General features: G+C 57.3%; 163 protein-coding genes and 4 pseudogenes (1 of these 167 cut by a window edge). 86 read left to right on the forward strand and 81 right to left on the reverse strand.

Annotated features, from left to right (window positions below; genetic code table 11):
* The first annotated feature begins 102 nt into the window (after positions 1–102).
* A complete protein-coding gene (locus K227x_RS00005) occupies positions 103–1,110 on the forward strand; it encodes a helix-turn-helix domain-containing protein (protein ID WP_246146387.1) in 1,008 nt (335 codons plus the stop codon).
* Positions 1,111–1,741: 631 nt separating this feature from the next.
* Entirely contained in the window at positions 1,742–2,860 is a 1,119-nt protein-coding gene (gene dnaN / locus K227x_RS00010) for a DNA polymerase III subunit beta (protein WP_145167341.1), read from the forward strand.
* A gap of 81 nt (positions 2,861–2,941) precedes the next feature.
* On the opposite strand, the gene K227x_RS00015 is transcribed toward dnaN, so the two are convergent.
* Both K227x_RS00015 and K227x_RS00020 read right to left on the reverse strand, forming a co-directional pair.
* On the reverse strand, positions 2,942–4,147 hold the full coding sequence (locus tag K227x_RS00015; protein WP_145167343.1) for a RimK family alpha-L-glutamate ligase: 1,206 nt from the start codon (positions 4,145–4,147) through the stop codon (positions 2,942–2,944).
* A 152-nt stretch (positions 4,148–4,299) separates the two neighbouring features.
* Positions 4,300–4,791, reverse strand: a complete 492-nt coding sequence (locus tag K227x_RS00020; RefSeq protein ID WP_145167345.1) for an ATP-dependent zinc protease family protein — start codon at positions 4,789–4,791, stop codon at positions 4,300–4,302.
* Between the two features lie 312 nt (positions 4,792–5,103).
* Between K227x_RS00020 and K227x_RS00025 the strand changes: the two genes are divergently transcribed.
* Together K227x_RS00025 and K227x_RS00030 are read left to right on the forward strand one after the other, a co-directional pair.
* Positions 5,104–5,463: a DUF721 domain-containing protein gene (locus tag K227x_RS00025; protein WP_246146388.1), complete on the forward strand. Its 360-nt coding sequence runs from the start codon at positions 5,104–5,106 to the stop codon at positions 5,461–5,463.
* Positions 5,463–6,098, forward strand: a complete 636-nt coding sequence (locus K227x_RS00030) for a DNA-3-methyladenine glycosylase I (protein ID WP_145167347.1) — start codon at positions 5,463–5,465, stop codon at positions 6,096–6,098. Before K227x_RS00025 ends, K227x_RS00030 begins: the two co-directional genes overlap by 1 nt.
* Before the next feature lie 113 nt (positions 6,099–6,211).
* On the opposite strand, the gene K227x_RS00035 is transcribed toward K227x_RS00030, so the two are convergent.
* Complete coding sequence (locus K227x_RS00035; protein WP_145167349.1) at positions 6,212–7,843, reverse strand: sulfatase family protein; 1,632 nt, start codon at positions 7,841–7,843, stop codon at positions 6,212–6,214.
* Positions 7,844–8,051: 208 nt separating this feature from the next.
* Here K227x_RS00035 and K227x_RS00040 point away from each other — a divergent pair, with 208 nt between their 5' ends.
* On the forward strand, positions 8,052–8,753 hold the full coding sequence (locus K227x_RS00040) for a YceH family protein (protein ID WP_145167351.1): 702 nt from the start codon (positions 8,052–8,054) through the stop codon (positions 8,751–8,753).
* A gap of 10 nt (positions 8,754–8,763) precedes the next feature.
* Here K227x_RS00040 and K227x_RS00045 read toward each other — a convergent pair whose 3' ends face one another.
* The 8 genes from K227x_RS00045 to K227x_RS00080 all read right to left on the reverse strand — a co-directional run bounded on the left by K227x_RS00045 (position 8,764) and on the right by K227x_RS00080 (position 21,895).
* Positions 8,764–12,102 carry a UTP--glucose-1-phosphate uridylyltransferase gene (locus K227x_RS00045; RefSeq protein ID WP_145167353.1) on the reverse strand — a complete coding sequence of 1,113 codons (3,339 nt, stop codon included), beginning with the start codon at positions 12,100–12,102 and terminating at the stop codon, positions 8,764–8,766.
* Positions 12,099–12,968 carry a sugar phosphate nucleotidyltransferase gene (locus K227x_RS00050; RefSeq protein WP_145167355.1) on the reverse strand — a complete coding sequence of 290 codons (870 nt, stop codon included), beginning with the start codon at positions 12,966–12,968 and terminating at the stop codon, positions 12,099–12,101. Before K227x_RS00050 ends, K227x_RS00045 begins: the two co-directional genes overlap by 4 nt.
* Before the next feature lie 278 nt (positions 12,969–13,246).
* Positions 13,247–14,743, reverse strand: coding sequence for a DUF1501 domain-containing protein (locus K227x_RS00055; protein WP_145167357.1), 1,497 nt, complete (start codon positions 14,741–14,743; stop codon positions 13,247–13,249).
* Positions 14,733–17,687, reverse strand: a complete 2,955-nt coding sequence (locus tag K227x_RS00060; RefSeq protein WP_246146389.1) for a DUF1553 domain-containing protein — start codon at positions 17,685–17,687, stop codon at positions 14,733–14,735. The genes K227x_RS00055 and K227x_RS00060 overlap by 11 nt, the downstream gene beginning before the upstream one ends.
* A 113-nt stretch (positions 17,688–17,800) precedes the next feature.
* Complete coding sequence (locus K227x_RS00065) at positions 17,801–18,391, reverse strand: redoxin domain-containing protein (protein ID WP_145167359.1); 591 nt, start codon at positions 18,389–18,391, stop codon at positions 17,801–17,803.
* Complete coding sequence (locus K227x_RS00070; RefSeq protein WP_145167361.1) at positions 18,391–19,383, reverse strand: sugar phosphate isomerase/epimerase family protein; 993 nt, start codon at positions 19,381–19,383, stop codon at positions 18,391–18,393. The genes K227x_RS00065 and K227x_RS00070 overlap by 1 nt, the downstream gene beginning before the upstream one ends.
* The gene (locus K227x_RS00075; RefSeq protein ID WP_145167363.1) at positions 19,380–20,321 is read right to left on the reverse strand and encodes a rhomboid family protein; all 942 of its coding nucleotides are present in this window, start codon (positions 20,319–20,321) and stop codon (positions 19,380–19,382) included. The genes K227x_RS00070 and K227x_RS00075 overlap by 4 nt, the downstream gene beginning before the upstream one ends.
* Before the next feature lie 125 nt (positions 20,322–20,446).
* Positions 20,447–21,895, reverse strand: a complete 1,449-nt coding sequence (locus K227x_RS00080) for a S41 family peptidase (RefSeq protein ID WP_246146390.1) — start codon at positions 21,893–21,895, stop codon at positions 20,447–20,449.
* Between the two features lie 206 nt (positions 21,896–22,101).
* On the opposite strand from K227x_RS00080, the gene K227x_RS00085 reads away from it, so the two are divergent.
* The 3 genes from K227x_RS00085 to K227x_RS00095 all read left to right on the forward strand — a co-directional run bounded on the left by K227x_RS00085 (position 22,102) and on the right by K227x_RS00095 (position 24,960).
* The gene (locus K227x_RS00085; RefSeq protein WP_145167365.1) at positions 22,102–23,001 is read left to right on the forward strand and encodes a phosphatidylserine decarboxylase; all 900 of its coding nucleotides are present in this window, start codon (positions 22,102–22,104) and stop codon (positions 22,999–23,001) included.
* Positions 23,002–23,567: 566 nt separating this feature from the next.
* Positions 23,568–23,828, forward strand: a complete 261-nt coding sequence (locus tag K227x_RS00090; RefSeq protein ID WP_145167367.1) for a type II toxin-antitoxin system RelE/ParE family toxin — start codon at positions 23,568–23,570, stop codon at positions 23,826–23,828.
* Between the two features lie 43 nt (positions 23,829–23,871).
* Entirely contained in the window at positions 23,872–24,960 is a 1,089-nt protein-coding gene (locus K227x_RS00095; RefSeq protein ID WP_145167369.1) for a helix-turn-helix domain-containing protein, read from the forward strand.
* Between the two features lie 565 nt (positions 24,961–25,525).
* Here K227x_RS00095 and K227x_RS00100 read toward each other — a convergent pair.
* Positions 25,526–26,749 carry a DUF4013 domain-containing protein gene (locus tag K227x_RS00100; protein ID WP_246146391.1) on the reverse strand — a complete coding sequence of 408 codons (1,224 nt, stop codon included), beginning with the start codon at positions 26,747–26,749 and terminating at the stop codon, positions 25,526–25,528.
* Positions 26,750–27,326: 577 nt separating this feature from the next.
* On the opposite strand from K227x_RS00100, the gene K227x_RS00105 reads away from it, so the two are divergent.
* On the forward strand, positions 27,327–27,746 hold the full coding sequence (locus tag K227x_RS00105; protein ID WP_145167373.1) for a hypothetical protein: 420 nt from the start codon (positions 27,327–27,329) through the stop codon (positions 27,744–27,746).
* Between the two features lie 230 nt (positions 27,747–27,976).
* The gene (locus K227x_RS00110; RefSeq protein WP_246146392.1) at positions 27,977–29,380 is read left to right on the forward strand and encodes a trypsin-like peptidase domain-containing protein; all 1,404 of its coding nucleotides are present in this window, start codon (positions 27,977–27,979) and stop codon (positions 29,378–29,380) included.
* 263 nt (positions 29,381–29,643) lie between these two features.
* On the opposite strand, the gene K227x_RS00115 is transcribed toward K227x_RS00110, so the two are convergent.
* Both K227x_RS00115 and metK read right to left on the reverse strand, forming a co-directional pair.
* Positions 29,644–30,492 (reverse strand): metallophosphoesterase family protein, encoded by an 849-nt coding sequence (locus K227x_RS00115; protein WP_145167377.1) that lies wholly within the window; start codon positions 30,490–30,492, stop codon positions 29,644–29,646.
* 103 nt (positions 30,493–30,595) lie between these two features.
* On the reverse strand, positions 30,596–31,777 hold the full coding sequence (metK, locus tag K227x_RS00120; protein WP_145167379.1) for a methionine adenosyltransferase: 1,182 nt from the start codon (positions 31,775–31,777) through the stop codon (positions 30,596–30,598).
* Positions 31,778–31,965: 188 nt separating this feature from the next.
* On the opposite strand from metK, the gene K227x_RS00125 reads away from it, so the two are divergent.
* Both K227x_RS00125 and K227x_RS00130 read left to right on the forward strand, forming a co-directional pair.
* Positions 31,966–32,976, forward strand: a complete 1,011-nt coding sequence (locus K227x_RS00125; protein WP_246146393.1) for a vWA domain-containing protein — start codon at positions 31,966–31,968, stop codon at positions 32,974–32,976.
* Positions 32,973–33,908 carry a hypothetical protein gene (locus K227x_RS00130; RefSeq protein WP_145167381.1) on the forward strand — a complete coding sequence of 312 codons (936 nt, stop codon included), beginning with the start codon at positions 32,973–32,975 and terminating at the stop codon, positions 33,906–33,908. The genes K227x_RS00125 and K227x_RS00130 overlap by 4 nt, the downstream gene beginning before the upstream one ends.
* On the opposite strand, the gene K227x_RS00135 is transcribed toward K227x_RS00130, so the two are convergent.
* The 3 genes from K227x_RS00135 to K227x_RS00145 are packed head-to-tail and all read right to left on the reverse strand — an operon-like array spanning position 33,878 to position 37,339.
* Positions 33,878–34,726, reverse strand: a complete 849-nt coding sequence (locus tag K227x_RS00135; RefSeq protein ID WP_145167383.1) for a glycosyltransferase family 2 protein — start codon at positions 34,724–34,726, stop codon at positions 33,878–33,880. The genes K227x_RS00130 and K227x_RS00135 overlap by 31 nt on opposite strands.
* On the reverse strand, positions 34,719–36,272 hold the full coding sequence (locus K227x_RS00140; protein ID WP_218933654.1) for an ArnT family glycosyltransferase: 1,554 nt from the start codon (positions 36,270–36,272) through the stop codon (positions 34,719–34,721). The genes K227x_RS00135 and K227x_RS00140 overlap by 8 nt, the downstream gene beginning before the upstream one ends.
* Positions 36,269–37,339 carry an NAD-dependent epimerase/dehydratase family protein gene (locus K227x_RS00145; RefSeq protein ID WP_246146394.1) on the reverse strand — a complete coding sequence of 357 codons (1,071 nt, stop codon included), beginning with the start codon at positions 37,337–37,339 and terminating at the stop codon, positions 36,269–36,271. Before K227x_RS00145 ends, K227x_RS00140 begins: the two co-directional genes overlap by 4 nt.
* 122 nt (positions 37,340–37,461) lie before the next feature.
* Here K227x_RS00145 and K227x_RS00150 point away from each other — a divergent pair, with 122 nt between their 5' ends.
* The gene (locus K227x_RS00150; RefSeq protein WP_145167389.1) at positions 37,462–37,800 is read left to right on the forward strand and encodes a histidine triad nucleotide-binding protein; all 339 of its coding nucleotides are present in this window, start codon (positions 37,462–37,464) and stop codon (positions 37,798–37,800) included.
* A 134-nt stretch (positions 37,801–37,934) separates the two neighbouring features.
* Here the strand turns inward: K227x_RS00150 and K227x_RS00155 are convergent, their stop codons facing one another.
* A complete protein-coding gene (locus K227x_RS00155; protein ID WP_145167391.1) occupies positions 37,935–41,078 on the reverse strand; it encodes a protein kinase domain-containing protein in 3,144 nt (1,047 codons plus the stop codon).
* A gap of 273 nt (positions 41,079–41,351) precedes the next feature.
* Between K227x_RS00155 and K227x_RS00160 the strand changes: the two genes are divergently transcribed.
* The 11 genes from K227x_RS00160 to K227x_RS00210 all read left to right on the forward strand — a co-directional run bounded on the left by K227x_RS00160 (position 41,352) and on the right by K227x_RS00210 (position 60,961).
* Positions 41,352–42,860 (forward strand): tetratricopeptide repeat protein, encoded by a 1,509-nt coding sequence (locus K227x_RS00160; RefSeq protein ID WP_145167393.1) that lies wholly within the window; start codon positions 41,352–41,354, stop codon positions 42,858–42,860.
* Between the two features lie 185 nt (positions 42,861–43,045).
* Positions 43,046–44,185 carry an FAD-dependent oxidoreductase gene (locus tag K227x_RS00165; RefSeq protein WP_218933655.1) on the forward strand — a complete coding sequence of 380 codons (1,140 nt, stop codon included), beginning with the start codon at positions 43,046–43,048 and terminating at the stop codon, positions 44,183–44,185.
* Positions 44,186–44,188: 3 nt separating this feature from the next.
* Entirely contained in the window at positions 44,189–44,926 is a 738-nt protein-coding gene (locus K227x_RS00170) for a class I SAM-dependent methyltransferase (RefSeq protein ID WP_145167395.1), read from the forward strand.
* Between the two features lie 60 nt (positions 44,927–44,986).
* Complete coding sequence (locus K227x_RS00175; RefSeq protein ID WP_145167397.1) at positions 44,987–46,459, forward strand: cytochrome ubiquinol oxidase subunit I; 1,473 nt, start codon at positions 44,987–44,989, stop codon at positions 46,457–46,459.
* On the forward strand, positions 46,456–47,484 hold the full coding sequence (cydB, locus tag K227x_RS00180; protein WP_145167399.1) for a cytochrome d ubiquinol oxidase subunit II: 1,029 nt from the start codon (positions 46,456–46,458) through the stop codon (positions 47,482–47,484). Before K227x_RS00175 ends, cydB begins: the two co-directional genes overlap by 4 nt.
* A 228-nt stretch (positions 47,485–47,712) precedes the next feature.
* On the forward strand, positions 47,713–48,267 hold the full coding sequence (locus K227x_RS00185) for an RNA polymerase sigma factor (protein WP_145167401.1): 555 nt from the start codon (positions 47,713–47,715) through the stop codon (positions 48,265–48,267).
* Positions 48,264–50,927: a vWA domain-containing protein gene (locus K227x_RS00190; RefSeq protein ID WP_145167403.1), complete on the forward strand. Its 2,664-nt coding sequence runs from the start codon at positions 48,264–48,266 to the stop codon at positions 50,925–50,927. Before K227x_RS00185 ends, K227x_RS00190 begins: the two co-directional genes overlap by 4 nt.
* A gap of 57 nt (positions 50,928–50,984) precedes the next feature.
* The gene (locus tag K227x_RS30085) at positions 50,985–58,238 is read left to right on the forward strand and encodes a hypothetical protein (protein WP_218933656.1); all 7,254 of its coding nucleotides are present in this window, start codon (positions 50,985–50,987) and stop codon (positions 58,236–58,238) included.
* Positions 58,239–58,267: 29 nt separating this feature from the next.
* Positions 58,268–58,870: an RNA polymerase sigma factor gene (locus K227x_RS00200; RefSeq protein WP_145167405.1), complete on the forward strand. Its 603-nt coding sequence runs from the start codon at positions 58,268–58,270 to the stop codon at positions 58,868–58,870.
* Between the two features lie 262 nt (positions 58,871–59,132).
* Positions 59,133–60,416, forward strand: a complete 1,284-nt coding sequence (locus K227x_RS00205; RefSeq protein ID WP_145167407.1) for an HD-GYP domain-containing protein — start codon at positions 59,133–59,135, stop codon at positions 60,414–60,416.
* Positions 60,417–60,538: 122 nt separating this feature from the next.
* Complete coding sequence (locus K227x_RS00210) at positions 60,539–60,961, forward strand: carbon storage regulator (RefSeq protein WP_145167409.1); 423 nt, start codon at positions 60,539–60,541, stop codon at positions 60,959–60,961.
* A 37-nt stretch (positions 60,962–60,998) separates the two neighbouring features.
* Here the strand turns inward: K227x_RS00210 and K227x_RS00215 are convergent, their stop codons facing one another.
* Positions 60,999–63,134 (reverse strand): prolyl oligopeptidase family serine peptidase, encoded by a 2,136-nt coding sequence (locus tag K227x_RS00215; RefSeq protein ID WP_145176959.1) that lies wholly within the window; start codon positions 63,132–63,134, stop codon positions 60,999–61,001.
* Positions 63,135–63,222: 88 nt separating this feature from the next.
* On the opposite strand from K227x_RS00215, the gene K227x_RS00220 reads away from it, so the two are divergent.
* Both K227x_RS00220 and asnB read left to right on the forward strand, forming a co-directional pair.
* Positions 63,223–64,176, forward strand: coding sequence for an ATP-binding response regulator (locus tag K227x_RS00220; RefSeq protein WP_145167411.1), 954 nt, complete (start codon positions 63,223–63,225; stop codon positions 64,174–64,176).
* 87 nt (positions 64,177–64,263) lie between these two features.
* Positions 64,264–66,171 carry an asparagine synthase (glutamine-hydrolyzing) gene (gene asnB / locus K227x_RS00225; protein WP_145167413.1) on the forward strand — a complete coding sequence of 636 codons (1,908 nt, stop codon included), beginning with the start codon at positions 64,264–64,266 and terminating at the stop codon, positions 66,169–66,171.
* Between the two features lie 17 nt (positions 66,172–66,188).
* Here asnB and K227x_RS00230 read toward each other — a convergent pair whose 3' ends face one another.
* The 3 genes from K227x_RS00230 to K227x_RS00240 form a co-directional block, all read right to left on the reverse strand.
* Positions 66,189–72,452 (reverse strand): hypothetical protein, encoded by a 6,264-nt coding sequence (locus tag K227x_RS00230; protein WP_145167415.1) that lies wholly within the window; start codon positions 72,450–72,452, stop codon positions 66,189–66,191.
* 181 nt (positions 72,453–72,633) lie between these two features.
* Complete coding sequence (locus K227x_RS00235; protein ID WP_145167417.1) at positions 72,634–73,776, reverse strand: aminotransferase class I/II-fold pyridoxal phosphate-dependent enzyme; 1,143 nt, start codon at positions 73,774–73,776, stop codon at positions 72,634–72,636.
* A 77-nt stretch (positions 73,777–73,853) separates the two neighbouring features.
* Positions 73,854–75,116, reverse strand: coding sequence for an acyltransferase family protein (locus K227x_RS00240; protein WP_218933657.1), 1,263 nt, complete (start codon positions 75,114–75,116; stop codon positions 73,854–73,856).
* A 140-nt stretch (positions 75,117–75,256) separates the two neighbouring features.
* Here K227x_RS00240 and K227x_RS00245 point away from each other — a divergent pair, with 140 nt between their 5' ends.
* The 3 genes from K227x_RS00245 to K227x_RS00255 all read left to right on the forward strand — a co-directional run bounded on the left by K227x_RS00245 (position 75,257) and on the right by K227x_RS00255 (position 77,969).
* A complete protein-coding gene (locus K227x_RS00245) occupies positions 75,257–75,469 on the forward strand; it encodes an RNA-binding S4 domain-containing protein (protein ID WP_145167419.1) in 213 nt (70 codons plus the stop codon).
* Positions 75,470–75,752: 283 nt separating this feature from the next.
* Positions 75,753–76,325, forward strand: coding sequence for a hypothetical protein (locus K227x_RS00250; protein ID WP_145167421.1), 573 nt, complete (start codon positions 75,753–75,755; stop codon positions 76,323–76,325).
* A gap of 282 nt (positions 76,326–76,607) precedes the next feature.
* Positions 76,608–77,969 (forward strand): tetratricopeptide repeat protein, encoded by a 1,362-nt coding sequence (locus K227x_RS00255; protein WP_246146395.1) that lies wholly within the window; start codon positions 76,608–76,610, stop codon positions 77,967–77,969.
* Between the two features lie 106 nt (positions 77,970–78,075).
* On the opposite strand, the gene K227x_RS00260 is transcribed toward K227x_RS00255, so the two are convergent.
* The 4 genes from K227x_RS00260 to K227x_RS00275 all read right to left on the reverse strand — a co-directional run bounded on the left by K227x_RS00260 (position 78,076) and on the right by K227x_RS00275 (position 83,570).
* Positions 78,076–79,689: a hypothetical protein gene (locus K227x_RS00260; protein WP_145167423.1), complete on the reverse strand. Its 1,614-nt coding sequence runs from the start codon at positions 79,687–79,689 to the stop codon at positions 78,076–78,078.
* Between the two features lie 246 nt (positions 79,690–79,935).
* Entirely contained in the window at positions 79,936–80,970 is a 1,035-nt protein-coding gene (locus K227x_RS00265) for a transporter (RefSeq protein WP_145167425.1), read from the reverse strand.
* A gap of 307 nt (positions 80,971–81,277) precedes the next feature.
* Positions 81,278–82,066: a ribonuclease III gene (rnc, locus tag K227x_RS00270; RefSeq protein ID WP_145167427.1), complete on the reverse strand. Its 789-nt coding sequence runs from the start codon at positions 82,064–82,066 to the stop codon at positions 81,278–81,280.
* A gap of 283 nt (positions 82,067–82,349) precedes the next feature.
* Positions 82,350–83,570: an outer membrane protein assembly factor BamB family protein gene (locus tag K227x_RS00275; protein WP_246146396.1), complete on the reverse strand. Its 1,221-nt coding sequence runs from the start codon at positions 83,568–83,570 to the stop codon at positions 82,350–82,352.
* Between the two features lie 188 nt (positions 83,571–83,758).
* Between K227x_RS00275 and K227x_RS00280 the strand changes: the two genes are divergently transcribed.
* Entirely contained in the window at positions 83,759–84,766 is a 1,008-nt protein-coding gene (locus K227x_RS00280; RefSeq protein WP_145167431.1) for a Gfo/Idh/MocA family protein, read from the forward strand.
* A gap of 242 nt (positions 84,767–85,008) precedes the next feature.
* Here K227x_RS00280 and K227x_RS00285 read toward each other — a convergent pair whose 3' ends face one another.
* A complete protein-coding gene (locus K227x_RS00285) occupies positions 85,009–86,010 on the reverse strand; it encodes an adenosine kinase (protein ID WP_145167433.1) in 1,002 nt (333 codons plus the stop codon).
* Between the two features lie 294 nt (positions 86,011–86,304).
* Between K227x_RS00285 and rpsD the strand changes: the two genes are divergently transcribed.
* Together rpsD and lpdA are read left to right on the forward strand one after the other, a co-directional pair.
* Positions 86,305–86,913: a 30S ribosomal protein S4 gene (gene rpsD / locus K227x_RS00290; protein WP_145167435.1), complete on the forward strand. Its 609-nt coding sequence runs from the start codon at positions 86,305–86,307 to the stop codon at positions 86,911–86,913.
* 172 nt (positions 86,914–87,085) lie between these two features.
* Positions 87,086–88,525, forward strand: a complete 1,440-nt coding sequence (gene lpdA / locus K227x_RS00295) for a dihydrolipoyl dehydrogenase (RefSeq protein ID WP_145167437.1) — start codon at positions 87,086–87,088, stop codon at positions 88,523–88,525.
* A gap of 105 nt (positions 88,526–88,630) precedes the next feature.
* Here lpdA and K227x_RS00300 read toward each other — a convergent pair whose 3' ends face one another.
* The 3 genes from K227x_RS00300 to K227x_RS00310 are packed head-to-tail and all read right to left on the reverse strand — an operon-like array spanning position 88,631 to position 91,936.
* The gene (locus tag K227x_RS00300; RefSeq protein ID WP_145167439.1) at positions 88,631–90,247 is read right to left on the reverse strand and encodes a M48 family metalloprotease; all 1,617 of its coding nucleotides are present in this window, start codon (positions 90,245–90,247) and stop codon (positions 88,631–88,633) included.
* A 58-nt stretch (positions 90,248–90,305) separates the two neighbouring features.
* Entirely contained in the window at positions 90,306–90,929 is a 624-nt protein-coding gene (locus tag K227x_RS00305) for a LemA family protein (RefSeq protein ID WP_145167441.1), read from the reverse strand.
* A gap of 50 nt (positions 90,930–90,979) precedes the next feature.
* Positions 90,980–91,936, reverse strand: coding sequence for a WecB/TagA/CpsF family glycosyltransferase (locus tag K227x_RS00310; protein ID WP_145167443.1), 957 nt, complete (start codon positions 91,934–91,936; stop codon positions 90,980–90,982).
* 173 nt (positions 91,937–92,109) lie between these two features.
* Here K227x_RS00310 and K227x_RS00315 point away from each other — a divergent pair, with 173 nt between their 5' ends.
* Complete coding sequence (locus K227x_RS00315) at positions 92,110–93,273, forward strand: hypothetical protein (protein ID WP_145167445.1); 1,164 nt, start codon at positions 92,110–92,112, stop codon at positions 93,271–93,273.
* A gap of 158 nt (positions 93,274–93,431) precedes the next feature.
* Here K227x_RS00315 and K227x_RS30090 read toward each other — a convergent pair whose 3' ends face one another.
* From K227x_RS30090 to K227x_RS00325, 3 genes are all read right to left on the reverse strand, one after another.
* Complete coding sequence (locus K227x_RS30090; RefSeq protein WP_218933658.1) at positions 93,432–93,758, reverse strand: hypothetical protein; 327 nt, start codon at positions 93,756–93,758, stop codon at positions 93,432–93,434.
* A 78-nt stretch (positions 93,759–93,836) separates the two neighbouring features.
* On the reverse strand, positions 93,837–94,019 hold the full coding sequence (locus K227x_RS30095) for a hypothetical protein (protein WP_218933659.1): 183 nt from the start codon (positions 94,017–94,019) through the stop codon (positions 93,837–93,839).
* Between the two features lie 733 nt (positions 94,020–94,752).
* Positions 94,753–95,352, reverse strand: a complete 600-nt coding sequence (locus tag K227x_RS00325) for a hypothetical protein (RefSeq protein WP_145167447.1) — start codon at positions 95,350–95,352, stop codon at positions 94,753–94,755.
* 346 nt (positions 95,353–95,698) lie between these two features.
* On the opposite strand from K227x_RS00325, the gene K227x_RS00330 reads away from it, so the two are divergent.
* The 5 genes from K227x_RS00330 (at position 95,699) to K227x_RS00350 (ending at position 103,069) form a co-directional block, all read left to right on the forward strand.
* Positions 95,699–96,307, forward strand: a complete 609-nt coding sequence (locus K227x_RS00330; protein WP_246146397.1) for a DUF6677 family protein — start codon at positions 95,699–95,701, stop codon at positions 96,305–96,307.
* A 158-nt stretch (positions 96,308–96,465) separates the two neighbouring features.
* Positions 96,466–96,657, forward strand: coding sequence for a hypothetical protein (locus tag K227x_RS00335; protein ID WP_145167449.1), 192 nt, complete (start codon positions 96,466–96,468; stop codon positions 96,655–96,657).
* A 92-nt stretch (positions 96,658–96,749) separates the two neighbouring features.
* Positions 96,750–98,093: a Trk system potassium transporter TrkA gene (gene trkA / locus K227x_RS00340; protein WP_145167451.1), complete on the forward strand. Its 1,344-nt coding sequence runs from the start codon at positions 96,750–96,752 to the stop codon at positions 98,091–98,093.
* 25 nt (positions 98,094–98,118) lie between these two features.
* Positions 98,119–101,967: a hydantoinase B/oxoprolinase family protein gene (locus tag K227x_RS00345; RefSeq protein WP_145167453.1), complete on the forward strand. Its 3,849-nt coding sequence runs from the start codon at positions 98,119–98,121 to the stop codon at positions 101,965–101,967.
* Between the two features lie 28 nt (positions 101,968–101,995).
* Entirely contained in the window at positions 101,996–103,069 is a 1,074-nt protein-coding gene (locus tag K227x_RS00350) for a Gfo/Idh/MocA family protein (protein WP_145167455.1), read from the forward strand.
* 121 nt (positions 103,070–103,190) lie between these two features.
* Here the strand turns inward: K227x_RS00350 and K227x_RS00355 are convergent, their stop codons facing one another.
* Positions 103,191–103,835 carry an MOSC domain-containing protein gene (locus K227x_RS00355; protein WP_218933660.1) on the reverse strand — a complete coding sequence of 215 codons (645 nt, stop codon included), beginning with the start codon at positions 103,833–103,835 and terminating at the stop codon, positions 103,191–103,193.
* Between the two features lie 291 nt (positions 103,836–104,126).
* On the opposite strand from K227x_RS00355, the gene gyrA reads away from it, so the two are divergent.
* Positions 104,127–106,889, forward strand: coding sequence for a DNA gyrase subunit A (gyrA, locus tag K227x_RS00360; protein WP_246146900.1), 2,763 nt, complete (start codon positions 104,127–104,129; stop codon positions 106,887–106,889).
* A 637-nt stretch (positions 106,890–107,526) separates the two neighbouring features.
* Here gyrA and gap read toward each other — a convergent pair.
* Positions 107,527–108,516 (reverse strand): type I glyceraldehyde-3-phosphate dehydrogenase, encoded by a 990-nt coding sequence (gene gap / locus K227x_RS00365; protein WP_145167460.1) that lies wholly within the window; start codon positions 108,514–108,516, stop codon positions 107,527–107,529.
* Positions 108,517–108,792: 276 nt separating this feature from the next.
* Between gap and K227x_RS00370 the strand changes: the two genes are divergently transcribed.
* A complete protein-coding gene (locus tag K227x_RS00370; RefSeq protein WP_246146398.1) occupies positions 108,793–109,575 on the forward strand; it encodes a class I SAM-dependent methyltransferase in 783 nt (260 codons plus the stop codon).
* An 89-nt stretch (positions 109,576–109,664) separates the two neighbouring features.
* On the opposite strand, the gene K227x_RS00375 is transcribed toward K227x_RS00370, so the two are convergent.
* Positions 109,665–110,924 carry a hypothetical protein gene (locus tag K227x_RS00375; RefSeq protein WP_145167464.1) on the reverse strand — a complete coding sequence of 420 codons (1,260 nt, stop codon included), beginning with the start codon at positions 110,922–110,924 and terminating at the stop codon, positions 109,665–109,667.
* An 89-nt stretch (positions 110,925–111,013) separates the two neighbouring features.
* Between K227x_RS00375 and K227x_RS00380 the strand changes: the two genes are divergently transcribed.
* On the forward strand, positions 111,014–112,006 hold the full coding sequence (locus tag K227x_RS00380) for an extracellular solute-binding protein (protein ID WP_145167466.1): 993 nt from the start codon (positions 111,014–111,016) through the stop codon (positions 112,004–112,006).
* Positions 112,007–112,110: 104 nt separating this feature from the next.
* Here K227x_RS00380 and K227x_RS00385 read toward each other — a convergent pair whose 3' ends face one another.
* Positions 112,111–113,508 carry a Gfo/Idh/MocA family protein gene (locus K227x_RS00385; protein WP_145176971.1) on the reverse strand — a complete coding sequence of 466 codons (1,398 nt, stop codon included), beginning with the start codon at positions 113,506–113,508 and terminating at the stop codon, positions 112,111–112,113.
* A gap of 239 nt (positions 113,509–113,747) precedes the next feature.
* Here K227x_RS00385 and K227x_RS00390 point away from each other — a divergent pair, with 239 nt between their 5' ends.
* A complete protein-coding gene (locus tag K227x_RS00390; protein WP_246146399.1) occupies positions 113,748–114,842 on the forward strand; it encodes a TIGR00266 family protein in 1,095 nt (364 codons plus the stop codon).
* 159 nt (positions 114,843–115,001) lie between these two features.
* Positions 115,002–116,474 (forward strand): sulfatase, encoded by a 1,473-nt coding sequence (locus tag K227x_RS00395; RefSeq protein WP_145167468.1) that lies wholly within the window; start codon positions 115,002–115,004, stop codon positions 116,472–116,474.
* Between the two features lie 58 nt (positions 116,475–116,532).
* Here the strand turns inward: K227x_RS00395 and K227x_RS00400 are convergent, their stop codons facing one another.
* Positions 116,533–116,733: a hypothetical protein gene (locus tag K227x_RS00400; protein ID WP_145167470.1), complete on the reverse strand. Its 201-nt coding sequence runs from the start codon at positions 116,731–116,733 to the stop codon at positions 116,533–116,535.
* Between the two features lie 662 nt (positions 116,734–117,395).
* On the opposite strand from K227x_RS00400, the gene K227x_RS00405 reads away from it, so the two are divergent.
* The 6 genes from K227x_RS00405 to K227x_RS00430 all read left to right on the forward strand — a co-directional run bounded on the left by K227x_RS00405 (position 117,396) and on the right by K227x_RS00430 (position 125,897).
* The gene (locus tag K227x_RS00405; protein WP_145167472.1) at positions 117,396–118,211 is read left to right on the forward strand and encodes a hypothetical protein; all 816 of its coding nucleotides are present in this window, start codon (positions 117,396–117,398) and stop codon (positions 118,209–118,211) included.
* Between the two features lie 181 nt (positions 118,212–118,392).
* Entirely contained in the window at positions 118,393–119,052 is a 660-nt protein-coding gene (locus K227x_RS00410; protein WP_145167474.1) for a hypothetical protein, read from the forward strand.
* Between the two features lie 239 nt (positions 119,053–119,291).
* Entirely contained in the window at positions 119,292–121,400 is a 2,109-nt protein-coding gene (locus K227x_RS00415) for a serine/threonine-protein kinase (protein WP_246146400.1), read from the forward strand.
* Positions 121,397–122,029, forward strand: coding sequence for a hypothetical protein (locus tag K227x_RS00420; protein ID WP_145167476.1), 633 nt, complete (start codon positions 121,397–121,399; stop codon positions 122,027–122,029). Before K227x_RS00415 ends, K227x_RS00420 begins: the two co-directional genes overlap by 4 nt.
* A gap of 43 nt (positions 122,030–122,072) precedes the next feature.
* A complete protein-coding gene (locus K227x_RS00425) occupies positions 122,073–123,140 on the forward strand; it encodes a hypothetical protein (RefSeq protein ID WP_218933661.1) in 1,068 nt (355 codons plus the stop codon).
* A gap of 447 nt (positions 123,141–123,587) precedes the next feature.
* A complete protein-coding gene (locus K227x_RS00430; protein WP_145167480.1) occupies positions 123,588–125,897 on the forward strand; it encodes an inverse autotransporter beta domain-containing protein in 2,310 nt (769 codons plus the stop codon).
* A 39-nt stretch (positions 125,898–125,936) separates the two neighbouring features.
* Here the strand turns inward: K227x_RS00430 and K227x_RS00435 are convergent, their stop codons facing one another.
* The 4 genes from K227x_RS00435 to K227x_RS00450 form a co-directional block, all read right to left on the reverse strand.
* Positions 125,937–126,626 (reverse strand): hypothetical protein, encoded by a 690-nt coding sequence (locus tag K227x_RS00435; protein ID WP_145167482.1) that lies wholly within the window; start codon positions 126,624–126,626, stop codon positions 125,937–125,939.
* A gap of 398 nt (positions 126,627–127,024) precedes the next feature.
* Complete coding sequence (locus K227x_RS00440) at positions 127,025–129,019, reverse strand: hypothetical protein (protein WP_145167484.1); 1,995 nt, start codon at positions 129,017–129,019, stop codon at positions 127,025–127,027.
* A gap of 243 nt (positions 129,020–129,262) precedes the next feature.
* Positions 129,263–130,381 (reverse strand): esterase/lipase family protein, encoded by a 1,119-nt coding sequence (locus tag K227x_RS00445; RefSeq protein ID WP_246146401.1) that lies wholly within the window; start codon positions 130,379–130,381, stop codon positions 129,263–129,265.
* Positions 130,382–130,641: 260 nt separating this feature from the next.
* Positions 130,642–131,844, reverse strand: coding sequence for an exonuclease domain-containing protein (locus tag K227x_RS00450; protein ID WP_145167486.1), 1,203 nt, complete (start codon positions 131,842–131,844; stop codon positions 130,642–130,644).
* A 343-nt stretch (positions 131,845–132,187) separates the two neighbouring features.
* Between K227x_RS00450 and K227x_RS00455 the strand changes: the two genes are divergently transcribed.
* Complete coding sequence (locus K227x_RS00455) at positions 132,188–137,785, forward strand: cadherin domain-containing protein (RefSeq protein ID WP_145167488.1); 5,598 nt, start codon at positions 132,188–132,190, stop codon at positions 137,783–137,785.
* Positions 137,786–137,959: 174 nt separating this feature from the next.
* Here the strand turns inward: K227x_RS00455 and K227x_RS00460 are convergent, their stop codons facing one another.
* Entirely contained in the window at positions 137,960–138,292 is a 333-nt protein-coding gene (locus tag K227x_RS00460; protein ID WP_145167490.1) for a HesB/IscA family protein, read from the reverse strand.
* 300 nt (positions 138,293–138,592) lie between these two features.
* Here K227x_RS00460 and K227x_RS00465 point away from each other — a divergent pair, with 300 nt between their 5' ends.
* Positions 138,593–139,756 (forward strand): rhomboid family intramembrane serine protease, encoded by a 1,164-nt coding sequence (locus tag K227x_RS00465; protein ID WP_145167492.1) that lies wholly within the window; start codon positions 138,593–138,595, stop codon positions 139,754–139,756.
* A 6-nt stretch (positions 139,757–139,762) separates the two neighbouring features.
* Positions 139,763–141,223: an MATE family efflux transporter gene (locus K227x_RS00470; protein ID WP_246146402.1), complete on the forward strand. Its 1,461-nt coding sequence runs from the start codon at positions 139,763–139,765 to the stop codon at positions 141,221–141,223.
* 25 nt (positions 141,224–141,248) lie between these two features.
* Here the strand turns inward: K227x_RS00470 and K227x_RS00475 are convergent, their stop codons facing one another.
* The 3 genes from K227x_RS00475 to K227x_RS30100 form a co-directional block, all read right to left on the reverse strand.
* Positions 141,249–142,289 (reverse strand): S1C family serine protease, encoded by a 1,041-nt coding sequence (locus K227x_RS00475; RefSeq protein ID WP_246146901.1) that lies wholly within the window; start codon positions 142,287–142,289, stop codon positions 141,249–141,251.
* Between the two features lie 370 nt (positions 142,290–142,659).
* Positions 142,660–143,073: a TraR/DksA family transcriptional regulator gene (locus K227x_RS00480; protein WP_145167494.1), complete on the reverse strand. Its 414-nt coding sequence runs from the start codon at positions 143,071–143,073 to the stop codon at positions 142,660–142,662.
* Positions 143,074–143,077: 4 nt separating this feature from the next.
* Complete coding sequence (locus K227x_RS30100; RefSeq protein WP_218933662.1) at positions 143,078–143,395, reverse strand: hypothetical protein; 318 nt, start codon at positions 143,393–143,395, stop codon at positions 143,078–143,080.
* A 304-nt stretch (positions 143,396–143,699) separates the two neighbouring features.
* On the opposite strand from K227x_RS30100, the gene K227x_RS00485 reads away from it, so the two are divergent.
* The 4 genes from K227x_RS00485 to K227x_RS00500 all read left to right on the forward strand — a co-directional run bounded on the left by K227x_RS00485 (position 143,700) and on the right by K227x_RS00500 (position 152,618).
* On the forward strand, positions 143,700–147,719 hold the full coding sequence (locus tag K227x_RS00485; protein ID WP_218933663.1) for a hypothetical protein: 4,020 nt from the start codon (positions 143,700–143,702) through the stop codon (positions 147,717–147,719).
* 391 nt (positions 147,720–148,110) lie between these two features.
* On the forward strand, positions 148,111–148,698 hold the full coding sequence (locus K227x_RS00490) for an RNA polymerase sigma factor (protein WP_145167498.1): 588 nt from the start codon (positions 148,111–148,113) through the stop codon (positions 148,696–148,698).
* Entirely contained in the window at positions 148,695–150,077 is a 1,383-nt protein-coding gene (locus tag K227x_RS00495) for a hypothetical protein (RefSeq protein WP_145167500.1), read from the forward strand. Before K227x_RS00490 ends, K227x_RS00495 begins: the two co-directional genes overlap by 4 nt.
* Positions 150,078–150,116: 39 nt before the next feature.
* Positions 150,117–152,618 (forward strand): serine/threonine protein kinase, encoded by a 2,502-nt coding sequence (locus tag K227x_RS00500; RefSeq protein WP_145167502.1) that lies wholly within the window; start codon positions 150,117–150,119, stop codon positions 152,616–152,618.
* A 4-nt stretch (positions 152,619–152,622) separates the two neighbouring features.
* On the opposite strand, the gene K227x_RS00505 is transcribed toward K227x_RS00500, so the two are convergent.
* The 3 genes from K227x_RS00505 to K227x_RS00515 form a co-directional block, all read right to left on the reverse strand.
* A complete protein-coding gene (locus K227x_RS00505) occupies positions 152,623–153,915 on the reverse strand; it encodes a DUF1552 domain-containing protein (RefSeq protein ID WP_145167504.1) in 1,293 nt (430 codons plus the stop codon).
* Between the two features lie 2 nt (positions 153,916–153,917).
* Positions 153,918–156,329, reverse strand: coding sequence for a DUF1592 domain-containing protein (locus K227x_RS00510; protein WP_246146403.1), 2,412 nt, complete (start codon positions 156,327–156,329; stop codon positions 153,918–153,920).
* A 223-nt stretch (positions 156,330–156,552) separates the two neighbouring features.
* Entirely contained in the window at positions 156,553–158,364 is a 1,812-nt protein-coding gene (locus tag K227x_RS00515; RefSeq protein ID WP_145167506.1) for a DUF885 domain-containing protein, read from the reverse strand.
* A 642-nt stretch (positions 158,365–159,006) separates the two neighbouring features.
* Here K227x_RS00515 and K227x_RS00520 point away from each other — a divergent pair.
* The 3 genes from K227x_RS00520 (at position 159,007) to K227x_RS00530 (ending at position 163,728) form a co-directional block, all read left to right on the forward strand.
* Entirely contained in the window at positions 159,007–159,771 is a 765-nt protein-coding gene (locus K227x_RS00520) for a GDSL-type esterase/lipase family protein (RefSeq protein WP_145167508.1), read from the forward strand.
* A 244-nt stretch (positions 159,772–160,015) separates the two neighbouring features.
* Positions 160,016–163,294 carry an LPS-assembly protein LptD gene (locus tag K227x_RS00525; RefSeq protein ID WP_145167511.1) on the forward strand — a complete coding sequence of 1,093 codons (3,279 nt, stop codon included), beginning with the start codon at positions 160,016–160,018 and terminating at the stop codon, positions 163,292–163,294.
* Complete coding sequence (locus K227x_RS00530) at positions 163,291–163,728, forward strand: diacylglycerol kinase (RefSeq protein WP_145167513.1); 438 nt, start codon at positions 163,291–163,293, stop codon at positions 163,726–163,728. The genes K227x_RS00525 and K227x_RS00530 overlap by 4 nt, the downstream gene beginning before the upstream one ends.
* 22 nt (positions 163,729–163,750) lie before the next feature.
* Here the strand turns inward: K227x_RS00530 and cutA are convergent, their stop codons facing one another.
* Complete coding sequence (gene cutA, locus K227x_RS00535) at positions 163,751–164,149, reverse strand: divalent-cation tolerance protein CutA (RefSeq protein WP_145167515.1); 399 nt, start codon at positions 164,147–164,149, stop codon at positions 163,751–163,753.
* A 199-nt stretch (positions 164,150–164,348) separates the two neighbouring features.
* On the opposite strand from cutA, the gene K227x_RS00540 reads away from it, so the two are divergent.
* The 5 genes and pseudogenes from K227x_RS00540 to K227x_RS00560 all read left to right on the forward strand — a co-directional run bounded on the left by K227x_RS00540 (position 164,349) and on the right by K227x_RS00560 (position 168,853).
* Entirely contained in the window at positions 164,349–164,855 is a 507-nt protein-coding gene (locus K227x_RS00540; RefSeq protein ID WP_145167516.1) for an SET domain-containing protein, read from the forward strand.
* A 327-nt stretch (positions 164,856–165,182) separates the two neighbouring features.
* Complete coding sequence (locus tag K227x_RS00545; RefSeq protein WP_246146404.1) at positions 165,183–166,160, forward strand: efflux RND transporter periplasmic adaptor subunit; 978 nt, start codon at positions 165,183–165,185, stop codon at positions 166,158–166,160.
* Positions 166,161–166,260: 100 nt separating this feature from the next.
* Positions 166,261–167,043 (forward strand): RNA polymerase sigma factor, encoded by a 783-nt coding sequence (locus K227x_RS00550; protein ID WP_145167518.1) that lies wholly within the window; start codon positions 166,261–166,263, stop codon positions 167,041–167,043.
* Positions 167,015–168,378, forward strand: a pseudogene (locus K227x_RS00555) (IS3 family transposase); the annotation flags it as partial. The gene K227x_RS00550 and the pseudogene K227x_RS00555, both read left to right, overlap by 29 nt.
* A 289-nt stretch (positions 168,379–168,667) precedes the next feature.
* Complete coding sequence (locus K227x_RS00560) at positions 168,668–168,853, forward strand: hypothetical protein (RefSeq protein ID WP_145167520.1); 186 nt, start codon at positions 168,668–168,670, stop codon at positions 168,851–168,853.
* Positions 168,854–168,935: 82 nt separating this feature from the next.
* Here the strand turns inward: K227x_RS00560 and K227x_RS00565 are convergent, their stop codons facing one another.
* The 3 genes from K227x_RS00565 to K227x_RS30110 all read right to left on the reverse strand — a co-directional run bounded on the left by K227x_RS00565 (position 168,936) and on the right by K227x_RS30110 (position 170,334).
* Positions 168,936–169,415, reverse strand: coding sequence for a hypothetical protein (locus K227x_RS00565; protein WP_145167522.1), 480 nt, complete (start codon positions 169,413–169,415; stop codon positions 168,936–168,938).
* A gap of 127 nt (positions 169,416–169,542) precedes the next feature.
* Positions 169,543–169,854, reverse strand: coding sequence for a hypothetical protein (locus tag K227x_RS00570; protein WP_145167524.1), 312 nt, complete (start codon positions 169,852–169,854; stop codon positions 169,543–169,545).
* 252 nt (positions 169,855–170,106) lie between these two features.
* Positions 170,107–170,334, reverse strand: coding sequence for a hypothetical protein (locus K227x_RS30110; RefSeq protein WP_218933665.1), 228 nt, complete (start codon positions 170,332–170,334; stop codon positions 170,107–170,109).
* A gap of 111 nt (positions 170,335–170,445) precedes the next feature.
* Between K227x_RS30110 and K227x_RS00575 the strand changes: the two genes are divergently transcribed.
* Positions 170,446–170,979 (forward strand): hypothetical protein, encoded by a 534-nt coding sequence (locus K227x_RS00575; protein ID WP_145167526.1) that lies wholly within the window; start codon positions 170,446–170,448, stop codon positions 170,977–170,979.
* 629 nt (positions 170,980–171,608) lie between these two features.
* On the opposite strand, the gene K227x_RS00580 is transcribed toward K227x_RS00575, so the two are convergent.
* Positions 171,609–172,022, reverse strand: a complete 414-nt coding sequence (locus K227x_RS00580; RefSeq protein ID WP_145167529.1) for a hypothetical protein — start codon at positions 172,020–172,022, stop codon at positions 171,609–171,611.
* Positions 172,023–172,278: 256 nt separating this feature from the next.
* On the opposite strand from K227x_RS00580, the pseudogene K227x_RS00585 reads away from it, so the two are divergent.
* Both K227x_RS00585 and K227x_RS00590 read left to right on the forward strand, forming a co-directional pair.
* Positions 172,279–173,256 (forward strand): annotated as a pseudogene (locus K227x_RS00585) (site-specific integrase).
* Between the two features lie 16 nt (positions 173,257–173,272).
* Positions 173,273–174,424: an IS91 family transposase gene (locus tag K227x_RS00590; protein ID WP_145167531.1), complete on the forward strand. Its 1,152-nt coding sequence runs from the start codon at positions 173,273–173,275 to the stop codon at positions 174,422–174,424.
* 324 nt (positions 174,425–174,748) lie between these two features.
* On the opposite strand, the gene K227x_RS00595 is transcribed toward K227x_RS00590, so the two are convergent.
* The 14 genes from K227x_RS00595 to K227x_RS00660 form a co-directional block, all read right to left on the reverse strand.
* The gene (locus K227x_RS00595; RefSeq protein WP_218933666.1) at positions 174,749–175,201 is read right to left on the reverse strand and encodes a hypothetical protein; all 453 of its coding nucleotides are present in this window, start codon (positions 175,199–175,201) and stop codon (positions 174,749–174,751) included.
* A gap of 152 nt (positions 175,202–175,353) precedes the next feature.
* Positions 175,354–176,154, reverse strand: a complete 801-nt coding sequence (locus K227x_RS00600) for a leucine-rich repeat domain-containing protein (protein ID WP_145167535.1) — start codon at positions 176,152–176,154, stop codon at positions 175,354–175,356.
* Between the two features lie 104 nt (positions 176,155–176,258).
* Positions 176,259–176,738, reverse strand: a complete 480-nt coding sequence (locus tag K227x_RS00605; protein ID WP_145167537.1) for a hypothetical protein — start codon at positions 176,736–176,738, stop codon at positions 176,259–176,261.
* 44 nt (positions 176,739–176,782) lie between these two features.
* Complete coding sequence (locus tag K227x_RS00610) at positions 176,783–177,115, reverse strand: hypothetical protein (RefSeq protein ID WP_145167540.1); 333 nt, start codon at positions 177,113–177,115, stop codon at positions 176,783–176,785.
* Between the two features lie 162 nt (positions 177,116–177,277).
* Complete coding sequence (locus tag K227x_RS00615; RefSeq protein ID WP_145167544.1) at positions 177,278–179,044, reverse strand: IS66 family transposase; 1,767 nt, start codon at positions 179,042–179,044, stop codon at positions 177,278–177,280.
* A gap of 152 nt (positions 179,045–179,196) precedes the next feature.
* The gene (tnpB, locus tag K227x_RS00620; RefSeq protein ID WP_145167546.1) at positions 179,197–179,547 is read right to left on the reverse strand and encodes an IS66 family insertion sequence element accessory protein TnpB; all 351 of its coding nucleotides are present in this window, start codon (positions 179,545–179,547) and stop codon (positions 179,197–179,199) included.
* Positions 179,544–179,870, reverse strand: coding sequence for an IS66 family insertion sequence element accessory protein TnpA (gene tnpA / locus K227x_RS00625; protein WP_145167548.1), 327 nt, complete (start codon positions 179,868–179,870; stop codon positions 179,544–179,546). The genes tnpB and tnpA overlap by 4 nt, the downstream gene beginning before the upstream one ends.
* A gap of 106 nt (positions 179,871–179,976) precedes the next feature.
* A complete protein-coding gene (locus K227x_RS00630; RefSeq protein WP_145167550.1) occupies positions 179,977–180,459 on the reverse strand; it encodes a hypothetical protein in 483 nt (160 codons plus the stop codon).
* A gap of 344 nt (positions 180,460–180,803) precedes the next feature.
* Positions 180,804–181,382 carry a hypothetical protein gene (locus K227x_RS00635; protein WP_145167552.1) on the reverse strand — a complete coding sequence of 193 codons (579 nt, stop codon included), beginning with the start codon at positions 181,380–181,382 and terminating at the stop codon, positions 180,804–180,806.
* A gap of 163 nt (positions 181,383–181,545) precedes the next feature.
* Positions 181,546–182,292, reverse strand: a complete 747-nt coding sequence (locus tag K227x_RS00640; RefSeq protein WP_145167554.1) for a cupredoxin domain-containing protein — start codon at positions 182,290–182,292, stop codon at positions 181,546–181,548.
* A gap of 95 nt (positions 182,293–182,387) precedes the next feature.
* Complete coding sequence (locus K227x_RS31550) at positions 182,388–182,843, reverse strand: DUF6896 domain-containing protein (RefSeq protein ID WP_145167556.1); 456 nt, start codon at positions 182,841–182,843, stop codon at positions 182,388–182,390.
* 134 nt (positions 182,844–182,977) lie between these two features.
* Positions 182,978–183,367, reverse strand: a complete 390-nt coding sequence (locus K227x_RS00650; RefSeq protein WP_145167558.1) for a hypothetical protein — start codon at positions 183,365–183,367, stop codon at positions 182,978–182,980.
* 123 nt (positions 183,368–183,490) lie between these two features.
* Positions 183,491–183,919 carry a cyclic-phosphate processing receiver domain-containing protein gene (locus K227x_RS00655; RefSeq protein ID WP_145167559.1) on the reverse strand — a complete coding sequence of 143 codons (429 nt, stop codon included), beginning with the start codon at positions 183,917–183,919 and terminating at the stop codon, positions 183,491–183,493.
* A gap of 654 nt (positions 183,920–184,573) precedes the next feature.
* The gene (locus K227x_RS00660; protein WP_218933667.1) at positions 184,574–185,203 is read right to left on the reverse strand and encodes a hypothetical protein; all 630 of its coding nucleotides are present in this window, start codon (positions 185,201–185,203) and stop codon (positions 184,574–184,576) included.
* 1,408 nt (positions 185,204–186,611) lie between these two features.
* On the opposite strand from K227x_RS00660, the gene K227x_RS00665 reads away from it, so the two are divergent.
* Together K227x_RS00665 and K227x_RS00670 are read left to right on the forward strand one after the other, a co-directional pair.
* Positions 186,612–187,589: a site-specific integrase gene (locus K227x_RS00665; protein WP_145167563.1), complete on the forward strand. Its 978-nt coding sequence runs from the start codon at positions 186,612–186,614 to the stop codon at positions 187,587–187,589.
* Between the two features lie 16 nt (positions 187,590–187,605).
* Positions 187,606–188,757 carry an IS91 family transposase gene (locus K227x_RS00670; protein ID WP_145167565.1) on the forward strand — a complete coding sequence of 384 codons (1,152 nt, stop codon included), beginning with the start codon at positions 187,606–187,608 and terminating at the stop codon, positions 188,755–188,757.
* Between the two features lie 2,260 nt (positions 188,758–191,017).
* Here the strand turns inward: K227x_RS00670 and K227x_RS30115 are convergent.
* Positions 191,018–191,533 carry a hypothetical protein gene (locus K227x_RS30115; protein WP_218933265.1) on the reverse strand — a complete coding sequence of 172 codons (516 nt, stop codon included), beginning with the start codon at positions 191,531–191,533 and terminating at the stop codon, positions 191,018–191,020.
* 274 nt (positions 191,534–191,807) lie between these two features.
* Between K227x_RS30115 and K227x_RS00675 the strand changes: the two genes are divergently transcribed.
* Entirely contained in the window at positions 191,808–193,049 is a 1,242-nt protein-coding gene (locus K227x_RS00675) for an integron integrase (RefSeq protein ID WP_145167567.1), read from the forward strand.
* Between the two features lie 112 nt (positions 193,050–193,161).
* Here the strand turns inward: K227x_RS00675 and K227x_RS00680 are convergent.
* Positions 193,162–194,570 (reverse strand): annotated as a pseudogene (locus tag K227x_RS00680) (IS1380 family transposase).
* Between K227x_RS00680 and K227x_RS30120 the strand changes: the two are divergent.
* The 3 genes and pseudogenes from K227x_RS30120 (at position 194,526) to K227x_RS00695 (ending at position 195,776) form a co-directional block, all read left to right on the forward strand.
* Positions 194,526–194,669, forward strand: a complete 144-nt coding sequence (locus K227x_RS30120) for a hypothetical protein (RefSeq protein WP_218934104.1) — start codon at positions 194,526–194,528, stop codon at positions 194,667–194,669. The pseudogene K227x_RS00680 and the gene K227x_RS30120 sit on opposite strands and share 45 nt — an antisense overlap.
* A 614-nt stretch (positions 194,670–195,283) precedes the next feature.
* Positions 195,284–195,403, forward strand: a pseudogene (locus K227x_RS31045) (hypothetical protein); the annotation flags it as partial.
* 16 nt (positions 195,404–195,419) lie between these two features.
* The gene (locus K227x_RS00695; protein ID WP_391540472.1) at positions 195,420–195,776 is read left to right on the forward strand and encodes a tyrosine-type recombinase/integrase; all 357 of its coding nucleotides are present in this window, start codon (positions 195,420–195,422) and stop codon (positions 195,774–195,776) included.
* Positions 195,777–196,596: 820 nt separating this feature from the next.
* Here the strand turns inward: K227x_RS00695 and K227x_RS00700 are convergent.
* On the reverse strand, positions 196,597–198,738 hold the full coding sequence (locus K227x_RS00700) for a TolC family protein (protein ID WP_246146406.1): 2,142 nt from the start codon (positions 198,736–198,738) through the stop codon (positions 196,597–196,599).
* Between the two features lie 380 nt (positions 198,739–199,118).
* On the opposite strand from K227x_RS00700, the gene K227x_RS00705 reads away from it, so the two are divergent.
* From K227x_RS00705 to K227x_RS00730, 6 genes are all read left to right on the forward strand, one after another.
* Positions 199,119–202,772, forward strand: coding sequence for an ABC transporter permease (locus K227x_RS00705; RefSeq protein WP_246146407.1), 3,654 nt, complete (start codon positions 199,119–199,121; stop codon positions 202,770–202,772).
* Between the two features lie 17 nt (positions 202,773–202,789).
* Positions 202,790–203,674, forward strand: a complete 885-nt coding sequence (locus K227x_RS00710) for a lipoate--protein ligase family protein (RefSeq protein WP_246146408.1) — start codon at positions 202,790–202,792, stop codon at positions 203,672–203,674.
* A gap of 76 nt (positions 203,675–203,750) precedes the next feature.
* Positions 203,751–205,166 (forward strand): UTP--glucose-1-phosphate uridylyltransferase, encoded by a 1,416-nt coding sequence (locus K227x_RS00715; protein ID WP_145167575.1) that lies wholly within the window; start codon positions 203,751–203,753, stop codon positions 205,164–205,166.
* A gap of 250 nt (positions 205,167–205,416) precedes the next feature.
* Positions 205,417–207,291: an HlyD family efflux transporter periplasmic adaptor subunit gene (locus tag K227x_RS00720; RefSeq protein ID WP_246146409.1), complete on the forward strand. Its 1,875-nt coding sequence runs from the start codon at positions 205,417–205,419 to the stop codon at positions 207,289–207,291.
* On the forward strand, positions 207,288–208,103 hold the full coding sequence (locus K227x_RS00725; RefSeq protein WP_145167577.1) for an ABC transporter ATP-binding protein: 816 nt from the start codon (positions 207,288–207,290) through the stop codon (positions 208,101–208,103). Before K227x_RS00720 ends, K227x_RS00725 begins: the two co-directional genes overlap by 4 nt.
* Positions 208,104–208,173: 70 nt before the next feature.
* Positions 208,174–209,505 carry an ABC transporter permease gene (locus tag K227x_RS00730; protein WP_145167579.1) on the forward strand — a complete coding sequence of 444 codons (1,332 nt, stop codon included), beginning with the start codon at positions 208,174–208,176 and terminating at the stop codon, positions 209,503–209,505.
* A gap of 40 nt (positions 209,506–209,545) precedes the next feature.
* On the opposite strand, the gene K227x_RS00735 is transcribed toward K227x_RS00730, so the two are convergent.
* Positions 209,546–212,554 carry a hypothetical protein gene (locus K227x_RS00735; protein ID WP_145167581.1) on the reverse strand — a complete coding sequence of 1,003 codons (3,009 nt, stop codon included), beginning with the start codon at positions 212,552–212,554 and terminating at the stop codon, positions 209,546–209,548.
* Positions 212,555–212,611: 57 nt separating this feature from the next.
* Here K227x_RS00735 and K227x_RS00740 point away from each other — a divergent pair, with 57 nt between their 5' ends.
* From K227x_RS00740 to K227x_RS00750, 3 genes are read left to right on the forward strand one after another with little or no spacing between them, the layout of a single operon-like run.
* Positions 212,612–213,352, forward strand: coding sequence for a sugar phosphate isomerase/epimerase family protein (locus tag K227x_RS00740; protein WP_246146411.1), 741 nt, complete (start codon positions 212,612–212,614; stop codon positions 213,350–213,352).
* Positions 213,353–213,403: 51 nt separating this feature from the next.
* Entirely contained in the window at positions 213,404–213,742 is a 339-nt protein-coding gene (locus tag K227x_RS00745; RefSeq protein ID WP_246146412.1) for a hypothetical protein, read from the forward strand.
* Positions 213,743–213,802: 60 nt separating this feature from the next.
* Positions 213,803–214,513 carry a polysaccharide lyase family 7 protein gene (locus K227x_RS00750; protein ID WP_145167584.1) on the forward strand — a complete coding sequence of 237 codons (711 nt, stop codon included), beginning with the start codon at positions 213,803–213,805 and terminating at the stop codon, positions 214,511–214,513.
* A gap of 11 nt (positions 214,514–214,524) precedes the next feature.
* Here the strand turns inward: K227x_RS00750 and pepT are convergent, their stop codons facing one another.
* Positions 214,525–215,778: a peptidase T gene (pepT, locus tag K227x_RS00755; protein WP_145167586.1), complete on the reverse strand. Its 1,254-nt coding sequence runs from the start codon at positions 215,776–215,778 to the stop codon at positions 214,525–214,527.
* A 182-nt stretch (positions 215,779–215,960) separates the two neighbouring features.
* On the opposite strand from pepT, the gene K227x_RS00760 reads away from it, so the two are divergent.
* From K227x_RS00760 to K227x_RS00770, 3 genes are all read left to right on the forward strand, one after another.
* On the forward strand, positions 215,961–216,926 hold the full coding sequence (locus K227x_RS00760; protein ID WP_145167588.1) for a 3'-5' exonuclease: 966 nt from the start codon (positions 215,961–215,963) through the stop codon (positions 216,924–216,926).
* A 176-nt stretch (positions 216,927–217,102) separates the two neighbouring features.
* The gene (locus K227x_RS00765; RefSeq protein WP_145167590.1) at positions 217,103–220,729 is read left to right on the forward strand and encodes a hypothetical protein; all 3,627 of its coding nucleotides are present in this window, start codon (positions 217,103–217,105) and stop codon (positions 220,727–220,729) included.
* A 29-nt stretch (positions 220,730–220,758) separates the two neighbouring features.
* On the forward strand, positions 220,759–221,565 hold the full coding sequence (locus K227x_RS00770) for a hypothetical protein (RefSeq protein ID WP_145167592.1): 807 nt from the start codon (positions 220,759–220,761) through the stop codon (positions 221,563–221,565).
* Here the strand turns inward: K227x_RS00770 and K227x_RS00775 are convergent.
* The 4 genes from K227x_RS00775 to K227x_RS00790 form a co-directional block, all read right to left on the reverse strand.
* A complete protein-coding gene (locus tag K227x_RS00775) occupies positions 221,484–221,936 on the reverse strand; it encodes a DNA polymerase ligase N-terminal domain-containing protein (protein ID WP_145167594.1) in 453 nt (150 codons plus the stop codon). The genes K227x_RS00770 and K227x_RS00775 overlap by 82 nt on opposite strands.
* Positions 221,937–222,437: 501 nt before the next feature.
* Positions 222,438–225,071: a tetratricopeptide repeat protein gene (locus tag K227x_RS00780; RefSeq protein ID WP_145167596.1), complete on the reverse strand. Its 2,634-nt coding sequence runs from the start codon at positions 225,069–225,071 to the stop codon at positions 222,438–222,440.
* Positions 225,068–225,514, reverse strand: coding sequence for a biopolymer transporter ExbD (locus K227x_RS00785; protein WP_145167598.1), 447 nt, complete (start codon positions 225,512–225,514; stop codon positions 225,068–225,070). Before K227x_RS00785 ends, K227x_RS00780 begins: the two co-directional genes overlap by 4 nt.
* Positions 225,511–225,942, reverse strand: a complete 432-nt coding sequence (locus K227x_RS00790; RefSeq protein WP_145167600.1) for an ExbD/TolR family protein — start codon at positions 225,940–225,942, stop codon at positions 225,511–225,513. Before K227x_RS00790 ends, K227x_RS00785 begins: the two co-directional genes overlap by 4 nt.
* 128 nt (positions 225,943–226,070) lie before the next feature.
* Between K227x_RS00790 and K227x_RS00795 the strand changes: the two genes are divergently transcribed.
* Entirely contained in the window at positions 226,071–226,649 is a 579-nt protein-coding gene (locus tag K227x_RS00795; RefSeq protein ID WP_145167602.1) for a class I SAM-dependent methyltransferase, read from the forward strand.
* Positions 226,650–226,746: 97 nt separating this feature from the next.
* Here K227x_RS00795 and K227x_RS00800 read toward each other — a convergent pair whose 3' ends face one another.
* From K227x_RS00800 to K227x_RS00815, 4 genes are all read right to left on the reverse strand, one after another.
* A complete protein-coding gene (locus K227x_RS00800; protein ID WP_145167604.1) occupies positions 226,747–227,007 on the reverse strand; it encodes a hypothetical protein in 261 nt (86 codons plus the stop codon).
* Entirely contained in the window at positions 227,007–228,638 is a 1,632-nt protein-coding gene (locus K227x_RS00805) for a serine/threonine-protein kinase (RefSeq protein WP_145167606.1), read from the reverse strand. The genes K227x_RS00800 and K227x_RS00805 overlap by 1 nt, the downstream gene beginning before the upstream one ends.
* A gap of 113 nt (positions 228,639–228,751) precedes the next feature.
* On the reverse strand, positions 228,752–229,294 hold the full coding sequence (locus K227x_RS00810) for a GrpB family protein (protein WP_145167608.1): 543 nt from the start codon (positions 229,292–229,294) through the stop codon (positions 228,752–228,754).
* Positions 229,295–229,489: 195 nt separating this feature from the next.
* Positions 229,490–230,686, reverse strand: the 3' portion of a protein-coding gene (locus K227x_RS00815) for an SHD1 domain-containing protein (protein WP_145167610.1). Its footprint extends 462 nt past the window's final position; the window shows 1,197 of its 1,659 coding nt (coding positions 463–1,659); its start codon lies beyond the right edge, outside the window; the stop codon is at positions 229,490–229,492.

The following is a 230,686-nucleotide window of genomic DNA, read 5'->3' on the forward strand; positions in this document are numbered from 1 at the left end:
TTGAACGCGTTGGTTGAAGAACAAATCGAAGTCACCTCGTTTCCGCTCGAACGGCCTGCCGTCCGAGCCCGGCGTCGTGATACGCGCCTGACGACGGGGTCTTTGCCGTACTTCATAGCCGGCGAAGAGAACCGTTTGGTGTCGTTCGTTTCGACCAGCGACACATCGGTGTTCGAATTCGGCAACCCGATCCTGTTGATCGGCCCCAGCGGTGCGGGAAAGACTGCGATCGCGATGCACTTGGCCGCTCGCCAAGCGGTCCACGAGTCCATCGATTCGATGCCTGCCAAAGTGGTTCACTTTCCGGCCATCGATTTCGCCCGCCAGTACGCCGAAGCGGTGGCCGCCGACGATCTGCCCCCGCTTCGATCCGAGATGAACGATGCACCGATCTTGGTCATCGATGACTTGCATCTGATCGCGGATAAGCCGGCTGCGCAAGATGAATTGGCGATGCGGATCGAATCACGAACCGCTGCCGGCATGGCGACGATCCTGACCTGCCGTCGTTTGCCCTCGGAAATACGTGGCCTGCGACCGTTGTTGGTCAGCCGCGTGTTGCCTGGACTGACGATCCCCATCGCGATTCCCACCGGGGCTACGCGGCTGCAATTGCTGCGTGAATTGGCTCTGCATTTTGGTCTGGAGATCGAACAGGGTCTGTTGGAGGTGCTGCACGACGGCTTGGAAGACCAACTTCCCGCTCGATCACTCGAAGCCGCCCTGAAACAGGTTTCGCTGTGGTGCCGAATGCACGAGAGCGGGCCCACGATGGAGGCCATTCAGTCGGCGATCGATCGGATCGGTACGACCGAAGAAGTGACGCTGCCTTCGATCACCAATGCCGTGGCTCGCTATTTCCGAATGAAGTCCTCCGAAATCCGTAGCAGTTCTCGGAAACAAAACCTGGTCCGCGCCCGTTCACTGGCAATGTATTTGGCTCGCCAGATGACCGGGAAGAGCATGCATCAGATCGGCGACCACTTTGGCGGTCGCGATCACACCACCGTCCTGCACGCTATCCGGAAGACGCAATCGTTACTGGAAAACGATTCCGACCTGCGGCGTGCTGCGGACGAAGTCACTGAGAAGCTGGCCGCCGCCGCTTAGAGCCTGCCTCCGATCCGTTTGGGATGTGTGTGTCTTTCTCTTTCGACCGTTTTCTGCCGGCGCTCGCGTAGCGGAAGTCGCCAAGACTTTCGGTGATTCCACAGCTTGGGCCGATACTCTTGGCCAGCTGCGCTACGAAAAACCGCCCAAAACGTGGGGAATGAATGCTTCATCAGGGCATCGGTGAGCTGATAAAATCGACATAACTGAGGCTATTTTGGCGGTGGATAAGTTGTTCGAACCATGTTCGGATTCTGTCGGAGTTTGCATCGCTTGGATGTCGACCTTCCCGTCGGTGTGTCGGGCGGTGTTCGGTTCACCCCTGGTTTGCAACAGCATCCCAACAGGGGATCAACGGGTTTTCCACCATGGTGCAAACTCGCTAAGTCCAAATGCTGTCGATAGTTAGGGACCAAGAATCCAAGTTGTCGACACTTTTGGCCTACGTATTACGATGACGACGTTAATTATAAATAACTATCTCAGAAGAGAGACCATTCAGAAGCAACTCATCGAATCATCACGGCCTAATGCGTTCGATGAACTCACGGGGTACAACATGGCTCCGTCGAAATGAATGAAACCGAGCCGAGTTTGGCTCCGCAATGCTTCTCGAGATTCTTGTGACCGCATGAAGATCACTTGCCAACGTGAGTCCCTGACCAACGCCTTCGCACTTGCTGCCAGTATCGCACCGGCCCGATCGCCGAAAGAGATCCTGCAGAATGTGAAGGTCACCGCAGCCGGCGGCAAACTGACGCTGACGGCGACCGATATGGAAGTTGGCATCCGGTTGGAACTCGAAGACGGCGTCGAGATCGAAGTGGAGGGCACCGCGCTGCTGCCTGTCCAACGCACGATGGCGATCCTTCGGGAAAGCAATGATGAGACGATTTCGATGGAAACCGACGATTCAGGGATCCGTGTTCGGGGCAGTCGCAGTAAATACCGATTGCCGGGCAACGATCCGGATGAATTTCCAGCAGTGGCAGGATTCGACGAGAACAAATACCACGTTCTTCCCACTCGCTTGTTCCGCGAAATGGTCAAGCGGACGGTTTTTGCCACCGACCCGGAAAGCAGCCGTTATGCCCTCGGTGGCGTGTTGTTGGAATTGGAAGAAGCCACCGTCACAGCCGTTGGTACCGACGGCCGACGTTTGGCTCGGATGGAAGGTGTCGGCGAATCGGTTGGCGGCCACCAAACCACCGGATCGACAACCATCGTTCCGACCCGAGCGATCCAGTTGATGGAACGGGCCTTGTCGGACAAAGACGAAACGGTCGACGTCGCCGCACGCAGCAATGACCTGCTGCTGCGAACCAGCCGGGCGGTGATCTATTCGCGATTGGTCGAAGGACGCTATCCGAATTGGCGACAGGTTTTGCCACAACGTGAAGGTGCGATTCAGCTAGACATGACGGTCGGTCCGCTGTTCGCCGCCCTTCGCCAGGCAGCGATTGTGACCGATCATGAGAGTCGTGGGATCGATTTCACGTTCGCCGATGGAACGTTGAAATTGGAAGCCAGCACGGCGGAGATTGGGGAATCGCAGATCGAACTGCCAATCGCTTACGACGGCGAATCGATCACTTTGACGATGGACCACCGATACCTGGCCGATTTCTGTAAGGTGCTCGACAACGAGACCAATTTCATCATGGAAATCGAATCCGGTTCGTCGCCAGCGCTTTTGACGACCGACGACGGATACGGGTATGTGATCATGCCGATGGCTCGCGACCGCTAATGCGGGCGGGCGGTTGATTACGAGAGCCGCAGGCGCGTAAGCGGTTGCGGCATCGCTCGTTGTCTTATGTGCTGGCGTGATTCAGGATTCACGCCGAGTCGCGTCCACGTCGGTCGACAATTTCTTGACCTTCGGACGGCGACGTTTGCGAGTCTTTTCAGGAATCATTCCTCGCATCGCATCGAGTTTGCCAAAGCACAACAGTCGGTCATGGGGTTCCAATGTCCGCTTTAAACGCGGATTCGGAATCACGGTGGCGCCGCGATACAGGGTCAACACGTTGATGTCCTGTTCGGGCAAACCGGATTGATCGATCGTCTTTCCGATGAAGTCGGAACCGTCGGGGATGTGAATTTCGGTGACCCCGTATCCGCGGCTAACGGTCAAACGTTGGCGTAGGTCGATTTCGGGAAAGTCGACTTGGGCGGCAATGTAGTCGACGATCGCACCGGCAATGTCCAACTGTGTACAGGATTCGATTCCCTCCAATCCGGGTGATGAATTGACTTCCATCACTTGGGGTCCGTCGTTGCCTTCCAACATATCGACGCCGGCGACACGCAATCCCATGATCTGGGCAGACCGAACGGCGGTTTCGCAGTAGGCCTGGTCCAGTTCGACGCGTTCGGTCTTTCCGCCACGGTGGACGTTGCTGCGGAATTCGCTGCCCTGGGCGACGCGACGCATCGCAGCGACGACTTGGTCACCGACGACAAAGGCACGGATGTCGCGGCCTTTGCTTTCGGACACAAACTTTTGAACCAAGACGTTTTGGCGTGTGCTTTGAAGTGTTTCGATGATCGCCTCGGCAATCTTGACCGAATCGGCCAAGATCACGCCAACACCCTGCGTGCCTTCCAGCAGTTTGATGATGATCGGAACACCACCGACACGCTCGATCGCGGGCAAGACGTCCTTCTTTTCGCGCACGAAGGTGGTTTGCGGGATTCCGATCTGGTGTCGACTCAGAATCTGCAAACATCGCAGTTTGTCACGCGAATTCGCGATCCCTGCCGATGATGCGGCGGTGAACACGTCCATCTGTTCGAACTGTCGAACAACGGCGGTTCCAAAGTAGGTGATCGATGCACCCACCCGCGGGACGATGGCGTCGTAGTGGCTAAGTTGTTTGGATCGATAAAAGAGATCTGGTTGGCCCTTTTCTAGGTCGATCGAAAACCGCAAGGTGTCCAGAACCTTGACGGTGTGGTCGCGTTTTCTGGCTGCTTCGGCAAGACGCCGAGTGCTGTAACAGGACCTGTTTCGCGACAAGATGGCAAGTTTCATGATGATGCCGAGTGACCGATAAGAAAGAAAAGAACGACGCAGATAAAAATCAGATAGCAACCGTCGTCAGCCCATCGGGGCGACGTGCTGGTCGGGACCAATCGACTTCGGCCAAGTGATCCAAAGTGGCAAGCGATCCAAGGTGGTGAAAACTAGGGGTGCAGGTGTTTCCGTCGACGACGGGGCGGACGGCCACCAAAGTAGGACCGACTGGGGTCGACCAACATCCGGCCACGAACAGCTTCACGTCCGACCAGCATCCGAAATCCCATCTCGGTACGATCGGCCAATGTCAGGTCGACGGTCCAGGATTCGCCCATCCAAGAAACAGTGGTCAGAATGACGAACCGCTCGGACGTCGCGCCGCTGGAACTTCGCACGTTGCGAACATCATGGACGGGTGCCTCGCAGGCGATCGACAAGTCATCGCGACGTTGGATCGGATGGACTTGGAATCGAACCCACCGCTGATCGTCCTTGGTGAACGGTTCGATTTCGAACGCGTGCAGGCTAGACGATCGAGCGCCGGTGTCAATTTTGGCTTTGATGTGGGCGATGTTCAGATCCGGAAGAACGACCCATTCGCGCCACCCAATGATCACCAACGGAGTGTCGTTTGATGAGGAAGTTGGTAGATCGGACACCGGAAAACCCTCAGAAAATAGCTTCAAGTACAACTCGGGATTCGGCAAAGTGGAACCACATTTGTGTCGGATGTAAATGCGGCCGATGCAAACGATGTTGGATGTCAGCGCTGTGGGAACCGTCCCCAACGGCCCTCGCTCGCTACGGGACCAACAGCGTACAATCAACTCGATCCCAGGTGCGTCCGGATTCCGCAGACGGTTTTGACATTTCTGACGGTGTCGACATTCACCAGGACCGTTTGGACCGTTGATTCTAACGGCTCGCTGTTCCTCGGATTGACTGTCCGCCGTAAAACACTGGATTCGATCGTGGCAAAACGCTCAAAATCTCGATCCAAAACCTCGCCAACATCGGATTCGCCCGATGACAAACCACGTGTTCGTCGGATTGGATCGTTGATCGGCCAACTGATGTCGCGGCGGGGTTATGCCAGAACCGGCGTCAACGAACATCTGATGGAATCCATTCGTGCGGCGGTCGGCGAAGCGTTAGCAGAGTCGTGCCAGGTGGGGAATCTTCGGGCCGGAGTACTGCAGGTGTTCGTGTCGGACTCGGTGACGCTGCAGGAAATGAATTTCCAAAAACGTCAGATTCTTCGCCGGTTCGAAAAAGATTTGTCTGGTAACAAGGTGACCGACATTCGATTTCGAATCCAAGCAGGTTCCTGATGGCCAAACCAACGCCCACCAAGCCAGCCGACTTGATCGTGGATCCACAGCGGGTTGGTCGGTGTTGGTGGTGCGGCGATGATCCGCTGTACGTCGAATACCACGACCAACAATGGGGACGGCCACTGGATGATGACCAACGGCTATTCGAAAAGGTTTGCTTAGAAGGTTTCCAAGCCGGGCTAAGCTGGATCACGATCCTGCGAAAACGTGAATCATTCCGACAAGGATTCGCAGACTTTGATTTTCACCAAGTCGCGCTCTTTGACACATCGGACGTCGATCGACTGGTCGCTGATGCATCGATCGTACGCCATCGCGGCAAGATCGAATCGACCATCAACAATGCCAAACGGGCGATTGAGATGCTGGACGAGTTTGGATCGTTGGCCAAGTACTTCTGGTCATTCGAACCACCATCGCAACGGTCACCAAGATCACGCGACGAAGTCGCCGCCAAAACGGAAGAGTCCACGCGGCTAAGCAAATCACTGAAGAAGCGAGGTTGGAGCTTCGTCGGTCCAACGACCTGCTATGCCTTCATGCAAGCCACCGGCATGGTCAACGACCACCTCCAATCCTGCCACCAATGGCAATCCATCCAAGAAGCCCGCAAAACATTCACCCGCCCCTAATCCACAGCGATTCTCCCACCACACCCCCACCCCTCTTTTTAAGCCCCCTCTCCCCCGGTTCGATCCAAGTTCGACTTGGAGAGGACTGGGTGAGAGGGGCGACCCAACCCGATCTACTTTCCAGCCCGTTTCTTCCCAACCGACTTCTTCGGCTGACGATTCGGGTCCGTATAAGGAGCGTGTTCAAAGATCACGTCATCCGCAACGCGAGGGTCGCCGGTCGAGCGCAGGTACCGCATCAATCGATTGTCCAGCTTTTCGCGGACGTCGGTCATCCTCACATCACCCGCCAAATTCGTCATGCAGTGCGGGTCACTGTGGATGTCATAGAGTTCCAACCGGGGCCGGCGACCGACCGCGAAGTCAAAGGACTGCGGATCTTCGTTCTTGTGCAGCACGATCCAGGCTTTGGTGGGACTGGCATCCATGTCGCCAAAGCCAGCGAACGTGTTCTCGCGCAACAGATCCACGCCGGGAAGTTCGCCCACCTGACCATAGCCAGGGCCAGTTCCCATCGGCCATCGATCGGGTTCAAAGTTGATGATGTACAGGTATTGGTCAGTTCGGATCGCACGTTGCGGGTACGGTTTGTTGTCGATTCGGGCAGCGGCGACGTGACGTTCGCGGCCGGTGAAGACGGCATCGCGGCTAGGATCGATTTGGCCACTCTGATCACTCTGCAGCAACGGCAATAGCGACTGGGCGATCATCGTATCAGGCGCGTCCAATCGGGCCGCCTGCAGAAAGGTCGGTGCCAAATCGGGCAACGAGACAAAGTCATCGACGACGCGTCCCGGGTTTTCGATACCGGCCGGCCAGCGGATCGCGAGCGGTACCTGGGTGCCTAGGTCGTACAAGTTGCATTTGCCGCGCGACACACCGGGGATGCCATGATCGCCGCTGACCACCAGAATCGTATTGTCGTACGTATCCAGACGTTTTAGTTCGCTGATGAGTACGCCAACGCCGGCATCAAAGGCTTGGACTTCACCCAGGTAGTCCGCAAAATCCTGACGCACGGTGGCCACGTCGGGCAGGTACGGTGGCAACTTTCCCTTCAACGAATCCGGATCGATATTCCACAACTCTTTTCCGCTACCGGCGATCCATTTGCGATGCGTATTGGTCGGTCCAAACCAGTAGCAGAACGGGGAATCGCCATCCAGTTTGCCATCGTCATCGGCGTCCAAAAACGATCGAACATTCCGGCGGACTTCGTCCAACAGTGCCTGTTTGCCAGCTTCGCGATCTGGATTCTTCATCGCGTTTTGCGAAAATCCGTTGAACCGCGTACCGTTGGAATTGAAGGCGGTTTCTTTGCCCCCGTGCGGAGCGTTGGCCGGTGTCCCGGGGCTCCAAACCTTGTACGTGTGCCCGATTCGATAGCCATCTTCTTGCAACAGCAGGGGATACGCGGGGATCGAAAAATCCCAGATCGCACCCTGCAAAATCGATGCTCGCTCGCATCGCCAAAACGGTTGGCCAGACAACAATGAACTTCGGCAAGGCGTGCACGACGGGGCACTGACAAAGGCGCGAGTGAACAGAACCCCTTCTTTCGCGACACCGTCAAAATGGGGCGTGGAAACGACACTGTGGATACTATCGGATTCCAAGTCGGCGTAGGCGCTGGCGTACTTTCCCCAATCGTCGGCAAACGCCATCACAATGTTGGGGCGATCGGCAGCGGACGCCTGGGCGGTAAAGAACAACAACGCCGTGACGGCGATCACTGTGCGATTCATGGTATGACTTGTGCGTGGATTTCGGACGATCACGACTATTCAAGATAACGGTTTGTCAGCAGCAATGGATCAATGATCGAAGAACATTGGCAATCCACGTAGAGTGAATCGTCCAAGTGAAGGAAAAAGGTTGGGCGCTTGCATGGTCAGGCCTCTAGCCACGAAGATAGTGTTTCCACCATCCAAGGAATCCAAGTAAGGAACCTCCATGAGCAGCGATTCAGACGGTGACGAAAACAAGGTCCGGCCATTATCGGAATGTGCGCGGCGGGTGCTGGGTGTCCTGGTCGAAAAGGCTAAAACGACACCTGACAACTATCCGTTGACGCTGGCTTCCCTGATCAGTGGCAGCAATCAAAAGTCGAACCGTTCGCCCAAGATGGACGTTGACGATGAGGATGTGTTGTTGGCACTGGACGAATTGAAAGCCGCCGGTGCGGCTCGCGAGATTCAAGGCAGTGGACGGGCGGTGAAGTATCGTCACGCCGCGTACGATTGGTTCGGTATCGACGGACCGGGATCCGCGGTGATCACGGAACTGTTGCTCCGTGGGCCACAAACGATCGGCGAACTGCGGACGCGAGCGTCACGGATGCATCCGTTTGATGACTTGGCGGCGACCCAAACCTGTGTCGATGATTTGATCGCCAAGGGGTTGGTCGAAGCGGTCACGCCCGCCGGACGCGGCCAAATGTACGCTCACACACTGTATCCGCCTGTCGAACGACAGTACCTGAACGCGCGGATCGAAAAACAGGCCGCCGCCGAAGCAGCGTCGTCTAGTTCGTCATCGACATCCAAACCCAGCGGACCGTCATCGAATCCCGTGGACGCCCTGATGGCTCGTTTGGATACCGTGAACGAACGAATCGATGCACTGGAGCAACGAATCGCCGAACTGGAAAGCTGATCACCGGCAATCAGGACCACTTGCAAATCGAATCGATGTAATCGGCGCTGCCGTCACGTTTCCAAGGATCCAATTGAGCCTGGGATTTCAGTTGTTGGCCACGGCGCATCGGCGTCACAAAGAACTTGCAATCGATCTCGGGAAGCGAGGTCATGTCGCCCCATAGTTTTTCGAACTGAGCCACCGGATAGATATCTTCTTGGGCGTGGCCCCAACGTTTTTTGACATCTTTTAGCGTCACATAGGTCGGTAACCGAGTGGCCATCTGGCGCACGGCATCATCGACTTTGACGCGATTGGCTAGATCCGAACGGGTCAAACCAAACGTTGACAACAATCCATCGATGTGGATCCATGTGGTCATCGAGTTATAGAACGTCAAATCAAACTCGGTCTTTTCGGTCGGCATCGCCAACCCTTCGACCAATCGTGGGCGGCCATCGACCAGTGCCAACCCGCCGCCACGATCTTCGAGTCTGCGTCCGATGACTTCGAACGAAAGGGTTTGCTGGCCGTCGATGTGTCGGCCCAGTAACCCCGGATCCACGCTCGCACCCAAGGTGTCGATGTTGTGCAGTAGCAGATATTCCAGTTCGGGTTGCTGGCCCAAAACTTGGCTTAGCAAACCATTGCGAAGCATGTTGGGGACTTCGAACCAGTGGCCGACCGGGTGGATGCATTGGCTGGGGACATTGTCGGTGTAATCGTTGCAAGGGCCGCTTTGGGTGGCCCAACCGACCAACGCTTGACGCACGCTTTCACGGACTTTTTGTTGCTGTTCGTCCAGCACTTGTTGAGCGGTTTCTTCCCACAAAAATCGCAAGTCACGGACGGTGGGGATCATCCGTAACCCAACGCTGCGACCGGTCGAAACATGGACACCGGAATCGAAACCAAAGTTCTGATGACGGCGAAGATGTTCGCGGATCGGTTCATCCGTCAAATGGCTGGTCGTGAAAACGTGCGGGATCGATCCACCATGGGTGGCCGTCGTCATGCGGTTCTTGGCCAAGTGGGCTTCCAAGAAACTGCGATGTCGTCCCGCAAACCGGTTGAACGGATGCAACGCTTTACAAACCCCTGCGCCTTCGGTCCACCGACTGCCCACGCCGGCCGCCAGCGTGACGACCCCGATCTTTCCGTCACGGATCGCTCGCGTGCCCAGATCGACATACTTTTGGTCGCTGCCTTGGCGAACGTCGATCACGTGATCGGGTTGGACGTCGCGGATCGTGGTGGCGGCGGGTAGTCGGTTCTGTGCCAGTCCGATCCGTCCGCTGCGCAGATCTTCGCGGATCAATTCATGTTGTTGCCGGTCAAAACCAGCGTCGACCAACACCTGGGGAAGCGACTGGGATGGATCGTTGGATTTCTGGTCTTGTGGCAACACGCTGCCAAGCAACAGTCGGGCCGTTTCATTGCCTGTCGTATCGTGACAACGGCGACCGATCTGTTCCATTTCGATACGCCGGCCCGGTGGCAGGTCTCGCATCGGCGTTCGCAGCAACTGGGGCAACAGCAACGCGTAGTACCGATCGGGCATGACCGCATCGTTGCCGGTCAACATTTCGGCGAAGGTGCCATTGTCGTTGATGGCAAAATCGTAGACCACCGGATCCATCGCGAAGGGCAGGGCGGTTTGCAATTCACGCTTGGTGCTCACCATGGCATCGGCAAGCCAGTCCTGAGCTTCGGACTTGATGGCCGGGTCAAAGATGAATCCCATTCCACCACCGGCCATCCCGCCCAGCATCCAGAAACCCCAGAATTGGTCGGCGTAACGATCACGGCATTGTTGGATCAATGAATCGGTGAATCGGTTGGTCGCCCAGGGGATGATCGTTTGCAGCGGGCCTTCGAAGTTGCGAGTGGTGACTTCCCCGATTCGTTGCACGTCGCCTTCGCGGATCGCATCGGTGACTTCGTCTAGGATCTTCATCGCCTCGGCTCGGCCGCGCCATTCTTGTTCGCTGCGAAGCAGGTAGTGTTCGGTCACCATTTCAAGGATCGGGCCAACGTTTTGCGCCATCCCACCGTGGACCAGTACCAAACTGTCTTGGATTTTTTGGCGTGTTTCCGGTGACGCTTCGTCATCCCCCATCACGTGGTGGACGGGCATCAGCCGCCCTCGGCTAACACCGTATTCGGGGTCACCGGGGCCGGCGGTGCTGCCACAGATCAGTTTGATACCCGGCCAAACGCCACCCGAATCTTGCCATCCACCGCCGCTGCCGCCGATCCATTCACCTAGAATCGCGCGGGCGGCCACCAGTCGTCGATCGGTTTCGGTCAGGGGGCCGGTCAGTGATTCGATTTGGCCGGTCGCCCGCATCAGGATCGAAATCAACGACCCCAACAAGTTGGTCGACACAGCCAGCCGTGACCCCTTGGGGATGTCATTGATCTTGCTGACCAATTCGATGCCCCGTCCAGGGCCGGCAATGCGAGCCAACAGTTCGGGGATCGTTTGCCGGCATCCCTCGAGTCCCGGTGGCACGACTCCGGATGCAATCACCGCCGCCTTCAACAGCCCCAAATAGTCCCGTCCAAAATCGAACATCTCGGAAATCGTCTCGACCTCTGTCGATGCACCCAGATCCACGCTGGTCAATCGAATGACGGGGCGGTCGATGATCCGCAGGTAGGTTTCGATCGGCGGTTTGGGACGATCGTCGCGGCCGCGGACGCCCAGGTCGATCGAAACGTTCAGCACACGAGCGCCTTCGGGGAAATCCATTCCCAGAAAGAAAATGTCGCTCCATGCACTATGCGAAAAATCCATTCGTACCGCTGTCGTTTCCTTCAACAGCGGAGCGGTTCCCGTGACTGGATCGATCTTCATCAAATCGTGATGAACGCGCAGCGGATGATCGGCTGGATGCCCCAAGCGAAACATCCATTGGTTGCCTCGCACACTGCGGACGCTGCGGCGTACCTGGTCGGCCAGCGTTTGAAATCCTAACTGGTGATAGGCCTGTGCCAGCGAACTGGCTAGTGCATCGCTGGGCCCGTCGGATCGCTGCGTTTCCAGAAAGGTATCGATGGCTTCCAAGAACCGCCGCGAAAGCAGATGTTCGTAACCGGCGTGTGGGATCAACCCGCTGCTGGTTGGCGGCAAGCATTTTGGTAGATGATATCGATAGATCGCAGCCAGAAAAAACAACGCTCGAACGCGATGGTACAGATTCGATTCTGTCCGCCGGAACGCATCGAGCGCATCGATATGGTCCAACAACTGTTGCATCGACGCGCCGCTGCAAACCGATTCCAGCGATCGGTTGCGGACCGTGTCGTCCGATGACAGGATGATTTCGATCAGTGGATTGGTTTGCGTGGATCGCTTGGTCATACCGACTTGGCCTCCAAACGATGCGATAGCAGGTCGACCATTTCAGTCAAAATCTGCTCTCGATCGATGCCAGAGAGTCCGATGGCAAGCTGAGCCTTCAACAGCCCGTATTTGACACCAAGGTTGTAGCGTGACCCATGGATTTCGTAGGCCAGATAGCGGCCTCGCGATGGCATCAGCGATGCAGCATCGGACAAGCTAGGTTTTGGCGCAGAGGCACCTGCCGTGCTGGCCTGATCGCGGACCTGTTCCAACAGCGGGATGATCTCGGGGGTCAGGACATGCATCCCAAAGAACCCAAGGTAGTGACCCACACGCAGTCCCGGCGTCACCAATTCTTGTTCCGCATAGGTAGGCGTGGGTTTTTCGACCACACGTTCGATCTCATACAGACGTTCGCGGCGAGGGACGTGGGGGCCGCTGACGATTCCAAAGTAGGGCAAGTTGTTTTCGCGAGTCGATTCGACTGCCGATACCGAACACTCGAATTCGTTGGCCACTTCGACCAACTGCTTGGCACAGGGTGCGTCGACGGCACTGACGTACAAGTGATCGCCGACCAAGTGCAAAAACGGTTCGTCGGCAACGAATGATTTGGCCTGCAGGATCGCATCGGCATAACCGGCTGATTCCGGCTGCTCGACAAAATTCAGGCTGCGTAACAGGCCACCGGCGGCCGACTGATAGGCTTCGCGGTCGCCCGGTTTGATCACCAGACAGATCTCTTCGATGCCGGCCGCCACCGTTTCTTCGATGATCAACTGGAGTGCCGTTTTTTCATCGCCACTGGCGTCGACCAACTGCTGCAGCGGTAGTCGGTTTTGATCGGGGGCGGCTGCCGTGATGACGGCCTTGCGGACCTGCATGTCAGTCGATGCTCGATAGAGGCGTGGGAATCAATCGCTGCGATGTTTCCGAGGGCGCCGAACCCCAGGTTCGTGGAATCGGTTTTTCCTCGGTTTTCAAAGCTTTGGGGCCGCCCAAGGGCGCACTTTTTGAAAATCGAGGCATCGGGCTAGCGATATTGTAGTTGCGATTTTGGGATTGCCGATTCCCCCCCCAACCTACCAGGGTCCGCAAGCCTTCCTTCGACCTCATCATTTGGGGGAAGGACAGGACCGATCCGATTGGCTGCACGCCCTCCTTAAGCAGACAAAATGTCGTGGATCACGTTTCCGTGGACGTCTGTCAAACGGCGATCGAGTCCGTTGTGGTACCAGGTCAGTTGTTCGTGATTGAACCCCAACAGGTGCAGCACGGTCGCATAGAAATCCCAGACCGTCGTCGGGTTGATCTCCGCTCGTCTGCCAAATTCGTCGGTCGCACCGTACGAAACGCCTCCTTGGACGCCGGCGCCCATCATCCAACAGGTGAACCCATCGGGATTGTGGTCACGGCCTGTGGTGCCGGCTTGGTGGGTGGGCATTCGCCCAAACTCGGTCGTCCATAGAACCAACGTGTCGTCCAGCAGCCCCGACTGTTTCAGATCCGACAGCAGCGCCGCGGTCGGACCGTCAAAGATCGGAAGATGCCGCTCGTAGTCCGAACGCAGCGTCTTGTGGGCATCCCAGTTCAACAGCCCGTCGACGCCCGACGCCCGCGATGCACAGAACAGGCTAACGTAGCGAACGTCTCGTTCCAGCAGCCGCCGCGCCAGCAGACAGTTGCGAGCGTAGGCGGCCTTCAACGGATTGGCGTCTTCGGTTCCATAAGCTTCGTGCGTCGACTTCGATTCACGCGACAGGTCGGATACCTCCGGTGCGGACACCTGCATTCGCGCCGCCAATTCGTAGGCAGCCATGCGAGCCTGCAGATCTGATTCGGCCGGGTACTGCTGGGCGTACCGTTGGTTCAGTTGTTCCAGCAGGTCTCGCGACTTGGATTCGATTTGTGGCGACAGTCCCGGAGGTGTCATCAGGTTCCGGATCGGTTGCTGGTCGCTCATCATGATCGCCTGATGTCGAGCCGGCAAAAATCCATTGGTCCAATTGGCTTTGCCGTTGGGCGGTTCGCCACGGACGTCTGAAATCGCGACATAGGTGGGCAGGTTGTCGTTGGCACTGCCCAGTGCATAGCTGGCCCAAGCCCCGGCGGTCGGGAACCCTTCGGTATCGTGACCGGTGTTCATGAACACACAACCGGGACCATGAGTGTTGGTTTTGCTGTGCATTGCGTGACAAAACGCGATGTCGTCGACGTGCTGGGCCATGTGGGGCATCATCGACGTGATCGGTTTGCCGCTTTCGCCACAGGGAACGAATTCCCAAGGGCTTTTCATCAAGTTGCCGTTCTTGCCTTGGAACGACACCATGTTCTCTTCGCCCGGCAGCGGTTGGCCGTTGTACTTTTCCAGCGATGGTTTGTGTTCCCAAAGGTCCATGTGCGAAGCGGCACCGGGGCACATGATCTGCAGGACTCGTTTGGCTTTGGCCGGATGATGAGTGCGCCCGCTTCCCGGCTGCCATTGGTTTCCCGAGCCGACTTCCTGACCCCATGCGGGTGCCTGCACGTCCAAACCGGACAACAAATGCATCAGCCCAACGCCGCCCAAGCCGGTCGCGACATTGCCAAGAAATGACCGCCGCGCGATTTCCGAAAGCGGTTGCGCAGCGGCGTTTCTGCGGTTGGGTTTACCGAACATCGATCAACTCGCTGGTGTTCAAAAGGACGCGGCACAAGGTTGTCAAATCACTGTCACTTAAAAGCGACCGACAAGCCGCCAATTCGTCCGCTTGGGGTGCCCGGGCGTAGCATCGTTGATAGGCCGCATGAATCTGTGGTTCATGATCCGGTCCGGCAGTGTCACGAATTCGCGCGGCCATCGAAGCGGCCATGTCCATCGTGAAGCTATGGTTCAACAACGTCAGGGCTTGCAGCGGTGTGGTGGTCGACGAACGTCTCGGTGCCGAAAAGGTACAGTCCGGCTGATCAAACTCGGTCATCAAATCGACGACCGATGCGCGAGCGTTTTGGTGGTAGACGGCCCGACGGTAGGTTTCCGGCCCGTGCTGGTCCAAGGGCAGATAGGTGCAGACGTTGTCTTGCAAAAATTGATACAGCCGGAATCCAGGGCCGCCCGATGTGGTGTCAAGTTGTCCCGCCACCTGCAACAGCGTGTCGCGGATTTCTTCGGCCGACAAACGACGCGGCGGGAATCGCCACAGCAGCCGTGCGTCGGCATCGCTGCGGGCTGCCTGTTCATCAAAGTCCGACGATTGACGGTAGGTTTTTGATAACATGATCCGCCGGTGCATCGGTTTGATTCGCCAACCATCCTGTTGCAGTTGGGTGGCTAGGAAGTCCAGCAGTTCGGGATGCGTGGGCCGACCGCCCATGTAGCCAAAGTCGTTGGGTGTGTCGACGATGCCCGTGCCGAAATGAAAGTGCCAGATGCGATTGGCCAACACGCGCGGCGTCAGCGGGTTGGAATCATCGACCAACCAATCGGCCAACGATCTGCGCCGCGTTGCTTCGTCGGCGTCGGCGGACAACTGGTAATCGGATGCACGGCCGCGAAGCGACGATAAACTGGACGGCACCACCGCGTCGCCCTTGCGCTGGGGACTGCCGCCGATGAACAGATGAAAGGGGCCCTTGGCATCGTCGGCCACCCGGCGTCCGATGTAGACCATCGATGTGGCCGGTACCGCAGATATACGACGATTCACATCGCGCATTTCTGATTCAAGACGAGATTTTTGTTGGCGTTCATCATCGGTGATCGCCAATCGGGATAGCCGTCGATTCAGAACGCTATCGCGCTGGATCGGTTGGCGGTCGTCACCGGTGGCGACCTTGATCCATTGTTCGGCGTCGCTAGAAACTTCGATGTCGTATTCGGCAACAAACGTGAAGACGCCTGAATTCGGATCCGCCTCGCCACGTCCGCTAGAGAAGAACACGCGGTTGATCTCGGTTGGTTGCGCCAAATGAATGGTCAACGTGGATTCTGCGGCAATGAACCGAGCACCGGTTTTCCCATCGATCGTCAGCTGGGGACCGTACGCGTCGGCAAAGTCTTGAATCTGACGAGCGGCCCCGGATGCCGTGGCACCGTTGGATGCCAACGCAACATTGACACTTTCCGATTCGTCTCCCGATGACCAGACCTCGAATTCATCGATCCGAAATCCAGACTTGGAACTCGGATGGTTGTCCTGTGCTTTGCAAACCAGACGGACATGGCTGGCCACAATCGGGTCAAAGGTTTCCTCGGTGCCCCGGCGATCGACCGCAGGACGAGGCCAGGCTTTCTGGTACTGGGCCAAATTTGCGTTGGCTCGTTTCATCACCGCTGCATCGATCTGGCTGATTTGCTGTTGAATCTTTGCCTTCGAAGTCTGCAGTGGTTCCAGCAGTGTTTCGCGGCGGAGTCGATCTTCGGGGGTCGCCAGCGGAACGGCGCCGTGACGAACACCCGCAAAGGTGGCGTACAACGCGTAGTAGTCGTCTTGCGCAATGGGATCGAATTTGTGATCGTGGCATCGCGCGCACCCGACGGTCAAACCCAAGAACGCTTCGCTGGTGGCGCGAATGATTTCGTCTAGCGTGTTGGCACGTATCTGTGCCGCTTGGGCCGCATCCTGGTTGCCAACGTCGTCGTACGGTCCCGACACCAAGAATGCCGTCCCGATCGCCGATTCGGTCGCGTCGATACTTGGATCGTTCAGCACATCGCCGGCGATGTGTTCGCGAATCAATTGATCAAAGGGTCGATCGGCATTCAGGGATCGGATGATGTAGTCACGGAAAGGCCACAATTCGTTGATGATGACGTTGCGTTCGAATCCAATGCTTTCACCAAATCGAACCACGTCCAACCAATGACGCCCCCAACGTTGACCGTATTCGGGTGACGCCAACAGATGATCGATCCATTTCTCGTAGACCAAGGGATCATCGGAATCAACGAACGCTCGGACCTGATCGGGGGTGGGTGGCAATCCCGTCAGGTCGTAGGTAGCACGGCGGATCAATGTCCGTCGATCGGCGGGCGCATTGCGTTTCAGTTTCGATGCCTGTAGCGGCCCGTCGATGAATTCATCAATCGTGTTGTGTGCAAACTGTTGTTGCAGTGGTTGCAGCGACCACCATGAATCATCGGCCTTGGATTTCTCGCGGACGACGACCGTGTCCGGCCACAGGGCGCCTTGATCAATCCAGCGACGGATCAACGCAATGCTGTCGTCCGCCAGTGGTTCGCCGTCCATTGGCATTTCAGGTTCTGCGCCATCGACCGAAGAAATCACCTCCAGCAAACGACTCGATCCTGCCTTGCCTGGATGGACGTACTGCAGATCGTGGATGTCGTCGGCGGTGGCCAGCGACAGTTCACCCTTTTTGATGTTGGGCGAATGGCAACCAAGACAGTGTTCGGCCAAGATCGGTGCGATCTGGCTTTCGAAATCGACTTGGTCGGAAGACGGTGCGATGTCGGATGATGGTTTGTCTGCCACCGCGAGACTGGGCCATGGCGTCAACATCAAGCCAGCCAGAACAAAGCCGGCGACGGAAAGGGTACGACCCATCTGATCGATGGCGAAGGATCGAAGTCCAGTCGACTGCGACGTCCATGAAGGTTTCATCCGCGATCGGGCGGTCGTCCTGTGCATCGACGTTCTCGTGATCAGGTGGGGGTGGAGGCGGGGATTCAATCAGATTGAACAAGTCCGATTGTAACCTCTGTGCCACCTGCCGATCAGTTTGTCGATTCGATCTTGTCCAGGGCCTTGATGATGTCGGTGGCGGTGCTGCGTCCACCATGGGAATCGCTGATCAATCGCCACGCGACTTCGCCATCGCTGTTGATCACGTAGGTTGCCGGGTAGGCGGTTTCCCGGGGCGCATTCCAGCGAAGCCCCCAACGGTTCACCATTTCCATATCCGGGTCGCGAACCATCACGATCGGTGCGGGCAACTTCCGCGAACCCATGAAATCGGTGGCGTGATCGTCCAGCATCGACGCCGGTCCGGGATAAACCAAGATGACTCGCTTGGCGGTTTTGGCAATCGTTTTGATGCGATTGGTCAGCGCGCCGATTTGGCGACTACACAGGGGGCATTGATAGCCGGGGAAACCACGCAGCACGATGACCACCACGGGCCCCTCGGCGTACTGATCGCTAAGTTTCAGCATCTGGTCGCCACCGACGATCGGCAAGTCAAAGTCAGCGACCTTTTGACCGACGTCGGGAGCCGACTTGGCAACTTCTTTCGCTGAAACCGATACCCTGCCGATGTTCAGTACGCTTAACAAACTCAGGCACACGATCACGCGAAAGGATGACATTAGGATCTCTTTTGATTCAGAAACTGAATGCTTTGATTGATACTATCGATCGGGGCAGGCGATTGATCCTGTTCCACATGGCATTCCCGAACACCGATCTCTTTTGCCAACCGCATGATCGCAGGCATGTCGATGACGCCGTCGCCAAGTTCTTGAAACGCGTCGGCTGGGACCTGGCCTTCGTCGTTGATCGTCCCGACGTCAGCCTTCAGATCCTTCAGGTGAACCTGGGTGATTCGACCTGCCAACTTTTTCATCATCGCGATCGGGTCTTCGCCACCGATCTTGACCCAGAACACATCCAATTCGAAATCCATCAACTGCGGGTCAAACCGTTCGATGAAAATATCGAATGCTGTTTTTGCACCGCCATCCAGCTTGGCGAATTCGAACGAATGGTTGTGGTAACCCATCCGCATTCCGGCGGCACGAGTCTTTTCGGCGGCGCGGTTCGCGTTTTCGGCAATCGTTTGACATTTTTCGACGCTGTCGCGTTCGTCGCGTGCGATGTAGCCAAAGACGACGTGACGCAGTCCGATCCGTTCGGCGATTTCGACGGTCCGATCAACACTGATCACTCCATCACGATCCGGATGGGTGATGCCGCCGAAATCCATGAATGCACTGTGGACCATCAATCCATGATCACGCGCGATCGCCGCAATCTTGATCGCATCGTCGTCGATCGACATCAATTCGACTTGCCGGTACCCGGCCTTGGCGATCGCTTGGATCGTTCCCTCGGCATCGGCTTTCATCTGGTCACGGACGGTGTACAGCTGCAGTCCGATGCGATCGACATAGGGCAGTGGACCATTATCCGATGAACTGTCGGCGACATCGTCGGCCAGCGATTGCAAAGGACGCGCAAGCCAGGCGGTCAAACCGACGGCGGTGGCGGCGAACAGTTGTCGTCGTCCCAGAGACCAATCGGGGGCGGCATGTTGGCGGGATCGATGCGAACCGGTTGGCAGTTTGGCGGGGGTGGTCATTGGTTTCTTTTTTCGCGTTGGCGGCGGCTATACCGTTCCAGAACCTTGCGTTCGGCGGCTGTGAGGCTGGATTCACCTTGTTGATGAATTTTAGCCAGAATCCGATCGGCATCCTCGGCTTCTTTTTCAAGTTTTTTGTCGGGGTCGTGCAGTTTGATCTTCATCCGGCGGGAACGGTCACGCATGCGTGCGGGAATGTCCGTCAGTGCCCCGGGGGACAAGAAACGCAGATTCCAGCGCTGGAAAAAATACACCAACGCAAATGCGGCACCGGCTAGGTGAACCGTAAAGGCGGTGTTGCCTGACGATCCCATGCTGGCCATCAAACCCAAAGCACCGGCCACGTCCATCGCCACGAACAGCACCGCGGCGACCCAGGCTTTGACCGGAAACACCATCATCAGATAGATCTGTTGGTGCGGGTAATGGCAGGCGAACAAAATCACGGTTGCGACCACCGCGCCACTAGCACCAATCGTCGAAGCCTGAACCCCGGCGATCTGAAAGGTGATCAGGTTCGTGATCGACGCCACGATGCCACCGAACACAATCGCGACCAAATAGAATCGCAAGAATTCCATTTGGCCCAGTTTCTGTTCGATGATGCGGCCGAAAAAGAATAGGCCCAGCATGTTGAACAGGATGTGGAAGATCTTCTGGAAGTCGTGAACGAATCCATACGACAAAAACTGCCACCACATCCACGGCTTGTACAGCGTGTCGGCGTAAACGGCCAGCCAGTCGGCGACCGGACTGGTTTTGACCTGCATATCGCCAGCACCGGGAATCCGGACTGTCGAAGTGGTCTGAAACAGGATCTCTAGAAAAAACACCGCCACGGTCACCACGATCAGAATGATCGTGATGCTACGAGGATTTTCGATCCGATCCCAAGCGGTCCGTTCTTGGCGTCCGTAGTCGCGGTCGTAAAGCCCCATCGATGTCCCGTGTGAAAAAGAGATTTTTACTTCGTCCAGTGTTCCTGATCCTAGCAGCCAATCGGGCCGAGCGCGTAGCGGTCAGGTCTGCCCGCCTCGCCGCTAGCCTGCATGGCCCCCCCGGGCTAGGCGGCTTCGGATTCCGGAGTCGTCTCTTCGATCTGGGTTTTCAGCGTTTCCACCGCCCGTCGCAATTGCGGGTCGATCATCGTGCTAGTGGAAACGGTCGAATCATCCGATTCGGACATCATCTCGACGGCAAGCGCTGGATAGGCCGCTTCGGTCCAGCGGCGAGCCACCTTGATCAGGCTTTCTTCGTCCAGTTCCACGATCATCCCATCGTCCGGCGTTACGCCCCATTCATCGTCATCAGTGGCATCCTGGGTGCGATGAATGTTGGCACCGCTGGGGCGGTAATAGCGAGCCACGGTCAATCGTAGCGCGCTGCGTCCAAATTGCAGCGGCAAGATATTCTGTACCGTGCCTTTGCCGTAACTGCGTGTCCCCACCACGATCGCCCGATGATTGTCTTGCATGCAGGCGGAAACGATCTCGCTGGCGCTGGCCGAGTTTCCGTCGATCAAAATCGCGAACGGTTTCTTTGGGTCGACCAGGGTTCCCGGTTCCGCGTCAAATCGCGATTCGATCACGCCCCCTCGGGTCCGTGTGGTGACGATGTTGCCAGCGTTCAAGAACATGTCGCTGATGTCGGCCGCGGTGTGCAGCAGCCCGCCACCGTTGCCACGCAAGTCCAACACCAAGCCGCGAAAGTTGTTGTCCAACTGAGCCAATGCTCGCTTCATCTCGTCGGTCGATTTTTCGCCAAAACTGGTCAATCGGATGTACCCGATCGTGGGGTCTTCGCGCAAGCGGAATACCCAATGGTCGTGCTCGTCGCGGTAGTCACCCGCAACCGATTCCAGTTCGATTCGTGCTCGGGTGACCGTCAGCAACTTTTCTTCGTAGGGCACTTCGGCAACCTGGTTGTCGGCAACCTGGTCGTCGTCCACAGTGTTGTCGTCCACCGTGTTGTCGGCATCGGCATCGGGTTCAGCCACCGCAGCCGTATCCGTATTGGTTTCGGTTGTTCGCTCGGGCCTGCGGACGGTGATCTTGACGGTCGTTCCGACCGGTCCTCGCAGCCGATTGCTGACGTCGGGCAACGGCATTTTGGAAACGTCTTCGCCGTCGACTTTCACGATCAGGTCGCCTGGCAAGAAACCCGCCTTCAGCGCGGGTGATCCGACCAACGGTGTCCTGACTCGTACCGGCCCGCCATCCTCGGTCGCTTCGACATAGATACCGATGCCCGCGAATTCTTGGTTGATATTGTCCTGGAAACTCTCGTAGGCCGCGCCCGGAATGTATTCGCTGTTCTCGTCCAGCGTCGACGTCATCCCGTTCATCGCCGCGATCAACAATGCCTCGCTATCGACCGGGTCCACATAATAGGAATCGATTAAATTCAACGCGTCCCCGACGATCATGGCTGGCCGGGCACGGCGATGCGTGGCATAGCAAAGCAGGCTGATGGCGGCGGCAATGATAATGATGTTCAGATTGCGGGGCGGCATGGCTGGCAGTCGAAAGGCGCGAATCGAAACAATGGTGGACGACTGGTCGCAGTCTATCGTGCCGGACCACCCTGATCCACGTGGAAGTCGGTTTGGAACGTTTCTGTAGTGGCGGATACCGCTAATTCGGTCACAATGCAGCCACTCGACCTCAGAATCGCCTGCATGCTGATCCTCCGTAACCCTCGCATCCCCCGACCGGCCCGATGGACCAGATTGTCTACCACGATCGCTATCGCAACGAAGACTGTGTGGAAAAGGTCTACGGCGACAGTTTTTTGCGTTGGACCTATGGCACGGTGGGCGGAAAAATTGCCCTGGCCGCGATGGTCAAACGCGCCTGGTTTTCGCATTGGTACGGATGGAGGATGGATCGTGCGGTATCGCGGGAGAAGATCCTGCCGTTCATCCAGCAATACGAATTGGACGCCGACGAATTCTTGCGTCCGCCCGACCAGTTCGCCAGTTTCAACGAATTCTTCTTTCGCAAACTGAAACCACAGGCTCGCCCGATCGACCCACGACCCGCCGCGGCGGTCTTTCCAGCCGACGGGCGGCACCTGTGTGTCCCTGACCTGTCCCGCTGTGACGGGTTGTTTGTCAAAGGCGAAATGTTTGACCTGGCGACCTTGGTGGACGACGCCGAATTGGCCCAGCGGTATGCCGGCGGCAGTCTGCTGCTGTCGCGTTTGTGCCCGGTGGATTACCACCGTTTCCATTTCCCCGTCGCCGGGTCCCCAGGCCCGTCGCGGCTGATCAATGGGCCGCTGTATTCGGTCAACCCGATCGCACTGTGCCAAAACATCCATATCCTGGCGACCAACAAACGAACGTTGACACAGTTGGAAACCGAATCGTTTGGACGCGTCTTGTTGATGGAAATCGGGGCCACCTGCGTGGGCGGAATCTGCCAGACCTACAGCACCGATCAACCGATCGACAAAGGCGACGAAAAGGGATACTTCCGATTCGGTGGTTCATCCACCATCACGATCTTCGAACCCGGCCGAATCCAATTCGATGACGACCTCGTCGAACAATCAAGCCAACATCGGGAACTGTATGCCAAGATCGGCGACTCGTTGGGGACGATCCCCAAGTCCTAGCGGCTGAAATCAGAAGCCAGGCGAAGGGGACCAGGCGAAGGGGACCAGGCGACGGGGACGACCAGGCGAAGGGGACAGTCACAAATCTACTTGCCTGCAGTCTTTTGGCTCTTCCGCCGAATCGATGGGTGGAAACAGTATATGGCGGGCGTGAGGTCGTTGCCGGTCGTCGACCTCGGTTCGGGCTTAGCAGAATGGGGCCGCCCCTTCCGCCTTGCCGTCGCATGGCTGCGATGGCTCAACCCGTACGTCATTTGAGGGCCACCAGTCGAAGGGGCATAGCTGTCAATGTGGCGTGATGTACACAGGCGGTTGCCCGCCAGCCGGACGCATTGTTGGCGAGCTGGGAGTTGGCGAGCTGGCAAATCTAGCTGCTGTCACTTGGTTCTCCAGTCTTCCCGTTTTGACGTTCAATGGAAATCCGTTAGGATCTAGACGTTGGTTTTTATTTACCTTTTAGGTAAACTATTTTAAGATCCAGGCGGATGCGGGTCGAATTTTCCAACAAGAAGCTGCTGAAAGTTTGCTCATCGGCGGAAGAAGCCCAGGCAAAGCATGGGAAACGCATGTCTGTGAAGATTCAACTTCGGATGACTCAGCTCGCTGCGGTGGAGACTTTGGCAGACCTGCATTTGCTTCCAGGAGCGAGATGCCACGCTTTGACCGGGAACTTGAAGGGGAAGTTTGCGGTAGATCTTGTCCACCCGGATCGACTGCTGTTTTCACCTGACCACGAACCACTCCCTCTCAAAGATGATGGAGGTTTGATCTTAAAGGAGGTCACAGCGGTATTGATCGAAGGGATTGGGGATTACCACGGAAAGTGACGGAGCGAAAAACAGCCACCAACAAAACACAACTGCATCACTAATGGCGACCAAAACAAATCGATATCGCTACGAGCCTGACTTTGCCGTTCCGCCAGGAGCGACCTTGCAGGAGACGATCGACCAACTGGGAATTGACCAGCGAGAGCTGGCTGAGCGAACGGGACTGACTGCAAAGACATTGAATTTGATCATCAATGGAAAGGCACCGTTGACCCAGCAAACGTCGATGCTGCTGGAACGCGTTACGAACGTTCCTGCGAGAATCTGGAACAATCTCGAAGCCGAGTACCGGGAACAACTAGCCCGACTAGAGGCTCGCGAGGAATTGGCAAAGGACATTCAGTGGTTGAAGCAAGTCCCTACGAAGGATTTGATCGAGCGTGGATTCCTTGAAGAAACTAAAGACAAAGTAGTGCTACTTGAGCAGACACTTAGCTTTTTCCGAGTCGCGAGCGTTGCTGCGTGGAAGGATGGTTGGTGCGAAGGGCAGTTCTCTTTCAAAAAATCTAGCGACGCGTCGTGTCTCGATTGTCGTTTGGCAACCTGGTTGAGAATCGCGGAAAAGAAGGCTGAGTCGATTGAGGTTGCAGCGTTCAGCAAGCAACGATTCGCGAAGGCAGTCCGGGAAGCTAGGTCACTGACAACGTCGTCGCCTGCTGAGTTTGTTCCTCAGCTCGTTAAACTGTTTGCGGATTCTGGCGTTGCTCTTTGCTTGGTTCCCGAGATCAAGGGTGGCAAGATCAATGGGGCGGCTCGATGGATCTCGCCCAGCAAGGCAATGATTGCAGTGAACCTTCGCGGCAAAATGAATGACATCTTCTGGTTCACTCTATTTCATGAAGCGGGACACATCCTCAACGACAGCAAGAAACAAACTTATGTGGACGTCGGATACTCGGATGATCCCCGCGAAGAGTCGGCGAATCGCTTCGCTCGCGAGACACTCATTCCGAAAGCGTATGAGGCGGAACTGAGCAACACGAAGTCGAGGGTCGCTGTGCTTCGATTGGCTGACGAGATTGGCATCGCACCCGGGATCCTAGTTGGACGGCTGCAGTATGAGCGTATCTTGAAATTCAGCCAGCTCAATCCGCTTAAGCAGCGATTTGAGTGGTCCAACGGAGGCTAGCGGGTTCGCAAAGGAAAGTGGCGAACTTTTCCAACGATTCTGCTGACGAGGCAATTTTTTAACCCACAAATCTTTAAACCCAATGACCGATTCGTCGTCTCCAGTCGGACGACTTTAGATGCTCATCGCAGGATGTCTAATTTGAATGGACCGGCATCGTGGGCCAATGAGATTAGAAAATGGATGGGTTAGAAAATTTGGCTCATCCGTCGGAAGGGTGCGCCGTACCCAGGGACGAGGTTTTCGGAGGAATTGCTCCGATGTCCGAAATTTGAGCCGACCATTTCGATGCGTTAGAATTGATTTGCCAAGTGAAGCGGAAGCGAGCTCTGCTGAGGAGCAACTTGCCAAGGAATAGCTTGGTCTCCGATGCGCCGAAGGTGCTTCGTGGCCCACCGGCATGCTCGCCATGCCGGTGGGGTGTTTTCAATAGGGACGCCATCCATCACTAAGCATTCGGACATCGGAGCATGCCTGCAAAAACCTCGGGCGCTCCCTTCCGACGGATGAGCCGAAAATTTGTGGGGTGGCGAGGTTGATTACCCATCATTCCTGCCTTCCTACGTTAGGTCCCGCCTAGGAAGGGGACGGGGATCAGGATGGCGTGTTGTTGGACCCAGGTTAGTAGTCCGTCCCAACTGGTGTACTGCGACACGTAGACGAACAGCAGATAGATGCCGACCACGGGCACCAGCATCAACCGCGCCATCCAGCGGGACATGGTGGCCCAACGTCCGGTCGGCAGCGGGCGACGGCGGGCGCGGCGAAGGGCCAAGCCTTCGGCGATTCTAGCTGGCAAGATGAAGGCGACAAAAACCAAGCACGGCAACCAGACGACTTCGCGCGGCGTTGCTTCGATCTTCAACAGGTAAAGCGGGATCGGAAGGATCACCAATCCGCAGACCATCGCGCCCAACCATGCCCAGGGTGCATGTCGAAAATTTCGTCGGATTGTGCGGACTTCAAACAGGGCTCGCAGCCGATTCTCGGCCGCAAAGTGTGCTTGCAACATCGGCAAATACATCAGTGCAATGCCCAACAACATCAGCGATACGAAGCCGACCAATCCGGCCAACCCGGTTTCGCCATTTCGGAACGCGGCGATGATGATCATTGCCGGGATCAACCAAATCAACGTTCCCACAGCACCACGCAGACCCAACCAAAAGTAACGTGGCAATTCCAGCGACGCCGTAAAATCCCACAGGTGGTCGGGTGCCGATGCCCATGTCGATGGTCGCCAAGCCTGCCGAAAAAATCGTTTCGGTTCCGGCCACAGATAATGCCTCAAACGGCCACCGCGAACCCAAGCCCACAGCAGGTATCCGGTCGCCAAAAGCGACATCGAAATCGCCGCGATTCGCAGCATCGCCGCTTGGTTGGAACCGGGATTGATCAACGCCGCTACCGATTCCCAGTGCGTCATCAATTGGGTTGGCAATGCCGCGATGAACACAGCCAACATCGCCAGTCCGATCTGACCGGCTTGGCCAAGCTTCGGCAGCGAATCGCGAAACTTGGCTCCGCCCGCAAGTCCTCCGCTGACAGACAACAGATAGCCAAACGCGATCAGTTGTAGGATCGGGATGGCGGTCAACAATGCCAACAGCACGATCAACGACGCGATGCTGAACGATCCGGTGACGCACCAACGTATCCATCGAAGCGAGCGGCGAATCGGACCCGCTTTCCGCTCGGTTGCTGGTTCCCCGTCCGACCGCGGGTTCAGAAGTGCAGCGGGATCAGACGTGCCGAGTCCGGTTTCGAACGCGCCCGTTCCGGTGGCCACCACGCCAATTCCCAAAGTCGCAGCTCCTAGGGTCTCCGCTCCCAGGGTCTCCGCTCCCAGGGGCTCCGGCCTCAGGGTCTCCGGCCTCAGGGTCTCCGCTCCCAAGGTCTCCGCTCCCAAGGTCTCCGCTCGATCCACAGCCGGGCCATCCGCGGTCATCTCTGGCCGATCTGGCGTGTCACTGGGATTGGCGAGGTTGGGATGGCGATCCACGATCAGGGACAACTTTCAACGAAAGGTGGATGAGGTCGGCACAGCGAACGACCACGGTATCGGATCAGCAAAGGTTCAGCGACGTTTTTTTCTGGCGGGCACGCTATTTCAGCCATTCGCCCGTCCGGGACGAATCTTGGCGATATCCCCGGAAAGTTTCACGAAAACAGCCCAAAATTCGCCTTGGACGGTTCCGGGGCTTGTTCCGTCTGGGAAAGATTTGCTCAAGACAAAGGCTTTGACGACCGATTGAACAACAATATCCGGTCTGACGTGGGGGGATACTCGTACAGGCAAATTGGAACATCCGGACCGTCGTTCATCATTGCATGACGGCAGCGTCGGTTGTTCCACGAATGTTTTCATGCCCACCCACGCTCTTCACGCTCGCATCTTCGCTACGGTTTGTTTGGCACTTCTTTGCTGCCAGGTGGGTTGTGTGGCGTTGAACGTTCCCAGCCAGCGGTACCATGATCCGTCCGACGAAGGCGGCATGCTGGGGCATTGGAAACATGGATCGGTAGGCCTCGGACCCTATCGCGCTCCGCTGGCACACCAGGCTCATGGCAGCGACGATTTCGACCCGATGATGTTGGACGAATCGTTCACGGGTGAACCGACCGATGCGGTCTGTTTCGATGGTGGTCCATTGCAGCTGGACCCCTCGGACCCCGCTTTCGGTTCGCATGGCAAAAGCGAGGCCCCGGAAGTCCCTTGGCCTCGGTTTCATCCCGTTCCCGTCCGGCCCGTATTCGGTGCACCCGAAGCCATCATCGGCCACTGATTCTTGGAAGAATCCCCGACTTAGCCATCCTCGGTAGGACCATCCGACACCACTTTGGGGACGAAAGTGTTAAGGGTGGTAAACCTTGCGGCGTGATCCCTTGTCAGTCAAGGTTCTCGCAGGATTGTTCCGATGCAAACAGCCATACCGGTAATGCCGGTTGAGAAAAAGGTGGAACGATCGTAAGTCCGCCCGACGTTTGCATCCGAATGATTCGGGTACGGGAACTAATGCGACTGAATATTCAAGTTTCCCGAGCTGCGTTCTGTTTGATGACCGCCGTCGTCTTCGCCGGCTCGTTGATCAATCCAGATACCGCAGCCGGACAATCGCCTTCGCGACGAGTTTCCGACATCCGCGAAACACCGACGGTCCTCGCGATCCGTCGGGTATCGCCTGCCGTCGTGAACATTCACGGACAGAAAACGGTCCGCACGACCGCGGCAGGAATGGCGGGTGCCCAAGGGCCAGACTCGTTCCGCCAGGTCAACGGAATGGGCACCGGTGTGGTCATCGACCCACGCGGTTATGTGATCACCAACTATCACGTGGTCGAGGATGTCGACAACATCCAAGTCACTTTGGCCAACGGCGAGACCACGACCGCCGAGATGGTTTCGGCTCGCATCCGCAACGACTTGGCGCTGATCAAAGTCCACACCGACGAACCGCTGCCAACGATTCCTCGTGGCATCAGCAGCGACCTGATGGTCGGCGAAAGCGTGATCGCGATCGGCAATGCCTACGGTTATGTGCATACCAGCACCCAAGGGATCATCAGCGCTTTGCACCGTGATGTACCGGTCAACGAGACCCAAGAGTATCACGATCTGATCCAGATCAGTGCCGGGATCAACCCAGGCAATTCGGGCGGTCCACTGTTGAACATTGCCGGCGAAATGATCGGCGTCAACGTCGCCGTTCGTGTCGGTGCACAGCAGATCGCATTTGCGATTCCGATCGACCAAGTTATCGAGGTCGTCACGGACATGATTGAACAACACAACGAGAGTCGTCTATTGACGGGTTTGCGAGCCAGCGGCGGACCGCGCGACGGTGACGGTGTTACCATCGCCAATGTTTCCGCTAGCAGTCCAGCCGCACGAGAGGGTCTGAAGCCAGGAGACCGCGTGGTCCGCGTTGGCTCGCAGCCCATCAATAATCGACTCGATTTCGCTTTGGCGATGCTCGACACGACACCCGGAACGCCGCTGCAAATCAGCATCGAGCGATCGGGTCAGCGATTCGACTTGGCTGTCCTTGGTGAACACGCCGGTGGCGAACAGCAATCGGTCGCCGAATCCGCGTGGTCCGTTGTCGGTATCCAGGCCAAGCCAGTCGCCGAAGCCACGATGCGTCGTCTGAACCAGCGAATGAAGACGCCTTATCGCGGCGGGCTGTACATCACCAAGGTGCGTCCCGGATCACCGGCCGACAAACAGGGCATGATCCCCGGCGATGTGCTGTTGGGAATCCATGGCTGGCAAACGGCGACGATGAAGGATCTGGCGGGCATCTTGGAACATCCTGATATGCAGCGTGGACCACGAGCGAAGTTCTATCTGGTGCGTCGCGAACAAACTCTGTTTGGACACCTGCAACTGGCGGCTCAGACCAATAGCACGCTTCGCTAACGAACGAGCGGAAAATAAGTGTCCGGCCCCTTGGATGCAAAGCACTCCAAGGGTCGGTTCCCGGTGATCGGACACCTTTTTCCGCACGATCCGAAGGACGTCCAATCCAGCAACAGCGACGTGTGCTAGCGCTCACGTCCCGGGGTGAATTCGAAACCGCTGCCCGCACAGCATGACGAGTTCGCCGACCCAGCCGGGACGAGAGCGCCGCCCACGACAAAGATTCCACCGCGCGTTCAATCGCGTCGGGATATCCGGGCTGGTCACTCCGGCTGCAAACGAATCCGATCCGGGATCGCGGCGGATCCGTCGAACTGGATCTGTGCTTCGACACCCGGTGATCCATAGACCGATGATCCGGTTCGGACGACCAAGTTGTCGGACATCTTGGCCAGCCCACCGTGATGGGTGTGCCCACAGATGACGGTGACTTGAACCGCAGGTCGTTGGTTGGCAAAACGCTGCAGCGCGTCGCCCACTTGCCCACAAACAAAGAACGGTGCCCAGTCGTCGTTGGTCGTTTGACCTTCGTACCAACAGGCTTCGCGAAAGGGTGGCACATGCGTCGCGACCAGGACGGCGCGACATGTCCTCGGCAGCCCGTCTAGCTTGACCGACAAGCGATCCGCTGATTCGCGGCCAAGTTGCGTCAGTTGCTTGCGCCAATGAATCGCCGGCATGTCGGCGAAGTCCGTGATTCGCGAAAAATCATGCAGTCGAATCGGGGATGCGTCGAAGTCGCCGATGGTGGCATCGCCCCATCCGTCTTCGCCGACCAAGAATACATCGGGATCGATCGGGATCGGATCACAGTCGGTCAGGTAGGTGATTCGGTCGTCTTCGCGGGCCAGATTGACCATCATGCGACGGGTGTGGGCGATCGACCCACCATAGAAATCGTGGTTGCCCAGCACCACGTAGACCTGCCGCCCGGTTCGATCGGCGATCTGTCGAAGCCGTGCAACCAGGTCGTCGGCTTCGGTCACGTCACCGGTGACGATCAAACCATCGACTTCAGCGGTCGCGATCTGATCGATCCAGGTTTGCCATGCCGAAGCGGTGGCGTGGTCAAAGTGAGGATCGGTTGTCCAAAGCAGCTTCACCGATGCCATTCCTTTCACCGTGATCACCGGGGGTGATCACGGGTGTCCACGACGAACCTGGTGGGGCAAGTTCGTTCGCCGTTGGTTCCTTACCCTTGGGATCGAAACAAAACTACGCCGATGCGGTGGCACCAGCGGCTGCGGCCAAGGCCTCGGCCTTGTCGGTCTTTTCCCAGGTGAAACCGTCGCCTTCGCGGCCGAAGTGGCCACCCGCGCTGGTTTCTTTGAACACCGGGCGACGCAGTTGCAGGTGATCGATGATCCCGGCGGGCGTCAGCGGGAAGTGTTTGCGGACCAGTTCGCAAAGTTGAGCGTCGTCGATCTTGCCGGTTCCTTCGGTATCAACGTGAACGCTGACCGGTTCGGTAACGCCGATCGCATAAGCCAGTTGGACTTCACATCGCTCGGCCAATCCCGATGCAACGATGTTCTTGGCGACGTAGCGGGCCATGTAGGCGGCCGAACGGTCCACCTTGGTGCTGTCCTTGCCGCTGAATGCGCCACCACCGTGACGACCCCAACCGCCGTACGTGTCGACGATGATCTTTCGTCCGGTCAGGCCACAGTCGCCGTGTGGGCCACCGACGACGAACTTGCCGGTCGGGTTGATGTGGTACTTGATGTCGCCTTTGACCAAATCGGCTGGCAATTCCGGAAGGACGATTTTCTCTTTGATGAACTTCTGGATTTCTTCGTTCGTCACGTCTGGGCTGTGTTGAGCGCTGACGACGACGGTGTCGATACGGACGGGCGTGTTGCCTTCGTATTCGACGGTGACTTGAGCCTTGTTATCCGGACGCAGCCAATCGACTTCTTTGTTGAATCGAGCTTCGGTGATTCGATTGATGATGCGGTGCGACAGCGCGATCGGCAGAGGCATCAGTTCCGGAGTGTCTTTGCAGGCGTACCCGAACATCAGTCCTTGGTCGCCGGCACCGATGTCTTTGCCGGACGAATCGTCCGAATTGACGCCTTGGGCGATGTCGGGACTTTGCGTGTCCAACGAAATCATCACCGAACAGGTGTCACCACAGATGCCCATCTGGTCGTCGGTATAGCCGACTTCGTTGATGACGCTGCGAACGACATCGCTGTAGTTGATCTTGGCCTTGGTAGAGATTTCGCCCGCAACGATCGCGATCCCGGTGGTGACCATGGTTTCGCATGCCACACGGCTGTTGGGATCCTCGGCCAGCAGTGCGTCCAGAATCCCATCAGAGATTCGGTCGGCTAGCTTATCAGGGTGTCCCATGCTGACCGATTCACTGGTAAACAGATAACGAGCGGTTGTCACGGCGGCTTTCTCCGGGCTTACGTCCCCGCGGGGGGGACGAATTGGGTCTAGAATCAATTTGGCACTAGGCTACTTGGCGGAGGACAGTCTGAGAAGCGGCGCATTTATCCGATTTGGCTGCTTGTCCGGCTTTATCGCTGCGAAACCTCTGCTTTCCTTCGTCATTCCCCCCCCACCTGCGAACCTTGATGAACGACGCTGCACCCGCGCCAATCGATCTGGAACCGGCCGCGAAGGCCTGGCCGGCGCTGCTGATGTCGTTGGTTTTTCACATCGTTCTGCTGACCGGGATTGGTTTGATCTGGACCCGTAAACCGGGCGGTAGCGGGGAAACCGAGGACCGCAGAGTTGGAATCGCGCTGGTTCATCGGATGCCCGATCGAGACTTCTATCGCGAAGCGGAACCACCGGTATCGGAAACCGAAACGCCGTCGGATCAACAATCATCGGTGGCAGCGGCCGCCGCTGCACCGCCGGCGGATCTTTCGCCGCCGATCGACTTGGATGGCATTTTAAAATCGATGCAATCCACTCCGATGCCCCACTCGGCCACCGGATTGGCCGGCGAAACCCAGTTAGATGGCGACGCATTTGGCGATGGACGCGGTCGGTCAACGGCGGGCGATGCAGGCCAGGCGACGACAATGGTGTTCGGCGTCTCGGGAAGCGGTTCGCGGTTTGTGTACGTGTTTGACCGCAGCGACAGCATGAATGGATTTGGCGGAAAACCGCTTCGTGCTGCCAAAAACGAACTGATCCGCAGCCTGCAAACTCTAACCGACAAGCAGCGTTTTCAACTGATCTTCTATAACGAGAAACCCACCCCGTTTCGGATCGCCGGTATGCCCATCCAGATGATGGCCGGCGATGGACCCAACCTGACATTGGCCCAGCAATACATCCGATCGGTGACCGCGTTCGGCGGTACCGAACACGAGACGGCGATCAAGATGGCCCTGCGATTGTCACCCGATGTGATCTTTTTTCTGACCGATGCTCGTATTCCCAGGTTGTCTGAATCCGAACTACGCCAGATCCAATCACGCGCTCAGCAGGCCGGAACGACCATCCACGCGATCGAGTTCGGTGGCGACGCGGTGGCTCCCTCGGACAGCTTCCTGCGCGATCTGGCCGCCATGAACGGTGGACAATATCAATACGTCGATATCCGGCGGCTACAAACGGCTACCCCTCCATGATTCCATCGTCGCAATACTCCCGATGGACTCGGTTCGTCGTCTGCATCGCTTTGACAGTCGCATCGGTGAGCCAAGTCTCGGCTCAGACCCCCGACCGAGTTTGGCTGCAACCCACACCGCGGACTTCGACGTCCAGCGATTGGTATCCACAGCCGATCGCAAAGACGGACGGCGAGGTCGTCGATTTGGATGCCACCCAACTACGTTTGATTGTCGCCGGTGATGAAGTCGAAACGATCGTAGCGGCGTCGCGAGTGATTTGGATTCAACCGGGCGATGTGTCCAGTCATCAGTCGGAAGCGGTCTCGGATTTCTTTGCGGGCCGGTTCGCCGAAAGTCTCAAAGCACTTCCCGAGGTCCTGAAGCAGCGGCCACCGGTGTGGCGGCAACAGTGGTTGACGATGATGGGGGCCGAAGCGGCTAGACGGACGTCGCGTGGGCAGATCGCGTTGGAATTGGTTTCCCAGTTGGACGCGCGGCCCTTGCCACCGCTGGTGATCGCCTGGCTTCCGATCGCTTGGCAGAACGGGTCGGCGTCCGCCGACCTGATCAGCGCCGCCAAAGGCAGGCTGAACGACCCATCACCGGCCGTGCGGTTGGTCGCCGCTAGCTGGTTGTTATCGTCGCCGCATCGTGCCGATGCGATCACGGTCGTCGACGCGATCACATCGGATACGTCCCGGCCGCGACTAGCGCAGTTGGCCGCCTGTTTGCGATGGCGATCGGCGTCCCCGCCCGAAGTCAAACAGTCCTACCAACAATGGCAATCGAACGTGCAATCGATGCCGATGGTGTTGCAAGTCGGGCCGACGATGACGTTGATCGATAAACTCGGCGCGGCGGGGCTCGCGGATGCGGCTAGCCCGATGAAACTGTCCTTGGAACTAACGCCGATCCATCCTCATCCGTCGCTGCTGGACTGGTCGCCCTGAATTTCGGTTGCCAAGGTGGTGCGGCCGAACCGTTCGGATTGGACATCGTCGCTCATCAGAATCCGCTGAAAGAACAGCATCAACAGCGTGCACAGATAGCGTCGTCCCATCTCGCGCATCCGCAGGTTGGTCGATCCCCACGTCCGGCCTTCCCAGCCGATCGGGATCTCGGCGATCGTGTATCCGCCGATCAATGCACTTAGCGACATTTCAAGCGTGATGTTGAAATGGCAAGCCTTGTACGGACCACAGGTTTTCACCACATCGCGGCGATAGGCTTTGAACGCATTGGTTAGGTCGTTCATGTCGGTCCAAAACATCCACTGGATCGACTTGTTGACGATTCGGTTCACCCACAATTTCAGCGGCGGGTATCGATGGACTTTGGCGCCTTGGATAAACCGCGAACCGAACACACAGTCGTATCCTTCTTGGATCTTTTGGTAGTACCGGTAGGCGTCTTCGGGGTGGTCCGATCGATCGGCCATGTAGATCACCACCACGTCGCCGGTGGCATATTCCAGCCCCGTACGGATGGCACGACCGAATCCGCCCGGCGGGTGTCGACGAATCAAACGCACCGAATCGGGCCAGCGATTGATCCGGTCGATGACCTCACCTTCGGTACCATCGCTGCTGTTGTCATTGACGATGATGATCTCTGTCCGCAGTCCGTGCTGGACGACCAGACATTCGATCAAGTCATCGATGCAGGGACCGATGTTGTTCTGTTCGTTGTACGCCGGCAGCACCAATGACAACTGTGGGGCAAATTTCGTCGGCAAATCGGTTGACGACGGGGACGCGGATTCACTCATGATCACTGTCCTCGGCCACGCTTGTTTCCGGCTGGTCACCGCCGGATCGGTCGGTCGGCGAACGGGGGACGAATACATCGACGAAACAGGTTTGGGGCAGTTCGCGTGACCCGTACGTCTTTGACAGCACGGCGTCGTACTGGTCCGCCCAGCCGGCGTCTTCGCCTTCCCAGGCCAACAGGATTGCTTCGTATTTCAAGTCTCGATCGCCCCAATAAAGTTCACGCTCTTGGCACAACATGGTGTCGCGGCCACTGAGGTAGACATCGTAAACATAAGAAAGGTCCGCCAAGAACAGTCCTTCGGTTGGCAGTTCGTCCAACACACCGTGGATGAATTTGGGACCATGGAATTTCGCGTCGCCCCAATGCGTCCAGTACAGACCGGTTGTTCGTAGTCCGCCGCCGGGCAACATCCATGCGATCATCAGTCCGGCGGCGATGACCATCGCCGGTTTGCTGCGAAAACGATCGATCGCGATCGCCAATCCGGCTAAGATCCAAACGCAGGGATAGATCCAGTAGCCCTTGGTGGGATGGATTCCCGCGACCACGGCAGTCAGGAATACACTGCTGCCTAGCATCGCCAACAATCCCCACGATTCACGTCGCGGTCGCCCGCCAAACGCCATCACGGATGCTGCGACCAAGGCGATTGCAAAGAACGCCATCTGCCATCCGCCGGCAAATTCATAGACAAGTTGGGCGTGATGTCGAAGCGCCGGCCACGGCCAGATCAAGCGAGCTGGCAATCCCGGTCCGGCCCGGTCCAGGACGTTGGCAAAGAACTGGCTGCGGAACTCGTTGGGGTACTTCACGATCAATGGCAGCCACATTGCGACCGCCGCCAAGCAGGCGACCCCAAAGATGGACCACCGTTTTAGTTTCAATGCGATCGTCGACCGGGCCATCAGGATCACAGCGCCCGCCTGGATTGCAAACACCAACGCGAAGGGATGAAACAATCCGCCCAGCCCACACACAAACCCGCCGGCCACCAGCGGTGAAAGTTGGCCGCTGCGCAGGTGTCGCCACAACAGCAGCAAACAGATCCACCCGCACACTGCCGACAATAGGTCGGGCCGGACCGTGGTGCCGGTGAACATCAGCGGACGGCACATCGCCATCAGGGTGGCCACCAGTGTTGCCGATGCCGTTGACGCACCGAGCGACTGGGCCAACCCAAACGTGATCGCGATCGTCAGCAACGCGGCCAGGAACAATGGTGCACGACTGGTCGCGTACCCCGGTGGAAAGATCGCATGAAACGGTGCCTGGACATAGAACAGGGCCGGTGGCAACGCCATCAAACATTGGTCGGCGTCTTGGAACAGCGTGTCGCGATTTCGCGTGGGAACATAAGGGATCCGCGGAACACCTTCATTCCATACGGTCCACCCGGGCACCGCAAACCACTGTTCGTCCTGCATCCCCGGCGAATGGACCACCGTCGGCAAACGTAGCAGTCCAAATACGATGATCGGCAACCATACCCATCGCCACGAAACCCGACGCGGCGATGATGGTTGCGGGTCCATCCCGGTCATCGTGACAGCTCCAGCCAATTCGGGTGATGCTCGGCGTGATCGGCGATCTCGTCCAGAATCGATGCCACCGGAATCTCTGGTTGCCATCCCCAGACCGATTCGGCTAGCGAAGAATCCAGTACAACCCACGGTAAATCAAACTTCCGAATTTGGTCGCTGGGCTGAACCGGATGGACACCGAATCGATCGTCGCACCAACGTGTCAGTTGTTTCAGCGACATGGCCGATGCGGTCCCACCGCTGACGTTGACTCGCGATGGCTGGTCGCTGCCGCCGGTGGTGATTTGACGATCGATCAGCCGTGCCAAATCCTGGGGATGCAAACAGTCGCGGACCTGATGCCCGCTGCCACCGAAGCCCAGGTAACGAAGCGGCCGACGGCGACGGTGACTGTGGACCCAGTAAGTAAAGATGCCCTGATCGGACCGCCCAAATTGACCCGCACCTCCGATCACTCCACAGCGGTTGATCCAAACCGGGAAATCGAATGCCAATCCGTATTCCAGTGCCATCGTTTCCGATGCCAACTTGGTCGCACCGTACAACGATACCGGTGCAGAGGTGGCGAACGATTCGCTGATGCCTCGAGGCGATATTCCCGTGATCGAGCCGTCCAACCGGTCTGCCGCCACAACGAACCCCTCGTCGTCGACGTCCAGTGGTAACCGCGTCAGGGGATCGATGGAGTACACCCGGCTGGTGCTTAGCAAGACGAAACCGGAACGGTGCTGGTGACAAAATTCCAACAGATTCAGCGTCCCCAACAGGTTGTGTTCGACCGATTGGCGACTGGAATAGGATTCGCCAACGCCGGCCAGCACGCTGGGCAGTGCCGATCCATCGATGACCCAGTCGACCGGCCCGATCGATTCCAGATCGCTGCGCATCCGAACGTCACCATGGATCAGCCGCACACCGCGATCGATCAGATCCTGGCGATTGGTTTCGCTGCCGTTGCGAGCCAGATTGTCGATACCATAGATTTCTGCGTCCGAATGGGCCGATAGCCAGTAGCGAGCGATGCAGGATCCGACGAAACCGCAGACGCCGGTGATCAAAATTTTCAATGTGAAAGTCCCGAGTCGGGGAAGATGCGGACGCAAACCGGCAACGCAGTATAACGACGTGTCGGATAGGATAATCCGATCGAGCTTCTGAACCTGCAACCCTATCGAGTCGAAAACTAGCGATGCCATCGATTTTTACCAAAATCATCGACCGAGAAATTCCCGCCGAAATCCTGCACGAAGACGACGTGTGTTTGGCCTTTCGTGACATCAGCCCCAAAGCGCCGACGCACTTTTTGGTGATTCCCAAGAAGGAAATCGTGTCGCTGGCCGATCTGACCGAAGCGGACGAAGCCATCGTCGGACGCTGCATCATCGTGGCATCCCAGGTCGCCGCCGCCGAAGGTTTGGAAGGTGGCTATCGGTTGGTGTGCAACTGTGGCGACGATGGTGGTCAGGAAGTCCCCCATTTGCACTTCCACGTCATGGGCGGCCGAAAAATGACCTGGCCACCAGGTTAAGTCCGGCCCGCAACCAACCCGTAGGCCGAAACAAGCGCAGCGCTGTTCCGGCATGTTTCGGGGGTAGGCGGAATTTGCTCGCTTGCCGGATCTGCGTCGCTCCGCTCCTTGTTCCGGCCTACGACACTGTCCAGCTACGGTGCCGCGATCACTTCGCCGCCGTCTTTGGTGATCAACTTTTGCAGCTTCTCGACATCGACCGGCTTCATCGTCTGCACCCATCCGTGGGCAAGCAAGTACGTGATCGAATCGGCGTCCTTCATCTCCGCAATTTCCGTCAGGTCGGCCGGTTTGGTCCACGGAACCGACGATTCGGCTTTCATCACCAGGATGGTGTTCGACAGGCCGTCACGGATGTCACGGATCTTGGTGCCTGTGTCTTGCCCCATCGCGCCGCTGCCGTCGGCAATGCCTTGATAGCTCGTGTGCCCGGTGGGTAAATCCGGATCGGCCGACGGATCGCCGTAGACCGCTGGCATCTTGTCGATCAGCTTCAAATTGGATTCGCTGTCCCATGGTTCATTGAACCGATACTGTTGAAACAGATCGGCTTCCTCAATGAACGGCAAGATCGCGACGCGCCACGAAAAGGGATAGATCTTGTCATCCTTCTTGACTCCGTGTGTCCCTACCCGTTCGATGGATACAGACGCAGGAAACTGTTTGTGCGCAGAATGAAAATTATGGAACGCTAGTCCAATCATCTTCAGGTTTCGCTGATCGGACGACGGTGATGCAGCTTCAAAATCTCGCTGGTGCAGGATCAAGTAGCTTTCCAATCCGATCGATTTCAATTCGGCCAGGTGCAGTAGCGCTCGTAACGTCGCTTCACGTTGGCCCGAATCAAGCTTTCTGATGGGGGCTGATGCGATGATCTTTTCCACTTCCTGCTCATCGACCGGCAGATCGCCGAGGCGTTTTAGGAGCAACAGTTCCTGTGGATCAGTCAAATGATCATCAAAGTTATCGGGATCCGATCCTATCAATGATGGCCGGACCATCAGTAACTGAACTAGATCATCGGCCAGGAAACGATAGGTTCCTGCAAAGGCCTTGTCCTTAAGTGCTTTTTCCTTGAAGGGACTCCGATGATCAAAATTCAATTTGATTTGTTTTTCGGCATCGCCTTGCAATTCGAATTTCCCGAAATCAAATGCAGGGGTGGAATTGAGGAGATAGACCCGGTTACCGTCGAAGCAGAAAAGTTTGCTGGCGGAAGATCTCCAAACCCCTTGGAATCGTTGCTGATCGTCCGGTGCGACGTTCGGTTTGGGCGCAACTTGGGCGTTTGAAATCGCAGTCGGTGTGCCCGCAGGTTTAACGGGATTCACCAGTCCGCTGCTGAGGCTGTCCATCAAGTACTGGACTTCCTGCTGTGTGAACTTCCCGGTGATGACAAGGTCGCGGCCAACTTGGCTTTGAATGATGGGAGCCATGCGAATGCTGCCGTTGACCATGATCGCCAGCCTGCGGCGAAGGTTGGCACCGGTCAGCGCTTTCATCCTGTTTCCGGCTTCCTCCGTCAGTCTTAGTTCCAGCCGTTCGGTGCCGCGGCTTTGAATCGTTTCGATCTCGCGACGCAGGGTGCCATCGGCGAACATGATCGACTTGGATGTATCGATCAATCCGTATCGAATGCCGTCTGCCTCGGCTCCTGCGGGAACAGCGATGTCGGGATCATCGACACGCACCCAATGAAAACGTGAGTCTGGTGCCGGCGCAGCGGTCGGATGGAACCCATGTTGTTCCATGTGCGACTGGGCTTGTTCATCGGTCGCCAGGATGCCAAGCATCAAGAACACGTTCTCGGGTGCCTCAACAGGCGGCGCCACCGCAACCGTTTTGTCATGCTGATGTTCTTCGATACCGGTCACCTGCGGATCGTCGCCAGGTGGAACCGATGGTTTCGGTTGAATGCTGATTTCGCTGCCTTCGGGTGCCTCCATCGTCACCACCGTTCCGTCGGGATGTTTGACGCGGATCAGGGTACCGCCGAACATGCCGCCGAAAAGACCGATGATCAGTCCCAGGAAGCCGGCTCCGATCGCAAACGGCATCGGTACGGTGCGTCGCCACCATGACTTGGTTCTAGGCTTGGCAGGATGGGTCGTTCTTGCTTTTTCGTCCGTTGGCGAAAGCGTGATCGCTTGCCCGATCAACGCCGGCAGGTTCGACCCGCCAGCCAACGTGGCCAATGCCCGGGCGACCGCGTCGGGTGTTTGCGGGCGGGACGCGGGATCTTTGGCCAGCATCGACGCGACCAGTTTGACCAGATCGGCCGGTGCGGATGCAATCTGATCGCTCAGGGCAGGTGGATCGGCTGATACATGGGCGGTCATCTTGGCGAAAACGGTGCCGTATTCGGGACCGACGAAAGGAGCCGATCCGGTCAGCAGTTTGAACAGGGTACAACCCAACGCGTAGATGTCGGCTCGCACGTCGACCTGGCGGCTGTCGGATACTTGTTCCGGTGCGATGTAGTCGGCTGTTCCCATCGCGTGCCCGGTCGCGGTCAGTTCCGCGTGCTCTGGCGAACGATCTTGTAACCGGGCCAGTCCTAGATCCAATAGTTTGACTTCGCCGCCCCGACCGAGCATCACGTTGGACGGTTTGACATCGCGGTGCACGAACCCTTGGTCGCTGGTGTACTGCAGCGCCACCGCCACCTGGCGGACGATCTCGCAAGCATCGGCTGTATCGATCGGACCGGTGCGAGCGATCAATTGCCCCAGATCCAGTCCATCGATGTACTCGGTCACCAAGACGGCGGTTCCGTCGATGTCGCGAGCATCGTGGGCGGTGACAACGCCCGGATGGCTCAGTCGACCGACCGCCCGCATTTCGCCCTCGAACCGTTCTCGCATGCGAGCATCGGCAAGCCGATGTTGGGCCAAGACTTTCAGTGCCACCTGACGCCCCAATTTGGTATGTCGGGCCAGATAAACGTTGCCCATCCCGCCACGGCCCAGCGGCCGGATGATCTCGTATTCGCCGATCGTGGCGGCGTGGTCCAGCGATCCGGTGCTCCCGATCGCATGGATGGCACGATCCACCGCCAATTGGCAGTCCGGTTCGATATTCCATGGGGATGCCGCATCGCCATCTCGCAGCGCATCGACCAACGAATCGTCTTCTGAATCGAAGCCATCCAGTTCGTTTTGGCACTTCGAGCAATCAGCCAAATGGACCAACAATTCATCGCTGTCGTGATCCGGCAATCTGCCCAGCGTGAAATCTTTCAGTCGGTCGCTGGGCGGACACTTGGTGGCGGTCATCATCGGGGTCTCCCCTCATCGTGGCGTGTTCACAGACTGTTCTAGGGTATCTCACCTAGATGAACGCAAACGTCTGACACCATTTTCTGCGTTTTGTCATTTCGGCTGCTTTTAGGACCGTCGGAACGATCCGTGGCGGTCGTTGGAGTGGGATTCGCTAGAATTCGTTCACCTGCAATGATTTCTGGCGAAATCCACGACGCCCGTTATCGTTCCAACGGTCCGTCACGCGTCGGGCTGCTCGAAAACCAACCCGCTTTCGTAGAAAGAAAAACCATGTCGATCCGTGTTCAACGGCCTTTGTTTCCGGCCCTGGTTTTCGCTTTGGCGGGGGCACTTGGAATGCAGGCGAATCTGGCCCCAACCTGTTGGGCCCAGCAGGCCGCCGATACGCCGGAGTCCACGACGGAAGCCGAACCGACCAAGGCCCAGCCGACCAAATCCGCATTGATCGACACCTTGAACGATGTTTTCCGACTGCTGGAAAAGGAAGACTACTTGGCCGCGTCGGAATATTTCAGCCTGCCGCCCGATTTCCCACCCGAACTCCGACCCGGAATGCTCAGCGACATTATCCGCCTGAACGAGATCTCGCAGAGCGGGATCGACGTGCTGAACCAAGATGCCACGTTCGGTCCCGCCACCGAAACCTTCGGATCCCAGCGGGCCAAGGTGCATGCTGAACGCGCCCAGGTCGATGTGAACCAGTGCTATGGTTTTTATCACACCACCGACCGCGAAACCGGCGAAGTGATGGCGTTTTGGGATGGGGACGGTTTCAAGCTGACGCGACTGGATGATGTGGGAAAATTGGCGCCTTCCGACGCTGCCGATTCAGTGGCGATGAAGTCCGAAGCCGAGGTCAGGAAGCCAAAAGCCATCCCCCATTTGGAATTGATGGGGCATCAACCAATCGTCCAACCGGTTGTCGATATCGCTGCGATCGCGCAAAGCCTTCCGCAACTGGAATCCGCCGCCAATGCGAACCCATTGGACGTCGCCGCACGCGCCAACTACGCGATGGCGCTGTACCAAATCGGAAACTATCCGCTGGCTTGGACGCAACTGCGGGTCGCAGGGAAGATCGATCCGAACCACTCGGGCGCCGCCCAAGGAATGACCGTGCTGTTCAAAAAGTTTGAATCGCTAAGCGTGTTCACCGTCGGTATGCCTCCCGAAACCGTGATCGGATTGTTGGGCGACCCCGACCAAGTGATCGAATTGGGCGAAAGTCGGCAACGCCGCGTCTATGCGTTTTACGGGATCGATTTTCAAGAGGGGCGATTGCACGAGGTCATCGATTTGCGCGGTGCCACCGAAGCGATGTTCCAACCCAAAGAAATCGTCACCGTTGATTTGGACGGCCGTGGTTGGCGGTGTGGCAGCCGTAACAAAGCGAACCGACAAATCACAGCGCTTTACTACTTGCCTGGTGAAATGATTTCCAATTGGACCGAACAGGTCGAAGTCCAGCGGATCATGGATGCTGCCGGGATGGGAACGATGATGGAGATTGCCGAGAGCATGATTGCACAAGTCTTGGCGGCAAACCCAAACATGAAGTATCAGATTCTCGACACCCAGGACGACTCGGTGATCGTCGCTCTGGAACTGCCCGAGCTTCCCGATTTTGCCAAACGTCACCAACTGATCCGGCTCTTCCAAGGCCAACAGGACGTGCATCGCTTGGCGTACACGTTGAAGGTGGACCAACCGACCCAGGAAACTCAGATGAAATGGTTGGCGATCATGAAATCGGCCAATCTAGAATCGACACAAAAATGAACTCGTTCGCCATCACCGCCGGCTGCGATGATCTGCCGCAACTGTTTCCGATCGTCGGTTGGCCTACATTAACGTGACATTCTCTGGCTGGGAGAATCGATCCTTGTCCCCGCCAGGGGCGACCGCGAAGGATCATCCCTTCGTTCAAGCTTTGTTTGCGTCCATGACGAACAGGTGACGCGGTAGTGGCGACCAAGAACATCGTACTGTTGGGCATCGGTCACACCAATGCACACATCGTCCATCAATGGATTGACGATCCGATCGAAGATTGCACGTTGACATGCGTCAGCAGGTTTCCCGGCGCGACCTATTCGGGAATGTTGCCAGGAACGTTGGGGTGGCAGTTCCGCCAGGATCAAATGCGGATCGACTTGGCCGCGTTGTGCGATCGAGCGGGGGCGAAATTGGTGCTTGCGGAAACCAATGGTTTGGATCTGCCGACCGGCAAGCTTCATTTTGCGGACCACGACTCCATCGCCTTCGACGCGCTATCGATCGGTGTCGGTTCGATGCCCGCAGGTTGGGAATTGCACGATTCTGCGAAGTCGTTGGTCCCGATCAAACCGATGCAAACGTTTCTACAGCGGCTTGAACAACGGATCGACGTCGTGGGCGATTGCGGCGAGGGACCGTTGAAGGTCGCCATCGTTGGCGGCGGCGTCGCCAGTGTCGAGATCGCTTTGTGTTTGCATCAGCAATTCGAAAAGCGAGAACAGAGCCGCAAGTTTTCCATCGCGATCTTTACCAGCAGCGACACGGTGGCCGGCGGGATGAAGCCACGCAGCGTGAGAAAAATTCAGCGGTTATTGAAATCGCGAAACATTTCGGTCACGCACGGGTCGCCAGTAACGCAGGTCACAGACGCATCGATCACGACCGAAGATGGTCGTCGATTCGACACCGATGTCGTGATCTGGGCCACCGGGGCGGCGGCTCCCAAGGTGCTGGGAAAGCTGTCGCTACAGACCGATGATCGTGGCTTCATCGCGACTTCGGGCACACTGCAATCCCTGTCCGATCGGCGCGTCTTCGCCGTCGGTGATGCGGGCACGATCCTGCAGTCCCCATCCCCCAAAGCGGGTGTCTACGCCGTCAGGCAATGTCCAATCCTGTGGCATAACTTGCGATCGTTCTTGTCGGGTGGAACGATGAAGACTTTCCAGCCGCAGTCAGACTTCCTGAAGCTGCTGAACACCGGCGACGGCAAAGCACTGCTGCAGTACGGTCCGATCACGGTCCATGCCCGTTGGTGCTGGCATCTTAAAACGTGGATCGACAAGCGATTCATTTCCGAGTTTCAAACCCCAAAATTGGATGGTTAGTTCATGTATCTTCCCAAGGTTTCCTGTACCGTTTTCGCCGTGCTTGCGTTCACGCTTCTGACAAGTTCACAGATCGATGCGCAAGACACTGCTGTTGCCGAACCCGCCCAAGTCACGTTGCCGGCGGGGATCAATGACAAATTTAAAGACCCCGAATTGAACGTTGACGAATGGCTGGAACGGTTCGAGGTGGAAAGCCGCGAAGTCTATGTCGCTCGTAAGCAAGTTTTGAAGGCATGTGAGATCAAGCCGGGCGAAAGGATCGCCGACGTGGGTGCGGGTACCGGTTTCTATAGCCAACTGTTCGCCAAGACGACCGGCTGGGACGGTTGGGTCTATAGCGTCGACATCGCACCGAAATTTTTGCAACACATCGCCAAGCGGGCCACCGACGATGGGATCGAAAACCTGACGACGGTGCTGGGGACCGACGTCTCGATCCGTTTGCCGCCGGAGTCCGTGGATATGGTTTTCATCTGCGATACCTATCACCACTTCGAGCAACCGGCCAAGTCGCTGGCATCGATCTACCGTGCACTGAAACCGGGTGGGCGATTGATCATGATTGATTTCAATCGGATCCCAGGTCAGTCACGCGAGTTTCTGATCGGCCACGTTCGTGCTGGCAAGGAAGTGTTCCAGAGCGAGGTCGTTGCGGCAGGATTCACGTTCATCGATGAAGTCCAAGTGGACGCCTTTGAAGAGAACTATCTGCTGCGTTTCAGCAAGCCGAAGAATTGATTTCGATCGCGGCTGATCAAACCAACCAATCGCGAAATATCGCAGGAGAGCGGGAACACGATGGATGTCGAAATACTCAGTCGGCTGCAGTTCGCTGGAACGATCATGTTCCACTATCTGTTCCCGCCCTTGTCGATCGGATTGGGACTGCAGTTGTTCCTTTGCGAACTGGCGTACTATCGGACTCGGAACCCAGCCTGGGAAGCCGCGGCAAGGTTCTGGACGCGAGTGTTCGCGGTCAACTTCGCGATGGGAGTGGCCACCGGCATCGTGATGGAGTTCGAGTTCGGAACCAACTGGGCTGCCTATTCGCGATTCGTTGGTGACGTGTTCGGTTCGGCGCTGGCGGCGGAAGGCATCTTTGCGTTCTTTCTGGAGAGCGGGTTTCTAGCGGTGCTGGTGTTTGGATGGGACCGCGTTGGGCCAAAGATGCATCTATTCAGCACGCTGATGGTGTCGCTCGGTTCGATGTTCAGTGCCGTTTGGATTGTGATCGCCAACAGTTGGCAACAAACGCCCGCTGGATACCACATTGTTTGGCAGGACGTGCAGGGCGAAATGATGCCGCGGGCCGAGGTCACCAGTTTTTGGGGGATGGTACTGAACCCGTCCTCGGTCGACCGATTGACGCACACTTTGATGGGCGCGTTTGTTTTGGGTGCGTTCTTTGTGGCATCGGTTTGTTCGTATTACCTGCTTCGCAATCGCCATCATGACGTCGCTAAGCGTTGCCTATCGATCGCGCTGCCAACGGCGCTCGCCTTCACATTGCTGTCGGCGATCACAGGTCATGATTCCGCACAAAAATTGGTGGAAACTCAGCCTGCGAAATTGGCTGCGATGGAGGCCCACTTTCACACCAGCGACCAGCCGACGGGACTGACCCTGTTCGGATGGCCGGATGCGGAAAATGAAACAGTGAAGTTCGGTGTGAAGGTGCCGTATCTGCTTAGCCTGATGGTTTACAACGATCCGACGAAACCGGTTCCGGGGATGGACCAAATTCCCGAAGACGAACGTCCGCCGGTGTGGTTGCCGTTTCAGATGTTTCATTTGATGGTCGGCTTGGGCACGCTGATGATCGGCGTGGCCGGGTTGGCGTGTTGGTTTTGGTACCGTGGCACGTTGATCGAAAAACGTTGGTTGCTGTGGGCGGTCGTCTTCATGCCCATCGCGGCGATGACGGCGAACCAGGCCGGATGGATCACGGCGGAAGTCGGTCGGCAACCCTGGATCGTCTATCCGTCGGTCCAGGACGGCGTCGAGATGATGGGTTTGAAAACCGCTGACGGTCTCAGCGAATCGGTCACCGCCCAGCAAGTGCTCAGTTCGATCATCCTGTTCAGCATCATCTATTCGCTGTTGTTCGCGGTCTGGGTATTCGTGTTGAACAACAAAATCCAGCACGGCCCCGAGAGTGCGGAAGAACTGACGCAGTACAAGCGGAAGCTGAAGAAAGAATCGATGGCTGAAAACTTTAGCCGCAGTGGAAAAGCACTGGGCGGCGACATGTTGGACGGAGGGGAACAATGAACTACGAACTACTGACCTTCATCTGGTTTCTGTTGCTCGGTGTGCTGCTGACCGGCTATGCGATCCTGGATGGGTTTGACCTGGGCGTCGGGATTCTGCATCCGTTCATTGCCAAGGACGATCGTGAACGTCGACTGGTCATGAATTCGATCGGTCCGTTGTGGGACGGGAACGAAGTCTGGTTGGTGACCTTCGGTGGCGCGTTGTTCGCAGCGTTCCCGGTCGCCTACGCAACCGTCTTCAGCAGCTTTTACACGGCGTTTTATCTGTTGCTGACCTGCCTGATCGGCCGCGCGGTCAGTTTGGAGTTTCGTTCCAAGGTGCATTCGCCGACATGGCGGAAGGTCTGGGATGTCGGGTTCTTCTTGTCGTCGTTCACTGCTGCGTTCCTACTAGGCGTCGCCGGCGGAAACGTGATGGCGGGTATGGAGCTGGGGCCAAAATACGAGTATCAGGGAAACCTGCTGAGCCAGATTTACTGGTATCCATTGATGGTCGGCTGCCTGACGGTTTCGCTGTTCGCACTTCACGGTGCGATCTTTCTATACCTGAAAACCGAAGACGAACTGCAGGACCGGATTCGTAAGGTCATCACCAAGTTGTTTTATGTTTTTGCAGTTTTGTATTTGGTGGTTTCCGTGGCCACGTTCGTGCACGTACCGCACGCAACGGAGAACATCGCCAACTACCCGATCCTGTGGATCGTCCCGCTGCTTAACGCATTGGCGGTGCTGAACATTCCTCGCGCGATGCATCTTGGCAAACCAGGTTACGCGTTCTTCACATCGTCGATGGTCATCGCAGCGCTGGCCACCCTGTTCAGCGTCGCGATCTTTCCCAACTTCATGTTGTCAACGCTGGATCCGGCCTACAACGTCACCTTGGACAACGCTCGCAGCAGCCAAGGCACGTTGCAGACAATGCTGATCATCGCCGTGATCGGTATGCCATGCGTCGCAAGCTATACGGTCATCATCTATTGGATCTTCCGCGGCAAAGTGAAGCTAGATTCCAACAGCTACTAACCAAATCAGTTTTCCCGGAGTGGGATTCGCCAGAATTCCCTCTTCTTGGCTGTTCCCCCCGGCATACCCGGCGAAGTCCACGACGGGCACCTGGAACACTCCAATTCGCCGCTGCGGAGCCCTTTTTCGGGAATTCTTCTGAAAACCACTAAGAAACCAACGGCCCGGGCGTCTTTCTATCTGAGAGGATGAATTTGTTGAGATCGTCGTCCCAGGTGAAATAGGTTCATGTTGCAACCGACTCCGCGAATCGTCCGATCCAGAGAGCCCGACTCAGACGAGCTAACGGTCCGGACTCTGTTTGATTCCCAGGAGTCATCGCTACTGAGGTTTGCGTTCTCTTTGGTCGGTCAGCGGGCGGTCGCCGAGGACATTGTGCAAGACGTGTTCTTGCAACTGCACACGCGGTGGGACGAAGTGGACGCCCCTAGGGCTTGGTTGTTTCGGTGTGTACGCAACCGTGCGTTGGACCATCTTCGCAGCCGGCATCGCGAGTCGCTTGGGCAGAATGATTTCCCCATCGAAGATCCCCACGGTCCGGCAGACAATCCCGAAACGGCCCTGCTGCGAACCGAGGCTGCTGGAACGCTGCGCATGTTGTTGGAAGAACTGGATCAAACTGATCAGCAGCTGGTGAAGCTGAAGTATTTCGAGGGCCTAGCATATCGCGACATCAGCGATCGCACCGGGCTAAGCGTCGGGAACGTCGGCTATCGACTGCATCATATTTTGAAGGGTTTGGCCGGCAAGCTACGTCCGCTCGGAATGGATGATGTCCTATGAATCGCGAACATGGTAATCCTTTGAATGAATCCGAACTGGAAACTCGTCTCGTTGCAATGGTGATGGGCGAAGCATCCCAATCCGAGCGCGACGACCTGATGCGAATCGTGGCCCAGCGATCGGACCTGGCTGATTTTCTGCAACAGATACAGGACGTGGATGGGTTGCTGCAAGACGCCGCGACGCTGGATTCTTTGGATGACGAAGACGATTGGCGATTGAGCGATTCCAAGCGGCAGACGGTGCTGCGGGCAATCGATGGCGATGTGAACGAAGCAATCGATCATTCGCTTCGCCTCCACTGCGTCGATGCACGCCGAAATCGTTTGAAGCACATCGCGCAAAGCATCGCCAAGATTGCGGCCCTGCTGTGTGTGGCGGTGTTCTTGGGTACGAAATGGATCACCTCGACCACGACCCAATTGTCCGATCAAGTTAGCATGGTCGAGGCATCGGTTCAGGTGGACGCGTCTGCAGCAGCATCCAGCGTCGAGGATGTTGCATCGGGGGGGGAGTCCAGCGGTGGAATTGGCGGGGGCGTTGTCGTAGGGTCGCAGTTACCGTCACCGTACTACTTACAGGACGACGTTCAGTATTTCCCGGCGACGCCCGAGTCACAGAACCGAAAGGCGATCACGGTCGACACAGAAAACGAACAGAGTTTGAATCAGCTCCGTAGAGGCACGACGCTTCGCTATTCGATGGAAGAGCCATCAGGGGATTCGCCCCGCTTTGGTCGTCGGGATCAGTTTGGATTCGATGTAGTCGAAGAAGCCGATGGCTTTGCCATGGCGGATGGTTTCGCTGACATGGACGCAGGTATGGGGATGGGGGGAGGCATGGCGGGCGGCGCGTTGCAAACCGATACGGCCACGCCCGCTGCACCACCTGCCCCACTTGCCGATGCAAAGAAACAACCCGCTAGGAAATCTGGCTCGCTTAGCGACAAACGGGATATGGCTGACGACATGTTCGGTGCTGTCGCCGATGGCGATTCCGAGCACGGTGATTCCACCCTCGGTGAAGAGGTCAACAAGAGAGATTTCGTGACGAATGGTCTCTTCGTTCCACTCGCATCGACAGGTCAACAGCCAAAGAATATTTGGCGGATGCAAGTGACGGAGTCAGAGTCTGGCAATGCTGACAAAGACCAAAAAGTAGCCTCCGGTGCAGGATATGGTTACTCTCGCTATATCAGTCCCGAACCAGGATCATCGGATGAATTGCATTCAGAACGGGAACTTCTAGAACGAGATTCATCCAAGCTGCGATCTCTCGGACCTGGAGAAACGAACCGACCATCGGTCCAGACGACGCCGCCTGCGGGGCTGGGCGAACAGACTGCCGCCGACGAGGCTTTCTCGACATTCTCGTTGCACGTCAGTGACGTCTCCTTCAAGCTGGCTCGGGCTTCATTGACCAGTGGGGCGTGGCCGGATCCGGCGAAAGTACGCATCGAAGAGTTCGTCAACGCACTGGACTATGGGGATCCGTTGCCCAGCCAAAGCGAACGTGTGTCGTGTCGTGTGGAACAAGCGGTGCATCCGTTTCTGCAACAGCGCAATGTGATGCGGGTGTCGATGCGAACGGCCGCGGCAGGGCGATCGAGCGCGACTCCGCTAAGACTGACGCTGCTGCTAGACAACTCGGGTTCAATGGAACGAATCGACCGGCAGCAAACGGTCCGCCGCGCATTCGACCTGCTGACGCAACAACTCACCGAGATCGATCAGGTCACTTTGATCAGCTTCGCTCGTCAGCCTCGACTATTGGCTGACCAAGTGAAAGGATCCGAATCACAACCGTTGATCGAACTGGTCGATCAGTTGCCCAGCGCCGGCGGTACCAACCTAGAAGCCGCGTTGAAATTGGCTCTGGAGAAGGCACGTGATCAGCAGACCGACGGAGCCCAGAACCGGATCATTCTGATGACCGATGGGGCCGTGAACTTGGGCGACGCCAACCCCGAACGTCTGTCGCGTTTGGTCACGACGATGCGAAGCGAAGGGATCGCGTTTGATGCCGCCGGGATCAGTGCCGATGGTTTGAATGACGAAGTCTTGGAAACACTGACTCGGCAAGGCGATGGGCGGTACTACTTGCTGGATTCGGTGGACGCGGCTGATGACGGCTTTGCTCGCCAGATCGCCGGTGCCCTGCGTCCGTCGGCCATGAACGTGAAAGTTCAAATCCAATTCAATCCCCAACGTGTCGGTCGATACAAATTGTTGGGGTTCGAAAAACACCGTCTGAAGCAACAGGATTTCCGTAACGACCAAGTCGACGCAGCCGAGATGACGGCGGCCGAGGCGGGAGTGGCGGTTTATCAGTTCGAAGCAAAACCCGATGGAGTCGGTGATGTCGGTTCGGTGTCCGTCCGTTTTCGTGACGTATCGACGGGCCAGATGATCGAAAACGTTTGGCCGATCGCGTACGAACCCGATGCCCCGCGTTTTGACGAATCCACGCCGCCGATTCGAATCGCAACGTCGGCGGCACTGCTGGCTGCGAAACTGCGCGGCGATCCATTGGGTGAAACCGTCGACTTGAAAATATTGGACAACGCCATCGCCAATTTGCCCGAAGCGGCGCGGAGGGCCGAACGGGTCCAGCAGCTGCTGCAGATGATCCGGCAATCGCGACAACTAAGCGGGAAATGATCCAACTTAGGACCATCCGAACATTCAGTGGCGGTCGTTGTAGCGGGATTCGCCCGAATGCCTTCACCCACACGGATTTTTGGCGAAATCCAGGACGTCAGCGATTGTTCCAACGTTCCTTACGCCGGCGATACAAAACGACAGGGTCGCAAGTCGATCCCGTCGATGGTTACGACGATGCAGAGTCGCACACTCCAAGAGAAACTGACCATGATGACGACAAAATTCCCAGTCTTCGGCCGATCACTCCGTGGTTTATCCGCGGTCATGCTTTTGTGTCTAGCTGGTCTGATGAATCCGGTGCGTGCCGATGACAAAGACGAGGGCAAAAGCGAGGAGGGTTCGGGGCAAGCCAAAATCAGCAGCTCCATCGGCGCCGATGGCACTGAGGTGATCGTCATCGAAGCGCGAGGCCACCTTCCCGAGCCGCCTGTTTACTTCACGGCGAAATCGGACGCGGACGTTACCGTTGGCGATGAAGACGTGGACCAGGTGGTGCAGTTGGCGATCAACGTGATCCAGGGTGCAGCGAAAACACTCAGTTTAGGAATCTATGGCGACGGACGGGTGACCAAGGTGGAAGGCACCGATCTGAAATCATGGTCGGTGCGGCAGGCGGCGGACCAGCGGTTCCTTGATCTGCATCTTGGCGATGGTGTTACCGAAACAAACGTGGTGGTCACACTGCAATCGGCACCGATTGACTTGGACCGACCGACCACCATCCTGCTGACTCATTTGGCACCTGGCGAAGCGGTGGGATTCGATTCCAAGGTCATGGTTCATTACGGATCCAAGGTAGAAGGCAAGGTGATGGATGTCACAGGATTCGTGTCGCTGGAATCATCGGATGGGGCGATCGGATTTCAATCATCGACGGGCGGTCAGATCAAGATCGAACTGAACCACAGCGGATCGTCGCCGCCTGCGATCGAGTTGGTGGACACGGTTTTGGAAGGCGAGGCCCACGCCAACGGCCAGTCGATGGAATTCAAGTTCCGCGGCACAGCGGTTGTCACCACCGACGACGCGGCGATCACCATCCTGTCGGGCAACGCAGCGGTCAGCGATTTCCCTAGCGACGCCAACTATCGCGTACGTCTGGCCACCGAAGACGGACATCCGGTTTACAAGCTGGTCTTCAGCGAAGCCGGGCGGTATCCCGTGGCACTTGATTTTGTTGCCGCGCTGGCGAGATCAGATGCCGGTGGTCGCGAAATGGATTTCACGGTGGCCGCGGGGGCGGTGGTTCCATTGACATTGGATGGACTGGAACCGGATTTGGATTTCCGTCGCGGTCAGGACTGGGTGGTGCCAGTTCGCATCGATCAATCATGGCAAGGGTTTCTGCCCGCAGGTGGACGCGCCCATCTGCAATGGAAAGCCGCTCGAACTGCTGGCACCGGCAAATTATTCTTCACCACCACGGGCCTCGTCGAAGCGAAGGTCGGCGCGGGGTTGCTGCGTCAGGAGCATCAGATCGACGTTCAAGTCCTGCAGGGTGAATTGAAGTCGTTGGCGATGTTGCTAAGCGGTCCCGGCGAGATTCTGGATGTGCAGGGCCAGAACATTGTCGCGTGGGAAGTGGACGACAGCGGATCGGATCGCCGCCTACAGATCACGCTGAGCCAGCCGATGAAGGGGGCCAGTTCGATTCAGATTCGTAGCCAAACACCGCTGGGGGCTTTTCCGGTTCGCGTCGAGGGCATGCGGCTGAGTCCGATCGATGCGATCCGCTACTCGGGTTTTTTGCGACTGTCCAATCTGGGGTCGGTGCGGTTCGAACCAACTGGGCTTAGCGGACTTGCGCAACTGTCACCCGATCAATTCCCCGGCGATCCGACCGATGCACGCCAAGTGTTTGTTTATCGCTTCCCAGCAGCGGAACACGGTTTCACGATTGCCGCCGATCGGATCCAACCCGAAGTCAACGTGTCGGAACTGATCCGATATCAGTTGGCCGAGGCTGACCGGATGATCCATGCTGATGTGGAACTGGACATTCGCGAAGCGCCGATCCGCGAGTGGGACTTTGGCATTCCGGCCGACTATTCGGTGGTCGCCGTGACGGGGGCCAGCGTGGCCGATTATGTCGCGGCATCTACGGTCGTCGAAGGACGCCGCAATCTAAAGGTGATGTTCGGCAACGATGTCAGCGGACGTCAATTGGTGATGTTGCATTTAGAAAAAAGCGAAACTGCGACGGCCGGCCAATGGGCCTTGCCACGCATCGTGTACCCGGACGCCAAGACCGTTCGCGGCAACATCGGAATCGTCGGTGCACCGGGTTTCCGCATCGCGATCGAAGAAAGCCAGATGTTGGTGGAAAAGCCGCTGTCGTACTTTCCAAAGCCAACCCCCGGTCTGCAACAAGCGTTTCGCATCCGGGAACCCGATTGGTCAGCGACGATGCGAATTGAGGTACTGGAACGCAGCATCCAATCCGACGTGTTTCATCTGTACTCGCTGAACCAGCGAACCGTATACGGCAGCGCGCTGATCAACTACTTCGTCACCGGCGCCCCCGTATCGCAGTGGCGAGTCGCTGTGCCCGAGTCGTTTGGCAATGTGATGGTGGACGGGCAAGGTGTTCGCACTTGGCGGCGTGACGGCGACACGCTGATCGTCTCGCTTCACCAACCCGTGATGGGCGCATCCACGCTGTTGGTGACCTTCGAAGAGAAACCCGACCAAAAAGAGGGCTCGTTCCAGGCCGGTCAGATCACGCCGTTGGATGTCAACGGCGAACGCGGTTACATCCAGATCGTCAGCCCCGTGCAGGTCGAGATCAACTCGGACTCGGTTTCGCCCAACCTGCTGAAACTGGATCCGCTAGAACTTCCGGCCGAATTCCGTCTGCTGAGTGATGCGCCGCCGCTGGGCACGTGGCAGTACACCGACCGACCATTCGAATTGGGGCTGCGAGTGAACTGGTTCGAACCTGGAACCATGGTGACCCAGGTCGTCGAATTTTCCGAAGCCAATAGCCGTGTATCGCAAGACGGTGAATTGGTGACGGATGTGTTGTATTTTGTGAAGTCTCGCGGTCGTCGAACTTTCAAAATCCAATTGCCCGATGCTCCTGTGCGTTTGTGGGAAGTTTCGGTCAACGATCAAGTGGTGACCGCTCGCCAGGCGGATGGTGCGACATTCATTCCGCTGCCGGGCGGCACAGACCCGAACGTTCCGATCGAAGTGCGACTGCGTTTGGGCAAGCCGGCGGTGGACGCTGACAACCCCAAGTTGGCGTTGCCGATCGTCGATGCACCCGTATTGAAAACGCTGTGGAAGATCACGGGAAACGAGAAACATCTGTTGGTTCCGACCGGCGGCACGGTCGCACCGGCGGTGCCTGTCACGCGGCTGTCCGGTTTCGGCTGGGTGGCAAAAAACGGGATGGTTTCGTTGTTCTTGATCGGTTTGTTTTCGATCATCGGAATCTGGACCTGCAATCAATCGGCAGCGTGGCGTTTGTTGGGGCTGATCAGTTTCGTTGTCGCGATTTCGGTTTCAGTCGCCGCGGCGGGCAGGGCGTCGCTATCCAGTGGATCGCTAGTTCCCCTGCGGCTTAGTCTGCCCGTGTTGTCGGCGGGCGACACGGTGGAAATGCAGGTCCAGAATACGCCGCTGTGGTTGGTGGACATTTCGTGGACCGGATGGCTGTTGTGTTTGCTGGGAATCGTTGCGATCGCAGCGGCGATGTTGGATCGGACACAGGCGGGGCGAACGTTTGCCTTGCGATTTTTGGGGATGTTCATGATCGCGATCGGCGTGTTGATGCAAGGCGGCGGGGCACCGTGGTTCTATGGGATCGTCGCGGTTGCGATCCTGATCCTGCTGTTTGTACGACCCGCGATGGAGACACTGCGAGCAGGAAAGCGTTGGCTGGGTCAAATCAAGCAGCGGTCGAGTGCGAACCGAGGCGCGGATAGACCGGCCGCAGCAACGGGGGCAGATGCAACGGGGGCAGATGCAACGGGGGCAGATGCAACAGGGGCAGATGCAACAGGTTCGGATACGACCGGGGCGGGCGGATCGGTCACCGCCACATTGCTGTTGGCCGTGGCCTTCGCTTTGACGGGGTCAACACTTTCGGCGGCGGTGCCCGATGGCATGCAGGCGGCGGATTCGATCACTCAGCAGTGGACCCTGACCCAGTTGGATCAACGACTTCGGGGCGAAGGCACGGTCGTGGTGTCCGGGCGACCGGGCGATCGCTTTTTGTTGCTTCGTGCCCCCGCAGTGCTGACGGGTTTCCAGGGTGCCGGTTTACGTTTGACGAAAACAAAGGTGGACGGCGATGCGCTTGGGTACGTGGTCAGCATCCCGATCAGCGATGATCAACCCGCCCAGGATGACGACTCCCCGGCGGCCAAGATGGATTCTTATCAGGCGACGTTCCAGTACCAACTGGAATCGATCCAGGTCTCCGACGGTGTGTCGGTGTTGACCGGATCGGCAACGGTTCAACAGATTCAAGTCCATTACGACCAGCCGGGCTGGGATATCCTGTGTCCGGCTGCTGTTCGTGTGATGCCAATCCCAACCGACGATGACACGACCCGTGCCGAGTTGCTGTTAGGGCTGGATGATGCCAACGTGCAATTGAAACCCAAGGCACGCGATGTCACAACGGAACAGACACGGTTCTTTGTCGAAGCGTCCACCGTCTACCTTCCCAGCCCCGGAGTCGTCGATGGTCGCCATCGTCTGCACGTTCGGCCGTCGCAGGGGCAGGTCAGCACGCTGATGGTGACGGTGCCCGCGGGTGTGACCGTCAGTGCGGTCGACGGGCCCATCGGCGGGTGGCAGTTTGATGCCAAGAATGGACAGTTGATGTTGGAAATCGAACCTGCCATGTCCAAACCGTTCGACGTGATCATCGACACCCAACGCGGGCTGGATCCGATTCCCACCGACGTCGAACTCTCTCCGCTGCGTGTGGTCGATGCCGGTGGCGAAGTCGGTCTGGTTGCTATCGCATTCGGCGCCGATGCCCAACCGGAACAATTGGAATCACAGGGGATGTCCGCAGTCAACATTGGCGACTTTGATGCCAGTTTGGTGCCGAACAAACAAGCGGTACTTCATCGGGTGTATCGGTATGGGGCAACCACTGGGACGCTGTCGTTGCGCGTGACACCCGTCCAGTCCGAGGTTCGCGTGATCAGTCAACAAGTTCTTTCGCTTGGCGATGAACGATTGGTGCTGGCCGTCAACTTCGCCGCCGAAATATCACGGGCAGGGTTGTTCCAGCTTAGTTTTCCATTGCCCGAGGGGCTGGAAGTCGAAACCTTGTCCGGTGCCGCACTGCACCATTGGGCGGAACTGAGCGAAGATGGCAAACGCATCATCATTTTGCATTTGAACGGCAAGACGATGGGGGCTCAAAACTTTTCGATGACGTTGTCCGGAACATCCCCGACGGACGCCGGCGATTGGCAAGTGCCGCATTTCGAAATGCGCGAAGCCACACGTCAGACTGGCGAAATGATCGTTCGACCGACCACGGGCATCCGGTTGCGAACGGTCACACGCCAAAACGTGTCCGAAACCGATCCCCGTGCGGTGGGCGGACAAGGACAGGGAACGTTGGCATTTCGACTGCTACAGCGCGACTGGAATCTGGTCCTGGGGATCGAAAAACTAGACCCTTGGATCACGGCCGAAGTGTTGCACGACGTCACCCTGCGGGAAGGTCAGACACGATCGATGTTGTTGGTCAGTGCCCAAGTCCAAAACGCATCGATTCGTTCGCTGCAGGTGGTGTTGCCGATCACGGATCCCGACGAGATCAAGACGCTGCGTGCCAGCGGCGACACGGTCAGTGATCTGGTTCGGACCGCACCGGATTCCAATGTTTGGGAAGTGCAGTTCAAACGACGTGTGATTGGAAATATCCAGTTTCGGATCGAATACGAACGTCGTGGCGATCGGCAACAGGGTGTCGAAGTCATCTCTGCGGCCGAATTTCCGCAGACTCGGCAACTCTCCTATTACGTTTGTGTGCGTGCCGGTGGACGGTTGGAATTGACCCATGGTGCACTGCCATCGGGTTGGCAACGAACTGACTGGAACACCATCCCACAACCGCTGCGTGATGCCGGCAACCGGAACTCGCCATCTTTGGCGATGCGAGCCATGACGCCCGTCGATCCACTTCGCGTCACGGTCCAGCGACATTCGTTGGCTGACGCACTGAAACTGCGCGTCACCCAAGGATCGTTGACGACGGTGCTGTCGCCCACCGGAAACCAGTTGACCGCGGTGGACGTCCATGTCGAAGTGATCCAACGCAGCAGTTTGACCGTCGGTTTACCCCCAAACGGCGAACTGTTCAATATTTTCGTCAACGGCGAAAGCGTGAACTCGATTCGAACAGACGATAGTGGAAACACATGGCAGTTCTATATTCTGCCGGGGATCGACGACCGCACAGCGACAGTTCGCTTTGTGTATTCGGTGACCGGTGACCGTTTGCGAAAAATGACGTTGACCAGTCCAGAACTGAATGTGCCGTTGGAGAACATTCGGTGGAATGTCGTCGCCCCGGAAGGCTTCGAAATGGTCGACAACGATGGCAACTTAGAATTGATTCGACAGTCGAACCAAAATTCTTATGATCGGAAATCGTATCTGTCCATTGTCAGCGGCAAGCGACAGGTTCAGGCACAGCAAGCCAATGAACTGTTGCAGCAAGCCAACGAACTGCTTCAGGCTGGCGAACAATCCAAAGCGCGGCGGGCGCTCAGCAGTGTCGCCAACCGATATGCCTTGGATGCAGCATCCAATGAAGATGCGCGAGTGCAGTTGCAGAGCCTGCAGACGCAGCAAGCCATCGTCGGTCTGAATACCAGACGTCAACGTTTGTATCTGGACAACAAGCCCAATGATGGCGCCACGATGGACCACCAACAACTACGTGACGCGGCGGCCACCAATCCGATCCTGCAGCAGGACAATCTGAACTTTCGACCTCAGCAGCTAAGCGAACTTCTGCGCGGCAACACGACCGAAGACAATGCCGTTCTGCAACAGATCGCTGGCCGTCTGGTTCAACATCAGCATACGACCGATCCGGCTCCGCAAGCGATTTTGATCAGTCTTCCCGAAGAGGGCGTGGTGTACACGTTCAGCCGCACCGTGCAGGTCGCCGAAAACTCTGCCCTGCAACTCGATCTGGACTTTGACCATCAGCGGCGCATCCCGTGGTGGCAAACCGCATGGGTGTTGATTCTGTTGTTCGCTCTGATGACCGTGTTTGCATTTGCCACCACAGCGAATCGTGACATCAAGCGTGACGCTCGCTAAACGTCTCGGATCGCGGTTAGAATGGGGGCATGACTGCTCCCTTGCCTCCGCCGGAACATCCCACGTTGTCGTCCCAATGGATGATGGGCGTCAAGCAGATGCAGCCGGATAGTTGGAATCGCTTGGCGTCCACCTTCGGTCCGATCGTGTATCAGTGGTGCCGAACATCCGGCGTATCGTCGTCGGATGCCGCAGACGTGGTCCAGGACGTGTTCGCATCGGTAGCACGAGGCATCGGCAACTTTGAACGTCAGAAAGAACAAGGCAGCTTCCGGTCCTGGTTGGCCACCATCACACGCAATCGCATTCGCGACCACTTTCGTAACCAGGCCAAACGCGAAGCGGCCATCGGCGGGACTGACGCATGGCAGCGAATGGAACAGCAGGCAGAGAGTCTGGAATCGACGGTGTGCCCCCAATCAAGCGAAGCTGCATTGGTGCATCAGGTGGTTGCGATGGTCGAATGCGAATTCGAACCAAAGACCTGGCAGGCGTTCCTGCAAACCACGATCCAGCAGCAGCCTGCATCGCAGGTAGCCGCGACGCTAGTAATGTCGGTGGCCGCCGTCTATCAAGCCAAGTCGCGAGTCTTGAGAAGGATTCGAACGCGTCTGCAAGAATTGCCGGATTGACCGGGGGCGATGCCGATTACGTGGTTCCTTGGGGGTGTGCGGTGTATCACGATCAGGATTGGCCGAAACGGCCCATTGGTATCGCAAGCGGAAAGCTTTGATTCAACCATGTTGGGATTCGAAACGATGAATAGGTCTAGACTCGCGCGTCGAAATGGGCAGATTTTGACGCGATCGAATGGATTCGAATGGGGCACCGTTCCGGTCGCAGCAAACATGCTGAGGCTGGTTCGATGAACCACTTCTGAATCAAGGTGCCAACTTGTCCGCTTCGTTTGCTCGTGTTTCGATCTCGGATTTATCCGTCGGAACGTTTCTGTCGTCCCCGGTTTTTGATCCGAGTTCGGCTGGCACGAAGTTGCTGGGCAAGAATATCAGAATCACCTATCAGTTCATCGAACGATTGGCTGCACGCGGCATCGAATCGGTCGTAGTGAACCGTCGCGATCTGGCGATGCTGAAAGCCGGGACGCCTCAAGGAACGCGCCGCCATGCGGAACAACGCGACTACGTCCGGATATCAAAAAGCACTCGCGCGACGATCCCGATCGATGAACAAATCGTTGCCGAAGGTTTTGCCGATGAACTGAAGATCCCAATCACGTCGGTCGAAGAGCGATTCGGGTCCGTTTCGTCGGACCGCTATGACCACTCGCGAATGGGGTATTCGGTACAGCGACGCGAGCAACAGATTCATCGTCTGGATGAATCGTTCGATGATCTGTTGAAAGGTGGCGGTCCGCACGAACAGTCGCTGGCGGATGTCTGTCGCACGTCGATCAAATCGATCCTGGAAGACAGAGATATGTTTTTGTGTCTGGGGCTGAATCCTTTTGACACCGACTATCCAACGCGACACTCGTTGCACGTTTCTGGGATCGCGATCGCGATCGGAATGATGTTGGGTTTGGACGAAACGAGTTTGTCGGACTTGGGCAGCGGTTGTTTGATCCATGACATCGGGATGAAACAGCTGAGCCGACCGCTGCATGCGCAACGTGGAAAACTATCCAACGATGAACTCGCCGAATTGGCTGCGCACCCCATCTTTACCCTGGACGCATTGATGCGTCCGGGGGTTCGTGTATCGGAAGCGGCTCGTATTGTCGCGTACCAAGTTCACGAACGCTGCAATGGAAGCGGGTATCCACGCGGACGTCGATCCGGCGAAATTCACCCGCTGGCAAAGATTGCCGCGGTCGCCGATGCCTACGTTGGGTTGGTGTCCAATCGCAGGCATCGCAAAGGTCTGTTGCCGTACTTTGCCATCGAAACGATTCTGCATGATGTCGCGGCGGGTTGCTATGACGCCAAGGCGGTTCGTGGGCTGCTTCATGCGGTGTCGATGTTTCCAATTGGGTCCTTTGTCGAAACGAACGATCGACAGATCGCACGTGTGGTGCGTGCCAACGGCGAAGCCTATGCCCAACCGGTGATCGAGATTTGGGACCCACGGCATGGCCAATACGAACCCGAACTGTTGAATTTGTCGCGTCAAACATCAGTCCGGATCGTCCGTGCCGTCCGTGGCCCCCAGGTGGCATAGTTCGTGCCTCAAACGGTGTGTGACAAAGGTGCACAAGTGAACGGTTGTTTCGCTTGCGGCTACCCGCTACACTTTCCGGGTTGGAAATATTCCAGTCGTCTCACGTATCGGAGGATCGGGGCATGTTGGTGGTATCTCGTAGGACCGGGGAAACAATAGAGTTTCCGTCGGTAGGCGTTGTGGTTCGAGTTGTTGGCTTGGGAAAGTCAAGAATTCAGTTGGGGGTAGAGGCTCCGCGTGAGATCGCCATCATGCGTGGCGAACTGGTGAAAAACAGCTCGGCGGCTAGCAATCCAGCAAACGACTATTCCCGTCCGTCTGCCAATCCACCACCGGCGACGGCACCTGAACCGATGTCGCCGATCGAAGCCAGCATTCTGGCACTCGCCGAAATGTCGGATCCCGCCAACCGGGGGACGGCACGAACGATCGCCAAGGATGCCATCGAGCAACTGAACCAAGTCGAATCATTCCGATCGGTTGCTTTGCCAGCGGCAAGCGTTCGCCAATCCCCGTCCAGCTATGCCATCGCATCATCGGTCTGAACGCTTCATCGCTCGAACGGGTATCGGATTCCGATCGTTACTTCGGTTGCCAGCGTTCGTTGAAGAATCCAGCCGATTTGACGACGCCTGGTGACTGGGTTGTGGCACCGTCGCGGACATCGACCAGTGCCCAGTCGGGCAACTTGGGTGTTTGCCGAGCGTTGTTCAGATAGTCGTATTCACGGAAAGTGAATCCACTGTTGATGACCACATACCGTTCGGGGTTCAGTGGATTGGGAAAGATCATGATCGGCACGTGGCCGGCCTTGGCGACCTTCTGTTCGCCAATGCTGATGGAGTCCTGATTCCACGTCACGGGGATGCGATCGGCGATCCGCGCCAAGACTTCGTTTGACTGGAGGTCACCAAAGATCACCAGACTAGACGATGCGATCTGTTCGTCGGTCAAATCGCGATCCAAAGTCTGTCGAACATCGCCGCGGAAATGTTTCCGCCAATGCTGCATTGCATGTTTCGATTCGGCTTCGACCCATTGCTGGACGATTGGGTCTTCGGATTTTTCGCTGGGCAAGACAAAGAGAAACGAATCCATCAGCCCGTCGTCGATCGGGCCCTGCAGACCCGGCCGCTTCCGCAGTTCATCCGTATCGTCGTCGGGTTTGGCGGTCGTCCAAGTCTTGTCCCGACGGACCATCGACACGTCCCAAGAACGGTCCGATCGAACCGGCGGACTGATGACGGTGGATCCATCGATTTCAATTTTGACCGAGCCAGAGGCTGCACCGGGCCATTGCCCTGAATCAAATTGAAATCGCAATCGAGACACGTTTTTGGTCGTTACGCGGATGCGCGACGATGCATCGATATTGGCTTTCACCGTCGCCGGTTGCCAATGTTCGATCATCCCTTGGACATCGACCCAGTCAAGCCGGTGATAGCGAAGGGTTAGCGTGGTGAAATCGATTCTGCTAGGAACGTTCGAAGGTGCGGTGCGTGCCAGTGCCGACATGCGACGTTCGATTTCGATCTTCGAATCAGGATGGATTTTGTGAGCGGTATCGGGACCGATCACATGCAACATGTCGATTCCAACATCCCGCAGCGCCACCTCCATCACATCAGCGGCTTGTTTTTGTCGGTCCACTTCGCCGCTGTAGGCGACCGTTGGACAGTGTTTCAGATTGGCTGCCCAAGGCGGGCTATCGTACAGCGGCCATAATTTTTGCTGATAGTCGGGGGCTGTCTTGCGGACGTCTTCGCCTTGGAAAAAATTCAGAAACTCAGGCGTTTCCGAGAATCCCGCACCCGGGTTCGCTGCGAACCAGAGTCCCGGATGATGAGTTGCCATTTGCCAGCACGCTGCCCCACCCATCGAAAATCCCCGGACGCTGATCCGGTTGGGGTCGACTGGTAGTCGCGACTGAACGTATTGGAGAGATTCCAGCACGTCGACTTCGCCGGCAAACTTGAACGCGTTGCAGTAGCGACCGTAGGGGTGCAAGACAACGGTATCCACCGGAGTGTATTCGCCGGCGTTGTTGGATTGCTTGGTCAGAAACGCGACTTCGCTTTGGGTTTCACCGCGGCCGTGGAACCACAGGTCCAATCGCCGCGGTCGCGGACTGTTTTTCGTCAAGCCGACCGGAATGACCAATCCATAGGGTTGAAACGAACCGTCGATTTTGGACTCGTATCCGCCCACGATCAACTGTTGCGAACCACCATCGCCCAGTCCCACCACATCAGCCCAATCACCACCCTTGGCGATCACATCGATACGTCGATCGGCTTCGTCCAATAGTTGTTCGGCGTGTTCGAGTTCTTTGGGTTTGTAGAACTGGCCAAATTCGATTGCCAATTCGACTGCGCGTGGGAACACCAACACCTCGCTGGCGAGCGACGCGGCGCTGTCGCCAACTTCCTTGCTGTGCATCTGGACACCGATGAATCGTGTCCGGATGGCTTGGCATCGTGTCGAAAGTTGTTGGATTGTTTCGGGATCGACTTCGATGCCCACCGGCGGAATCGGACGCACTTCGCCGGCTTGGTTGTCGGCCGGACCATCGGCGATCCCTTGCGAAGCGAATCCCAGGACGAATACAGTCAACAGCAACGACACGGGCAGATGGATTCGCCACTTCGATGGTGTCGGTAGGTCGGCTGAACCGGTCTGCGCTGAAGAAGTCTTTCGTGTCGGTCGTCCGTTGTGCATCACGTTGGCACCCGTAGCAGTTCGAATTGGGGTAAAATGTTGAGTGGTGATCATAGTCCGCATCGGCCCTACGGAAAGAAGCTTCCCTATGTCCAAAATACTTTTGGTCGAAGACAGTTCGACCCATGCGGCACTGATGAAATCCATTTTGCAGACCGACGGGCACACGGTCGAATACGCTGAAAACGGTCTGTTGGCGTTCCAGACACTTGGCCTACGAATGCCGGATCTGGTGGTGACCGATCTGCGTATGCCTGAGATGAACGGTCTAGAACTGGTCAAGGCGATCACGTCCGATTATCCGCAACTTCCCTCGGTCGTTGTGACGGCACGTGGCAGCGAATCGTTGGCCGTCGACGCGTTGGCACTGGGGGCGACCGACTTTGTCCCCAAAAATTCGCTCAGCAAACTACTCGGTCGGGTGGTTCGCCAGACAATCCAAATGGCGGCCATGGATCGGCTGTTTGATCAAGGCCCCAATACTCAGAGTTCCGGTACTCAGAGTTCCGGTACTCAGGGGCTGCACGAATACAGCGTGACTTTTGCCAGCGATATCACGTCGATCGAATCTGCCGCACTGTTTTTGGTACAGTCGTTGGCGGCATCGGGATGCATGAACACCAACCGACGGATTCGTTTGGGGACGGCGGTCCGAAGCGCACTGTTGAACGCCATTTGTTTTGGCAATCTAGAGATCCGCGATGACGAAGATTTGCTGAGCCGCTATTTGGGTGGCGACGAATCCGCGTTGGACGACTTGGCCACCCGGGCAGCCAGTGAGCCCTATGCTGGCCGAAAGGTTGAATTGCGATTTTCGATTGGCAAAGACGACACGCGGATCTTGGTGAGGCACAATGGACGCGGCCGAGTGACGCGAATGTCTCCCGCCCCCGGCACGCCGGAATCTTTTGAACTGGAACAATGCCGCGGACTGATGCTGATGACCAGCTTCATGGACGATGTGATTTTTCGTTCGGGCAACACCGAGGTCATCATGGTCAAACAGCATGCCCCGGCGACGGCTCAGCCAACGACAGTCTGAAAGATTCCGTCCGGCCCTGTGTGGTCTGATCAGTTGACGATGTGGCAGTTAGACTGGAGGCGAAACAGTCCTTTGGGAGAGAAATAGATGTGCGGAATTACCGGCGCGGTTTGGCATCAGCCCCGTCATGCGATCGCGCCGGAATTGTTGTCCAAAATGACGGACGTGATTTCGCATCGTGGACCCAACGACTCGCAAACTTGGTTGAATCCCGAGCATCGCGACGCCTATGGGAATACGGTCGGGATCGGATTGGGGTTCCGCCGGCTTAGCATCATCGACATTGACGGTGCACGCCAACCGATCGCCAACGAAGATGGATCGATTCGGATGGTCTTCAATGGCGAGATTTACAATTATCAAACTCTGCGCCGGCGGCTGCAGGGGACCGGTCACACGTTCGCGACCCAGGGCGATGGTGAATCGATCATCCACCTGTACGAAGACTTGGGCACCGATTGTTTTGCTCAACTGAACGGGATGTTCGCGATTGCGATCTGGGATGGGACCCGCAATCGAATGGTGTTGGCCCGTGACCGGATCGGTCAGAAACCACTCTATTATGCCGTCCGTGATGGACGATTGGTGTTCGGTAGCGAATTGAAGTGTTTGGCAGAGGTGCCGGGAACTTGCACCGAGATCGATCCCGCGGCGGTCGACGAATTTCTGACCTACCAATACATCCCCCACCCCAGCACGATCTGGAAAGGGGTTCGCAAACTGGCTCCCGGCCACCTGGCGATCTTTGAAAATGGTGAACTGAAGGTCCAGCGATACTGGGATTTTGATCCGTCGGTCCAACGGTCGATCACCGCACACCAGGCTCAAGAACAGCTACGCGAATTGTTGACCGATTCGGTCAAATTGCGGATGCAGTCGGATGTGCCGCTAGGGACGTTCCTGTCCGGCGGAATCGATTCATCGTTGATCACCGCGATCGCTCAGTCGCAATCCGACGTGCCGGTCAATACCTTCAGCATCGGATTTCCGATCGCGGATTTTGACGAAACCCGTTACGCCGCTCAAGTGGCCAAGCACTTGGGGACCAACCATCAGCGTTTCGAAGTCACACCCAATGCCGTCGATGTGATCGACAAACTGGTCTGGCACTACGACGAACCGTTTGGTGATTCGTCCGCAGTCCCGACTTGGTACCTGTCGGAAATGACCAAACGCGAAGTCACGGTGGCGCTTTCCGGTGACGGCGGCGATGAACTGTTTGCCGGTTATGAACGGTACCGCGCCTTGTGGCTAAGCCAACGATTGCAACGCATCTTTCCGATTCAAAAGATACCAGGCATTGGTTTGGTCCAGCGGTTGCCCGATTCGAACCGACGTCGATCGATCATTCGCCGTGGCAAACGATTCCTCGAAGCGATTGGCCAACCCGCGGCCCGACGCTATCTGAATTGGTTACAGATCTTTCCCGAGTCGCTACGAGCGTCACTGTACACCGACGGGTTCATGGAATCGCTGCCCGGGGATGACCCGTTCGAATTTCTGGAATCGGTTTGGAATCGCAGTGAAGGTCGAGATGTGGTCACCCGCGCCAGTATGTCGGATGTGCTTTCCTACCTTCCTTGTGATTTGTGTACCAAAGTGGACATCGCATCGATGGCCCATGGGCTGGAGGTCCGCCAGCCGATGTTGGACCATCGCGTGGTCGAATTCGCGGCTTCGTTGCCCGTTGATTTGAAGTTTCGCGGTCGTCGCGGCAAACTGATTTTGCAAGATACGTTCGGATCCATGATCCCATCGTCGATCTTCACACGAAAGAAAATGGGATTTGGGATTCCGATCGCGGCTTGGCTGCGAAACGAGTTGAAGCCGATGGTTCATGACACGTTGCTGTCCAGCGATTCGCGAACGCAGTCAATGTTTCGACAAGATGCGGTCGCCGAACTGGTCCGTTCGCACGAATCATGCGAACAGAACCACGGGTATCGGCTGTGGAATCTGTTGATCCTAGAAAAGTGGCTTCGTCAGTGGACCTGATTCATTTCGCTCGGTGCTTAGCGATTGGGGGATGCCACATCATGCAGCGTGGCGCCCTGTTGGTTGCTTAGGACCAGAATCGCCAATCGAGTCGATCCCTTGGCATCACCGGCGCTGACGGTCGCATAGTCGAATCGGCCACGGGCGTCGGTGTATCCGTCCTTGTAGAACCGAACCGATCCGTCGGGATACTTGGCATACACTTTGACATAGGCCGATGCGATCGGCGCCCGCGTATCGGCATCGGTCGCTTGCAGTTGGCCAAACGCTTCGGAAACATAGGTAGTCAGCTTGCCGCCGTAGGACAGTGCCGTCGAACGCGACGCGCCACAGACGACTTCGACCAGCAAAGTTTGACTGCGAAGATCATCGCCAAGATCAAAGTCGCCTACACCGTTCATGTCTTCGAACTGCAATGGTTTACTGACCAGCGGCTGCACCATCGCCATGCGGCTTAAATCTTCGCGAACGAACGGGGCTTTGCTGAACAGCAATTCCAAATCGACACCGTACAAATTCAGCGTCGCGGTTCGGGTACGGCGATGATCGATGCGAAGTCGATCACCTTCGACGCGAACGATCACTTCGGGTTGATCCTGCGAAGCCGCCGACTGTTGGCGTTCTCGGTCAATCATCGCTAGGTCACCTGATTCTGGATCGATTGCCGACTCTGGCGCCGTGGGATCGTCCGAAGACGCCATTTGTTCGCGACCGGCTAGATCACGGATCTGATCCAATTGCGATTGCAGCTCGGCGAACCGCGACTGCCAACGTGCGACGGGGTGATCGATAAATGATTTTGCGATCTTGGCTGCTCGGCTATGGTCACCTTGGTGCATCGCCAGGTAGGCGTCAATGTAATCGTACTGCAATTGGGTCACGACATCGTCACGGTCAATCTGATTGAATGCTGCGATCGATTCACGGATCCGGTTCTGGATCAACAGATAGTGTGCCAGAGTCAACCGTTGCTGCGAATCGATGGATGGTGTGAACGCTAGGGTCCGCAGGAACAGTTTGTAGTGACCCAAGAAGGTTGGGTTTAGAATTTCGTCGGCATCGCCCAGTCGGTGGGCTCTGGCACGCACCAGCGGCGCGTACTCCAACATCTCGATCGTCTGACTCTCCACCGGATCGATGCGAAGCAATTCGCTTCGCAGTGCAGGGCCAGCCGATTGGACCAAGGTTGGATTCAGTGATAGGAACGTTTCGATCGACGCGTCGTCTTGGTGTTTCAGCGAGTAGGCCCACAAGGGATCGATCGCCAAATGATTTGATTTCAGCACAGCGACGATGGTTTGGTAGACGTTCGGATCGTGCATCCGATGGGCGACCAGCATCCAATCGATTTCGCGAAGATTGGCCGAAGCGAGGAAGTCTGCGATTTGGGTGGCGTCGCCTTTGCGAGCGATCGATTCCCACTGGGACGCATCCGCATCGGTGGGTTCGGCAAGTACCTGGAACGTTTGCGGCTGGGCACGTGCGATCAAGGTTTCGCCGTCTGCGACGGTTGCCGGGTAGTGATGGAAGGTGCCTGCGTGTGGGAAATAGAATTCATAGGCAATCGACGTCACCGCGAACGGTTTCAAGGTGACCATTCGGCTGTCCAGGGTTTGGCTACCCGTGACGGGCAGGCTTCCGAGCGGAAGTTGCCACAGCACGTTGACGGTCTGCAAACGCGAGCTCGGGTTGGAAAGCACGATCTGGCCGCGATACGCCACACCCGCCACAAACTCTTGGATCTCTTTTGGGTCGCTGCCATCGGCAAATGAAAATTGGTTGCCGATCAGGATGCCGCCGGTTGGATCGCCAACGCGAAGTGACTTCAATTGCTTTGTCACCACCGCGACGGCGTGCGAGGGTTTGAACGGCGTATTGGAATCCGTCGGCCAGGAGACATCGTCGGCCGTCAGCGGCAGACCACTGAACGCCATCGCGACCAAGGCGGCGTGCCGCGAATCGGTCGGACGAAGCAATCCACTGGATACTGAAATTTGGTCGTCGGATTGATTCGACAACGCGGCCCAAAAGTCATTGGTTTTGATCAAGGACTGCGGTGTGGTGGGGTTCATCGATCGGACATGATCCCAGTGGCTTTCAGCCCACTGGCGAGTCGAGTCCAGATCGCGATAGAACGCCGGTTGCCGTTCCAATCGGCGGCGTTGGAACATGCTGGTGGCGACGGAGGGCGCGTCGGCGCGGCCCGCTTTCCGCTGCATCGAAAGGGCAGACCAGATCTCGGCCGACGGCGCTGGTTGATCGTGCAATCCGACTGAGTCGCGTAATGCAGCCTTACCACCGAAGGCGAATTCCTGGGCGGTGATATTCATCATTTTGCCTCGCAGCACCACTTCGACGCCCGCGCGAATGGTTTCGTAATCAATGTCCTGTTGGGCGACAACTTCGCGAAGTTCACGCTGGATCATGGTGCGCACTTCGGGAAGACGCATCGCCAGCAGGGCACGCTCGGCTGCGTTCAATCGGTTGTAACGCCACAGACGTGTGTAATCCGACAGGTCGTTGCCCAACAGCCAGTCGTCAACAAACTGTTTCTCTTTCTTGTTCGCTAAAAAAGGCGCGATGACGTCGTCAAAGAACTTGCGGTCATGAGACCATAGAAACAGATGCAGTTCGTGACAGGCAAGACGCGAATACGCTGCCCGCTTCTGTTCGTCGTCCAGCGATCCCCAGTCGGCCAACACCGCGAACTCTTTCAAACGATCGTCATCGACCAAGGTCTGGTAGGTCTGGAACAAAGACGCGACCGAACTGACGACTTGCAGCTGAGCCGATCCGAGGCTATTCAAATCTAACGGACGATCCGGTGTCGCGATCATGACCGACCGCAGCATCGAAAACGGTTGTTCGGTATCCAACGTTTTGGCCAGCCGCAGATCGCGGGTTTCAGCGTCCTGTAGCGGGCTGGTGATCGTCTTCTGAACCACCGTCGCGGGATCACAAACGACGATCTGAACGATCGGCATGCCCGCGATCACTTCATCAGGAATGATCAGTTTGCCATCCTGGTCGGCTTGCAGGTTGGCGACCATCATTCCAGCATCCGCCAGGAAATCAAAATCGGAACCGGTGGGATCCGCCGACTGTCGATCCAGAGATTCGCTGGCATCGGCTCGCGCCGCCGGATTCTCGATCGATGATTTGGGGACCGCGTCCCCAGCTGACGCCGATTGGCTGGTGTTCGTTGTCTGTTCGGTTTCCCAGGGATTCAAAATCAATCCGGGTTGCGGCAACATGACGCCGTCATATTTGGCCGCGTATCGGCGGCGCAGAACATATTGGTATTCGTCCCCCAGACGCAGATCGCTGACGTACCCCGATCGTCCCCATCGGATGCTGCGCCCGGTCAGCGGAGGCATTCCTAGATGCAACGCGGCGGCCGGCGATTGCGGGCCGTAAAATCGTTTGGCGTAAACGTGGATGCGTGCTAATCCGATGTCGCCGGAAAGTTGGACTGTCAAACCGTCCGCACCACGTTGAACGCTAGCGATCGACAACGCGCTGGCCGGTGATTTGGATCGGAACCGGCTGTGCCCGATCGCCACGTTCCCCAGCACGGGCCCATCCACCACCGCGATTTCGATGGCATGTCCGGTGTTTCGGTTGACAAGTCGATAGTCGCCCGCCGACAGGTCTGCGATTCTTAGAAAACCGTCCTGGATCGTCATACGATCGCTGTCGTCGGATTGGATTTTATTGTCGCGAGTCGCGATCAGTCGGAATCGATCGCGGGCGGATTTGGCAGTGGTCGTTGGCCAGGGTAGCCGGACGGTATCGCCTGTGGCGATGTGAATCTGAGTGGGCCAATCGAACCGATCAACGTCCCGTCGGTGTTCATGCTGAACCCCACCGGCGACGCTGTATCCGATTTTGTGGACATCGGTTAGCGGTCCCAGTTGGACTCGTCCGTCGTCGTCTGACGCGAGTGTTTGTTCAATGGGAGTATCGCAGTAAATCGTTGTTAGCGACAACTGAACCAGCGCCGATGGAACCAGTTCGCCGCTGCGGCCGCGGACTTCGATCACATACGCGTCATTGTCACGCGTTAGGAACGCATCATGCACCTGCCGGGTGCGTCGGATCCCCGCGATGTTCCATGTTCGTGATGCCGACAAAGTTTGCTCGCTGCCTTGGCTTAGCAAGCCGATCTTTCCAGTGACGGTCACGGTCAAATCCGCAAGCCGCGGAGGGACGCGGATGGGAATCGCCCATTCATCACGCTGATCGGGCGTCAGATCGTCGACATGGTGACTCGACGCGATCCCATCCAGATCGTTTGAATCGATCTGAACAGAAACATCCGTCAACATCGCGGGATCGACCGGCATCCCCATCATGGAAAGTCGGGGCCGGATCAGGACGGTGCTGTTTCCACCAGATTGAAGCAAGGTCTGATCGATATGGATGGCCGCATCCAGGTCATACGACTCTTCACGATGAACCAGGGTGAACGAATCGGCGAGTGTGTTGTCTGTGATGACGACCTTGCGACTGCGGTTTCGGTCAGCCGGAGGAATCACGATACGGCCATCATCGTCGGCCAGGAATTCACGACTGCCGACCCACATCGCAGCCTGGGGAATTGGATCCCGGTTTTCGTCAAAGACGGTGAATTGCAATCCATCCGCAACGATCGTATCGACATGGTTGATCGACCCCCGGCGGATCATCGCACGGGCGCGAACTCCTTTGCCAATCAGGTCGACCACCCACACGCCACGCCCCGAAATTTGGTCCAGTGCCAGTTCTTGGCGGTGTCTGCGTACCGATCGCTGCGAGAATTTCAGTTTGGTCTCGCTGGTCGCAACCAAGCCATCCAAGTCGATGTCGGTGTCTAAGGGTTCATCGTGGGTGCGATAATAGGATGTTGAATTGATCTGGTAGACCCGGATCACCAATTCGTCGATATTCTTTAAATCGACGCTCAGTCCGATCGGTTGATCGGGCGAGAACGTTTCGGGGTTGGTCGGCGCGAGTCGCAGCACGACGGCATCGCGGATCGCTTGGCGTTGGCTGCTGGACAGCATTTCGTACCAATCCGATTCCGTGCCTTCGCCCGCCATCAACTTGGTTTCCGCAAACACTTGTCGCAGGTATTCGGGTTTCAGATAAGCATCGAAGGCCTGTGTCGAATCAGCCGATTCCAAGAAGTGTTCCAGGTGGGTACGCACGACGGATTGTTCGTCACCGATCGGCGGCAACAGAGCGACGTCCATGAAATCCTGGTTCAAGGTGGCCGGATGACCTTTGCGGTCCCTCCACACCGGGTGGATGATCGAACTGTGGCGAGGCAACTGGAGATACCTGAGCAGCAGTTCGCGGTCGAACACATCATGTGCCAAGTTGGCCTCGAGCAATCGGAACGCCGCGGCCGCTTTCAAACTGTGGTGGCTAGGCGATAGAGTTTGGACATACTGATCCACTCGTTTCAGATAGGCCCAACGTTGGTCGCGGTCATTCGATAAGTCGGTGTCATCATCGGGTCTTAGTCGCAACAAGATGGCGTGGACGATGGCTTGGTCATTGGCGATGGCGGGGACGTCTGCGGCGATCTGGCGAAGTTCATCCAGGGTCAGATGGGAGTGCGCCGAACGGTCGCCAAATCGTTTCGCTTTTGCAGGACGCTGATTCAGTTCCTGGATCACCAGTTGACCCAAGTCGGGGATCGATGGTGTGTGGATCAAATTCAGGAAGGCGGACAGTGTGATCCTGGCCTGCGCTTGCTGGCCGGTCCGAAACTGCTTTGCCAAATGCGACAAGGCGGCCGGGGTCAACGATTGGTTGTGATGAATCGCGTCACGGATAAGGGCGTCTGCATCCAACACCTTGGGGTCGAGCACGCTGGGGTGTTTTCGCTGGTTCGGTGCCAGCGGTGCCGCATGATCCAATCGGACGCCCAATCGCCGCGTCAGGTATTCGATCGTGCGCTGCGGTGATTGGCGGTAAGTCAACAGTCGTTGGCGGTCGGTCATGGCCGTGATCGCCGGTGTGGCTTGACCCTTTTTCTCCGCCAGCCATTTGGCCAACACCGCTTCGGCCGATTCCAACTGACCCGAAGTTTGGTGGTGCAGACAGTGATAAAAGTAGTAGTCGTCGCTGCCGGGGATCAGTTCCGATAAAACGGATTCACGATCGTCCGCCAATGCAAACGTCTCGATCCAGCCGATCGGTTCCGCTTGAACAGTATTGAATGTCGTGCCGAAAATCAGCGCGACAAAACCGAGCAGAAGACATGCCCAATGCAAACGGAAAACCATCGCCATGGCTGACCACCTTGAAGAAATAGAGAGAGAAGGGTCGCGGATGAGAGACCGGTTCCGGTCGGTCGGCTTATCACCGAGTCTAGTGAGATAACGACCCACTTCCCGCTTTCTTAGGGTCGAATCTTGAATTTCAGCGATTTCGTGGACGGGCTTGGTCGATCGTTCCGCGACGCCAGCGAATTCACACCAATAGCGAGATCAGTTGGTCCAGGGCGTCATCGGTGTGCGCAGCCGATAGCGAGATCCGTAGCCGGGCTGTGTTCTCGGGCACGGTGGGTGGACGGATCGCAGGCACAAAGAAACCAGCTTCGGCCAACCGATCGGCCGCAGCAACGGTGTCGCGATCGCTGCCGATGACTAGCGGGATGATGGGGACCATCGATTCGACGGATGACGTGTCGATTGACGAAGTGGATCCGCCCAACGCGTTTCGCAGTCGCAGAGAAAGATCGTGGGCGCGTTGTCGTCGCCACGGTTCGTTCCGTATCGATTCCATCGCGTCGAGTGCCGCTTGGACAGATCCAGGAGCCAGTGCCGTGCTGTAGATCAACGAACGGCAGCGATTGATCAAATAGTCCATCACGACCGTCGGTCCGGCGACAAACCCGCCCTGGGCCCCGATGGCTTTGCTGAGCGTGCCGATCCGGATCGGCACGCGAGATTTCACGCCCAAGGCTTCGCAGACGCCGCTGCCATTGTCCCCCAACACTCCCGTCCCGTGTGCCTCGTCGACAATCATTCGCGCGTCGTAGCGGTCCGCGACATCGCAAAGTTCGGCAAGCGGCGCGATGTGGCCATCCATGCTGAACACACCGTCGGTGACGATCCAGATGTGGTCGAATTGGGACCGTTTCTGACGCAGAGTTTGTTCGACGAACGCTACATCGCGATGGGGATAGACGACCCGTTGGGCGGGGGATAGTCGGCATCCATCGATCAACGAAGCATGGTTCAATTGGTCGCTAAGGATCAAGTCCCCAGCCGCCGGCAGTGTCGCGACCACACCGCTGCATGCCGCATACCCGGTTGGGAACACCGTCGCCGCTTCGGTGGATTCCAATTCAGCGATCTGATCAGCCAGACGCTGGTGTGCATCGGTCCAACCGCAAACCAAGGCACTGGCAGTTGCGCCTGGCCTTGGAATGGGCGACGATGACTGGACGGACGCCAGACCCAGATAGTCGTTGCTGCCAAAGTTATGCAGCCGGTTTCCCGATTGAACGAACGTCATGCCATCCGATTGCCGAGGCGTCAAACGGCGTCGTCGGCTGGATCGGTCCAGTGCGTCGAGTTGTTTGGCGAAATGATCAAAGTCCGAAACCATAGTGACAATCGTGGGCTGACACAGCGGAGGCGTATGGAATGTTGAAAACGGGTGGGATCGGGAACGGAAACCCATTGTTAGATTTTGACAAACACGCGTTTTCGGTACAGCCAGACGAGCACGTAGAACATGATCGCCAGCGTGGCCAGTCCCAACATCGGTGAAACGAATTGTTCACCGAAAATGGCAAATGGGGCGGTGCCCAAATGGCGCACCAGCAATTCTTTGATCGGTTCTTCCAATGTCCAACTCATCACGTAGATCAGAATCGAATTGGAACCGATGATGATGAATGGGTGGGCCCATCGTTGCCATTGTTTGACGTCGCAGATCAGGTGCAAAATCAACAGCCAGGCCATCGAAATGCCGCCGCTGTAGAGTGCGAAGCTGGGCGTCCAAATGCGTTTGACGTTCGGGCAAATGTCGGTCGCCGCCAAAATCAAAGCCGACCCGATTCCGACAACGATGGCGATGGAGAACCGTTTCATCCGCTGAGAAAATTCGAGTGGTTCCTTCATCCATACTCCCGCCCACAGTCCAAAGATCATCGTGGCCATAGTGGGTATGAACGATAGCGTTGCATAACCGCCCGGATGAAATTGGAACGGTTCTTCGCGTGGAAACAAATTCATGAACCAGGTGTCGGTTTTCCACGATAGGTTGCTGTTCTTGTTCCAACGGGATGCAAAGCCGTCGTGGTGGTGCGTCCAATCGGCTGGCACACCGACGGCTGGATAATCAAAATCCGCCGGCGGGGCAGGGCTCGTCGCGAACGCGGCCCAGAATCCAATCAGGATCACCGCCGCCGAAACGTAGTGCACCCAGCGTGGTGCCATCGCGATCAGGAATACAAAGAAGTATCCCATCCCGATCTGCGTCAACGTGTCGTCGAATGTAAAGTTCGTGTGTTCGTGATGCAGCGATCGAAGCACGATACCAAGTGCGATCAAAACGATCGAACGCCAGGCAGCGTGGAACAGCATGCGGGGGCCCGACTGGCCATGTTTGATTCGGCTGGCGATCGAAAACGGCATCGCGACGCCGACCAGGAACGTGAACCCCGGCTGGATCATGTCGTGCAGCGATCCGCCTTCCCACGGCACGTGCGTGGTGTGAAACTGAATCCACTGAAAGATCTTCACCCCCGGAAAATGCTTCGCCAGCCCGTCCAAGTGCAGGATTTCGGCAAGCATCAAGAACATCACCATGCCACGATAGGCGTCGATGCTGATCTTTCGGCCGGTTGCTTTGCCGGTGGGCGATGATGGGGCGGGCGACGATAGGGCGGGCGACTGGACATTGTCAGCCGGGTTGCCTGCGGGAGGGGCGGGGTGGCTCATGAAATTGGTTCGGGTGGGCCGTTGGCAGGAAAAAGCGAGTATCGTAACGAAGGAACCGGTGTTGGGCGGCTGCCGATTGCTTGCACAGCGGCCGGTTGGAATTTCATTGAAACCACATTTGAACGGAAATTGGCTCGAAAATGTCAGACGATCCGAAGCCTGCCGTCATCCGGCTGGATGATTTCTTGAAGTACGTTGGCTTCGTCGGCACCGGAGGCGAGGCCAAGGTGCGAATCCAAGGCGGCGAAGTCACGGTCAATGGCGAAGTCGAAACGCGGCGACGAAAGCAGTTGACGATCGGCGATTTGGTCGATTGCGGAGGGGAAACCATCGTGGTCGAAGCGATGGAGTGAGCCAGCGTTCTGCACTGCCCGGCACGCGTCACGGGCCAACTTTCCCGGCGTTCCAGTCGGAAGGTTGGCGATCCGAGTTTGTCGGTCGTAACGAATTCGCACTGGAGGGGGTGTGCGGGCAAGTTTTGGATGGTTTTCAGCCGATGACTAGATTCAGCGGTTGATCACTTCGGGATTGATCGCGTCGCACTCGGAGAGATGCGCATCTTCACGATCCCTATCAAACGATGCGAGTGAGCCGTCGGACGGCTTTCGATCGCAGCGGCGGAAGGAACTGCCAGTTATGAGACGAACCGTTCGATTCAATCGATTTGCATTGGCATTCTTGGCCATCGGGGTCACCGCGACTTCAGCGTCGGCCGATTGGCACACTTTCTGGCACAACATGCATGTCGGCTACCACCGCAACAATGCATGGCCGGACCCGTTCAACGAAGTGGATGCTGCCCAAGTGGCTGCACCGTTCGAAGTGATGAAACACAACGGGTGGCGAATTCACAATACGATTGGCCACGAACTGTTCCGCGAAAGCGACGGAGCTCTGTTGGCATCGGGGAACCGAAGGGTTCACTGGATCGCGTCCCAGTCACCTCAAACACGTCGGTCGATCTATGTCGTCCGCGGTGGTTCGCCCGAGGAAACTCAGGCGCGGGTCGCTTCGGTTCAGCAGACGTTGACGGGTTTGAACCTGCATGGCCCCGTTCCGCCGGTCATGGTGACCGACGTCGAACCGGGAACATCGTCCGGTGCATGGGCCAACAAAGTTAGTCGCGAATGGCTGGAGCACCTGCCACTGCCACAACTGCCCCGTGAATCGGCGGCTGGCAACACATCGGTGGCAACGCCTGGTAGTTAATTTCGGTTCCAGCGGCCGGACCTGAACCGGTCTTTTGCCGCCTGTACCGAGACCAATTCAATCCAGAGGCATCACATGGGGTGATGCTTCGGAAACCTCAAAGGGGCGGCGTCGAGAAATCGGCGCCGCCTTTTTTTCGTGAAAACAGGTCACTTTGATCTCAGCCAAACTCAAGTATCCCCTGTCATCCGGTCGATCTTTCTAAACGGAACCATTCAATTAATCCGGACGACAGCCGTGACCCATCCACACGGATGGGGTCCAGGCTAAGGGAAACTTACCGTGAAACCTGCGAACAAAACTCGCGAAGCACTGCTTGCCACGATTCTTGTCGGCACGACCGTACTATCGACAGGGTGTTCCAGTGGTGGATTTCCCATGGCTTCGATGAACCCCTTTGCAAAATCAACGCCGGCTGGTGCTCCGCCAACAGCGACGGATTCGATCGCTTCGGGCAGCACCAATCAAGTCAAAGCAGTGACCGTCAGCGCAAAGAACGCCATCGGCAAGACCGCCGGTGCTGTGGCCGGCGTCTTCCGACGCGACAAGGGTGACGACAAGGCTCCGGAACTGGACGCTGACGACCCGTTGCGGCTGGACAACAAGCCCGACAAAGTGGATCCCGAGGTGTTCGTCGCGAACGGACAGTTGTGGGAATCGACCGGCGATTTCAACAAAGCCATGGAAAGTTACACCAAGGCTTTGGAAAGCGTACCGAACCATCCGCCTGCATTGACCAGCATCGCCCGGCTGCATTTTCGCCAAGGCAACCTGCCACAAGCGGCCAAGACGTTCGAATTGGCGATTGCCCAAAGCCCACAAGACGCAGGGTTGTTCAACGACCTTGGGCTGACGCTTAGCAAGATGGGCAACCACGCCGGCGCCGCCAGCGCGTTGGAACGAGCCTTGCAACTGGCACCGGGAACCTCTCGCTTTGCCAACAACCTGGCTAGCGTCCGCTTCGATTCCGGCGATCCAGCGGCCGCGATGAAAGTGCTAGCACAAAACAACAAGCCAGCCGTTGCCCACTTCAATATGGCCTACTTGTACTTCAAGGGCGGCCAAATGGAATCGGCTCGCGGCCAGATCAACGAGGCGATGAAGTTTGAAAGTAAGGCGGCTGGCGACGTCGCCGTGGGCCGAGCCATCGATCGTTCACGTGAAATGTTGGCTCAGATCAACGCCAGCATGGGAACCATCGCAACGGCAACATCGCAGTCCAATTCAACCGCGTTGGCCGCAGATCCGACCGCCGTCCAGCGAGCCGTCCAGGCAACTTCGCCAGGAGCTGCGAAACCAAACGTGACTCCCGCATCGTCGATGGGACCAGCCATGGCTGCGATCACGCCGACGAATTCGAGCGTCACCGCGACGTCGCCTGAACCGGCGAAAACCGCTGACGCGCCGTCTTGGACCCAAGCTTGGAATCCAAACTACCAGGTGAAAGCTGCTGCCAACTCGTCCGCCCCAGCAACCGCCACGGATGTGTCGTCGGAAAAACCGGTCGCAGCCGAACCCGCCACTGTGGCAAAGCCAAAGCCCATTCGTCCAGCCGCGATCAAGCCTGCTGATCCGACTTCGGCCACAACCGAAGCACCAGCATCCACGAAACCAGCCGCCACTGGTTTCATGATGCCCGAGTAGGTGCCGTGTGTGGCGTCAGAAGCGCCGAGCAGCGCGATTTCGACTTGCTCCGAGGCTTCTGCTACGGTCGCCCCTTCAATAGTGCAAACATGAACTGCGCCTGGCACTACGTCGGTTGGCCATACCAGGATTCTTTGGCTAAAGCGCTGTTCGCAATGCCGCGTTCGATCTGCTCAGTCCAATGTGGATCGGTTTGCAAATCTGGCAACCTAGATGTCTTACCAGATCGGAACCACGGGACCAATTTTGGATAGATGGCTGACTTGAGCAAATGGCCCGCTTCCAAATCCGAACGCAAATAGAAGGCGATCGCGGTTGGCGATGCCGTGCGTGGAATCTCATCCGCGGTGTAGCCCGCAGCAAAGCGTGACACACTGGCCAGCCAAGAATCGGATTGTCCGATCTTCACCAAAAGGGCTTGTTGTGCACTCTTCCAACGCTTGATGCTCTTCCAGTTCGGCAGGTTTTCTAGGATGAGCGGACGTTGGCAAAAATGTCCGCCAAAGGTGTGACCCAACTGAGGTCGTCCAACGACCATCGCTTGGGCATAGGCGAGTTCTGGGACTGCGTTGTCGATGATCCCCACTTTCTCAAATCCGGACTCGTTCAACATATTTGTCGGCGTATGGATCGGCCCGATTCCTTGCAGTCCGATCAAGTCCAAATTGCGGACTGCACCGCGATCGATCTCCGTCGTCGGATAAGGCAATTCGATTCCCAGCCGCTCAAACGGAATTCGAATCAGGTTCGTGCAACTGGCGCTTGGCTGGCCCCAGTCTGTCGCGAAATGCCCACCTTTGGGAATTCGACGCGATTGAAAATCAAACGCAATCGGTTCCAAATGGTCAAGTTCGCGACTGAGCCCTTGGCCAATATCATCGGGTAGTCCGGTTGGTCGCACCCATTCGGAGTACCAACTAAATCGGGGACTCAGCGCGGTGGTCAGCGGAACGGTTCGCCAACCGCCCTCGAACATTTCCAACAACGATGGTTGGATCAGCGGTTGACGATCTCGACCTAATACGCGGCGACTTAGGTAGAGCATCGCGTGAGGTGCTAGGCCGGGCTGCTGTAGAAAACTGTCAAAAATTCCGTCGCCGGGATGTTCCAGTTCGACGATTCCGATGTCACCCGAGCGTAACTCGATGCCCCGAACACGCACATGATCAGGATTTCCGTCAACGAACTCAACACGTCCCATCTCGGGATCACGCAGCCAACCGATCGGATCGAGCCGATTGGTGCCTCGACTCGGTCGCATTCGTGCAAGCGGTGCCGGCCCGCGCCGAGTGGACGCCGCACCGGTTGGGTCAAGCGAAGTCAAGATCTTTGCATCAAGCTTCGGATCCGCGTGCTCCGCCAACATCGACGCCAATTCGGTTGCGGATTGCCGGTCACCCACGCGATCTTGGCAAGCGAGTAACGAACGGACGCCGGACAAGGGAACCAACGTTCGAATCATCGGCAGCAATTTCAATAGCTGCTGGTACTGACTCCGTGTGACACCCGCACCGTCCACCTCCAATCGGTTCATCAGCGTGGCCATCATTTGTTTGGCCCACAATGATCGCATCAGACGATGCTGGACCAAGACGTCTGCGGGCACATTGCCAGCCAAACGATCGTAGTCCCGATTCAAACCGTGTACATATTGCTCCACGTCTTCGGCGAAAACGTGATCCTGCCAATGTTCCAGCTCGCTGAACAAGTTAGTTCTCATATGCCCGATTCGCCTGAAAAACGCTTTGAATCTCGCCTGTTTCAGTCGGTGTTGGTTTGTGCGTGCGACAGCGGGAAAGACGTCTACCAACATGATCGACACAAAAAGGCAACGGTGCCTGGGCGCGAGCGTCGTGGTTCGCCGGCAAAAGGCCTAGAATCATGCACGAATGCGATGGCCTCCCATTTGATACGTTGGAACCTAAGCCGAGAGCCGAGGCAGGTGGTCGCCGGTTCGCGCGGGACGCTAGAACGATCTTGACCAGCTAGCTGCGACTTGCCAATCGGTTTCCAGCTGGATCCCGTCCAGGTCTTGGTACAGGGTGGGAACAAACTCGACGTTCAACAGGTGCTTCTTGATCAGCGCCGAGAACCCGATTCCCAAGTTCAACGAATAACCGCCACGAAATCCTTCGACATTGGTACTGATCATCATGTCGTTGGCGGCTGGATCGGCTCCGTCGTAGTTCGTCCGCCACAAGTTTTCGAGGCGAACGCTCGTCGAGAAGTTGTCGCTCAGCAGGTGGCTGTACCAGGTGTTCAGGCGAAACTCGTCGCTGACCGCATAGTCACGATAGTTGCGTCCAACCGGCAGATTGGTTTGGAACTGAAGCCCGAAGGATCCCGTGTCCCTGTAGTGTTTCCAGGTGATTCCCGGTTTCGCGTTGAACGTCCCCGACCCCAGACGCATCGGATACGGCAGCGCTTGATCGGTCGCTCCACGCGATGGAATGGTGGATGTGCGAAAGATGTCGCCCGTCGGAACCGAAGCCGCGACATTCAAGATCAAGTCGTCATTGACGTCGCTATACAGCCGCAGCAGGGCGCCAAAGGTCGTGTCGCCGAACCCGCTGTTGTGCGTCGTGAACGATGATCCGTCCATTCTGCGTTGGTGATCCATGGTGATGCTGGGAAGCATCAGCATGGTGTAGACCGTGATGTCGTCGGTCACACCCCGCATGATATGCAACATGTGCATTTCGTGCGTCATCTGAGTCGGTGTTGCTGCTCGGTTGGTGACCGGGTTGGACGAGGCACCGAAGGCAATGGATTCCGCATCACTGAGTGTCCGCGATCCGGCTCGGTTGTCTTCCATGTACATGTTCATGTACTTGTACTCGACCATCCATTCACCGGGATCGTGAAGATGGTCACCCATCAGCGACGCAGGTGCGTGCTTGTCGGCGCGAGATCGAAGGGCATCGAAGTTGTCCGCTTGGACCGCTTGGGAAATCGGAAGCAAACATGTGATGCCAATCGCAACCCGCCATGCAAACTTCATTGATCTCTCCAAAATCTTAGCTGAACGAACCTAAACCCTACCCAATGCCTTTTCGGCGGAGCACAGGGAAAAGGGTCATCAAATGAGAGCCCCCGATAACGGTTTAGATCGCAAGCCGCCTGCGCAATCCGAAGAGTCGGCATCGGTTAACATCGATGATGATCATCGATGTGGTGCAACCTGAATAACCCGAACTGTTCGGCAGGGAAGAACGGCTTTTAGGTGACCAAAATCCGTCGTTTCGGTGTGATTGTGGTAGTGAATTCAGGCGAATCCCACGACAGGGAAGAACGACTTGGGTCGGGGATCATTCTTGTTCGGGGAAGGGCAGTGGTTGCCCGCGCAGTTCGGCCAGGGCGTTCGATGCGGCGTGTTGTTCAGCGTCCTTCTTGTTCGATCCCCAAGCGGCGGTGAACTGACGATCGGCGATGACTGCTGCGATCAGGAATGATTTGCGGTGATCGGGGCCCGATTCGCGAACCAGGCGGTACACCGGAGTGCTGGACATTTCTCGCTGAGCGTACTGTTGCAGCGATGACTTGAAGTTGCTGGATCCCTGAGTCTCGACCGCATGTTCGACCTCGCGTCGCAACCATTTCTTGAGCCGGACGCGGACAACCTCGTCGCCACCATCGAGGTACATCGCCGCGATGACGGATTCGAAAACGTCGCTGACCAAGGATCGTGGAAAGCTGCGATTTCGAGTCACGCCGCGGCCAACGATCAAGCATCGGTCCAGCCCCAATTCGACGGCGGCTTTCCCACAAGATCGACGGCTAACCACGGCCGATTTGATCCGCGTCAGATCGCCTTCGTTGTACTCGGGGTACTCTTCGTACAACCAGTGGCAGACGGTTAACCCCAGGATGGCGTCGCCCAGAAATTCCAAACGTTCGTTGCTCGCCAAGCGGTGGACCGCACCTGACGCATGGGTCAGGGCTGAGTGCAACAGCGATGGGTCATTGAACTGGTATTCAATGATTTCTTGGCAGCGGACTAATTTCGATGCTTGGTCGGTGCCATCGGCTTCGCCGGTTCCGTCGACCAGTTGGATGGGAGTTTCGTTTTCTGGGGGTGGCAGATCGGTAGAGTTCATGGTGCGACTGCACGGCAATTGGGGCCGTGCCTCGATGAGGGCATGGTTCGTCGGCGTGTGCCAGCGATCGTTCCGAGAAAGAATCGACGGGGCAACGCAATCGAAATTCATGTCACACGCCGGCGATCGGGTGATGGCGGCTTCGCAAAGCAATTTGCAAAAACCCGCCCGCCGGGGAATGACGACTAGCGCAGACTAACAGCTTTACGCTTTGATCGCCATATTTGATCGCAACCGGTTTGAATTCTTTGCCGCTGCCCCCGCACCGCGTCCGCGTTCTGCATCAGGGAGACATTCGACCGATCGCGACCAGGTATTCCTGACGATTCTCGCCATGTCCGATCCCCGTTCGTAGGTACAGCCGATCGTCCACGGCCACCGGGGTGGCAAAGATCGAGTCGCCGGTTTTGATTTCGGCCAAAGGTTGAAATCGATCCGGGGATGCCGCGATCACAAAGACATCGCCGTCTTCGGTGGCGATGTAGATATGGTTTCCGACCAGCATCGGGGATGCGCTGATGCCGCCACCGAACAATCGTTGTTTCCACATTTCTTTGCCATCGACGGTGCGCCAACAGTAGGCGACTCCGTTGTCAGCGACCGCAAAAACATAGTTGGGGATCGTCAGCAGGGATTGTTCGTAGCATTTGACGCGGTTGCTCCAGAGCTCGGTTTTGGATCCATCGCCAGCCACGCACCACGTGCCCGATGCAGGGTTTCCACCGCTGATCATCACCCGGCGGCCATCCCAAACCACAGTGCCACAAACGGCTTCGGTGGTGGTGTCGACCGACCACAGCAGACGTCCGCTGGTGGGATCATAGGAAGTGAACATGCCGGCGCCGCCGATCAGGAGTTGGCGTTGACCGGCAACGGTGCCGATGATGGGCGTCGCAAAATTCAGATTGCTGGGCCGGTCAATCTTCCAGACTCGTTTGCCGGTGCGAGTGTCCAGCGCGTACAGCCCGCTGTCGGGGCCATCGTATTCGGCCGCCACGATCACCAGGTCATCATCGACCAACGGGCTGGCACCGTAGCCGAACTGAAAACGGACGGGCTTGAAGTCAGCGACCTTCTTCTGCCAAATCACTCGCCCGGTGGTGGTGATTTTGGTCAACCAGATCGCGTCGTCGGTGTGAAAGGATACGAACAGGTCTTCGCCATCGAACGCCGGCGTTGGCGAAGCGTACGAATTGTTGTTGTGGATCTGTGCCGGCAACGTGTTGCGGTGCAGCACCCATTGGTCCACCACCCGACCGCTTTGTCGATCCAATTTGATCAGCGACTGCGTTTTGGACTTCGCGTCAGCCGTGGTCAGAAAGATGCCCTCGTCCACGATGATCGGCGTCGAATGCCCGCGTCCCGGGATGGGGGTTTTCCAAGCGATGCTTTCGCCGGAATCCAGATTCCAGCGAATCGGCACATCGGTGTTTTCGGCCGCGTGATTGTTTCCTTCGCCGCCTCGCCAACTGGGCCAGGTGTCAGCCAACAGAGGTAAGGCCATGGCAAGCCACAGAAAACAACCGCAAGCGAGCAACCGAGAGGGTGCATACATCGTAAACTGACTCCGAAAGAAAAGATGAGAGATCGGACGAGCCTCTATGGAGGTCAGCCCAGGTCTTTCGTCGTCGTCGCCGATGAACCATCATCGTAGGCGGACGAACCAAGACCTCCATAAAGTGAAGAAAACAAATGCGAGCGGGAATTGTCGGCGTCGGCTTCATGGGCTGGATCCACTACTTAGCTTATCAGCGAAGCCAAAACGCCGAAGTGGTCGCGTTTTGTTCCAGCAACCCGGCCAAGCGAGCGGGGGATTGGCGAAGCATCCAGGGCAACTTTGGGCCGCCCGGCGAACAAATCGATGTCTCGGGATTATCCGTCTACGAATCGATGGAAGGCATGTTGGCGGATGAATCGATCGACGTGATCGACATCTGTCTGCCACCGGCGATGCATGACCAAGCCATTCGGGCATGTTTGGACGCTGGCAAACGCTGCCTGTGCGAAAAACCATTGGCGTTGGATGCGGCAACCGCTGCCCGTGTTGCCAGCGACGCAGGGCCGCAATCCTTGGCCGTCGCCCATATCCTGCCCTTGATACCGGAATTCAAAATTTTGGTCGATGCGGCCGAAGATGGTCGCTACGGCAAGCCGATCACAGGACGATTCAAGCGAACGATTGGCCCGCCCGATTGGCTGCCCGATTTTTACGATCCAGCCAAAGTGGGTGGCCCGTTGGTGGACCTGCACGTCCACGATGCGCACTTGATCCGTTTGCTGTTTGGCATGCCGACCGCCGCGCACTGTGTCAGCCGAAAAAAGAACGGCGTGCCAAAGTTTTACGAGACCGTTTTCGATTTTGCCGACGATGACAAAGTGGTGTCATGTGGCGGCGGAGTGATCGATTCGCCTGCACGTGGGTTCACACATGGGTACGAGGTCAGTTTCGAACAGGCGACGATCCAGTTCGAATTCGCTGGCTATGCCGATGGTTCCACGGCACTGATCCCCGTGACGATCATGCACAACGATGGCCGTGTCGAGCGACCGGAATTCGACGGTGGCGATCCCGTGGAAGCCTTTGTCCACGAAATCGACGCCGTCGCACGATGGATCAACCAAGGCGAAGTGTCGCCTTTCCTAGACCCCAAGATCGCAGCCGATGCACTAGCGATCTGCGAGATGCAGCAGCCCAAGTAGCGGCTGACATAAAGTAGGCCGGATCGAAGTAGGCCGGATCAAAGTAGGCCGGATCAAAGTAGGCCGGATCAAGGAGCGCAGCGACGCAGATCCGGCATTCACGATATGCATTTACGGCGAATCCATGCCGGAACGGTGCTTCGCTTGGTCCGGCCTACCTGGTCGGACATCGCCTCTGCGGCCGGGCACTGCGACATGCGGGTCGCATCAGGGCCGGCCGCAAAGAATCAAACCTCGTCGAATCAGTGGTTCCCGGCTGGTCCGGCCAACTGGGTGACTTCTTCGGGCGTGAACTTGTTTTCTAGGCGAGCACCCATTTGGGCCACGACGCGAGCCGATGCGTGGCTGGCCAGGTGGCCGGCTTGGCGCCAGGTCATGCCGTTGGTGATGCCGTATAGCATCGCGCCGGCGTACATGTCGCCTGCGCCGGTGGTGTCGATGGCTTTCACCGGGACGCCTTCGATCGGGAACACTTCGCCGCCGTGCATCACGATCGAACCTTTTTCGCCCAAGGTTAGGGCGACGTTTTCGCAGTGGTCGTGGATTTTTTTGGCGCAGGCGATTGGATCCGATTCGCCGGTCAAACTTTTGGCTTCTTCTTCGTTGCAGAAGAACAGGTCGACCGGTCCGGTGATCAGATCCCAGATCTCGTCGCGGATCATATTGACCAAGAACGGGTCCGAGGCGGTGAAGGCAACTTTGACGCCATGCTGTTTGGCCAGGTCCATCGCTCGGTAGGCGGCCGCTTTGGTGCCTTCGCCGGTCAGCAGATAGCCTTCGACATAGACGTACTTGGAACGTTTGATCCGTTCCTCGTCGATATCGTCGGCCGTCAATGTGGCCGAGGCACCCAGATTGGTCATCATCGTCCGCTGGGCATCGTCGGTGATCAGCACCGCACAGGTCCCGGTGGGCGCATCGGCGGGGGCGACTTCCATTTCGATGCCCAGTTTCTGCATGTCTTTCATAAAGAAAGTGCCGACTTCGTCGCCGCCGATTTTACCGACGAAGGCGGATTTTCCGCCAAAATCGGCAACCGCGACGATGGTGTTGGCGGCCGATCCACCGGCACAGCGGTTGATCGGGTGCCCGTCTAGTTTGTTCAGCACGTCGCGTTGGCGATCATCATCGACCAGCGTCATGATCCCTTTTTCGACATCAATTTCACCCAAAACTTCGTCTTTTACGGTGGTTTGGATGTCGACTAGGGCGTTGCCGACGCCGAAAACATCAAAATCTTTCATCGCTGGATGGCTCGTTGCTTTGCGGGATTCGTGAACAGCGGGGGGACGGGCCGACCACGTTAGCGAAAACAGTCGCAGGTCGTCAGGGTCCTTGCCCTTGCAAAAAACGGGTTTTCCAGCCAAACTCTGCCCCTTCACGAAATCCTCGCGTGACCGCGGGGCCGGAACCGTTCTGGCCCTCCGCACGGATCACGCCGGCGAAGCGATGCCCGATCGACCTTTGATCAGCATCGCTCGACCACGTTCCCCAAGTCTGTCGACGGCGAAGTCGTTGGCACAAGAAAGGCATTACTGATGGCACGTTACACCGGCCCGAAAGCCCGCATTAACCGTCGTTTGAACACACTGATCTACGAAACAGCAGGTGCCGCTCGCGCCCTGGATCGTCGACCAACACCGCCTGGTATGCACGTCCGTGGACGTCGACCGAGTAACTACGGTTTGGCGTTGATGGAGAAGCAAAAGATCAAGCACTATTACGGCTTGGGCGAACGCCAACTGCGACGTTACTTTGATGCCGTCAGCCACAAACCGGGAAACACCGGTGAATTGTTGCTGTTGATGTGCGAACGTCGTTTGGACAACGTTGTCCGCCGCGTAGGATTCACCAAGACCCGACCACAGGCTCGCCAAGGCATCGCCCACGGCCACTTCCGTGTTAATGGCGTCAAAGTCACCAAGCCCAGCTACATCCTGCGTCCTGGTGACATCGTCGAAGTTCGCGGTCGCGAAAACCTGAAGAACCTGTACCGCGGTGTGATCGCCAACGCTTCGCCGGACGCCCTGGATTGGGTGACCTTCGACAGCGAAAACCTAAAGGCAACCATCTTGGGCCTGCCAGGTGCCAGCGACATCAGCCTGCCAGTGGACGCGAACAGCGTGGTCGAATTCCTGTCTCGCTAAAATCGCGGACAGATCGAACAACGACTACAATCGATACGACGATCCGCACGAGCCATCTTTGCTTGTGCGGATCGTTTTTTGCCCCCTCAGCAGTTTCCGTTCGATGGATCGCTTCGGACGCTGAAAACGGGGGTTTCACCGGACTTTCTCATTCCAATCGAAGTTTAATTTCATGCATTCGCCCGTTGTTGTTCTCGGTGGTGGTCCCGGTGGTTATGCGGCCGCGTTTCTGGCAGCCGACGAAGGCTTGGATGTCACGATCGTCGAGGCGGAATCGCGATTGGGCGGCACGTGTCTGATCCGCGGATGCATCCCCAGCAAGGCGCTTCTGCACGTCGCGAAAGTGATCAGCGAAGTCAACGACTTGGGTGCCGAATGGGGCGTCGAGTACACCGGCAAACCGAAGATCGACATCGACAAAGTACGAGCTCGCAAAGAGAAAGTGATTTCGAACTTGACCGGTGGCCTAGGCAACTTGGCCAAACGTCGAAATGTCACCGTCATCCGTGCCCGCGGCAGCTTCATCAACTCGACCACCTTGAAGCTCGAAGGCGATGACGCGTCGATTCCCGAAGGCGGCGAACTGACCTTCGATCACTGTGTCATCGCCACCGGCAGCGTGCCAGCGATGCCGCCGGCCTTTGACATCGGCACCGACCGCGTGATGGACAGCACCGGGGCGTTGGCTTTGGCCGATATCCCCGAAACCATGCTGGTCGTCGGGGGTGGATACATCGGTCTGGAAATGGGCAGCGTCTACGCCCATCTGGGCAGCAAAGTGACCGTCGTCGAAATGAGCGATCGGTTGCTGCCGGGCGCTGACCGAGACCTGGTCAAACCGCTTTCCAAACGCATCCATGCGATGTGCGAAGACCGCGTCTATCTGGATACCAAAGTCGGGTCGTTGACCGATGCCGGCGATAAGGTCGAAGTCACCTTCGAAGGTCCCGGCAAATTTGGTCACGAAACCTACGACCGTGTGCTGATCAGCATCGGCCGTCGCCCCGTCACCAAGGGACTGGGGCTCGAAAATACAAACGTTCAAGTCAACGAACGCGGGTTCATCGTTTGCGACCAACAGCAACGAACGGCCGATCCCAATATCTTTGCCATCGGCGACGTTGCCGGTGATCCGATGCTGGCTCACAAAGCCACCCACGAAGGCCGCGTCGCTGCCGAAGTGATCGCGGGCAAATCATCCGCGTTCGACAAGGTCGCGATCCCCGCAGTCGTGTTCACCGATCCTGAAATTGCTTGGGCCGGTATCACCGAAGAAGAAGCCAAACGCGACGGCGTCAAAGTCGAAGTGGCGGTTTACCCATGGGCAGCCAGCGGTCGCGCACAGGCACTGGGCATCACCGATGGATTGACCAAGTGGTTGGTGGATCCGGAAACCGATCGAGTCATCGGCTGTGGGATCGTTGGCAGCGGTGCCGGTGAACTGATCGCCGAAGCCGTCTTGGCGATCGAAATGGGCTGCGAGATCCATGACATCACCGACAGCGTGCACCCGCACCCGACGCTTAGCGAAACGCTGATGAACGCCGGCGAAGTGTATTACGGGACCGCAACCGAAATCTACAAGCCCAAGAAAAAGCCCAAAGCGTCCTAGTTCGTCGTCAGGGCTAGAAGCTGTGGATTGGGCCATGCCGATCCAACTCCGGTTGGGCCAAGCACTGGTTGAGTCGGGCACTGGTTGAGTCAAGCACCGGTTGGGTCAAGCACTGGCTGGTGCTGGCGATCGGCCGGCAAAGCGATTCTGCAGTGCGTCCAGGATCGTGGCTTCCTCTTCGCTCATGCTGCCGTCGCTGGTGATCGTATCCGCGATGGCGGCCAGCAAGCGTTTCTTTTTCGGTAGCGGCAGGTGGGCCAACGAATCCACCGCGTGATCGAAAAGTTCGGTTGAAATCTCTGATGCAGGCAGGCGCTTTGCATCCCCCAATCCCAGCTGATTCCAACCGCGTAGGAATTCGTAGTCGGACATGGCAGATTCGCCGTCGCAGACCGCTAGCGTCGATAGGACGACCAGGGCCGATGCTTTGATCGCATCTGAATCGGTCCTGACCTGTGGTGACGATGAACTTTTGGGGGACGTCGACTTGGCGGCCGGATGGCTGGTCGCCGATGTCAGCATGGCGCCCGCGAATACCAGGTTCATGATCTCGGTCACCTCGGGCGATTGGCCGTCGATTTTCGAATCCAGGTTTACGTCGGCATAGATGGGGGACTGATCCCCGTTGGGCGTGATCGCGGCGATGCGTTGGTGGATGGGTGGATGGCTGCTGAACCAATGATGGTTGCGTGATCGTTCAACGAACAACATCGGCGCGACCAACGTCGTCATCGGATGATGCATCTCGCCGCGATTCGGATGCCCCTTGATGCGTCGCAGGGCACGTGCCAGTGGTTCGGGGTGTCGCGTTTTTTCGACCGCTTCGGCATCCGCAAGTGTTTCGCGAGATCGGCCTAGGGCCATCACCAACGCGGTTGCGGCAAAGGTGCCAAAGACTCCGAAGGGCCAGATGACGGCGCCAATGATGATCGACACCAGGCCATAGCCACCGTTGTCTTCGCTATGTTGGAACGTGTCGTATCCTTCGCTTACCAAACACTCGGACACCACACGAATCGATTGCAGTCCCGACAAGATGCAAGTCAGCCGAGTGCCCAGCACGGTGTCGCCGTTGGTCAGGTGACTCATTTCGTGCGCGACGACGGCCTGCAGTTCGTCACGATCCAGCTGCTTGATCGCACCCAGGGTCACGCCCAAGATGCTTTCATGCGGTGTCAGACCGGCGGCGAAAGCATTGATCCCGGATTCGTGATCCAACAGAAAGATCGTCGGTGGCAGCGTGCTGTACGCCACCGCGATTTCTTCGACGACGTTGACCAGTTGTTTTTCGTCCAGACCGGACGGGGATTCGATGGGACGACCGCCAATCGCAAGTCCGATCGCCCAACCGCCCTGGCTGCGCAATCTTCGCCGCTCGTACACACTGACTCCCAAAATCAACGCCGCGGTAGATCCGATTCCTAGCAGCGATGTGAACCAAAAGACTCGGTTTGGATCGACGCACCGTTCATCGATCGGCAGTTGATCGTTGAATGCGGCGACGAAGGATTCCAGGGCGGCGTAATCCCGGGAATGTCTCGGGCGGCTTTCGACTTGGTTGGCGTTGCAGATCGCAAAGAACCACACACAGGGAAACATCAGCAGATAGCCGGTCGCGATCCCAGTGGTGATCGCGGTGAACGTTTGCGTCACGATGACCAGTGCGAACCACTGTGCCGATGCCCGCAGGGCGGCGGCTTTGCGAGCTAGGAAGTCCAGCATGAAAACAGGATCGGTTCGAGAGAACGTGATGACATCGGTCGACGAAAACCGGGTTCAACTAGCCGACGGTTGCAGGCGTCAGGTCGATCTTGGGAGCTTGGTGAATTTCTGGTTGGTGTTCGAAATTCAGCAGTGTCAGGTCGTCGCCGAAACCGATCACGCCGGCGAATGCGACTGTAGGAAAGCTCTGCCGCCGAATGTTGAAAGTGGTGGCGGTATCGTTGTAGGCTTGGCGAGCGAAGGCGATTCGATTTTCGGTGCTGGTCAGTTCTTCCATCAGCGAAGCGATCGTTTCGTTTGCCTTCAATTCGGGATAGGCTTCCATCACCATCGCCAAGCGTCCGATCGCACCGCCCAGTGCGGATTCCGATGCTGCCCACGATCCCACCACAGCCGGATCGTTAAGGTTTGCGCTGACGTTCGACAACCCCGATTGTGCGGCGCCCCGTGCTTCGATGACCGATTGCAAGGTTTCCCGTTCATGGCTGAGATAACTGCCGACGGTTTCGACCAAGCCGGGGATCAAATCGTAACGCCGTTTCAGTTGAACTTCGATTTGCGAGAATCCATTGCCTGCGATCTGACGCGATGACACCAAACGGTTGTAGGTACCGATGACAACGGTGGCGATTGCGATCGCCGCAACGAAGGCGGCAGCTGACAAAATGATCAGAGGTAGCATGGAATTCTTTCAGGGCTTAGGGGAAAGGTCGTTGGGTTGCGGTGATGGGTTTAGGTTTGTGGCGTCCACATTCCCCAGCGAATGACCAGTTGTCGCCAGTCTTCGACCAGGGCAGCGATTAGGAACCAAGCGTTGGCGGCGTAACGGGGCACCAGTCGCTTGGGATCTGTCATCATGCGGTAGGCCCATTCCATTCCGAAACGCTGCCAGATCTCTGGGGCGCGGGTTGCGGTGCCCGCGATGAAGTCGAAAGACGCACCCAACTGGATGCTGACGGGGATCCCCAAACGTTGATAGTTTTGGTGAATCCACTTTTCGCCCTTCGGTTGTCCGAAGGCGACAAGCAAAATTTGGGCTCCCGAGTTCTGGATGCGAGCATCCTGGTCGGCTTGTTCTTGATCGGTCAGTTGGCGGAATGGGGGCGATTCGATCCCCGCGATCCGAAGTCCAGGGTATTGGCGGGCTAGCTGGTCAGCACAGGTTGCCGCGACACCGGGCTCGCCGCCAAGGAAATAGATTCCCCAACCCTGTTCAGCCGATCGCTTGGCCAATCGATAGATCATTTCGCTGCCGGCGACTCGCTCGGGAAGCTGTTCTTGATTCCAACGGCTTCGCCACACGATGGGTTGCCCGTCGGCCAGGATCAATGCTGCATCGCGTGTCACCGGACCCATCGAAGCTGGGTCGTGATGGTTCAACATGGCGTAGTTCAGATTGGCAGTGATCACATAGCTGGGCGTGCCCTGTTGAATCAAGGCATCAACGGCATCGATCGACTGGTCCAATGTGACGTGATCAAAGGGGACACCCCAAACGTTGGAACATTTTCGTGTGCGAGGTGGGATCTGTTTTGCGGCGGGTGCGGCGGGGGCCACGACCGGTGGAACTGGCGCCGCGATTCGGTCAGGCGAAACGCTTGGGTTGCCGGCCGCATGGGTGGGGGGAACGTAGACGACCGGCGCGGGGCTGGAGGACAACGCGGAGGACTGATCAGGTGTGATGGACATGCCAGCTTAAGATTCATCGGTGGGACGAGAGGTAAACCACTGCGATGAAAGCTAGGTCGCCGATAGACTATTCGCTTGGCCACTAGGCTGAACGAATGTCGCAGGCTGGATCGTAAGGTCGGGTTCTGATGATTTTTTTGACTGTATGACGACTCGTGACAACCGGTTCCCGCGTGACTGCAAGACCTCTGATCGTTCTTTCGTTTGAATCGCTGGCAACCGCCGCTGTGGGTTGCTATGGATCGTCGTGGAATCAGACGCCAGCGATCGATATGATTGCTGCGGGCGGCTGCGTTTGGGATCGCTGGACGGCGACCAACGACGACTCGAGCGCCGTGCTGCGTCGATGGTTCGCCGATCAAACCGATTCGTGGGCAAACCGTTTTCGTGAGCGTTCGCTGGGACCCGCCGGTGGGTCCATCGAATTGATCACCGACGATGCGGCGGTGGGACAAAACGCCCAATGTTTTGATCAGGTCATTACCGTGGCCAATGAAGATCCGGCAGAGGATGCCAATCGGCCCGCCGACGAAATCGAAGGGACTCAATTGGCTGCGGTGATCGCGGCCGCCGTGCAGCGTGACAGCGAACCCGATCCGTGGCAGGTGATGTGGTTGCACAGCAACTTTCTGGCACAGCGCTGGGACGCACCAAGATCGTTGTTTCCAATTGATGACGTCGAGCTGCCGTCGACCGAGCCGAGTGAAGAGGTCGATTTGATCGTCGATGCAGCCAGCATCGAATCGGAGGCACCCGAGGCGATTCCGCTGATCTTTGATTCGGTGGACGTACCCAGCGTGGAATTGGGATCGTCACCGCATCCGGATCTGGTGACCGCTTGGATGCGCACCTACGGGTGCCAGGTCCGGCTGATCGATCTGATGATCGAAGTCTTGCTGCAGTCGTTGCAAGTCGATGATCCACAAGTGATCGTGGTCGGCACGAGCGGATTTTCACTTGGCCAGAACGGCTGGATCGGGCATCGGTGTGGCCCGCTTCGAAGCCCTCAGATTCGGTTGCCGATGCTGTTAAGCGACGTCGGACCGATCCGGCTGCCACAGCCGGCCGCCGATGTCACCATGATCGATCTGTTGCATGCGATCGGTTCGGGGGCGGAAGTGAAGGTGGGTCCCAAAACATGGGTCGCCGAAGCCGCCGACGGTCCGATCAGGACGCAATCCGATCGCGCACAGGATGCCATGACGACGTCCGGTTGGTTCTACGTTCGCGATTCCGATCAGGCCGAACATCTGTATCTGAAGCCCGATGATGTCGAGGACTTCAACGATGTTGGCCGGCTGCGGCTAGATGTGATGGACCTTCTTGGCGGCAACTGATGCGTGGCCCGACTGCCCGCGACGTTCGCGTTGGCGGTCGTCCGAAGATGCGTCGGCAAAATGGTGCGTGCCATCGGTGTGCGATGACACGAAAAAACCCCACTGATCGTTGGATCAGCGGGGTTTCTTGGTTTCTATCGACAATCAAACAGCAATCGTCATGCGATTGCGGCTAGATCATGCGTCGGTCGATGCATCGGGTTGAGGAGCTGGTGGAGCAGCTTCTTCAACGGCTTCGACAGCTTCAGCGGCAGCGTCGCTGCTGCTCTTGGCAGCTTCTTCGGCTGGTGCAGCTTCAGCAGCAGGTGCCGGTGCAGCTTTTTCAGCAGCTGGTGCTGGTGCAGGAGCGGCTTCTTCGGCGGCAGGTGCAGGTGCAGCTTTTTCGGCGGCAGGTGCAGCGTCAGCTTTCTCTGCAGCAGGTGCAGGAGCTGGTGCTTCTTCGGCGGCAGGTGCAGCTTCAGCAGCTTCGGCTGCAGGTGCAGCATCGGCTTCGGAGACAGTTTGAACGCTGCCTGGAACCAAAGTTTCGCCTGGAGCCAATTCGTAGCCAGCGTCTTGGCTGATCACTTCGCCAACCACTGACGAAACTTCACCAACGCTACCACCACAGCAAGGTGCGGCAACTTCAACAGCGCCACCACAGCAAGGTGCAGCGACTTCAACAGCGCCACCACAGCAAGGTGCAGCAACAGGTGCTGGTGCACAGCAAGGCTCTGCAACAGGTGCACAGCAAGGTTCGGGTGCACAGCAGTCCGAAACGTGCTTTGCTTTCAGACGTGACAGCAGTCCGCCACCGCACTTGTTGACGTGCAGCTTGGCGAAAAGTCCGCCTCCGCAATGACCAGCTTCTGCGGTCGTTGGGTTGATTGTCAGGGACGCACTGATCAAAAGTGCGAATGCGGCAACGCCGCTCACCATAGTCCGATTCATTGAATTCTCCCAAGATTTCGGAGTGTTTGGTGCGATCCGAATTCGCACATCCATTCTAAAGGTCCCGATCCTGGAGACCCTCGACCGGACCGACCGGCAACATGCCGACCGTCGTCCAGCCACAACAGAACGACAACTGCGTAGTTTGCGAAGAATGCAAAGAGTTTGTCGCTCAGGTAGTTTCGAGGATACAGTACCTGCAGCAACCGAACTGTCAATCCGTCAGCAAGCTTCTTTTCCCGCAAAACACTGGGTTTTGGGACAGATCACGCTGGAAATGCCGACCAGAAACAGGCGGAATGACAGCAAATACTTGTTGCGAACCACCCAACAGGGCTGTTTCAAGCGGTGCAGGCGGCAATCCCGCACGGAATGGCGCACGAAAAAGCCCGCTGGGACATCGTCGCATCCCAGCGGGCTTGAATCGATAAATTTTGCGATCGGAACCGAATGGATCGGCGGATCCGAGGGAACATTGGCTCTGGAGAACCATTACCACCGTCTCGGCAGTGTTCCGGCGACCGGTTCTTAGGCGGCGCGATTGCCGGATCAGCGAGCGATCGTGTCGGCTGCGGGTGCTTCGGCAGCTTGGACATCGCCAGGCTGATCGGTTGCCGGGCCGTCCAGCATTTGAGCCATGCGTTGGCCATTTTCGAAGTCGATGATCAACGGGTCCTGGTTGGGGTCCATTTCCATCGCCATTCCGGAAATTCGCCATTCCGAGGCTTCTTTTTGCATGGCCCAGACGACTTGAGTTTCGGTTTGGGATCCGTCGGCGTTGGGTTCCGTCCAGATGGTGTGGACGAGGGCTGCGTTGGGTTCGTCGGGGACCATTTCAGCGCGAGTGACGGAAAAACGGGCATCCGGGGTACCAATGGGCTGAACGGAGCGGCCGATCCGGCGCAATTCCGACTGGGCCCGTTGGGTCAGCAGTTCGCCAGCGCCGGAATCCTCGCCACCGCGGCGAACGCGGTCCAAAAATTGGGCGACAACGTTGGATGGATCGGTGACGCCGGTTGCGGCAGCAGTGGTTTGGCCGCTGGGGCTGCTATTGGCGGGCGTTGCGGTAGCGGTTCCTGATTCCTTGGATCCGCATCCGACCGCAGATAGAAGAACGATCAGGGCGAACGACGAGGCAAAACGGTCCATGTTCAAGCCGGTTTGTGTGGGTGTGGTTGAGGGCGTGTGGGAGGCGAATTCGAGGATTCGAACGTCATCTTTAGGTAAACGTGATGGTCTGGGTCAAGGCAAGATCGAGGGTTCGATCCAAAGGGTTGGGCCGGCATCATTGGCTTTGCCAGCGAAAGAACTGGGTTCGGCCCCAAGAAAGATCGCTGACCGGCGAAGATTGCTTGGATCATTCACCTACCGCCCAGAATCGCTTTTGCCCACAATGGGCGGCACGTCGGTCCACCGCCGATCCGCATGGATGGGGTCGGGTGGGTCGTTATTGGAACCAGCCGTCTAACAAGACCAGCGAAAGCAAAGAGCGCCGATGCCCGCGGACGAACACAACATCATTGAAGTTGACGGCGAAGAGGTCGATCTGAAGAACCGTCCGTTGGCGGCTCTATTGGCTTGGTTGATCCCCGGTGCGGGGCATCTGTACCAGGGCCGCCGAACCAAGGGGTTCCTGTTTTTCGTTTGCATCATGTCGGCCTGGATTCTGGGCTTTGCGCTGGGTGGTGGTCACGTCGTTTACGCGTCCTGGCAACCGGGCGACAAACGGTGGCACTATTTCTTGCAAGCCGGTGTGGGGGCTGCGGCGCTGCCCGCGTTGATCCAGGGAAACCGGATGCGGCACGCGACGGATCCGGGAACGGGCCGAACCAATGCTGCCTACGAACCATTGTGGGGCGGGTTCATGGCGCCGCCATTTCGACCGGTGATGGAAAGCGAAGCGGACGAAGTATCGGCTTGGTACGCGCGGCGTGGTGCCGGTTACGAAATGGGCACCTGGTACACGGTGATCGCCGGACTGCTGAATATTCTGGTGATCTATGACGCTTTCGGAGGCCCGTTGGCGGTACCGATCAGCGGCCGCAAAAAAGAACAAGAATCCAAACCCGAGACGGCAACCGAATCGGAAGTCCAACCGGGCTAGGGTTTCGCTGCCATCTCGGTTTTCGGGTAGCGGAACTCGTCAAGAGTTTCGGCCTCGCTGTGAATTGCGAAAGTCTTGACGATTTCCGATACGCCTGTTGCCCAAACTTTCCCCCCCCAAGCGCCGCTTCCCTTTTTCATCCACTCTGCGTGCCCACCATGCTGTCCATTTCGCCAACCTATCTGCTGTACTACGTTCCGCTGATCATTGCGATTTCGTTGGTGTTCGGCGGCACCCGGCACGAAGCCACTCCGTTGGTCCTTCGCCACGCCTGGCAAACAGGTCGCTGGATCACCGGTTTCATGGCGATAATATTCGCCGTCCTTTGTGTTCTGGACTGGCTGATCTAGAGTGAAGCGACAGTGGGATTCGACCAGTCGGTCCCGTCGACCTTTTTTCCATCTGCCGTCCTGCGGGCTCGGCTTCGACTTGCGATGAATTCATGCGAGTATTGACACTTGGTGCAGGCACCGTCGGTCGTTGGGTGGCTGATATGCTTTGCCGCCGTCGGCACAGCGTCACCGTCGTCGATCACAATCCGGAAAACGTTCGCCGGATCAACAGTGAACTGGATGTCCGCGCGATCGAAGGCAGTGCGTCGCGCAGCACGGTGCTGTTCCAAGCCGACGTTTGTGCCGCCGACATGGTGCTAGCGGTCACCGGCGATGATGAAGTGAACATCGTTGCGGCCAGCATGTCCAAGGCTTTGGGCGCACGTCGCAGCATCGCGCGAGTCTACGCGCCTGCCTTTCGTGACCTCAGCACGTTCGACTACCAACGGCATTTCAATATCGACAGTCTGTTGTCGTTGGAACAATTGTCAGCCTTCGAACTGGCGCGTGCGATTCGCAGTCCCGACGCGATCCCGCTGGAACACTTTGCTCGCGGGCAGTTGGAAGTGTACGAGTTGGAAGTCAATAACAAGAGCAGCGGTGTCGGACAGAAACTGCGTGATCTGAAACTGCCGGCATCGATTCGGGTTGGCTCGATTTCGCGTGAAGGCCGGATGTGGATTGCCAGTGGCGAGGACGAAATTCGTGGCGGCGACCGTGTCAGCCTGATCGGTACGCCCGACACCGTCGCCAAGACTCGCAGCATCCTGGTACCGAATTCGGAAAACAAGGCTCGGGAACGAGTGATGATCGCCGGCGGTGGCGAAATCGGTTACCACCTGGCTGATTCGCTTAGCCGGCGGGACTACCGGATCGTGTTGCTTGAACGGGATGTGGACCGCTGTGATCACATCGCAAAAATTCTGCCCAATGTCACCGTCATCCATGCCAACGCAAACCGCCGCAGCATTTTGGAAGACGAGGGTGCTGGCAAAGTCGACTACTTCGTTGCCTGCACAGGCAGCGACGAAAGCAACATCATGGCGGGGGTCGAAGCCCGTGAACTGGGCGCATCGCGTGTGATGTGTGTGGTGGGCCGTCCGGACTATGCCAACGTGGTTGGTAAGTTGGGAATCGACCTCGCGGTCAGCGAACGCGATGTCGCCGCCCGCCAGATCATGGGCTTTCTAAACGAAGGCGCCATCATCAGTCAGAGTCGATTGCCCAATGGCACGATCGGTGTCTACGAATTGGAAGTCACCGAGGGAGCCAAAGTTACGGCGGCGTGCTTGGCGGAACTGCCACTGGCCGGGAAGTGCTTGATCGCGGCGATCCATCGCGATGGGTTCGTGCGTGTCCCCACGGCCAACGATCAATTGAAAGCCGGTGATGTCGTGGTGGCACTGATTGATCAGTCAACCACGGACGACAGTCTTTCCCTGTTCAGTCCATAGCCCGCCGGCGGAGTACTTTGACGTCATGACCATTTCCGTGTGGGCCGATGTTGGTGGGACGTTTACCGATTGCTTCGTTGTTTGCGACGGGATTCGTCAGGCGACCAAGGTGTTAAGTTCCGCTCTGGTGTACGCCAACGTGCAACAGGTTCAATCGGACCGATCGTTTGTCGTGGACGACCTGTGGGGACAATCGGTCCAGTCGTTCTGGGTCGGTGCCGATGCCATGATGGTCGGCCGCGACGGCAGGGTGGGGGCAACAGCCAAGATCACATCGCATCGCGGTTTAGTGATTGAGTTGGATCGGCCGATGAACGGTCGCGTCGGTGACCGGATCCAGTTGGACCCAGGCATCCAGTCGCCCGTATTGGCGACGCGGGGTTTGTTGGGAATTCCGTTGACCGATCGGTTGCCGCCGATGGATGTTCGATTGGGAACAACGCGTGGCACCAATGCTTTGTTGACACGTCAGGGGGCGAAGACGGCGCTGGTGATCACCAAGGGATTTGGTGACTTGTTGTGGATCGGCCAACAGAACCGTCCCGATCTGTTCGCGATGGATATCGTCAAACCGACGCCGCTGACCGAAACGGTGGTCGAGATCGATGAACGATTGGATTGCGATGGAAACGTACTGCGCGTTCTCGACCGTGATCGCGTGCGAGATCAACTGCGACAGCTTTACGATCAGGGAATACAGTCGTTGGCGATCGCGCTGATGCATTCGCACGTCCGGGATGAACACGAACGTGTCGTCCAGGAACTGGCCCGCCAAGTGGGTTTTGTCGATATCAGTCGATCCAGCGAAGTGGCCCCGCTGATCAAGTTGGCATCGCGGGCCGAAACGACGACGCTGGATGCCTATTTGAATCCAATCCTGACGCGTTATGTTTCCGAGGTTTGGGATCAATTCGGCGGACCAACCACCTGTCATTTCCGTTTGATGACCAGCGCCGGGAACCTGGTGGCGCCGAACGCATTTCGCGGCCGCGATAGTATCCTGTCAGGTCCCGCCGGCGGCGTGGTCGCATTGGCCGACGTGGCCACCGCTGCGGGCGCCAACCACGCGATTGGGTTCGACATGGGCGGTACCAGCACCGATGTCAGTCGGTTCGAAGGCACCGTCGGGCGTCGCCAGGAGTCTGTGGTGGCAGGCGTCAGCGTGATGACGCCGATGATGGACATCGAAACGGTCGCCGCCGGGGGCGGTTCGATCTGTGACTATGTCGATGGACGAATGACGGTCGGACCTGCCAGTGCCGGCGCGAATCCGGGGCCCGCCTGCTATGGTCGCGGTGGACCGTTGACGGTGACGGACGTCAATCTGTTGTTGGGCAGGATCCCCGCAGACCGATTTCCGTTCGCGCTCGATCGCGATGCCGCACAACAGCGTCTGGAATCGATTGGCTTGGCGATGGGCCGCGATGGGCTGGGCGACAACCGGTCGCTTGCCGAAGGGTTCTTGGACATCGCTGTGGCTCATATGTCCGAAGCGGTGCGCACGGTCAGCACCGCACAGGGCAGCGACGTCCGTGACATGGCATTGGTCGGATTTGGCGGGGCCGCCGGCCAACACTTGTGCCGGGTGGCGACTGCGTTGGGGATGAAACGGATCTTGGATCATCACGACGCCGGGATGCTGAGTGCATTGGGCATGGGGCTGGCCAATATCGGTCGGGTGGTCACCACAGGCGTCTACCGCCTGTTACACCAAATCCAACCCGATGCCCTACATAAACTAGCGAAACAGATTGCCGCGGAAGCGACCGAGCAACTGGCAGCCGAAGGCGTCGGTGATCGCGAGCCCCATTTTCGCTATGAGTGCGACGTCCGATATCAAGGCACCGATGCGGCGCTGATGGTCCCGTTGGAACCGATCGATTCCATCGGAACCCGGTTCCATCAGATGCACCAAGACACGTTCGGTTACCACCAACCGGATCGATCCGTCGAAATCGTTGCGGTTCGCTGCGAAGCGACTTTGGCATCCGCGGTGCAGGAATCGGTGGATGTTCAGCGAGCTGAAAACGCGGCATCGATTCAGCCGAACCAACGAGTTCAATTTTGGCACCAGGGCCGAATGATCGACGCCGACCAGGTTGATCGCGAAGGATTGCGTCTGGGCGATGTCGTTGTCGGACCGGCGATGATCGTTGCCGACCATGCAACCCTGTTGGTCGAACCGCAGTGGATGGCCAGAGTGATCGATCATCGAATGATCGAACTGCTGCCAGCTGATCGGACGCCCGTCGATCCGGCGACCCGTGAACAGGCAGAAGACGAACAGGTGCAGGACGAAAACGGGATCGCACGGGTGTCGGATCCGGTATCGGTCGAGATCGTGGCGCGTCGGTTGCAGGGAATCGCCGACGCCATGGGGGAGGTGTTGCGGCGGACTTCCATCAGTGTGAACGTCAAAGAACGTCGCGATTACAGTTGCGCCGTTTTTCGTGGGGACGGTTTGTTGATCGCCAACGCGCCGCACGTGCCAGTCCATTTAGGCGCGATGGGGCACACCGTTCGACATCTGATGACGGCGTATCCGATGATGTCGCCCGGCGATGCTTGGTTGAGCAACGATCCGATGTCCGGCGGTTCTCATCTGCCCGATGTGACTTTAGTGATGCCGGTCTTTGTGGATCCCGACTCGGAACCTGGGACGCCCGACTACTTTGTTGCATCGCGAGCCCATCATGCGGAAATCGGTGGACGCACACCTGGGTCGATGCCACCCGATGCGGTTTCGCTAGCCGAAGAAGGCGTTCTGATTCGCGATTTTGCGTTGGTACGCAGTGGTCATTCGGACGTGCAAGGATTGCGGCAACTGTTGTCGTCGGGTCGCTATCCATCGCGTAGCGTGGACGAAAATTTGGCCGACATTGCGGCAGCCCAAGCGGCTTGCATCCACGGGGTGACGGCGCTTCGCGAATTGGCTGGCCAGCATTCGATCGACCAGTTGAACCAATGGATGCAGGCCATCTTGGATTTGGCCGGCGATGCGATGAACCGCTGGATTGAAACTTTGAATGACGAGGCGATGGTGTTCGAGGACGCGTTGGACGATGGTACCCCGATCGGCGTGATGATCCGCCGTGTCGGGGATCGGTTGTCGATTCGATTTGATCCAACACCGGTGCATCGATTTGGTTTCAACGCAACGCCAGCGATCGTGACAGCCGCGGTGCTGTATGTGCTGCGCTGCGTCGCCGGCACCAACTTGCCTTTATGCGAAGGGGTTCTTCGCGACGTCGACTTAGAGATTCCTGCGGGGATGTTGAACCCGCCGGCCGATGACGATCCGGCCAAATGCCCAGCCGTTGTCGCGGGGAACGTCGAAACCAGCCAGAAGATTGTCGACGTCTTGTTGGGCGCGTTGGGCGTAGCCGCGGCATCCCAGGGCACGATGAACAACGTGATTTTTGGTGACGACACCTTCGGGTACTACGAAACCATCGGTGGCGGAAGCGGGGCAACGGCCAACCAAGATGGGGCCGATGCGGTTCACACCCACATGACTAACACCCGTATCACCGATCCGGAAGTGGTCGAATCTCGGTTGCCCATCCGTTTGTGGCAGTTTGCCATTCGGCGTGGCAGCGGTGGGGCGGGCCTGCACCGTGGTGGCGACGGCATCGTCCGTGAATTCGAATTTCTGCGGCCGTTGACGCTTAGTCTGTTGACCGGTCGCCGAACGACCGGGCCGTACGGTGTCGCCGGTGGCAGCCCCGGTGCGGCGGGCCGAAATCGGTTGGTCCACGATGGCGTCGATACCGTGTTGCCTGCGTCGATCACACGTCCCGTTTCAGTGGGCGACCGCTTGATCATTGAAACCCCGGGCGGCGGCGGTTGGGGCAGTCAGTCGCGACCTTCTTAATTTCACCAAAGATTTTCTTGGAGCTACCATGACGAAGCGTTGGCGAATCGCTGGAATCAATTTTTCTCACATGCACATGGGCGACTTGTTGCGTAACGTCGTCGATCATCCCGACGCTGACTTGGTCGGTGTCTGTGATGAGGACCCCAAGGCGATGCAGCCCGCGATCGAAGCGCTTGGCATTCCTGAATCCGCCGTGTTCACCGACTACGCGCAGTGCATGGAAACGGCCAAGCCGGATCTGGTCATCCTGTGTCCGCCCACAGGCGAGCACGCGTTGTGGGTCCAGCGGATCGCGCCGTACGGGGCGCACTTGTTCGTCGAAAAACCGTTTGCTGCGTCGTTGGCGGACGCAGACCGAATGATTGCGGCGGTCAAAGAACCGGGGCAACGCTTGATGATCAACTGGCCCATTCGATGGCAACCGTACTGTTATACGGCTTGGCAATTGATCCACGACGGGCTGATCGGTGACGTGATCGAAGTCCATCACTACGGGGGCAATCGAGGTCCGCTGTATCATGGTGCGGACAAGGTCGAACATGCGCCCACGGCAGAGGACAAGCAAAAGAGTTGGTGGTACAAGCCCGAATCGGGAGGCGGTTCGCTGCGAGACTACTTGGGTTACGGGACGACGATCGGAACATGGTTCAACGGCGGACAGAAACCAATCGAGGTCACCGCGGTCACGGCATCGTCGCCGGGGATCGATGTGGACGAGCACAGCATCACGATCGCTCGTTATGCGGCCGGGCTTTCCAAGTTCGAAACACGTTGGGGAACCTTTACCGACCCGTGGACTGATCAACCGCAACCCAAGTGTGGTTTCGTCATTCGCGGGACCCAGGGCACGATCTCGTGCTACGACTATGATTCAACGGTTCGCGTTCAAACCAGCGATCACCCCGAAGGGTACGATCATCCCGCCGCCGAACTTCCTAGCGGGGAACGAAATGGGATCGAGTATGCCATCACTCGGCTATCCAACAACCTTCCCATCGATGGTCCGCTGTCGCCCAAGATCGCTCGGATCGGACAACAGATCATCGAAACCGCGATCCGCAGTGCCGAGACAAAGCAAACGGTGAAACTGATCGAGTAGCTTCCCCCAACGTAGTGGGATTCGCCAGAATTCCCTGTGCGCAAGAAGCCGTCAATCGAAGTCCACGCTACCTGACGCGGATCCTTCGGACGCTGGCGTGATGTGCCACCGGACGAGCCGTCTAAGCGATGTCTTGCTTCCAGGCGTCGGCCAGTTCCGGAAGCTTCATCAGTTCGATGATGGCCATGCGATCGACTTCGCGGCCGACATACAGATCGTTGACTCGGGCGACGGTCCAATCGGGATGTTTTCGCATCGTCAGCGTCACCGGCACGCCGGCGGTGATCGTGCCCCCGGCGGTGACGCGAGCGTACCATCCGGTGCGGCCCGATTGAGTGACTCGTTTCAGCAGCGTCTTTTCGCCCCAGCGGCGCACGATTTTCCAACACGGTTGTCTGGGCTGCGCGATTTCGATCTCGCAATCACCGACCGCGAAACGATCTCCGATGCAGACGTTGGATTCGTCCCAGCCGTCGATCGTTAGGTTTTCGCCCATCGCGCCACCTGACATCGCCAGACTGGGGAACTCTTTGCCCCAGTGGGAGTAGTGGGCTGCCGCGTAGCAGAGGACCGCTTTGTCAGGCCCGCCGTGGGATTGGGTATTGGCGACAGCATCGCCAACCACGCCCAGTGGCGTCATTTCGACAGGCCCGTCAACGGGTGTTTTGTGGAACGCGCTGGTCCACAGGCGGGTGGTGACATCGGCGGACTCGGCGTCGCCTTCGGTCACGACCCGGCCGCGCTGGATCGATACAAGAGTGGTCATCGGTGGACTCCAAAAGTGGTGTCGCAAGTATCGGTCATGAAACGATTTGCGACAACCAAGCGGGGGCGTCGGGTCGTTGTGAGAAGGTGTTAATTCGGGTAGAATTTCGGGATTGTTCGAAGCGATTGATCGCGGCCGGCTCGCTCGGCCATTTGTGTACCTCATCTCGGGACTTCACCCTTGGCAGACGAAGACGGCATCGACGAAAACGACGAAGAAGGCACATCCCCAGAAGTCGAGGGCTCGGGTGGTTCCGACGTCTATACCGGCGGGGGTGCTGGCGCGCTTCGGATGATCGACCAACCGATCGAAGACGAGCTTCGGGACAGCTATCTGACGTACGCGATGAGCGTGATTGTCAGCCGAGCCCTGCCGGACGTCCGAGACGGCCTGAAACCGTCCCAGCGGCGGATTTTGGTCGCGATGAACGACTTGAACCTGGGCCCCGGTGCCAAACGGGTCAAGTGTGCCAAGATTTCGGGGGATACGTCGGGAAACTATCACCCGCACGGCGAAAGTGTGATCTATCCGACTTTGGTGCGGATGGCCCAGGAATGGAACCTGCGTCGATTGCTGATCGACAAACAGGGGAACTTCGGCAGTATCGCCGGTTTGCCACCTGCCGCGATGCGGTATACCGAAGCCCGCCTGTCCAGTGTCGCCGCGGCGATGCTAGAGGACATCAAGCTAGATACGGTCGACTACACCCCGACCTATGACGAAGTGCGTACCGAACCGACGGTATTGCCCAGCAAGTTTCCGAACCTGTTGATCAATGGTTCCGGCGGGATCGCCGTCGGAATGGCGACCAGCATTCCGCCGCACAACCCGACCGAAGTCTGTGACGCGGTGATCGCGTTGGTCGAGAATCCGGAATTGACGGTCGAAGATCTGTTCCAAATCATCCCGGGTCCGGACTTCCCAACCGGCGGCATCGTTTGTGGTCGAGCCGGTATCCGACGTGGGTACAAGACCGGACGCAGCACGATCCTGGTGCGCGGCAAGTGCGAAATCGAAGAAAAGAAGGGCACCCGATCACGGATTCTGATCCGCGAAATCCCTTATCAACAGACTCGCGACGGCGTGGTCAAAAAGATCGCTGAACTGGTCAACGGCGACCGCATCAAGGGGATCTCGGGGATCCGCGACGAAAGCGATCTGAAGGAACCGGTGCGGATCGTTATCGAACTGAAACGGGATGCCGACCCGGACGTGGTGCTGAACCAGCTGTATCAGTTCTCGCCGCTGCAGACGACCATCTCGATGATCTTCTTGGCTCTGGTCGACGGCAAGCCGCGCGAACTGACGCTGAAAGAGATGTTGATGGAGTTCATTCGCCATCGCGTCACTGTGATCCGGCGTCGAACCCAGTTCCTGCTGGCCCGTGCCCGCCGACGCAAACACAGCGTCGAAGGACTGCTGCTGGCACTTGCTAACATCGACGAAATCATCAAAACGATTCGCGAAAGCCGCACCCAGCCCGAAGCCAAAGAACGGTTGATGGGCATCGCGTGTCCAGCATCGATGATGGAACGAGCGCTCGGGGAAACCGGATTCAAACAGTTCCAGACCGAACGGGGTGTGGCCGATTCGTACCCGCTGACCAGCGTCCAGACGGACGAAATTTTGCGGATGCGGTTGAGCCAGTTGGTCGGGTTGGAGCAAGAAAAACTGTCCAACGAACACCGACAGTTGCTCGAAGAAATCCTCGATTATCTTGATATCCTGGGCGATCAGGCTCGGATCTATTCGATCATCAAGGAAGATCTGGAAGACATGAAACGTCGCTTCGGCGATGCCCGTCGGACCGAAATTTCGCTGGAAGAACTGGGCAACATCGATCTGGAGGACTTGATCACCGAAGAGACGATGGTCGTGTCGATCAGCCACCAGGGTTACATCAAACGTACTCCGTCGAGCGTTTACAACACCCAACGTCGTGGCGGCAAGGGACTCAAGGGAGCCAAGAGCGACGACGAGGATCCGATCGAGCACCTGTTTGTCGCCAGCACGCACGCGTACCTGTTGTTCCTGACCACCGAGGGCAAGGTCCGCTGGCAAAAGGTTTATGACCTGCCGCAATTGGCTCGCGACGCCAAAGGCCGGGCGATCGTCAACCTTTTGAATCTCGAGAAGGACGAGAAGATCGCCGAATGCTTGGCGGTTCGTCACTTCGACCAAGAGGGCTATTACGTTGTGATGGCGACCCGCAGTGGCTTGGTCAAGAAGACGCCGCTGGAACAGTACAGCCGACCCAAACGTGGCGGCATCATCGCGATCAAACTTCGCGACGGCGACGAATTGGTCGACGCCGCTGTCGTTGGCCCTGGCGACGAAGTGATTTTGGTCACCGCCGGTGGGATGGCGATCCGGTTCCGTGAATCCGATTCGCGACCGATGGGACGAAATACATCGGGAGTCAAGGGGATCGGTTTGCAGAAGGGTGACGAAGTCGTCGGAATGGTCGTGGCGGATCCCGAAGCGACCTTGTTGACCGTCTGTGAAAACGGTTACGGCAAACGGACTCCGTTTGGACCCAATGCACTGGGAGTCGACGAAGAAGCCGGCGACGAAGAAACCAGTTCGTCCAGTGCCCGTTACCGGACTCAGAAGCGAGGCGGGAAAGGTCTTCGAGATATCCGCACCAGCGAGCGTAACGGCAAGGTGATCGGGATCGCCCGAGTCGGGGATGGTGACGAAATCTTCATGATGACCGCCAAAGGCAAGATCCAACGGATCGCCGCAGGCGACATCAGCGTGATCGGACGGAACACCCAAGGCGTGCGAATCATGAACGTGGACGAAGGCGATAGCCTGATCGCGGTCGTGCGAGTGCCCGCCGAAGAAGCATCCGAAGGGGATGCAGCTGCCGTGGCCGGAACGCCGGTGGATGGTGCAGTGGTTGATGGTGCTGAAGCCGAAGGGACAGCAACCGAAGGGACAGCAACCGAAACGGTAGCTTCGGATGATGCATCTGCCGCCGCTGATCAGGTCGAAAACTCTGACGAAAACGCCAACGACTCGGATCAAGACGACGCGTCCGATTCGGAATAGACGCAGGCCGCCGATAACACCCCGTAGTGGACTTCGCCAGAAGTCCCCGGGGCATTGGCATGGTTTGTGGTCCCGCCTTGAGGCGGAATCGGTCGCTCGGATCGAGGCTGCGTAGTCAGAAAAGGCCGGCTGAAGATCATTGGGTGGAATCCAGATCCGGTGGCCAAGGCCACCGGCATGATGCTTTCGCCTCTCCGAGGCTGTCTTAAGCTGGATTCTCTCTAAATCCGGTACTACGTGCGGGCCGCATTGGCATTGTTTGTAGTCCCGCCTTCAGGCGGAATCGGTGACTCGGATCGACGCTGCGTAGTCAGAAAAGGCCGGCTGAAGATCATTGGGTGGAATCCAAATGCCGGTGGCCGAGGCCACCGGCATGATGCTTTCGCCTCTCCGAGGCTGTTGTAAGCTGGACTCTCTCTAAGCCGGTACTACGAACGGAGCACCCATTTCTCTGGGCGTCTTGCGGGGATCATAAACCGTGCGGTTCAAACACCAGCGTGAATCTCTTGGCGAGTCTTCTCTGGCTAGGCAGATATCGAACTCAGCCGAAACCAAGTGGATGAGTCAGCGGTAACCCGGCTGACTCACCACACCTTGGATTCAATGTTCGCGGATCGGCGAACGGTTCAAAAGCGAACTAGGCGATCTTTGCGACTAGGTCTAGGACCTTGTTGCTGTAGCCCCATTCGTTGTCGTACCAGGACACAACCTTGACGAAGGTCTTGTCCAGTTGGATGCCGGCGTTGGCATCGAAGACCGAAGTACGAGCTTCGCCGCGGAAGTCGGTCGAAACGACCAAGTCTTCGGTGTAGCCCATGATTCCCTTCAATGGGCCTTCCGATGCTGCCTTCATGGCGGCACAGATTTCCTCGTAGCTGGCTTCTTTTTCCAGTTCGACGGTCAGGTCGACGACCGAAACGTCCGAAGTTGGAACGCGGAACGCCATGCCGGTCAACTTACCGTTGAGCTCGGGGATGACCTTGCCGACAGCCTTGGCTGCACCGGTGCTGGACGGGATGATGTTTTCCAGGATGCCGCGTCCGCCACGCCAATCTTTCTTCGACGGGCCGTCGACGGTCTTCTGAGTCGCGGTCGCTGCGTGCACGGTGGTCATCAGGCCACGCTTGATGCCGAAGCTGTCGTTGAGGACCTTGGCCAAAGGAGCCAAGCAGTTGGTCGTGCACGATGCGTTGCTGACGAAGGTTTGTCCAGCGTAGGTGTCGTCGTTGACGCCCATCACGAACATCGGGGTGTCGTCCTTCGAAGGAGCCGACATGACGACCTTCTTAGCACCTGCGTCGATGTGGCCTTGAGCCGAATCGGAGGTCAAGAAGATGCCAGTGGATTCAACGACGATGTCTGCACCGGCGTCGCCCCAAGCCAACTTGGATGGATCGGTTTCGGCGGTGATGCGGATGGTTTTGCCGTTGACGATCAGGTTGCCGTCTTTGTGCGAAACTTCGCCTTCGAATGGGCCGTGGACCGAATCGTACTTCAGCATGTAGACCAAGTAATCTACATCCAGCAAATCGTTGATCGCGACCACATCGATGTCGTCACGAGTCACTGAAGCGCGGAAGACCATACGTCCGATTCGACCGAAACCGTTGATGCCGACCTTAATCATGTTTTTGTTTCCTTGTATTCTGTTTGCATTCGAGGAACGAGCTTTATCAGGACGGCGAGCGGCCCTACAAAGATCGCGGTACCAGGTATCGTGGGAATCTGTGCCCAAGTCCACTGGCGCCGCCGAGCGCATCGGGTGCGGCTCGTGAGAGGCGAATTATAGGAAGCGATGTCCAAAGTGAAACAGCCCCCGCATCATGACGACGCTTCAGAGGCTCCGGAAACGCCGTTAAAACGGCCCTCCGTTCCGCCGCCGATGTGGCAACGACCACCCGGCGTGGCTCCCGGAACTTGGCAATATGTCCATCAACGGACGATCGCCGACCATTACGACGCATTTGTGGAAGATACGCCGCTATGCCGGGTGGATGCTCAAGTGCTGGCCGAAGTGCTGCCGGGCATCGATTCGCCCGGAAATGAAATAGTTTTGGATTTGGGTTGTGGCACCGGAAGAGCCGCTTTGCCGCTGGCCCAGCGCGGATATGACGTCGTCGGTATCGATTTGAGCCATTCGATGCTGGAGGTGCTGGTCCAAAAATCGGCCTCGCAGCCGACCCTCGGATCGATCTTTCCCCTGCACGCGAATTTGGTCCAGTTGGATTCATTGGCCGATAACACGGCCGATCACGCGGTGTGCTTGTTTGCCACCATGGGGATGATCCAAGGTCGCCCGAATCGCCAACAGGTGCTGCGGCATGTGGCCCGGATCGTTCGCCCGGGCGGCAGCCTGACGATTCACGTGCATAACCGATGGGCGGCACTTCAAGAGGCCAGCGGCTATCGATCGCTGATCAGTTCGTGGTGGAAATCCGTGACACCGCATCGATGGCAAAGGTCACGAAACGGTACCGCGGGCTACGAGTTTGGCGACGCCACGTACGGCTATCGAGGTCTAAAGGACATGTTCATGCACCGATTCTCGCGGCGAGAATTGACGCATGATTTGGCCGCCACAGGATGGGACATCGATCGATGCATGCGACTGTCGATTGACGGAACCACCGTCCTAAGCGATCGGTCGGTTGCCGGCGGTTTCATCTTCGTCGCCAGGGCGAAGTGAAGCGTAAGAGAGATCCTGATGTCCAATCCAGTTCGCAGCCCGCGAGCCGTCCATTGCCGCCGAACCGACAGTTTGGTCGGGAACTGACGCTACTGAATCACGACGTCTAGCGATCCTTGATTGTCGTCCAGATCACCGACGGCATCGTTCACTTTCAACAGCAACCAGCTGTGGACGTCAACGGAGATCGTTGCTTCGTCGCCGACCGCTTCGATCACCAGCGGAGGCAAATCGCCCTGTCGCGGCGTTTGGTTGGGCAGCACGCAGGCGATCAATTGCCCGAGCGGTTTTCCATGGTGGTACCGGATGGTGACCCCCGGGGGCTGGCTGATCCAAGGTTTAGGGTCGTCGTCCAGAACGATTTCGCCGCTTGCACGCACACGCACGGTAGCACCGGCGGGCAACCGTACGCCGGCCGATTGCCAGCCCCGGTTGGCTTCGATGGACAGTTCGATGGGTTGACCGTTCCACAGTGGATCGTCGGTCGAAAGTTCGACGCGTTGTTGATCCCAGTCGAAACCAAAGTCAAAGTCATGGGCCAGCAACCGCCATCGCGCCGCGACCACCGGCCAGTGGGCCGCCAGCGGAGTATAGAATTGGCGGTTGAAATTTTTGCTGGTGTCTCGTCCCCGTCTCAGCGCCCGCAGAAAACCCGGACGGTACTCGGGGTAGGCGGCAAACATCGACGCGGCGGCCCAACTGTAGCTGTACGATTCGATATCCCCCGTCAACGTCGGTGGATAGTTCATCACCGTTTCGATCGGTGGGGTCGTGCCGGCGGATCGCAACTGGTCCAATTTTTTGAACCGCCCCCAGTAGGGAACATCATCGCGATGGTCCGGGATGGCGATCGTCTGGGTCCGTTCGCCGTGCCCGTTGTGAGTGGCCAGCAGCTCCGCCGACCCTTCCATGAACCACATCGGGCCAGCCCCATCGAAGGCGTGAAAGGCAAATGAGTGGGCACCTTCATGCAATAGCAAGTGGCGTGTGTAATACTGGCTGGGCTGAGCCAATACCCAAACAGAGTCGTCGATCGCGTAGCCAAAGGGAAAATCAGGAACACGAAGGGGAATCCATCCTCGGTTCATGAACACCGATTTGTCTTGCATCACGAAGGCCTTCACCTTCCAGCCCTGGGCGACGTCGTCGGCAAGATTCCCAAACGCGATCCACTGGGGAACGGCAGCGTCAAACGAAGTTACGAGTGTCTGGGCTTCATCCCGGTCATCCAAATCCGTGGTCAGTTCGATGAACTGGCCGGTCAATTGGTAGGGTTCGACCGCGCATGCGTTTGCTGCGGCAATCACCCATCCGCACAACCACCCGATAACGATCCATGTTCGATTCATTGCTTCATTCTAACTTGTCTGGCCGGAACGTTGAAAGTTCATCGGTCGTCCAATCGTCCGTCCGGCGAATCCGAAAAACGATCCTGGGCATGTCCGGCCTGCTGTTGTTGGCCGGCTGCGTTTCCAAGACCGAAAGCGACGTGGTGGTCTATTCGGCACTGGATCAAGAATTCGCAACGCCGATTTTGGACGCCTTCGAACGGACCACGGACCATGATACCGGTGTGATTTCGAAGTTCGATGTCGAATCAACCAAGACCGTCGGTTTGGTCAATGTACTGATCGCCGAACAGCAGTCGCCGGTGTGTGACCTGTTTTGGAACAACGAAATCATGCACACCGTTCGGCTTCAGAAACGAGGGCTGCTAGAGCCACACGATTGGAACGTCGACGCGGGTTATCCTCGCGACATGATCGCCAGCGATGGCACCTGGTGTGGGTTTGCCGCCCGCGCCCGTGTCTTGATGGTCAACACTCAGGTTTTGACCGACCCCGCGATGTACCCGTCGACCGTGGCCGATCTGGCCGATCCAAAATGGGCCGGCAACTGCGCAATGGCGCGACCCCTGTTCGGGACCACCGCGACCCATTTTGCGGTGCTGCGTGAATTGGTGGGACATGATGCCACGATCGATCAACTGCGGGCGATCGCTGGGAATGCCAAGATATTGTCTGGCAACAAACAGGTCGCCTTGGCCGTTTCGTCCGGCACCGTGGCGTGGGGGCTGACCGATACGGACGACGCGATCATCGAAAAGGATCAGGGTTTTCCCGTTGCGATCGTCTATCCCGATCAGGAACCCGACCAACTGGGGACGCTGCGGATTCCCAACACGATTGCGATCATGAAGAACGCTCCGCACCCGATCGCGGCGGGCAAACTGGCCGACTACCTGATGACGGCCGAAACCGAAGATCGTTTGGCGATGGGCGATAGCAGCCAACTGCCGATCAGCCGCGGCAGCAAGTTCCCGCCTCGCGTCCTGCCCGAATCACCCGTCCGTTGGATGCGGGCTCCGTTCGAACAGGCTGCCGACGATTGGGATGCTTGGTCGAAAGAAGTCTTGGCGATCTTTGAATGAAAAAAGGGTGGCCCGAAGTTCGTTACTTCGGGCCACCCTGGCGTTCCAGTTGACCATCAAGATGTCAGTGACCGAAATCGATCGGTCGCCTGCGGGCTTGCAAACTAGCTGGTGACCGCTTCCTTCATTTCGATTTCGTAGCCTTCGCGGTACGGGCGGCTCAGCATGCTGTTGGCGACTTCGTCACCGACGATCTGTTCCGACGAATCGTCCCATTTCAAATCGCGACCCAATCGGGCCGAGATGCCAGCTAGGTGGCACACGTTCAACATTTCCATGTGCGTGTGGACATCGCTGATCGGGGTCTCGCGAGTTCGTACGCAATGCAGGAAGTTGGCCCAGTGTTGGGCGCGTTCGTTGTGTTCCATCGGCATGCCGCGATAGACCTTGGAAATCGCGTCCTCGGGCAGCGGGTTGGATTGGAGCGCTTCGACAGGTGCACCGGCTAGTTTGCGACGGTTGACGAAGATTCGCCCCTTGTCACCTTCGATCAACACACCGTTGTCGGTGTCGTTGCGGATCACCATTTCGGTGCCGCCGGGGTAGGCCACATTGAACATGAACGATGTGGCGGTGTTGTAGCGATCGTTCTGGACCGCGACTCCGTCTTTGAACTCGACCGGGTGCGTTGCTTTTCCACCGATGGAAATCGGTCCGGCCTGTTGGCCATTGAGCTTCAGAGCCCAGTTGCAGATATCAACGTGGTGGGCGCCCCAGTCGGTCAGTTTGCCGCCCGAGTACTCGTACCACCAACGGAATTCGTAATGGCAATTGGTGTTGCCGCGACCGTTCTTGTCGCCGGTTTTGGTGTGACGATAGTCGACTGCTGGTGCTGGACCCAACCAACGGTCCCAGTTGAGTTCTGGGGGGACTTGGGCCACTGGAATGGCATCACACGACGGTGCGCCGCCGATCGCAGCCTGCACGCGGTGGATCTTTCCGAGTCGGCCTTCGGCGACGATCGCCATGGCTTTGACGAATAGGTGGAACGTACTGCGTTGTTGCGTTCCCACCTGAACGATTCGGCCGGTTTCCTTCTGGACCTTGCGAATCTGTTTTCCTTCGTCAATCGTTAGGGTCAGCGGTTTTTCACAGTAAACGTCCTTCCCTGCCAACATCGCTTCGATCAGCGGCTTGGTGTGCCAGTGATCGGGCGTTGCGATATGAAGAACATCGATATCGTCGCGATCAAGGATCTCCCGATAGTCCTCGTAAAGATCCGCATTGCCACCGGCCATGGTCTTGTTTGCTCGGTCGGCTCGGCTGCGATCCACATCCGCGATTGCAACGACGTCGACCCATTTCTTGGCAGCGTTCATGTTGCCATTGGCCATGCCACCGGCACCGATCACACCAATGGTCATCCGGTCGTTCTTGCTGGTCGTTTCATCCGCCAGGGTCTTCGGCGACGAATAGAAATAGGGCACCGAGGCGGCGGTTCCAGCGACCGCGGTCGTCTTTAAGAATTGACGGCGTTGTTGCTTTGATTGGGACAAGGATATCGACCTTAAACTCTGAGGGAGATTGGGTTCCAATGGGACGGCCAGGCCTTTGCGAGGCTTACCCGATCCCCACAGTTTACCCCTGGTGAAGGTCGATTTCTTCGCCAATGGCGTTTTTTTCCCCAATCCGCCTGATCGTTGCGCCTCGCGGCACTGTTTGTCGTGCCTGGGCAACGTGACCGGTTGTCGTTGTTTTTTCTCAGGTTCACCTCTTTCCTCCTCTCGTCAAGGATTTCGTTATGCAGTTCAGTTGTCCCCAATGTGGAAAGCAATATCAGGGCGAACCATCGATGGCCGGTCGCCGGGTGGGCTGTAAAGCTTGTGGCGGTCAGTTTGTGATCCCCAGTGTGGCCGAACCCGACGACTCGTTCGCGATGCAACCGATCACAGCCAGTGTCGCCGGCCGCGGTGGTGCAGATCCGTCGTCGCAATTGCCCAATTCGACGACCGACGGCGACAACGATTTTCTAGCGGGGGATGTCGAGATCCATTCCGCCCCGGTGTCGATGCGGGGGGGCCAGTCCAACGACGGTCGCCGCCGAAACGCGGACGAGATCGACTATGAAATCTTTGGGCACGAAACCCAGTACGTCGAAATCACGTTGGATCCGGGGGAACAAACGATCGCCGAAGCGGGCGCATTGATGTACATGGCGGCCGGCATCGAAATGAACACCGTCCTGGGCGACCCGTCGAAACAGGACACTGGGTTTCTCGGCAAAGCCATCTCGGCTGGAAAACGAGTGCTGACGGGCGAGTCGTTGTTCATGACGACGTTCACAAACATGGGCGGCAATCAAGCCAAGGTCGCATTTGGTTCGCCCTATCCCGGACGCATGATTCCAATGCACCTGGATCAACTCGGTGGCGAAATCATCTGCCAAAAGGACGCGTTTCTTTGCGGTGCCCGAGGCATCCAAGTGGACATCGCGTTCCAGAAAAAGATCGGCGCCGGATTGTTCGGCGGCGAAGGTTTCATCATGCAGCGACTTCGCGGCGACGGGATCGCGATCGTTCATGCCGGGGGCACGATGATGTACCGCGAATTGAAAGCCGGGGAACAGATCCGTGTCGATACCGGGTGCATCATGGCGCTCGGCCCGACGATCAACTACGACATTCAGTTTGTGGGCGGAATGAAGAACGCGTTCTTTGGTGGCGAAGGGTTGTTTCTGGCAACCGTGACGGGGCCAGGGCCGGTGTGGCTACAGTCGCTTCCGTTCAGCCGCTTGGCCGGTCGAATCGCCAGCAGCCTGCCTGGGGTGGGCGGTGGATCGCGAAAGGGCGAAGGATCCGTGCTAGGCGGTCTTGGCGAAATGTTCATGGGCGACTGACCATCCCCCAAAGTAGGACGGCCTTTCCAGGCCGTCGATGGTTTCTCTATGCGCGACTGACGGCCTGGAAAGGCCGTGCTACTTGAAACCAACGGAGGTGGCACAGCATCGACTATGATTGGTCGTCAACATCACCTCTCTTGTGGAAAGACCGCGGTCATGAAACGTCAACTGAATCGATTTTCCGTCGGGATTTCGCTGCTGCTTCCTCTGTTGTTGGTCAGCGCATCCGGGGCGGCGGACCGGCTGAATGTGTTGATGATTGCGGTCGATGACCTGCGTCCCGAACTTGCGTGCTATGGCGCCGAACACATCCACAGCCCCAACATCGATCGGCTGGCAAGTGAAGGAGTCCGTTTTGATCGAGCCTATTGTCAGGTGGCGGTTTGTGGTGCGTCGCGGGCTAGCTTGCTGAGCGGTTGTCGCCCCGAAACGACTGGTTGTTGGAACTTCCGAACGCCGCTGCGTTCGAAGATGCCGGATGTGTTGACGTTGCCCCAGCATTTCAAACAAAGCGGCTACGAAACCGCGTTCTTGGGGAAGATCTATCATAGCGCCAGCGATGATGCGTCTTCGTGGACTTTGAACGTCAACCGGTGGGCGCCAGCGCAGGCCGGCAAAGGCAAGTCGTATGTTCTTGCCGAAAACGCGAAGCCCACTGAAAGGAAACCCAAGGGCGACAGACGACCGTCAGATAAGGCTGGCCCATCGAACGAAAACGGTGGCGATGTCCCCGACGAAATGTACAACGACGGGCACAACGCTGATCGCGCGGTACGGGTGATCGAGCAATTCGCCGATCACGAAAAACCGTTCTTCTTTGCCGTTGGTTTCTTGAAGCCTCATCTGCCGTTCAACGCACCGGCCAAATACTGGGATCTGTACGACCGATCGTCGATCGAAATTCCTGCTCGCACCAGTGTTGTCGACGGCGTGCCCTACGCCAGTTCGAATTGGGGAGAGCTGAAAAACTATCCCGACATCCCTCGTGACGTCGATTATCTTGATGACGAGAAAACACGCGAACTGATCCACGGCTATCGCGCAGCGGTCAGCTATACCGACGCGCAAGTCGGCAAGTTACTGGCCGCACTCGATCGAACCGGACAGCGCGACAATACGATCGTTATTCTGTGGGGCGATCATGGCTGGTACGTGGGCGATTTTGGTGAATGGTGCAAACACACCAACTATGAAATCGCAACGCGTGTACCGTTGATCGTGTCCGCGCCGGGTGTCGCCCCCGATCGTTCAAGCGAGTCGATGGCGGAGTTCGTCGACATCTTTCCAACGCTGTGTCAGATGACCGGCCTGGACGTTCCCGAGCATTGCCAAGGGAAAAGTTTGACGCCCATCCTGGCCGATCCCTCGGCGGTAGTGAAACCGGCGGCGTTCAGCCAGTACTTGAAGAACAAACCCGGCGCCGGCCAGATGCGCGGTACCAGTATCCGCACCGACCGTTTTCGCTACACCGAATGGCGATCGGTGAAGACGGGTGAACTGGATGCGATCGAACTGATCGATTTTGATACTGATCCGGGGGCGACGGTGAACGTCGCCAGTGATCCGAAATACGCATCGTTTTTGCCCGGTTTGGCCAAGTGGTGTGCCGAGTCCCATTCAGGAACTTAGGCGGATCGGGTTGGATCGGTGACATCCACCTGATCGCCTCGGCGGGGCTGCGGCGTGATTAGCGGCTGATGCTTTTCAGGACTGAACGAGGCGACGCGTATCGCTTCAGTTCCTCGGTCAGCTTGTCCAAGTCTTCATCCATCCAAAGCGCAAACGCTTCGGTCGACTCGCGGGTCAGCGTGGCCGTCAATTCATTCCAGTGCTGGCCCGAAGGGACCGGCTTGGATGGGGTCGTGTTGTGGTCGCTTGATGTCGTCATCGGAGGCGGCTCCGTTGCTGGGCAATCCGTTGCGAATGTTGAAACTAACCAAAATCGTGCAGACGAGGGATCTCGGCTTTTACCGTCGAGCGTCTGTCGAAAAGACCCGCGATCGGTATAGGTGGTTCACAGCAAGCGATGTGCCGAAGTCTCGATTGAGGCTCTCGCACATGCGTTAAGTCTATCTGTAGTAACGAGTTAAATGAAATTTGGTGGTTTTGGTGGTTGCTGCATCTTGTGGCAGATTTGCAACACGAGTGTTTCAAATTGCCAACCCGGCAGGCACCGGAATCATTCATCGGCAGTTCTTAACGTCTCAGTGTAATTATATGCCGTAGATGTGCCATTGTTGTTCTTTATTCTCCCGTACTGGTCAATCCCACTGTAATCGCAACAGCCGTGAGGGTTGCGGCATCTTTTCGGCTTTGGGGCCCCGCGTCTTGACGAAAATCGATGGGTTTCTGCTTCCTGGCAACAATTTTTCAAATGGTTCCCAAGAACGATGGGCGAGCGGCGAATGGTGTTGTGTGACGCGTTTGCCAGTGCCAATTGCACTGCATGACCGGGGCTACGCTCAGTGGCCCAACAATGGGCGGATTTGCGCACTTTGAATCCGTCGCATGAATCGTGACCAACTAACACCACTTTTGGAGGGGAGACCCATGATCAAGAAAATGATTCTTACCGGAGGCGTCTTGGCGTTGCTCTCGAGCGTCACGTTGGGCGTACCATTGTTCAGCTACGCACGATGCGGAGCCAGTTGGCTGACTAGTTCGGCTAGCGACGCAGTGCCACTTGAGTGGGAACTGAAGCGAGCTCGCCAAATGATCGCCGACTTGACTCCGGAGATCAAACACAACGCGAAGCGTATCGCCCACGAGAAGATTCAGGTGGCATCGCTGCAGAAGCAGCTGGACGAAAACCATGATCGATTGGCCAAGGGCGAATCGGATATCCAGCGTTTAAGCGAAGATCTTCAGAACGACAGCACGGTGTACAGCTATGGCGGTCGCACCTACACGTCGGCTCAGGTCAAATCGGACTTGGGTAATCGCTTCAAGCGTTTCAAGACTCGCCAAGCGACAGCACAGAAGCTGGACCAAATGCTAGCGTCGCGTCAAGCATCGCTGAATGCTGCTCACGAGCGAATGGATGCGATGTTGGGTGCGAAGCGTCAATTGGAGGTCGAGGTCGAGAACTTGCAAGCACGTTTGGGCGCCCTGCGGGTGGCACAAACCAGCAGCGGGTTGGCTCTTGATGACAGCCAGTTGTCACAGACGCGCGAACTGCTCGATGCAATCGCGACCCGAATCGACGTCGAGGAAGAAACGATGGCGGTGGATGTCGAGTACTTTGGTGAGATCAACTTGGATGATCCCAGCGAAGAAGACTTGTTGAACGAGATCTCGTCATATTTCCAAGGAACCGGAGATGAATCGGCAGACGCCGAGGCATTGGTTTCGATTCAGTTGAACTGATCGGCGGGTGACCCCCAGCCCTGGCTGGGGAATTCGTCAAACGCATCGGGAGCGAACGAGGGATCGTCCGCTCCTTTGACGCATGTCGGGCCGCCCGCGATCATGGCCGCCCGATCGCAGCACATCTCTGGTTGCACACTTTTCCATTCCTCTTTTCCACAACGACGACGGGACCGCTCTCGTGTCTGAGCCCACCACACAACCGAACGATTTGCCCGGGGGGTCCCGGTGGCGACTGTGGGTGGATGGATGTGGTGGTTTCCTATTGTTGGTCGGGAATGAATTCTCTTTGGGGCGGGCAGGCACGCGAAAGCATCTGTTGCCTCATTCCGATGTCGATTCGACGGTTGATATCGGTGTGCACGCTGATTGGCCTCGCAAGGCAGGCACGATCTATCGCCAAGCGGGCGACTACTTCTGGGAAGCCGAACCATCCGGGCGTGCAAAGTCCGCCGACGCAGAGACCGACCGTGTGGTGAAGGGCGGGGGCGGGGTGGCCAGGACACTGATCAGTGACGGGAAATTGTTGGGCATCGACGGGTCGGCGAGCGTCAAATTGGCCAAACCTAGTCCCCTGTCGACGACCGCCGTCTTGAGCGTTGCTCCGCCCCATCGGTTCGACGGCCACGTCGATGCGGTGGTGTTGGTGGATCGAACGGTCGTGATGGGTGCCGGACGGGATTGCCATCTGCGTCACCGTGATGCGTCGCAGATGGTCGTGCTGGTGTATCGACCCAGCGGATGGGTCGGAAAAGTTGGTTTGGATGGTGAGTGGTTGGAATTGCGGGCCGGACGACCGACGTCGATGGGCTCGATTACGATGACGTTGGAGTCAGCATGAACGAACGACCTCAACCCGGCGGACCTCTCCTGGGTCGACCCCCATCCGGTGCATCTCAGTCCGGTGCATCTCAGTCCGGTGCGTCTCAGTCCGGTGCGGAACAGAAAAATGGGATCGATCGTTGGTTTCGAGCGCCCCCACTGGCATCCGATGCGGCCTTCCCTGTAGCACATCGCTGGTGGCCGGGGTGGTGTGCGGAACCGAAAAATGCCGATTCATGTGGGGGGAAAAAACGCGTCATGTCACGTCTTTTCGATAAACTGAAGATCGGTGCCGCTAGCGATGCCGGCCTGGAAACGCCCGCTGCGGTCATCCTGGACGATCCCGATCCCGAGAACGGCATGGGATCCTCGGCCGCTTGGTTGGCTGAAACGTGTGCTTTCGAGAACTCTTCACTGCGACCGATGAAATTCACCTATTCGCCCGGATCGACTCCGCTTCCTCGATACACGATTCGTCGTGGGATCGGTGTGGGGGGATTTGGCGAAGTGTACTTTGCGGTTTCCGACGCAGGCAAAGAAGTGGCGTTGAAGCGAATTCAACGCAACCTTGAAATTGAACTGCGTGGCGTATCGCACTGCCTGAACCTGAAACACCCGAATCTGGTGTCGTTGTTCGACCTCTGTCCCGACGACCAAGACCAGTGGTGGATCGTGATGGAGTACGTCGCGGGGCCGAACCTGCGGGAAGTGCTAGACGATTCTCCCGATGGACTGCCGGCCGCCGAAGTGGATCGATGGCTGACATCGATTGCATCGGGCGTCGAACACCTGCACATGGCGGGCTTGGTTCATCGCGATCTGAAACCGGGCAACGTGTTCGATGATATGGGCATCCCGAAGGTGGGCGACTATGGACTCAGTAAGTTCATTTCGACGTCGCACCGTGGCGGGCACACCGAAAGTGTTGGCACGTTCCATTACATGGCACCCGAGATCGGCCGTGGCCAGTATGGACGCCAGATCGACATCTATGCACTGGGTGTGATGTTGTACGAAATGCTGACCGGGCAAGTTCCCTTTGATGGCGAAAGCTGTCACGAGATCATCGTCAAACACATGACTGCGGTGCCCGACGTGGCGTCGATTGATTCCCGATACCGACCGACGATTCTGCGTTGTTTAGAAAAAGATCCTGCCAAACGCTATTCAACCGTTGCCGAGATGATGTCGTCGTTGGGGCTTTCGACATCGAATCAGCCCGAGCGGACTCGCGCCGTGCCCAGCGATCTGGAGACGCCGGTTTTAGCTTCATTGGTCCAAGATGAAGCGGATGCGCCGGTTGATTCGGAACCGCCATTTCGACCTGAACCTAAAGTGGCCGACGAACCGTTGGCACGAGCGGTGCGGCACAGTCTTGATGATTTGAATCTTTGGTGGCGGACTCTGGATCGGTCGCCGGTAGGCAAGGCTGTTTTGGTTTTGGTCGCCTGCTTTGTATTGCTGGTCAACACTAGCTGGTTATTGCCGCTGCTGTCGGTCCTGGGTGTCTTCTATGTGCCCTATTACATCGTCCGTCAGATGGTGCTGCATGTTCGCCAACAGCCCAGCTATGCGGAAGCCCAACGGATTGCCAATCGTGCGGCTGTCGACACGCGTGGGTCGTTGAAGTTTCCGATGACCAAGGCGCAGTGGCGAGGCGAAATGCGAAACGTGTTGCGGGCAAAGCATTCCGTCCATCGCGTTGCCGAGTTGAACGCATCGTGGATCGCCGCCATTTTGACGACCTTCGGATTGGCGACCGTCGCCGGAGTCGTTGGGTTGCACAGCGGGCCAGTGGATGCGACCACGATCGCCCCCTTTGGTTGGATGGCGATGGTCGTCTTGATGTCGACGCTTGCGATTTTGGGGATGGGAAAACTATGGGAACGCGAAGACGGCGAAGCCCTGCCACGCCGGTTGGTCCTAGCGGGCATCGGTGCGGGCGTGGGAGCGGTCGCGTTCGGTTTGCAACAGTTTTTGATGATTCCGATGGATGTGGGGCTGTTGCGAGACATTCATGAAACGACGCTGCCGCAAGCCTTGTATGACACCAATGGGGTACCTCAGTCATCCGCGATGATGGCTCACTTTGCCCTGCTGTTTGCCGGTCTACGTTGGTGGAAAGCCGTCGATCCGCTACGTCGAACGCGACTTAGCTTTTGGGCGGTCGCTGTGGCTGTCGTCGGTGAATGGGCGGTGCATCAGATTTTGCCGGTGCCCCAGCCTGCTGGCATGATGGTCGCAGGCGGAATCGCGATCGCCATCCAAATGGCCGCGCCGTGGATCAGCCCTCGGAACCCCCGACAACCGGAACTGGTCCGAACGAATCAACCGTCGGCTCAACCTGAATCAAGGAGCATGGCATGAACCCTTTAACTGGTTTGCGATCGACCGCCGCGATCGGTGGATCGACATGGTTGTTGGTGATCATGGTCACCTCGGCTTGGTCGGCAGAATCGAATCGCGAAGAATTGCCGGCAGTTCAACTTCAGCCGGCTCCGGCCGAACTTTCGGTGGCTCCGTTGGATCACATTGAGTATCCCGATGACCGTCCCGAATGGTTGGATGATAAGCCGACGTTGGGAGGCGACGAGGACCGTATCGTCGTGGTTTCGTCGGCTTGCGATCATTCCGAAGACGCGCTGGAAGAATTGCGATGGATGCAGCGGGCGGCCGTTGCGACGTACGTTTCTCGGCTCGTCGGATCATCAAGCGATTTTGACTTCTATCAGTTTACCGATGACGACCTGGATCAAAACTTGATCTCCCAGCGATACTTGGGAGAGGTCATGCAGGGTGATTCGACCAAGTACGAAGCCGCCGTGGAGTTGCGATTTGATTCCGCTGACCAAGACAAAATCTTGGCGGCCTGGAAAAACGTCGAAGTCGCCGACCGGTTGAAAGCACTTGGCGGCCTGACATCGTTGGGGCTGGTCGTGTTGATGTGTACCGGTGGATTAATCGGTGTGATTAGTCGCCGCTATCCGAACCCCTAAGCGTACAATCAAGTCTTTCGCCTTTTCCGGGGGAGAGATGACGATGTTCAGGCCAGTGATGGGATGGGTGATCTGTTGGGTCGCATGCGCGGCTGTCTTGGCGGACGATTTCGAGATGGTCGAGCCTGACGGTAGAGTGGCCGCTCGCGTCGAAGTCCATCACCAGCAGATGATGGTTTACGAGCGGACCGGCCAACGGATTCTGTTCGATCGCGAACCCCGTTACGATTCCTTGGATGGCCGGTTCGCCGGTTACTTCAACCTGGAACTGAACCGAATCGTCCGGTTTCCCCGCAGCGGATTCGGTCGCATGATGTCGGCCGACTTGGACGACGCCGCGCCGAACTATCGCGTGATGCGGCGGACGGTACGACCGGCCGGTGTGCGACCCGCTGGCATCCACAGGCCGAACCCGGGGTTCGGTGTGCCGGGTTTTGGATCCTTGGGCTATGGCATCCCTGCCGGTTTGGTCCCCTGGATACCGACACCAGGATTCGGGCCTGTCTATCCGATTGGACCACCGCTGCCGCAATCGGTCCTGGTTGATGCACAGACGATTGCCCATCCACCTCTATCGCCCGTGCGGGTTCAGCTACGAAACGGTGGTCCACGTGACATCCAAGTGGGGCTTGTGGATCGGAGCCAATCATCCGCGACGCGGGTCATGCGAATCCCGCCGTCGGACGCGGTCGAAGTCATGGTGCAGCGCGACTCTGGTGCACGATTGGTCCAGAACTTTCGTGTCATCACCCCGTTTGGCGATGTGGCTGACCGCCAAGTCGTGTCTGAGGTGCCGCCCGCGGTACGGTACGAGATCGTCGTCCACCAGTGGCAAATTCAATCGGTGGCGATTGATCGCACCGCTGGTGCTGGCGCCGATCCGATCGAAGACATCAATTTCCACGGTGCCAGTATCGGGCGATTTCCCTTGCCACCCGGTGCCGAGTTAACGTCGGGCAGCATCGACGTCTACAACACCGCTCGCCAGCAAGGCAACGCAGGGTCGGTCGCCCCGATCTTGGCTACCGAAGACGAAGATCTGGATGCTGGCCCGAGTCTCATCGAGCGTGCGATCTTAGAAGCCCAGCAAAACGCACAGCGTGCTCGCTGATCAACGCCGTCATCTTGGCGACCAGCGGCAGGGCAAGGCAGGCTGCCTGACTGCGGCGGCCTGCTTGAACGGCAATCTTTGCCTGGCCCGCCGCGTCGGGTGATTGAGAACCGATGAATCGTCCTGCCCGGTCTGAAACGGTCGCGGGCTGTTTGACTCTCCATCGGGCATCGATGGATGCTGTCACGGTTGGGTCATTGCGGTTGGGGCGACCATGACGATTGCGTCCCGTGGCTTAGGGGGTGCCTGTACACCGCAATTCGGGCCGGTCTAACAATCGTGGGCGTTTCGATCGTTAGAACTGGACCATTCCGAACGTCTGCGATAACAATCCTTATCCGTATGACGAATCGATTGCGTCAGCGATCCCCAGTCGTTCGATGAATCCAATCGGGGCTTACTGACGCAAATCGTTTCATACGATCGGCATTTCTAGGACTATCGACCTTGAACGCGCAATGCCCCATGCGCGGCCAAGTGGCAACGGCTTGCTACATTGCAATGCTGTTAGCGGTTACTTCCACTCGGTCCGTGTACGCTCAAATTTTCTCGGCTCGTTCCGCGATCCACACTCAATCCAAACAGGCTGGTGTAAGCGAGGCCTATTCAGATCTGCGCTTGTTTTTGCCGGCGGGTGATCTGTCGCTGATGCATTTCCTGGATGCACGGATGCTGGTTGACAGCAACGGCTTCACCCAGGGCGGCAACTTGGGATTCGGTCTGCGAGGTCACCTGGACCGTGCGGATGCGATCTGGGGGGCCAACCTATTCGTCGATCATCGACGGACGGATGTGGCCAATTTCCATCAGATTGGTTTTGGATTCGAATCGCTTTTTGCAGCGGTTGAACTGCGTAGTAATTTCTATTTCCCGATAGGAAATCGAAAAGGAATCTCCGCTGCCGCACCATCGGGGGTGTCGAGCGGGAACCAAGACCTACTGGTGTTCAGCGATAACTACTTGATCTTCGGCAGTATTTTTGATCAGCAGCGACGGGTCGAACGTTCGCTGCGTGGCTTCGACGCCGAAGTCGGTGCTAACCTGGTCAAGGACATCCTGCCGGGCGTAACATCCAAAACTCACATTGGGATCTATGGATTCGAGAATCCCGGGTTGGAGGATATCGTCGGCATCTCAACACGATGGAATGCCAATGCATGGGACAGCATTGATTTGAACATTGGTGTTCAGAGTGATCGATTCTTTGGTACGCAAGCGACGATTGGGCTGACTCTCTTTATTGAGAAGCGGCGCGGGTATTCGTCTCGTTGCTGTCGAGAAACGGTGGTCGATCGAATGAACGACCCGGTCACACGCCGTTCTGCGATCACGGTGGCTGAGACGAAAATCGGTGCGGATCCGGTGTTCGTGGGCGAACGCCTTCGTTACGCATCTAACGGCGATGAAATCCGTGTCGTTCATGTCGACAGTGCTAGTACCGGTGGCGATGGGACGTTTGAAAACCCGCTTGGGGACGTCGGTCAAGTTAACGCGAACTCTGAAATCGGAGACATCGTTTACTTGTACTCGGGCAGCGTCTTCGATGGGCAGAACAGTTTACTGTTGCAAGACGGACAGCACCTGTTGGGCGAAGGTGGTGGCTATCAACACATGCTTGATACACTTCAAGCGGGTGTGGTGGCGCTTCCCAACGTTCGCGGAATCAGCGGCGATATTCCTGTCATTCAGAATTCCACAGCGACCGCCATCGAACTTGCCAATCGTACGTTGGTCGCGAACCTTTCGGTCGTCGATCCGCTATCGGGTGCAGGCATCTCTGGGACGGACGTGTCGGATGCAATCATCAAGGATTCGTCGATCAGCACAACCGCACAGGGAGTCTACGGTGTTTCGCTCAGTGGTGCATCTTCGCTAAGTCTCGAAAATTCGGATGTCAGCACATCGGGCCGAGTCGCCTATGGAGTTGCTTTGAACGATTCATCCAGTCTGCATTCGGTCGAGAGCCAGATCACCACCAATGGTCAAAGTGCCCACGGGTTAATCGCCCTGAACCAATCGGAGGCATGGATCGACCAGGGCAGCGTGATCACTGCCAACGGGCCATTCGCGTACGGCGTATTCGCGATGGATCAATCGATGACGCGGCTAGACAATGCCAGCGAAGTGAGAACCAACGGGATGCTGGGGTATGGATTTAGGATAAAAGATGAAGCCGAAGTGATTGTCGATCACGGCAGTTCGATCCACACGACAGCTATTTACGCCAATGGTGCAACCGTTCTCGATTTCGCGTTATTCACGTTGCAGGGCGGGAGTCAGATTCACACCGAAGGTGACATCGCCTACGGCATCTATACCTCGAACAATGGCCAGTCGACCGTGACCGGTGCAAGTTCCATTCTTACCGAGGGGATGAACTCTCATGGTGTTCATACGCAAAGCGACGCCTGGGTATCGATCAGCGAACAAAGCTCCGTTCATACCACAGGAGCCACCGCGTACGGAATGCGATTTGACGGTCGCTCGGGTGGTGACATTGTCAATTCATCGATTCTTAGTGACACCGACGACGAGATCTACGGGATTGCAGATCGCGACAACAACGGTCTGCAACTGTCGATTCTGAACAATGTTCTGGACGCCGGAAACGGCACGATCCATCTGTTCAACCGCAACACGTTGAACGGATCGACGATCACTGTGACAGGCGTCAAAGACAAAACCGAGCTTGCAACCGCCAACGGAATAGATGGGGCGAACGTTACCGATGGCAACGACGTCATCTATCAGGAATGATCCTGCGGAAAACGAGCTGGCAGGACGCCGACGAATCGATTAGCGGCGATAATATGCCAGGTTCTTGGAGGGTTTTCGCAACCGTTGGTACGTTCGGTACAGAAGGAAACCGACCAGCAAGGACGCGATGAAAATGGACGTCGACAATTCGGGCACTGCAACCACGTTGACCGAGTAGGCTGCCGTGACCGAAGCGAGTTGGAATTCTGAATCACTCGGGCCGGTGTTCCACACGCTGAATGCAGTGGGATAGTGACCGACGTCAAACGAGAGCTTTTGCCCAACCATGCTGAAGTCGTTGATGTTGAATCCACTCGTGACAGAGTCGGGCTGAGCAACTGATTTGAGACAGAAGATCTCATCACCCTCGAGGCCGCTAAATTCAAGCTCACTAAAGCCGATGAACTGGAGCACCGAACTGATGGGGGTCGCCGGAGTAGGGGCCGGAAAATAGATGATTTGATTGAGACGGATTTGACCCGGCGTTCCGATTCCGTCATTCGTGCCCAGGCCAACGCTGTCTGCGAATAGCAATGCATCTGAGGCAGGATCGAGTTCGATGTCGATCGTAATCCCGCCAATTGGAATCGGTTTTTGATAGTGGAGATCGGTTCCCTGGGCCGCGGGTTGGGTCAGATCGAATTTGACTTCGGTGACAACCGCGGCGGACCCCGATTGTGGCGTTGCAAAGAGTGCAAGCAAGCAGACAGCAGTGAGCGCAATGCGCATGATGGAACATCCCTGTTTCAAAAGCATGAATGGCAATTTGCTGTTCAGTGCCCCCCGAATCAATTTCGCTCGATGAATGAGCGTTTTCTGTTGATCCGGGTGAACAGGTCGGATCCGCGGACCTCGAACAAAGTCCCGTACTCTGTCGCGAAACGCTACCGCAGTGGCGATCGCTTCGAAGTACGGCGCCGCCATCCCATGACGACCGCACGCAAACCCTCAGTCCTGTCCGCGGGTGGTTTGGGGTCCACCACGCAGGCTGGTCTGATGCAACGAATTTTGTGCCACTTAGGCGAAACAGTCAAGGCCGGTTATTTGCGAGGGAAAGAGGGGCGGGTAGGCGCCGGGCTTTGCGGCTCGGTGATGTCGACGCCGGAGTCCCTCCGATCCAGGAATCGTCAGATTCGCCGAATGAAATCTTCGGCATAGCTGCGGACTTCGCTGCCGTTGAGTACGTGCACCATCCTGAGACGTTGGACCTGTTCGTCGCTGAACGAGCTAAGCGGGACATGGATCAGGTATTTCTTGTGCCGCCGCGCTAGTCGACGCCATCCCGGTCCCGGCGGCAAAGACGACAGCAGCGCGATTTCGCGACCACGGCTATGCAGGCATGCGGCGGCGATCAGGCGTTCTTCCAGCGTTTCGGCGTAGTCCAGCCGTGAATCTTGCCAGACATCAGGGATCACCACCGGAGGATACAAAAACATCGCTCCCCCATAAACGCTCATCCCGATCCCAGGGCCCACCATCTGGTCTTGGAAATGGGTCGCAAATAGGGCCAGGGTTGATTCGGTTTGGTGTTCGGCAAACCAAGTGGTCCGCCACGGATAATCGCGAGGATCGGCGGGGGAATCGAACAGCATTACGCAAGCATCCAGCATGCCGCGGCTTGGTGGGACCACCTTCACATAGATTTGCTTTTCGTACCAATGACGAAGCGTATCGCGAATATCGATTCCGTCTTTGACGCTGGTGGTGAACTTTTCCGTGACCGCAAGGTCGTTGCCGATGATGGCTTGGGCACGATCGAAAACGCGAGTCCGAAAGTCCTCGATCAGGTCGTCTTCGGGCGGATAACTGCATTGGCTATACGGGTTCCACTGGTACTTCCAACGATCTTTCTCCGAGGTGTCGGGGCGTCGCTGCAGACGCAGCGTGCACCAACTGATCGGTGGTCCCGGTAACCGGCTGACCAGCGGAACAACTTCCCCATCGGGCAATCTGGCTTGGTCGATTCCCAGCGTCACCTCGGGAACCATATCCAATGCTTCGCCACCGGTCTTGGCAGCCGTAGGGGATGCGTCTTGGTATTGGTTCGCCAGTTCAGCGACGTGCAATGCAAACTGGTCGCCCAAGATTTGTTTGGCGGCCGTCACGATCGTGATCAAGTCGGGCGTCATCCGGCGATGGATCAGGGACAGGTTGCGAATGTATTGCAGGCACTTCGAAAGGTGCAGCGGTGTGACCCGGCGGGCTCGGTTGCCAAGTTCCTTCTTGTACGAGTCGCGGGCGGCCAACAGCAGTTCTTTCACGCCATCGATTTGGATGTCGTCATCGTCTTCCAGTTCGGCGCGTGCCCGTTCGTGAAGCCCGGTGATGAACGGCAGTTCGCCAAACAGGAACATCAAGGTTCGCGGCTTCACGGGGTAGCGAGTCGGTTGGCAGACCTCCTCGTGCTCTGGACGCTGGATGGCTGCGGCCGAATCTGAATAGGAATCGTGCAGGTGCTGATAGGCTTCGCGAATCCATGGCCAATGCAAAACGCTGGTGACCAACAAAATTCGCTGATGCTTTTTTTCCAGTTCGGTCAAGCGAATCGCCATGTGAACCATGGAATCGCGAGTTTGCTGGTCCGGTGGTCGTGTGATGCTGGGCAGCACGGCTGCGGCGAACTTTTCGGGGGACACGTGCCGAACGGCAAACGGGTCGGGCATGACTGTCGCGTAAGGACGATATCGATCGGTTTCCAGATCGATGTACTCTCGGTGAATGCGTTCACCCATCGCGGCCCGCACCGCCATGATCACGCTCTGGCACGGATCCACCGGGACATAGCTGTACGGAACAACTTCATCATCATCCTGGTCGCTCTCGTTGTCCTGGTCTGATTCGGCAGACCAAGACGTCGATTCCCAGCTTTGACCAGGTGGCTGGAAATTTGCCATCGTTGGCTGAATGACAATCGATGGGGTCGGCAGGTCCAGGACGGCCTCTTCCACCGGCTGCTGAAACGACGGCGGCAACGGAACCGCGACACAGTCAAACGACTCTTCCAGCATCCAACGACGGACGGTCAACGCAAACTGGCCACTACCGTGAACCACCGGCAGGATTGCAATCCGAGGTCCGATTCGCAGCAATTCGGGAACCCGTGAGCTTTGTGAAAAAGTCATTCGGATTGGCCTTTAATGTGGTGAACCGCGAGAGTATATTTTCGGATCGTTTGCGGAGGATATGTTTATCGTCTTCCCCGTCGGTTGTGCCAACAGCACGTTTTTTATTTCCCCGGCGGATGCGGACCCAACGCAAACCCATTGTTGCGACCGTTCACAAAGTGAACCAGTCATTCTAAGCAAACGCAGGCGTCGATTGATGTCTGCGTTTTGCGTTGGTATCCGCAACATCGGTCGGGATGGCTAATGCGATGCGACGAAATCAACGGTCATTTGATTCGCCTGTTCGTCGTTCATCAGAAAGCTATGCAGGACAGGAACCACCTGCACTTGTTCGGCGCCCTGGAGCTTGGCCTCGTCCAAACTGACCACGAAATCACTGGAACCGTCCACTAGCGGATTCGCAATCGGGGCTTTGGAAACGTCGCCCGCGATGATCATGAATGGGAACGATGGCGTGCTTAATTTGGATTCAAAGTCCTTCCACTGCGGGCCCAATTCCAGTCCTCCCTTGCCGGTGACCCACCCATAGATTCCTGTGGGTGCCAATCGACGTGCAATCGCCGCGCCCTGGTTGGGCGGGCCAAGCATCACCATGCAGCGGCATCGCGGAAGCACCTTCGCTGGGTCGCCTGATCGTTCCAAGTCGGCGATCAGATGGCGGACGACAATGTTCCCCATGCTATGACCGACGAAACTGAACTGCGTGTCGGCCGGCATTCCTTCGACAACGTCTCGCAGCCCAGCGGCGTGATCGCCAATCGATGCTCGCGACGACGCATAAGAAAATCGAATGACGTTCGTGATGCCGGCCGCGTTGAACGCCGTCTCCAGCGGCTTCATCGAATGACGCGTCCGCATCAACCCGTGCAACAAAACAACGGTGTGGTTGGCGGGATCGGATTGCGATGGTTCGGTGGCGGATGTAGGTGTCGCGGCATCCTGAATCGATTTCGGTGGATGTTCGATGATCGGCGGTGGGACCAATCGATCCAATTCACTTTCGCAGGCTTCTTGCGTTCCCCAGGCTCTGCGGACATCCCCGGCGTCGATCAATCGCCAGTGACCAGTCCAAGCATGCTGTTGAATCCGGTATCCATTTCGGTAGGCATGGTCGGTCCACATTTGGGTACCGCCGCCTGTCTTGATCGGCAGATTGAATCGCTGGGCCATTTCGGGTTCGCTGGGCAAATCGACAACCGGTTCAGTGTTTTGCGTCTCAGTACTCTGCGACTGAAGGCTTTCCGGCTCAGCACTCTGCGTTGGGGGGCTTGGGGGGATCGCCCATCCGGGCTGTGCCAACAGTCCGCTAACCAGGGTAGTGGCTAGCGCCGCAGTGATTGCAAAGGTTAAACGTGTCATCAGCAGTCATTGAGGGGTAGCAAGAGTGGATCGGCGTTTCGGTGGTGGACCTCAACGGCGACTGGGAAATGTCGTTTCGCCATCGCAATGGGCCATAAAATACAGGTGCCCGCACGGCGCTTTGCAATGCGCTTGAAAATTGGCTGTTTCCTAGCAGGCCGGCATTCGGGCGCTAGCAGGCCGGCACCAGAGGTGCGTTTTAGTCCACCGGCGATGCCTGTCCGTTGATGGGCGGACACTTCCTTTTGGCTTCGTCCTGGCTAGTTCTTCGCCGCCCCAATCAGGCTTAGAAAGCTCTCTTCATCCAGTACGCGAATCGGGCTTCCGGCAGCTTGCATTTGCATCGCCTCGGCCTCGCTTGCATCCGCCGGTGACTGGGACTCGGGTTCGGTGCGGGGCGATTTGTTGTTCCCGATCACCAACAGGTCGGTCGATGCGTCGATGGCATTTCGGCACTGACCTCCCGAACGGGTCGCAAGCAACTCCGCATCGCAGTGGCTCAGACGCGACAGTCGTCCGCAGAACACGATGCTCATTCCTGCCAGTGGTCGAATGAACTCGGCGCGAACCATCAACCGTTGGATGTCGATCGTTTCATTGGGTTCGGATCGATGGGGGACCGGTGGATTCGCAGCGCTGGGGACGCTGGATCGACGGGCGGTGCCCGCGTGGTCGCGGCGGAACGCGGCAGAGGATTCACCGACCTTCGACGTTGCTGATCCCGATGCTGGTTGGTCCAAGTCCATCGGACTGGTTTGACCAGGATACAGGAACGGCAGCCCGGACGCGTTCTGATCGTTGATTGGGGCCGAACGGGTGATCGATGCTTTGCTGGATCGTGACGAGGTTGATCGGCGGCCCTTGATCGACGCTGATTTGGCGCCGCGGTATCCCCAGGACCCGGCACTGCCACGATGGATTCGCAGGTGTTTCTCCAGATCCTCCAACGACTCCGCTTCTCGGTCGATGCCCGCGGCCAGCAATACCTTGGCACAGGCAATCGAATCCTCCAAAGCATCGTGGTGCTTGAAACGAATCCCGAGCCATTCCGAAAGCGGTTTTAATCCGAATCGGGGGCGGTGCGGCCATGTTCGCCGTGCGATCGCACGAGTGCAGGTGAACGAAAGTTCCGGGATCGGAGTGCTGGCCTGACGCAGGCAAGCCATCAGCACGCCGATGTCAAAACTGGCGTTATGCGCCACCAAGCAGTCGTTGCCCAAGCGTTCGGCGATTTCAGGCCAGATGTCGCCAAATACCGGTTCATGTTGCACCTGGGCGGGGGTGATTCCATGGATATCGATATTGCCCGGGCTGAAATACAGCGGCTGAGGACGGATCATCCACATCGCCGAATCGACGATCTGACCACCGCGAACGACCACCGCAGCCAGCTGACAGGCGCTATCTCGCCGCCGATTCGCCGTTTCAAAATCGATGGCTGTGAAGTCAGCAGAGAAGTCCATCGCTCGCTATTCCCCCCGAAGGTGTGCAGCCTGTGGGTCAAACGCCTCTGCCCCAAGGTGCGATAAAACCCCCATGAAACGCAGCATTGTGTTGTTATTCGACCTAGACAGGCGTATCTTAGAACGTCCACGCAAGATGCGCATTCCTTTCGGGGGCCCTCTGGTGATCTTTTTTATTCAACCATCAGTGGGGATTTGGGTCCTGGCAAACAGGTCAGTGTCCAAGCCCGAATAGCGTTCGACTTTCATTATACCTTTTCCGTGTCTGCGATTGCGAGGACTCGTCATCTCGCTGATCCGTCGCAGGCGATGTCCTCATCCGCTTGATTGAAGATTGAAGCTCATGACTAAGCCTTCCCATCGTTTGAATCGTCAGCATCGAGACTCATCGGCCCGTTCACGCAGCCGTCGCCGACGAATGCTGGAGTCGCTGGAACCACGTTGCCTACTGGCTTCACTGTCCGGCGATGTCTTCATCGACTTTGACGGCAACGCGGTGCGAGGGACCTCTGAATTGGGGGCCGCCGATGTTCGTGTCTATTTGGACGCGAATGAAAACGCACAGTTTGACGATGGCGAACCTTTAACGACCACCAATCGACATGGGAGTTATCAGTTCACGGACTTGGATCCTGGTGACTACTCCGTTCGCATCATCGCGGATCCTGGTGACCAGACGGCACCGCGGGTGTATTTGGGAACCGGCTACACCAGCACAGGGGACGGGGGCGGCGTCAATCCGACTCAGTTGTTCGAGATGAGTGAAGACGGACGGGTCACTGCGATCGGTTCGCCGACCACAGACCGTATCCATGGGCTGGTTCGGACCAACGATGGATCATTGATCGGAATCAGCTATCTAACGGACTCGGTCTATTCAATCGATCCGGGAACCGGCCAAGAAACCGTACTGGCGCAGGCCGAACAAGACGTGATAGGCGGTCTGGCATACGACTCGCAAACGGACACGATCTATACGCTGGCCAGTGTCGGCGGTGCATTGCAGTTGAAGATCGTTGACGATCAGACGGGGTTGTTGGGTGACCCGGCACCGATCACTTCGGAACTGTTGGCGCTGAATTATGGCAGCACATTCTTTGACATCGATGTTTCGTCAGGATCGGTGACGGAAGTGCCGCGCCAAACGGGCAGCCCATTCGCCAGTACGATGGACCGCCGCAGTGATGGTGTCATCTTTGGTCTGCAGGGCAATGATCTGAAGCAGTTTTCGTTTTCTGCCGCAGGCTCGACCGCATCGACATCATCGACCTTGTCGTCGCCCATTGCAGCGATCAGTTTTGGTGCCGACGATCAACTGTTCGGCGTCAGCAGCAGTTCGGTGTTCCACACGATCGACGTCGCCACGGGGACGGTGAACGTCGGTGTGCCCATCACGTATAACAGCAAGTCGATTTCTGGGATCCAGGGATTCGACATTGGTCCCCATGGGACACACTATCTGGTTGACGCGACTTACCTGTACACATTCAATCCGTCGACCGGCGTGGCGACGCGTTCACCCGATCGTTCCTTTCCGCCCTTTTCGCCAATCTTCACGTCTTTGACGGCTGGTCCGGACGGCGAGTTGTTCGCCACACTGTTCAGCACGGATCACCCGGTTGCTCAGATTGATCCGTTAACCGGACGCGGCAGCTATCTGGCAACCGACCAGGCCAGTTCATCCTTTGCATCGATCGTCGCTGGCGGTGTCAGCGGTCCAACGCAAGGTCTTAGCGGATTTGGGAACGTCAGCGATCTGACATTTGACCCGGTCCGGAATCGTATCGTCGGTTTTGACAACAGCAGTGACCAGTTCTTTGAATTTTTGCCCAGTGGCGTCGGAACCGTGCTGGCCCGCACCGACCGTTCGCTTGATAGCTGGTCGTTGGCGTTCAATGGGACGGATTTTGTCATGTTCGATAATGGTGACGCGAACAAGACGTCCGTGATTACCGTCAACCCGGACACCGGCGCGACGTCAGCTGGTTTTCAAGCTGGGTCACGTATCCCGACCGAAGCCCTGTTCTTTGCCACACGCGGCGATGCCGCGCACCGGGTTACGGTTGCCGACATCGACGTCAATATCGAAACGCTTGATTTCGGGTTGGCACAGGCTCAATCCGTTGGTGTCTCGACGACCGACTATCCCATCGTCATTAGCGAATTGGTGTTGGAAACCAGTGGCGGCTTGGACCATATCAATCAATTGGTCGAGCTTCGCGGTGAACCCGATGGTCAACTCGGATCGAACACTTACTTTGTCGTCGTCAACGAATCCGATTCGAACCCCGGCATGATCCGTGAAATCATTGATCTTAGTGACCAGCCGCTGGGCCAGAATGGCTATTTGGTACTGACCCAAGCGGGCAGCCCCCATAGCGTCCACCCCAGCAGTGCACACCTGCAAGGGACCACCACGGGCTTTGGTGGGCTTCCAGGAGATCTGTTCTCTTCAAGCAATGCGCTCGTTCCACAGCTGGGCGGTGTGGGTTTCGAGCCCAGTGGCTATTTCCTGATCCAAGCCAATCAGCCGCCTGTCATCGGGGACGACATCGACGAAGACGATAATGGATTGGCAGACCCCGATGGTCTCCTAGCCGATTGGAACGTACTGGATTCGGTTTCGATTCACGCTGCTCCTCGAAGCGTTAGCCAAGCGTATGGGCAGATCCTGCTGGCTGAGCAAGAACTCGATGAAGATCCCACCACTCGAACGGTCGAGCCCGGAACGCCGATCGTCCTTGCTCGCGGATCCGGATACGCCGCTCGTGTTGGCGAATCGGTCGGGAGTGATGCAGATGATTGGATCGTGGGGACGCCGATTTCGTCGCTCACCGACCGCAGTGGCGAGAAACTGGAACTCTATGGCTTCGGAACTCAACTTCCGGAATCGAAGGTGTACCTGGAACGCGCCTTGGATCACTTCGGCGAGGCAAACTTTGTCGGGGGAGTCCGGGGAACGATCCAGAGCAATCCGGCGCTGGGCGATCTCGATCCGACTCAGCCCGTACCGCCGCCGACTCCGGCGGTGGGGGTCAGCGTTTTGGCGGATACCAACGGAAACCGTGTTCGCGATGTCCTCGATTTCAACGCGGATCCCGACTTGATCACCGGCCCCATCCTGGCCGGACTGATCGGAACTCCAGACCCATTTAGCCAGTTGGGTGTCATTCCGTTGACCCACGCCTTCCCTGGCGTGACCTTGTCGACCACAGGAAGCGATAATCAACCCATCAATTTCGAAGTCCAAGCTCAACGAGAATTGAGTCCATTCATATCTGGAACCAATTTTTTCTATTCGTACGAGGGGAACTTTGGATGGAATGACACTCGCCGGCTGCGAGTGGAATTCAATAATCCAGTTCGCGAAGTTTCGATCATGGCGATCGGCGCTCCATTGGGGAACCAGCCCCACTATGGTCGGTTGTCAGCCTACAACGCCAACGACGAACTAATCGGCACGGTGCTTAGCAACGCGATGCTTGGCGGTAACCGTCAATCGATTTCTGTCTCGTCCTCAAGCGACAATATCGCCTATGCGATTGCCTACGCTGACAACACCATCGATCCCAATGCCGCTGCGAACGGACGCTTTGATGGTTTCACCTATCGGCAGTCTGAAATTGCAGCGGTTACCGACGATCAGGGTGGCTATGAAATCAAGGGACTGTACCCGGGCCAGTACGACATCGTGATTTCCAACAATGCCTCCAATTCGTTGCTGGGACTGGATCCTCGCAGCATCGAGGTTATCAAATACGAAAATTTCGTTGTCAGTTCGTCAGCCCGCTTCAATAGTGCGCCAGGCGTTGAACCGGAGTATTCGTTTACCGTCAGCGAAACCGCCCCTGTGGGAACCTCCATCGGTGTGGTCGCCGTAGACGATCCCGATGGCCAACCGTTGACGGTTTCGATCGTGGGCGACAACCCGAGTGGTCTGGTGCTGGATCCAAGTACGGGCGAATTGCTAGTCGGTCCCAATTCGGTTCTTGATTTCGAAACCAACAACGTGATCACCCTGCGTGTTCAAGTCGACGACGGATTGGTGACGGCCGAAGCGACCGTGATTGTGAATTTGACCGATGCGAATGAAGCTCCTGTGGTGAACTCTGTCCCGTTTGTGGTTACCGAGGGCACACCTTCGGGGACCAGTTTGGGACAGGTCACCGCGATCGATTTGGATGAAGGTGCGACGCAGCAATTGACATACGAGATTGTCGGCGGGCCTAGCCAGAACGTGTTCACGATGGATCCACAGTCCGGAACGGTCACCCTGGTGGATGCTGGCGCGATCGATTTCGAGGTCGCTGGTGAACTTCGATTCACGGTTCGAGTCAGCGACAATTCGGTGCCGCCGATGTCGACCGAATTTGAACAGTTGGTCTGGATCGCCGACCAGAATGACCCACCCGCGGTCGCGACCACCCAAATCAACGTTCCCGAAAACACCGCTTCACGGTTCGTCGGTACGCTGGTCGCTAATGATCCGGATGCCAACCAGACGCACACCTTCGAACTGCTCGGTGGCACCGGACGCGACCTGTTCCTGGTGCGTCCCAACGGAACGGTCGAAGTGCGGCCTGGCGCAGTGATCGATTTCGAACAGGGCAGCCAGTACACGCTGCATGTGCGAACCATCGATAGCGGAGCCCCACCGTTGGCAAACGAAGCGACGGTCAATGTATCGATCATCGATGTGGACGAACTTCCCGAACTAGAAGTTGCCACGGCGACCCTTTCCGAAGGTGCGGTGGCCGGCGATTCGGTGATCACCCTGTCGGCAGTGGATCCTGATGGTGGCAATGTGCAAACCACGATCACAATGCTCTCTGGGCGCGATGCAAGTAATTTTCAGTTCGATCCCAATTCGGGATTATTGACGGTCGCACCCGGAGCGGTTCTGGATTTTGAAACCATGCCGATTCAAACCGTTGATTTTCAAATCGATTCCGTCGGTTCCGATGCGTCGAACCAGGTCCGTTTGCAGATTCAGTTGACCGATGCCAATGATGCCCCGCACATCACCACCAACCAAGTCGTGATCTCTGAACGGGCTCAATCCGGTGCATTCGCCGGGCGGATTCGTGGGATAGATCCAGACCGCGGCGATACAGTTACCTTCGCGATCACCGGTGGAAATGCCCAAGATCGATTCGTGATCGATGCGACGTCGGGAATCGTGCGAGTTGCCGAAGGTGCGTCCTTTGACGCCGACGTTGTGGCGGATCCGCTTTCGATCGAAGTTCAAGTTACCGATGACACCGGAGCGTCCAGTGTGCACGTCGTGCGTGTCGTGGTCAACGAAGTGAACGAGCCACCGATCTTCCGCTATGGACCGCCGGCGGTATCAAACGTGATCAGTGGTGAATTCTTCGAGATGCATATCCCGCACGACCAAGTGGTCGATCCCGAAGGCCGCGAGTTCACGATTGCAATCTTCGATCAACAGGGGACATTGCCATCGTGGTTGACCTACCATTCGGACACGCGGACGTTGTCGGGGTACGCCACGCCACAGACGGTGGGGCAGCAAACGTTGACCTTACGAGCGTTTGAACCGGGACCGTTGGAACTGCGAACCGATACGACGTTCGACTTGATTGTCTCGGCCGGTCAGCAACCGTTGACCAACAAACACGATCGATTGGACGTGGATGCAAGTAACGTCGTGTCGCCGCTGGATGCGTTGCGAGTGATCAACTACATCTCACGCTATGGCAGCGGTGCATCCGTGAACGATCCCCATCCGTTCGCTGGGTTCGTGGATGTGTCGGGCGATGGCATGGTCACCGCCTTTGACGCGCTGTTGATCTTGAATGGGTTGAAACAAGAATCATCGTCACCGGTTTCCGGCGAACAGATCGACGCGGTGCTGGATGATCGCGACGAAACCAACGATCATGCGATGGCAGAATACCTGTTGGAATCGTCGTTGTTCTAACGCTCCGTTCCGATTGGAACGTCGGATCTACCGCAGTGGATGTCGCCTAAAATCCCTGCGGATATGGACCATCATCCCAGCCCGCTGCCTTCCTGCACGGCGAATCCACGAAAAAAGCCAGCCGCCTGGATGGCGACTGGCTTCATTTCGAAGGTGTCTGGTCGGCACAGGCGACTAGGCCTGGAACGAGCTACCGCAACCGCAGCTTTTCACTGCATTGGGGTTTTCGAACGTGAAGCCTTGCTTCTCTAGGCTCTCGTACCAGTCGACGGTGGTTCCGTCCAAGTACAGGGCGCTTTTCTTGTCCACGACAACCGCGACGCCATGGTGGTCGTACTTGGTGTCGACTTTGTCATCGAAGCTATCGTCGAAATTCAGGGTATAGCTGAATCCGCTGCAACCGCCGGCTGCAATTCCGATCCGCAAAACCATGTCGTCGCCGAAGTTGTGCTCTTTTTGGAACCGCTTGACTTCTTCGGCGGCTCGTTCCGTCAATTTGACTGCCATCTTTGATTCGACCCTTCGTCTTGGACGATTTCGGTGAAGTTGTGTTTGTGAGGTAAACCGCCGCAAGGCGGGCACCGATTCACCCCTATGATATTCAGCTTAGCCACTCCGCGGCAAGCGCAAGCGTCTCCGATCCACCCTTTGCGTGTCAAAAGACCTGCGTTTTACCCGGTTTTTCGGGCAAAGCCTCGTTGATTCCATCATCCAAATGGTTCGACAATCGGGCGAGATTGGGGGGCATGCCCGAACGTGGGCGTGCCAATCGCCGGCTTTCGGCGTACAACGGAAGCAGCCCCAAGCATGCTGGGACCTAGGTTCAGCACCGTGATCGGGCTCTTTCCCGACGTCATTCCCTGCCCCCCCGACAGCGATCTTATGCGGCGAATCGGCACATTTTCTGACGAACCCTCCGCTCGGCAGTTCGCCGATTACCTGGCTTCCGAGTCGATCGACGCAACGATTGATAGCGATTCTGCGGATCCAGCGGATGACCCTTCGGCGGCCGGCCCATCGGTTTGGCACCTGTGGATCCGTCACGAAAATGACGTCGCCCGATCCAAAGAGGCGCTGACCGCCTTTCGTGCCAATCCGGAATCAGCCCAGTTCAAGGTCGACGTCCAACAACTGGTTTCGCCGGTGGCCGCAAATTCGTCGGCCGCCAAACAAACCGCCGATGTCGCAGCGGAGCCGGCGTCGACGGCACGCAAGCTGGCTCCTTCGGCCTCGCAGATTGCAGCGGACACTCAATTTCGGACCGATTCCGCCGACGATATTCTGTTGGCCGACGAAGTGCGTCAGCAGCGAACTCCCGTCACGATCGCCATCATCGTGCTATCGGTGATCATCAGTTTTACAACCAATTTTGGATCTCCACGCGGTTCTGCCAAACCAGGTGAACTTTCTCTGGAACAGCGTGTCTATCGTGAGTTGTCTTTTGTTGATCGGGACAGCTTCGATCAATCAGGCGGGAACCCATTTACGTCGATCGTCGATGGCCAAGTCTGGCGATGGGTGACACCGATGTTTCTTCACGGCGACGAGTTCCATTTGGCGTTCAACATGCTCGGGCTTTTTTTCTTGGGGAGCACGTTGGAACGACTGCAGGGTTCGTTTCGATTTCTGATTTTGGTCTTGGTGTCTCAAGTCGCTGGGATGCTGCTGCAAGTTTCCATACCGCCCTATGAATGGTTGCCAGCAACTTTACACGGGTCACCCTTTGCGATCGGCGCATCAGGTGCAGTGTATGGATTGTTTGGGTTCCTGTGGATTCGTCCGTTGATTGATCGCGACTACCCGATTCATCTGGATCCGATTGTTGTGGTCATGATGTTGGGATTTTTGGTGGCGTGCATGATGTCTTGGGTGCCCAACGTTGCCAACGGCGCTCACCTAGGTGGATTGCTCGGTGGCGTCGTGGTCGCGGTCGTCGGGTATATCCTCAGTCCGATCCAGGCGAAACCATAGCTGGCCATGACTGACGCTGGAACGCCACAGACGCGGTTGTCTGATTCGGGAATGCCTGTCATGTCGTCGTCGGAACCCCTGCCAACCCCCGACGGTCAGCCATCGATGATGGCGGCGATCGCCGAAGTGTTCCGGGTCGCGTTGCCGTTGATGATCAGCACCGGCACGTTTTCGCTGGTCCTGTTTGCCGATCGCACGTTCCTGTTGTCCTATGACGGCGCATCGATGAGTGCGGCGATGGCGGGCGGCAATCTGTTTTGGGTTTTGGTTTGTTTGCCGGTCGGCATCGTGTCGATGACCGGCGCCATCGTCGGGCAATACGTGGGTGCCCATCAACCCGAACGGATCGGCCGATTTCTGTGGCAATCCGTTTGGATATCGTTGGCGTTTGCGCCCATGTTTGCGTTTTTTGCCGCGATCGCACCATGGTTGTTTCATGCAACCGGCCAACCCGATTCGCTGGTATCGCTAGAGTCCACGTATTTGCGACTGTTGTTGATCGGCGCCGTCGGCAATGTGTTGGAAACGGCGCTTAGCGGATTCTTTAGCGGCACAGAGCGAACCTCTGTGATCATGTGGGTTTCGATCGCTTCCGGCGTACTGAACGTTGTTCTAGACATCGTGCTGATTTTCGGTCTGCCAGCAGATCCGTTTTTCGGATGGGCGTTGCCGGCAATGGGGATCGCTGGCGCGGCGATCGCAAGCGTGATCGCGTTCTGGTTCAAGGCCGCGGTCTACATCGCGCTGCTTTTACGACCCCGGCATCAGGAACAGTACCAGTTGATTCGTGGTTGGGGCATCGACTGGCCGATGATTCGCAACTTGATCTACTTTGGGGTGCCGACCGGCTTGATGTATGTAACGGAGGCCGGTGGGTTTACGGTGATGGTGTTACGCATCGGAACCTACGGCGATATCCCGCTGCGAGCGACGACGATGGCGATCAATTTCAACATGGTGGCCTTCATCCCCTTGATCGGAGTGTCGATCGCGGCATCCGTCTTGATGGGACGATACCTGGTCGAAAGTGGTCCGCAACGAGCGCTGCGAAACGTTCATGCCGCGTTGGTGATCGGGTTCGTTTACAGCGCCACCTGGATGGCGGCCTACCTGCTGTTCCCCGATTGGATGATGTCGCTCTACGAACACAGTGCGACGGATCCCGAATCGGTCCAGGCGATCGCTCTTGCCCGCAACCTGTTGAAGTACGTTGCGGTCTATGTGGTGTTGGATGCAGCCCAGTTGATATTGGCCGGATCACTGCGCGGCGCCGGGGACACATGGTTCGTGTTGGCCGGCGGTGTCACCGCATCGATCGTCGCGCTAGCGATTGGATTCTGGGGCGAACCCGATCAGGCTGGACTGCATTGGTGGTGGACCATCATTACCGTCTGGGTTTGGATGTTGGCGACGACAATGGCCGTTCGCTTCATGCAAGGAAAATGGAAAACGATGCGGATGGTTTGACAGGGGCACCCCGGTTTGCAGGGGACTATTGCAGGTCCGTCAAACTGACGTCGGTCCGGTAACGTTTTCCGTCACGGTATATGATCATGGCGGTGTTTTGCCCGATCGGGGTCAGTCCCACCTGGGCGACCAAGTGATCATCGCTTTCGACCCGCCGGCCATTGAATTCGACGATGATGTCGCCGCGTTGCAGGTGAGCCGATGCTGCTGGCGAACCGGGACGAACGTTCTTGACCAACGCTCCGCTAGGCAAGAAATCGTATCCCGCGGCTGCCAGATCGGCGGTCGTAAAGTCGGGATCCAAGGTGACGCCCAAGTAGCCTCGACGTAAACGCCCATAGCTAGCCAACTGGTCTGCGACCTGCATCACCATGTTGATCGGGATGGCAAAACCGATCCCTTCGCTGCCGCCACTGCTGCTAGCGATCGCGGTATTCAGGCCGATGACTTCGCCACGAAGGTTCAACAGCGGGCCACCGCTATTGCCCGGATTGATGGCGGCATCGGTTTGGAAAAAGTCTTGAAGGTCGATCTTTTGGGTGCCCAGCGACAGGTCTCGCCGCCCCTTGGCACTGAGGATGCCGAAGGTCACCGAGTGGCTTAGGCCAAACGGGCTGCCGATGGCGATCACGAAGTCACCGATTTCGACCGAATCACTGTTCGCCATCCGAGCCACCGGTAGATCGGGCTGGTCGATCTTCAACATGGCTACGTCGGTGCTGGCGTCGGACAGCACCTTGGTGGGATAGAATTCCCGACCGCTGGCCGAACGTAGCATGATTTGCCGCGGACTGGCGCCTTGGATGACGTGACGGTTTGTCAGCACCCATGATTCGCCTTTCGAAGTCATCACGATCACGCCGCTGCCGGCTTCGTCATACGACTGCGAATCCTCGGTCTTGTGGGCTTCGATGTGAATGACGCTAGGTTTGACCAGCTGCGAAACGCGACGCACCAAGCTCCCCAACCGGTCAAAGGCATTGAATTCCTCGGCCAGTTCATTGAACATCCGCTCGCGCTGCGAATCCAAAACGACCGATGATGGGCCGGACGTGTCCAGCGACATTCGTCGGACGCTGACCGACTGACCGTCACGCTGGTCTTGGGCATTGGCGGCAATGGGACCAAGCACGCAGGCAGCGCAAAAGAACAGTAGTTTGCGACGGCGTGCCAATCGGCGATACATATTCGAAACCATGGGCGCAACAATCGACGAGTGCAGGATGGGAGGACAACCGGGGAGGGTTGGTGCAATCTTAGGCATCGACCATTGGTGTGGGCCAGCTTTTCGTAAGCTGTTGGCGGCATCCCTGCGCGCGTCATCTGTCAAAATCCTTATCGCCGTTGCAATAAAAAACGGCCGGACAATCGTCCGGCCGTTAGGCGCTGTGGCAGTCGCTTGGACGTTTGTTCAAGCGGTTATTCGGGTCGTAGGATTAGACCGGGTCAACTTCGGCGCTATCGAACACGCGGTTCCATAAAACGGAACTACCGCTACCGTTACGATTTTCTGCCTTGCGGCGGCAATCGATACAGTCGGTTGCGTAAGGAATGGCTCGTAACCGGGTTAGCGGGATTGGTTTGCCGCACCCTTCGCAATCGCCATAGCACCCTTGGTCAAAACGAGTGATGGCATCATTGATGGCTGTCAGTTCTCGGCTTTCCGCTTCGATCAACTGGCTGTTCAATTCGTCTTGAACCGAGTCGGCGGCGGCATCCAAAATGTCGCCCGTCTTCTCTTGATGCAGTTCTCTTAGCAGGCTTAGGTCGCCCTCGAGAGCGCGGTGCAACGCATCGCGACGACGAACCAACTGGTCACGAAGCTTTTTGATGGATTCATTTCTCGGCATCGCATCACCTCTGTTGGAAAAAGTAAGGTCGCCGCGATAAGGCGTTGGAAGGCTGGAATGGTGTTTCGACCGCAGCGATAGAACCACCGCCAACCATCCCTATGCCGCTCGATCCGATTCGCCTGAACTTCACCGGCATCAAGATCGAATAGCTGAACTTTTGTTCAGATGGGTGGGTGTGACTTCCACTGGGGGCTTTGATCATACGCAGGGTCGCTCGGGAAGGTTTTCCAGTTTGACCGCTCGTCGCGCTGATTTCGTCCAATCCCATCATAGGAACAAGGGCAAGGAAACCACCCTCGAGACCAAAAAATGATGGCATTCGAGGTTCTCGAGGGTGCGCAAGTGACCGATTGCAAAGGCTTTGCAGCTAATCCGGCCGCGCCCGCTTTCTGGTCGGCGGGGCGGACATTTCGGCTCTTTTTCCGCCCCGCCAGGGCATCAGACTGCGAAAACTGCTGTGCCGCCGACCGGAACTGGGTGCTAAAAACGGCTCAGCCCATCCAGTTTGACTCACCGGAGCGACCGTATCGTCCGAAAAAGATACGGGGCCACAATGCGCGACCACGCAGCGGCATAGCGTTTTGCCCAAACTGTATTTGTTCGATTAGTAAGGGATAGTCACGGTGAGTACGGATCACGCGAACGAATCGCCATCGGATACCGGCTTTGGTGCTACCGACAACTCGTATTTGGTGACCCCTGCTTTTGGTGTCTCTGCATCGGCCGAAGTGAGCTCGGTGGCCGATGCTGAACCCAAATCGGAATCCGCTGATGCACCAAATTCCAGCAGTGGATCGGATGCTGGCGGTGCTGTGGGACACATTCCCACCGGAAACGATGCGACGGCAATCGATGCTATCGAATTTCGGGTCATTCGTCCGGGTTCGCCAGTCCGTCGGCTGCGATTGACGGGCAGCCGCTACACCTTCGGCAGCGCCGAGGGTTGTTCGATTCGGCTGAGCGATTCGGCGCTTCGGCCGATGCATGCCGTTTTGATCCGTGACGCTGTCCGTGTCTTGGTCCGCGCCTATTCGGTCCCGATCGAGGTGAACGGAACCCGTAAAACCGAGGCATCGCTTGGCGTCGGCGATGTGATGTGCCTGGGGACTTATCAGTTCGAACTGATTTCGATCTCCAGCGCCTCGGTCCATTCCACAGGCCAGGCGTTTGCGCCGGCCCCCCATTCGATCTTAGATTCGGAACTCCAAAACTCTGCTTCCGCTGGACATTCCGCCGACGGATTGCATCGGTCCGCCGAAAACCGATCGAGCGCGGCACGCTCTGCACGCCCCGAACTGCCATCGCCCGAAGATGTGATCTGGCGCGAACGGCTGCGACGCGAAATCGACCAATGGCGTGAACGTCAGGTCGAATGTGATCAGCGTGAACAACGATGTGACGAGCGCGAGTCGCATCTTCGTGGCCGTGAAACCGAGTTATGGTCACGAGCCGAGAATCTGTACCGCCGCGAGTCGAGATTGCAGACGCAAGAATCGGCGGTGATGAACTTGCACGACGATTACATGGTTCGTCAGCAAGAATTGGTCGAAGCGAGACAGTTGGCGACTAGTCACGAAGATGAATTGAAACGCCGCGAATCCGAGTTCCAACTACAGGAACTCGAATATCGCAAAAAACTTGAACTGGCTTCGCGACAGTTGTTGCAGTCGCAAACGCAAGCAGAGTCGGCGACGCAAGCTGTGGCTCGGATGCGCGAGCAGTTCGAATCGTTGAATCGCCAGATCGATGAACTGTCGATGCAACAACGCGAACTGTCCGATCACGAAGTTCGCCAAAATGACGAACACCAGCGGCTTCGGGATGAAATGCAGGTCCAGCGCGATCAGGCGATCGACGCACAGGCCGAAAGCGAAGCGCTCAGGCGAATCGCCGAAGCTCGCATCGAAGAGATGGAAGCGCAGCTGGAAGAACTGAAATCGGGAGCCAGCGATGCAGAATTCCATCAGGCCGAACTGGATTCCAGCGAACGGTTGATCGAGGAACTGAGAACCCAGGTCCAGCAGTTGCAGACTGCCGTCGCCGAAGCCAGCGAAGAATCCGCACGGCTGCGGAGCGATTACGAGGAAGCCTGCGAATCGGTTCGCCAACTCGAATCGTTGGTGGCTGAAAGCAATCAACGCGGTGACTTGGATCGCGAAAGTTGGATGTCCGAAGCCGACGAGCTTCGTGCCGCTATCGACCAGTTGACGATCGATCTGGCGCAAGCCAACGGCGAAGTCAGCGAAATGCGAGACGCCAACGAAGCGTTGACCATCCGGTTGGGCGTTGTCCAAGGCGAACGCGATGAAGCCCAGCTGCGTCCGACGGTCGAAGATTTCACGTCCCTGCGGTACGAATTGGACGCGGCCAACGACAAGTTGTCCGAAATGAAGAAGGAATACGAGAACACGCTAAGCCGTCTTGCCAAAGTCGAAGAATCATCGAAGGCAGCTCCCAGCGGACTGAACGATTCAACATCGTTGCCCGTTGCATCGGCGATCGGTGCCGGTTTGCTAGGGATCGCGGTGTCGGACCGAGATGTTGAAATTCTGTCCGATGAAGTGGCCGAGGTGCAGCATGACGTGAACCAAGTCATCCAGAGCCAAGACGTTTCCGACGCGGACAGTTCGGCAGCGGCCGTTGATCCTGCGAACGATCCCAGTGGGATCGATGAAACGAATGATTCGCATTCGCTGGAATCCAATCAGCCCCCATCCGCGTTATCAAACGATGACGAGGATGACGTGTGGCCCACCTATCATGTGTCGACGCCCGATGCATCGGATCAGGTGGATGATGATGCTTCGGAATCGAGATCGCTGACGTCCGACGATTGGGAATCGCCCATCGACGCACCGGAATCGACAGTCTCCGATTCGTTGGATGTCGATCCAGCCCAGGTCCAATTGCCGTCGATTTGGCAAGACGAAGACGCATCGTCGCAGTCGATGCAGACTCCGTTCACCAACATTCAAGAACCCGGGTTTCTTGCCACCAATGAACCTGGTGTGGTTTCGAGCGCAGGGCCTGGTTTTATCGTCCCAGACGATGACGTCCCAGCCGAATCGCCCATGCAATGGGGCGAAGCCGCTTGGTCTGCCGACTCGGATTCCGATAGCGTCGACGATGACGACCAGCAATCCAGCAGCGATCCTTGGTCGGATTCCAATTCGTCAGCAGCCTCTGTCGAAACCGATGACGCGGCGGATGTGACATCCTCGCATTGGAACGACTCTTCGTCGCCAACTGACGACGATGATGTCAGTGAAGATATCCGTGGCGTTGCCGATCTCGGTGAATCCGGGTTCCAAATTGCGGACAGTGAAACCCCCAACCCGTGGGCATCATCCGAGCTGAATTTCGATCAGCAGGACGCGGATGCTGCTGTGGATTCTGATCCCGCAGATTCAGTCGCTGCCGAATCGAACCTGCCGGGACTCTTGTTCCAAAACGATTCTAATGACTCGCTTGATCTGGATTCGGATCTGAACTCGCACAGCGACGTGGAATCGGATGATCAGCCGATCAGCGGTTCGCTAGCCAGCATGCTGATCAAAGATCTGGAAAGCGATACAGGATCCGACAGCATCCAGACCGACGACGTGGACGTCGAACAGTCGTTCGAAGGCACCTATGTGATGCCGACCACTGACGAAGGTCGCGAAGAAGCCTCGGCATCCTGGAAACCGGCCGACGAATCCCAGGCTTGGGATCGGGAATACGACGAGGAAGCCTACTCGAGCGAATTCGACGAGCAGGATTCCGACGACGATTCGGACATCGTGCTGGCCGAATCCGATCAAGACTACGATCCCACCGAAATGGTCTTTGATCGATTCACCGATCAAGATGAAAGCAGCGATAACAGCGTCGATCTATCGGATCATCAGCGACCTTGGGATCGCACCGAAGACGAATCGGAATCGGTAGATGCTGTCCCCAGTGATCACTTGGATGACCACGGTGATTCCGCGTCGATGGGACAGTACGAGAGTGAGGACGATGGCGACGAATTGGAAGCGGAGTTGCCGGTTTCCGATACTTCGCAAACCATGTCCGCCAACGAGACGACCTCGGTCAGCGGTGCCGAAGACGACGATGATTCGATCGAAGCGTACATGAATCGGTTGCTGAATCGAGTTCAGGGTAACCCCGGTGGTGAGGAAGCGTCCAAGCCTTCGACTTTGTCGTTGTCGACGTCGGTACCCAGTGCAGTGTCCGAACTGGACGTGGACACCGGTGGTGCCGAAGCGGTCGTCGAAGTCATCGACCCCGACGCACCCTTGGTGCCTCGTTCACATGCACCGGAACGCAACAGCGACTTGTCGGCGATGCGAGACCTTGCCAACCAGAGTGCAAGAACAGCGATTAGCCACAGCGCACGAATTCAGACACGCAATATCCAGGTTGCCGGTGTCTGCAACCTGGCTGTCGCAGCGGTAGCCGTCATCGCCGCGCTGGCCGTTTCAGTGATGTTAGAGGGTGGGTTGTTGTACATCGCATGGGTGATGGCGTTGATCATCGCAGGCGTTTCGGTACGTGATGCGAAGAACAACTTTTCCGAAGCTAGGCGTCGGGCGGAAACCAGCGGCAGCAGCGACGACGATGACAGCAGCGATAAACCCGAAGTCATTGGTTCGTAAACGAAGGTGCCGACCGTGGGACGTTCGTCACGTCGTGATCGCACCATCCGGGGCGGCCGATCGGTGACGGCGACGATGCCGCCGGCTTGGATACCGCTATTTGGGATACCGCCATTTGAGATACCAGAGCAGGCCTGAATTGGACCACCGGGACGGCGGGAACGGGATCGATGAATGACGCCGGGCGGTTTGGTGCATAATGAAGGAACGTGGCGACCCATCCCTTCGCTTTTTTCAGATTCTTGTTCGCTTGCCCAGTCGACTGTCGCCTATCCCAGTGGGACGGTGCGCCGGCATGCCAATCCGTTGATTCGGAATCAGGTGGTCTGGAAATCTTAGCCGAAATGGGCCGTCCCGCCTGTCGTCTGTTTGCACCCGCGGTGGCCGTGCTATGAATCCAATCGAACCCGCGCACAACGAAATCGAATCCGATTCGATTTCCTTGGCTGGTATCTGGCATCGTTTCGGGGACCAGTTCCGACGACGCGCACGCACGCGATTGCGTCAGTACGGTTTGGCGGGGCAAGCCGAATCGATGGACATCTGCAACGATGTGATGGCGGAACTGATTCGGCGGCAGGACAGTGACCGCAGCCATGGTCCGCCTGCATCACACGATGAAGTTCTGGCCTACATCATGCGTGCGATCGACAACCAGGTGATCGACACGTTTCGAACGTTGGCACGCCAATGCCGCGACTTTCGACGCAATGAATCTGCCCCGGCCGAGGACATGTCGATCGTTTCAGCGGTCGGGACACCCAGTCAAATTGCGATTCGCCGTGAAGTGATGCAACGGATCCGATCCTTTGTTTCGGACGACGACGCGCGGGCAATCGATCTGATGCTCGAAAATCGTGACTGGAACGAAATCGGTGGAGTCCTAGGCGTCAAACCGGATACCGCACGGATTCGGATCCGCCGCGCGCTCGATCGTGTCCGCACTCAGATGGGATTGTCACCCGAGGCCGGTCCGTGAACGCGCGAATGGATCTCAGCAACCTCAGTATCGATGAATTGATTCAGACGATGCGACAATGGCGAAGTCGTGATCCCGAGTCCAGCTTGATACGTTGGTTGGAAGACCATCTGGTTTCGACTTCTCGGTTGGTCGATCTGGTGTGCATCGATTTGATCCAGCGCCGCCGGATGGGACAGCGTGCGGTGGTCGAAGACTATGTCGCTGACTTTCCTGCGCTGTCGGATGACGACGCTATGTTGGATGTGATCGATGCCGAGGTGTGTGTCACGGTCGAATTGGGAATGGCGGTCGATCGTGATTCGTATTTGAAACGGTTTCCCCGTTTAGCGGGACCCATCGACGAATTGCTGCAACTGAACGAACAGGTGGGGGCCGCCCCAGCAGCGGTCGGGTCAAGTTTCCAGCAATCATCAGCGACGAGTCGATCGGAAGGATCGACCGTGTTGACGCACTGCGCAGCGGACGCCGACGATGGGCTGCCCGACAAACTGCGTTGCATCGAAACACCGGATTGGTTCGTGGGGGGTCGCTGTGTTGCCAGCGGCAATGGAATCGATTCAACGCCTCAGCACTGGTTGGTCCGCGGCCGTGACAAGCTGCGAGGAATCAACCTTGCGATGAAGGTGATTCAGTTGCCGGCGACTTGGCAATCCGACCACACCACGTGGATTCTGGATTCGTGCGAGGCGGCTTCATCGGTGTCGCATCCGGCTTGGGTTCGACCGATCCTAGCGACGGTCCAAGGACCCTTTCTGGCTGTGATCCGCCCGTGGGTGTTTGCGGCGACCCAACCGATCGCAACCGGTCATTGGAAACCGCGTCTGTCGGATGCGGGTCTTTCATCAGCAGCCGCCTGCGGTGCATCGGCGGACTCGGCCAGCGAAGTCTGGGCTAGGATCGCCAGAGTCGCCTTTGCTTTGGCTGCCGCCCATCGCGTCAACGTGACTCACGGCGCCGTTCACGCCGGCAACCTGATGGTGGACCAACAGGGCAACGTGAATCTGGTCGATGCGGTCGCGGGACATCACACCATCCCACGATGGCTGGATTCGGGGGATCCGAGCGTCGGCGTCCATGACTTTCGGTCACCGATGATCGTCCAGCAACAGAAAGCCTGCGATGTGGACGACTTGTTAGAACTGGTGGCGGTTACCATGGTAGGGATGAATCCGGCTAGATTCGACGACGTCTTCGGCCGGATTCATCAAGCCGCTGCTGATGAACCCGATCAACCGTGTGCAGCGATCGGCGACGCGGTGATGCGGTTCATCAGCGATCCACCCGATGGTTTCATTGGGCCGTTGGCGGAACGCCCAACCCGATGGCGATCGCGAGCGTCACAGTGGTGGAAGTCGCGAATGTTTCCCAAGCCCTGATTGAACCTGTCCATGAACTCTTAGCAGCCTGCACGATTGATGCGTATCAAATGTCCTGAATGCGAATCAGTCATGTCGTTGACGGTACCGGCCGCCGGAACCTATCGTCCGAATTGCACGCATTGCCAACGAAAATTTCGGTTGAAGGTGACGTCGGATGACCCACCCAAGATTGGTGTTGGTCGAATCAAAGATGCCATGGACCAACCGGCGGCTGGCACCCAACCCGTTGTCGCGCAGCCACAATCTTCGGCGCTAGGCCAGATGCCACAGCGATTGGGCGGGTATCGGATCATCCGCCAAATCGGTCGCGGTGCGATGGGGGCGGTGTACGAAGCCAAACAAATCTCGTTGGATCGCCAAGTCGCCTTGAAAACGATTCGCGACCGCTGGACCGATAGCCCCGCTTCGCTGGCCCGTTTCGTCCGCGAAGCCTACGCGGCCGCCCAGTTGACGCACCACAATGTCGTCCAGATCTATGATTTTGGCGAGGAAGGTGGACGTTACTATTTCAGCATGGAATGGGTTCGCGGTGGCCCGCTGGACGCGGTCGTTCGCCAGAAAGGGGCGTTGGATCCACGGCTGGCTGCTGGGTACGCATTGCAGGCGGCTCGGGGGCTTCAGTTCGCGCATCGTCACGGGATGGTGCACCGCGATGTCAAACCCGCCAATCTGTTGCTTAGCGACGAAGGGGTGATCAAGGTTGCCGACCTGGGGCTGGTGAAGATACCCGACCACGCCGAAATCGAAACCGAAAGTGGATTGGTCACTTCCGGTGGAATCTATAGCGGAACCGAAGTCACGATCCAGGGAACCGCGGTGGGAACGCCGGCGTACATGTCGCCCGAACAGGCGGCGGACGCGGCGCGTGTGGACCACCGCGCCGATATCTATTCGCTTGGCTGCACCCTGTTTTTCTTGCTGACCGGACGCCCGCCCTTTGACGGTTCGGTTGCATCGGAGGTGATGGAACAACACGCCCGCACAACGGCTCCCGATGTCCGCAAAGTCAACGCACGTGTTCCCCAACCGCTGGCGGACATTATCGCGCGTTCGATCGCCAAGCGCCCCGCCGATCGTTACCCATCGTTGGTGCAGTGCATCCACGATTTGGAACAGTTTCTGGGACTCGAAAGCGAAGGTGACTTTTCGCCATCGTCAGTGCAAGCAGACCGATGGGAACGTATCGCGGCCCAGCATGCGTCGGTCGGATCGCTGCAACGTATCGACACGCTGGCTTTCGCTGGGTTTGCTGCCCTTTCGATTCTGGTATCGCTGGCAACGTTCACGATCGAGATGGATTGGTGGTTGCTAGGCATCACTCTATGGGTGGCCGGTGTTGGCGTGACAATTTCACTAGCCGGGAATCGTAGCCCGGTCGTCGCGCGGACTCGATCTTGGTTGGGATCGCTGTCCATGATTGAATTGGCGGCGGGATGGATGGGCGTGTCTGCGCTGGTTCTGATCGTGATTGCGGCTGGGATGTGGCCGGGACTTTTGGCGGGGGCCATCATCGGATCGGTGATGGCGTTGGGTTACCACCTAGGCGTGGTTGGCCCCATCGAGGAACGCCGCAGCCAATCGCTGAGCGAAGCCGAACGGTTTCTCCGTGACTTGCGAATCAGCGGAGCTGACGAACAGGGACTGCGTCTTTTCACCGCGCGGTATGGCGGGGCACGATGGCAGCCGCTGTTCGAATCGCTGTTTGGCTATGACGCGCTGCTTGCGGTCCGCGAAGCGCTGAAAAACGATCCCGCACTGGCAGGCAAGATTGGCGGATCGTCTTTGCGAGACCGACTGTGTGCCAACCTGATGCTGCGCACGACCGTCAATCACCACCGAACCCAACAGAAACGACTGGCAAAGATCGAAAAAGCAGGGCTTCAAAGCGAAGGGATGAATGCCGCCGAAGCCGAAAAACGTAGTTGGGCCATCGCGGACGCGGTCATGCAAAACGCACACTACACGCTTCAGCCCAGCACCGATTCGGACGCGGTCGCGGTTGCCAAACGGGCTCGGATGCGAGCGATGTTGGCTGATGCTAGAAGCGGGAACTACCAAGTGATGCGCGACCGTTCCACGCCTTTGCGATTCGCGTTGGGCGCACCGACACGATTGATCGTGGGCTGTGGATTGCTATCGATATTTGCAATCTGGGGCAATCATCAAGGGTTGTTCGAATCCATCAAGGACATCGAAACGCTGAAACAGATTGGTTCTGGCAGCGCCGACTACAACAGCCTCGGGTCTGCCGTCCGCGATGCGGCGATGTCGGCCAGCGATGGCGGGGATGCATCCATGATGGGCAAGGGGATCAATCCCTGGTCGATCGGCGTGGCCGGTCTGCTGATGGCGATGTCGGCGTTCGTATCGGGGTGGCGAATGTCCATCCCGGCAACGATTGCCACCATCGTGATCTTGCTGGGACCACAGATCGGGATTTCCGGTTGGGGCGACATCGTGCCGCCATGGATGGTCGCCGCGGGGATCGGGTTGTTGATCTATGTACCGGGAATCATCTTCGGCGAAACCGAGACCTGAATGATTAGCCAAGCCCGTTCAAGGTGCCGGTGCTGGTCGCGAACTGATCGATTTCCAGACCGACGTTCTGCAGCAGCGACACGAACAGGTTTGGCAGCGGGTAATTGTTTTTGCGATCGAACGCCAGGTGACCTGCATGTCGGAATCCGCCACCGGCCAACAGCACCGGCATGTTGCGGTTGTCGTGATTCGATGCGTTGCCCAAGTTGCTGGTCAACAAAACGTTGGTGCTGTCCAGCAGCGTCTGGTCGCCATCCTGGGATGCGTTCAGGTCACGGATGAATTCACCCCACTGGGCCACGATCGCGCCTTCGACCAACGCCAATTGTTCCAGTTTGGATTCGTCCATGCCGTGATGGCTGAGATTGTGGTGCGCCGTTTCCACACCTTCGATCGGAATCACGCCACCGGCGCCTGGGATGTGCAACGACACGAATCGCGACGAATCGGTTTGCAGCGCCAACTTGATCACATCGCACATCGTCCTTTGGCGGCCGATCAGGTCGCCGGGATTGTTGATGTCAACCGGCTTTTTCGCGTCGACTTTGGGCTTGGGGCGTTTGGCCCATTTTTCGGTTTCTTCCATTCGCCGTTCCAGCGCTCGCACGCTCGTGAAGTACGCGTCCAGCCGATCGCGGTCGCCTTGACCTAGGTCTCGCTGCAACGACTTCGCATCCTCACCTACCAAATCCATGATGCTTCGCCCTTGCCGAACCTGGCTGGCTCTGTGGGCGCGTTCGCTGACCGGATCGTCGACAAACAGTTTTTCAAACAGTCGCGAAGGTCGATCTTGCGGAGGGATCATCGCACCGCTTTCGGTATAGCACGGGCTGGTGCTACCGCTGGTGCTAAGCACCAAAGATGGGAATCGGGTGGCGTCACCCAAGTGTTTGGCCATCAACTGGTCGATCGAAATCGAATTCGCCGCTTTGCCGGACGAACCGATTTCCGATGCGGTCAAAATGCTGGCTTCGGCGCGGTGTCCACCTTTCACGCCTGGGTGAGAAACACCCGACACGACGGTTAGCTTTTCGCGAACGTCGGACAGTGGTTTCAGGTAAGGCGACGCTTCGTAATCGCGGCCGTCGTTCTTGGGGAACAGATTGTCGGCAACCAGTCCCAATCCCAACGTCATCGCAACAAACCGTTTGGGCGCGGCCGCCTGGGCGCTGCTGGCAAACGACGGTTGCATCGCGGTCAGCCACGGCAGGCTCATCGAAACACCGGCACCACGCAGCACGGTCCGCCGATGCAGAGCGCGACGAAAATTGAACTGAACGCGTTTATCGGATGGCATGATCATTTGCTCAAAAAAGTTGGGCTGGTGACGACCGCGTACAACAGGCTGCGCAGTCCGTAGTTGTCGTCGCGGGTACTGGCAACGATCTCGTCTAATTCGTCTCGGTCGGCAAATTGAATCTCGCCACCGGTACCGTACACCAATAATTGGGCAGCAAAGTTGCGTGCGACGGGCCGGATGTCTTCGCAAATCCGGTCTCGAAATCCGTCAAAGTCTTTGAATTCACGGCCATCCGCCATCTGGAAACTGGCATCGACCGGTAGTCCGGGCTTGGACTTCCCACCATTGACCTGCAGGTAACGATCACGCCACCGTCCGGCCGCGTCAAAGTTTTCCAGCGCGTAACCCGGTGGATCAATGTTTTGGTGGCAGACCGCACAAGATGCGTCCGAAAGGTGTTTTTGCAACTGTTCGCGAATGGTCTTGGCACCGCGGATATCGGGTTCGACCGCGGGCACGCTTTCCGGTGGCGGTGGGATCGGGGTCCCCAGGATGCGTTCGGAAACCCAGACGCCTCGCAGCACCGGCGACGTGTTGGTGCCGTTGGCCGTGACCTTCAAAATCGATCCCTGTGACAGCAGCCCACCACGTGGCGAATCGTCGTCCAATTTCACCTTGCGAACCTTGTCGCCATGGACACCGTCGATGCCGTAGTAGCGAGCCAGACGGCTGTTCAAAAATGTGTGATCGGACTGAATCAGCGTTTGGGCAGGGGCGTCGGTGCGCACCGCGTGTTCAAGGTAGCGATGGGTTTCATTCAGCATCGCGTTTTGGACAACAATGTCAAAGTCGCGATACAGTTTGCGATCCGGTTCGGTGAACTCGATATCGGCCAGGTCCAACCATTGATCGGCAAAGTCCTGAACAAACTGTGCCGTTCCGCCCCCACCCAACAACCGATCTACCTCTGAACGCAACACGTCCGGGTCACGAAGTTTTCCCTGCCGAGCCAATTGGATCAGCGGCCAATCGGGCATACTGCCGCGAAGCAGGTAACTGAGCCGATTGGCGATCGCAAAATCATCCAGCGGTCCGATGGGTTCGACGAAGTACAAGAAACGTGACGAGCAAAGGATCGCGCGGTATCCCGCGATCAACGCGTCGATGGGATCTTGCCCATCATCGATTGCTTGCAGGGTCCATTGTTGGAACGGTTTGATATCGGCGGCCGTCACGGGGCGCCGCAGTGCAAGGGATGCGAACCGACGCAATTGTTGGCTGATGTCTTTGCCGGGTTGGTCGCTATTGAGTTTGACTGTTTTGGTTTTGGCATCGATCGTCACATCCAGATCGCCAAGCAATCGTTGTTGGGCGCGATCACGGGGGCCGCCGGGATGGAACTGCTCGATGGTCATCGAGTGGAGTGCCACGCCGGGGATGTTCATCGGCCCGCCTTCACCGGCCCCCACTTGTCCGCCTTGGAACCGGCCACGTTTCAGCGTTTCATCGCCCGGTCGGATTTCGATCATGTTGCCTTTGGGGAGCCAGGCTTCGTAGCTGTGTTGCTGGACTTCGTTGGTAGCTTCGAAGGCACCGATCCACGACATCAACGGTGCACCCGATGTGCAGAACCCGCTACGGACCGTGCACCAGACGCCGCGGTCGTCGGGTTCGTTGACCGACGATGCGTCGAACGTCACGCGGTACCATCCGTCCTGAGGAACGATCGTCGATGTGATCCGGCCATAGAAAACCAAAGTGGACGACCAGACCACCGCCTTGTCGCCGATCATTTCGGGGTCGCGGCATCGCCGTTTGGGGTTGGATCGAGCCAACCGTCGTGCGTCATATTGGCGTGTCAGCGGTTGCTTGTCTTCGAACAACCGTGCCTTGGCAGCATCCAGGGCCGCGTCGATGACCGTCAGGTGCGAATCCAGTTGGAAGTGTGACATCGATTGGTGGTCAGCCAATCCAGTGAATCCGTCGCTGCGTGGTTCCAGCGGCATCAGCCGAGCAAGTGGAACGTCGATCGCCAACAGGTCGTGAAGCGTCCGTTCCAGCTGGACGTTGGTCAGCCTTCGTGATTGAACACGGCCCAGCTTGGCGTATTGATCGTGTTGCGATCGGTGCAGCCAATCGGACGTCTGTTCCAGAAATTCTTTGGCGTCGTCGGGATCCAGTTCACCATCGTCCGGCGGCGGCATTTCGCCGTCTTGGACGCGGTCAAAAATCCGAGTCCAACGCGCCATCGTTTTTGCATCGGAAAGATCGGTTCCCAATGCGGCGGCATCAAAACCGCCTTCGCCCGACGGGCCATCGTGGCAATCGATGCAGTGATTCGTCAGAAAGCTAGAAACGTTCGCGACATCGTCGGCGCCGAAAGCTGCGACAGGCACAGCCATGGAAAACAATAGCGATGCAACAACGCACGTTAGCCGGTCAGCGGTTCGAAACCGTTGCGAAAGCGACATAGGGATCGATGTCGTGGGAAGGATGATAGGCGGGAACGGGACCGGAGGGACGTCGATTTTGTTTCCGATTGTCATGGACTTCGCAGGCGGTTCTTTGCAGCAGGGAATTCTAGGGAATCCCCCCCGCAAAAAAGCTCCGTCATTCAATCGAGGTCCCACCGGTACCGTCGCTGGGGAACCTGATTGTAGTTTCGACTAGCGGATCTGACGAGCCGAAATCTTGCTAAGGCGCGGTCGTGGGAGCGGACTTTTGGGCCTGAATCCACTCTTGGACCCGTTTTTCCAGCAGCGGCAACGGAATCGATCCCGATTCCAGCACCCGGTCGTGGAATGCCCGCACGTCAAATTGGTCGCCCAATTGATCCTCGGCCGAGCGTCGCAAGCGGGAAATCGCCAGTTCGCCCATTTTGTAACCGAGCGCCTGTCCCGGCCATCCGATGTACCGATCGACCTCGGCGACGACATTGTGTTCGCTCAGCGCCGTGTTGGATTTCATGTACTCGATCGCTTGTTGACGAGTCCAACCCATGGCATGGATGCCCGTGTCGACCACCAACCGACTGGCCCGCCATGCTTCCATGCTAAGCCGACCAAAGTCCTGATACGGGTCTTGGTAGAATCCGATTTCTTTCCCCAGTTTTTCGCTGTACAACGCCCAGCCTTCGATGAAGGCCGTAAAGTTGCTTTCGCGGCTGATCGGGTGCAGGTCCGTCAACTCGGCTTGAATCGCCAATTGCAAATGGTGACCGGGAACCGCTTCGTGCATCGACAGGGATTCCAGCTGGTACAACGGGCGAGACGACAAGTTATAGGTGTTGATGTAATAGAACCCCGCACGTGTCCCATCGGTCGATGGTGGCCAGTAGTATGCCGACGTGGTTTGGGGGGCGACGTATGCCGGGATCTCGCGAATGCCGTACGGGATCCGTGGCAATCGGCCAAACAGTTCGGGAAGACGACCATCGGCAGTCTTCAGAATCATCGCGGCATGCCGAAGCAGTTCCTGAGGCGTCTTGGCATAGAACTTTGGATCGGTCCTCAAATGGTGCAGGAATTCATCAAAGGTGCCATCGAATTCAACGTCCTCGATGATGGCTTCCATCTCTTTTCGGATCCGTGCATTTTCGCGGACACCTCTCTGGTGGACTTCGTCGGGTCCCAATTCCAAGGTGGTGAACCGGAGGATGCGATCGCGATAAAAGCGGGCTCCGCGGGGCAGCGCCGATGCGCCGATCGCGCCTCGGCAAGCAGGCACGTATTCGGTTTCTAGGAAATCGGCGAATCGACGATAGGCGGGCACGACGCTGGTTCGTATCGCGTCGCGGATCTGTGCCGCAATCGGATCCCACGTGTCTTTGCCCAAAGTCGTCTTTGCTTCGGCTGCGATGTTGGTCATCAACAGCGATTCGTCGGGATCGTCGACCACATGCGATCGGGCCTGTTCGACCGAGTCACGCATGATGATCGAAGGTTGAGTCAGATCGGCTGCGATACCCGCCCGAAGCAACGCGATCTGTTGATCGGTATAGCGGTCAAAATCACGAAGTCTGGCAATGTAGTTTTTGAAATCAGCCGGCGTCCGCGGGTTCATCTCGCGTGGCAATTCGGGGAACCCGATATGGAACCCCTCGCGATTGTTGATCGGCATCAGATGAGTTTGAAATCGATGGTCGGCGATCTGGCCTTCCAGTCGCAGCCGTAACAGTTCTTGGTCGATCTGACGAAACGGGGACAGCGATTCGGGCGCAATCGAGGTCAGTTGTTCCAGAAATTCTTTCCGCTTCGCGTTTCGCCGATCGATCGCTTCAAGACTGTCGTCGGCCAGTCGGTCCTGACCACGATCGTCGCCAACGTTGGTTGCTAAGTTGGGATTTTCGTTCAGTTCGTAATCCCAGACCGTGTCCAAGATTTCAACCAGCCGTGAATCGGCCTCACTGGGATTCGTCGCAGTGGTGTCCTCGGCCATCAATGCAGAGACTTGGGACGTCACCAACATTAGGGACGTCAACAGCAGGCAGGCAATCGGGCAACGCATGATGGACCAGGTGTTCAATGAACGAAGGAATGGGCGCAAGTGATGACCCACATCCTAGCACGGACGAATGTGCAATTAAATTGTCACGGCAAGCCATGCGATCGACGCCTAAGATGGGTGGTGCCAGCCGAAGCTCTGGATTTAAACTACCTTAGGGGGAATCCTGCCCCCGGGTGTTCGTGCCCTCCAAGCAGATAGGCAGGAATGCAGATAGACAGGAATGCAGATAGACAGGAATGATTGGGGAGAAATCCGTCAACCGTCCGCTAGTGCCACAGCGGCAAATCAACCGTAGCACTTCATGCTACCCGCTTATCCCTGCACCCAACTTAAACTCGAACTTAAACTCGAACTCGAACTTCTTCTCCACGCCTGAAAGACGGGGGGAACGCTGCACGGCCCTGCTTCTGTTGATGTTGCGCCCGGAAGAAATTTCGTAACGATTCAGCCATCGGGCCGAGAGTTCGATTTGGACCGAATTTCATAACCCGAAGCGTTAGCGAGGACTTGCTTTTGCCGGCAAATACTCTCGCTCCAACTTCGGTTTTCCAACAAGCTGAATCGTTGCGAAAGTTCGAGTTAAAGTTTTCGAACGGCTTAAATACTTCCGACATCTTGTTTCTAAGACGCGAGCGAATTGACATGTGCAAACTCTGTTTTCCGGTTTGGGTTTTGGTGGCAGTCCTGCTGGGGACGCCGGTTGGCTATTCCCAATCGGCCGAAGCGGTGTCCGATCCGGTCGTCGATGAACCGCTTCGGGCGGCCGCCATCGAGCGATGGGAAAAGGACATTGCCAAACTGGAGGCACTGGATGGTTCGCAACCGGCGAACCCCGATGCGGTCCTGTTGCTGGGCAGCAGCAGTATCCGGCGTTGGGATTCGGCGGCCACGGATCTGTCACCGTATCGGGTGATCCCTCGCGGCTACGGTGGTGCGAAATACAGCGACCTGGCCGTCTTCGCCCAGCGGCTGATTCAACCGCATCAGTACCGGGCCGTCGTCATCTTTGTTGGCAACGATATCTCGGGCAATCCGGGTGACCACTCGGTCGCACAGGTGGATCGCTGGACGCGTCATGTCATCGAGGTGTCTCGGCGCCATCAGCCCGATGCGGCGATCTTGTTGGTCGAAGTGACTCCGACTCAATCGCGAATCGATGCCTGGCCCCAGATCCGCACTCTGAACGCTCAACTGCGCGAAATCGCATTGTCGACGCCGATGGTGTTCTTCGTCGATACCGCCGCCCACTTTCTGGACCCGCAAGGAAAGCCTCGTCAGAACCTGTTCGTCGACGACCAGCTGCACCTCAATGCCACCGGGTATCAGATTTGGGGAGCCGAGATTCGCAGGCACTTGGACGACTCGCTGCGGTTGATCCAGCGGGACTCGGAATCGTCCGCCGATTGAGTTTCCAGTTTCACAGCGCCGAAATCGCGTTTCCCTTGGGCCTAGCCTGCCCAAAGTGTCTAAGTCGCCGCAGATTGGTGCCAATTCGGAGTTGTGACCGGCGGAACGCAGTTCGTACACTCCGATCGGTGCCAGCAAACCGAAGGCACACGCAACCCGCAAGGATTCGACACTTTTGGTCGGCAAGGAAGCCAAGACTGAAACCCATCGACGCAGACATCGGCAGACGCCACGATGTTCTGCGATGGCCGCTGCGCTGACTTCGGCAACCATTGCGGTGGGGATGATCTTGGCGGTGGGATTCCTTTCCCAGTCATCGATCGCGCAAACACCCAGCTCTTCGAATTCAAATGCAACCGGTTCGGCTTCGCCCGCCTCGGGGGTTGCGACCGCGGGCTATGCGACGCCGGTCCAGCCGATCGCGTCCAGACCAATCGGCGCATCACGCCCCGGTTCGCAGCAAGCCGGGCTTAGCAACCCACCGCCAAAGACCGCACCCACCGGCGAACTGATCAGCCCGGATCCGGTCAAGGTCAGCGGCAATACGATTCATCGCTGGCAAATCGGTGCGGCAGACGCGTCGTTCCTCGAAGGCGACTGCCTATTGGAACACAACGGACGACGGGTCGCCGCCGAAGCGATCTTGGTGGTCGTCGATGGAAACGCTGGAAACGTACGTAACCGAGTGGTCATTCGCGGCGCGGTGTTATCGTCGGGCATTGCAAGTGATCCGATGACGTTCGAAGTACGCACGTTGGTCGATCCACAAATCCAAGCACCGGTGTATCGCGGCCAGCCGAGCCAGACGCCGGACCTGATGCGGTACCTAACCGGCGTGCCTCAGCAAGCTGCCGGCGTCGTCGCGCAAGCCGGTGGCGTTGTCGCACAGGCCGGTGGTGTCGTCGCACAAGCTGGTGGCGTTGTCGCACAGGCCGGTGGCACATCATCCCAAGCCTCGACCGTCCAACAGGTCCAGTTTGCCGATCCCATCATCAGTCCGCCTCAGGCCGGGCCGCCGCCGATCACGTTAAGTGATGGTGCGACGACGGGAGGGATGCAGTTCATCTTGGGCGGGGGCGCACGCAGTCTAGAAATACTGGCCCGTGGTGCATCGACGCCGCCTGATTTCGAAACGATCAATCGTCCCGAAGCCAACGAAAGTGCATACATTTTCCGCGGGGGAGTGACGCTGTTGATCCGTGATGTGTCGGCGCAATTGCCCAGCGGCGAGTTCATGGAACTGGGCACGATATCACTGTCGGCCGATCGAGTGGTCGGATGGTTTCCGCTGTTGACCAATCTGTTCAACGGTTCTTCGGAGTTCTCGCAAGCCGACGGCGAACTCTACCTCGAAGGCGATATCGTCTTTCGTCAGGGCGAACGGATCATTTACGCCGATTCGATGTATTTCAATATCAGCCAAGACGTGGCCATGATCTTGGATGCCGAAGCAATCACGACGGTGCCCAACTACCAGGGCGTTGTGCGGCTGAAATCGAAGGTGTTGCAACAGATCAATCGTGGCAATTTCCGGGCCTATGATGCTGCCATGACCACCAGCCGAATGGGCGTTCCCCGTTACTGGTTGCAAAGTGAAGAATTAAAACTGACCGACCGCCAGCGATTGGAAGTGGATCCGGTCACGAATTCGCAAAAGATGGTTCGAGACCCGTTGATCCAGAGCAACAATAATTTTGTGTACGCCGGCGGTGTGCCAATCCTGTATTGGCCCACGTTCTCTGCCAGTTTGGACCAACCCGGCTACTACATCACCGGTGCCAGTGTCGGCAACGACAGCAACTTTGGAACTCGCGTCGAACTCGATTTCGATCTGTTCCAAGTGTTTGGAATCGACAACGCGCCGCCCGGCGTCGACTGGGAATTGTCAACGGACTACCTCAGCGATCGTGGACCCGCCATCGGCACATCGCTGGACTACAACTTGCCGGGATTCATGGGGTTGGCCGGGCCGGTGAAGGGCAACTTGGACGCCTGGGGAATCCACGATACAGGTCTCGATAATCTTGGCAGTGACCGCCGATCGTTGATCCCTGAAACGGAAAGCCGCGGGCGCGTCCTGCTGCGGCACCGACACATGCTGCGGAATGACTACGAATTCATCGCCGAAGTGGGCTACCAAAGCGACCGCAACTTCCTGGAACAGTATCTCGAAAACGAATGGGATCAAGATGTCGATCATCGGACCGCCGTTCGGCTTCGCAAGTACGCCGGCAGCAACCTGATCGACTTGTCGGCTCAGGTGCAATTGAACGACTTCTATACCGTTACCGAGGATCTTCCCGAACTAGAACACTATCTGTTGGGAGCTTCGTTGCTGGGCGATCGGTTGACTTATTCGGCGAACAACAGCGTTGGCTACAAACGACTGAATGTCGGCGATTTGCCAACCAATCCGGCAGAGGCAGCCGAGTACTCGCCCGTGCCAGGCGAAGTGAACCGACAAGGCGTGGTCGCATCGACACGCCAAGGACTTACCATGCCCGTTCAATTGGGTGCTGTGAAGGTGGTTCCAGGTGTGATCGGCGAAGCATCACACTATGGCGAAGCCGTCGATGGTGATTCGTTGACACGATTGGTTGGGCAAGCCGGGGTGCGGTTCAGTCTTCCGATGTGGAACGTGGACCCGTCGGTGCAAAGCAGCCTGTTGAACGTTCGTGGCTTGGCTCACAAAGTCGAATGGTCGGCGGAGTACACGTATTCCGATAGCGACACGAACTTGGACGAATTGCCGTACTACGATCCCTTGGATGACAATGCCCAAGAACAATTTCGCAAACGGTTCATCCAGGACACTTATGGTGGTTTGCTGCCGGTGCAGTTTGATCCGCGGAACTATGGTTTTCGGCAAGGATATCAGGGGCTGATCGCAAGCCCCAGCGACGTCATCGCCGATGATCTGCAGCAGTTGAAGTTTGGCGTTCACCAACGTTGGCAAACCAAACGCGGTCTGCCAGGCGTCGAGCGAATCGTCGATCTGTTCCAATTTGATGTGGACATGTTCATCTTTCCAGATGCGGATCGGGACAACTTTGGCGAGTCGCTCGGCCCAACGGTCTACGACATGCGATATCACGTCGGTGATCGTGTGACGCTGCTGAGTGACGGCTACTTTGATTTCTTCTCGGACGGTCTTCGGTCGGTCAGTGCGGGTGTGCGAACCAGTCGGCCGGGTGTGGGCGACTTGTATGTCGGGTTGCTGTCGATCGAAGGCCCCGTCAGCAGTACCGTCCTGCGTAGCACAGTCGACTATCGATTGAATCAGAAATGGATCGGATCGGCTGGGACGACCTATGACTTTGGACCAACCGGGAACGTGGGCCAGTCGTTTGCGTTGACACGAATCGGCGAATCGATGTTGTTGCGTTTGGGCGTCAATGTGGACGCGGGCCGCGACAACGTTGGGTTCCAGTTTGCGATCGAGCCGCGGTTCTGGCCGAGTCCGAAACTAGGCCGCATCGGAGGCCAACTGATCCCGCCGCCGGGCGTGGAGGGATTGGAATGATCGACGATCCTGGTCCCGGTAGCCACCCATCGCCTGATCAGGATTCATGCCAAGTCGAACCCCGCCCGTCCGGTTCGGCTTGGGCCAGGAAATTCGCCTTTGCATTGGCGGGGCTGATCTATGCCGTGCGATCGCAGAACAGTTTTTGGATCCATCTTCCAATCGCCGTCGCCGTCATCGCGGTTGCCGCTTGGCTACAGGTCGAAGCGTGGCGGTGGTGCATGCTGGTGGTTGCCACGGGCATGGTGATTGCCGCCGAACTGGTCAATACATCGATCGAAATGATCGTCAAAGTACTGCACCCGGACCACGATGTGCGGATCGGACACGCGCTGGATGCCGCGGCAGCGGCGGTGTTGGTGACCGCAATCGGTGCGGTCACCGTCGGGCTGATCACGCTGGGCCCGCCGCTGTACCAGTGGATGTCGGATTGAACCAGCCGACCCGGTTTGTGCGTCAGGTGCTTTGATCGATGACCCAGCTTCGGTAACCGTCGCTGGCGTCATCAACCACGGTCATGATGATCTCGGGTTCGTCGTAGGGATGCATCTTTGCTAAGCGAGATTTCAATCTTGGCCAGCTGATCAGGGATGACTTGATCGTCAGCCGATACTCGTTGGATTGACGAATCTCGCCAGCCCAGCGGTAATGGCTGATGATCGGTCCATCGATTTGCACGCATGCGACCAACGACTGGCTGACCAGTGCCGCCGCTAATTCGTTGGCCTGGTCTATTGATTCGATCGTGGTAGTGACCATGATCAGTGCTGTCGATTCATCCATCGTTCCCTCGCCAATGCGAAACAGGTTCCCACTGCGGGAATCATAACAGAAGGCCGCAACGATCGTCGGCACACAGCGATCGTCGGCACACGTGCAATCGCAGGCATGCTTGGCGTCTGTTCGATCCGGTTGGCCTGCTTTAGGATCGTGCCAGAACAAGGTGCCCGCGGAAAAAAGGTGTCCAACCCCTTTTTCGATCCGTCCTTCCTCTTTCGAATCACTTCTTTGACATCCACCTACTTAAGATAGATCTGCTTCACAGCGCAATACGATGACGAAACTTGGAAAGAAACGCCGCAAGAAGCTGCAAGACAAAGTGGATCAAATCTCTGGTTACCGCAGCTACCACGATGGTGATGTGGAAGTCAGCAGCGGCAAGAAGGGACACGGGGTCTTTGCTGCAAGACAGTTCCTGCCTGGGGAATTGGTGATTGAGATCACTGGCCAGTTGCTAAGCAAGAAGACTTACGAAGGATCCAGCTATGTGATGGATCTGGATCAGCAGTGGTACTTGGAGCCTGGCATCCCAGCGGCATTTCTGAACCACAGTTGCAGCCCCAACACCGAACTGATTCACCTGACAAAGCGAAGCCTTGGCTTGGTCGCGATTTGCAATATCGAAGCCGAGACCGAGATCACATTTGATTACCAGTGGGAACCCTGCGACTGGACGCCCCGTTGCCGCTGCGGAGCTCCGAATTGCCGCGGTTGGGTGGTCGCCAAAGACGGTGTCGAAACGATGCGGCAACTGGCCAAGAAAACCAAGAAACAAAAGTAGTTGGCTCTGTTTGTAGTACCGCCTTTGGGCGGAAGATGGCCCCCGAACTCGAGCCCAGCCGAGTACCTCCGGCGAAAGCCGCTACGACCGACCGGATTCGTTGACAGCCATCACCGGATCCCAGAGTTGTGGGAAGCGGTCAGCCCCCGGGCCGGCCGGTCATAATGAAACCGGTTTGCTGTGCATCTTTCACCGATTTGTGATTGACCGCCAAGCGCGGGCCATGGAATGGACCGGGGCGGTTCTGCTTGACCGTTGCCAAAAATGGTTAGACTAACCGTTCAGTGGTTCCCATCTTCCGTTCGCATTGCATCCCACGCCAAGTTCATGTCGCACCGATTTCGTTTCTTTTTAGGGATGGTCACCAGTCTGGCAGCGGCAAGTGGAATCGTCCTCGATGTCGAACATGCGGTGGGGCAAAAGCCTCGCGCGGTTCCGTTCAGCGGGGCATCAGGGGACACCATCGTGATTGACGATGCCCAGCTTTCCTTGATTCAGAACACCTTCGTTGCTGCACCGATTGCAGGGGTCGTGTCCAAGGTCTGGGTGGCCGAAGGCGATTCGGTGGCTGCCGGCGACGGGATGGTTCAGTTGGACGACCAGCAGGTGCAAACCGAATTCGAAGCCGCCGACGCGTCCTTCCAAGCGGCAAAGATGGAAGCCGAAAACGACGTCGACGCTCGTTATGCAAAGCGGACGTTGCAGGTCCGCTCGCAAGAGCTTCAGCAAAGCGTGCAAGCCAACGAAGGCTTTGCCGGCGCGATCCCGGATACCGAGATCGCTAAGCTGCAACTGGTCGTCGATCAGGCTGAATTGGCGATCGAGCAAGCCGAGCACGAGCAACGGGTGGCACAGGCCAGCGCCAGCGAAAAAGAAGCGGCGGCCAAGATCGTCAAAGCGAGATGGGAGAAGCACAAAATCAATGCACCCGTCAACGGACAAGTCGTAGAGGTTGCCGTCGAACCGGGCGAATGGGTCGAAGCGGGCAAGCCCGTCGTGCGCCTGGTGACACTGGACCCGATCCGGGTGGAATGCTTTGTCGATGGACAGACCTACGGTTCCGAACTGGTCGGCCGATCGATTCGGTTCTTCCTAGCGGGCAGCGAACCGGACGGTGGTTCGTCGAAATCCGGTGGTGGGAAGCCCGCTAGCGGGAATCCCAACGTACTGAAAGGCAAGGTAACCTACGTCTCACCGGAACTGCATCCCGTCACCGGCCAGTCCCGTCTGTGGGCCACCGTCGAAAACCCCGACCTGGCCGCTCGCGCAGGAATGCGAGGTCGTTTGGAAATCGCTGGCCGCTGATCCCTTTGATTTCGCTCCGTCCACGCACCTAGCAGCGCCAGCGTTTTATCGCTTCGTGGCGCGGCCATCAGCGATAGAACAGCATGAACGACGCTGCGGAATGATGCGGGTGAATCCGGCGCGCTCCCAGGGCAGTCGCGGCAACGCATCTCAATGTAGACATCCGCTGGCGCCACCGTCGGCGATGCTTCAGCACGCAGGAATCGCATCGATCCAGGCGGTTGCATTACTCCAGGTCCAGGAGGACGTAGCTTCTGCAAATCTGAATGTTGGCGCATGCGGTATTCCCGCTGCTCGATTTGTACGGAACGCTAGGGCAAACGTTGATTTGCAAATCACGATCAGAATACTGACGATTGCTGTAACGAGTCGTCCAGCCACGCGACTAGGTATATTGTCCAGCGAAATATCGCTCCATCTTACGCCAGCTGATCAGCGGATTATGTCTGAATTCCACGGCAATTTGACCGACTACTCAGTCGACGTTTGGCGCACGTCGTATCGATTGTTGGGCAACGCGGGAGATGCAAGCGAGTGCTCTCAGCAAACGATTGCAGACGCATTAAGAATAGATCCTACTTCAGTTCGTAGCTGGCGAGCAGTGCTGTGTCGCATCGCCACTCGACGAGCAATGGACCTGCTTCGTCGGCGGTATCGTGAACAAGAGGTGATTCTCCGTCTGGACAAAGAGCCCGGAATCGACGATCCGCCCAATGTGGATATGGAGTATGACGAGCTTTGCCAGCAGGTACGGAAAGCCTTGGTCGCTCTATCAGCTAACCAGGTACCCCTCTGTGCCAACATGCGTGAGACAACTTTGAATTTCATCAGAGTTGAGGGCATGGAGCATTCGCATGACCGATACCGCCAACAAAAAAATTGAAAAAGATCCGGAGGTGACACAGAAAGCGGCCCGTCGCCGCTTCACCGCCGACTACAAACGCCGTATCGCCCTGGAGGCCGAGAGCTGTACCGAGCCCGGTGAAATCGGGGCGCTGCTCAGACGCGAGGGAATTTACTCCTCGGTCCTGGCAAAATGGCGTCGTCAATTGCGGGAGGAATCATTGTCATCATCGAAAAAGTCTAACGGCAAAACTTCACCAGCCGATCAACTCAAACGTCTTGAACGTGAGAACGAGCGGCTCAAGGAGAAGCTCCGCCACGCCGAGCTGATCATTGACGTCCAAAAAAAAGTCTCGGAGATGATGCAGATACGATCACACGAGAAGGACGACTGACAGCCGCCAAACAACTGAGCGAAACAGTCGGCGTCGCGGTGGCTTGCCGTGCGATGAATGTGTCGCGTGCGACGTTCTATCGTCGCCGCGACCCCGATCGACAAGCCGCGCCGAGGCCGGCGCCCGCTCGAGCTCTATCACCGCAAGAACGCCAAGAAGTACTTGATCAACTCAACAGCGAGCGTTTCGCTGATCATGCACCACGACAGGTCTACGCCAAGTTGCTCGACGAGGGCGACTACCTGTGTAGCGTGCGAACGATGTATCGCATCTTGGCCGACAATCAAAGCACACGCGAACGACGAAACCAGCTGAAGCATCCCGAGTATCGCAAACCAGAGCTGCTCGCCACCGCGCCCAACGAAGTCTGGTCTTGGGACATCACCAAACTCAAGGGCCCCGAAACATGGACGTACTACTACCTCTACGTGATTCTGGACATCTACAGCCGCTGCGTCGTTGGCTGGATGCTGGCCGATAGCGAGAGCGCCGACTTGGCCAAGCAGCTGATTGAAACCACGATCGACAAGCAGAACATTCCACCCGAACAACTGATCATTCACAGCGACCGGGGACCTTCGATGACATCTCACAGCGTCGCGCAGCTACTCAGTTCGCTGGGCGTCACCAAATCACACAGCCGACCGCACGTCTCCAACGACAATCCGTTCTCGGAAAGCCAATTCAAAACGATGAAGTATCGACCTGAGTTCCCCAAACGCTTTGGCTGTTACGAAGACGGCTTGCAGTTCTGTCGCACGTTTTTCACCTGGTACAACAACGAGCACTATCACAGCGGCATCGGGTTGCTAACTCCATCATCGTTGCACTTCGGCCGCGCCGAGGAAGTAACTGCCGCTCGCACGCAGACTCTTCATGGTGCGTGGAAAAAGACACCCGAGCGTTTCGTTCACGGAATTCCCAAGCCAGCAAGTGTTCCCAAAGCCGTCTGGATCAACCCTCCCAAACCAATCGATGAACGCAAAAGGGAAGCCCCCGAGCCAACCTGCCCGGGAGCTTCCGAAGAAACGTCTTTGACGCACCCTCGATCCGATTATCCCTTGGACGGTTGCGTCCCCGCAGAGCCGTCTTCCGTTTCACCGGACGAATCAACCTTACCACCGAAAACACCTTTGAACACCCGAGCGATGCCTGAAAAAATCCCGGGGGTTTGGGGGCTGGCCCCCAAGTGCGCTGGCATCAATCACTGAACCGTTTAGAAAGTTGTCTCAATGTCGTTGACACATTCCACGCACCCGGATCCGAAAGTTGAAATCACTCGGCATTTCGCACGACGATGCGATGGCGTTCGGCAACAGTCGCAAAGCCGTCTGGCGTCTTTCAATGACGTCGGGTTTCCAGCGAGCGTTGTCGAACGCATGGCTCAAAGTCAACGGACTCTTTAGCCTCGAAGAGAGATGGAGCGAGCTTGCTCCGCTAAGACGAATCGCCTAGTGCGGATCCGCATGCTAGGTGGTGTGGGAGGGGTCCCGGGCAACCGGGCCCTATCCCGATCCCATGGTTCGCCGCGATTCTATCACGGACGGAGCGGTGGTTGGTAAGGGTTACCTGAGTTGACAGCATCCTGCTTGGTAGCAGATCGAAGGTCTGTAGGTGCCGTCGCATCAGGTAATGGCGTCCGTGGTCGTTTGCAAAACCAGAATACGGCCAAGACCACCAGCGCGGGTACGAACGCAAACAGCACGAGGTTCATTGGATATGCCAATATCACGGTTGGGCCAACAAAGTCGAGCCACGGTTCGCCCGGTCCATCACGCTGGAAAATCACGGTGGGAACAGGCCAGCCGTGAAAACGTGTATTGGCATTCGCAAGATAGGTGTAGCGGAACGTCGAAAAATACGCAGCAACTACGCTGCCAATCAGAGCAGCTAAATACAGCAAACGCGACCATGTCGGAATACGCCCTGCGATCGCGGCGTACGTAGCCCAGACGACGAGACCGCAGGCAGCGAGAAACAGCAGTAAGATTAGAGCAAACAATAGTGTGTCGGCCAAAGTTGCGTTGCGTTCATGTCAGTCAGCGAACGTTCGGGATCAGCGGGCGGCGACGATCGATCTCGCCGCCAAAAGACGCCTGACTTCGCCGCTCCGTTGAATCCCATGGTTCGCCGCTTTTTGTCAGTCAAAGATGGTCGGTCGTCAACGCGTAGTGGTCAACCATTTTGCGAGCCCGAACAACAACACCGCGTTCCGAGATATCGCCTGTTTCAATCCACTGGTTGTAGTGTACCAATTCATGGGCCAACGAGTTTAGAAACATTGCCAGTGCGTCGTCACGTCCGTGCTCAGTCAATAGGGCAGGGTAATCGCCGGTTGCGATTCGGATGAACGGCTCGTCCGTCGGGTCATAGGGCGCAAAAAAAGCCGCCGACACAATCCGATTGTCGACTGTCCTCAAATATGCGTGCGGCGATAGGTAAACTGGGACTCGCACCGGATGCGATTCAACAGTGCGAAGCCATTTTGCGAAACGAAGGATTGCAAAGCGAACATTCGGGTTGCCGCGTTGACCTCGGATTCGCAGGCCGCCGGCTCGTCGTGGCTTTGCCCACATATGTTTTCAGTCGGCGAACGTTGGCCATCAGCGGGGACGAGCGGATGAGCAACATTGTCCAATCGCGATTTCGAGGCCTCCGGCGCATGTCATGGTTCGTCGTATTGTAGCGAAGGAGTCAGTGTTGTGCGGCTATAGCGATCCAACATCGTCCTCGCGACTGTACATGAAGAATGGCTTTGGGACGGCGGGATCAAGTTGATTGGTTGCGCGCAGGTAAGGTGTAAACGGTTGTTCAGGGAGTAAGCGATAGTAGCCATCATGTGATAGCACTATGTACGACAATTGGCGTTGCCGCTCGAATGATCGGTCGGCGTCGAGTTCGGCGATGTATGTCGCAGTCAGTCCGGTCGGAGACATGTCAAAATGTTCAACGTTCCCATTCGTAAGTGTGATTTCGAGCGGACAGGTAGTTGGCGGATACGAGTAAAACGTCTTCGGCGATTTTGATGTTCCGAGCCATTTCTGAATTTGGCAAAGAACCTCTGGATCAGAAATGGTGACGAATTCGCGGTCAACGTGTGGCTTGAAACGAACCAACGAGATGTTGGTATCCCGAACATCCGCGATCGCGTGATTGAAGCGAAACAGGAGAAACCGATCCAAGATGGTCGGGCCAAGAACGATGAGTGCAACTATAGCGCCGAGAGCTGCGATCCATTGTCTAGACCGTTTGGTCGTGCGTTCCCTAATTGCTCGGCGAACGCTGAAAATCACGGGGTACGGGCGAACGACTTGCAAGCAAACGAGAAAACAGACCACCCGTACTCCAGTGCATTTTATGGTTCCTCGGCTGCGGACGCTTGGGGTACGACCGAGCCAAAACTTGGTTGCAACGCCGAAGGGAAATGGAACAATCCGATCAGCCCTACGAACACAAGGACCAATCTCAACTATACAGAATACGCCGCCCATGTACGCCCATTGGCCGTAATCGCGATCGGACCGAAAGTCTGCGTAATCGTGACTGACTGCCCCTTCGGAATTTGGACCGTGATCGTCTGAGTGCGTGTGCCATCATCATTGTAAGTACTTGGGCCTTCATAAATTGTCTTTGCCTCGTCAATCGGTTCGGCGGACAATGCATATGCAGCATGCCGAGACGACCAAGCGATGAACGTCAGCGGAAGGGCCACTGCGAAAAAGAGCAGCCAGACAGGAAGTTGATAGAGCACGTTCATTTCATTCGAGGAACGGTTGGGTTTTGCGGGTCGGGACAGTTGATGTTCCACTTCAAAAATCTGGCAAGCCCGGCTCCGTAACAACCCATGGAGATCGCAATAGTTGCAGAGCAGGGCAAGCAGCGTGCGTTCCGCAACTATGATCAGTGTCCCGCTACTAGAGTCTGGAGCCTCTGAATCTCTGCGTAGAAAGCGGCGACGTGCGCCGGTGTTGAGCAGGTGGGGCGATCAAGCAGTTTTGCAATATCCGCTTCGATGGTTTCACGAATCGGTGACGGGCACCGTTGAACCGGCCCGACGAGCAAATTCGCAACCTGTTCGCGAGCAATAACGTCAGATGCGCCTGGGGGAATATCAGTCATTAGCGAGTGTTCGTCGGAAACAGGTGGGAAGTAGGTGCGATAACGTTAAAGATCACGTGGTCGCCGCGGAAGACAAACCACTTCAACAAACTCAACTCGGCGACTCGCGTGCATCGTCTGGTTCGCCGTGTTCTACTTCAGATGCATTGGGGGCGTCGGAAGCCGGGCGTCGGGACGGAAGGAATACACTTTGAAGAATCCAATTACCCCCAACAACCAAATAGACGCCGATGATCAAAAAAGGAATGCCACCAGCCGCCCATCCTGCAGAATGAGGATCGACAACGAAACCGTATCCTTCAGCCGCATAGTCGCGTCCCTGAACAAGACCCTGAACCAACCCACCAGAAATCGCACCAAGTCCGTCGACGACGAGCAGAACGCCAAGCAGGCGCATTCCAAGTTGCGCAAAAGGCAAAAGCGTATGCGAGGTCACCGCTGGTTCGTAATCAGCTTGCTGCGCTGCCTGATTCTCGGACGGCGGTCGGTATGGTGAGTCACTCAAAGGCAGATCCGTAAAGTGCGTTTCGTTTCAGTCGGCGAGCGGTACCGATCACCGAGGAGCGGGAGTTGGTTTTCCATTGTCAAAACGCGACGCCCGGTCCTTCGGTGCATCGGATGGTTCAAGTAAGCCGCTATCGCGGCGGGATTTTGGTGAGGTGGAATTGATGAGGGAGTTGAGGTTTCGCTGAAGCATCCTGGCAGGAGGAGCTGTTCGCTGTGAACAGCCCATCAACTCCTCCTGCTACAGGAACACATCCATGCCCAAGTCTAACCCCCAGACTCCTGCAAATCCACGCGGTCGTTACTTTCCTGCCGAACTTCGCCAGCGTCTTTCCGAGGACCTGCATCTTACCGGAAAGGCGAAACGCACTCACGATGGCTACATCCGTGCCGTCCGGCAACTGTCCGACTTTGCGAAGTGCAGTCCCGACAAGGTCACCGAAACGCAAGTCCGCCAGTTCTTTCTACACCTCAAGAATGATCGCGAGTTCGCCCATGGGTCGCTTCGGGTCGCGCTCTCCGGCGTGAAGTTCTTCTTCACCTTCACCTGCAAACGCGACTGGGAGATCTTCGCGATGCTCAAGCTGCAGAACGCCAAAACGCTGCCAGTCGTACTGACCATCGAGCAGGTCCACCGCATCATGCAGATCACCAAGACTCAACGCCTGCTTGTCTTCTTTTGGACCGTTTACACCATGGGACTGCGGCTCAACGAAGCCTTGAGCTTGCAGGTTGGTGACATCGATGCCGCTCGCGGGTTCGCTCACATCCATCGCGGGAAAGGAGCCAAAGATCGCTGACTGCCGCTGCCACCTTCAACGCTGAAGTTGTTGCGAAGCTATTGGTGCACGCACCAGCATCCGTCGTTGCTGTTCCCCGGCAATCGACGCGGGCACTCACTGGCCAAGCACGGGATCAGCACGGCCAAGAACCCGATGTCTGAAAAGACCGTTCAGGAAGCCATCGCCAAGATCACCGGAACGATGAACCTGGGCAAGAAAGTCACGCTGCACACGCTCCGGCATTGTTACGCGACGCACCTACTCGAAGCGGGCGTCGGATTGAAGGCCCTCCAGAAACTGATGGGGCACTCTTCGCTACAGTCCACCATGATCTACCTGCACTTGACCGACACCGCCGAGGCCAACTCGCGCGAGGTCATTAACATGATGTTCGGCAAATCGCCCGGAGAAGACGACGGCAACGATGCCGGTGCGAAAGCTAAGTTGAAGTAGCCTCTGCATCAGCAAGATGCCCAGCGTCAGCGATGCCTTACGGCAGTTCGCACCGGCTTACTTGAAACAGAATCCCGGCTCCGTCTCAGTCATCCAGCAGAAAGTTCTTGGCGTGATCACGCGTTGCCGTACCGGCGCGCTTGGTGGCGTTCACTATCAATGCGACGGATGCGGGCGAGAACACTGGGTCGGGCGTTCGTGTGGCAATCGGCACTGCCCGAACTGTGGTCACGAGAAAACGCAGCTGTGGATTGAAACGCAGTCCGCCAAGTTAATGCCAGTGCATCACTTCCTCGTCACTTTCACGGTCCCTCGTGAACTGGGCTTGGTGCTGCGCGCTCATCAGCAAGACGGATACCGCTGTCTATTCGATGCCAGTAGCCAGAGCATCCGCGACGTCGGCGCGGCGACCAAGGCCCTGCGCGGTTGCGTGCTGGGGTTCTTCGGTGTGCTGCATACTTGGGGGCGTGACCCTGCCGTCTATCATCCGCACATTCACTATGTCGTTCCCGGCGGCGGAGTGAAGTTGGATGAGAGCGGCAATGCGGTCTCGTGGCAGAGCACACCGAAGAACTTCCTGTTCCATCATGCGACGTTGATACGAGTCTACAAGGCCAAGCTCGCCGACGAACTCCGGACGGCGGGCCTCTACGACGGTGTCCCCAAGCAAGCTTGGGACAAAAACTTCGTCGTCGACATCCAACCGGTCGGACACGGCGTGCCGACGCTGAAGTACTTGGCGCCGTACGTGCACCGCGTGGCGACCAACAACAGTCGCATCGTGTCGGTCGATGAAGCGGAAGTGATTTATACGATTCGCCGCAGCAAGCCGAAGCGAATGGAAACCAAGCGTGTTGCCGGCGAAGCGTTCGTCGCGAGCTTCCTGCAACACGTCCTGCCACCGGGCTTCCACAAGATCCGGCACTACGGCTGGATGAGCTCGAACAGCAAGCTGGCGATCGAGGAGGTGAAGTGGTTGGTGTGGCTGTTCTTGGGCTGGACTTTCTGGCTGGGCAGCGGCCACGCACCGCAAGAGAAACCACTGACGGCGCCGCTTCGGTGTGCCGTCTGTGGCGGCCAGTTGCGGGTGGTGGAGGTGACCTACGAGTCGCTGCAATCGGACGGGATCATCCCCGAACATTCGCTGACATATTTTGACAGTGGATAAATGAGAACCTCAAAGCAGCGTCATGAAGTATTCGAAGCGTCACCGGGAGGGCGGGGGCTGAAGGTGCGCGGCAACGTCAATAACGATCGAGAAAACCCAGCATCAACGATGCTCAGGAGTACTGAACTGCGGCCAATATCATCAACATCAGCGGAAGACGAACCAGAAACTGGCCCAGCAATCTCGCCAGTGCCGACCTGGGCACTCGACGCGCAGACGCAACCGGAAGCAAAACCCAAGTAACCACCGGCGCTAACCTCCGGGCTTCTTGAACAAACGACTTGAACATCGGCTCGCAAGCTCGCGATGTCAAATCCTTATTGGTTATTTGGCTTCTTTGGGCTCAAGTTCGATGATCGCCTCACCCTGTTCGTTGATACCCTTTAGTTGGCCAGCCGGAATCATATCAGCGTCATACAGTTTTGGACGATGCTGAAAGCTGGGGTTCTCGCGTTTCTTCGCGATGATTTCAGCGAGTTCTTGTCGGAGTTTTTCGGCAGTTTCCAAATCCATTTGGGCGGTAATGGCAGTAAAGTTGTGGTCAGGATCGTAGAGTCGCAACATCAGCCGTGAGTCTGCAAGGGGATTGCCTTGCAAATCAATTCCCGCCACGCAGGTTTCAACACTCCATTTGAATCGAGATGGGACGGAAACAACGCCTGCGGCAGTTGGGTTGAGCGCGCCCGTGTATAGGTAGTACGAATTGCCTGTGTCCTGTGATTCGATCGTAGCAGCGTACGCGACCGAGAGCGAAGTGGCTAATGCGAGAACAGTCAAGGCGAATGATTTTCCAGTGGGGCGCATATGATGTCTCCATACGTGTTGAATTGTATTTGCCAAATAACGGTTGGGATCAGCGGGCGGCGGGAGTTGACGTTGAACGCACCAAAAAACGCACCACCGCCGCTCCGTTGCATCCCATGGTTCTGTCACGGCTTCTTGCGATCGACGTAGGTCACACCAGTTCGAACCGTGCTGACCTTCGCCTTGGGTAGGCCATCCCGCAATCGCTCCAAACCGGCATCGGTGAGTTGTGAATCGGCGATCTGCAAATCAATCAATGTGTCCAGTGAGGCCAAGTAATCGATCGAGTTGTCCGTCAAGTTACTACGGTCCCCGGTACCGTATCGAATCGTCTTCGATAGCCAGAGATGCTGGATGACCGGAAGATCACCAAGCGATGCTAGGCCAGAATCCGTGATGGTACAATCGGAGAGTTGCAGGAGGTTTAGGTTTTTGAGTCCACGAAGATGCGTAAGGCCAGCGTCCGTGACATTCGTTCGGCCCAAATACAGCATCGCAAGCTGCGGCATCTCGGTCACGGGGGCAAGATGCTCGTCTTTCACATCGCATCCTTCCAGTCGAATAGATAGAAGATTCTTTAAAGATGAGAGCGCCCGTAGCGACTCGCCCGTCACATCTGTGAATGTGAGGTCAATGGTTCGGAGATTTGCGAGGCCAGCTAGATGGTCTATGTCGTCATCATCAACGGTTGTCCCCCAGAGTGAGAGCGATTGCAAATGCGTAAGCTTCGAAAGAGCCTCAACGGCCTCACGCGGTAAGTCAATCCGTTCACGGTTCGATTTACCAGCTATTCGCACGGCAGTGACATTGCCATCACCGTCTTTCGTCAGCTCTGCGGATTTCGGCAGGGATGGCTCCCGACCGATGGAGATGCCAGAGAAGAAGGTGAATGCCAACGCGATGGCAAACATCAAAACACTTCGCATAGTTTCTTCCTCATGACTGACAGAACGTCACGCGTCACCCGGTACGCGCGAGAGATTTTCAATATCAAGACCGCCCAACTCGCGTACTCGGGTGCACGCGATTGTTACCCGCCGTCATTTGGGCGAGCGTCTAGCGGCAACAAACCGCCAGTACGAGCATAGCGTATCAGGCCGACAGCACCTGCAGACAGTGTCCAGATCATTGCAATGGGGGCAACAAGACCGAGCATCTCCTGTATCATCCCCAGATAGCCAGCAGACTCAATGTACGACACTGCGTCGCCATTTTGGTCACGAACCAGTCGGCGTGGAATTGCCGGTACAACCAAAAACGATATGGGCACCATCACGGCCAACGACCACAGCAAACCATTGCGGCAGCTTATGAGCACAGCCTTGAAGGCAGAGTTAGCTCGATACGCGGATCGCGGATCGTTTAGATGTGCATTTGATGGCGAGTACGGGTTCGTCATTGCAGTCTTGTATCCCGCCATCGCGAAGCAAGTCGGGTAACGTTGACGATCAGCCGGCGGCGACGGAAGATCAACCACTTCAAAACGCCCGACTTCGCCGCTCGGTTGCATCGTTTGGTTCGCCCCGTTTTATGTAGGACGTTTGGAAGCTGTGGTTAGGTGTCGAACAGCCCGAAATCGTATAGTCCGTAGACGACGAAAGCAAGGAACGCACCAACACCAAGCCAAAATCGTACGCGATCAGAACTGCGAGCAGCAAATATCGCGACCGCCCCGATCAGCGAGTATAAAATTACGTTTGCGATTGTGTGCGGATTGTCTGCGCGGCCCCATGAATCGTTCTCGAGCGAAAAGAGTGGTACGACGATCATAAGCGACAGTGAGATCAGTGAACCGAAAATCGCCACAACACCGAATGACCACAGGCCGATCGTCGCGGTAAACCGCCGTAGCGATTCGAGAGTGATCCCACGATGGTTCGTGTCCATTCCGGACGTTCGGTCCGCAGTTCGTAGATCGTCAGTCATGTTGATTGAGTCGCGAGAAGCTCTGCCAACAGGCAGCGAATAACATGCTCGGCGTCAAATGCAATGTACTTCAGTGGGCGAACGGTAACCGTACACCAGCACCAGTTGGGCGCTTGGGGTTGGTTACTTTTTGCGGGTTCGGCGGCGGGCGCGGCGAGTTTTCTTGCGGTCGGCGGCTTGGCGACGTTCGTCGTCGCGGTATTGCCGGATCGATTCGGGATGTTCTGCCTTCCAGGCATGGGGCGTCATTGATTGCCAGTCGGTTTCGCCGGATAGCGCACGCCGCAGGACATCATCCAAGTACGCTCGCACGTCCAAGTTGTTGCGGATCGCGCTCCCGATGATTGTCATTAAGTTTGCAGCCCGTTCGCCCGCGGCCACCGAGCCTTTGAACATCCAGTTCTTGCGACCCGTCGCCACCCGCTTCATCAACTGCTCGCAGTCGTTGTTGTCCAGCGGGATCGATACATCTTCGGTAAAACGATGGAGTGCCTCCCAGTGCCGACGGACGTAGGCCGCCGCCATCCCAAGGTTGCTCTTGGGAAGCACCTTCGGTGACTGCATCGCTTCACTGGAAAGATAGGCTTCGATCTGATCCAGAACATGACGTGACAGGCTTTGGCGTCGCGAAAGTTGCTCCGGCGCAGTAAGGTGTTTGCATTGATCCTCCACGTCGTAAAGATTTCCAATCAACGACTCAAGTTTCGCCACTTGGATCGGGAACGCACTGCGGCACTCGTCGATCTTGCGACGCGCATGTGCCCAGCACGCTGCGAAAGTGATTCGCGAGTCGCTTCGTATTTGGATCTTCTGAAATCCCGACCAACAGTCGCCAATCAGGTTACCTTCAAAGTCACTCAGCACGTCGTCCGGACCATCACGGTGACGGCTAACCGTGAAGTCGAAAGCGACAACCGGAAGCCGTGAAGCGTAGTAGCCCCAGAAGTTCGCTTTGATGCTTGGCTTGCCTGTGGTCATCGCCTTCTCGAGGACCTCGGTGATACGTTTACCGCGCGGGTGATCCGATAAGTCCGGCATCGCGGCGGGCGTAATCAACAGCACGCCGGTGTCATCACAGCCAACGGTGGGATCTTGTTTCAGAATGCTCTGCAAGTGCTCGGCGAGCGGACGCAGGGCGAACTCGACGGCCGTTTCGATGTTCTGCAGTGTGCTGCGACTGGGCGTCCAGCCGCTGGCCCCGAACATGTCTTGTTGACGATAGAACGGCAGGTGATAGAAGTACTTCCAGGCCACCACCTCGACACCGATCGAGGCGTCGAAGCGATCCCATTCGACGAGGCCCGTGGGCCGCTCGGGGCTGACGATGCCTTGCGCTTTGTCGGTTGGGTGGACGTATTTGGCATACTTGGTTAGTCGGACTTTGAGATCCGCGGGAACCCACTCCAGCGTTTCAACTTCGTCATAGCCGATCAGGGTCAAGCCTTCGCGTTTTCCTTCGGGCACATCGACGATGCGTTCATAGCGCGGCAAATGTTCGGGGAACTTGCGGTCGCCGGTTGCGGAGCGATTTCGTCGTCGCTTCTTCTTGTCTTCTTCGGCATCGTCAACAATTTGTCGAGCGTCGCAGATCGCTTCTTCGAGTGCGCTGATGACTTCGGGCGTGGGCTCTTCGCCCAAGTCGAAATGCAGCTGGCCGTCACAGTCGATGCGTCGCTCACTCTTGCGACCAAAAAGTTGCTTGAGAAGTTTCTCGATCGTCAGGTTCAGCTCGATGTTCTTCTCGTCGAGTTTGTCACGGTCGGACTTAAGTTCTAAGACGCTGTGGGCTTGTTCCTCAATCAGCTTGTCTTTCAACTCCAGTGCGACGGCTTGTTTTTGAATCAACGCATGAGCAGCATCGAGGTCGGCGGGGAGTGGTTTGGGATCCATGATGGCGACATTATAAAGTTCGCCACCAAAAGCGCAAGTGCGTCCCCACGAAAGTCCAAAAGAAAACCGGCCCCGCGAGAATGTTCTCACGAAGCCGGTTGATGCGAAGTGGAACTGATTGATGCGAAGTGGAACTGGCCGGCCAGACGGCCCTACGCCACCATTCGCTTGCGTCTTGTCTTGGCCGATTTCAGTGAGACGCCTGCGATCCACATGGCCAGTTCGACCGAATCGATCGTGACGTGCGTTTGATCACAGGGAGGCGTTGGCAGCTCGACGGTGCCTTGCTCGAGTCGCCTGTACCACAAGGTCAATCCACCAGTCTCCCACCAGAGGGCTTTGATGCGGTCTCGCTTTCGATTGACAAACAGAAACAGCGAACCGTCGGTGACGCTCTTGCCCAACGAGGTGGTGACGATTCCGGTCAGACCATCAAAGCCTTTTCGAAAGTCGACCGGCTCGGTGCACAGATAGATCGGCATGCCATCAGGCAATCCGATCATGGTTGATCCTTGCGCAGTGGATTCGGCTGAGAATCAGTTGGCACTTCGATACGAATGCGGATGCCACCGGGAAGTTCAATCGTCGCGTTCGCGAGATTGGCTGCGGGAGCGGGGCGATCCGGTGTGGCTTGAAACGAGACGGGCACAAACTTGGCCACGACGGGGACTTTCGGATCCCGCGTCGACCGCAGCTTGCGTTTCCAGTTGTAGAAAGACGGCTGCGAAACACCTTCGGCGGAACAGAATTGAGCGACCGTCATCTGAGCTTGCTCAAATCGTTGCAGACGCTCCGTCCAAAGCTTCGCGGTTTCGGCTCGATTCATAGGGTTCTCCATTGGGAAGCAAGGTAAACCCAATAGCCTAAAACCTGCGCCTACAATGGTTTTGGTGTACGGTTACGTTGACCGGGTGCGAACGAACGATCAACCATCAAGAAAGGCGTTTTTGAGCACTCCGGTCCAACGCATGGTTCGCCGCGATCGGGTCGTCGGGTTTCGCGGAAATCCGCCGGTTTGCGCGACGCAATGCCAACCACGACACCGCAGCGTAGATTGCAGAAGTAAGGAGTGCAAGAACAGCCATTTCTTGCATGCCGTCGAATGCCCACGAGAAGGGGTCAAACATCCGGCCGTGAGTTGGCTTGGATGCCTGGCGTGCGTTCAGCGTGAGGCAGTATCCGTATCCGTACAGGAAAGCCCAAACAACACAAACGGTGTAGTGCGTGAGTGTACCCTGCGGGGTTTTGAGGCGAAATCGTAGTTGAATCCATACTGCAGTGAGTGTCGGAACGAGCGGAACGAGGAGGATCAGAGGAGAATTCGCATGGTCAACGGCAAGCGGAAGGTGCGCAAGATGAACGCCAACAATCAGAGTGAAGAGCAGCAAGTCAAGGATGGCAAACGGTCGTCGCACCGATCCAATCTCCGATCGTCTAAAACTTGGTCGGCGAACGTCGGTGATCAGCGGGTCGGGAGAGTTGACTGTCCATTGGTGAAAACTTGCAGGCCCGACTCCGTTGAATCACTTGGTTATTTGTTTGCCCGAACCAGTCGTCGGACTAGCGGTCGGCAAGCCGTCAGCCTACCGGGCATGGAGTCGGCCGGCAAGTTTTCGGGCGTTGCGTCGGCACGCGGGTCGGCAGTCGTGCGAGTCGATCACGGAGTGCCATCGAGCATTGAGATCACGAGTTGTGCGCCGAGGCCATCGGTTCCGATGCACCAAAAGACGCGTCGGTTTAGTACAAATAACGGCGGCGATCAGCGGGCCGGGGAAGTTGAGTTTCCATTCGTGAAGCCGCACAAGCCCGGCTCCGTTGCATCGCATGGTTCATCGGTACTTGGTTTTGATTGTGAGGCGACGTATTTAATCAGCATCGTTCGAGTATCCTTATCACAATCTAATTCCGGCTCTCGCAAGAGCGTCTGAATTCGACTCCTTGCGGCAGCGTGTCCGAGTCGTTTCGCTTCGAGGTTTACGCCCTTCAACGCCACAGTAAGGCGATCATTGCCATTGATCGCGTTCATGGTGAAGGTGATAACTGCTTGGGACTTGTCGTGACCCACGCTGAAACACGAGGGGCCGATAGCGGGAAGATGGAGCATTGCAGTGTAACGGTCTTCATTTCGCTTTCCATCCGAAAGCCGAAGAGCGTCGGCGTACGGAGGCATTGCATTGTCCGGGAAAGACTCTGCAAGAATCAGATGCTCTCCGATCAGAAGCAGAGCGAGGTTGCCTCGTTCAACGTCGGGATCGCCGTCGACGGATGTCGAATCGACAATCCATGCACCCGCCAAGGTCGTCGGTGGCCAGTCTGCCGCGAAGCAACTGGCAATCATTGACGATATTGCGGCAAGAAGGCAACAACATAGCGACTTCATTTTGACGTCAACTCATTCGATGAACGGCACGCGTAACCGGGAACGCGCGGGAAAGTTTCTAACGGCCAAATCGCTCAGCTCGCGTTCTCCGGTTCACGCGATGGTTACCCGCGAAATGACGTCACTTTTGGAATGTCTGGCCAGAAACAAGTACGTCGCCGAAGTCATTGACCCCGGGTGCCAAGGTAAGTTCAAAGCGAGATCGACGCCATTCGACAGAATCTCCGTAAATCTTAACGTGATTAAAATGGCCTGCCTCATGCCATACCCGAAAAATCAGCTTGGTGCCTACCGGCAAACCTTCGATAGCAACTGCACCATTCTTGTCGCTGACGCAACCAAATGGATGATCCATTATCAGGAGCAACGCATTCAAGCTTGGCGTGACCAGGCATTCGATTGCGGCCGTGGTAGGAGCACCTGCGGGAAGTCTTACAAAATCCGATCTGCCGGGAAGTGACTCTATGTTTACAGCCGGAGCGTTAAAGAATGTAATTTGTGGGAAATGGCGTCTGGGGCTGCGGTTAAGGATCTCTAGCGTGTCGCCCAGCCGAGCGAGAACGACGTGCGGGTGAAATCCATTCTCCGCTATCGTTAACTTGAGTTGCTCGCCTTTGTGCGGTGCAATTTTCAGCTTCGTGCCGCCACGTCCCGTATAGACGTATACAACTACGTTTCGAATTCCATTCGAATCAGGATCAATTTCCAGTTGGTTACTCTTACCTAACGGATTCGCATTGAAATTGCCTGCTTGCGCGGTTGCAGAAGAGGGATCGAGTGCGAATCGCATCCTGAGTGACGCAGTTTCAGCCTGAGCAACGGTCATGGACAGCAGTAGTCCGACGATGATTAATGCTGATCGCTTCATTTGGCACTAGCTCCATCGGGTAACGGTAGACATCACGGGGGACGGACGAAAGATCCTCCACTTCAAAAACCGCGCAAGCCGTCCTCCCGTGCATGTCATGGTTCCCCGCTATCTTCAACTTCCGGGGCAGGTGGAAATGAATCGCGGGTGTACGAGAGGATGTACCCAGAATGTACCAGATCTCCCGATGCGTGTGCGTCATCAATCAATGATCGCAGTTCAATTTCGTCGCGTATCCCATACCGCTTTAAGAGTCGAGAGCCAGCAAATGACAACAGTCTGGACCAGTCAAAGCCATCAATCTGCCCATCGTCGCCAAAGTCGAAGTCGACCGATGTGTCGGGCAAACGTACAACGCACCCAAATCCGTGAATGACGTACTCGCCACCACCAACAAGTACCGCGCGTCCAGGAACGTCATAGCCAACCCATTCAGTCGTAGATGCAGGCCGAGGTATTCCAGTGGCTTCGAGCGCGTCTACTGCTCGTGCAACAGTCGATTTGTAGTCGTCGATCAGAGGGCGAAGCCGATCATCCATCGTCAGCATCATTCAGTCGGGGAACGCTACCCGTCACCGGGCCGGGAGTGAAAAGTCAACCATTGCCAAAACGCTCGCAAGCCCGGCTCCGGTGCACGGGATTGTTCCCCGCTTTTCGCCAGTGGTATCACGCGTGATTCGGACGTTCACAGTTTACCGCCAATAGCGAAGTGAAACCATATTCCAACGGTAGCACACAGTGGGATCGAACAGATGAAGCCGAGTATCCCCGCACCAAGTACCGATCCCGCATGAAGGTCAAGTAGTCGAAAACGACTAATCATGGCGAGAACGATCAGTGGAAGTAACGGGAAAGCGAGAATAAACCAATCACGTTGGCCAACTTCATCGGGGTACGGCCAAACACGAACGGTGAACCAATCGAGAACAAGGAATTCAGCCAAGTTAAGCAGTGCGGCGGTTGCCGTAGCGACGAAGAACGTCAGCACAGGGCGTTCATGCAGCAGTGTAGGTTTGGACTCGAGCTTCGATTCGATCGCGAGTCTTGAGTCAGGCGACGGTGAGAAAGGGTTCAATGTCGCAATCCCAAATTGCCTCAGTCGGGGAACGGTACACATCACCGAGGACGCGAGAAAGACTCTCCATTGCCAAACCGCTCGGCTCGCGTCCTTCGGTGCATGTGATGGTTCCCCGCAATTCTAACGTTGACCATCTTGAGCGGCCACCATTTCCTGGGCAGTCGGAAACCAATATGACTCGATCCAGTCCTCTCCAAGCGGTGCGATGCGATCAACGTTCCATCCATGTTCGCGCATCGAATACAGCATTGAGTCAGCCGCTGCGGCATTAGTCGAGTGGATGAGCGTAGAAGTGGTTGGTTCGCGTGTCACCAAGAACGCAGCGACATCACGGCCATCACCAGGATCAGGGTCATCAGGTGAGTCAGTAAACAGATCGTGGTCGAGGCAAATCAGATCAGGAACGCGATTGAGACGGGAATACGCGTCGATGAAATCGGGAGCAGTTCGATGGACGTCCAGTGTCGCCGCCGGATGATGCAGAGCCAAAATGGCGCGGAACCGTGAGATGCGATCCAAGTCGTCTTCTAGCATCACAAGAAAGTTCACGATTAGCGTGCAGTCTCTTCAGTCGGGGAACGTTATGCGCCACCGGGAACGCGCGGGAAAGTTCCTATCGGTCAAGTCGCTCAGCACGCGTTCTCCGGTGCGCGCGATGGTTCCCCGCCGTCTGGCGATTCTGTGCGGCGAAAACGAGCGAAATGCAAGTAGGAAATTAGACCAAAGATCAGGGTTGAGAAGATTGCAGGGACCAGTATTGCCCGCATGAAAAACGCCGCAAATTGAATCGGGTACCTAAGCCCATGGTTGTCCAAGATCATTGCTGGCAACATCGAGCGTCGAATAGCGTAAAAGTGCGCTACACCAAACCCAAACGCCACGACAATTGTCAGCGCGTAGTTTAGTGCAGTCGCAAATCGCCAACCAGTATTAAAATGAAGTTGGATCAGTGCAGAAGGCAGAAATGAAGACGTTAGCAGAATAATCAGGTACGCAATTCCAAGGCTTGGATACGCGACTACAAGTTCCGTCGCTAAAAGCCCAAGTGCGACGATAGTCGCGAGGGAAAACGCATATCGAACGCAGATCGTGGACATCGGGCTATAAGGGCAAAGAGGGACTTCAGTCGGGGAACGGTACGCGTAACCGGGAACGCGCGGGAAAGTTTCTAACGGCCAAATCGCTTGGCTCGCGTTCTCCGGTTCACGCGATGGTTATCCGTCGTCCGAGACGATATAGGGCGCACGCAAAAAAGTCGAAGCAAATAGCGGCTACGGTGTAGCAAATGTAGCGAACGGTAAGTGAGCCGGATACGAGGAACACCGGTAGACCACTGCCTCGCTGGGCGAGGTACATCGAGAGCCAGCTGACGCCAAACATCGGGAACGCAAAGACAAGTCCGGCAACGGTGCCGCGAATGAGTGCGGTAGCGTTAAAGCGAGGTGGAAAAAGCATGAAAGTCGTAACGGCGATACAGAGTGATGCGATGAGCCAAGTTGCGAGATTCTGCGCAACCATGGCGAGTGGCTGTTGCAGCAAAATAGATTCGCCAAAAAGTGTTCCGCCGAGCAGCATGCTGTATGCAACCTCTGTCCCGATGATGCACCCGCAGAAGAATGCAGCGACATGAGAACCGATGGCCCGTCGCATCGGCAGCGTTCGTTTCGGTTGCGAGCGAGATTTCGAAAGGGCTTGCGATGCAGAAGCGTAGGGGTTCGTTGACGACACTTGGCATTCCTTTGCTAAACTTGAGCCGATTGCTTTCAGTCGGATAACGGTAGGGTTTTGCGGGCTGCGGCGAATGACTTGCAAGCAGACGGAAAAGCGTGCCACCGTCGCTCTGTAACAACCCATGGTTATCGGCGATTATAGCGTGCATTAGTCGAGCGTTAGATCACGACAGTGGCAAACAACGCCGGGGCGGCGACCCGTGGAATTGAACTAATCGGGAAGCGTGGAAGACGGTCGGTGAGGTGGAAGTTGGTTATTGACAGTTGTCTTGCGACGCAACCACAGTGCGCTGCTGACGAGCCAAAGGAGAACCCCAGAGACAAGGCAACCGATGTCAAGCAACGCATCGGATGCGAGCACCTCGAGCCTCGCCGCGACTGCGAGAAGCGTCAAGGTAATCCCAACACCGGTGCAGACACCGAGTGAGTAGATTTGAGTGGCACTGAGCATGTTGTTCTATGCGTGATGGGAGGAGCCCGCAGTAATGTGGGTAGGTGCGAGATGGCGCATCGATCGCGCACCTGTCGGATAACGTCAACCATCAGCGGGCCGCGACGAGCGATTCAACCACTGCAAAAAAGCATGACACGCGGCTCCGTTGCATGGTTTTGTTATCCGCTTTCGTTACTTGGCTGCTCAAATTTCCTAGCGACCAAGCTAGGTATCAACCGGAGCAAACAAAGCTTTGCAACGTAGAATAGCGAGATCAATGCGCCAGCAAGTACGACAGTATATGCAGCGACCTGGAAAAAGTATCGAGGTTCAGTGACCGGGACTCGCAGTGCCACCGCACGCGCCGAGACCAACGCGGCGATCAAGGTAAGTAGCAGCATCGACCTAGTACTAAAGCGTACAGGGAAAAGAGGGATCTTCCCTAGGCCGAGCCACACGCCAGCAACCAGGCAAGCGAGCACTGCCAAGTCAACCAAAAACGCGGATAGATGGAACGCTTTGACCGGAGCATTATCAATTGGCCAACGACTGTAGAGGGCGACCGGCCCATAGCTGATCTTCGGGTTTGGCTTGCCGGGCCCGAGTGCAACGGGGTAGCACGAGCTGCGAACACAGAATTGCAGCGGCCAACCGTGCGTCCAGTTTATATTTGGGGCGTTTCCGAAGTAGTCACCGTGACTTCCGGGCATCGTAGCGTTCCAGCCAGTGTGGTAACCGTCCACACCAAGAAACGCAAACGCCGCGATGAGCGAAAGGCAGGCGTGCAACCTAAAGGTAAGTGGTTTTCGGCACTCCATTGCAAAGTCAGGTTTCAGGGCCAGAGGATTTCAGTCGGATAACGGTGGCCATCAGCGGGCACGGAAGGTGACTTGTCCATTGCCAAAAACCTCGCAAGCCGTGCTCCGTTGCATGGCTTGGTTCAAGTAAGCCGCTATCGCGGCGGGATTTTGGTGAGGTGGAATTGATGAGGGAGTTGAGGTTTCGCTGAAGCATCCTGGCAGGAGGAGCTGTTCGCTGTGAACAGCCCATCAACTCCTCCTGCTACAGGAACACATCCATGCCCAAGTCTAACCCCCAGACTCCTGCAAATCCACGCGGTCGTTACTTTCCTGCCGAACTTCGCCAGCGTCTTTCCGAGGACCTGCATCTTACCGGAAAGGCGAAACGCACTCACGATGGCTACATCCGTGCCGTCCGGCAACTGTCCGACTTTGCGAAGTGCAGTCCCGACAAGGTCACCGAAACGCAACTCCGCCAGTTCTTTCTACACCTCAAGAATGATCGCGAGTTCGCCAATGGGTCGCTTCGGGTCGCACTCTCGGGCGTGAAGTTCTTCTTCACCTTCACCTGCAAACGCGACTGGGAGATCTTCGCGATGCTCAAGCTGCAGAACGCCAAAACGCTGCCAGTCGTACTGACCATCGAGCAGGTCCACCGCATCATGCAGATCACCAAGACTCAACGCCTGCTTGTCTTCTTTTGGACCGTTTACACCATGGGACTGCGGCTCAACGAAGCCTTGAGCTTGCAGGTTGGTGACATCGATGCCGCTCGCGGGTTCGCTCACATCCATCGCGGGAAAGGAGCCAAAGATCGCTTACTGCCGCTGCCACCTTCAACGCTGAAGTTGTTGCGAAGCTATTGGTGCACGCACCAGCATCCGTCGTTGCTGTTCCCCGGCAATCGACGCGGGCACTCACTGGCCAAGCACGGGATCAGCACGGCCAAGAACCCGATGTCTGAAAAGACCGTTCAGGAAGCCATCGCCAAGATCACCGGAACGATGAACCTGGGCAAGAAAGTCACGCTGCACACGCTCCGGCATTGTTACGCGACGCACCTACTCGAAGCGGGCGTCGGATTGAAGGCCCTCCAGAAACTGATGGGGCACTCTTCGCTACAGTCCACCATGATCTACCTGCACTTGACCGACACCGCCGAGGCCAACTCGCGCGAGGTCATTAACATGATGTTCGGCAAATCGCCCGGAGAAGACGACGGCAACGATGCCGGTGCGAAAGCTAAGTTGAAGTAGCCTCTGCATCAGCAAGATGCCCAGCGTCAGCGATGCCTTACGGCAGTTCGCACCGGCTTACTTGAAACAGAATCCCGGCTCCGTCTCAGTCATCCAGCAGAAAGTTCTTGGCGTGATCACGCGTTGCCGTACCGGCGCGCTTGGTGGCGTTCACTATCAATGCGACGGATGCGGGCGAGAACACTGGGTCGGGCGTTCGTGTGGCAATCGGCACTGCCCGAACTGTGGTCACGAGAAAACGCAGCTGTGGATTGAAACGCAGTCCGCCAAGTTAATGCCAGTGCATCACTTCCTCGTCACTTTCACGGTCCCTCGTGAACTGGGCTTGGTGCTGCGCGCTCATCAGCAAGACGGATACCGCTGTCTATTCGATGCCAGTAGCCAGAGCATCCGCGACGTCGGCGCGGCGACCAAGGCCCTGCGCGGTTGCGTGCTGGGGTTCTTCGGTGTGCTGCATACTTGGGGGCGTGACCCTGCCGTCTATCATCCGCACATTCACTATGTCGTTCCCGGCGGCGGAGTGAAGTTGGATGAGAGCGGCAATGCGGTCTCGTGGCAGAGCACACCGAAGAACTTCCTGTTCCATCATGCGACGTTGATACGAGTCTACAAGGCCAAGCTCGCCGACGAACTCCGGACGGCGGGCCTCTATGACTGTGTTCCCAAGCAAGCTTGGGACAAAAACTTCGTCGTCGACATCCAACCGGTCGGACACGGCGTGCCGACGCTGAAGTACTTGGCACCGTACGTGCACCGCGTGGCGATCAACAACAGTCGCATCGTGTCGGTCGATGAAGCGGAAGTGATTTATACGATTCGCCGCAGCAAGCCGAAGCGAATGGAAACCAAGCGTGTCGCCGGCGAAACGTTCGTCGCGAGCTTCTTACAGCACGTTCTGCCACCGGGCTTCCACAAGATCCGGCACTACGGCTGGATGAGCTCGAACAGCAAACTGGCCATCGAGGAGGTGAAGTGGTTGGTGTGGCTGTTCTTGGGCTGGACTTTCTGGCTGGGCAGCGGCCACGCACCGCAAGAGAAACCACTGACGGCGCCGCTTCGGTGTGCCGTCTGTGGCGGCCAGTTGCGGGTGGTGGAGGTGACCTACGAGTCGCTGCAATCGGCCCGGATCATCCCCGAACATTCGCTGACATATTTCGACAGTGGATAAATGAGAACTTCAAAGCAGCGTCATGAATCATTCGAAGCGTCACCGGGAGGGCGGGGGCTGAAGGTGCGCGGCAACGTCAACAACGATCGAGAAAATCCAGCATCAACGACGCTCAGGAGCACTGAGCTGCGGTCAGTAACGTCAACAGCAGTGGGCGACGAACCAGAAACTGGCACAGCAATCTCGCAAGTGCCGACCTGGGCACTCGACGCGCAGACGCAACCGGAAGCAAAACCCAAGTAACCACCGGCGCTAACCTCCGGGCTTCTTGAACAAACGACTTGAACATCGGCTCGCAAGCTCGCGATGTCAAATCCTTATTGGTTGAACAAACGACTTGAACATCGGCTCGCAAGCTCGCGATGTCAAATCCTTATTGGTTATTCGCCGCTGTTACAACCATCATCGTTTGTCCTCATACGGAACGAAAGGAGCGTGTGAACTTATCGCTTGCCAAAGTTTACAGTATCGAATTGCAGCATCGAATCCCTCGTATGCCATGTATCCTGCGCCGTCGAATCGTACTGACGTAACCTCGCAATGAAGTCGTGCCGTCAATGCGGTGGTTGCGTTTCCACAGCAAGCTATTCCGATATCCGCTGGAGAGTAAAAGCTCTTGAGGTGGCGAAACCTAATCTCGGACGCAATGTCGTAAAGCCGTTGTATATCTGATTCGGCTATGTGCTGGTGAAGAGTTACCGTTTGTTCGCCACGATACGGCGGTTGGCGAACGCGTATCGTCTGCGCCAAGATACCATCGCGACTAATCGTTAGTCGCCATGTCGATAGATCGCAGCTATGCGATGGCGTCAATATCGCCGCACCGAAGATATGCTCCTCGTCAAGCACGATGTCGCGTTCAACGTGTCGAGAGATTTCCATTTGATTCGAATAACGGCAGTGGTCACCCGGCAAGCGCGGATGACTCTCCATTTGAAAACGCCCCGATTCGCGTGCTCGGGTGCACCACATTGTTGTCCGCTACGTCGGGCAATGTGATTGGAACCTGCGAATCGCAAGTAAGGCCTCAGCCAAGGAAACGGATGTCAGCCCGTAGGCAATCCAACATGCCATGAAGTGCGGGGCCCAAGTCATTGCAACGCCAAGTTGGTTTTCGATAATCGAGCCGATCAGGTCCCAGGAGCGGAACAGGCCTACGCCCGAAATGGCCCCAAGTGGAAGCGAAATGAACAGTGAGGGTCGACGATTTTTGCATCCGTTTGTTCGTACCCGACACCAAGCAAAGATCAGTACGAACTGAATGCAGGCGAGATAGGGCAAGCGTATGAAATTGTTCCATACCCAGTTGTGGTTGGCGTACGTAGCAATGGCGTCGCGAGTCCCGAGTTGTACAAATAGATCTGCGTGAACCGCCCCAATAAAACCCACAACGAACAATGTAGTTGCGCCGAATGTCTTAACGGTATTGCGGGCAAAAATCGACGGAAGATGTTGAACCTCCGTTGGCGGAGTGTATGGGTTTGCAAAGCAGTAGTGGCCACAGAAAGCAGCCAAGGGAATGGTGGTCGGCATTTCGAGTAGGCAGTCACTTTTGCTAAGGGGGAGCGGTGATTTCAGTCGGGATAACGTTACGCGTAACCGGGAACGCGCGGAAAAGGTTTCAAACGACCAAATCGCTCAACTCGCGTTCTCCGGTTCACGCGATGGTTACCCGCCATGGATTGTCCGGTGTTCACGCAGTCGCGACCAGCCATAAACTAGCGACCCAAGGATGATTGCGGGAAGCGTGAAGATGCCAATGTACCAAAGGATCCCAAGCCAAGCGAACGGTTGCCCGAGGATAGGTAGTAGCTTGAAGACGCAGAACAACATGAAAGAGGCTAGCAGCGTCAACAGAATATTCGACGTCAGGACACGAATGATAGAAGGGGCGTGTTGAATTGGACGGTACGCCAAGCCTGCAATCAGTTTTGAGTTGGCGAAAGCGATTGGAAACGCAAGGATGCAAACACAAACGAAGAAAAAGGGGATACCTAGCGGCTTTTCGATGGGGCGAACGTAGGTCATGGCCGCAATGAATGTTACGAACCAACTGGGAACGGCGAAAAGTGTTGCAAGCAAACAGTTTCGTTCGGCGGTCGATCTACGCGATGGATGTAGATGACGAGAGTTGTCGGCAGTTGTCGGTTCGTATGGATTCAACGCAGCTTAGTCGGGTAACGTTACGCGTCACCCGGTACGCGCGAATGATTCTCAACTTCAAAACCGCCCGACTCGCGTACTCGGGTGCACGCGATTGTTACCCGCCGTTATTTGGGCGTGACGAGATCAGGCGGGCAAGCGACTGTCGGTCGCCGGAACGCATGATACCACGGAAGTACACCCGAACATCAGACCGTGGAGTGAGCAGCATACGGTCCCAGCGTTCGGAACCATCAAGAGTGGCATAGTCTTCGAGCAGAGGCAGTATTGCCGAAGAGTTGATGGGCTCCGTGTTTCCGTCTGAGAACACAATCGAGCCATCGAAAATGGTTGGTGGTGGAGCAGACCGTAACCGGCTAGCGTCGCGCGTTGATGCGAGCCAAGTAACGAAGGCCGCAATGTCATCCGGATCATCCAGCGTTACGGGAGGTTGGTCGCCGTTTGGCTTGAGCGTGATAGAAGAAATCAAGTTTGGCGATAAGCCATGTGTTAGGGTGAACTGCCGATAGACCGCGGGGCCGAAAGTGATGCAAAGAACCACGATCGCAACGCAGGCGAGAACTGAGTAACGGCGGATGCGAGAGCGAGGTTGCGTTGTTGAATCGGAATTCATCGTCGACGAAAGAGAGTGCAGTCAGTCGGGTAACGATTAATTATCCCCGCCTCACACGGGGTCTAAACATTTTACAGACTGGGTCAGGCGAGGATAAAGGGTTTTATGCCCGGCTGACCCGTGCATAATACGCTTAGCCCGAGCGAGGGGGAAGAGAGAACCGAATCTCGATTGAACTTTTCTGATTCAAAGCACTTTTTGCTTGCCTTTCCCCTCCGCGGGGGATAGAACACACGTTCACTGATGGGAGGTGCCTTTCGCTGAGGATGTTCCAATGTCTGTTGAGCTGTTTCGTCAACGATTGAGCCGTGCCCAGCTGCATCCCAATGATTTGGCATGGATGCCGCAATGGTTCGATGAATACGCAAGACTACAGCAAGATGACGGCGAGCCTCTGAAGGTTGAGACGTCCCGGGTGCTCGCGTTCCTCCGTTCTCTCCGCGATCGGGGCGTGCCAGCCTGGCAGCGATTGCAGGCGGCCCGAGCGGTCGAGTGGTACCAAGCGCTCGTCTTACGCAATGACGAGGTGGATTTCGTTCATTTCAAACAGAAGCTTGGTGAGCTCGCTGAAGTTGAAAAGCGCGCCGGGGTGGCAGTCGAGAATGGAGGCGGTATGCCTGGCGAAGGCTTGCCAGGACTGATCGATCCGAATGAACCCGCAGCTGTACGCAAAATGCGAGCGCGAATGCGGGTGCTCCATCACCCAAAGTCCACCGAACAGGCCTACGTCGGATGGCTCGTTCGTTTCATTCGCCACTTGGACGACGAAAATGTGGACAAATATGGCGAGCCCGAAATTGGGCAATTCCTAACCGAGCTAGCAGTCGTCGGTGAAGTTACTGCGGGGACGCAAAACCAAGCTCTGGCAGCATTGCTCTTCTTTTTTGGGAAGGTCGTCGGCCGCGATCTAAAGTTTGTCGAACGCGTCCGGGCAAAATCGAGCCGATACCTGCCGGTCGTGTTAAGCCGACCCGAGATTGCAGAACTGGCGCCCCACATACGTGGCATGAACGCAACGATGTTTCGGCTGATCTACGGCAGCGGACTGCGTCATCGCGAATGCCGTTGCCTGCGTATCAAGGATGTCTGTTTCGACACCGGTCATATTGTTGTTCGCGACGGCAAAGGTCAGCATGACCGGATCACCGTCCTGCCAGGTGCAGCCGTGGATTCGCTGCGAAGTTGCATTGACCTGGCCAGGTCGCTTCATCGCGATGATTTACAGGACGGACACGGCCGAGTCTATTTGCCGTTCGCACTCAAGCGAAAGTATCCCAATGCGGATCGTGAACTCGGCTGGCAATATGTTTTTCCATCGCGACAGTTGTCCAAAGATCCGCGAACCGGCCTGCTGCGCCGTCACCACGTGCACGCTGGCACTTTTGCAGATGCGATGAAGCGTGGCTTGTCGCGGACGTCGATCGTGAAGCCGGCGACACCGCATTCTCTGCGTCACAGTTTCGCGACACACTTGCTTGAACCCGCATTATTCACCAAACGTCTGAATGCGGCCTGATTTGTTGACGAGGCGGCTTGGAGCAGCGGCGTGATTGATTTTGGAGTTGGTTCTGTCGGTGAGCGCGCAACGGCCCCCTCCCCAAAGCCGTGTTTCGTGTCGATGGGTGCCTTTAGTGACGAAGCACTTCTTGCAAATGTGCGTGCTCCGGCGGTGGCGTGAAGCCATGGGCAGGACTCGCTTTCGGTGCTACGACTTGCCAGCCTTCGATACGGCCGATCAGACGGGACCACAACGGCTCGGCCGACTGAGAGATTCGCAGAACTAATCGGCGCGAGTGCTTGACCATTCGGCCGCCAACCTTCAGCATGAAATCGACGAACCGCTGCATGTCCCAGCAACCCCCCACCGCATCTTCGAGTTCATTGCGGCAGATCGTATTGAGATTGAAGGCCAGCAACGCAAGCAACATCGTCGCTTCGTTTTCCTTGAATCCCTGCGACGACAAGTGAACACCGATCGCTTCGTTGAACTCGCCAAGCCGGTCTTCAAACGTGCCTCGCTTGCGGTAGTGTGCCAGCAGTTCATCGGCACCGCGAGCATCCTCCGACCAGTTCGTCACCAAGAAGAACCAACGCGGCATCAAGTTCAACTGACCTGTCTTGGAATCGGGCTGATCAACCACAACGAGGATCAGACGTTGGGCGTGCGTCCAAGAGTCGACCTGGTAGGGGCCAAGCTCAACGGTGTACTCGTAGCCGCCCTCCGGTGGTCGCCCCGGCGAACGAGCGATGTGTTGGGCAGCCAGCGTGTCGAGCTTCTTGTTCGTCTTCAGCCGTCCGACAAAACGCCTGTTTTTCGAGCTCAGTTCATCCATCACGCTGGGAATCGTGTAGCCCGCATCGAGTCGATAATCAACGTGCTGTGCGATCGCGTGCGCGCGGGCATCGGTCTTGTCGACAAAGCGTCTCATGCCATTGGCGGTGTGAACTTGGCCTTGCCGAAGCGTCGCATGAATGAAGCCGTTGCCCAGTCGGTTGCCTTGTCGCGTGCTGTCGTAGTCGCCGTGGACGCTCAGCGATGCAACCAATGGATGGTAAACCGACTTTTTGTAGTAGCCGTTGTAGCTGGCTCCATGCTGTTTGCCATGTACTTCGATGGGGAAACTGTCAATGTCGATGGTGGCATGTTTGACGCGGCGACCTCCCGAGGCGAACACATGACGCTCGACACTTTGAGCAGTCCGTTTCGGACAGCTTCTAAGTTGCACTGCTGTCGAGCCAGGATGCTGATCAAGCGGGATTGAGTGGGTTGGCTTGCCAGTCGCTCGTCGGCGACCTTGTCGCCGGTGCGGTTCCAGACGGACACGCGAAAGGCAGGGGCATGAGCGAGTCGGTCGACGTCGTCTTGAGCGGAGCACCCAACGGCCATCGCAAAGGTCCGTTCGCGAATCAGCTCGTCGATGCGATAGCGAATGCGGTCGGGGCGTCTGGGATCACGGATGTCCTTAGCGATTGAATCGAACAGGCCGAGCCGATGTTCAGCTTCGCGAAGCAAGAGAACGCCGGCGTTGGCGGTGATTCGATGATCGGTCGCTTGAACCTTGACGGAGCGATTGAATTGCGGCTCAAAAAGATTACCTTGGTGTTCACCCATCGCGTGATTCCTTGCTGTGTTTAAGTTGGTTGTGGTTAACCGTTAAACGTAGCGTTTCACGCGATGGCTTTTCAATTCACGAAGTTCCCGGTGAATAATGCGGGTTGACTTGTTATCACCGGTTGGACCTTCGGTAGGCCGGGTGGCGACCAAGGTTATTATCACCGGTTGGTGCCGATGGGCTTCACGGCCGGAACCTTATTATCACCGGTCCAGACGGGGGATGCAATCGCGAAACGACAGCATTCGATGAGTCGGTCGTTTCCGTGCCTTCTCCGCATTCTCTGCTGGCTACACGGTTGCACGACCGCCACCGGATAGTGTGCGATTGCGCACACGCCCGTGACTTGGTTCCGGTGCCGCGGACAGACCATTGCTGAGGGGGGAGTGATCGCGACCTGCGGTCACTTCGATCGAATCTACGCGAGATGGGAGTGTCGCCAGTGGATATGTTCTCCAAGCCAACTCAGGCCGAGCAAGACCTGAAATGGGCGAAGATCTGGTTCAAGCAGTTTGCCGGATTTCATCAGCGCCACAAACAGGCCGATTGGGACTTTTCGCCCGATCACGTGATTGACTCGAACGAACCCGATGCCATCGGGCAGTTTCGCCGTACGCTTCGCAAGGACGGGATGCGAATGCAGACCGAGCGGTCTTACGTCGGCAAAGTGAAAGCGTTCATGGCCGATCGTGGACTGACGTGCTTGGCCGACTTTCAATCGATCGGCCCGTCTGACGTGGAAGCTCACTTGACGGACTTGGCCGTCGATGGCAATGTCGCCGCGTCGACTCAGAACACCGCTTTTCACGGGGCACCATTTGCACTGCGAAACGTTCCCGCGACATTTGAAAGTCGCGGTCGATGCGGCGGGCATCCACAAGCATGTCACCAGTCACACTTTTCGACATTGCTTCGCAACCCATTTGCTGTGGTCCGGCACGGACATTCGCGTGGTTCAAGAACTGCTCGGGCACAGCGACGTGAAAACCACGATGATCTATACGCACGTCATGAACCGGCCGGGGGTCGTGGTTGTTAGTCCGCTGGATCGTTTGAAAGAAGCCGGCCAGCAGCGCGGCTTGAATAACGGTGGGGCGAAGGCTGGTGAGGCTGCGTTGGGAAGTTTGTAGTACCGCCTTTAGGCGGAATTGGGTGTGGGTGGTTAGGTTGTGCGGCCAGGGGATTCCGGCTGAAGCCGGTACTACGAACGGTGGGGAAGGGACAGGCGGCGGTGGCTTTGTTGGTTGCACTGGCTTCCGCGCGCGTCCGGCTTAGCCGCAGAGCGGGCCCGCGGTTTGCGATGACTGATGCAGTCATGATCTTCTCTGGCGGTCGGCCTGCAGGCCGACCGCCCGCAGAAGATCATTGGGGGTGGCCAAATGCCGGTGGCCGAGGCCACCGGCATGATGCTTTCGCCTCTGCGAGGCTGTTGTAAGCTGGACGTCCTGGTCCGGCGGAATTGGGTGTGGGTGTGGGTGTTGAGGTTGGGGTGGTAGGAGATTCCGGCTGAAGCCGGTACTACGAACGGTGGGGAAGGGGACGGGCAGGTGGCGTTGGCTTTGTTGGTTGCGCTGGCTTCCGCGCGCGTCCGGCTTAGCCGCAGAGCGGGCCCGCGGTTTGCGATGACTGATGCAATCATGATCTTCTCTGGCGGGCCGCGTGCGGGCGGCCCGCCCGCAGAAGATCATTGGGGGTGGCCAAATCCGGTGGCCGAGGCCACCGGCATGATGCTTTCGCCTCTGCGAGGCTGTTGTAAGCTAGACGTCCTGGTCCGGCGGAATTGGGTGTGGTGTTGAGGTTGGGGTGGTAGGAGATTCCGGCTGAAGCCGGTACTACGAACGGTGGGGCGAGCGGTGGGAAACGCCGTTGCTTGAACCGCTGGTGCGGCTTCGTGCGGAGACCTTTCCAGTCGGGAATTCTGGCGAGTCTCACTACCCAAGGGTTCGGGATTCAATCGAAGGGGATGGGATTTGCGACGGCATCCGGCATGTCTGTGGTCAGGAACGTAGGGTTCGTCTGGCAGTCGTCGCGGTAGGTATGGATGCCCAAGTCGTCCAACAGTGATCCGGTGCTGGCGTTGATTTCGACCAACGACATCGCATAGCGAGACTGGTCGGAGGCCAACTGCGTTTCGGCTCGCAAGAGTTCCTCTTGCGCGTCGAGTAAAAATTCGATCTGAATCTGATCGGCTTCGAAGAGTGCTTCGGACGACTTCAGCCGGGTTCGTGATGCTTCGGCCTGGGCGACTGAGGATTCCATCGCGGCGTAGGACGATTCGACCGCGGCGTAGGCGTCGCTGACCTGGTGGCGAACACTGCGTTGTTGCTCGGTCAGAATCGATCGCTGGCGACGAATTTGCATGGATGCATTGCGGACGGCGGCATGAGCTTGGCGGCGACCGGCGGTGACACCCATCTCGACACCGAATTCGAATTCTTGGTGGTCGCCCGAAAAGAAATCTTTGTACGCGCTGGCGAATCGTCCACCGTTGCCGGTCAGGTCATCCCCGAACCCTCGTAGGCGATAGCGACCGATCAGATCCAATTGTGGCAACAGGAAATTCTTGGCCGCGATCAATTGCATTTCCTGCTTTTGAACTCGCAACGATTGAGCCATCAATTCGGTGCGGTGGGTCATCGCACGGGTGACCAGTGCGTCATAGTCAAAGGTGATCGGTGCACTGACCGTGGGATCGATCGGACGCAGCAATTCGTCGTCGACAATCGGCAGCCCGATCAACATCCGCAGTCGGCGTTCGATCACGTACAGGCCGTCCTGGGATCCATCGCCGCCCAAGGCAACCTGTGCCTGACGACGGTAGCTGTAGTATTTGGCCCTGGCCTGAGCTTCTTTATTGGCCTCGCCGCCGCCGACCTTGGCTCGCGATTTCGCCAATACACTTTGCCACGTTCGGTAGGCCAGCTGTTCGGCTTCTAGGACGCTTTCGTAGTTGCGGTACTGTCGTTTCAGATCCCAATAGACCGCATACAGGTTTTCTGCAAACTGCCGCAGTTCGATGTCGAATTCAGCATCGGTGACTCGATTGTTCAGGCGAGCGATCAGGATGCCATTGGAAAAGTTGAAACCGGGCCGCGCGTTCGGGCCGGCGATCAAATTGAATGTTCGGCCGGCGCCTTGCAACAGCGGTTGGCGAACACCGGCTTCGTATTCGGTTTCCCAGTAGTTGCGGAAAATATTGCCGGCGCGGTTGTTGTTGTCGTAGCCGTGCGTGGTATTGAAATCGAACGTTCCGCCGCTGGTCCAACGTTTCTGGATGCCGGTCGTTAGGGTGGACGCATCCTGAGTCAGTTCCTGGACGTCGCCGCCCAGGGTGCTGTTGTTGAATACACGATCGTTGTTCTGTGAATTCAGACGTGCGGACAGCCGAGTATCGAATTCTGCTAGTGCGGCAGAGGGGCCGAAGAACGGGTCCGTTGCAGCGATGGCCGAGTCATACACCGTCGTGACGGCGGCCGGGTTGTCCAACACGCGAATGCCAAGCGGCCGCAGCACAGGGCTGTTGTTCAGCGCCAGCGTTAGCATCTCTTGTTCGGTCAGGTCGACGAATCGATCGGGGGCCGATGACGCGGTGCGGGGGCGGAGCGATGGCAGTGTGCCAGGATCGACAGCCATTGGTTCACCGAACTGTTCCAGCATCGCCGGGGCGTATTGCGTTGCGGCGGCAGCGTCCGGTTCGGGGAGTTCCGGCGGGATCTCGATCATTCCGGAATCGATCGAACCGGGGGCATCGAACCATCGTGTCGTGCTGTTCGGCGATTCCTGGGCCGATGGCGCGGCCGACAACATGGCATCGTGATTCGGTTGCCGCGTCGTGGACACCAATTGAAAGATCGTTTTGAATTTGCCTGCCAGCGGGTTTCGGGCGGCTTCGTCGTTTGCCGTGGCGACGGTATCCGGCGGCGTTGCTTGCGTGGCGGCCCGGTGGTTGGCGCATCCGCCGATGGCGATCGCAGCGCCGACCACCAAGCCCATTTGGGCAAGCGAAATCGACGGCCAGTGGCGACGATCGGTCGGTGGCGGCATCATGGGCGGCAACAACGGGATTTTCCCAGAGCGGGTAAACTTGGGCAACAGGGGCGACGCTTCGGTGCGGTACCGATTCTTCGCTAGGATCGTGCGAGCAAAAGGTGTTCGTGCCGGAAAAAGGTGTCCGACCCCTTATTGCCGGGAACCGGCCCTGCGGGTGCTTTGCACAAAAGGGGGCGGACACCTTTTTCCGCTTAGTCCATAGGGAATATCGGTCGCCGGGACCACCGTGCGTCACCGTCCGGCGGCGGCGCGTTTCACGTCGTGCAATCGGAACCAGTCGCACCCTGAAAACGTCCGAAAAGTCAACTCGTCTGTCGCGATCGCTGCGATCGGCATAGAACCAAGGCGAATCAGTTCCGCACTTACTGGCTTGACGCATACTTCCCTTTTTCCCCACTCCACTTGTGATGGTACGGCCTGCGATGAAAACCAACGGCAACGAAACAGGCGATCGGGGGACCACCGCAGATGCGGTGTCGGGCGGCCGATTGGGCGGCTTATCGATCGGCCGAATGATCATGGCGGAGACTCGGTTTTCGTGGCGGATTTCGATTTCCGTCGCTTTGGGCGTGGCGACCGCGACGGCAGTGATCGTCGGTGCGTTGCTGGTCGGCGATTCGATGCGGGGCAGTTTGCGAGGGCTGACGATCGAGCGTCTGGGGCGAACCGAAGCGATGATCGCACCCGGAACGTTCTTTCAGGCCGATGGCATCGTTGCCGATGGTGTCGGCAGTGTGCCGATGATTTTCTTTCCCACCGGCACGATTGAAACGGTCCGCGGGTCAGACGGACAATTGCGCCGTGCGGGCAACGTTCAGATCATTGCGATCGATGCCGGTTTTTGGGATTTGGATGCGACCGGCGTGCGTCCCCAGCAGATGCCCGATGACGACGGTGTTGTGCTGAACGCATCGGCGGCGGCCGAACTTGGGGTCGTGATCGGCGACAACATCACGCTGCGTTTGCCAAGTCAGCAAGCGGTGCCGGCCGACAGTCCCTTGGGGCGGCGGGACATTCGCAGCGAAGGCATTCCTCGACTGCGTGTTCTGGACATCATTCCCGATCGCGGACTGGGGCAATTTTCGGTGTCGCCTAGCCAAGCGGCACCTCAGAATGTCTACGTCGCTCGTTCGCTGGTCGGACAAACGCTTGATCGCCAGGGGCAAGCCAACCTGTTGCTGCTGGATTCTGTCGTCAGTGATGACGATTTGAAGTTGGACCTCGATGATCTAGGACTCTCGCTTCGCCGGATCACCCGCCGCTTTGATGGATCGGAACAGGATGGTCCCGAGACGTCCAATCCAAACGACGTGATTCTGGACTACCTGTCGTTGACCAGCGATCAGTTGCTATTGCCGGCGGACGTCGTCGAACGTGTGGCCGCGGCACTGCCAGAGGGCCAGGTGAACCCGGTCATGACTTATTTGGCCAACGCGATCGAACGCGTCGACGATTCGGGCGAAGTGTTGGCGTCGGTCCCCTACAGCACGATTACCGCAATCGATCGCATGATGGATGCGGATGTCGCACCGTCCGATGTTGGCTCCGGTGCAACGGATCGCATTCCACTGGACTATTCGATTCCCGGTGGTGACGCCAAACCGGGGCAATCCGATTCTGATGTTGTGCCCTTGGTGATCAACAACTGGACAGCCGATCGACTGACCGCTTCGGTGGGGACTCGATTGCGCGTGTCTTACTTTGAACCGGAAGTTCAGGACGGAAAAGAGATCGAACGCAGTTTCGACGCCGTGGTAACGCAGATCGTACCGATCACCGAACCGGATCGCCCGTATCGGCGCAGGCGCGAAGCGGTGTTCAATGATCGGCCGACGATCTTTAACGATCCGGACCTGACGCCCACGGTGCCGGGGGTAACGGATCAGGATTCGATCAGCGATTGGGACCTGCCATTTCGTCTGGATCGAGAAATCACCGGGGAAGACGATGAATACTGGAACAACCATCGTTTGACTCCCAAGGCGTTCATGCCGTTGGAACAAGGGCGTCGTTTGTTCGGCAGCCGGTTTGGCGACACGACGGGATTGCAAATTGCCGTGACCAGAGGCGCGGTCGCGGATGATTCGGTGACGACCGAGGTCGAATCCACCATCCTGCGCAGTCTGCAACCGGTGCTCGATGATTTGGGTTGGCATGTTCGCCCGATTCGTTCACAGCAGTTGGCGGCATCGAAGGGCACCACGCCGTTTGATGGCTTGTTCCTAGCACTGAGTTTCTTTGTGATCCTATCGGCGGTGATGTTGATTGCGATGCTGTTTCGATTGGGATTGGTCAGCCGGATGAAACAGTTTGGAACCCTGATGGCCGTTGGCTGGACGCCGCGACGGGTGTCCCGATGGATGCTTGGCGAAGGGTTGTTGTTGGCCACCGGCGGGGTTCTGCTTGGCGTGGTTGGCGGCGTGGCGTACGCGATCATTGTCTTGTGGGCGCTGCGATCCTGGTGGGTCGGCGCGGTCACCGTGCCGTTCTTGACGTTCCACTGGTCGATATTCAGCCTGGTCGTGGGGGCGATGATCGGGTGGATGGTGGCAGCAGTGACTTTGTTGGTCACCAGTCGGTGGATTTTGAAGTTGGACGCACAGACCTTGTTGTCTGGACGCGACCAGGATGATGGTGTGAGCCGTCGCAGCACACGCAGTCGGCTGCCGATCATGGCGGGGGTGATGGTCGTCGCGGCGATCGGCGTGGCGGTGATGGGAGCCCGATCCGGCGGTCAAGCAGCATCCGGCGGATTCATCGGTGGCGGCATGCTGCTGTTGATGGCCAGCTTGATCACCATCTATGACAGGCTCCGCAAGCCGAGGCAGTTGGGGGATCCAAGCCAGGGGGCCGACTATACGTTCACGCAGATGATCGCCCGCAGCGCGTCGCGGCATCCCCTGCGCAGCACGATGACGATCGGTTTGATGGCGACGGCGGCGTTCTTGATCATCGCGATTGCGGCATTCCGGTTGCAGCCCACCGACAAGGGCACCGGTGGGTTCAGCTTGGTCACGCAATCTGCCCAGCCGCTGTACCGTGATTTGTCCGATCCGAAAGTGCAGTCCGAACTGCTGGGGCCAGATGCCAAATCGATCGCCGACGTGCCGTTGGTGGGGATGCGAATGCGGTTGGGGCAGGACGCCAGTTGCAACAATCTGTATCAGGCAACTCAGCCGACCGTGTTGGGTGTGCCGGACCAAATGAATGAACTGTTTTCGGATGCTGGCCCATCGACCATGGTGGCCGATTCGCTGGCCGGGTTCGATTGGATTGGCACCGATCTGCCGGCGGATTCCGTCGATTCCCCATGGTCGTTGTTGCAGAGCGCAGCGACGGGTTCCGAAACCGATCCGATTCCGTTGATCATCGATCAGAACACCGCGATGTGGAGTTTGCAGATGACCGGCGGCGTCGGCGAAGTGCGGTCGTTCGAATACCAGACTGGCAACCCGATTTTCTTTCGTGTCGTCGGCTTGTTGTCCAATTCGATGTTGCAAGGCCGGCTGATGATCGGTGAAGCGAACTTCAAAACAGCGTTCCCCGACATCAGTGGCTATCGGTTCTTCTTGATCGATGCACGGGCCGACCGTGCGTCCGACGTCGCTTCGATGCTTGAAAATCGGCTCGGGGATATTGGCATGGACGTGTCGCGCAGTGACGATGTTTTGGCCGGTATGTTGGCGGTACAAAATACGTACCTGCGGACCTTCCAGAGTCTGGGGGCCCTGGGTCTGCTACTGGGCACGATCGGTTTGGCGGTTGCCCAACTGCGGAGTGTGTTGGAACGCCGAATGGAGTTGGCCGTGATGCGAGCGATCGGATTCACTCAGCAGCGGTTGGCGACTTTGGTGATGGGCGAGACCGCGTTTCTGTTGCTGGTCGGAATCGGGTGCGGGGCACTGTGCGCACTGATTTCCGTGCTGCCGTATTCGTGGATCTCGGGGTTGCGGCCGCCGATCGTGGAACCGTTGATCGTGGTCTTGGGCATCATCGCGTTTGGAATGTTGGCAGGGTTGATCGCGGTCCGCAGGGTCAGCCGGATGCCGTTGCTCGAGTCGCTACGATCCGAATAGGCAAGGAGAATTGAGCCATGCGACGAGTGAAGGAATTCCACAGCCCGGTGCATCCCGCGTCGGTCAATTCGGCCAGCATCGATCGGGCCGCCATCGATCCGATGGGGGATGCGTCCCGGGTCGGTGGATTGGACGCGTCGGCCCCCGCATCGTTGGCAATCGACGAAGCGATGCTGTTGTGGGCGGACGAAGTGACCGCGCCCGACCATGTCAGCGCCGACCATGCCAGCGCCGACCATGCCAGTGATTCCACGGCGTCGGACTTGGCGGATACCGAGTTGATCCGGATTTGGCAGTTCGATCGTCCGACGGTGGTGCTTGGGCGGTCGTCCAAAGTGAATGACGAAGTGGATCAGGAATTTTGCGATCGACAGGGGATTCCGATTTTGCGCCGTTGCAGTGGCGGGGCTGCGATCGTTGCCGGTCCAGGTTGCCTGATGTACAGCGTCGTCTTGAGTTTTCATGAAAATCCGGAACTGCAAAAGATTGACGCGGCGCACGATCATGTGATGGCGCAGGTTTTGCGTGCTACGCAAAAGCAATTGCCTGACGCGACGTTGCAGGGCATCTGCGATCTGACTTGGAACAATCGGAAATGTTCCGGAAACAGTCTTCGCATTGCTCGACGCCACCTGCTGTACCACGGAACCGTTTTGCATGACTTCGATTTGCAACTATTGTCGCGATGTCTTGTTCATGCACCGCGCCAACCCGATTATCGTCAAGGTCGCGATCATGGTTCGTTTGTGACCAACGTTCCCGTCGATCCTGATCGATTCGCGACCGACCTGGTCCATCAATTCGAAGTCGACGATTCGGTCGATGTGACGTTGTGGTCGGATCGGGTCGAACGTCTGCGACAGCAGCGGTATGACCTGTCAGCGTGGCATTTGCGACATTGACCGTTCGTCGATTCGACCGCTCGGGCAGCATTCACTGACTTCTCCGTCCGTTTACTTATCAACTTCAAAATTTGTGATGACTGAAAGCAAGGTATCTAAACAGGATCTGCATGCCATCCTGGCCCCGCATGACCAGCAGGACGTTCTTCGATTTTGGGACGACCTCGATTCGGCGGGGCGTGACCAGCTTGCCGCCCAGATCGCGGAGATCGATTTCGACGAATTGGACCAGTTGATCGCTGGCCAGGATGCCAAACGAGACTTTGCCGCGATGGCGGCTCGAGCGATGTCGCCGCCGTCGGTCAAGGCGGATGGTTCGGGGGCCGCATGGTCGGCTGCGGATGCGATCCAGCGAGGCGAGGCTGCCCTGGCAGCCGGTCAGGTCGGAGCCGTCTTGGTCGCCGGCGGCCAGGGGACTCGGTTGGGATTCGACCAGCCCAAGGGCATGTTCCCGATCGGCCCCGTATCCAATCGGACCCTGTTCCAGTTCTTTGCGGATCGTTTGATCGCGATTGGACAGAAATACGATGTCGAGGTGCCTTGGTACGTGATGACCAGCGATGCGACGGACGCCGAGACCCGGCAGTATTTCGAAGACAACGACTTCCTGGGGCTGAAGCCGGAACAGGTCCGGATTTTCAAACAGGGGACGATGCCAGCGGTGGATGCGGCGTCGGGCAAACTGTTGATGGCGTCCAAAGATTCGTTGGCGCTTAGCCCCGATGGGCACGGCGGTACGGTCCGGGCGCTGCAGAGAAACGGGTGCTTGGACGATGCCGATCGGCGGGGAGTCCGGTATCTGGCATACATCCAGGTCGACAATCCGTTGGCCAATCTGTGCGATCCCGCCTTGATCGGGCACCACATTTTGGCCTCCAGCGAGATGACCACGCAGGTCGTCCGCAAGCGTTATCCGATGGAAAAAGTCGGCAACGTGGCGTTGGTGGATGGCCGCGTGGAGATTATCGAATACAGCGATTTGCCCGAGTCGGCGGCGAACGCAACCACCGACGATGGTCAGTTGCAGTTGTGGGCCGGGAACATCGGCGTCCACGTGATCAACGTCGATTTCCTGAACAGGATGAGCCAGTCGTCCGGGGCGCTGCCGTTCCACCGGGCGTCGAAAAAGGTCGCTCACGTCGATCAAGCGGGCAATTCGGTTGATCCGGATGTGCCGAATGCAACCAAGTTTGAACGTTTTATTTTCGATCTGTTGCCAGCAGCCGAGAATGCTTTTGTGGTCGAATCGTTGCCCAGCGAAGCATTTGCGCCTGTTAAGAACGCCGAAGGGGCGACGTCGGACACCGCATCACTGGCCAAAACCGCTGTGTCGGACCTGCATCGGGGTTGGATCGAGTCGGCGGGCGGCAGGGTGGATCCGGACGTTCTGGTAGAGATCAATCCTCGATACGCCCTTTCGCCAGGGGAACTAGCCAAAAAGATCCCGGCGAATTTCGAGATCCGTTCCGATCATTATTTGACATTTGAGTAGACTAGAGGGTGCAAAACAGGCACTCGGCCTCATTTCTGGGGCAGCGATTTCTGTTCACAGCGAAACTTTGCCCTGTGCAGCGGTGTTTCATCAGTTGAATCACGCCTAGCGGCGCGAGGTTTTCGCCAAGCACCTATCATGCGGACTGCTGACCTCCATCGGCTGTCCTAGCCATGCGGTCCATCGAGACATGGCCGCACGCGTCCCGCGAAACTTCCCGCCTCCGTCTCTCCTTCCCCACCGAAAATCTATGTTTTTCCGACTCACCCGATCTTCCGGGATCGATCGCCGCGGTGGCATCATGGGCGGCCTTCTGGTCTGCCTGATTCTGGTCGGCGTCATCGGTGCCGTTGGCTACCGCTTCTTCTATGACAGCGCAGCAAACTCGGTCACCAAAGACTTGATCACGGCCAGTGTGTCGCGAGGCCCGTTTGATCACATCGTGCTGGAACAGGGCGAAATTGAAAGTAGCAGCAATACCGAGGTGATTTGCGAAGTCAAATCGCGCGGGTCTGCTGGGACCGCCATCCTGTGGGTGATCGACGAGGGAACGCGAGTCAAGAAGGGTGACAAGCTGGTCGAACTGGATTCGTCCGAATTGGAAGTGCGGCTGAAAGAGCAGCGGATCCAGGTCATCACCGAAGAGGCGCGTGTGACGACCGCACAGGCTCAGCTGGAACAAGCCAAGATCTCCAAAGAAGAATACCTTGAGGGCGTTTTCAAGACGGACGAAAAGGCGTTGCTGAGCGAGGAAGCTGTTGCCAACCAGAACCTGTTGAAGGCTCGTTTGGCGATTGAAAGCAGTCGTCGATTGGTCGCCAAAGGGTTGGTCAAAGAACTGCAACTGCAGGCGGACCAGTTCGCCATGATCAACGCGAACAACCAATTGAGTTCGACGCAGGGCCGATTGCAGGTGCTGCGGAACCTGACCAAACAAAAGATGTTGGTGCAGTTCAATAGCGAAATCGAAGCCGCTGCGGCCGCACTGTCGGCCGCCAATAGCGAGCTGATGGAAGAACAGAACGAACTGGACGACATCGAACTGCAGATCGAAAAGTGCGTCATGTACGCTCCGTCGGAAGGCGTTGTCGTGCACGCCAACCGATTCAGCAGCCGTGGTGGCAATGCCGAGTTCGTCGTCGAAGCCGGTTCGACCGTTCGCGAACGTCAAGCCATCATTCGTCTGCCCGACCCGACTCAGATGCAGGTCAAATGCAATATCAACGAGTCGCGAATCACTTTGGTCCGTGCTGGCATGCCGGCCAAAATTGCACTCGACGCGATCGCGGGAATGAAACTGCAGGGCGTCGTCAAAAAGGTCAATCGATATGCCGAACCCAACGGGTTCTTCGGTTCGTCGATCAAAGAGTATGCGACGATCATCGAGATTCTTAATCCACCGGAAAACATCCGCACCGGGATGACATCCGAAGTTCAGATCTTCGTTGAACAACTTGAAAATGCTTTGCAGATCCCCATCCAAGGTTTGTACGACCACGGTGGCGAACTTTTCACCCTGGTCCAACGCGGGCCGAACTCCTTCGAAACCGTGGCGGTAACGATCGGTGCGACCAACGACACCATGGCCAGCATCGCGTCGGGGTTAGAGGAAGGCGACAAAGTCGTGTTGAACCTTCGCGAGCACCTATCGCTGATGGATCTGCCCGAAATTGCGGATGAAGACAACAGCGAGATGCGAGAACTGGGTGCCAACAACAAGCACACCGGTGGCGCAGCCGTCCCAGCCGAAGCTGGTGAGGGTGGCCCCCGCGGACCCGGCGAAGGTCGTCCCCGAGGCCCCGGTGGGGATCGCGGACCAGGTGGCGAACGCGGGCCTCGCGATGGTGCAGGTGGCCGTGGACCCGGTGGCGGTGGACCAGGCGGTGGTGGACCAGGCGGTGGCGGCGGTGCACCGGACCCCAACCAGATGGTTTCCCGCAGCATGCAAAGCAATGACACCGATGGTGACGGATCGTTGTCTGCCGACGAGATCAGCAAGATTGACGAACGATTTCGCAGCAACATCTCAGCGGCTGACGAGGACGGCGACGGTTCGGTCACTCGCGCCGAATTGCTGAAGTCGATGAAAGCTCGATTCAGCGGTGGCGGGGGTCGTCCCGAATGAGCGTGACAGACGCGTATGGTACGACCGAATCACAGAATTCGCCCAAGCCGACCGGCCCCAGGCGATTGGCCACGTCGATTCGCGACCTGACCAAAGAATATGTGCTGAAGAGCGAAACGGTGCGCGCGTTGCGTGGTGTTTCATTTGATGTCCCCGAGGGCGACTACGTTGCCATCATGGGGCCGTCGGGCAGCGGGAAAAGTACGCTGCTGAACATGTTGGGATGCTTGGACAAACCAACCGCCGGCAGCCTGTGCCTAGGCGATGACGACATTTCCAAAATGACCGATGACCAGTTGGCCGACATTCGTAGCCAACGCATCGGGTTTGTGTTCCAGTCGTACAACTTGATCCAGCAGCTAAGCGTCGTCGAAAACATCCAGGTGCCCCTTTATTACCAGGGCAAACTGGGTCCCAAAGAACGCCAACGTGCGATCGAATTGGCGACCAGAGTCGGATTGGGCGATCGATTGGATCACCGCCCCAACCAGCTTTCCGGGGGCCAGCAACAGCGGGTCGCGATCGCCCGAAGTTTGGTCAACGATCCGTTCTTTGTGCTGGCCGACGAACCGACCGGGAACTTGGATTCGATCACGACGGACGAAATTTTGGCGATCTTCGACCAACTGAACGAAGAAGGCCGGACGATCATTTTGGTAACGCACGAAGATGACGTTGCCCTGCGTGCCAAACGCATCGTACGGCTCAAGGATGGGATGTTGCATACCGACGAACCGGTCGCGGAATCGGATCGTGAAGCGATGCGTGAACGACACGCCCGCGCGGTCGCTGAACTGCGGGCTCGCGAATAACTGCGGCCCCCCCCCTCGTCTTCAATTCCTGACCATGATGGGCTTTGCCCGGCGGAGATAGATCTAAATCATGCTGTGGCTTCGAACCTGGCAACTTGGCATCAAGAGCCTTGCACTGCACCCGCTGCGAACCGGGCTGACGATGCTTGGCATCATGATCGGCGTGTGGGCCGTGATTGTATTGACGGCCGTTAGCCAAGGAGCCAGCGACCAAGTTCAAAAGCAAATTGAATCGCTCGGTTCGACCACCATCATCGTCCGCAGCCAAAAGCCGCCGGAAGATAAGTTGGCCGGCATGGCGGCGACCCAGTACGGATTGCTGCGCAGCGATTTGGATCGGATTTTGGCCAGTGTGCCGACCATCGATACCGCGATTCCAATCCGCGAAATCCGGCGCCAATTCACCTACCGCGATCAGGTCGTCGATGGCCGATTGGTCGGGTGTACCCCAGCGTATGCCGAAGTCAACCATCTAAAGATTCGAGCCGGCGGTGGACGCTTTCTGTCCGACGCTGACGAAATGAAAGCGGACACGGTCTGCGTCGTTTCGGCGGGTGTCGCCGATCGCTTGTTCCCGTTCGAAGAACCGCTGGGCAAACGGGTCACCGTCCCCGAACATACCGACAAGTACAAAATCGTCGGAGTGCTAGAGCACCGCAATCCATCGGCGGCGATCGGCGGATCGTTGGATTCGCAAGACTTTTCGTCGGATATCTATATCCCGATGCAGACGCTGCGGAAACGTATCGGTGACACGATCGTGACCCGTCGCAGTGGTCAGTTTCAGATGGAAATCATGGAACTGAATCAGATCACGTTGCAGGCTAAAAATCAGGACTTGGTTCGTACATCGGCGGCAATGATCGAAGGATTGTTGGCAACCAATCACAGCGCCTTGAACGACGTTTCGGTCGTGGTGCCGCTAGAATTGTTGGAACAGGCTCGAAACATGAAGATCATGTTCTTGGGCATCGGTATCCTGATCGCCTGCATTTCGTTGGTCGTCGGCGGCATCGGGATCATGAACATCATGTTGGCCAGCGTCACCGAGCGAACACGCGAAATTGGTATTCGTCGTGCGTTGGGTGCCAAGCAACACGACATCACGCGTCAGTTTCTAGTGGAAACGATCGTGCTTAGCTTTGCCGGTGCCATGCTGGGAATCGTGATTGGATTGCTGAGTTTGCCGATGTATCGGGCTGCGATTTGGGGTGTCAAACAGGGCATGCCTGACAAGTTCGCGGCGTTGCCCGCAGCGATCCGCGAAGCCGAGCCATCGATCGTGTACTGGACCATTCCGTTGGCGGTTGCCATCGCGGTTGGCGTCGGTTTGGTCAGTGGTCTTTATCCCGCGATTCGCGCGGCGAAGATGAACCCGATCGAAGCGTTGCGGCACGAATAGGCACAGGCCGCGTTGGCAGCCCCTGTGGATCGCTTGACGTCTATCGCTTGACGTTGACGGTGTAGTTGACCACTCGTTTGCCATCCTGTTCGATGGCGCGAAGCAGCATTTGTTTGCCCAACAGATCCTTAGCGTCTCGCCAATAGACGTCACGCTGAGTGGTCTCGCCGGGTTGGATGGTGATGAATTGACGTTGGTACTGACGGCCCGGTGGCGGAAACAGCAAACAGTCGTACGACTGGACCCGAGGCGATCGGTTCGTCATTTCGATTTGGACGCGAAGGTCATTTCCGCCCAACAACCGAGTGGTGACTTTCAGCTCTAGGCCTTCCGGTCCAATGTCCATGGTTCGGTGAACCGTGATCAGTTTCGGCGGGATGGTTTCCAGTTCGAATTGAACGGGAACTTGGAACGTTCCGATCTTGGCGGTGTTCCCCAGCACGATTTCGAACGATTCAGAACCGGATCGTCCGGCGGCCGCTTCCCATTGCCGTAGCGGCGATGACACCGTCCAGTTGTCCGGTGTCCGGATTCGCATCGTACCCAGCATGCTGTCGCGAGTTGGGTTGGCGTATTGAACGCTAAGCGTTTGGATCTGGCCTAGCAGGCTGTCTAGTTTTTCGGGGTTCAATGACACCGACATGCGGAAACCCAGCAGCGATGGGTCGGCGCCGATGATAAAGGTGGGCACGGGGCCGATCGACACATGTTGGCTCGGTTGCACCGGGTCAGGGTGCGTTGGCAGGTCGGTCACCCGGCCCCACACGTCGACTTGTTGGACGTTTTCGCCCAGATAGATTTTTTCCTCGGTCGGTTTGGGCGCCCACAGCATCAACACCGCTCGATCGCGGCCGACAAAGACCGAATTGTTGGCTCCGCTTCGCAGTTGCAATGATCCGGCGTTGCGGAGGTTACCGATCAGCCGGGACGTGGTTCGCCATGGAAGCAACATTTCGTCGGGCCGGCCGCTGGGCCGCAACAGTCCCTGGTCGGGATCGTGCGGATTGCTGACAAAGCAGGCTTGCACGCGGTGGCTACGAACCGTTGCCATCCGCAGCACCAGGTCACGGATTCGGGTATCGCGGTCGTATTGGCGTTTGCTGATCGGATCCAACAACAACCACGTGTCGGGACCGCCGCCGCGGTGTCGTTCTTCGGCCAGTTCCAGGAACGCGTCCAGTTCGTTGGTGGCAAGCGGCGGATCGATGCTGCGACAGATGGCTTGCCAGGACGTTTCGTTGGCGTCCAGTTCCTCTTCGAGCCATGGCCACGAAATCGCGATATCGATCGGTTGGCCAAAACCTTGCAGTCCGGTCGAGATCAGGCTGATCGCTTCGCGCAGTCGTGGTCGGCCTAGGAAACTGTGGTCACGATCGGAACCTAGTTGCCATTTGCGGACCTTCAGCGTTAGCCGATTCATGATCGGTTCAAGCAGCGGCTGCCAGATTTCGGCATCTCGGAACAGTTGGGCCGCGACGATGTCACGTCGGCCGCGAAGATCGAATCGGGGCAGCTGTGTGTCGGGAGGGATATCCAGCATGCCAACGGTTTGGATGCCAGCATCTTGTAGTTTGGACAGCAGGCTGGCGGTTTCGTCCGCCCGCACCACATCGGCCGAATCGATCCAACAGGGGTACTTCACCCAAGCGACACCGAGGTTTGACAACCAAGGCGTCAGGCTGCGTGGGGGAACCGGTCCGGCGCCGTCTGGAAGCGTCCAGCCGAACGGTCCATGGGGCGGCCCGGGAACCAATGGACCAATGACCACCAAGGACACGTCGGTGGCAAGCGATGTCGACCGTTTGCCCACGATCGAAGCGGCCACCCGATAGTATCCCGGTTCCAACAGCGGCAGCGTCCAGGTGACTTCGGAATCGGATCCGGCGTCGGGGCCAACTGGGACCGTCATCGCGGATTCAGGAGCAAGTTTATGCTGCAGGTGGTCGACCGAAAGCACCTTTTCAGCAAGCGTGTGATCGTCGTGATCCAACAACACGAACTGGATTTGTGACGCCCCCGCGGGAAGACCCATGATCTTGGCAGTGGTCAGAACCGGTTGGCCGACTGAGTACACGCCGCGGCTCTCGTCGGTGGTGACCTGCAGCTGCGGGTACTGTTCGATCATCAGATTGTCGAAACCGACCGTACCACGAATGTCCTCTAGCCCATCATCGCTGCGTTGGACCAAGACGCGTACCAACATCTTTCGCGACCCCATCGGCGGACGCACTAAACGCACGCGGGTGGTTGTCCAGTTCGTCGTGCCACCAAACTTTTCCGTCGAATAGGCGCCTAGTTCTTGGCCCTGATCGTCTAGGAAGACCAGTTCGGCACGGGCCGTGTCATGACGAAGTCCCTGGGTCATGATGTCGGCAGAAAAACGATACTGAAAACGACGATTGGCATCGATCGTCTGCGATTGCGCCTGCAGCTGGCCACCGTCCAGTTCGATCTTCAGATATCGATTCACCGTCGCGTCGGACAGGGATGGCGGCAGGGGCGGAATCCCCGAAATCAGCGGTCGAAGGTCACGCCACAGTCGAACCATTTCGGTGTCGATCTGAAGCATGCGTTTTTCGAATTCTGCGTCACGAGCAGCGATCGAATAGCGAACGTACTTGGGGTAGCCCACGCCAACGGCGCGTTTCCATCCGTCCGGTTGGTTGTCAAAATTAACATCGTCGTCGCGGCCGAAGTTCCAGACATGCCGTTCCAGTTCCGGTACCGTCGATGCCGTGGGGGATTCTTCGGTGGTGTCCAGAATCTCCGATGGGCCAGCATCGGCAGTGACAACCGCGATCATCACCATGGCGATCGCCTGCAGCGCCCGGTTCAGAGCGAACCGCTGCGGTGCCCACGCGGAGACCCCGTTGCCGGTTTCCGTTTCGGCCCCCATCCCAGCCACGGGCGCACGCTGCACCCGACAAAACCGACATCGAAGTCCGGCCATGTAGGCGATTGGCGAAGCGACACGTAAGATGCCGCCGGTGGTAAGACCGGATATGGACGTGGCATCACCAATTTTGGCGAGGAAAGTAAACAGAAACATCGGACGATACGGGGTGACAACTTGGCCGAACTGAACCTGGCAATTCGAATTGATTCTTTGAAGCGCCCGCTGCGTCAATCGCTGCAGTGGGCATCTCAGTTGGGGGTCCGCAGCGTCGAATTAGACGCGCGCAGCGGGATCCACCCTTCTCAATTGTCGGACACTGGGCTCCGTCAATTGCGGAAAATGCTGGATGACCTCAACTTGAAGGTCGCATCCCTGCGTTTTCCCACGCGCCGGGGCTTTGATCATCTGGAAAATTTGGACCAACGAGTCGACGCAACCAAGTCGGCGATGTTGCTAGCATATAAGTTGGGAGCTCCCGTTCTGATCAATGCGATCGGTCAGGTGCCCGATTCGGCGGACGATCCACGCTATGTGACGATGTCCGAAGTGCTGGACGACCTTGGCCGGCATGGGGCTCGTGTCGGAGCCTTCTTTGCTGCCGAAACCGGTACCGAATCGGGGCAGGCTTTGGCCACGATTTTGGACACTTCCGAAGACGGTTTTGTGGGCGTTGCGTTGAACCCAGGCCAACTGATCGTCAACCGGTTTTCGGTTCCCGACGCGGTGAAGGCTCTGCGAGACCGGATCCAGGTGGTGTGTGCTGTCGATGGAGTGATCGATCTGGCAGCCGGTCGAGGCATCTCGGTGCCACTGGGGCAGGGCATCGCCGACTACCCGAATCTGATTGGGATGTTGGAAGAAAACCGTTACCGCGGCCGCTATATCGTCGGCCGCGGCGATTCGACGATGGACGAATTGCAGCAAGGTGTCGAATACCTGACCAACCTGTAGACAACTCCACTTTTCAGGCCGCCCAAACGCTACCGATAGGATGCAAGCGCTTTGCCGTGGGCCATGGCCCACGATGCCAGCGAGTATCATGTCCAGATGGATGAATCGGCACGACGTCGCAATCAACCTACCCACGGAGCACCGGAAGTCATGTTTGGAATCTTAGCATTGGTGGCACTGGCCGTCGGAGCGATCGGGTGGCTCTGGATCACCGTCACGGCCTTCAGTGACGGTGACATGTTGTGGGGAATTGGCTGTCTGGTGCTTTCCCCGTTGTGCCTTGTCTACGGTTTCTTGAACCTGGACGAACTGAAGGTTCCTTTGGCGATGGTGGTCGGCGGTGGAGTCAGCCAGGTTGCGATCGGAATCTTAGGGGCGGTGTTGAGCTAGTTTGTGATTCGCGACGCCGCTTGTTGTGCCGATGGACAACTTTTACCGAGGACCAAACCGATGCGACATTGGATTCTTCTTTGCTTGCTGGTCACGTCCAGCACCGCGATCGCCGATGAACTGCCCGCGAAGGTGCTGGACTTGTCGGATTGGATGCTGACGCTTCCCGAAGACACGGATCGTCCCGGCAAGCCGGACGAAATCAAACAGACGGAACTGGAGACGTTTTCCGATCCTCGCTACTTCTTTGCAGCCCCGACCGGCGGAGTTGTTTTTCGTGCTCATTGCGGCGGCGCGACGACCAAAGGTTCTAGTTTTCCTCGCTGCGAACTACGCGAGATGGCCGATGCAAAGAATCGAGCCGGATGGGACACCGGTGGGGAAACTGTTCACACGATGACGATGAAAGTGGCCATCGCCAAGACACCGCCTGTGAAGCAGCATGTCGTTTGCGCGCAGATTCACGACGCGGACGATGACTTGATGATGATTCGCTTAGAAGGCACCAAGTTGTTTATCGAACGAAACGACGTCGGTGATGTGATGCTGGATCGCAAGTACAAGTTGGGGAGTCCGATTGAATTGAAAATTCAAGCCGCCGACGGGCACGTCAAAGTCTGGCATGACGGTGACCTGAAAATGGATTGGAAAGTGTCTCGCAAAGGCTGTTACTTCAAAGCCGGCTGTTACACCCAATCGAATACCCAGCGCGGTGACGACGCGGACTCGTATGCCGAAGTCGTGATCTATGATCTGAACGTTCGCGGTTGATCGTCGTTGGGCTAGGCCCTTTGCTGACTCCACAGTTCCAGCATTTTGATCACGTGCTGTGCGGCTTCGACCATTTCGTCCAAGCAGGCGAATTCGGTGACCGCATGAATGTTGTGCTGGCCGCTGGACAGGTTTGGTGTGGGCAACCCTTTTTCGGTCAACTGGCTGCCGTCGGTTCCACCGCGGATGATCATGCGAGTCGGTTGACGACCAAGTTGTTCAAAGGCGGCTTCGGCTAGCGAGACCGATTCGGGAAGATCGTCCAAACCTTCGCGTAGGTTTCGGTACTGTTGGCGTATCGACACGTGGGCTTCGATGCCGGGTGTATCGGCGGCAACTTGGTTCGCGGTGGTTTCGATCAATCGGGCATAGTCGGCAAGGTCTTCGCTTTCGAAGGATCGCAGAATCAGATCAACGCTTGCTTCGCCGACACCGCCATGGATGGTGTGCGGGTGGATGAATCCTTCGCGATCCTCGGTCGTTTCGGGCGTGCAGGTGGTGCGGGGCAGGGCGGATACAAAGTCGGCGGCCGCACGCAGGGCATTGACCATGCGGCCCTTGCCGATCGACGGGTGGATGTTGTGTCCGACGAAGCGAACGGTGGCACCATCGGCCGAAAACGTTTCAACATCAATCACGCCCGCACCACCACCGTCCAGCGTGTAGGCGACGGTGGCATCGAGTTTGCGGAGGTCGATCTTGTCCGTACCCCGTCCGATCTCTTCGTCACAGGTGAACAGGATTCGCACCGGCCCGTGCACCAGGTGCGGGTTTTCGATCAGTGTCTGTGCGACTTCCATGATGATCGCAATCCCCGCTTTGTCGTCACCGCCAAGCAGGGTTCGCCCGTCGGTGGTGATCAGGGTCTTCCCGACCAAATCGGAAAGCGATTCGGACTTTGCGACCGAAATCAGGCCGCCGGAGGGCAGGGGAATGTCGCCGCCGGCATAGGCATCGATGACCTGTGGGTTGACGTCCTTGCCGGGGGCTTCCGGTGACGTGTCCATGTGGGCCACCATCGCCACGGTGGGGCTGGGGCTGCCGGCGGACACGCTCCCATCGGTCGCAGGAACCGTTCCCCAGACCAGTGCGTTTTCATCCAGTTCGGCGTCCAGGATGCTGATCGCAGCCAGTTCGTCTCGCAACATTTGCCCCAGTTCGCGTTGCCCAGGCGAACTAGGGTACAGGTTCGACGAGGGATCGGCCGTCGTTTCGACTCGCACATACCGAAGGAAACGGTCCAAAAGACGTGAACGATCGATCATGACAGTCGAGGGGGTTACCGGTTGCATGGGATTCTTTTGGGGCACAGCGTTCGAACGATGGCGAGACACCCTGTACATTGTTTCATAGAACGTTGGTCGCAGGCACCCGAGGATTCGTCGGCTTTGTTCTGTCTGTCACCCGGAACGTTCTTTCGCCCCGTGAATACGGAAATCTACCCTCGATGGTCGCCCAAGTTTCTTATCTGATCTTTGACGTCGAAAGCGTTGCCGACGGGGAATTGGTTTCTCGGATCCGGTATCCCGGCATGGACTATTCGCCACAGGATGCGATCGCGACCTACCAGGACGAATTGATGGAAACCAGGGGAACGACTTTCATTCCCCATACCTTCCAGTTGCCGGTGGCCGTGGTCGTTGCCAAGGTTTCGGCTGATTTTCGACTGGTCGATGTGGTTTCGCTGGATGAACCCGAGTTTCGTCCGCACGTGATCACGCAAAGCTTTTGGCGTGGTTGGGACGCGTACAAGTATCCGACTTGGGTGACGTTCAATGGGCGTTCGTTCGACGTCCCGCTGATGGAATTGGCTGCGTACCGGTTTGGCATTTCACTTCCGAAATGGTTCCGCGGCGACGGCTACAAAGCACCGCGAAATCGATACAACACCGCGGCCCACCTCGATTTGCAGGACGTGCTGACCAACTTCGGTGCCGCCCGCTGCAACGGAGGGTTGAACCTCGTTTCACAGATGTTGGGGAAACCAGGCAAAATGGATCTGACCGGTGACCAGGTTCAACAGCAGCACAACGAGGGCAACAAGAAGGCCATCAGTGACTACTGTCGCTGTGATGTCCTGGATACCTATTTCGTGTTCCTGCGAACGCGGGTGCTGACTGGAAACATCACTCTGGATCAAGAGATTCAGTTGGTGGCGGAAGCGAAGCAGTGGATCGAAGAAAGGGCCCCAGACTGCGAGGCTTACCGAGACTACCTCGGCCATTGGCGTGAATGGGCCAACCCCTGGGCGATCGAGGTGGACCCCAAGGCGGACACCGATGATGTACCAGAATCGGCCACCGATGCCGCCGCCGATGCCCCTGTCCAAGCGGTTTCTAGCGTCGATTCGGAGTCTCCGGGCACACCGTCGGTGGACGCCGCAGCCGATCCAAAAACCGATGAATCCCCCTGAAAATGCGGTTACCCGCTCCCCCCGACGTCGACCTTTTGCCCGTTTCCTCTTTACGTCGCCGTGGTTGGATCAGTACGGTGGATCGATGTTAAGGATTGCGCCGTTGGGACCGCTGCTGATCAGGCAGCCACAAGCGCAGAAAATTTTGCCTCCGCTTCGGAATTGATGGCTCGACCATGCCGGCTGGACAAGGAAGTCTTCGCCAATCGTCGCTTACATTGCATCGCTTGTCGATGAAATGCTGGGCGTGGATCGTCATGTTTTCGGTGACATGGGGGGCGATCGGGTGCACGAATTTGTGCGCTGCCGACGATCTTTCCCCCCCATCGTTTTCGTCCGATGAACAGACGACCGATCTGCGATTGCGTTGGGAGTGGGCGTCGCCCAATCCAGTTCGCTGGAATCTACAAGCATCGATCGTGGAGTCCCGCGATGGAGTTCCGGAAGCTCGAATTCTAGATGTCGAAAACCACTGCGACGAATCACATGCGGTCGCTGCGTTTTCTCATGCCGGCAACGGATTAGCTGCCGTCAACCAATTGGGTTTTCAAACTCGGCTGCCGATGCGGGATGGATCGGTCGTGTTTCGATTGCGATGTTCTTCCGATGCGGTGCTGCGAATTCGAAGGTTTGCGAACCGATCAGGCGGCGGGGACGACGAGGTCGTCGAGGTGCCCGTCCAACAGTTGCTGAGCGGGGACCCGGTCGAATCCAAACAAGCCAGTGCGAACCAACAAACTTGGTCGCTGCGCCGGGTCACCAGTGACACACTGCGGATCCACACCGGACGCGATCTACCGATCATTCAGCCGGGCACATCGATCGGCATGTCGGTTCGTGTCAACGCGTGCACCGCGCACCGGTTACAGACTCTGTCGCTGCGATACGGAATTTTCCATGTCGGACGCGGGGAAACGGTGGTCAGCGGAGACCGCAAGGTCGAAGTCGATGGGCAAGGAAACTCGCCATCGATCGATCTGTCCGATCTGGCACCCGGTGACGAAGGCGTGTACGAAGTCCGCTGCGAAATCTCGGATGATCAAGACAACCTATGGTCTCGACTGCGTCGTCGTGAACCGCCCATTGCTGCGGTCAGTGAGACGATCGTGGTGATGAACGATCACGTTCCCGAACGTTCCAAAGAACACCGTCCGTGGGAATCGCTGGCAACGATTCGACCGTCCGATTCATCTTGGTCCGTCGACCAATGGCTACCCAAACAGGCGACGCGTTTGATTCCGGGGGTCATTGGCGTTTCCAATGATCTGGCCCAGGCTGAATCGGCTGGTGAAACGGTGTCCGTGCTGGATCCACAGCACGTCTACCGGGCCACTTTGCCAGTACGAGATCAGCATCAACCGCACCGCATCACGCTGCGGTATCCTGCCGACTTGGCCAGTCCGCTGCAGGTCGATGTTGCTGCGGGTGACAATCGTGCCGGAATGCCCGTGTCATTTGTGTTGACCAAGGACGACCGGACGGTTGTTCTATCGCGTGATCCAAACGAAACCAAACAGGGCGCCGAAGCAACCAACTGGGCGACACATTCCTTCGTCTATTACCCCAGCGGAAATGACCAGATCTGGATCACCAATCCAAGCCAGGATGCAAAAGTTCGTTTCGAGTCGATCCGCATCGAAGCGGGACCGCATCGTTTGTCGGCATCGACGCCCGATATCCCTCACCAACGTGATGTTGCACTGGCTCTGGGGAACCTAGCCTGGGTAGACGACTGGTCGGCGGATCTGACCCGCCGTGAAGTGATCCATAACATCAGTCGTCGCACGGCGATGATGTACCGCACCTGGACCGCGTCCCAGCGATTGGCCGACTATGCGCTCGTAAATGGCATGAACTCGGTCGTGGTACCATCGACCGATGGGAAGGTGTCCTGGTTCGATGGTGGGAAACACTTTGATCGCTGTTTTGCAGATGGAGACGACCGTGGTCGGTTGCGAATTCTAATGCGGATGATCGCGCGGTACGACTTGGGTGTCATCGTCCGAATCGATCCCGCGATGGCGATGTCACCGATCGAATCCAAGGTTCGGCTTCATCCCGATCAAGACGATCAATGGTTGTCGGGCCAATCGAAATCAGCCGGACTTGCGGACCCTGGATACCGATGGGATCACCCCGGTGTGGAGTCGCAGGTCGCATCGATGGTGGCTGATCTGAATCAAATTTGCCAATCGGAGCCGGCCTTTCGCAATCTGTTGGTGCGGTTGCCCCAGCCCACCGATTCGATCGTTGCAGCGATCGCCGAGCAATTGCCGGCGACCAGTCGTTTGCTGGTGCAAGTCGGGACTGGGACGGAAAGTGAGGTGCTGTCGGTAGCCGGCGGTTCGGATGATTCGGTCGTTACCCCGGTTCATTCGCTTGTTCGCCGCGGTCGCCAACCTTTGGCTTCTCAATCGACCTTCCAAAGTCGGTTGATGTCCGTCCGGCAATCACGCCCGGTTGCGCAACTAGCGGTCGAGATCGGGCAAGCGGATTCGGGCGGCAAACCGGTATTCTGGAACCATCAAATCGACACGGATGCCGTTCGTGTGTTGGACCAGCTGGATCCTTCGATCTTGCTGGTTCGATTGCCTCGATCGACCGCAACACTGGCGCCCCGGTTGGCGGACGTGTTGCGTGGGATCGCTTCGACACCGGTTGGTGACGCAAACCAGGACGATGTTTCAGGGTCGGCGTCCGAGACGATACGCGTCAACGTGGCGCATCACGAAGGGCAAACCTTTCTAACTCTGCTGAGTCTTGCGCCTTGGGAAAGTGAAGTTGAATTTCAGTCCCGTGATCAGCATCCATGGAACGTCAGCCACGGCGATGTCGAATTGGTGCGGGCGCCCGTTTCGGTTGAAAACACAGCTGGTTCCGATCGTTCCGCCGCGATGGGGCAATCGCAGCGATGGCGAGTGACCATTCCGGCAGGCGAGTTTGCGGTGCTGCGAAGTGATCATCCCGCGGCCGGGCTGGTCGACTGGACAGCGACCGCCAGCGGTGGTGCCGAGACATCGGGCCGAATCAAACAACAGGTGACGTCCGTCGTTGAACGGATCGGGATGTTAAGCAGTCCCGAGAGTTACCGTGGACTCAACAATGGTGGTTTTGAACATTCCGGAGGCATGGGGTTGGTTGGTTGGCTGCACGCACAGCACCCACCCAACTGTGTCCAAATCGAAACAGGCGACTGCATCGAAGGACAGCAATCGGTATTGCTGACGACCGACGCCGCGGTATCCACGCGAACCTGGTTGGTCAGCGAAATGGTCGATCCACCGGCCAGCGGGCGTTTGGCCGTGTCGATTGCCTGTCGCGGGGAATTGAAAGGCCAAGATGCAAGCCATCGTTTGCGAGTGTCGATCGAAGCGACGCGAGATGGATCTCCGATTCGTCAGAGTGCCGAATTCGATGTACCCTGCAATGGGAAGTGGCAGCCGCGCAGCATGGTTCTGGAAGCCGATGGGATCGATCCTGACCGCACCGAATCGTTGCGATTGACGATCGATAGTTTGTCGGGCGGCCGAATTTGGATTGACGATATTCGACTGCACGATCGATTCCCAACGTCGAAGGAAAGAGCCGAGTTGCAGAGCCAGGCTTTCTTGGCTGTTCAAGGGCTGCAGCGAGGAAACTTGACTCCTTCGGCACGATTGCTTCAGAATCATTGGGCTCGATATCTATTGGCCAAACCGACACCAATCGAAAAACCGGTTGTTGAAACGGTTTCGAACGAAGAAGAAACACCGGGCGTTGCCGAGCGAGTTCGCAGCTGGTTACCGCGACGATTGAGATTCTAGATTTTCAGCTACATAGGTGATGTGGGGTCATGATGCGAAGTTGGGTCAAACGAATTGCTTTGGTGGCGTTGGGGATCGGTCTGTTGGCAGGTGGAGCGGCTTGGTGGGCGCTTCAGCAGACTCAGTTCGTTCCCGAGTTCTACACGCGTGCCGCGTCCAACCGGGCATCGACAACGGTCGAAGCCAGTCGTCGGTTGCAAGCCGAGGTGGAACAGCTGCAAAGCAATGTTGCCAAGATCGGTTCATGGCGTGCCGCGTTCAGTGACGAACAGATCAACGCCTGGCTGATCGAAGAACTGCCCAACAAGTTCCCGCGGTTGGCAGCACTGGGCGCGAGTGAACCGCGGATCGTGATCGAAGACGAACGTGTTTTAGCAGCCGTCCGCTATCGGCACGGCGGAATCGACACGGTCGTGTCTTGCGAATTCCGCGTCGAACTGACCGAAGAACCCAACATGTTGGCGTTCCGAGTACAGAACCTAAGAGCCGGGTCGCTGCCATTGCCGCTGAGCAAGTTTCAGCGTGGCATTTCCAAGGAAGCAGCACGTGGTGACATCGACATTCACTGGGACATGACCGAAACCGGACCGATCGCGCTGGTCACCGTTCCCAGCGAAGATCCTAGATATTCACTGAGCCCAGTGGTTGTCGAATCGTTGATGACGTACGACGGCGCTCTGCTGTTGTCAGGACATACGGGTGAGTGGGCGCATCACGAATTTCAGCCGAAGGGGCCTGTGCACCAGTTCGTTTCTTATCGACCGGGCACCCAGCGGAACGACCAATCGCCACGAATTTCGTCAGAGCGATCCGAGCCGCCATCCACGATCCGCTGAAAGGTCACCTGGGCCGACCGTTGCACCAATTCGGTGCCCGGCGCCGTCGCTATCAGTAGCCGTGCGGCGAATCGATTCGCGCCGGGATCGGTCTCTGCAATGTCCGTCCATGTTCCGGTGATGACCTGCGATACGTCGCCTCGGTCATTGCGAATCGGCCCTTGGTAGTCGAGGTACTGCAGCCGGTGGTCCGCAATCCTTTGGCAGTTCGATTGCACATCTTTCGATAAATCGAAACCGGGCGAAGTCGCCCAGGTCCGCAGCACATCCCCGTGTTGAAACATCCAATCCCAATGGTCATGTTCGGTCCGTTGCAGTTCGGTTCCGACACGATGAAGCAGCACGACGAATCGAAGGGCAGTCATGGTCATGGATGAAATTCAACTCGTCACGAAACTGTTCCGGTAGCGGAAGTCGTCAAGACTTTCGGTCGATCACGTTGGGGGCCGAAACTCTTGACGAGTTCCGCTACGCTGTTTGGGGGGGCACGGCTGTTCCGGTAGCGGAAGTCGCCGAGACTTTCGGTCGATCACGTTGGGGGCCGAAACTCTTGACGAGTTCCGCTACGTTGTTTGGGGGCACGGCTGTTCCGGTAGCGGAAGTCGTCAAGACTTTCGGTCGATCACGTTGGGGGCCGAAACTCTTGACGAGTTCCGCTACGTTGTTTGGGGGCACGGTCGTTCCGGTAGCGGAAGTCGTCAAGACTTTCGGTCGATCACGTTGGGGGCCGAAACTCTTGACGAGTTCCGCTACGTTGTTTGGGAGGTCACGGTCGTTCCGGTAGCGGAAGTCGTCAAGACTTTCGGTCGATCACGTTGGGGGCCGAAACTCTTGACGAGTTCCGCTACGTTGTTTGGGGGGGCACGACCGAATCAGGGAACAATTGATTCGTATCGCGACTGGGTTTGCGGATCTAGGTTTGGCATGGTCAATCTGATGTAGTCGGCCCGCCGTTTGGCTTCGTCGATCTGTTTCAAATTTACCAGAGTCGCGATGGCGGCAATCTTGGCTTGATGCCACCTGTCGGTTCCGCGACCTACTCGACCCGCGATCTGATCATAGTAGACCACCGCAGCTTGTTTGGCCTGGTCCTGTTTTCCCGCGGCCAACAGATCCGCAGCGGTCACGATTCGCTGGATCGATTTGGGATCGGACGCAATGTATCGTTCCAGGATCGCAATCGCTTTGTCGGTTTGATCCGTCCAGATCATCCGTTCGGCTTGGTCCGTCAGGGGCTCGGACGAGTCTGTCCATCGCCCGATCCACTCGGTGATCGCGCGACGCATCTCGGGTGACTGACGACCATCCGCCATCAACCGATGTCGCAGACAGGCAATCGTTTGCGGGGATGTTTTGCTGGTGTCGATCGTATCCGGCCCGGTCTGCGATGACGGTACGACGCCGGTGCGTCGCAGATTGAACGCTGCGGACAAGAACGGGCCCGATCCATCGGGCAGCGTGAACTGGGCCAATCGGTTCCGGTCGGCCATGGTGACGATGGCGGAAGCGTAGATGTGGACCGCAGCGCCGGATGTCCGCAACGGATCCAGTGCGTTGATCAGCCGCGTTTGGAAGGATGCTTCGTCATCCCGGGGGCAATTCAAGTACGCGGATTCCCACGCGGCGATCCCGGTGGCCAGCTGTTCCGCGGAAAGTTGGTCCGATGGCATGACAGCGGCTTCGGCGGCACCGATCAGGTTTCCATTTGCGGTGCGAATCTTGATCAGCCAATCTCGTACGGGCGTGGAAGTCGCGTCGTCCGGCCAATGGCGAAGGTGGTCTGATAACTGTGTGGTCAAAACATTCGTTGTGGCCTGCTGATCGCCCGTCGCCGGCAACTTGGCAATCAAGAGACAAGACTGCAGATGAATCTGGGCGGCATTGGCGCCGCCGGGATGATCATTGGCCGTACGCGACATGATCTGTGCGGCGCGGGCCGGCTGTCCGGTCGAATTCCAGGCCGCCGCGGCTTCGATCGCATACGTGAGCGCCCGGTCGGCATCTCGCTCCGACGTCGATGCGGCCGTCAGCAGTTCAGCGGCTCGGGTGGCGTCGCCACGGCGTAGCCAATCACGGCCTTGGGCGGCGATCAACGCCGCGTCCATCGCGCGAGTGCTAGGGTCGGATCGCATCCGGTCCAGGGCGATCGCCTCGGCGCGGCGAGTGGCGTAGTTACCGTTGCGATCACCAATCGCTTCGATCCAATCGGTCACCGCCGCCATCGCCGAATCACCGGATTCCGACAGCAGGAATTCTAGGCGTGCTAGATCCATCTCGACGGATATCGGGGCCGCACTGGGGTCGCTGCCATAGAACTTTTTCAGCGTTTCGTGGGCCTGTTCACGATCGTCAGTGGCGATGTGAATGCGGACCGACAATGCCAGGACAACCGGATCCACCGGGGCAGGCAACGAACGAACCAGGGATTGATACTGTTGCCATGCACGTTCGGGTTGGCCCGCACGCAGGATCGATTCGATGCTTAGCCGTTGAATCTCTCGCCGGGCTTGGCAGTTCGGGGGCAGCTTGGTCAGAGCCAGATCGGCGACCTGCAGAGCCTTGGCGGCTGCCGCGATGACTTCGGGGTTCGGCGACCCGGTCGTGCCCCGATCAAAGCACTCGGTTTGCAACAGCGACAGCGAAACCGTTTCGACGATGGTTTGTTGTTCTAGACGGGTCAGGTCTGCGATCATCGCTTCTTGGGCGATTCCACGTTCGGACTGAAGCAGAGTTCGCTGTTCGACAATCTGGCTGGTCAGTTCCAACGTTGCCTCGGTTGCCCGCAGGACGATGGCGGTTAGATCCGTGGCGGACGTGCTGATCGGGGTGGCGTCGGTTTCGCTCGGGCTGGCTGTTTCAGGACTCGATCCCGGTGCGGTACTGGTGTTTGCACCGGAGGGTGCGACGGCGAAACGCAGGACAGCATGTCGGGCCGCCGATTGGCGGACAGCGATCATCTGTGCCTTCAAAAATAGCCGCCGGGGATGGTCCGGGTAGGACTGCAATAGGTCGCTGACCGGAGCCGCCACTTGGGCTTGATCGCTGGCATCAAAGCTGCGTTGGGTCATCTGTTTGGCGGTCAAAATTCGCGACAACCAGATGGCTGACTTGGCCGCCTGATCGCTTCGTGAATCTTGGTTGGACGCGTCCAACGTTTCCGCTAGCGACTGGGCATCGTCGAATCGTCCTCGCCGAATCAGGACGTCCACAAGGTCTTCCGTCGCATCGTCGGTAACTCGCCCGACGGGGGTTGAGCCGCCGTCGGCCGCCCAAAGATCGGTTGCCGGTTGCATCCCGATGATGCTTAGCGCAGCGATCACCAAGGTCAGCCGCCATGTGCTAACGACCGTTCGTGACCCATGGCATAACACGGCAAGACCGGACGCTACCACGTGACGGCTGATGAAACCAAATGTTTGCACTGCCGAGTCGATGGCACCGGGGATGAACGCCCGGATGACGAACCGCGTGGATCGATGGTGGCGGTGATCTCGACTTGGGATCATGATTCGGGATCCGCCGCAAACAAGACTCGGTCGGCGCCCGCATCCCGTGCGGCGTCGTACACGCGAACAGCGTCGTTCATGGTAACGTCATCGTCTGGATCGATGATGATCGGTGGTTGGACTCCGATCGAAATGATTTTCGTCAGCTGCGCCCCAAGGTCGGCAACCGTGTCGATGGATGCTTCGTTGAAACGGATCAACAGCTGGCCCTCCCGCGTCGAAAGTCGGACGATCAGTTCGTCGAAGGCTTCGGCCGGGGCCGCTTGGGATTGGACGCTGGTGCCACCGGAGGGTGTTTCGGCGATCGCGCTGGGCAAATCAAACTCTGGCAACTCGAAACTGCTGGTCCAGACAAAGAAAACCAATAGCAGAAAGACGACGTCAATCATCGGCGTCATCTTCAGCTCCATCGTCTCGCGATTACCGGTTTGAGGGACTTTCACGGGTTCACGCCCTCGCGTACCGCGATCGCGGCATCGGTCACGCCGGCAAGGGCCGCTTCCCGCAGCAATGGTTCAACGTACTGATATTGGACGCGGCCTTCGCAGCGGATCCGGATCGCCGCGTCGCTGCCGGTGCGTTGGACCAGATCTGCAAAGATCGGTTTCAGTCCGGAAACGGGGATGACATTCCCGCCGACCAGAATCCTGGCGCTCGAATCGACACTGATCGTCAGTGGCATTTTCTCGGGATCCATCGGATCAAAGCTGGATGCGACTGGCAATTCCAGCGGCAAGTGATTCTCCTGCCGCGCAAGGTGGCTGGAGACAAGAAAGAAGATGATCAGCAGAAAGACGACATCGATCATCGGCGTCATATTGGCGCCGACCGGTGTACGACGACTGGTGCCGTGGGATTGGGGAACTCGCATCGCTTCATTTTACCTCAGGTGGCGCCATGGTAGCTTATGCAACAGGGTTTATCCGATTCCCCTGGCGATTCCGCTTTGCTTTCTGCGGCGGTCTCTGCTGAACTGAACCAACGCTCGCGAAATTGATCATGGCTGATAGCGTCACGTTTTTGAAAAACTTCTTGCGACACCCGACACAGGTTGGCGCGATCGCCCCCAGCAGTGCTGGTTTGGTCGAAGCGATGGTCCAGTGGTTTGACTGGGATACCGCTCGCAGCATCGTCGAATTTGGGCCCGGTACCGGTGTGTTCACCGAAGCGATCTTGGAACGGAAGCATGCCGATGCGAAATTTTTCGCCATTGAACGGTCACCCGAACTGGCCAATCGAACTCGCAGTCGCTGCCCGGATGCCGTGGTCTACGAGGACAGCGTGACCAATGTGGTCGATCTTTGCCGGCAGGAATCGATCGGGAAAGTGGACGCGATCATCTGTGGATTGCCTTGGGCATCGTTTTCCGATTCGCTGCAAACGGAGATCTTCGATGCGATGTTGGACGTGCTAGCGCCCGGGGGGCAGTTCGCCACGTTCGCCTATTGGCAGGGAGTCGTGCTGCCAGCCGGAATGCGTTTTTCCCGGCGGCTAAAAAACACCTTTCCGCAGGTCCAGCGAAGTCACACGGTGTGGAAAAACCTGCCGCCGGCGTTCGTGTACCGATGTGTCCGATAGCGATTCGTGGACCAGTGGCTCACGCCACCGGCAACGATCTGTCGCCCTCTCTAGGCTAAGGACTGCCCAACTTTTTGATCGCTCGTTGCTAACTCAATCAACCACCGGTGATCTGCCTGTAGCTCCACATGCAGATGGCCGCGGCGCCGGCGATCAACAGGAACGTATAGATCGTGATCACGATCGACCAGGATATGCGTTCGGTCGAACTGAAATTCTTGTTCATCCACAGCAGCGGGATGCCCAGAAATCCGGTGACGGCGAACAGGACCGCAATCACCGCCCACTTGTTGTCCAAAAACTTGGCTGGTTCTTCGACTAGTCTGGCTTCGATCGGTTCTTCCGTATCGTGTTGCATCACTCGGTTCCCGAAGGGTTGGCATTGCCTGACAATCGTGACTGCGCCTTTTCGACCAGCGGCGCGACATTGTCGTTGTTGTCATAGAGTTCGACGATGCTGTACCAGATTTTGCGAGCGGCCACGACCTTGCCGCTGGCGAACAGTTCGTCGGCTTCGGACAGTTTGCTATCGATCATTCGCGACGCTTCATCAGCATTGACGCCTTCGATTTCGATGCGTGCGATGCGTCGCCGGGCCAGATTGACGAACGGTCGATATTGGGGATCATCGCCCAGCAGCGTCTGCATCGATCGATATTGGTCCAATGCGGTCGCCGCGTCACCGAATCGTTCGTATTGGCTGGCTTCGGCGTACAGCCGTTCGCCTTCGTTTTGCAGGGGCAGGTTGCGTTTCAGTTTGACTTCCAAGGCATGTTCCGCCTGGTACATGTCGACGCGGTCAATCTGTTCTTTGGCCCAATTAGCGTGCACACCCTCGGGATACTTTTCCAGCATCGGTACCAGGTAGGCCTGTTTGGCTTGGTTCATCGCGCTGCGAGATTGCTGGGTCAGCAGGTCGTCCGCCTTCTGTCGCATCTGGTCTTCGTTCAGGGGCCACAGCAGATAGGCGAACAGTCCCGCGACGATGAACAGCCCGGCGATCAAAACCAGCGGCCGGTCATGCCAGGGCGTCCCGTCGGGAACCTTGTCATCATCCAAGTCGATCGCTTCACGGCCTAGCAGTTCGCGGGCCACGTCGCGGTCACGTTGGTCGGTGACCGCCAATGGACTGAATCCCGACGATGCATGTTCCGCGACCCCGGACCGGGACATCGACCGCCGTCGGACTTCACCGAGCGCTAAAATCACGGCGCCGGCATTGGGGGGGCGTGATCCGGGTTGCTTCTGCAGCAATTGCATCACCAACTTGTCTAGCCAGACCGGGCATTCCATCACGAGCGACGCGGGCGACGGCGGCATCTGGTCGATGACCGACTGGGTCACCGTTTCGATCGTGTCGCCGGCGGCTGGCGGACGGCCGGTCAGGGCCAGGTACAAGGTCGCACCAAGGGCATACAGGTCGGTCGCAGGGGAAACCGCATTTGGGTCGGTGGCTAGTTCGGGAGCCCGCAGCGCAAGCTCAGCGGCTTTCGGTGGTCGATTGGTGCGGAAGGGCGACGAATTTCGTTCGATCCGGATGTCGATCAACACGGGGCTGAGACCGGCGAACATGATTTTGTCCGGTTCTAGCCGACCATAGACGATGTCTTTGGTGTGCAAGTATTCGAGCGCCGATGCCAGCGGTTCGGCCATGTCCAGCACGGATTCCCACGACAAACGGCCGCGGCGTTCCAGCTGCGCCGCAAGCGTCTCGCCCTCGAGCAGTTCGTAGGCGAGATAGGCGTCGGTTTCCTCGAATCCGCCGCCAAAACACTTGGCAAGCGCGGGGTGCTGTAGCTTTTTCAGCCGTTGCCATTCGGATGCAAAGATGGCCCTCGCTTCGGGGGTGCCGCCGAACGGCGCCGAAAAGACTTTGACCGCGACCGCCTTTTTCAATTGCACGTGGACGGCCCGCCACACACAGCTTTGCGACGGGTGATCGCCGAGCTTCGATTCGATCGCCAGTGGTCCGAGTCGGCTGCGGGGCATAAATGAAGTCAGATTCGATCAAGAGGAAAACGGAGAGGCCGAGTATATCTCAGAGGCGTATTTCCTTCATGTCGACCGCCAAATTTCGTTGCGCCGATGGGGCCACTGTGCGGTCAGTCACCCCCTTCGGCGGCATCCAGTTGGTCCGACAAATGTGCCAGAAAGATCGCTTTGTCCGATTCGTAGCGGTGCAGGTCGCCCTCGCAGTCCCGCCAACTGGCGACCTTGGTTTCTTCCCATCGAATGGCGGTTTCGGGGTGGCTGCGGAAAAAATCACGCAGCCGGATGGCACGACGAAGCAGTTCCGACCCTTCCTGAACCAACATCACACGATGGGTCGGGTCGGGTTGCCCCGCCGGGGGGCTGCGAGGTTTGCACAGAGTGATCGCTTCGGCTGCCCAATTTGCTGAATCTTCGCATCGAAAGTTCAAACCTTCGATCAGCATCCTGGCCGGGGCCAACCCGTCCCGGTCGCGGACCGTGGCGATCACGTCGATCGTCGGACGTGCGATCAAACCCGAGATCGCGGTGCTGCCGACGTGCTGGACACCGGTGACCCAACCTTCGCAGCTGAACAGGATACTGCTGCGAGTTTGTTCGAACTCTTGTTTCCAACGAGGGTCATAGTGCATCAGCCGGACAGTTTCGTCATGCATGGCGGCCACACAGAAAGTTGAAATGAATGATGGATCGGCGACGATCGGGACGCTGGTTGTAGCCGGTGACCGGTTTCGATGGTCCACAAAAAAACCGAGTCCCACCTGACAAGGCCGGACTCGGTTCATTGTTTCGCAATCGTCAAGCGAGATCTAGTTGCTGACATTCAGCATGGCGATCGGCCAAACGCTGGTCTACTTGCTGCTGGTCAGCATGGCGATCCGCGAGGCGCTGATCTTGGCCTGCAGAGCCGAAACATAGGCGGCATCGGCATCACACAAACGGCTGTGTGGCACGGTGCAGGTGCGACCGTTGGACTTCAACAAACGAATGTTGTCGTCGTTGATCTCGATCAGCTTTCCGTCCACATGGAAACTGCCGGTGTTGTCGATCCAGGTGCGGACACGAGTGTCTGTCAAAGGATCGATCGAACGGTCGATCGCCGATACGACTTGGGTCGCTGACTCGGCAGGAACCGGTAGCTCTTGGACCGAGTTCGTGTTCACCGAACCGTTGGCACCGAACAGGTCCTCGATGGACATCTCAGGAGCCGCTTCGGTGGAGCTTGAATTTTCCGATTCGCCGAATAGGTCGTCCAGCATGCTGTCGCTGGATTCTTGGGCGGGAGCCGCTTGGCTGCTGCCGAAGATATCGTCGACGTTGGTTTCCTTGGCTGGTGCATCACCGGCCGGTTGGTCGCCAAACAGATCGTCGATGGTGGGAGCTTCCGCAGGAGCCGCGTCGCTGCCCGATGGGTCGCCGAACAGGTCATCCATCGGTGCATCGGCAGGAGCCGCATCGCCGGCTGGGTCGCCAAACAAGTCATCGACGGGTGCTTCGGCCGGAGCTTCGGTGGCTGGCGATCCAAACAGATCGTCCATGGGCGCTTCGGCAGGAGCTTCCGATGATGGGTCGCCGAACAAGTCGTCCATCGGTGCATCGGCAGGGGCCGCATCGCCGGCTGGGTCACCAAACAGGTCGTCAGCGGCAGGTGCTTCGGCAGGCTGATCCAAGGGGGCGCCGAATGGGTCCGCAGCTGGCTGGTCGGCCGGAGCCGCGTCGGTGGCTGGGGCGCCAAACAGATCGTCGGCGGCGGGTGCTTCGGTAGGTTGATCCAAGGGGGCGCCGAACGGATCCGCAGCAGGCTGGTCAGCCGGAGCCGGGTCGGTTTCGGGGGCGCCAAACAGATCGTCAGCTGGCATCGCAGCATCTTCGGCCGGCATCGGAGGTGCCTGCTCGGCAGGAGCTGGTTCCGTAACGGCTGGCTCGGCAGGCATCGGTTCGGTCACGGCAGGTGCCGGTTCCGCTGTTTCCGGTTCCGCTGCGGCCGGTTCGGCGACTGCTGGTTCCGATGCGACCGGGTCTGGGGTCGGAGCCGGTTCGCGATCGGC

The sequence above is a fragment of the Rubripirellula lacrimiformis genome (assembly GCF_007741535.1).
Lineage (GTDB): Bacteria > Planctomycetota > Planctomycetia > Pirellulales > Pirellulaceae > Rubripirellula > Rubripirellula lacrimiformis.

Excerpts from the sequence above, each read along its gene's own strand:
- K227x_RS00030 (WP_145167347.1), top strand. The coding sequence starts at position 5,463 with ATGGCCAAACCAACGCCCACCAAGCCAGCCGACTTGATCGTGGATCCA.
- K227x_RS00520 (WP_145167508.1), top strand. The coding sequence starts at position 159,007 with ATGTGCAAACTCTGTTTTCCGGTTTGGGTTTTGGTGGCAGTCCTGCTG.
- K227x_RS00695 (WP_391540472.1), top strand. The coding sequence starts at position 195,420 with ATGTCGCCGCGTCGACTCAGAACACCGCTTTTCACGGGGCACCATTTG.
- K227x_RS00795 (WP_145167602.1), top strand. The coding sequence starts at position 226,071 with ATGGCTGATAGCGTCACGTTTTTGAAAAACTTCTTGCGACACCCGACA.
- K227x_RS00055 (WP_145167357.1), bottom strand. The coding sequence starts at position 14,743 with ATGTTCGGTAAACCCAACCGCAGAAACGCCGCTGCGCAACCGCTTTCG.
- K227x_RS00160 (WP_145167393.1), top strand. The coding sequence starts at position 41,352 with ATGTCGATCCGTGTTCAACGGCCTTTGTTTCCGGCCCTGGTTTTCGCT.
- K227x_RS00285 (WP_145167433.1), bottom strand. The coding sequence starts at position 86,010 with ATGAAAGATTTTGATGTTTTCGGCGTCGGCAACGCCCTAGTCGACATC.
- rpsD (WP_145167435.1), top strand. The coding sequence starts at position 86,305 with ATGGCACGTTACACCGGCCCGAAAGCCCGCATTAACCGTCGTTTGAAC.
- K227x_RS31550 (WP_145167556.1), bottom strand. The coding sequence starts at position 182,843 with ATGATGCTGACGATGGATGATCGGCTTCGCCCTCTGATCGACGACTAC.
- K227x_RS00350 (WP_145167455.1), top strand. The coding sequence starts at position 101,996 with ATGACGAAGCGTTGGCGAATCGCTGGAATCAATTTTTCTCACATGCAC.
- K227x_RS00600 (WP_145167535.1), bottom strand. The coding sequence starts at position 176,154 with ATGCGAAGTGTTTTGATGTTTGCCATCGCGTTGGCATTCACCTTCTTC.
- K227x_RS00455 (WP_145167488.1), top strand. The coding sequence starts at position 132,188 with ATGACTAAGCCTTCCCATCGTTTGAATCGTCAGCATCGAGACTCATCG.
- K227x_RS00235 (WP_145167417.1), bottom strand. The coding sequence starts at position 73,776 with ATGGTTTCGGACTTTGATCATTTCGCCAAACAACTCGACGCACTGGAC.
- K227x_RS30090 (WP_218933658.1), bottom strand. The coding sequence starts at position 93,758 with ATGCTGCACCTGCAGCCGAAGCTGCTGAAGCTGCACCTGCCGCCGAAG.
- K227x_RS00335 (WP_145167449.1), top strand. The coding sequence starts at position 96,466 with ATGCTGTCCATTTCGCCAACCTATCTGCTGTACTACGTTCCGCTGATC.
- K227x_RS00510 (WP_246146403.1), bottom strand. The coding sequence starts at position 156,329 with ATGTCGCTTTCGCAACGGTTTCGAACCGCTGACCGGCTAACGTGCGTT.
- K227x_RS00545 (WP_246146404.1), top strand. The coding sequence starts at position 165,183 with ATGTCGCACCGATTTCGTTTCTTTTTAGGGATGGTCACCAGTCTGGCA.
- K227x_RS30120 (WP_218934104.1), top strand. The coding sequence starts at position 194,526 with ATGTTCAGCTTCGCGAAGCAAGAGAACGCCGGCGTTGGCGGTGATTCG.
- K227x_RS00040 (WP_145167351.1), top strand. The coding sequence starts at position 8,052 with ATGAGCAGCGATTCAGACGGTGACGAAAACAAGGTCCGGCCATTATCG.
- K227x_RS00260 (WP_145167423.1), bottom strand. The coding sequence starts at position 79,689 with ATGAGAACTAACTTGTTCAGCGAGCTGGAACATTGGCAGGATCACGTT.
- cydB (WP_145167399.1), top strand. The coding sequence starts at position 46,456 with ATGAACTACGAACTACTGACCTTCATCTGGTTTCTGTTGCTCGGTGTG.
- K227x_RS00605 (WP_145167537.1), bottom strand. The coding sequence starts at position 176,738 with ATGCAACCGAGCGGCGAAGTCGGGCGTTTTGAAGTGGTTGATCTTCCG.
- K227x_RS30100 (WP_218933662.1), bottom strand. The coding sequence starts at position 143,395 with ATGCCATCATTTTTTGGTCTCGAGGGTGGTTTCCTTGCCCTTGTTCCT.
- K227x_RS00305 (WP_145167441.1), bottom strand. The coding sequence starts at position 90,929 with ATGCTACCTCTGATCATTTTGTCAGCTGCCGCCTTCGTTGCGGCGATC.
- K227x_RS00220 (WP_145167411.1), top strand. The coding sequence starts at position 63,223 with ATGTCCAAAATACTTTTGGTCGAAGACAGTTCGACCCATGCGGCACTG.
- K227x_RS00155 (WP_145167391.1), bottom strand. The coding sequence starts at position 41,078 with ATGATGACCGCCACCAAGTGTCCGCCCAGCGACCGACTGAAAGATTTC.
- tnpB (WP_145167546.1), bottom strand. The coding sequence starts at position 179,547 with ATGATCGGATTGCCTGATGGCATGCCGATCTATCTGTGCACCGAGCCG.
- K227x_RS00540 (WP_145167516.1), top strand. The coding sequence starts at position 164,349 with ATGACGAAACTTGGAAAGAAACGCCGCAAGAAGCTGCAAGACAAAGTG.
- K227x_RS00460 (WP_145167490.1), bottom strand. The coding sequence starts at position 138,292 with ATGGCAGTCAAATTGACGGAACGAGCCGCCGAAGAAGTCAAGCGGTTC.
- K227x_RS00105 (WP_145167373.1), top strand. The coding sequence starts at position 27,327 with ATGCCCACCCACGCTCTTCACGCTCGCATCTTCGCTACGGTTTGTTTG.
- K227x_RS00635 (WP_145167552.1), bottom strand. The coding sequence starts at position 181,382 with ATGATTGCCAGTTGCTTCGCGGCAGACTGGCCACCGACGACCTTGGCG.
- K227x_RS00435 (WP_145167482.1), bottom strand. The coding sequence starts at position 126,626 with ATGCGCATTGCGCTCACTGCTGTCTGCTTGCTTGCACTCTTTGCAACG.
- K227x_RS00355 (WP_218933660.1), bottom strand. The coding sequence starts at position 103,835 with ATGACCACTCTTGTATCGATCCAGCGCGGCCGGGTCGTGACCGAAGGC.
- K227x_RS00085 (WP_145167365.1), top strand. The coding sequence starts at position 22,102 with ATGGACCAGATTGTCTACCACGATCGCTATCGCAACGAAGACTGTGTG.
- K227x_RS00125 (WP_246146393.1), top strand. The coding sequence starts at position 31,966 with ATGAACGACGCTGCACCCGCGCCAATCGATCTGGAACCGGCCGCGAAG.
- K227x_RS00095 (WP_145167369.1), top strand. The coding sequence starts at position 23,872 with ATGGCGACCAAAACAAATCGATATCGCTACGAGCCTGACTTTGCCGTT.
- K227x_RS00800 (WP_145167604.1), bottom strand. The coding sequence starts at position 227,007 with ATGCAACACGATACGGAAGAACCGATCGAAGCCAGACTAGTCGAAGAA.
- K227x_RS00590 (WP_145167531.1), top strand. The coding sequence starts at position 173,273 with ATGCCCAGCGTCAGCGATGCCTTACGGCAGTTCGCACCGGCTTACTTG.
- K227x_RS00550 (WP_145167518.1), top strand. The coding sequence starts at position 166,261 with ATGATGCGGGTGAATCCGGCGCGCTCCCAGGGCAGTCGCGGCAACGCA.
- K227x_RS00505 (WP_145167504.1), bottom strand. The coding sequence starts at position 153,915 with ATGCCATCCGATAAACGCGTTCAGTTCAATTTTCGTCGCGCTCTGCAT.
- K227x_RS00330 (WP_246146397.1), top strand. The coding sequence starts at position 95,699 with ATGCCCGCGGACGAACACAACATCATTGAAGTTGACGGCGAAGAGGTC.
- K227x_RS00665 (WP_145167563.1), top strand. The coding sequence starts at position 186,612 with ATGCCCAAGTCTAACCCCCAGACTCCTGCAAATCCACGCGGTCGTTAC.
- dnaN (WP_145167341.1), top strand. The coding sequence starts at position 1,742 with ATGAAGATCACTTGCCAACGTGAGTCCCTGACCAACGCCTTCGCACTT.
- K227x_RS00465 (WP_145167492.1), top strand. The coding sequence starts at position 138,593 with ATGCTGGGACCTAGGTTCAGCACCGTGATCGGGCTCTTTCCCGACGTC.
- K227x_RS00090 (WP_145167367.1), top strand. The coding sequence starts at position 23,568 with ATGTCTGTGAAGATTCAACTTCGGATGACTCAGCTCGCTGCGGTGGAG.
- K227x_RS00175 (WP_145167397.1), top strand. The coding sequence starts at position 44,987 with ATGGATGTCGAAATACTCAGTCGGCTGCAGTTCGCTGGAACGATCATG.
- lpdA (WP_145167437.1), top strand. The coding sequence starts at position 87,086 with ATGCATTCGCCCGTTGTTGTTCTCGGTGGTGGTCCCGGTGGTTATGCG.
- K227x_RS00345 (WP_145167453.1), top strand. The coding sequence starts at position 98,119 with ATGACCATTTCCGTGTGGGCCGATGTTGGTGGGACGTTTACCGATTGC.
- K227x_RS00760 (WP_145167588.1), top strand. The coding sequence starts at position 215,961 with ATGGTCGCCCAAGTTTCTTATCTGATCTTTGACGTCGAAAGCGTTGCC.
- K227x_RS00805 (WP_145167606.1), bottom strand. The coding sequence starts at position 228,638 with ATGCCCCGCAGCCGACTCGGACCACTGGCGATCGAATCGAAGCTCGGC.
- pepT (WP_145167586.1), bottom strand. The coding sequence starts at position 215,778 with ATGATCGATCGTTCACGTCTTTTGGACCGTTTCCTTCGGTATGTGCGA.
- K227x_RS00725 (WP_145167577.1), top strand. The coding sequence starts at position 207,288 with ATGAGCGTGACAGACGCGTATGGTACGACCGAATCACAGAATTCGCCC.
- K227x_RS00240 (WP_218933657.1), bottom strand. The coding sequence starts at position 75,116 with ATGAGCCACCCCGCCCCTCCCGCAGGCAACCCGGCTGACAATGTCCAG.
- K227x_RS00480 (WP_145167494.1), bottom strand. The coding sequence starts at position 143,073 with ATGCCGAGAAATGAATCCATCAAAAAGCTTCGTGACCAGTTGGTTCGT.
- K227x_RS00045 (WP_145167353.1), bottom strand. The coding sequence starts at position 12,102 with ATGACCAAGCGATCCACGCAAACCAATCCACTGATCGAAATCATCCTG.
- K227x_RS00810 (WP_145167608.1), bottom strand. The coding sequence starts at position 229,294 with ATGCATGACGAAACTGTCCGGCTGATGCACTATGACCCTCGTTGGAAA.
- K227x_RS00185 (WP_145167401.1), top strand. The coding sequence starts at position 47,713 with ATGTTGCAACCGACTCCGCGAATCGTCCGATCCAGAGAGCCCGACTCA.
- K227x_RS00390 (WP_246146399.1), top strand. The coding sequence starts at position 113,748 with ATGCAGTTCAGTTGTCCCCAATGTGGAAAGCAATATCAGGGCGAACCA.
- K227x_RS00710 (WP_246146408.1), top strand. The coding sequence starts at position 202,790 with ATGCGACGAGTGAAGGAATTCCACAGCCCGGTGCATCCCGCGTCGGTC.
- K227x_RS30115 (WP_218933265.1), bottom strand. The coding sequence starts at position 191,533 with ATGAATTCCGATTCAACAACGCAACCTCGCTCTCGCATCCGCCGTTAC.
- K227x_RS00130 (WP_145167381.1), top strand. The coding sequence starts at position 32,973 with ATGATTCCATCGTCGCAATACTCCCGATGGACTCGGTTCGTCGTCTGC.
- K227x_RS00060 (WP_246146389.1), bottom strand. The coding sequence starts at position 17,687 with ATGAAACCTTCATGGACGTCGCAGTCGACTGGACTTCGATCCTTCGCC.
- rnc (WP_145167427.1), bottom strand. The coding sequence starts at position 82,066 with ATGAACTCTACCGATCTGCCACCCCCAGAAAACGAAACTCCCATCCAA.
- K227x_RS00170 (WP_145167395.1), top strand. The coding sequence starts at position 44,189 with ATGTATCTTCCCAAGGTTTCCTGTACCGTTTTCGCCGTGCTTGCGTTC.
- K227x_RS30085 (WP_218933656.1), top strand. The coding sequence starts at position 50,985 with ATGCCTTCACCCACACGGATTTTTGGCGAAATCCAGGACGTCAGCGAT.
- K227x_RS00065 (WP_145167359.1), bottom strand. The coding sequence starts at position 18,391 with ATGTCATCCTTTCGCGTGATCGTGTGCCTGAGTTTGTTAAGCGTACTG.
- K227x_RS00110 (WP_246146392.1), top strand. The coding sequence starts at position 27,977 with ATGCGACTGAATATTCAAGTTTCCCGAGCTGCGTTCTGTTTGATGACC.
- K227x_RS00730 (WP_145167579.1), top strand. The coding sequence starts at position 208,174 with ATGCTGTGGCTTCGAACCTGGCAACTTGGCATCAAGAGCCTTGCACTG.
- K227x_RS00770 (WP_145167592.1), top strand. The coding sequence starts at position 220,759 with ATGATGCGAAGTTGGGTCAAACGAATTGCTTTGGTGGCGTTGGGGATC.
- K227x_RS00705 (WP_246146407.1), top strand. The coding sequence starts at position 199,119 with ATGAAAACCAACGGCAACGAAACAGGCGATCGGGGGACCACCGCAGAT.
- K227x_RS00515 (WP_145167506.1), bottom strand. The coding sequence starts at position 158,364 with ATGCGTTGCCCGATTGCCTGCCTGCTGTTGACGTCCCTAATGTTGGTG.
- gap (WP_145167460.1), bottom strand. The coding sequence starts at position 108,516 with ATGATTAAGGTCGGCATCAACGGTTTCGGTCGAATCGGACGTATGGTC.
- K227x_RS00715 (WP_145167575.1), top strand. The coding sequence starts at position 203,751 with ATGACTGAAAGCAAGGTATCTAAACAGGATCTGCATGCCATCCTGGCC.
- K227x_RS00765 (WP_145167590.1), top strand. The coding sequence starts at position 217,103 with ATGCCGGCTGGACAAGGAAGTCTTCGCCAATCGTCGCTTACATTGCAT.
- K227x_RS00245 (WP_145167419.1), top strand. The coding sequence starts at position 75,257 with ATGTCAGACGATCCGAAGCCTGCCGTCATCCGGCTGGATGATTTCTTG.
- K227x_RS00405 (WP_145167472.1), top strand. The coding sequence starts at position 117,396 with ATGATCAAGAAAATGATTCTTACCGGAGGCGTCTTGGCGTTGCTCTCG.
- K227x_RS00500 (WP_145167502.1), top strand. The coding sequence starts at position 150,117 with ATGCGTATCAAATGTCCTGAATGCGAATCAGTCATGTCGTTGACGGTA.
- K227x_RS00525 (WP_145167511.1), top strand. The coding sequence starts at position 160,016 with ATGGCCGCTGCGCTGACTTCGGCAACCATTGCGGTGGGGATGATCTTG.
- K227x_RS00425 (WP_218933661.1), top strand. The coding sequence starts at position 122,073 with ATGTTCAGGCCAGTGATGGGATGGGTGATCTGTTGGGTCGCATGCGCG.
- K227x_RS00610 (WP_145167540.1), bottom strand. The coding sequence starts at position 177,115 with ATGGACACGAACCATCGTGGGATCACTCTCGAATCGCTACGGCGGTTT.
- K227x_RS00015 (WP_145167343.1), bottom strand. The coding sequence starts at position 4,147 with ATGAAACTTGCCATCTTGTCGCGAAACAGGTCCTGTTACAGCACTCGG.
- K227x_RS00265 (WP_145167425.1), bottom strand. The coding sequence starts at position 80,970 with ATGAAGTTTGCATGGCGGGTTGCGATTGGCATCACATGTTTGCTTCCG.
- K227x_RS00675 (WP_145167567.1), top strand. The coding sequence starts at position 191,808 with ATGTCTGTTGAGCTGTTTCGTCAACGATTGAGCCGTGCCCAGCTGCAT.
- K227x_RS00380 (WP_145167466.1), top strand. The coding sequence starts at position 111,014 with ATGTCCGGCCTGCTGTTGTTGGCCGGCTGCGTTTCCAAGACCGAAAGC.
- K227x_RS00080 (WP_246146390.1), bottom strand. The coding sequence starts at position 21,895 with ATGCCGCCCCGCAATCTGAACATCATTATCATTGCCGCCGCCATCAGC.
- K227x_RS00470 (WP_246146402.1), top strand. The coding sequence starts at position 139,763 with ATGACTGACGCTGGAACGCCACAGACGCGGTTGTCTGATTCGGGAATG.
- K227x_RS00325 (WP_145167447.1), bottom strand. The coding sequence starts at position 95,352 with ATGGACCGTTTTGCCTCGTCGTTCGCCCTGATCGTTCTTCTATCTGCG.
- K227x_RS30110 (WP_218933665.1), bottom strand. The coding sequence starts at position 170,334 with ATGTCTCCGACCGGACTGACTGCGACATACATCGCCGAACTCGACGCC.
- K227x_RS00050 (WP_145167355.1), bottom strand. The coding sequence starts at position 12,968 with ATGCAGGTCCGCAAGGCCGTCATCACGGCAGCCGCCCCCGATCAAAAC.
- K227x_RS00400 (WP_145167470.1), bottom strand. The coding sequence starts at position 116,733 with ATGACGACATCAAGCGACCACAACACGACCCCATCCAAGCCGGTCCCT.
- K227x_RS00395 (WP_145167468.1), top strand. The coding sequence starts at position 115,002 with ATGAAACGTCAACTGAATCGATTTTCCGTCGGGATTTCGCTGCTGCTT.
- K227x_RS00450 (WP_145167486.1), bottom strand. The coding sequence starts at position 131,844 with ATGGACTTCTCTGCTGACTTCACAGCCATCGATTTTGAAACGGCGAAT.
- trkA (WP_145167451.1), top strand. The coding sequence starts at position 96,750 with ATGCGAGTATTGACACTTGGTGCAGGCACCGTCGGTCGTTGGGTGGCT.
- K227x_RS00640 (WP_145167554.1), bottom strand. The coding sequence starts at position 182,292 with ATGAAGCGATCAGCATTAATCATCGTCGGACTACTGCTGTCCATGACC.
- K227x_RS00310 (WP_145167443.1), bottom strand. The coding sequence starts at position 91,936 with ATGTCCATCACACCTGATCAGTCCTCCGCGTTGTCCTCCAGCCCCGCG.
- K227x_RS00190 (WP_145167403.1), top strand. The coding sequence starts at position 48,264 with ATGAATCGCGAACATGGTAATCCTTTGAATGAATCCGAACTGGAAACT.
- K227x_RS00230 (WP_145167415.1), bottom strand. The coding sequence starts at position 72,452 with ATGGCGATGGTTTTCCGTTTGCATTGGGCATGTCTTCTGCTCGGTTTT.
- gyrA (WP_246146900.1), top strand. The coding sequence starts at position 104,127 with ATGATCGACCAACCGATCGAAGACGAGCTTCGGGACAGCTATCTGACG.
- K227x_RS00490 (WP_145167498.1), top strand. The coding sequence starts at position 148,111 with ATGAATCCAATCGAACCCGCGCACAACGAAATCGAATCCGATTCGATT.
- K227x_RS00375 (WP_145167464.1), bottom strand. The coding sequence starts at position 110,924 with ATGAATCGAACATGGATCGTTATCGGGTGGTTGTGCGGATGGGTGATT.
- K227x_RS00445 (WP_246146401.1), bottom strand. The coding sequence starts at position 130,381 with ATGACACGTTTAACCTTTGCAATCACTGCGGCGCTAGCCACTACCCTG.
- K227x_RS00250 (WP_145167421.1), top strand. The coding sequence starts at position 75,753 with ATGAGACGAACCGTTCGATTCAATCGATTTGCATTGGCATTCTTGGCC.
- K227x_RS00790 (WP_145167600.1), bottom strand. The coding sequence starts at position 225,942 with ATGCGAGTTCCCCAATCCCACGGCACCAGTCGTCGTACACCGGTCGGC.
- K227x_RS00115 (WP_145167377.1), bottom strand. The coding sequence starts at position 30,492 with ATGGCATCGGTGAAGCTGCTTTGGACAACCGATCCTCACTTTGACCAC.
- K227x_RS00075 (WP_145167363.1), bottom strand. The coding sequence starts at position 20,321 with ATGGGGCTTTACGACCGCGACTACGGACGCCAAGAACGGACCGCTTGG.
- asnB (WP_145167413.1), top strand. The coding sequence starts at position 64,264 with ATGTGCGGAATTACCGGCGCGGTTTGGCATCAGCCCCGTCATGCGATC.
- K227x_RS00140 (WP_218933654.1), bottom strand. The coding sequence starts at position 36,272 with ATGACCGGGATGGACCCGCAACCATCATCGCCGCGTCGGGTTTCGTGG.
- K227x_RS00420 (WP_145167476.1), top strand. The coding sequence starts at position 121,397 with ATGAACCCTTTAACTGGTTTGCGATCGACCGCCGCGATCGGTGGATCG.
- K227x_RS00415 (WP_246146400.1), top strand. The coding sequence starts at position 119,292 with ATGTCACGTCTTTTCGATAAACTGAAGATCGGTGCCGCTAGCGATGCC.
- K227x_RS00035 (WP_145167349.1), bottom strand. The coding sequence starts at position 7,843 with ATGAATCGCACAGTGATCGCCGTCACGGCGTTGTTGTTCTTTACCGCC.
- K227x_RS00275 (WP_246146396.1), bottom strand. The coding sequence starts at position 83,570 with ATGGCCTTACCTCTGTTGGCTGACACCTGGCCCAGTTGGCGAGGCGGC.
- K227x_RS00150 (WP_145167389.1), top strand. The coding sequence starts at position 37,462 with ATGCCATCGATTTTTACCAAAATCATCGACCGAGAAATTCCCGCCGAA.
- K227x_RS00200 (WP_145167405.1), top strand. The coding sequence starts at position 58,268 with ATGACTGCTCCCTTGCCTCCGCCGGAACATCCCACGTTGTCGTCCCAA.
- K227x_RS00615 (WP_145167544.1), bottom strand. The coding sequence starts at position 179,044 with ATGGATCCCAAACCACTCCCCGCCGACCTCGATGCTGCTCATGCGTTG.
- K227x_RS00215 (WP_145176959.1), bottom strand. The coding sequence starts at position 63,134 with ATGCACAACGGACGACCGACACGAAAGACTTCTTCAGCGCAGACCGGT.
- K227x_RS00780 (WP_145167596.1), bottom strand. The coding sequence starts at position 225,071 with ATGATCCCAAGTCGAGATCACCGCCACCATCGATCCACGCGGTTCGTC.
- K227x_RS00300 (WP_145167439.1), bottom strand. The coding sequence starts at position 90,247 with ATGCTGGACTTCCTAGCTCGCAAAGCCGCCGCCCTGCGGGCATCGGCA.
- K227x_RS00210 (WP_145167409.1), top strand. The coding sequence starts at position 60,539 with ATGTTGGTGGTATCTCGTAGGACCGGGGAAACAATAGAGTTTCCGTCG.
- K227x_RS00280 (WP_145167431.1), top strand. The coding sequence starts at position 83,759 with ATGCGAGCGGGAATTGTCGGCGTCGGCTTCATGGGCTGGATCCACTAC.
- K227x_RS00135 (WP_145167383.1), bottom strand. The coding sequence starts at position 34,726 with ATGAGTGAATCCGCGTCCCCGTCGTCAACCGATTTGCCGACGAAATTT.
- K227x_RS00735 (WP_145167581.1), bottom strand. The coding sequence starts at position 212,554 with ATGTTTCTGTTTACTTTCCTCGCCAAAATTGGTGATGCCACGTCCATA.
- K227x_RS00720 (WP_246146409.1), top strand. The coding sequence starts at position 205,417 with ATGTTTTTCCGACTCACCCGATCTTCCGGGATCGATCGCCGCGGTGGC.
- tnpA (WP_145167548.1), bottom strand. The coding sequence starts at position 179,870 with ATGAATCGAGCCGAAACCGCGAAGCTTTGGACGGAGCGTCTGCAACGA.
- K227x_RS00475 (WP_246146901.1), bottom strand. The coding sequence starts at position 142,289 with ATGTCGCTGGACACGTCCGGCCCATCATCGGTCGTTTTGGATTCGCAG.
- K227x_RS00750 (WP_145167584.1), top strand. The coding sequence starts at position 213,803 with ATGCGACATTGGATTCTTCTTTGCTTGCTGGTCACGTCCAGCACCGCG.
- K227x_RS00070 (WP_145167361.1), bottom strand. The coding sequence starts at position 19,383 with ATGACCACCCCCGCCAAACTGCCAACCGGTTCGCATCGATCCCGCCAA.
- K227x_RS00775 (WP_145167594.1), bottom strand. The coding sequence starts at position 221,936 with ATGACCATGACTGCCCTTCGATTCGTCGTGCTGCTTCATCGTGTCGGA.
- K227x_RS00670 (WP_145167565.1), top strand. The coding sequence starts at position 187,606 with ATGCCCAGCGTCAGCGATGCCTTACGGCAGTTCGCACCGGCTTACTTG.
- K227x_RS00440 (WP_145167484.1), bottom strand. The coding sequence starts at position 129,019 with ATGACTTTTTCACAAAGCTCACGGGTTCCCGAATTGCTGCGAATCGGA.
- K227x_RS00530 (WP_145167513.1), top strand. The coding sequence starts at position 163,291 with ATGATCGACGATCCTGGTCCCGGTAGCCACCCATCGCCTGATCAGGAT.